Source organism: Streptomyces sp. NPDC001816 (genome assembly GCF_042892235.1).
Taxonomy (GTDB): domain Bacteria; phylum Actinomycetota; class Actinomycetes; order Streptomycetales; family Streptomycetaceae; genus Streptomyces.
In genome coordinates, this window is record NZ_JBIATY010000001.1 from 283,547 (window position 1) to 510,954 (window position 227,408).

197 protein-coding genes and 13 pseudogenes (2 of these 210 running past the window's edge) are annotated in these 227,408 nt (G+C 71.4%); 96 read left to right on the forward strand and 114 right to left on the reverse strand.

Annotation, left to right across the window (positions count from 1 at the left end; all coding sequences use genetic code 11):
• The 7 genes and pseudogenes from ACFYZZ_RS01270 to ACFYZZ_RS01300 all read right to left on the reverse strand — a co-directional run.
• Positions 1-46, reverse strand: a pseudogene (locus tag ACFYZZ_RS01270) (TfoX/Sxy family protein); its annotated part reaches 137 nt to the left of the window's first position; the annotation flags it as partial.
• A 21-nt stretch (positions 47-67) separates the two neighbouring features.
• A complete protein-coding gene (locus ACFYZZ_RS01275; protein WP_389169945.1) occupies positions 68-865 on the reverse strand; it encodes a VOC family protein in 798 nt (265 codons plus the stop codon).
• Positions 866-953: 88 nt separating this feature from the next.
• Positions 954-1,312 (reverse strand): annotated as a pseudogene (locus ACFYZZ_RS01280) (MerR family DNA-binding protein).
• A 134-nt stretch (positions 1,313-1,446) separates the two neighbouring features.
• The gene (locus ACFYZZ_RS01285; RefSeq protein WP_389169948.1) at positions 1,447-1,797 is read right to left on the reverse strand and encodes a hypothetical protein; all 351 of its coding nucleotides are present in this window, start codon (positions 1,795-1,797) and stop codon (positions 1,447-1,449) included.
• A complete protein-coding gene (locus tag ACFYZZ_RS01290; RefSeq protein ID WP_389169951.1) occupies positions 1,794-2,015 on the reverse strand; it encodes a hypothetical protein in 222 nt (73 codons plus the stop codon). The genes ACFYZZ_RS01285 and ACFYZZ_RS01290 overlap by 4 nt, the downstream gene beginning before the upstream one ends.
• Positions 2,016-2,254: 239 nt before the next feature.
• Positions 2,255-3,784, reverse strand: coding sequence for a UDP-N-acetylglucosamine 1-carboxyvinyltransferase (locus ACFYZZ_RS01295; protein ID WP_145884138.1), 1,530 nt, complete (start codon positions 3,782-3,784; stop codon positions 2,255-2,257).
• Between the two features lie 149 nt (positions 3,785-3,933).
• Positions 3,934-4,266, reverse strand: coding sequence for a hypothetical protein (locus tag ACFYZZ_RS01300; protein WP_389169954.1), 333 nt, complete (start codon positions 4,264-4,266; stop codon positions 3,934-3,936).
• 245 nt (positions 4,267-4,511) lie between these two features.
• On the opposite strand from ACFYZZ_RS01300, the gene acnA reads away from it, so the two are divergent.
• Positions 4,512-7,241: an aconitate hydratase AcnA gene (gene acnA / locus ACFYZZ_RS01305; RefSeq protein ID WP_389169957.1), complete on the forward strand. Its 2,730-nt coding sequence runs from the start codon at positions 4,512-4,514 to the stop codon at positions 7,239-7,241.
• A 181-nt stretch (positions 7,242-7,422) separates the two neighbouring features.
• On the forward strand, positions 7,423-8,895 hold the full coding sequence (locus ACFYZZ_RS01310) for an ATP-binding protein (protein WP_389169960.1): 1,473 nt from the start codon (positions 7,423-7,425) through the stop codon (positions 8,893-8,895).
• Here ACFYZZ_RS01310 and ACFYZZ_RS01315 read toward each other — a convergent pair.
• Positions 8,876-11,569 (reverse strand): SpoIIE family protein phosphatase, encoded by a 2,694-nt coding sequence (locus ACFYZZ_RS01315; protein ID WP_389169962.1) that lies wholly within the window; start codon positions 11,567-11,569, stop codon positions 8,876-8,878. The genes ACFYZZ_RS01310 and ACFYZZ_RS01315 overlap by 20 nt on opposite strands.
• Positions 11,570-11,835: 266 nt before the next feature.
• Here ACFYZZ_RS01315 and ACFYZZ_RS01320 point away from each other — a divergent pair.
• Positions 11,836-12,291 (forward strand): annotated as a pseudogene (locus ACFYZZ_RS01320) (cellulose binding domain-containing protein); the annotation flags it as partial.
• 343 nt (positions 12,292-12,634) lie between these two features.
• Complete coding sequence (locus ACFYZZ_RS01325) at positions 12,635-15,901, forward strand: GH92 family glycosyl hydrolase (RefSeq protein ID WP_389169964.1); 3,267 nt, start codon at positions 12,635-12,637, stop codon at positions 15,899-15,901.
• 57 nt (positions 15,902-15,958) lie between these two features.
• On the opposite strand, the gene ACFYZZ_RS01330 is transcribed toward ACFYZZ_RS01325, so the two are convergent.
• Positions 15,959-19,762, reverse strand: a complete 3,804-nt coding sequence (locus ACFYZZ_RS01330) for a GH92 family glycosyl hydrolase (RefSeq protein ID WP_389169966.1) — start codon at positions 19,760-19,762, stop codon at positions 15,959-15,961.
• 341 nt (positions 19,763-20,103) lie between these two features.
• On the opposite strand from ACFYZZ_RS01330, the gene ngcE reads away from it, so the two are divergent.
• The 11 genes from ngcE (at position 20,104) to ACFYZZ_RS01385 (ending at position 34,354) form a co-directional block, all read left to right on the forward strand.
• A complete protein-coding gene (gene ngcE, locus ACFYZZ_RS01335) occupies positions 20,104-21,543 on the forward strand; it encodes an N-acetylglucosamine/diacetylchitobiose ABC transporter substrate-binding protein (RefSeq protein ID WP_389169969.1) in 1,440 nt (479 codons plus the stop codon).
• Between the two features lie 66 nt (positions 21,544-21,609).
• Positions 21,610-22,545, forward strand: coding sequence for a carbohydrate ABC transporter permease (locus ACFYZZ_RS01340; RefSeq protein WP_389169972.1), 936 nt, complete (start codon positions 21,610-21,612; stop codon positions 22,543-22,545).
• A 15-nt stretch (positions 22,546-22,560) separates the two neighbouring features.
• Positions 22,561-23,496: a carbohydrate ABC transporter permease gene (locus ACFYZZ_RS01345; RefSeq protein WP_389169975.1), complete on the forward strand. Its 936-nt coding sequence runs from the start codon at positions 22,561-22,563 to the stop codon at positions 23,494-23,496.
• 462 nt (positions 23,497-23,958) lie between these two features.
• Positions 23,959-25,170 (forward strand): ROK family transcriptional regulator, encoded by a 1,212-nt coding sequence (locus ACFYZZ_RS01350; RefSeq protein ID WP_389169978.1) that lies wholly within the window; start codon positions 23,959-23,961, stop codon positions 25,168-25,170.
• 134 nt (positions 25,171-25,304) lie between these two features.
• The gene (locus tag ACFYZZ_RS01355) at positions 25,305-26,408 is read left to right on the forward strand and encodes a sugar ABC transporter substrate-binding protein (protein ID WP_389171945.1); all 1,104 of its coding nucleotides are present in this window, start codon (positions 25,305-25,307) and stop codon (positions 26,406-26,408) included.
• A 212-nt stretch (positions 26,409-26,620) separates the two neighbouring features.
• Positions 26,621-27,412, forward strand: a complete 792-nt coding sequence (locus tag ACFYZZ_RS01360) for an ATP-binding cassette domain-containing protein (RefSeq protein ID WP_386575680.1) — start codon at positions 26,621-26,623, stop codon at positions 27,410-27,412.
• Positions 27,409-28,716 (forward strand): sugar ABC transporter permease, encoded by a 1,308-nt coding sequence (locus ACFYZZ_RS01365; protein WP_389169981.1) that lies wholly within the window; start codon positions 27,409-27,411, stop codon positions 28,714-28,716. The genes ACFYZZ_RS01360 and ACFYZZ_RS01365 overlap by 4 nt, the downstream gene beginning before the upstream one ends.
• A 130-nt stretch (positions 28,717-28,846) precedes the next feature.
• Positions 28,847-30,775, forward strand: coding sequence for a 1-deoxy-D-xylulose-5-phosphate synthase (dxs, locus tag ACFYZZ_RS01370; protein ID WP_386575678.1), 1,929 nt, complete (start codon positions 28,847-28,849; stop codon positions 30,773-30,775).
• 151 nt (positions 30,776-30,926) lie between these two features.
• Complete coding sequence (locus ACFYZZ_RS01375) at positions 30,927-32,450, forward strand: amino acid permease (protein ID WP_389169984.1); 1,524 nt, start codon at positions 30,927-30,929, stop codon at positions 32,448-32,450.
• 73 nt (positions 32,451-32,523) lie between these two features.
• Positions 32,524-33,990, forward strand: a complete 1,467-nt coding sequence (locus tag ACFYZZ_RS01380) for an ArnT family glycosyltransferase (protein WP_389169987.1) — start codon at positions 32,524-32,526, stop codon at positions 33,988-33,990.
• A gap of 82 nt (positions 33,991-34,072) precedes the next feature.
• Positions 34,073-34,354: a hypothetical protein gene (locus ACFYZZ_RS01385; protein WP_389169990.1), complete on the forward strand. Its 282-nt coding sequence runs from the start codon at positions 34,073-34,075 to the stop codon at positions 34,352-34,354.
• Positions 34,355-34,384: 30 nt separating this feature from the next.
• On the opposite strand, the gene ACFYZZ_RS01390 is transcribed toward ACFYZZ_RS01385, so the two are convergent.
• On the reverse strand, positions 34,385-34,777 hold the full coding sequence (locus ACFYZZ_RS01390) for an NTP pyrophosphohydrolase (RefSeq protein WP_389169993.1): 393 nt from the start codon (positions 34,775-34,777) through the stop codon (positions 34,385-34,387).
• Positions 34,778-34,849: 72 nt separating this feature from the next.
• Between ACFYZZ_RS01390 and ACFYZZ_RS01395 the strand changes: the two genes are divergently transcribed.
• Positions 34,850-35,866 carry a hypothetical protein gene (locus ACFYZZ_RS01395; protein WP_389169996.1) on the forward strand — a complete coding sequence of 339 codons (1,017 nt, stop codon included), beginning with the start codon at positions 34,850-34,852 and terminating at the stop codon, positions 35,864-35,866.
• A gap of 51 nt (positions 35,867-35,917) precedes the next feature.
• Here the strand turns inward: ACFYZZ_RS01395 and ACFYZZ_RS01400 are convergent, their stop codons facing one another.
• The 5 genes from ACFYZZ_RS01400 to ACFYZZ_RS01420 all read right to left on the reverse strand — a co-directional run bounded on the left by ACFYZZ_RS01400 (position 35,918) and on the right by ACFYZZ_RS01420 (position 42,672).
• Positions 35,918-38,047, reverse strand: coding sequence for a 3-hydroxyacyl-CoA dehydrogenase NAD-binding domain-containing protein (locus ACFYZZ_RS01400; protein ID WP_389169998.1), 2,130 nt, complete (start codon positions 38,045-38,047; stop codon positions 35,918-35,920).
• Positions 38,044-39,261, reverse strand: a complete 1,218-nt coding sequence (locus tag ACFYZZ_RS01405; protein ID WP_263213749.1) for an acetyl-CoA C-acyltransferase — start codon at positions 39,259-39,261, stop codon at positions 38,044-38,046. The genes ACFYZZ_RS01400 and ACFYZZ_RS01405 overlap by 4 nt, the downstream gene beginning before the upstream one ends.
• A gap of 223 nt (positions 39,262-39,484) precedes the next feature.
• Positions 39,485-40,774: a ribonuclease D gene (locus ACFYZZ_RS01410; RefSeq protein WP_389170001.1), complete on the reverse strand. Its 1,290-nt coding sequence runs from the start codon at positions 40,772-40,774 to the stop codon at positions 39,485-39,487.
• 246 nt (positions 40,775-41,020) lie between these two features.
• Entirely contained in the window at positions 41,021-41,680 is a 660-nt protein-coding gene (locus tag ACFYZZ_RS01415) for a LuxR C-terminal-related transcriptional regulator (RefSeq protein ID WP_386575668.1), read from the reverse strand.
• 314 nt (positions 41,681-41,994) lie between these two features.
• Positions 41,995-42,672, reverse strand: coding sequence for a DUF3000 domain-containing protein (locus ACFYZZ_RS01420; RefSeq protein ID WP_389170004.1), 678 nt, complete (start codon positions 42,670-42,672; stop codon positions 41,995-41,997).
• 109 nt (positions 42,673-42,781) lie between these two features.
• Here ACFYZZ_RS01420 and hemE point away from each other — a divergent pair, with 109 nt between their 5' ends.
• On the forward strand, positions 42,782-43,849 hold the full coding sequence (gene hemE, locus ACFYZZ_RS01425; RefSeq protein WP_389170007.1) for a uroporphyrinogen decarboxylase: 1,068 nt from the start codon (positions 42,782-42,784) through the stop codon (positions 43,847-43,849).
• A gap of 38 nt (positions 43,850-43,887) precedes the next feature.
• Here the strand turns inward: hemE and ACFYZZ_RS01430 are convergent, their stop codons facing one another.
• Complete coding sequence (locus ACFYZZ_RS01430) at positions 43,888-44,712, reverse strand: rhomboid family intramembrane serine protease (protein ID WP_389170009.1); 825 nt, start codon at positions 44,710-44,712, stop codon at positions 43,888-43,890.
• 115 nt (positions 44,713-44,827) lie between these two features.
• Between ACFYZZ_RS01430 and ACFYZZ_RS01435 the strand changes: the two genes are divergently transcribed.
• Positions 44,828-45,091: a hypothetical protein gene (locus ACFYZZ_RS01435; RefSeq protein WP_389171947.1), complete on the forward strand. Its 264-nt coding sequence runs from the start codon at positions 44,828-44,830 to the stop codon at positions 45,089-45,091.
• 14 nt (positions 45,092-45,105) lie between these two features.
• On the opposite strand, the gene ACFYZZ_RS01440 is transcribed toward ACFYZZ_RS01435, so the two are convergent.
• Positions 45,106-46,500, reverse strand: a complete 1,395-nt coding sequence (locus ACFYZZ_RS01440; RefSeq protein ID WP_389170012.1) for an FAD-dependent oxidoreductase — start codon at positions 46,498-46,500, stop codon at positions 45,106-45,108.
• Positions 46,501-46,527: 27 nt separating this feature from the next.
• Positions 46,528-47,499: a DUF4349 domain-containing protein gene (locus ACFYZZ_RS01445; protein ID WP_389170015.1), complete on the reverse strand. Its 972-nt coding sequence runs from the start codon at positions 47,497-47,499 to the stop codon at positions 46,528-46,530.
• Positions 47,500-47,656: 157 nt separating this feature from the next.
• On the opposite strand from ACFYZZ_RS01445, the gene hemG reads away from it, so the two are divergent.
• The 3 genes from hemG (at position 47,657) to ACFYZZ_RS01460 (ending at position 50,267) form a co-directional block, all read left to right on the forward strand.
• Complete coding sequence (hemG, locus tag ACFYZZ_RS01450; RefSeq protein WP_389170017.1) at positions 47,657-49,294, forward strand: protoporphyrinogen oxidase; 1,638 nt, start codon at positions 47,657-47,659, stop codon at positions 49,292-49,294.
• 5 nt (positions 49,295-49,299) lie between these two features.
• Entirely contained in the window at positions 49,300-50,031 is a 732-nt protein-coding gene (gene hemQ / locus ACFYZZ_RS01455; RefSeq protein WP_351234387.1) for a hydrogen peroxide-dependent heme synthase, read from the forward strand.
• Positions 50,032-50,183: 152 nt separating this feature from the next.
• Entirely contained in the window at positions 50,184-50,267 is an 84-nt protein-coding gene (locus ACFYZZ_RS01460; RefSeq protein ID WP_389171950.1) for a hypothetical protein, read from the forward strand.
• 17 nt (positions 50,268-50,284) lie between these two features.
• On the opposite strand, the pseudogene ACFYZZ_RS01465 reads toward ACFYZZ_RS01460, so the two are convergent.
• The 7 genes and pseudogenes from ACFYZZ_RS01465 to ACFYZZ_RS01495 form a co-directional block, all read right to left on the reverse strand.
• Positions 50,285-51,769, reverse strand: a pseudogene (locus tag ACFYZZ_RS01465) (alpha/beta hydrolase); the annotation flags it as partial.
• Positions 51,770-51,918: 149 nt separating this feature from the next.
• Positions 51,919-52,701 carry a TIGR04222 domain-containing membrane protein gene (locus tag ACFYZZ_RS01470; RefSeq protein ID WP_389170019.1) on the reverse strand — a complete coding sequence of 261 codons (783 nt, stop codon included), beginning with the start codon at positions 52,699-52,701 and terminating at the stop codon, positions 51,919-51,921.
• A 96-nt stretch (positions 52,702-52,797) separates the two neighbouring features.
• A complete protein-coding gene (locus tag ACFYZZ_RS01475) occupies positions 52,798-53,565 on the reverse strand; it encodes a DUF4142 domain-containing protein (protein WP_389170021.1) in 768 nt (255 codons plus the stop codon).
• A 274-nt stretch (positions 53,566-53,839) separates the two neighbouring features.
• Positions 53,840-55,135 (reverse strand): DUF692 domain-containing protein, encoded by a 1,296-nt coding sequence (locus ACFYZZ_RS01480; protein WP_389170023.1) that lies wholly within the window; start codon positions 55,133-55,135, stop codon positions 53,840-53,842.
• 104 nt (positions 55,136-55,239) lie between these two features.
• Positions 55,240-55,848, reverse strand: coding sequence for a TIGR03086 family metal-binding protein (locus ACFYZZ_RS01485; protein ID WP_389170024.1), 609 nt, complete (start codon positions 55,846-55,848; stop codon positions 55,240-55,242).
• A gap of 99 nt (positions 55,849-55,947) precedes the next feature.
• The gene (locus tag ACFYZZ_RS01490) at positions 55,948-56,592 is read right to left on the reverse strand and encodes a TetR/AcrR family transcriptional regulator (protein WP_389170026.1); all 645 of its coding nucleotides are present in this window, start codon (positions 56,590-56,592) and stop codon (positions 55,948-55,950) included.
• Between the two features lie 2 nt (positions 56,593-56,594).
• Entirely contained in the window at positions 56,595-57,311 is a 717-nt protein-coding gene (locus tag ACFYZZ_RS01495; RefSeq protein ID WP_389170028.1) for an aminoacyl-tRNA hydrolase, read from the reverse strand.
• A 130-nt stretch (positions 57,312-57,441) separates the two neighbouring features.
• Between ACFYZZ_RS01495 and ACFYZZ_RS01500 the strand changes: the two genes are divergently transcribed.
• Both ACFYZZ_RS01500 and ACFYZZ_RS01505 read left to right on the forward strand, forming a co-directional pair.
• Entirely contained in the window at positions 57,442-58,320 is an 879-nt protein-coding gene (locus ACFYZZ_RS01500; RefSeq protein WP_389170029.1) for an ATP-binding cassette domain-containing protein, read from the forward strand.
• Positions 58,317-58,988 carry an ABC transporter gene (locus tag ACFYZZ_RS01505; protein ID WP_389170031.1) on the forward strand — a complete coding sequence of 224 codons (672 nt, stop codon included), beginning with the start codon at positions 58,317-58,319 and terminating at the stop codon, positions 58,986-58,988. The genes ACFYZZ_RS01500 and ACFYZZ_RS01505 overlap by 4 nt, the downstream gene beginning before the upstream one ends.
• Here the strand turns inward: ACFYZZ_RS01505 and ACFYZZ_RS01510 are convergent.
• The 8 genes from ACFYZZ_RS01510 to zapE all read right to left on the reverse strand — a co-directional run bounded on the left by ACFYZZ_RS01510 (position 58,980) and on the right by zapE (position 65,385).
• Positions 58,980-59,162: a hypothetical protein gene (locus tag ACFYZZ_RS01510; RefSeq protein ID WP_389170032.1), complete on the reverse strand. Its 183-nt coding sequence runs from the start codon at positions 59,160-59,162 to the stop codon at positions 58,980-58,982. The two genes, ACFYZZ_RS01505 and ACFYZZ_RS01510, sit on opposite strands and share 9 nt — an antisense overlap.
• Before the next feature lie 18 nt (positions 59,163-59,180).
• Positions 59,181-60,029, reverse strand: coding sequence for a polysaccharide deacetylase family protein (locus ACFYZZ_RS01515; RefSeq protein WP_389170034.1), 849 nt, complete (start codon positions 60,027-60,029; stop codon positions 59,181-59,183).
• An 89-nt stretch (positions 60,030-60,118) separates the two neighbouring features.
• A complete protein-coding gene (locus ACFYZZ_RS01520) occupies positions 60,119-60,667 on the reverse strand; it encodes a YbhB/YbcL family Raf kinase inhibitor-like protein (protein ID WP_389170037.1) in 549 nt (182 codons plus the stop codon).
• A 10-nt stretch (positions 60,668-60,677) separates the two neighbouring features.
• A complete protein-coding gene (locus ACFYZZ_RS01525; RefSeq protein WP_389170040.1) occupies positions 60,678-61,496 on the reverse strand; it encodes a slipin family protein in 819 nt (272 codons plus the stop codon).
• Positions 61,497-61,641: 145 nt separating this feature from the next.
• Positions 61,642-63,138, reverse strand: coding sequence for a SulP family inorganic anion transporter (locus tag ACFYZZ_RS01530; protein ID WP_389170042.1), 1,497 nt, complete (start codon positions 63,136-63,138; stop codon positions 61,642-61,644).
• A gap of 8 nt (positions 63,139-63,146) precedes the next feature.
• A complete protein-coding gene (locus ACFYZZ_RS01535) occupies positions 63,147-63,725 on the reverse strand; it encodes a carbonic anhydrase (protein WP_389170045.1) in 579 nt (192 codons plus the stop codon).
• A gap of 73 nt (positions 63,726-63,798) precedes the next feature.
• Positions 63,799-64,116, reverse strand: coding sequence for a hypothetical protein (locus ACFYZZ_RS01540; protein ID WP_389170047.1), 318 nt, complete (start codon positions 64,114-64,116; stop codon positions 63,799-63,801).
• 165 nt (positions 64,117-64,281) lie between these two features.
• Positions 64,282-65,385 carry a cell division protein ZapE gene (gene zapE, locus ACFYZZ_RS01545; protein WP_389170049.1) on the reverse strand — a complete coding sequence of 368 codons (1,104 nt, stop codon included), beginning with the start codon at positions 65,383-65,385 and terminating at the stop codon, positions 64,282-64,284.
• Between the two features lie 37 nt (positions 65,386-65,422).
• Here zapE and ACFYZZ_RS01550 point away from each other — a divergent pair, with 37 nt between their 5' ends.
• The 7 genes from ACFYZZ_RS01550 (at position 65,423) to ACFYZZ_RS01580 (ending at position 72,393) form a co-directional block, all read left to right on the forward strand.
• Positions 65,423-66,295, forward strand: coding sequence for a pyrimidine reductase family protein (locus ACFYZZ_RS01550; RefSeq protein WP_389170051.1), 873 nt, complete (start codon positions 65,423-65,425; stop codon positions 66,293-66,295).
• Positions 66,296-66,422: 127 nt separating this feature from the next.
• Positions 66,423-66,896, forward strand: a complete 474-nt coding sequence (locus ACFYZZ_RS01555; protein ID WP_389170054.1) for an indole-3-glycerol phosphate synthase — start codon at positions 66,423-66,425, stop codon at positions 66,894-66,896.
• An 82-nt stretch (positions 66,897-66,978) separates the two neighbouring features.
• The gene (gene murC / locus ACFYZZ_RS01560) at positions 66,979-68,370 is read left to right on the forward strand and encodes a UDP-N-acetylmuramate--L-alanine ligase (protein WP_389170057.1); all 1,392 of its coding nucleotides are present in this window, start codon (positions 66,979-66,981) and stop codon (positions 68,368-68,370) included.
• A 14-nt stretch (positions 68,371-68,384) separates the two neighbouring features.
• The gene (gene msrB / locus ACFYZZ_RS01565) at positions 68,385-68,792 is read left to right on the forward strand and encodes a peptide-methionine (R)-S-oxide reductase MsrB (RefSeq protein WP_389170060.1); all 408 of its coding nucleotides are present in this window, start codon (positions 68,385-68,387) and stop codon (positions 68,790-68,792) included.
• A gap of 79 nt (positions 68,793-68,871) precedes the next feature.
• The gene (locus ACFYZZ_RS01570) at positions 68,872-70,164 is read left to right on the forward strand and encodes a PP2C family protein-serine/threonine phosphatase (RefSeq protein ID WP_389171953.1); all 1,293 of its coding nucleotides are present in this window, start codon (positions 68,872-68,874) and stop codon (positions 70,162-70,164) included.
• 134 nt (positions 70,165-70,298) lie between these two features.
• Entirely contained in the window at positions 70,299-70,469 is a 171-nt protein-coding gene (locus tag ACFYZZ_RS01575; RefSeq protein WP_386575637.1) for a hypothetical protein, read from the forward strand.
• A 34-nt stretch (positions 70,470-70,503) separates the two neighbouring features.
• Positions 70,504-72,393 (forward strand): HEXXH motif domain-containing protein, encoded by a 1,890-nt coding sequence (locus tag ACFYZZ_RS01580; RefSeq protein ID WP_389170061.1) that lies wholly within the window; start codon positions 70,504-70,506, stop codon positions 72,391-72,393.
• Positions 72,394-72,511: 118 nt separating this feature from the next.
• On the opposite strand, the gene fxsT is transcribed toward ACFYZZ_RS01580, so the two are convergent.
• The 5 genes and pseudogenes from fxsT to ACFYZZ_RS01605 form a co-directional block, all read right to left on the reverse strand.
• Positions 72,512-76,897 carry an FxSxx-COOH system tetratricopeptide repeat protein gene (gene fxsT / locus ACFYZZ_RS01585; protein ID WP_389170064.1) on the reverse strand — a complete coding sequence of 1,462 codons (4,386 nt, stop codon included), beginning with the start codon at positions 76,895-76,897 and terminating at the stop codon, positions 72,512-72,514.
• Positions 76,894-78,000 (reverse strand): AAA family ATPase, encoded by a 1,107-nt coding sequence (locus ACFYZZ_RS01590; RefSeq protein WP_389170067.1) that lies wholly within the window; start codon positions 77,998-78,000, stop codon positions 76,894-76,896. Before ACFYZZ_RS01590 ends, fxsT begins: the two co-directional genes overlap by 4 nt.
• Before the next feature lie 38 nt (positions 78,001-78,038).
• A complete protein-coding gene (locus ACFYZZ_RS01595) occupies positions 78,039-79,538 on the reverse strand; it encodes a hypothetical protein (protein ID WP_389170070.1) in 1,500 nt (499 codons plus the stop codon).
• 104 nt (positions 79,539-79,642) lie between these two features.
• Positions 79,643-80,710, reverse strand: a complete 1,068-nt coding sequence (locus tag ACFYZZ_RS01600; RefSeq protein ID WP_389170073.1) for a hypothetical protein — start codon at positions 80,708-80,710, stop codon at positions 79,643-79,645.
• 68 nt (positions 80,711-80,778) lie between these two features.
• A pseudogene (locus ACFYZZ_RS01605) lies at positions 80,779-81,441 on the reverse strand (sensor histidine kinase); the annotation flags it as partial.
• Positions 81,442-81,506: 65 nt separating this feature from the next.
• Between ACFYZZ_RS01605 and ACFYZZ_RS01610 the strand changes: the two are divergent.
• Positions 81,507-81,848: pseudogene (locus tag ACFYZZ_RS01610) on the forward strand (FAD:protein FMN transferase); the annotation flags it as partial.
• A 25-nt stretch (positions 81,849-81,873) separates the two neighbouring features.
• Here ACFYZZ_RS01610 and ACFYZZ_RS01615 read toward each other — a convergent pair.
• Positions 81,874-85,518, reverse strand: coding sequence for a trypsin-like peptidase domain-containing protein (locus ACFYZZ_RS01615; RefSeq protein ID WP_389170075.1), 3,645 nt, complete (start codon positions 85,516-85,518; stop codon positions 81,874-81,876).
• Positions 85,519-85,677: 159 nt separating this feature from the next.
• Between ACFYZZ_RS01615 and ACFYZZ_RS01620 the strand changes: the two genes are divergently transcribed.
• From ACFYZZ_RS01620 to ACFYZZ_RS01630, 3 genes are read left to right on the forward strand one after another with little or no spacing between them, the layout of a single operon-like run.
• Positions 85,678-86,802: an ABC transporter ATP-binding protein gene (locus tag ACFYZZ_RS01620; RefSeq protein ID WP_389170077.1), complete on the forward strand. Its 1,125-nt coding sequence runs from the start codon at positions 85,678-85,680 to the stop codon at positions 86,800-86,802.
• Positions 86,799-87,452 (forward strand): ABC transporter permease, encoded by a 654-nt coding sequence (locus ACFYZZ_RS01625; RefSeq protein WP_389170080.1) that lies wholly within the window; start codon positions 86,799-86,801, stop codon positions 87,450-87,452. Before ACFYZZ_RS01620 ends, ACFYZZ_RS01625 begins: the two co-directional genes overlap by 4 nt.
• Positions 87,449-88,117: an ABC transporter permease gene (locus tag ACFYZZ_RS01630; RefSeq protein WP_389170083.1), complete on the forward strand. Its 669-nt coding sequence runs from the start codon at positions 87,449-87,451 to the stop codon at positions 88,115-88,117. Before ACFYZZ_RS01625 ends, ACFYZZ_RS01630 begins: the two co-directional genes overlap by 4 nt.
• Positions 88,118-88,121: 4 nt before the next feature.
• Here the strand turns inward: ACFYZZ_RS01630 and ACFYZZ_RS01635 are convergent, their stop codons facing one another.
• The 4 genes from ACFYZZ_RS01635 to ACFYZZ_RS01650 are packed head-to-tail and all read right to left on the reverse strand — an operon-like array spanning position 88,122 to position 92,134.
• Positions 88,122-88,721, reverse strand: coding sequence for an ATP/GTP-binding protein (locus ACFYZZ_RS01635; RefSeq protein WP_389170085.1), 600 nt, complete (start codon positions 88,719-88,721; stop codon positions 88,122-88,124).
• On the reverse strand, positions 88,708-89,130 hold the full coding sequence (locus ACFYZZ_RS01640; protein ID WP_389170088.1) for a DUF742 domain-containing protein: 423 nt from the start codon (positions 89,128-89,130) through the stop codon (positions 88,708-88,710). Before ACFYZZ_RS01640 ends, ACFYZZ_RS01635 begins: the two co-directional genes overlap by 14 nt.
• 32 nt (positions 89,131-89,162) lie before the next feature.
• Positions 89,163-89,633 carry a roadblock/LC7 domain-containing protein gene (locus ACFYZZ_RS01645; protein ID WP_145885352.1) on the reverse strand — a complete coding sequence of 157 codons (471 nt, stop codon included), beginning with the start codon at positions 89,631-89,633 and terminating at the stop codon, positions 89,163-89,165.
• Positions 89,630-92,134, reverse strand: coding sequence for an ATP-binding protein (locus ACFYZZ_RS01650; RefSeq protein WP_389170091.1), 2,505 nt, complete (start codon positions 92,132-92,134; stop codon positions 89,630-89,632). Before ACFYZZ_RS01650 ends, ACFYZZ_RS01645 begins: the two co-directional genes overlap by 4 nt.
• 231 nt (positions 92,135-92,365) lie before the next feature.
• On the opposite strand from ACFYZZ_RS01650, the gene ACFYZZ_RS01655 reads away from it, so the two are divergent.
• From ACFYZZ_RS01655 to ACFYZZ_RS01670, 4 genes and pseudogenes are all read left to right on the forward strand, one after another.
• On the forward strand, positions 92,366-93,325 hold the full coding sequence (locus ACFYZZ_RS01655; RefSeq protein WP_389170094.1) for an ABC transporter substrate-binding protein: 960 nt from the start codon (positions 92,366-92,368) through the stop codon (positions 93,323-93,325).
• Between the two features lie 71 nt (positions 93,326-93,396).
• Positions 93,397-93,567: pseudogene (locus ACFYZZ_RS01660) on the forward strand (histidine ammonia-lyase); the annotation flags it as partial.
• A gap of 112 nt (positions 93,568-93,679) precedes the next feature.
• Positions 93,680-93,832 (forward strand): aromatic amino acid lyase, encoded by a 153-nt coding sequence (locus ACFYZZ_RS01665; RefSeq protein WP_389170096.1) that lies wholly within the window; start codon positions 93,680-93,682, stop codon positions 93,830-93,832.
• 126 nt (positions 93,833-93,958) lie between these two features.
• The gene (locus ACFYZZ_RS01670; RefSeq protein WP_389170099.1) at positions 93,959-95,419 is read left to right on the forward strand and encodes an MFS transporter; all 1,461 of its coding nucleotides are present in this window, start codon (positions 93,959-93,961) and stop codon (positions 95,417-95,419) included.
• Between the two features lie 25 nt (positions 95,420-95,444).
• Here the strand turns inward: ACFYZZ_RS01670 and ACFYZZ_RS01675 are convergent, their stop codons facing one another.
• From ACFYZZ_RS01675 to ACFYZZ_RS01695, 5 genes are all read right to left on the reverse strand, one after another.
• Complete coding sequence (locus tag ACFYZZ_RS01675) at positions 95,445-96,431, reverse strand: Lrp/AsnC family transcriptional regulator (RefSeq protein ID WP_389170101.1); 987 nt, start codon at positions 96,429-96,431, stop codon at positions 95,445-95,447.
• 28 nt (positions 96,432-96,459) lie between these two features.
• On the reverse strand, positions 96,460-96,915 hold the full coding sequence (locus ACFYZZ_RS01680; protein ID WP_097251767.1) for a tellurite resistance TerB family protein: 456 nt from the start codon (positions 96,913-96,915) through the stop codon (positions 96,460-96,462).
• 118 nt (positions 96,916-97,033) lie between these two features.
• A complete protein-coding gene (locus ACFYZZ_RS01685; RefSeq protein ID WP_389170104.1) occupies positions 97,034-97,684 on the reverse strand; it encodes a M15 family metallopeptidase in 651 nt (216 codons plus the stop codon).
• Positions 97,685-97,737: 53 nt separating this feature from the next.
• Positions 97,738-98,187: a DUF6114 domain-containing protein gene (locus ACFYZZ_RS01690; protein WP_389170107.1), complete on the reverse strand. Its 450-nt coding sequence runs from the start codon at positions 98,185-98,187 to the stop codon at positions 97,738-97,740.
• 4 nt (positions 98,188-98,191) lie between these two features.
• Positions 98,192-98,890, reverse strand: coding sequence for a DUF6230 family protein (locus tag ACFYZZ_RS01695; RefSeq protein ID WP_389170110.1), 699 nt, complete (start codon positions 98,888-98,890; stop codon positions 98,192-98,194).
• Positions 98,891-99,657: 767 nt separating this feature from the next.
• Here ACFYZZ_RS01695 and ACFYZZ_RS01700 point away from each other — a divergent pair.
• The gene (locus tag ACFYZZ_RS01700) at positions 99,658-100,311 is read left to right on the forward strand and encodes a Tat pathway signal sequence domain protein (RefSeq protein ID WP_389170112.1); all 654 of its coding nucleotides are present in this window, start codon (positions 99,658-99,660) and stop codon (positions 100,309-100,311) included.
• 18 nt (positions 100,312-100,329) lie between these two features.
• On the opposite strand, the gene ACFYZZ_RS01705 is transcribed toward ACFYZZ_RS01700, so the two are convergent.
• A complete protein-coding gene (locus ACFYZZ_RS01705) occupies positions 100,330-101,286 on the reverse strand; it encodes a lytic polysaccharide monooxygenase (RefSeq protein ID WP_389170115.1) in 957 nt (318 codons plus the stop codon).
• A gap of 447 nt (positions 101,287-101,733) precedes the next feature.
• Here ACFYZZ_RS01705 and ACFYZZ_RS01710 point away from each other — a divergent pair, with 447 nt between their 5' ends.
• Positions 101,734-102,381 carry a ScbR family autoregulator-binding transcription factor gene (locus ACFYZZ_RS01710; protein ID WP_386575609.1) on the forward strand — a complete coding sequence of 216 codons (648 nt, stop codon included), beginning with the start codon at positions 101,734-101,736 and terminating at the stop codon, positions 102,379-102,381.
• A 22-nt stretch (positions 102,382-102,403) separates the two neighbouring features.
• Positions 102,404-103,612 (forward strand): damage-control phosphatase ARMT1 family protein, encoded by a 1,209-nt coding sequence (locus tag ACFYZZ_RS01715; protein WP_389170118.1) that lies wholly within the window; start codon positions 102,404-102,406, stop codon positions 103,610-103,612.
• Here ACFYZZ_RS01715 and ACFYZZ_RS01720 read toward each other — a convergent pair.
• Both ACFYZZ_RS01720 and ACFYZZ_RS01725 read right to left on the reverse strand, forming a co-directional pair.
• A complete protein-coding gene (locus ACFYZZ_RS01720) occupies positions 103,589-104,929 on the reverse strand; it encodes a cytochrome P450 (RefSeq protein ID WP_389170120.1) in 1,341 nt (446 codons plus the stop codon). The genes ACFYZZ_RS01715 and ACFYZZ_RS01720 overlap by 24 nt on opposite strands.
• Positions 104,926-105,708 carry an alpha/beta fold hydrolase gene (locus tag ACFYZZ_RS01725; protein ID WP_389170123.1) on the reverse strand — a complete coding sequence of 261 codons (783 nt, stop codon included), beginning with the start codon at positions 105,706-105,708 and terminating at the stop codon, positions 104,926-104,928. The genes ACFYZZ_RS01720 and ACFYZZ_RS01725 overlap by 4 nt, the downstream gene beginning before the upstream one ends.
• A 176-nt stretch (positions 105,709-105,884) precedes the next feature.
• Here ACFYZZ_RS01725 and cyc2 point away from each other — a divergent pair, with 176 nt between their 5' ends.
• Together cyc2 and phsA are read left to right on the forward strand one after the other, a co-directional pair.
• Positions 105,885-108,041 (forward strand): germacradienol/geosmin synthase Cyc2, encoded by a 2,157-nt coding sequence (gene cyc2 / locus ACFYZZ_RS01730; protein WP_389170126.1) that lies wholly within the window; start codon positions 105,885-105,887, stop codon positions 108,039-108,041.
• A 120-nt stretch (positions 108,042-108,161) separates the two neighbouring features.
• Positions 108,162-110,051: an O-aminophenol oxidase PhsA gene (phsA, locus tag ACFYZZ_RS01735; protein ID WP_389170128.1), complete on the forward strand. Its 1,890-nt coding sequence runs from the start codon at positions 108,162-108,164 to the stop codon at positions 110,049-110,051.
• An 11-nt stretch (positions 110,052-110,062) separates the two neighbouring features.
• Here phsA and ACFYZZ_RS01740 read toward each other — a convergent pair whose 3' ends face one another.
• The gene (locus tag ACFYZZ_RS01740; RefSeq protein ID WP_389170130.1) at positions 110,063-110,797 is read right to left on the reverse strand and encodes a gamma-glutamyl-gamma-aminobutyrate hydrolase family protein; all 735 of its coding nucleotides are present in this window, start codon (positions 110,795-110,797) and stop codon (positions 110,063-110,065) included.
• A 93-nt stretch (positions 110,798-110,890) separates the two neighbouring features.
• Here ACFYZZ_RS01740 and ACFYZZ_RS01745 point away from each other — a divergent pair, with 93 nt between their 5' ends.
• The 4 genes from ACFYZZ_RS01745 to ACFYZZ_RS01760 all read left to right on the forward strand — a co-directional run bounded on the left by ACFYZZ_RS01745 (position 110,891) and on the right by ACFYZZ_RS01760 (position 114,801).
• Positions 110,891-111,757, forward strand: coding sequence for a LysR family transcriptional regulator (locus ACFYZZ_RS01745; protein WP_389170133.1), 867 nt, complete (start codon positions 110,891-110,893; stop codon positions 111,755-111,757).
• A gap of 145 nt (positions 111,758-111,902) precedes the next feature.
• Complete coding sequence (locus ACFYZZ_RS01750; RefSeq protein WP_389170136.1) at positions 111,903-112,460, forward strand: PDZ domain-containing protein; 558 nt, start codon at positions 111,903-111,905, stop codon at positions 112,458-112,460.
• A gap of 214 nt (positions 112,461-112,674) precedes the next feature.
• Positions 112,675-113,802 (forward strand): M24 family metallopeptidase, encoded by a 1,128-nt coding sequence (locus ACFYZZ_RS01755; RefSeq protein ID WP_389170139.1) that lies wholly within the window; start codon positions 112,675-112,677, stop codon positions 113,800-113,802.
• Between the two features lie 54 nt (positions 113,803-113,856).
• Complete coding sequence (locus tag ACFYZZ_RS01760) at positions 113,857-114,801, forward strand: aminoglycoside phosphotransferase family protein (RefSeq protein WP_389170142.1); 945 nt, start codon at positions 113,857-113,859, stop codon at positions 114,799-114,801.
• A 16-nt stretch (positions 114,802-114,817) separates the two neighbouring features.
• Here the strand turns inward: ACFYZZ_RS01760 and ACFYZZ_RS01765 are convergent, their stop codons facing one another.
• Entirely contained in the window at positions 114,818-116,644 is a 1,827-nt protein-coding gene (locus ACFYZZ_RS01765; RefSeq protein WP_389170145.1) for a phospholipase C, read from the reverse strand.
• 499 nt (positions 116,645-117,143) lie between these two features.
• Entirely contained in the window at positions 117,144-118,889 is a 1,746-nt protein-coding gene (treZ, locus tag ACFYZZ_RS01770; protein WP_389170148.1) for a malto-oligosyltrehalose trehalohydrolase, read from the reverse strand.
• A 174-nt stretch (positions 118,890-119,063) separates the two neighbouring features.
• Between treZ and ACFYZZ_RS01775 the strand changes: the two genes are divergently transcribed.
• Positions 119,064-119,615 carry an FHA domain-containing protein gene (locus ACFYZZ_RS01775; RefSeq protein WP_389170151.1) on the forward strand — a complete coding sequence of 184 codons (552 nt, stop codon included), beginning with the start codon at positions 119,064-119,066 and terminating at the stop codon, positions 119,613-119,615.
• 116 nt (positions 119,616-119,731) lie between these two features.
• Positions 119,732-120,154, forward strand: coding sequence for an SSI family serine proteinase inhibitor (locus ACFYZZ_RS01780; RefSeq protein WP_389170153.1), 423 nt, complete (start codon positions 119,732-119,734; stop codon positions 120,152-120,154).
• Between the two features lie 75 nt (positions 120,155-120,229).
• On the opposite strand, the gene ACFYZZ_RS01785 is transcribed toward ACFYZZ_RS01780, so the two are convergent.
• Positions 120,230-121,480 carry a M14 family zinc carboxypeptidase gene (locus ACFYZZ_RS01785; protein ID WP_389170156.1) on the reverse strand — a complete coding sequence of 417 codons (1,251 nt, stop codon included), beginning with the start codon at positions 121,478-121,480 and terminating at the stop codon, positions 120,230-120,232.
• Positions 121,481-121,613: 133 nt separating this feature from the next.
• Complete coding sequence (gene lpdA, locus ACFYZZ_RS01790; RefSeq protein ID WP_389170158.1) at positions 121,614-123,107, reverse strand: dihydrolipoyl dehydrogenase; 1,494 nt, start codon at positions 123,105-123,107, stop codon at positions 121,614-121,616.
• Positions 123,108-123,219: 112 nt separating this feature from the next.
• Here lpdA and ACFYZZ_RS01795 point away from each other — a divergent pair, with 112 nt between their 5' ends.
• The gene (locus tag ACFYZZ_RS01795) at positions 123,220-124,161 is read left to right on the forward strand and encodes a LysR family transcriptional regulator (protein WP_389170161.1); all 942 of its coding nucleotides are present in this window, start codon (positions 123,220-123,222) and stop codon (positions 124,159-124,161) included.
• Positions 124,162-124,175: 14 nt separating this feature from the next.
• On the opposite strand, the gene treY is transcribed toward ACFYZZ_RS01795, so the two are convergent.
• The 4 genes from treY to glgX all read right to left on the reverse strand — a co-directional run bounded on the left by treY (position 124,176) and on the right by glgX (position 134,308).
• Positions 124,176-126,545: a malto-oligosyltrehalose synthase gene (gene treY, locus ACFYZZ_RS01800; RefSeq protein ID WP_389170164.1), complete on the reverse strand. Its 2,370-nt coding sequence runs from the start codon at positions 126,543-126,545 to the stop codon at positions 124,176-124,178.
• A 6-nt stretch (positions 126,546-126,551) separates the two neighbouring features.
• A complete protein-coding gene (locus tag ACFYZZ_RS01805) occupies positions 126,552-128,417 on the reverse strand; it encodes a caspase family protein (protein WP_389170166.1) in 1,866 nt (621 codons plus the stop codon).
• Entirely contained in the window at positions 128,414-131,929 is a 3,516-nt protein-coding gene (locus ACFYZZ_RS01810; RefSeq protein ID WP_389170169.1) for a CHAT domain-containing protein, read from the reverse strand. Before ACFYZZ_RS01810 ends, ACFYZZ_RS01805 begins: the two co-directional genes overlap by 4 nt.
• 246 nt (positions 131,930-132,175) lie before the next feature.
• The gene (glgX, locus tag ACFYZZ_RS01815) at positions 132,176-134,308 is read right to left on the reverse strand and encodes a glycogen debranching protein GlgX (RefSeq protein WP_389170170.1); all 2,133 of its coding nucleotides are present in this window, start codon (positions 134,306-134,308) and stop codon (positions 132,176-132,178) included.
• Between the two features lie 197 nt (positions 134,309-134,505).
• Between glgX and ACFYZZ_RS01820 the strand changes: the two genes are divergently transcribed.
• The 4 genes from ACFYZZ_RS01820 to ACFYZZ_RS01835 all read left to right on the forward strand — a co-directional run bounded on the left by ACFYZZ_RS01820 (position 134,506) and on the right by ACFYZZ_RS01835 (position 138,905).
• Positions 134,506-135,318 carry a Tat pathway signal sequence domain protein gene (locus ACFYZZ_RS01820; protein ID WP_389170173.1) on the forward strand — a complete coding sequence of 271 codons (813 nt, stop codon included), beginning with the start codon at positions 134,506-134,508 and terminating at the stop codon, positions 135,316-135,318.
• A gap of 61 nt (positions 135,319-135,379) precedes the next feature.
• Positions 135,380-136,726 carry a copper amine oxidase gene (locus tag ACFYZZ_RS01825; protein ID WP_389170176.1) on the forward strand — a complete coding sequence of 449 codons (1,347 nt, stop codon included), beginning with the start codon at positions 135,380-135,382 and terminating at the stop codon, positions 136,724-136,726.
• A 103-nt stretch (positions 136,727-136,829) separates the two neighbouring features.
• On the forward strand, positions 136,830-138,071 hold the full coding sequence (locus tag ACFYZZ_RS01830) for an SAV2148 family HEPN domain-containing protein (protein ID WP_389171956.1): 1,242 nt from the start codon (positions 136,830-136,832) through the stop codon (positions 138,069-138,071).
• A 102-nt stretch (positions 138,072-138,173) separates the two neighbouring features.
• Positions 138,174-138,905: a 3'-5' exonuclease gene (locus tag ACFYZZ_RS01835; RefSeq protein ID WP_389170179.1), complete on the forward strand. Its 732-nt coding sequence runs from the start codon at positions 138,174-138,176 to the stop codon at positions 138,903-138,905.
• A gap of 10 nt (positions 138,906-138,915) precedes the next feature.
• Here the strand turns inward: ACFYZZ_RS01835 and ACFYZZ_RS01840 are convergent, their stop codons facing one another.
• Entirely contained in the window at positions 138,916-139,413 is a 498-nt protein-coding gene (locus ACFYZZ_RS01840; RefSeq protein ID WP_389170183.1) for a YbaK/EbsC family protein, read from the reverse strand.
• Entirely contained in the window at positions 139,383-140,387 is a 1,005-nt protein-coding gene (locus tag ACFYZZ_RS01845) for a DMT family transporter (RefSeq protein WP_389170186.1), read from the reverse strand. The genes ACFYZZ_RS01840 and ACFYZZ_RS01845 overlap by 31 nt, the downstream gene beginning before the upstream one ends.
• Before the next feature lie 94 nt (positions 140,388-140,481).
• Between ACFYZZ_RS01845 and ACFYZZ_RS01850 the strand changes: the two genes are divergently transcribed.
• A complete protein-coding gene (locus tag ACFYZZ_RS01850; protein WP_386575578.1) occupies positions 140,482-141,390 on the forward strand; it encodes a LysR family transcriptional regulator in 909 nt (302 codons plus the stop codon).
• A 23-nt stretch (positions 141,391-141,413) separates the two neighbouring features.
• Here ACFYZZ_RS01850 and ACFYZZ_RS01855 read toward each other — a convergent pair whose 3' ends face one another.
• The gene (locus ACFYZZ_RS01855) at positions 141,414-142,277 is read right to left on the reverse strand and encodes a phosphotransferase enzyme family protein (protein WP_389170189.1); all 864 of its coding nucleotides are present in this window, start codon (positions 142,275-142,277) and stop codon (positions 141,414-141,416) included.
• Positions 142,278-142,500: 223 nt separating this feature from the next.
• Here ACFYZZ_RS01855 and ACFYZZ_RS01860 point away from each other — a divergent pair, with 223 nt between their 5' ends.
• Positions 142,501-143,634: a CDP-alcohol phosphatidyltransferase family protein gene (locus ACFYZZ_RS01860; protein WP_389170192.1), complete on the forward strand. Its 1,134-nt coding sequence runs from the start codon at positions 142,501-142,503 to the stop codon at positions 143,632-143,634.
• Positions 143,635-143,700: 66 nt separating this feature from the next.
• Here ACFYZZ_RS01860 and ACFYZZ_RS01865 read toward each other — a convergent pair whose 3' ends face one another.
• A complete protein-coding gene (locus tag ACFYZZ_RS01865; RefSeq protein WP_389170194.1) occupies positions 143,701-145,953 on the reverse strand; it encodes an MMPL family transporter in 2,253 nt (750 codons plus the stop codon).
• A 388-nt stretch (positions 145,954-146,341) separates the two neighbouring features.
• Between ACFYZZ_RS01865 and ACFYZZ_RS01870 the strand changes: the two genes are divergently transcribed.
• The 6 genes and pseudogenes from ACFYZZ_RS01870 (at position 146,342) to ACFYZZ_RS01895 (ending at position 151,859) form a co-directional block, all read left to right on the forward strand.
• Entirely contained in the window at positions 146,342-146,893 is a 552-nt protein-coding gene (locus ACFYZZ_RS01870; protein ID WP_389170197.1) for a DUF1697 domain-containing protein, read from the forward strand.
• A gap of 48 nt (positions 146,894-146,941) precedes the next feature.
• On the forward strand, positions 146,942-147,961 hold the full coding sequence (locus tag ACFYZZ_RS01875) for a ketopantoate reductase family protein (protein WP_389170199.1): 1,020 nt from the start codon (positions 146,942-146,944) through the stop codon (positions 147,959-147,961).
• Positions 147,962-148,116: 155 nt separating this feature from the next.
• Positions 148,117-149,030, forward strand: a pseudogene (locus ACFYZZ_RS01880) (sigma-70 family RNA polymerase sigma factor).
• Between the two features lie 55 nt (positions 149,031-149,085).
• Entirely contained in the window at positions 149,086-149,727 is a 642-nt protein-coding gene (locus tag ACFYZZ_RS01885) for a DsbA family protein (protein WP_389170202.1), read from the forward strand.
• A gap of 242 nt (positions 149,728-149,969) precedes the next feature.
• Positions 149,970-151,490: a hypothetical protein gene (locus tag ACFYZZ_RS01890; RefSeq protein ID WP_389170205.1), complete on the forward strand. Its 1,521-nt coding sequence runs from the start codon at positions 149,970-149,972 to the stop codon at positions 151,488-151,490.
• A 45-nt stretch (positions 151,491-151,535) separates the two neighbouring features.
• A complete protein-coding gene (locus ACFYZZ_RS01895; RefSeq protein ID WP_386575565.1) occupies positions 151,536-151,859 on the forward strand; it encodes a hypothetical protein in 324 nt (107 codons plus the stop codon).
• 42 nt (positions 151,860-151,901) lie between these two features.
• Here ACFYZZ_RS01895 and ACFYZZ_RS01900 read toward each other — a convergent pair whose 3' ends face one another.
• From ACFYZZ_RS01900 to ACFYZZ_RS02005, 22 genes are all read right to left on the reverse strand, one after another.
• Positions 151,902-153,239: a protein kinase gene (locus tag ACFYZZ_RS01900; protein ID WP_389170207.1), complete on the reverse strand. Its 1,338-nt coding sequence runs from the start codon at positions 153,237-153,239 to the stop codon at positions 151,902-151,904.
• Entirely contained in the window at positions 153,240-154,157 is a 918-nt protein-coding gene (locus tag ACFYZZ_RS01905) for a PP2C family serine/threonine-protein phosphatase (RefSeq protein WP_389170210.1), read from the reverse strand.
• The gene (locus ACFYZZ_RS01910; RefSeq protein ID WP_389171959.1) at positions 154,151-154,825 is read right to left on the reverse strand and encodes a tellurium resistance protein; all 675 of its coding nucleotides are present in this window, start codon (positions 154,823-154,825) and stop codon (positions 154,151-154,153) included. Before ACFYZZ_RS01910 ends, ACFYZZ_RS01905 begins: the two co-directional genes overlap by 7 nt.
• Before the next feature lie 178 nt (positions 154,826-155,003).
• Positions 155,004-156,671, reverse strand: coding sequence for a hypothetical protein (locus ACFYZZ_RS01915; RefSeq protein ID WP_389170213.1), 1,668 nt, complete (start codon positions 156,669-156,671; stop codon positions 155,004-155,006).
• Positions 156,668-159,355: a GTPase-associated protein 1-related protein gene (locus ACFYZZ_RS01920; RefSeq protein ID WP_389170216.1), complete on the reverse strand. Its 2,688-nt coding sequence runs from the start codon at positions 159,353-159,355 to the stop codon at positions 156,668-156,670. The genes ACFYZZ_RS01915 and ACFYZZ_RS01920 overlap by 4 nt, the downstream gene beginning before the upstream one ends.
• Positions 159,352-160,593: a hypothetical protein gene (locus ACFYZZ_RS01925; RefSeq protein WP_389170219.1), complete on the reverse strand. Its 1,242-nt coding sequence runs from the start codon at positions 160,591-160,593 to the stop codon at positions 159,352-159,354. The genes ACFYZZ_RS01920 and ACFYZZ_RS01925 overlap by 4 nt, the downstream gene beginning before the upstream one ends.
• 3 nt (positions 160,594-160,596) lie before the next feature.
• Positions 160,597-163,062 (reverse strand): hypothetical protein, encoded by a 2,466-nt coding sequence (locus tag ACFYZZ_RS01930; protein ID WP_389170221.1) that lies wholly within the window; start codon positions 163,060-163,062, stop codon positions 160,597-160,599.
• Positions 163,063-163,199: 137 nt separating this feature from the next.
• The gene (locus tag ACFYZZ_RS01935) at positions 163,200-163,946 is read right to left on the reverse strand and encodes a sirohydrochlorin chelatase (protein WP_389170224.1); all 747 of its coding nucleotides are present in this window, start codon (positions 163,944-163,946) and stop codon (positions 163,200-163,202) included.
• An 8-nt stretch (positions 163,947-163,954) separates the two neighbouring features.
• Positions 163,955-164,833, reverse strand: coding sequence for an ABC transporter permease (locus ACFYZZ_RS01940; RefSeq protein ID WP_389170227.1), 879 nt, complete (start codon positions 164,831-164,833; stop codon positions 163,955-163,957).
• A complete protein-coding gene (locus ACFYZZ_RS01945) occupies positions 164,820-165,605 on the reverse strand; it encodes an ABC transporter ATP-binding protein (protein WP_389170230.1) in 786 nt (261 codons plus the stop codon). The genes ACFYZZ_RS01940 and ACFYZZ_RS01945 overlap by 14 nt, the downstream gene beginning before the upstream one ends.
• A gap of 36 nt (positions 165,606-165,641) precedes the next feature.
• Positions 165,642-166,742: an aliphatic sulfonate ABC transporter substrate-binding protein gene (locus tag ACFYZZ_RS01950; protein WP_389170233.1), complete on the reverse strand. Its 1,101-nt coding sequence runs from the start codon at positions 166,740-166,742 to the stop codon at positions 165,642-165,644.
• A 222-nt stretch (positions 166,743-166,964) separates the two neighbouring features.
• Positions 166,965-168,299, reverse strand: coding sequence for a sulfate adenylyltransferase subunit 1 (locus ACFYZZ_RS01955; protein ID WP_389170236.1), 1,335 nt, complete (start codon positions 168,297-168,299; stop codon positions 166,965-166,967).
• 2 nt (positions 168,300-168,301) lie between these two features.
• A complete protein-coding gene (gene cysD / locus ACFYZZ_RS01960) occupies positions 168,302-169,237 on the reverse strand; it encodes a sulfate adenylyltransferase subunit CysD (protein ID WP_389170237.1) in 936 nt (311 codons plus the stop codon).
• The gene (gene cysC / locus ACFYZZ_RS01965) at positions 169,234-169,869 is read right to left on the reverse strand and encodes an adenylyl-sulfate kinase (protein WP_389170240.1); all 636 of its coding nucleotides are present in this window, start codon (positions 169,867-169,869) and stop codon (positions 169,234-169,236) included. The genes cysD and cysC overlap by 4 nt, the downstream gene beginning before the upstream one ends.
• On the reverse strand, positions 169,866-170,576 hold the full coding sequence (locus ACFYZZ_RS01970; protein WP_389170243.1) for a phosphoadenylyl-sulfate reductase: 711 nt from the start codon (positions 170,574-170,576) through the stop codon (positions 169,866-169,868). The genes cysC and ACFYZZ_RS01970 overlap by 4 nt, the downstream gene beginning before the upstream one ends.
• Entirely contained in the window at positions 170,573-170,755 is a 183-nt protein-coding gene (locus ACFYZZ_RS01975; protein WP_386575551.1) for a hypothetical protein, read from the reverse strand. Before ACFYZZ_RS01975 ends, ACFYZZ_RS01970 begins: the two co-directional genes overlap by 4 nt.
• The gene (locus tag ACFYZZ_RS01980; RefSeq protein ID WP_386575550.1) at positions 170,752-172,449 is read right to left on the reverse strand and encodes a nitrite/sulfite reductase; all 1,698 of its coding nucleotides are present in this window, start codon (positions 172,447-172,449) and stop codon (positions 170,752-170,754) included. Before ACFYZZ_RS01980 ends, ACFYZZ_RS01975 begins: the two co-directional genes overlap by 4 nt.
• A gap of 125 nt (positions 172,450-172,574) precedes the next feature.
• Entirely contained in the window at positions 172,575-172,658 is an 84-nt protein-coding gene (locus ACFYZZ_RS01985) for a putative leader peptide (protein ID WP_309486338.1), read from the reverse strand.
• Positions 172,659-172,836: 178 nt separating this feature from the next.
• On the reverse strand, positions 172,837-173,400 hold the full coding sequence (locus ACFYZZ_RS01990) for a GNAT family N-acetyltransferase (protein ID WP_389170246.1): 564 nt from the start codon (positions 173,398-173,400) through the stop codon (positions 172,837-172,839).
• A 56-nt stretch (positions 173,401-173,456) separates the two neighbouring features.
• Positions 173,457-174,797: a hypothetical protein gene (locus ACFYZZ_RS01995; protein WP_389170249.1), complete on the reverse strand. Its 1,341-nt coding sequence runs from the start codon at positions 174,795-174,797 to the stop codon at positions 173,457-173,459.
• A 188-nt stretch (positions 174,798-174,985) separates the two neighbouring features.
• Positions 174,986-176,251: a GAF domain-containing protein gene (locus tag ACFYZZ_RS02000; RefSeq protein ID WP_389171961.1), complete on the reverse strand. Its 1,266-nt coding sequence runs from the start codon at positions 176,249-176,251 to the stop codon at positions 174,986-174,988.
• 320 nt (positions 176,252-176,571) lie between these two features.
• A complete protein-coding gene (locus tag ACFYZZ_RS02005) occupies positions 176,572-178,209 on the reverse strand; it encodes an acyl-CoA dehydrogenase family protein (protein WP_389170252.1) in 1,638 nt (545 codons plus the stop codon).
• A 130-nt stretch (positions 178,210-178,339) separates the two neighbouring features.
• Here ACFYZZ_RS02005 and ACFYZZ_RS02010 point away from each other — a divergent pair, with 130 nt between their 5' ends.
• Positions 178,340-179,524 (forward strand): YihY/virulence factor BrkB family protein, encoded by a 1,185-nt coding sequence (locus tag ACFYZZ_RS02010; protein WP_389170253.1) that lies wholly within the window; start codon positions 178,340-178,342, stop codon positions 179,522-179,524.
• A 281-nt stretch (positions 179,525-179,805) separates the two neighbouring features.
• On the opposite strand, the gene ACFYZZ_RS02015 is transcribed toward ACFYZZ_RS02010, so the two are convergent.
• Entirely contained in the window at positions 179,806-180,651 is an 846-nt protein-coding gene (locus ACFYZZ_RS02015; RefSeq protein ID WP_389170255.1) for an NmrA family NAD(P)-binding protein, read from the reverse strand.
• A gap of 81 nt (positions 180,652-180,732) precedes the next feature.
• Between ACFYZZ_RS02015 and ACFYZZ_RS02020 the strand changes: the two genes are divergently transcribed.
• Both ACFYZZ_RS02020 and ACFYZZ_RS02025 read left to right on the forward strand, forming a co-directional pair.
• Entirely contained in the window at positions 180,733-181,668 is a 936-nt protein-coding gene (locus ACFYZZ_RS02020; protein WP_389170258.1) for an AraC family transcriptional regulator, read from the forward strand.
• Between the two features lie 10 nt (positions 181,669-181,678).
• Entirely contained in the window at positions 181,679-182,374 is a 696-nt protein-coding gene (locus tag ACFYZZ_RS02025) for a helix-turn-helix domain-containing protein (RefSeq protein WP_389170260.1), read from the forward strand.
• Here the strand turns inward: ACFYZZ_RS02025 and ACFYZZ_RS02030 are convergent.
• Positions 182,360-182,758, reverse strand: a complete 399-nt coding sequence (locus tag ACFYZZ_RS02030) for a VOC family protein (RefSeq protein WP_389170263.1) — start codon at positions 182,756-182,758, stop codon at positions 182,360-182,362. The two genes, ACFYZZ_RS02025 and ACFYZZ_RS02030, sit on opposite strands and share 15 nt — an antisense overlap.
• Positions 182,759-182,943: 185 nt before the next feature.
• Here ACFYZZ_RS02030 and ACFYZZ_RS02035 point away from each other — a divergent pair, with 185 nt between their 5' ends.
• Positions 182,944-183,759 carry a hypothetical protein gene (locus ACFYZZ_RS02035; protein ID WP_389170266.1) on the forward strand — a complete coding sequence of 272 codons (816 nt, stop codon included), beginning with the start codon at positions 182,944-182,946 and terminating at the stop codon, positions 183,757-183,759.
• On the forward strand, positions 183,756-183,941 hold the full coding sequence (locus ACFYZZ_RS02040) for a hypothetical protein (protein WP_389170269.1): 186 nt from the start codon (positions 183,756-183,758) through the stop codon (positions 183,939-183,941). Before ACFYZZ_RS02035 ends, ACFYZZ_RS02040 begins: the two co-directional genes overlap by 4 nt.
• Positions 183,942-183,947: 6 nt before the next feature.
• On the opposite strand, the gene ACFYZZ_RS02045 is transcribed toward ACFYZZ_RS02040, so the two are convergent.
• Complete coding sequence (locus tag ACFYZZ_RS02045; protein ID WP_389170271.1) at positions 183,948-184,517, reverse strand: hypothetical protein; 570 nt, start codon at positions 184,515-184,517, stop codon at positions 183,948-183,950.
• Between the two features lie 42 nt (positions 184,518-184,559).
• Entirely contained in the window at positions 184,560-185,192 is a 633-nt protein-coding gene (locus ACFYZZ_RS02050) for a VOC family protein (protein WP_389170274.1), read from the reverse strand.
• Between the two features lie 286 nt (positions 185,193-185,478).
• On the opposite strand from ACFYZZ_RS02050, the gene ACFYZZ_RS02055 reads away from it, so the two are divergent.
• Positions 185,479-186,342, forward strand: coding sequence for an oxaloacetate decarboxylase (locus tag ACFYZZ_RS02055; protein ID WP_389170277.1), 864 nt, complete (start codon positions 185,479-185,481; stop codon positions 186,340-186,342).
• Positions 186,339-186,602, forward strand: a complete 264-nt coding sequence (locus ACFYZZ_RS02060) for a hypothetical protein (RefSeq protein WP_389170280.1) — start codon at positions 186,339-186,341, stop codon at positions 186,600-186,602. The genes ACFYZZ_RS02055 and ACFYZZ_RS02060 overlap by 4 nt, the downstream gene beginning before the upstream one ends.
• Before the next feature lie 114 nt (positions 186,603-186,716).
• Here the strand turns inward: ACFYZZ_RS02060 and ACFYZZ_RS02065 are convergent, their stop codons facing one another.
• Complete coding sequence (locus ACFYZZ_RS02065; protein WP_389170281.1) at positions 186,717-187,565, reverse strand: SDR family oxidoreductase; 849 nt, start codon at positions 187,563-187,565, stop codon at positions 186,717-186,719.
• Positions 187,566-187,675: 110 nt separating this feature from the next.
• On the opposite strand from ACFYZZ_RS02065, the gene ACFYZZ_RS02070 reads away from it, so the two are divergent.
• Complete coding sequence (locus tag ACFYZZ_RS02070) at positions 187,676-188,137, forward strand: MarR family winged helix-turn-helix transcriptional regulator (protein WP_389170283.1); 462 nt, start codon at positions 187,676-187,678, stop codon at positions 188,135-188,137.
• Here ACFYZZ_RS02070 and ACFYZZ_RS02075 read toward each other — a convergent pair.
• The gene (locus tag ACFYZZ_RS02075; RefSeq protein ID WP_389170286.1) at positions 188,134-188,340 is read right to left on the reverse strand and encodes a hypothetical protein; all 207 of its coding nucleotides are present in this window, start codon (positions 188,338-188,340) and stop codon (positions 188,134-188,136) included. The two genes, ACFYZZ_RS02070 and ACFYZZ_RS02075, sit on opposite strands and share 4 nt — an antisense overlap.
• A 30-nt stretch (positions 188,341-188,370) precedes the next feature.
• Entirely contained in the window at positions 188,371-189,435 is a 1,065-nt protein-coding gene (locus ACFYZZ_RS02080) for a LacI family DNA-binding transcriptional regulator (RefSeq protein ID WP_389170289.1), read from the reverse strand.
• A 371-nt stretch (positions 189,436-189,806) separates the two neighbouring features.
• Here ACFYZZ_RS02080 and ACFYZZ_RS02085 point away from each other — a divergent pair, with 371 nt between their 5' ends.
• The 3 genes from ACFYZZ_RS02085 to ACFYZZ_RS02095 are packed head-to-tail and all read left to right on the forward strand — an operon-like array spanning position 189,807 to position 193,578.
• On the forward strand, positions 189,807-191,000 hold the full coding sequence (locus ACFYZZ_RS02085; RefSeq protein ID WP_389170292.1) for a cytochrome P450: 1,194 nt from the start codon (positions 189,807-189,809) through the stop codon (positions 190,998-191,000).
• A 2-nt stretch (positions 191,001-191,002) separates the two neighbouring features.
• Positions 191,003-192,898 carry a cytochrome P450 gene (locus tag ACFYZZ_RS02090; protein ID WP_389170293.1) on the forward strand — a complete coding sequence of 632 codons (1,896 nt, stop codon included), beginning with the start codon at positions 191,003-191,005 and terminating at the stop codon, positions 192,896-192,898.
• Positions 192,895-193,578 carry an SDR family oxidoreductase gene (locus ACFYZZ_RS02095; protein ID WP_389170296.1) on the forward strand — a complete coding sequence of 228 codons (684 nt, stop codon included), beginning with the start codon at positions 192,895-192,897 and terminating at the stop codon, positions 193,576-193,578. Before ACFYZZ_RS02090 ends, ACFYZZ_RS02095 begins: the two co-directional genes overlap by 4 nt.
• 90 nt (positions 193,579-193,668) lie before the next feature.
• Here the strand turns inward: ACFYZZ_RS02095 and ACFYZZ_RS02100 are convergent.
• From ACFYZZ_RS02100 to ACFYZZ_RS02115, 4 genes and pseudogenes are all read right to left on the reverse strand, one after another.
• Positions 193,669-193,761, reverse strand: a pseudogene (locus ACFYZZ_RS02100) (IS5/IS1182 family transposase); the annotation flags it as partial.
• Positions 193,762-193,955: 194 nt separating this feature from the next.
• Complete coding sequence (locus ACFYZZ_RS02105; protein ID WP_389170299.1) at positions 193,956-194,393, reverse strand: DUF2267 domain-containing protein; 438 nt, start codon at positions 194,391-194,393, stop codon at positions 193,956-193,958.
• 66 nt (positions 194,394-194,459) lie between these two features.
• Positions 194,460-194,855 (reverse strand): DUF2267 domain-containing protein, encoded by a 396-nt coding sequence (locus ACFYZZ_RS02110; protein ID WP_389170302.1) that lies wholly within the window; start codon positions 194,853-194,855, stop codon positions 194,460-194,462.
• Positions 194,856-194,959: 104 nt separating this feature from the next.
• Entirely contained in the window at positions 194,960-195,391 is a 432-nt protein-coding gene (locus ACFYZZ_RS02115; RefSeq protein WP_389170305.1) for an Hsp20/alpha crystallin family protein, read from the reverse strand.
• A gap of 128 nt (positions 195,392-195,519) precedes the next feature.
• On the opposite strand from ACFYZZ_RS02115, the gene ACFYZZ_RS02120 reads away from it, so the two are divergent.
• Positions 195,520-196,164 carry a type III effector protein gene (locus ACFYZZ_RS02120; RefSeq protein WP_389170307.1) on the forward strand — a complete coding sequence of 215 codons (645 nt, stop codon included), beginning with the start codon at positions 195,520-195,522 and terminating at the stop codon, positions 196,162-196,164.
• Positions 196,165-196,233: 69 nt separating this feature from the next.
• On the opposite strand, the pseudogene ACFYZZ_RS02125 reads toward ACFYZZ_RS02120, so the two are convergent.
• Positions 196,234-196,892, reverse strand: a pseudogene (locus ACFYZZ_RS02125) (transposase); the annotation flags it as partial.
• Here ACFYZZ_RS02125 and ACFYZZ_RS02130 point away from each other — a divergent pair.
• Positions 196,886-197,039: pseudogene (locus tag ACFYZZ_RS02130) on the forward strand (cell wall anchor protein); the annotation flags it as partial. The pseudogenes ACFYZZ_RS02125 and ACFYZZ_RS02130 sit on opposite strands and share 7 nt — an antisense overlap.
• Positions 197,040-197,149: 110 nt before the next feature.
• Entirely contained in the window at positions 197,150-198,724 is a 1,575-nt protein-coding gene (locus ACFYZZ_RS02135; protein WP_389170310.1) for a carboxylesterase/lipase family protein, read from the forward strand.
• A gap of 89 nt (positions 198,725-198,813) precedes the next feature.
• On the opposite strand, the gene ACFYZZ_RS02140 is transcribed toward ACFYZZ_RS02135, so the two are convergent.
• Together ACFYZZ_RS02140 and ACFYZZ_RS02145 are read right to left on the reverse strand one after the other, a co-directional pair.
• Entirely contained in the window at positions 198,814-199,671 is an 858-nt protein-coding gene (locus ACFYZZ_RS02140) for an NAD(P)H-binding protein (RefSeq protein WP_389170313.1), read from the reverse strand.
• Positions 199,668-200,096 carry a nuclear transport factor 2 family protein gene (locus ACFYZZ_RS02145; RefSeq protein WP_389170315.1) on the reverse strand — a complete coding sequence of 143 codons (429 nt, stop codon included), beginning with the start codon at positions 200,094-200,096 and terminating at the stop codon, positions 199,668-199,670. The genes ACFYZZ_RS02140 and ACFYZZ_RS02145 overlap by 4 nt, the downstream gene beginning before the upstream one ends.
• A gap of 172 nt (positions 200,097-200,268) precedes the next feature.
• On the opposite strand from ACFYZZ_RS02145, the gene ACFYZZ_RS02150 reads away from it, so the two are divergent.
• Positions 200,269-200,877 carry a TetR/AcrR family transcriptional regulator gene (locus tag ACFYZZ_RS02150; RefSeq protein ID WP_389170318.1) on the forward strand — a complete coding sequence of 203 codons (609 nt, stop codon included), beginning with the start codon at positions 200,269-200,271 and terminating at the stop codon, positions 200,875-200,877.
• A gap of 18 nt (positions 200,878-200,895) precedes the next feature.
• On the opposite strand, the gene mmuM is transcribed toward ACFYZZ_RS02150, so the two are convergent.
• Positions 200,896-201,819, reverse strand: a complete 924-nt coding sequence (gene mmuM / locus ACFYZZ_RS02155) for a homocysteine S-methyltransferase (protein ID WP_389170321.1) — start codon at positions 201,817-201,819, stop codon at positions 200,896-200,898.
• A gap of 85 nt (positions 201,820-201,904) precedes the next feature.
• Between mmuM and argG the strand changes: the two genes are divergently transcribed.
• Positions 201,905-203,356, forward strand: coding sequence for an argininosuccinate synthase (gene argG, locus ACFYZZ_RS02160; RefSeq protein WP_389170324.1), 1,452 nt, complete (start codon positions 201,905-201,907; stop codon positions 203,354-203,356).
• Between the two features lie 103 nt (positions 203,357-203,459).
• Here argG and ACFYZZ_RS02165 read toward each other — a convergent pair whose 3' ends face one another.
• Complete coding sequence (locus ACFYZZ_RS02165; RefSeq protein WP_389170327.1) at positions 203,460-205,565, reverse strand: autotransporter; 2,106 nt, start codon at positions 205,563-205,565, stop codon at positions 203,460-203,462.
• A 212-nt stretch (positions 205,566-205,777) separates the two neighbouring features.
• On the opposite strand from ACFYZZ_RS02165, the gene ACFYZZ_RS02170 reads away from it, so the two are divergent.
• The 8 genes and pseudogenes from ACFYZZ_RS02170 (at position 205,778) to ACFYZZ_RS02205 (ending at position 214,429) form a co-directional block, all read left to right on the forward strand.
• Positions 205,778-206,887 carry a family 43 glycosylhydrolase gene (locus tag ACFYZZ_RS02170; RefSeq protein ID WP_389170330.1) on the forward strand — a complete coding sequence of 370 codons (1,110 nt, stop codon included), beginning with the start codon at positions 205,778-205,780 and terminating at the stop codon, positions 206,885-206,887.
• A 1-nt stretch (position 206,888) separates the two neighbouring features.
• A complete protein-coding gene (locus ACFYZZ_RS02175) occupies positions 206,889-208,298 on the forward strand; it encodes an RICIN domain-containing protein (protein ID WP_389170333.1) in 1,410 nt (469 codons plus the stop codon).
• Positions 208,299-208,389: 91 nt separating this feature from the next.
• Positions 208,390-208,803, forward strand: a complete 414-nt coding sequence (locus ACFYZZ_RS02180) for a hypothetical protein (protein WP_389170336.1) — start codon at positions 208,390-208,392, stop codon at positions 208,801-208,803.
• Positions 208,804-208,907: 104 nt separating this feature from the next.
• Positions 208,908-209,030: pseudogene (locus ACFYZZ_RS02185) on the forward strand (carbohydrate esterase); the annotation flags it as partial.
• Positions 209,031-209,196: 166 nt separating this feature from the next.
• On the forward strand, positions 209,197-210,933 hold the full coding sequence (locus ACFYZZ_RS02190; protein ID WP_389171963.1) for a DUF2264 domain-containing protein: 1,737 nt from the start codon (positions 209,197-209,199) through the stop codon (positions 210,931-210,933).
• 497 nt (positions 210,934-211,430) lie between these two features.
• Positions 211,431-212,282, forward strand: coding sequence for a DAPG hydrolase family protein (locus ACFYZZ_RS02195; protein WP_389170339.1), 852 nt, complete (start codon positions 211,431-211,433; stop codon positions 212,280-212,282).
• A 26-nt stretch (positions 212,283-212,308) separates the two neighbouring features.
• Positions 212,309-213,679 (forward strand): FAD-binding oxidoreductase, encoded by a 1,371-nt coding sequence (locus ACFYZZ_RS02200; protein WP_389170342.1) that lies wholly within the window; start codon positions 212,309-212,311, stop codon positions 213,677-213,679.
• A gap of 6 nt (positions 213,680-213,685) precedes the next feature.
• On the forward strand, positions 213,686-214,429 hold the full coding sequence (locus tag ACFYZZ_RS02205) for a hypothetical protein (protein ID WP_389170345.1): 744 nt from the start codon (positions 213,686-213,688) through the stop codon (positions 214,427-214,429).
• Between the two features lie 351 nt (positions 214,430-214,780).
• Here the strand turns inward: ACFYZZ_RS02205 and chrA are convergent, their stop codons facing one another.
• Positions 214,781-216,193, reverse strand: a complete 1,413-nt coding sequence (gene chrA / locus ACFYZZ_RS02210; RefSeq protein WP_389170347.1) for a chromate efflux transporter — start codon at positions 216,191-216,193, stop codon at positions 214,781-214,783.
• Between the two features lie 218 nt (positions 216,194-216,411).
• Here chrA and ACFYZZ_RS02215 point away from each other — a divergent pair, with 218 nt between their 5' ends.
• The 4 genes from ACFYZZ_RS02215 to ACFYZZ_RS02230 all read left to right on the forward strand — a co-directional run bounded on the left by ACFYZZ_RS02215 (position 216,412) and on the right by ACFYZZ_RS02230 (position 218,180).
• Positions 216,412-216,903 carry a Chromate resistance protein ChrB gene (locus tag ACFYZZ_RS02215; RefSeq protein ID WP_389170350.1) on the forward strand — a complete coding sequence of 164 codons (492 nt, stop codon included), beginning with the start codon at positions 216,412-216,414 and terminating at the stop codon, positions 216,901-216,903.
• Complete coding sequence (locus tag ACFYZZ_RS02220) at positions 216,900-217,334, forward strand: chromate resistance protein ChrB domain-containing protein (protein ID WP_389170353.1); 435 nt, start codon at positions 216,900-216,902, stop codon at positions 217,332-217,334. The genes ACFYZZ_RS02215 and ACFYZZ_RS02220 overlap by 4 nt, the downstream gene beginning before the upstream one ends.
• Positions 217,335-217,349: 15 nt before the next feature.
• Positions 217,350-217,778, forward strand: a complete 429-nt coding sequence (locus ACFYZZ_RS02225; RefSeq protein ID WP_389171966.1) for a recombinase family protein — start codon at positions 217,350-217,352, stop codon at positions 217,776-217,778.
• Between the two features lie 105 nt (positions 217,779-217,883).
• Positions 217,884-218,180, forward strand: coding sequence for a hypothetical protein (locus tag ACFYZZ_RS02230; RefSeq protein WP_389170355.1), 297 nt, complete (start codon positions 217,884-217,886; stop codon positions 218,178-218,180).
• 20 nt (positions 218,181-218,200) lie between these two features.
• On the opposite strand, the gene ACFYZZ_RS02235 is transcribed toward ACFYZZ_RS02230, so the two are convergent.
• The gene (locus tag ACFYZZ_RS02235) at positions 218,201-218,494 is read right to left on the reverse strand and encodes a hypothetical protein (RefSeq protein WP_389170358.1); all 294 of its coding nucleotides are present in this window, start codon (positions 218,492-218,494) and stop codon (positions 218,201-218,203) included.
• 177 nt (positions 218,495-218,671) lie between these two features.
• Here ACFYZZ_RS02235 and ACFYZZ_RS02240 point away from each other — a divergent pair, with 177 nt between their 5' ends.
• Both ACFYZZ_RS02240 and ACFYZZ_RS02245 read left to right on the forward strand, forming a co-directional pair.
• Positions 218,672-219,040: a VOC family protein gene (locus ACFYZZ_RS02240; protein WP_389170360.1), complete on the forward strand. Its 369-nt coding sequence runs from the start codon at positions 218,672-218,674 to the stop codon at positions 219,038-219,040.
• A 64-nt stretch (positions 219,041-219,104) separates the two neighbouring features.
• Entirely contained in the window at positions 219,105-219,935 is an 831-nt protein-coding gene (locus tag ACFYZZ_RS02245) for an isocitrate lyase/phosphoenolpyruvate mutase family protein (RefSeq protein WP_389170363.1), read from the forward strand.
• Here ACFYZZ_RS02245 and ACFYZZ_RS02250 read toward each other — a convergent pair.
• Positions 219,869-220,102: a hypothetical protein gene (locus tag ACFYZZ_RS02250; protein ID WP_389170366.1), complete on the reverse strand. Its 234-nt coding sequence runs from the start codon at positions 220,100-220,102 to the stop codon at positions 219,869-219,871. The genes ACFYZZ_RS02245 and ACFYZZ_RS02250 overlap by 67 nt on opposite strands.
• On the opposite strand from ACFYZZ_RS02250, the pseudogene ACFYZZ_RS02255 reads away from it, so the two are divergent.
• Both ACFYZZ_RS02255 and ACFYZZ_RS02260 read left to right on the forward strand, forming a co-directional pair.
• Positions 220,081-220,173, forward strand: a pseudogene (locus tag ACFYZZ_RS02255) (IS5/IS1182 family transposase); the annotation flags it as partial. The gene ACFYZZ_RS02250 and the pseudogene ACFYZZ_RS02255 sit on opposite strands and share 22 nt — an antisense overlap.
• An 85-nt stretch (positions 220,174-220,258) precedes the next feature.
• Positions 220,259-220,411: a hypothetical protein gene (locus tag ACFYZZ_RS02260; RefSeq protein WP_389170369.1), complete on the forward strand. Its 153-nt coding sequence runs from the start codon at positions 220,259-220,261 to the stop codon at positions 220,409-220,411.
• A 21-nt stretch (positions 220,412-220,432) separates the two neighbouring features.
• On the opposite strand, the gene ACFYZZ_RS02265 is transcribed toward ACFYZZ_RS02260, so the two are convergent.
• The 6 genes from ACFYZZ_RS02265 to ACFYZZ_RS02290 form a co-directional block, all read right to left on the reverse strand.
• Positions 220,433-221,098 (reverse strand): DJ-1/PfpI family protein, encoded by a 666-nt coding sequence (locus ACFYZZ_RS02265; protein ID WP_389170372.1) that lies wholly within the window; start codon positions 221,096-221,098, stop codon positions 220,433-220,435.
• A gap of 32 nt (positions 221,099-221,130) precedes the next feature.
• The gene (locus ACFYZZ_RS02270; RefSeq protein WP_389170375.1) at positions 221,131-221,361 is read right to left on the reverse strand and encodes a DUF3817 domain-containing protein; all 231 of its coding nucleotides are present in this window, start codon (positions 221,359-221,361) and stop codon (positions 221,131-221,133) included.
• Between the two features lie 62 nt (positions 221,362-221,423).
• Entirely contained in the window at positions 221,424-221,753 is a 330-nt protein-coding gene (locus ACFYZZ_RS02275; RefSeq protein WP_389170378.1) for a hypothetical protein, read from the reverse strand.
• 53 nt (positions 221,754-221,806) lie between these two features.
• Positions 221,807-222,496, reverse strand: coding sequence for a DJ-1/PfpI family protein (locus ACFYZZ_RS02280; protein ID WP_389170382.1), 690 nt, complete (start codon positions 222,494-222,496; stop codon positions 221,807-221,809).
• Between the two features lie 250 nt (positions 222,497-222,746).
• On the reverse strand, positions 222,747-223,331 hold the full coding sequence (locus tag ACFYZZ_RS02285; RefSeq protein WP_389170385.1) for a TetR/AcrR family transcriptional regulator: 585 nt from the start codon (positions 223,329-223,331) through the stop codon (positions 222,747-222,749).
• 49 nt (positions 223,332-223,380) lie between these two features.
• A complete protein-coding gene (locus tag ACFYZZ_RS02290; protein WP_389170388.1) occupies positions 223,381-223,959 on the reverse strand; it encodes a TetR/AcrR family transcriptional regulator in 579 nt (192 codons plus the stop codon).
• Between the two features lie 55 nt (positions 223,960-224,014).
• Here ACFYZZ_RS02290 and ACFYZZ_RS02295 point away from each other — a divergent pair, with 55 nt between their 5' ends.
• Positions 224,015-224,470, forward strand: coding sequence for a DUF3995 domain-containing protein (locus ACFYZZ_RS02295; RefSeq protein ID WP_389170391.1), 456 nt, complete (start codon positions 224,015-224,017; stop codon positions 224,468-224,470).
• A 179-nt stretch (positions 224,471-224,649) separates the two neighbouring features.
• Here ACFYZZ_RS02295 and ACFYZZ_RS02300 read toward each other — a convergent pair whose 3' ends face one another.
• The 3 genes from ACFYZZ_RS02300 to ACFYZZ_RS02310 are packed head-to-tail and all read right to left on the reverse strand — an operon-like array spanning position 224,650 to position 227,221.
• Positions 224,650-226,164: a hypothetical protein gene (locus ACFYZZ_RS02300; RefSeq protein WP_389170394.1), complete on the reverse strand. Its 1,515-nt coding sequence runs from the start codon at positions 226,162-226,164 to the stop codon at positions 224,650-224,652.
• Positions 226,165-226,187: 23 nt separating this feature from the next.
• Positions 226,188-226,379: a DUF397 domain-containing protein gene (locus ACFYZZ_RS02305; protein WP_389170397.1), complete on the reverse strand. Its 192-nt coding sequence runs from the start codon at positions 226,377-226,379 to the stop codon at positions 226,188-226,190.
• Positions 226,376-227,221 (reverse strand): Scr1 family TA system antitoxin-like transcriptional regulator, encoded by an 846-nt coding sequence (locus tag ACFYZZ_RS02310; protein ID WP_389170400.1) that lies wholly within the window; start codon positions 227,219-227,221, stop codon positions 226,376-226,378. Before ACFYZZ_RS02310 ends, ACFYZZ_RS02305 begins: the two co-directional genes overlap by 4 nt.
• A gap of 116 nt (positions 227,222-227,337) precedes the next feature.
• Between ACFYZZ_RS02310 and ACFYZZ_RS02315 the strand changes: the two genes are divergently transcribed.
• Positions 227,338-227,408, forward strand: the beginning of a protein-coding gene (locus tag ACFYZZ_RS02315; RefSeq protein WP_389170403.1) for an ATP-binding protein. It continues 328 nt past the right edge of the window; the window shows 71 of its 399 coding nt (coding positions 1-71); the start codon lies at positions 227,338-227,340; the stop codon falls past the right edge of the window.

Consider the following 227,408-nt stretch of genomic DNA (forward strand, 5'->3'; position numbering starts at 1 on the left):
CGAGCCGCTCGCGGATCCGCTCGGCCAGCCCCTCGTCGTAGGCCATCAGACACCCCCTTGTCGCGGCTCAGCTCCGGGTCGGGGTGAGCACCACGAAGTCGGCGTTCGACGGGTCCAGACAGATGGCCATCCGGCCGACGCCCTCCATGTCCTCGGGCCCCATCTGCACGCTGCCGCCGTTCTCGGTGACCTTGGCGACCGCGGTGTCGCAGTCGGCGACATGGAAGACCGGGTGCCAGTACGGCCGTCCGTGCGTCAGGCCGAGGCGCTCCGCAGGGACCTGCATGAGGCCACCCTGCATACGGTCCTCGGGAAGACCCGCGGGGGTGATGAGAGAGTACGTGCCCACGCCGCCGGGCAGCTGCATGTCGCTGAACTGCCAGCCGAAGACACCGCCGTAGAACTCCTTCGCGGCCGCGGCGTCGCTCGTGAACAGCTCGGTCCACGACAGCGAGCCCGGCTGGTCCACCAGCTCGACGCCCTTGTCCGTCCCGGGCTGCCAGACGGCGAACTGGCCCCCCAACGGGTCGCTGTACTGCGCCATCCGGCCCCAGTCGTCGAGGTCCATCGGGGCCACCCGCACCGTGCCGCCCGCGCGCTCCACGACCTGGGTCGTGGCATCCGCGTCGGTGACGCTGTAGTAGATCATCCAGGCCGAGCGCGCGCCCTCCTCGGTGAGCTTGCCGAGCCCGGCGACGATCTTGCCGTCCTTCCGGAACATGCCGCCTTCCATGTCCTCCCCCTCGCCCATGGACTGGTACTCCCACCCGAGCACGGCGCCGTAGAAGGCCGCGGCGGCAGGGACGTCGGGAGCGCCGAGGTCAAGCCAACAGGGGGAACCCGGGGCGAAGTCCGTGCTGATCATCGCTATGGCCGCCTTCCGTGGATCCTGTGTGAACCCAGCGTGACACCAGGCACTGACAACCGCCCGTCGGCCGCGCACCGGCACCCCGTCACGGAACGGAGGTGCGGACGGCATCATGCTTGCCGATGCGATCTGCCACCAGCTGGCGGAAATGGGCGCATCGGGTGAAGTCCTCGTGGTCGCAGCCGAGAGCGCATTCGACCAGTTCGAGGGATGCCTGCGCGGCCGCGATACGGGAGCGAAGCGCCTCGGCCTCTGCACGCAGGATGTCCCGGCGCTCGGCGGGGTCGGCGGCGGCGGTCAGCGTGCGGATGGTGTCGAGGGAGAGCCTGCCTCCTTGGCGGGCAGGATGACAGCGACGCGCGTGAGGTCTGCGGTCCCGTAGCGGCGGCGGCCGGCGGCGTCGCGCTGCTCGACGCCGCCGACCGGAGGCGTCACGACGACCATCGTGTCATCGCAGGTCACGGTCCGCGCGGCGATGACGCCCCGGCACCATGCAGCAGCCAGACTCTGGCCCCGGCATACCGACCGGAGCTGCGGACAGGCGCGTAGGTGGCCGCTGATTCGTCAGAGACGGGTGATCAGAGACTGGGGGCCAACAGGGTCAGCCGCAGCAGTGCGGCGAGTGCTAGCACCACGGGGACGGCGTACCACCACCTGCGGAGCCACTCGGCCTTGACGAATACCCACGTCAGCAGCGCCATCACAGAGCAGAAGGCCAAGCTGACGCTGGCCGCGACATGAGAGTTGGTGACGGCCTGTCGGTCCCAGGGGCCGTCTGGCTCGACCATGAAGGCCGTGAGCACGACGTAGCCGGTGACCAAGGTTGCCAGGGCGAGGACGACCGCGCACACACCGGTGCCGATCCGGCTGGAGACCCTTGGCCGTCGGCTCTCGCGTACCGCGGTGGTCGAATCTGCGCTTGAGCTCACCGCAGCGCCTCTTTCGCGTCGTCCAATTTCCTGTCGAAGCCCCGACCGTATTCCTGGGTGTCCGGGTCCTCGTCGTACGGTCCGCCGTTGTAGCGGGCGGCCAGTTCCTGCATTTGGGCTCGGGCCGTCCGCTCCGGCGGTACGTCGGCGAAACCGCTCTCTGCCTTGAGCTGGGCCAGGTACTCCGAGGCGATGAAAATGTACTTCGACAGCGGCAAGCGCCAGCGCGGAGTTGCAAGGGGCTTTCACGGGCGAGCGCTCCGGCGACGTTCGCGCGGATACGGGTGTACTCGGCGTCCGTGTAGCCGTGACAGCATCTCCGTAAAGACCGGTCCGAGCGGGAGCGCTTCGGGCGAGGTCCAAGATCCCGGAAAAGTCCCACAGGCGCCGCCGCACCTCGCAAGGCCCGCGCCCACGCAGGTCAGCCAAGGTGCGGCGACATCCCGTCGAACGGCGCTCAGATGTCCCGGAAGATCTCGATCTGCGCCCCGATCGAGTTCAGGCGCTCCGCGAGGTCCTCGTAACCCCGGTTGATGACGTACACGTTGCGCAGCACCGACGTGCCCTCGGCCGCCATCATCGCCAGCAGGACGACCACGGCGGGGCGCAGGGCCGGCGGGCACATCATTTCCGCGGCGCGCCAGCGGGTCGGGCCCTCGACCAGGACCCGGTGCGGGTCCAGCAACTGCAGGCGGCCGCCGAGGCGGTTGAGGTCGGTCAGGTAGATCGCGCGGTTGTCGTAGACCCAGTCGTGGATCAGCGTCTGGCCCTGCGCGACCGCCGCGATGGCCGCGAAGAAGGGGACGTTGTCGATGTTCAGGCCCGGGAAGGGCATGGGGTGGATCTTGTCGATGGGCGCCTCCAGCTTGGAGGGGCGGACCGTGAGGTCCACCAGGCGCGTACGGCCGTTGTCCGCGAAGTACTCGGGGCTGCGGTCGTGGTCGAGGCCCATCTCCTCCAGGACCGCCAGCTCGATCTCCAGGAACTCGATGGGGACGCGGCGGACGGTCAGTTCCGACTCCGTGACGACCGCGGCGGCCAGCAGGCTCATCGCCTCGACCGGGTCCTCGGAGGGGGAGTAGTCGACGTCGACGTCGATGTTCGGGACGCCGTGCACGGTGAGCGTGGTGGTGCCGATGCCCTCGACCTTGACGCCCAGCGCCTCCAGGAAGAAGCAGAGGTCCTGGACCATGTAGTTGGAGGAGGCGTTGCGGATGACCGTCACGCCGTCGTGCCGGGCGGCGGCCAGCAGCGCGTTCTCGGTCACGGTGTCGCCGCGCTCGGTCAGCACGATCGGACGGTCGGGGCGGACCGTGCGGTCGACCTGCGCGTGGTACTGACCTTCGGTGGCCGCGATGTCCAGGCCGAACCGGCGCAGCGCGATCATGTGCGGCTCGATGGTCCGGGTGCCGAGGTCGCAACCACCGGCGTACGGCAGCTTGAAGGCGTCCATACGGTGCAGCAGCGGGCCCAGGAACATGATGATCGAGCGGGTGCGTACGGCAGCCTCCGCGTCGATCGCCGCCATCTCCAGCTCGGCCGGCGGCACCAGTTCCAGGTCGACCCCGTCGTTGATCCAGCGGGTGCGCACGCCGATGGAGTTGAGCACCTCCAGCAGGCGGTACACCTCCTCGATCCGGGCCACCCGACGCAGCACCGTGCGCCCCTTGTTCAGCAGCGAGGCGCACAGCAGGGCGACGCACGCGTTCTTGCTGGTCTTCACGTCGATGGCGCCGGAGAGCCGACGGCCGCCGACCACCCGCAGATGCATCGGACCCGCATAGCCCAGGGACACGATCTCGCTGTCGAGGGCCTCACCGATGCGGGCGATCATCTCAAGGCTGATGTTCTGGTTCCCGCGCTCGATGCGATTGACCGCGCTCTGACTGGTGCCGAGCGCCTCCGCGAGCTGCGTCTGTGTCCAGCCACGGTGTTGCCGGGCGTCACGGATGAGCTTGCCGATGCGTACGAGGTAGTCGTCTGCCATGAGGTTGAGGCTATCTCAGATATGAGATGGCGCCTGTTGGGGGGTCCATTCGGGTGACGGGATGTCAATGACCAGCGGAGATGCGGGTTATGTGGGACTATGTGGGGGATTCGACCGGTAGTCGTCCACTGTCCTGGTTTCGCTCATAATCACACGTTTGCCGCACAAATCCTCGCGTACTCCCGGGCGAAGAACAGTGCCGGCTCGAAGCGGACCGCCGGTACGAGGTTCGTGGCGTGCACCGGTACGGCGGGTGCAACGGTGTAACGGACCCGCTCGACGCTGCCGTACTCGTCGCGCACCTCCAGCACTCCCGGCTCCGGGCAGTGCCACACGAACTCCGTGGCGTCCTCCCCCAGGGCGTTGGCCAGCGTGCCGGTGCCCCGCCCGTCGTCGAGGAACGCCAGTTCTGACGCCTCCATCACTCCGTAGTCGAAGGGGGAGCTGTCCCAGTGGCCGATCAGTGCGGTATCGAGTGGCATGTGGCGATCTTCGTCCATCGCCCTGTGGTCGACCCCACCGAAAAACGGCAGGGCGGGGTCCGGTCGGACATGACCAGTCAGCGCCCATGTACTAGAGTTATCTCGACATCGAGATATCTGCCGAGGCGCACCGCAGCCGCCACCCTGGTAAGGGTTACCTAACTTAGCCTGACCTCAGCGGATCGGCCAAGATGACGTGGCGGCAGGATTGCGGTGGTACGCGCACATCAATGAAGGAGACTGTCGTGTCGGCGAACAGCTTCGACGCCCGCAGCACGCTGCAGGTGGGCGACGAGTCGTACGAGATCTTCCGGCTGGACAAGGTGGAGGGCTCCGCTCGCCTGCCGTACAGCCTCAAGGTCCTGCTGGAGAACCTGCTCCGCACGGAGGACGGCGCGAACATCACCGCCGACCACATCCGCGCCCTCGGCAACTGGGACTCGCAGGCCCAGCCCTCGCAGGAGATCCAGTTCACGCCGGCCCGCGTGATCATGCAGGACTTCACCGGCGTTCCCTGTGTCGTGGACCTCGCGACCATGCGTGAGGCCGTCGCGGCGCTCGGCGGCGACCCGGCGAAGATCAACCCGCTCTCCCCGGCCGAGATGGTCATCGACCACTCCGTCATCGCCGACAAGTTCGGCACGAACGACGCCTTCAAGCAGAACGTCGAGCTGGAGTACGGCCGCAACAAGGAGCGCTACCAGTTCCTGCGCTGGGGCCAGACCGCGTTCGACGACTTCAAGGTCGTCCCGCCGGGCACCGGCATCGTCCACCAGGTGAACATCGAGCACCTGGCCCGCACCGTCATGGTCCGCAACGGGCAGGCGTACCCCGACACTCTGGTCGGTACGGACTCCCACACCACCATGGTCAACGGCCTCGGCGTGCTCGGCTGGGGCGTCGGCGGCATCGAGGCCGAGGCCGCCATGCTCGGCCAGCCGGTCTCCATGCTGATCCCGCGCGTCGTCGGCTTCAAGCTGACCGGCGAGCTGCCCACCGGCACCACCGCCACCGACCTCGTGCTCACGATCACCGAGATGCTGCGCAAGCACGGTGTCGTCGGCAAGTTCGTCGAGTTCTACGGCGAGGGCGTGGCCGCCACCTCCCTGGCCAACCGCGCCACCATCGGCAACATGTCGCCGGAGTTCGGCTCCACCGCCGCGATCTTCCCGATCGACGACGAGACCCTGAACTACCTGCGCCTGACCGGCCGCTCCGCGCAGCAGGTCGCGCTCGTCGAGGCGTACGCCAAGGAGCAGGGCCTCTGGCTGGACCCGAAGGCCGAGCCGGACTTCTCCGAGAAGCTCGAGCTGGACCTGTCGACGGTCGTCCCGTCCATCGCCGGCCCGAAGCGCCCGCAGGACCGCATCGTCCTCGCCAACGCCGCCGAGCAGTTCAAGTCGGACGTCCTGAACTACGTCTCCACCGCCGACGAGGCCGAGCTGGAGTCCTTCCCGGCCTCCGACGCCCCGGCCATCCACCCCAACGGCACGCCGTCCAACCCGGTCCAGGTCACCGCCCCCGACGGCACGACCTACACCCTCGACCACGGTGCGGTGACGGTCGCGGCCATCACCTCCTGCACCAACACCTCGAACCCGTACGTCATGGTCGCCGCCGCGCTCGTCGCGAAGAAGGCCGTGGAGAAGGGCCTGACCCGCAAGCCGTGGGTCAAGACCACCCTCGCCCCGGGCTCGAAGGTCGTCACCGACTACTTCGACAAGGCGGGGCTGACCCCGTACCTCGACAAGGTCGGCTTCAACCTGGTCGGTTACGGCTGCACCACCTGCATCGGCAACTCCGGCCCGCTGCCGGAGGAGGTCTCCAAGGCCGTCAACGACCACGACCTCGCGGTCACCTCGGTCCTCTCCGGCAACCGGAACTTCGAGGGCCGGATCAACCCCGACGTCAAGATGAACTACCTGGCCTCCCCGCCGCTGGTCGTCGCGTACGCCATCGCGGGCTCCATGAGGGTGGACATCACCAAGGACGCCCTCGGCACCGACCAGGACGGCAACCCGGTCTACCTGACCGACATCTGGCCGACCGAGGCCGAGGTCAACGACGTCGTGGCGAACGCCATCGGCGAGGACATGTTCAGCAAGTCCTACCAGGACGTCTTCGCGGGCGACGCCCAGTGGCAGTCCCTCCCGGTCCCGACCGGCAACACCTTCGAGTGGGACGCCGAGTCCACCTACGTCCGCAAGCCCCCGTACTTCGAGGGCATGACCATGGACCCGGCCCCGGTCGCCGACATCACCGGCGCCCGCGTCCTGGCCAAGCTGGGCGACTCGGTCACCACCGACCACATCTCCCCGGCCGGCGCCATCAAGGCCGACACCCCGGCGGGCAAGTACCTGACCGAGCACGGTGTCGAGCGTCGTGACTTCAACTCCTACGGCTCCCGCCGAGGCAACCACGAGGTCATGATCCGCGGTACGTTCGCCAACATCCGCCTGCGCAACCAGATCGCGCCTGGCACCGAGGGCGGCTACACCCGCGACTTCACCCAGGCTGCGACTGCTGACGCGGCTCCGGTCTCGTTCATCTACGACGCCTCCCGCAACTACATCGAGCAGGGCATCCCGCTGGTCGTCCTGGCCGGCAAGGAGTACGGCTCCGGCTCGTCCCGCGACTGGGCCGCCAAGGGCACCGCGCTGCTCGGCGTCAAGGCCGTCATCGCCGAGTCGTACGAGCGCATCCACCGCTCGAACCTCATCGGCATGGGCGTCCTGCCGCTGCAGTTCCCGGAGGGCGCCTCCGCCGAGTCCCTCGGCCTGACCGGTGAGGAGACCTTCTCCTTCGCCGGCGTCACCGAGCTGAACAACGGCACCACGCCGCGCACCGTCAAGGTCACCACCGACACCGGTGTCGAGTTCGACGCGGTCGTCCGCATCGACACCCCCGGTGAGGCCGACTACTACCGCAACGGCGGCATCATGCAGTACGTCCTGCGCAACCTGATCCGCAAGTAAGCGGCAGCGCACGGCGGTACAGGGCCGCATCCCCGGTGACGGGGGTGCGGCCCTTCGCCGTGCCCTGACCAGGTACGGCGAAGGGCATCAGGAAGGGCGTCACGGAGGCCGTCACGAAGGTCATCAGCCACCCTCAGACGGAACACAGGCTTCCCCCAGCGAACCGGGACAGGATCGGTACATGAGCCGCCGCCCGTGGGCCCGCTCGCTGCGCACACGCCTGCTGGTCCTCATCACCGTCACCCTCGTGGGTGTGTGCGCCGCGCTCGCCCTCACCACCGTCCTCGCCCAGCGCGCCTATCTCATGGGCACCCTGGACGACCGGGTGAGCGACGCCGCCGAACGCAGCGTGGGCGGAGCCGCACTCCACCCCGAACGCCCCGCCGACCTCGCCTTCCTCGGCGAGGGCGGCCACAGCGAGGGGCTGCTCGCCGCCCGGCCGGATGCCGCCGGGCACCTCGTCTCCGCCGCGGTCGTCACCCGGGACGCGGCCCCGCGCACCCTCACCTCCGCCCAGCGCGCCGCCCTCACCGGCATCCGGGCCGACGGCTCGGTGCACACCCGGACGGTGCCCGGACTCGGCACCTACCGCGTCACCGCCCTCGACGCGAGCGGCATCCGCGTCCTCACCGGCCTGCCCATGGACGACGTCCGGGCCACGCTCGGCCGGCTGGTCGAGATCGAGGCGATCGTCGGGGCCGCCGGACTCGCGCTCGCCGGCGGCGTCTGCGCGGTCGTCATCCGCAGGCAGCTGCGCCCGCTCGACCGGGTCGCCGCAACCGCCGTCGAGGTCGCCCGGGTCCCGCTCGGCCACGGACAGATCACCGCGCTGCCCCGGGTGCCCGCACGCGACACCGACCCCGGCAGCGAGGCCGGCCAGGTCGGCGCCGCCCTCAACCGGATGATCGACCACGTGGAGGCCTCGCTCGCCGAACGCCGGCGCGGCGAGGAACGCATGCGCCGCTTCGTCGCCGACGCCAGCCACGAACTGCGCACCCCGCTCACCTCCATTGCCGGATACGCGGAGCTGATGAACCGCGTCGCCCCCGACCTCGCCTGGCGCAGCGTCCTCGCCGAGTCGGCCCGTATGACGGACCTGGTCGAGGACCTGCTGCTGCTCGCCCGCCTCGACGAGGGACGCCCGCTGCAGAGTGCCGAGGTGGACCTCGCCGCCGTGGTCGCCGAGGCCGTGTGGGACGCCCGGGCGGCCGGCGCCGATCACGTCTGGCGGCTCGAACTGCGACCGGACACCCCGGCCTCGGTCGCCGGGGACGCGGCCCGGCTGCACCAGGTGGTGGCCCACCTGCTGGCCAACGCGCGCACGCACACACCGCCCGGTACGACCGTCACCGCCACCGTCGAGTCCACCGCGGGCCGCCACCTGATCCGCGTCCGCGACGACGGCCCCGGAATCCCGCCCGACCTCCTGCCGACCGTCTTCGAACGCTTCACCCGGGCCGACACCTCACGGTCCCGGGCGCCCGGCTCCCAGGGCGGTTCGGGCCTCGGGCTCGCGATCGCCGCGGGGATCACCGCGGCACACGGCGGCGGCATCAGCGTGACCAGCGCCCCGGGCCGGACCGAGTTCACGGTCGAACTCCCCGCGACCGCTCGGCCGCTCTACGTCGAGCCCCTCACTCCTCAAACAACGTGAAGTCCGGCAGCGCCACCTCGGCCCAGATCACCTTGCCCTGGGGCGTGTACCGGGTGCCCCAGCGCTCGGTCATCTGCGAGACCAGGAACAGGCCCCGGCCGCCCTCGTCGGTGGTCGCGGCGTAGCGCAGATGCGGCGAGGTGCTGCTGCCGTCGGCCACCTCGCACACCAGCGTGCGGTCACGGATCAGCCGGACGTGGATCGGGTCGGAGCCGTAGCGGATGGCGTTGGTGATCAGCTCGCTCAGCACCAGTTCCATGCCGAAGCCCAGCTCGGCCAGGCCCCACTCCTCCAGCTTCTCGGACACGGCGCCACGCATCCCCGAGACGGCGGCCGGGTCGCGCGGCACGTCCCAGTCGGCCACGTTCTCGGGCGGCAGCGCCCGGGTGCGCGCGATGAGCAGGGCGACGTCGTCCTTGGGCCGCTCGGGCAGCAGCTCGTCCAGCACCGCCTGGCAGCTGTCCTCCGGCCTCCGGTCCGGGTGCCCCGCCAGCGCCTGGCGCAGCAGCTCCATGCCCACGTCCAGGTCGCGCCTGCGGTCCTCGATGAGCCCGTCGGTGTACAGGACGAGCTGGGTGCCCTCGGCCAGCTCCAGCTCGGCCGTCCGGAACGGCATGCCGCCCAGGCCCAGTGGCGGTCCGCCCGGCAGGTCGGGGAAGGTGACGCTGCCGTCGGGGTGGACCAGCGCGGGCGCCAGGTGCCCGGCCCGCGACATCACACAGCGCCGCGTCACCGGGTCGTAGATCGCGTACAGACAGGTGGCGCCGACGATGTCCCCGGCCGACTCCGCGCACGCCGACTCGTCCTGGTCGATGCGGCCCACCAGGTCGTCCAGATGGCTGAGCAGCTCGTCGGGCGGCAGGTCGAGCGTGGAGAAGTTGTGCACCGCGGTCCGCAGCCGGCCCATCGTCGCGGCCGCGTGCAGACCGTGCCCGACCACGTCTCCCACGGCCAGCGCCACCCGGCTCCCCGGCAGCGGGATCACGTCGAACCAGTCGCCGCTCACACCCGACTGGGCCGGGAGGTAGCGGTAGCCGACCTCCAGGGCGCTCTGCTCGGGCAGCGCCCGCGGCAGCAGGCTGCGCTGGAGGGTGACCGCCAGGGCGTGCTCGCGGGTGTACCGGCGGGCGTTGTCGATGCTGACCGCGGCCCGGGCCACCAGCTCCTCGGCGAGCGACAGCTCCTCCTCGTCGAAGGCGTCCCGCTTGGACCGCCAGAAGTTGACCATGCCCAGCACGGAACCGCGGGCCTTGATCGGGGCGGCGATGAGCGTGTGGATGCCGAACTCGACGATCTGCCGGGCCCGCTTCGGGTCCTGCGCCTGCCAGCCCGGTGCGGCCGACAGGTCGGTCACCAGCTCGGAGCGGCCGGCGTCGTAGCCGCGCGCCTGCGGGGTGGAGGGCAGGAAGTCGATCAGCCGGCCCTTCTCGTAGAGCGGGTGGTCGTCCCGGATGCCGTTCACGGCGACGCGCCGCATGTCCGTCGCCGTGCGGGCCGGCTCCTCTCCGTGCAGCACGGCGTCGGCCACGTCCACGGTGACGAAGTCGGCGAAGCGCGGGACGGCGAGCTGCGCCAGCTCCTCGGCCGTACGGACCACGTCGAGGGTGGTGCCGACGCCCAGTCCCGCGTCGTACAGCAGCTCCAGCCGCTCCCGGGCGGCCTCCGCCCTGCCGGACACCGCCTGCAGCTCGGTGGAGTCCCGGAGCGTCACCACGGTTCCCCTGGGGCCTCCCGCGCGGTCCGTCGGCCGCTGGTTCACCGCCAGCAGCCGTCCCCCGGCGAAGTGCACCTCGTCGGTGGCCTCGCGCCCGGAGACCAGCAGCTCCACCATCTCCGGGTCGAGGACCGACAGCTCCCGCACGTTGCGCCCCTCGGCCTCGGGGGGCAGCTCCAGCAGCCTCCTGGCCTCGTCGTTGGCCAGCAGCAGATGCCCGTCGTCGGCGACGATCAGCACGCCTTCCCGCACCGAGTGCAGGACCGTGTCGTGGTGTTCGTACATCCGGGTCATCTCGGCCGGAGCCAGGCTGTGGGTCTGCCGCCGCAGCCGCCTGCCCACCAGGGCCGTCCCGCCGGTCGACACCAGGAGTGCGCCGGCCCCGGCGGCCAGGATGATCGGCAGCTGCCGGTTCACCTCGCTGGTCACGTTCTTGACCTTCAGCCCGGCGGAGACGAGGGCGACCACCTTGCCGTGGTCGTCCCTGATCGGCACGGTCGCCTGCACCTCGTGGCCGAGCGGGCCGTGGACGCTCTCGGTGTAGACCTTCCCGGCCAGGGACGGCGCGATCTCGCCCACGAACCGATGGCCGATCTTGCTCGGCAGGGGGTGGGTATAGCGGATCCCCTTGGTGTCCATGACGACGATGAAGTCGACGCCCGCGCTCTTGCGCCCCGCCTCGGTGAGCGGCTGGAGCACCTTCGAGGGTTTGGCGGTCTGCAGGGCCTGGAGGACGCCAGGCGAGTGCGCGAAGGTCTGCGCGACGGCGATGGACCGCCGCTTGGCCTCCGTGCTGGTGTCACGCTCCGACTGCAGGACAAGGGCGATGACGGCGCAGACCACGAGCACCACCACCAGCGCCACCTGGAGGACGAAGACCTGCCCGGCGACGCTACGGGGGCTCTTGCCGACCACCGCACGCCTTGAGAGGTGCCTGAATCGGGCCAAAAGGTCCCACATGCGATATTTCTAGCACCGGCCTTTCCGGGTGACTACGGCTGGACCAAGCGATGGACATCACATTCCGGCCGGTATGCCGGTCCGTGTGTCGCTGTGCGCGCTAGCTCACGCGCAAGTAGTGGGATCGCTCCCATAAGTCCGAGGGCCTGACAGGCCGGATGGACCGGAACCCGCCCGGATCGCGCGGACGCTCCCGCCCTGTCTTCCTACGGTACGACTGAGACCATCAAGAGGGAGTTGTGTCATGTCTGCGACAGTCAAGTTGACCGGCGGACAAGACGGGGCGGCACATCGTCTACATGGTCTGGCGGCGCTCGGACAGCGCGGAGACCTTCTACTCCTGCTCCGACGTCGTCTTCGACGGCGGCAACGGAGAGGTCACGGACGTCCGTGAGCCCGGCACCCCCTCCGAACCCCCGCCCGGCACCTGCACCGCGACGCGGCGGACCACCGGCACCTGGCCCGGCGGTCACCAGTCCGAGGTGGCGGTCACCAACAGCGGTGACGCCCCGACGCTCGGCTGGATGGTCGACTGGACGCTGCCCGCCGGGCAGTCGGTGGCCGCCCTCCGGAACGGCAACGCCGCCTGCACCGGACAGGACGTGATGGTCCACAACGCCGACTGGAACGGCCCGCTGAGTCCGGGTCGGAGCACGACGTTCGGCTACGCCGTCCAGGGCTCTGGCGGTGATGCCTCCGCGACCCTTGCCTGTCAGGTCGGTCGAGTCGCTCTGGGCGGACCCGGTGGCCGTGCACACCGGGTCCGCGAGCCGGGCAGGCGAGGGGGGTGAGGCCCTGCCCGGGTGGTGCTGGCTTGTGGTGGTGAGGCCGTGGGCGGGCCTCGACCGTGTGGGGCGCGACAACGTTGTCGTATGGTCTGTACATGACTCTACCGCCTCAACCGACAACGATGTCAAGGTACTTGAGGTAGCCCGACCGGGTGATCCAGGCGCGCGCCGGCCGGAGCGTACGCGGTCTTCCGTGTTTCCGGTGGCGCACGTTACTGTCCCTGCGGCTTGTGCGACCTGTGGTGCGCGACCGTCCTTCAGGAGGAAGGGCCGCGCCATGCGATTCCGTCCCACGTCCCTGCTGCTGGCCGCGGTGCTCGCGACCGGCGGTGCCACCCCCGCCCTCGCGGCGACCGCAGCTCCCCCCGGCCTCGTCAACGACCCGACCCCGTACGTCGATCCGCTGATCGGCACCAGGAACGGCGGCAACGTCTTCCCGGGCGCTGTCATGCCGTTCGGCATGTTCTCCTTCAGTCCGGAGAACACCAGAGGCGACGCCACCCGCACCGCCGCGCCCGGCGGTTACCAGTACGACGCCACCCGCACCCGCGGCTTCAGCCTGACCCACATGTCCGGCACCGGCTGCGCTGGCGGCAGTGGCGACATCCCGCTCTTCCCGTACGCGGGCGAGGTCACCTCCTCCCCGGCGAGCGACACCAAGGACGCCGTCTACGCAGCGGACTTCCGCCACTCCGACGAGACCGCCGAGCCCGGCCACTACAAGGTGGGCCTCGCCTCCGGCGTCACCGCCGACCTCACCGCGACCACCCGCACCGGCTCCGCCCGCTTCACCTACCCGGCGGACAAGCCCGCCTCGCTGCTCGTGCGCACCGCCAACTCCGAGGTCGGCTCGGCGGACTCGACGATCACCGTCGACCCGGCGACCCGCACCGTCTCCGGCTCCGTCACCTCCGGGAACTTCTGCGGCTACCTCGACCCCGAGGGCCAACGCTCCTACTACACCCTGTACTTCACCGCCCGCTTCGACCGGGCCTTCACGGCCACCGGCACCTGGCAGGACGACAAGCTGAGCCCCGGCTCCCGGCAGGCATCCGGCGGCACGGGCGGCTTCTCGCACGGAGGCCGGCCGGTCGCGGGCAAGGGCGCAGGGGCGTATGTGCAGTTCGCGCCCGGCACCGGCTCGGTGAACGTCAAGGTCGGCATCTCCTACGTCAGCCAGGCGGGCGCCGAGGCGAACCTCGCCGCGGAGAACCCGCCGGGCCGCTCCTTCGACGCCGTCGCGGACGCGGCGCGGCGGGCCTGGCGCGACCGGCTGGACGCGGTCCGGGTCGGCGGCGGGACCGACGCCGAACGCACCACCTTCTACACGGCGCTGTACCACTCCCTGCTGCATCCGAACGTCATCAGCGACGCCGACCGCAGATACCGTGGTGCGGACGGCCGGCCGCACACCGTCGACCGCCGCCATCACGCGCAGTACGGCACCTTCTCCGGCTGGGACGTCTACCGCGACCAGGTGCAGCTGCTCACCCTCCTCGACCCGCGCACCGGCTCCGACATCGCCCAGTCGCTGTACGAACTCGCCGGGCAGAACGGCGGGATCTGGGACCGCTGGCTGCACGGCGCGAGCGGCACCCATGTCATGAACGGCGACCCGTCGCCCACCGCTCTGGCCGGCATCCACGCCTTCGGCGGCACCGGCTTCGACCTCAAGGGCGCCCTGGACTCCCTGGTCCGGGCGGCGACCGTACCCACACAGCAGGACCTGTCCGCGGCGGGCAAGCCGGTGCTGTCGGTGGGCCAGCGCCCGTCGCTCGACAAGTACCTCAAGCTGCACTACATGCCCAGCGTCTCCAACGCCTGGGGCGGCGCCGCCGAGACCCTGGAGATGTCCACCGCCGACTTCTCCCTCGCCCAACTCGCCACGGCGGCAGGGGAGAAGGACACCGCGGCCGCCTTCGCCCGCCGCGCCCAGTGGTGGCAGAACAACTTCAACATCGCGGCCGACCGGAGCGGCGGCTACGCCGCCAACCGCAAGGCCGACGGCAGCTGGGTCACCGGCTTCACCCCCGACACCGGCAACGGCTTCGTGGAGGGCACGGCCGCCCAGTACACCTGGATGGTCCAGCACGACCCGGCGGGCCTGTTCGCGGCGATGGGCGGCACCGACAAGGCGCTGGCCCGGCTCGACGACTTCTTCCACACCGGCGACGGCGGCTGGGCCTTCACCGGCCAGGGCGGCACCAAGTCCGAGCTGGACAACGAGCCGTCCGTCAACGTGCCCTACCTGTACGACTACGCGGGCGCCCCCTACAAGACGCAGGAGACCGTCCGCGCGGCGATGCGGCAGCTCTGGTCGACCGAGCCCGGCGGCATCCCCGGCAACGACGACCTGGGCGCGATGTCGTCCTGGTACGTCTTCTCCGCGCTCGGCATGTACCCGCAGGTGCCCTCGCGGGCCGAACTCGTCCTCGCCTCACCGCTGTTCGAGCGCATCGAGATCGACCGCCCGCAGGGCAACGACATCTCCGTGCACGCGAGCGGGGCGGCGGCCGACGCGCCGTACATCCAGTCCCTGAAGGTCAATGGGCGCTCCGGCGACCGGCCTTGGCTGCCCGCCTCCTTCGTGCGCGACGGCGGCCGCCTCGACTACACCCTCTCCACCACGGCGAACCGCACCTGGGGCGAGGCCTCCCCGCCGCCGTCCTTCCGGGAGGGCGAGCAGCCGTACCAGATCGGCGTCGGCCCCACCGCCGCCACGGTCGCACCCGGTGACCGCACGAAGATCGGCATCCGGGCCCTCGCGCTCGGCGGCGGCACCGGGCCGGAGGTGCGCTTCCGGGTCGAAACCCCCTCCGGTGTCACCGCCACGCCCGCCGAGGGCACGGTCACCGACGGCTCCCAGGAGATCACCCTCACCGCGGCCGCGGACGCCACCCAGGGCTTCTACGCCGTGAAGGTCACGGTGACCTCCGGCGACACCTCCTACGAGCAGCCGGTCTCCCTCACCGTGGCCGCACCGGGCACCCTGCTCGCCGCCTACAACAACACCGGCGTCTCCGACGACGAGGGCGAGCACGACGAGGCCGACTACGACGGCGGCGGCTGGAGCTACTCCCGCCAGGCCCTCGCCGCGGCCGGCCTCACCCCGGGCGGGCAGGGCACGGCCGCCGGCCTGACCTTCACCTGGCCGAACTCGCCCGCGGCCCGCCCCGACAACGCCTCGGCCACCGGTCAGACCATCGAACTCGCCAAGCCCGCAACCCGGTTGTCCTTCATCGGCAGCGCGGTCAACGGCAACCAGCAGACCAAGGCGACCGTCACCTACACCGACGGCACCACCGACACCGTCGACCTCTCCTTCACCGACTGGACCGTCGGCGGCGGAGGCGGCACCGTCCAGTACGGCAACGAGGTCGTCGCCAAGACCGCGTACCGCAACGTCGCGGGCGCCGACAAGGATCCGGTGGCGACGTACGTCTTCGCCACCAAGCCATTCGCGGCACCGGCCGGCAAGACCGTGAGGAGCGTCCGGCTCCCTGAGAACACGGACCTGCACGTGTTCACCCTCGCCACCGGCTGAGCGCACACACGACAGGGGGCGGACCCGAGCGGGCCCGCCCCCTCCTGTGTGCCGTGGTCAGGCCAGCAGCTCCACCTCCGCCAGCGTCGACTCGCCGTCGAGGACCAGGCGGTACTTCGCGTACGAGCCCGGCGCGGCGACGGTGAACGCCCGGGTCTGGCGGTCCCAGGTGAACGACTCGCCGGAGCGGTGGTCCAGGGTCTTCCAGGTCGTGCCGTCCGTGGAACCCTGCAGGGTCCAGCCGGTCGGCGCCTTGGTGTGGTCGGCCGACGAGGTCAGGGTGTACTGGACGGCCCGGGTGGCGGCGCCCGCCGGCAGGTCCACCGAGGTGACCGTGGCGCTCGTCGCCGACGTGTTGTCGAACAGGGCGCCGTCACCCGACAGCACGTCCGCGCGGGGCGTCGGCACCTTGTCGTCCTGGGTGATGGACACCGGTGCCGCGTTCTTGCCCGTGCCCCAGGTCGAGGGTTTGGACCCCATGAAGAACTCCAGTACCCCGCCCTTGGCCAGCAGCGAGTGGGGGAGCGAAGTCGACGTCCAGGGGCGGCCGTTGACCTTCAGACCCTGCACGTACACGTTCCGCGCGCTGTTGCGCGGCGCCTTGATCACCAGGTCCCGGCCGTTCTCCAGGTGCACGGTCGCCTTCGTGAACAGCGGGGAGCCGATGGCGTACTCGCCGCTGCCCATGACCAGCGGGTAGAAGCCCAGCGAGGAGAAGAGGTACCAGGCCGACTGCTCGCCGTTGTCCTCGTCGCCGTGGTAGCCCTGCCCGATCTCGCTGCCGGTGTACAGGCGGGACAGCGCCTCGCGGACGTTCGCTTGCGCCTTCCAGGGCTCGGCGGCCGCGTCGTACATGTAGATCACGTGGTGCGCGACCTGGTTGGAGTGGCCGTACATGCCCATCCGGACGTCCCGGGCCTCGGTCATCTCGTGGATGACACCGCCGTAGGAGCCGACGAAGTCCGGCGAGGCGGTCTCCGGGGTGCCGAAATAGGCGTCGAGCTTCTCCGCGAGGCCGGTGCGGCCGCCGTACAGGTTGGCCAGGCCCCGGCTGTCCTGCGGGGCGGTGAAGGCGTAGCCCCAGCCGTTGGTCTCCGTGTAGTCGTAGCCCCACACGCGCGGGTCGTACTTCGCGGAGTCCACGCGCCAGGCCCCCTTGGCGTCCCGGCCCTGGAAGAAGCCCGCCTTGGGGTCGAAGAGGTTCACGTAGTCACGGGCGCGGTTGAGGAAGTACTGCGACTCCTCCTGGTAGCGGTTCTCGCCCGTCTTCTTGTAGAGGGCCTCGCCCATCTTCGCGATGCCGTAGTCGTTGACGTAGCCCTCCATCGCCCACGACAGGCCCTCGTGCGTGTCGGTGCTGGTGTAGCCGAGGAACGGCGAGGTGCTCATGCCCTTGCGGCCCACGCCCGAGGACGGCGGAACGACCGTCGCGTTCTTGACCGCCGCGTCGTACGCCGCCTTCGCGTCGAAGTCCACGCCCTTGACGTACGCGTCGGCGAACGCCACGTCCGAGGAGGTGCCGGTCATCAGGTCGGCGTAACCGGGGGAGGACCAGCGGGAGGTCCAGCCGCCGTCCTTGTACTGCTGCACGAACCCGTCCACCATCTCGCCCGCCTGGGACGGCGTCAGGAAGGAGTACGCCGGCCAGGTGGTCCGGTAGGTGTCCCAGAAGCCGTTGTTGACGTACACCTTGCCGTCGACGATCTTCGCGCCGGTGTGCGTCGGGGTGTCCGGACCCGGCATGGGGGAGAAGGGCGAGGCGTACTGGTCCTTGCCGCCGACCTTCTCGAAGCCGGAGTTCGGGTACAGGTACAGCCGGTACATGCTGGAGTACAGCGTGGTCAGCTGGTCCGGGGTCGCGCCCTCCACCTCGACCTTGCCGAGCAGCCCGTCCCAGGCTCGCTGGGCCTGCTTCTTCACCGTGTCGAAGGACGTGCCGTCCGGGATCTCCTGGCGCAGGTTGTCCTTCGCCTGGTCGACGCTGATCAGGGAGGTGGCCAGGCGCAGGGTGACCGTGCGGTCGGCGCCCGCGTCGAAGCGCAGATAGCCCCTGACCCCGGTGGCGGAGCCGTCCGTCACCGGCTTGTCGAACACGCCGTACACGAACAGCCGGGTGGCGCCCGTGGAGAGGCCCGACTTCACGTCCGAGTAGCCGGTGACGATCCCGTGTTCCTTGTCCAGGGTCAGGCCCGCCTGCTCGGTGACGTTGTCGAACAGCACGCTCGCGTCGTCGCCCGGGTAGGTGAAGCGCAGCGCGGCCGCGTGGTCGGTCGGCGTTATCTCCGCCTTCAGGCCGTTCTCGAACCTGACGCCGTAGTAGTAGGGCCGCGCGGTCTCGTTCTCGTGCCGGAAGGCCAGCTCCCGTGTCTCACGGCCGGTGTCCGGGGTGCCGGGCACGGCGGACGGCATCAGCTGGAAGGTCTGCCGGTCGCCCATCCACGGGCTCGGTTCATGGCTCGCGCTGAAGGCCTGGATCGTCGGCAGGTTGTCGTCGTTGTTCGCACGTGCGTACTCGTACAGCCAGCTCAGCGAAGACGCGTTGGTCACCGGCGTCCAGAAGTTGAAGCCGTGCGGAAGGGCCGTGGCCGGGAAGTCGTTTCCGCGCGAGAAGCTGCCGCTGGAGTTGGTGCCACGCGTGGTCAGCGCGTAGTCCGACAGATGTGCCTTCGGCTTCTCGGGAGCCACCGGCCTGAGCGCCAGGTCGTCTATCCAGCCCCGGAACTTCGCCGGGCCGCCCGGGGAGTCGTAGGCCACCAGGACCCGGTCGACCGTCCTGCCGGCCGCCACTGAGCCGATCCGCGAGAGCACGTTGTTCCACTGGTTGACGTAGAGCGCCTTCGCCGTGCCCTGCCCGCGCGGCGACAGCTGGAAGCCGTGCTGGTCCCGCGCGCCCAGGTCGCTCAGATAGGTGCCGTCGGTGAAGGCCAGGTCCACGGAGACGTTCGTGGCGTCGTAGTCGCGGTCGCCGTCGGCCATCGACGGGAAGATGCGGTACGACAGCTGTGTGTCGGCGCCGACCTTCACGTTCACGTCGAAGACCTTGTTGTACGAGTACGCCCGGCCGGCCGCCGTGTGCCGCCCGGCGTAGCGCAGGGCCCGTTTGCCGGTGAAGCCGGCCCGGGCCTTGGCCGTGGGCGAGCCGCTCGGGCCCTTGTCGACCAGCGACAGCATGTCCTGCGGCACCGGGCCGCCCCCGCCGCCGGTCGAGAACTGCATGTCGGCGAGCTGCAGGATGTCCGAGGAGCCGTTGTTCTTCGTCACGTCCAGCCGGAAGAACTGGTACTCGCCCGGCTCGGCCAGGTCGTACGACTTCGTCTGGAAGCGCTCCGAGAAGGACTCGCCGGAGCGGGTGTCGATCGTCTTCCAGTCCCTGCCGTCCGTCGAGCCCCTGAGCGTCCAGTCCTTCGGGTCGCGCTCGTCGAAGTCGTTGGCGGAGGTGAGCGCGTACGTCACCAGCTTGATGGGCTTGTCCAGGTCGAACTCGACCCAGCCGGTGGGCTGGAAGGTCAGCCACTTGGTGCCGGGCTCGCCGTCGACGAGGTTCTCCTTCACCTCGCCCGCGCCCTCGTTCTCGCCGCCGGCCCGGACCTCGGTCACATGGTCGGTGACATTGCCCGGAATGCCCGTGCTGTAGCCGCCGTCCACGCCCGCGGAGCGCTTGCTTCCGTCCGGCGTCGTGTCGACGGTGTTCAGCCAGTCCGGCGCCGGGTCACCGGGCTCGAACGAGGATGCGAACTCCTGGTCGGCTGCCGCGGCCCTGGCCGGCTGGGCTACCGCGGCGCCCTGCGCGCCGACGGCCATGACAAAGGCGGCCGTGAGGACGACCGCCGGACCGTATCTGTGCCGAGTTCTCCGCTGCATCTACGGATTCCCCTCCTGCACCCGCTCTGGACAACGTTGTCAACTTCGATGCGCAGGAACCAGTAGGTGGTCAAGTGGCCCTTGATGTCAAGGGTGTTGGGTGTGGCATTCAGGGGCCCATGTCGCCGGTTTTTCGGCCACGGCACTCACAGGTCGCTCATATTTCCGAGAGGTCTCAACTCGGAAAAGACCCATCGCCAACCTTGCATTCGATCTTGCTCCGCTGGCGGGAAGTGGACTATACCTGTCGGCGTTTCCCGCATGACCCTGCACTACCCGACAGCGGTGCCGGGGAGGATCCGGTTCACCGCCTGAGTCCTGGAGAAGGCGAGGACTTGAGCATGGGATCCACTGCGCACCACGGTGGCGAGGGCGTCGGCCGCCGCGACCTGATCAAGCGTTCGGCCGCACTCGGTCTGGTGGCGGCCCCCGGAATGGGTCTGCTGTCCGCCTGTGCCAGCGGCGGGGGAGGCGACAACGACGGCAACACCAACCAGGGCAAGACGTCCAAGTCGAACCCCTTCGGCGTGGAGAAGGGCGGCAAGCTCGACGTCGTCATCTTCAAGGGCGGATACGGCGACGACTACGCCAAGGCGTGGGAAGGGAACTTCCAGCAGAAGCTGAGCATCACCTCCACCCACACCGGCACTCAGGAGATCACCGGGAAGCTCCAGCCCCGCTTCAACGCGGGCAACCCGCCGGACATCGTCGACGACTCCGGTGCCCAGCAGATCAAGGTCGACGTGCTGTACAAGAACGGCCAGCTGCTGGACCTCGCTCCGGTCCTCGACGCGCCGTCGGTCGACGACCCGAGCAAGAAGGTGCGGGACATGATCATCCCCGGCACCCTCGACGCGGGCATGCAGGAGGGCAAGATCGTCGCCCTCAACTACATCTACACGGTGTGGGGTCTGTGGTACTCCGGCAAGCTCTTCAAGGAGAAGGGCTGGGAGGAGCCGAAGACCTGGGCGGACTTCCTGGCCATCTGTCAGGACGCCAAGAAGCAGGGCATCGGCGGCCTGGCCCACCAGGGCAAGTACCCGTACTACATCAACGTCGCCATCATGGACATGATCGCCAAGAAGGGCGGTCTGGACGCGATGAAGGCCATCGACAACCTCGACCCCAAGGCGTTCGTCGGCTCGGACGCGGCACAGGCCGGTGTCGAGGCGATCTACGAGGTCGTCGAGAAGGGCCTGCTGATGCCCGGTACGAACGGCCTCACCCACACCGAGTCCCAGACCCGCTGGAACCAGTACAAGGCCGCGTTCATCACCTGCGGCTCCTGGCTGGAGAACGAGCAGCTCAAGCAGACGCCGGCGGACTTCGACATGAAGTTCATGCCGATGCCGCTGCTCCCCGACAGCAAACTGCCGTTCGAGGCGATCCGGGCCGGCTCCGGCGAGCCCTTCATCATCCCGGCGAAGGCGAAGAACCTGCCCGCGGCCAAGGAGTTCATGCGGCGCATGCTCTCCAAGGAGTGGTCGACGCTGTTCGCCAAGGAGGCCAACTCGCTCACCATCCTCAGGGACGGCGTCGACCCCGGCGTCAAGCTCCGGCCGGGCACCCAGTCCACGGTCGAGGCGTCCAAGGCCGCCGGTGACAACACCTTCCGTTACCTGTACACCGAGTGGTACAGCGAGATGGGCGCCGCCATCGAGGCCGCGTCCAACGAGCTGATGGCCAAGCGCATCCAGCCGAAGGAATGGCTGAAGCGGTGCCAGGCTGCAGTGGACAAGCAGGCCAAGGACCCGTCCTCGAAAAAGAACCACCGGGACTGACCGCTACGCCGTTTCCCGGGCCGGAGCGCTCCGGCCCGGGGGAGGACACCAGGGCAGGGAACGCCAATGCGCAAAGGGCAGTACAGGTTCGTCACGGGATTTCTGTTCGTTCCCGTGGCGCTTTATCTGATCTTCGTGATCTGGCCGTACATCCAGACGTTCGGCTATTCGCTGACCGACTGGAAGGGCCAGTCGCAGACCTTCAAGTTCGTCGGACTGGACAACTACAAGGCACTGTTCCAGGACGACGTCTTCATGCAGGCCATCTGGCACAACATCCTGTTCCTGATCTTCATTCCGGTGATCACGATCCTGCTCGCCCTGTTCTTCGCGTTCATGGTGAACGCGGGCGGGCGCAGCAGGGCGGGCGGAGTGCAAGGCGTCGCCGGATCCAAGTTCTACAAAATTGTCTACTTCTTCCCTCAGGTGCTGTCGCTGGCGATTGTCGCGGTGCTGTTCAACGCGGTGTACCGCAGTGACGGCGGCGGCCTGCTCAACGGTTTCCTGATCAAACTCGGCCTGGTCGACGCCAACAACCCGGTGGAATGGCTCAACGAGCCGAACATGGTGCTGTGGGCGCTGATGGCGGCCGTGGTCTGGCACGGCGTCGGCTTCTATCTGGTGCTGTTCTCGGCCGCCATGCAGTCCGTCCCGAGGGACATCTACGAGGCCGCCCTGATCGACGGCGCGGGCCGGGGCCAGTCCTTCTTCCGCATCACCCTGCCGCTGCTGTGGGACACCGTGCAGACCGCCTGGGTGTATCTGGGCATCGTCGCGATGGACATGTTCGTCCTGGTCTCCTCGATGACCGCGAGCATGGGCGCGTACGGCGGCGGCCCCGACCACCACAGCGACGTCATCTCGACGGTGATGATGCGCAACTTCCAATACTTCGGGAAGAGCGGGTACGCCTGCGCCATGGGCGTCGTCATGCTGCTGCTCACCCTGGTCCTGTCCGTGGTCATGCTGCGCGCCACCCGCCGCGACCGCGTCGAGTTCTGAGCGGGAGATACGACGATGAGCGCACCCCTCAAGGAGACCGCCCCCCAGGGCGGCGGCATGCCCGCCGAGCCGCGGGTGGCCAAGATCCCGGCCCGCCCCGGCGACCAGCGCAGCGAAGGCGTCGTGCTGAACGTCTTCTCGCACGGCTTCCTCGCCCTGTGGGCGCTGCTGATCGTGCTGCCGCTGCTGTGGCTGGTGTTCAGCTCCTTCAAGACCGACGCCCAGATCGGCGGCTCGGCCTTCGGCTGGCCGCACAACTGGTCCCTCGACGTCTTCCGCCGAGCCTGGAACAAGGGCATCGGCGACTACTTCCTCAACACCGTCATCGTGCTGGTCTTCTCCGTGCCGCTGACGATGCTGTTCGGCTCCATGGCCGCGTACGTGCTCGCCCGGTACCAGTTCTGGGGCAACCGCCTGCTGTACTACTTCTTCGTCGCCGGCGCGATGTTCCCGGTGTTCCTGGCCCTCGTCCCGCTGTTCTTCATGGTCAAGCGGCTGGACATGCTGAACACCTACCAGGGTCTGATCCTGGTCTACGTCGCCTACTCGATGCCGTTCACCGTGTTCTTCATGCACGCCTTCTTCCGGACCCTGCCCACGGCGGTCTTCGAGGCGGCGATCCTGGACGGCGCCTCGCACACCCGGACCTTCTTCCAGGTGATGCTGCCGATGGCGAAGCCGGGCCTGATCAGCGTGGGGATCTTCAACACGCTGGGGCAGTGGAACCAGTTCATCCTGCCGACGGTCCTGATGCAGCCGCAGAGCGGCGACGATCCGGAGCGGTACGTCCTCACCCAGGGCCTCATCCAGCTGCAACAGCAGCAGGGGTACGCCTCCGACCTGCCCGTCCTCTTCGCGGGCGTCACGATCGCGATGATCCCCATGCTGGTCGTGTACCTGTCCTTCCAGCGCCAGGTGCAGGCGGGCCTGACCTCGGCCACCCTGAAGTAGCGCTCAGGAACCTGTCCCAGTTCGGTGTCCTGTGTCACATCTCGGCAAAGTCCCTGCCGGGATGTGCCCGGGCCCACCTCTCGAAAGCAACGTTTCTTCGCAGTCGCGACTCGCCCGGGGTCCGACCGGCTTCGGTCACGGCACGGTCACGGACCGTCCCCGGATTCTACGGCCGAACGACCTGTCGATTCTCTTGAGGCGTCCGAGTGGTGTGCCTCGCACCCTGTTCCGTAGCCCCGTGCAGGTGGTCTTCCGCCCTGCTCAGGGTGGCATTCACGTGTCCGTGAGGTGTCCGGGGCGGACCACGGAAGTGACAGCGATTTCCGTCAAGTACTTGACTGCGGTAACCCATACAGCCGAGCTTGGAGTTCATAACTTGTAAGTGGCCCGGTTCCGCAGATGTGACCTGGGCCACGGGCGGCACCAGGAGCCGCCCGGCCGATGGCGGGAGTGGATGGGTCGATGGAGACTCCGGGGTCGCAGTCGTCGCTGCACCGAGCCAACCTGGAACGAGTCGTACGGGCAGTGCGGCTGGCCGGGTCGCTCACGCAGGCGGAGATCGCACGGACGACCGGCCTGTCCGCCGCGACGGTCTCCAACATCGTGCGGGAGCTGAAGGACGGCGGGACGGTCGAGGTCACGCCCACGTCGGCAGGCGGGCGACGGGCCCGCAGCGTGTCGCTGAGCGGGGACGCCGGCATCGTGATCGGCGTCGACTTCGGGCACACGCACCTGCGCGTCGCGATCGGGAACCTCGCGCACCAGGTGCTGGCCGAGGAGTCCGAGCCGCTGGACGTCGACGCCTCCGCCACCCAGGGCTTCGACCGGGCGGAAGAGCTGGTCAACCGCCTGATCGCGGCAACCGGCGTGGACCGGTCCAAGGTGGCCGGAGTGGGGCTCGGCGTGCCCGGCCCGATCGACGTCGAGTCGGGGACCCTGGGGTCCACCGCGATCCTGCCCGGCTGGGGCGGCACCAAGCCCGCCGAGGAGATGCGCGAGCGCCTCGGCGTGCCCGTGCACGTGGACAACGACGCCAACCTCGGCGCCCTGGGCGAGTTGGTCTGGGGCAGCGGCAAGGGCGTGCGTGATCTTGCCTACATCAAGGTCGCGAGCGGTGTCGGCGCCGGCCTGGTGATCAACGGGAAGATCTATCGCGGCCCGGGTGGCACCGCCGGTGAAATCGGACATATTACACTCGATGAATCCGGCCCGGTCTGCCGCTGCGGCAACCGCGGCTGCCTGGAGACCTTCGCGGCCGCGCGGTACGTGCTCCCGCTGCTCCAGTCCAGTCACGGCACCGATCTGACCATGGAAGGCGTCGTACGGCTGGCCAGGGACGGAGACCCGGGCTGTCGTCGGGTGATCGCCGACGTCGGCCGCCACATCGGCAGTGGAGTGGCCAATCTCTGCAACCTTCTGAACCCGAGCCGGGTGGTCCTCGGCGGTGATCTCGCCGAGGCCGGAGAACTCGTTCTCGGGCCCATCAGGGAGTCTGTCGGCCGCTATGCCATCCCCAGTGCGGCGCGCCAACTGTCCGTTCTCCCGGGGGCACTTGGGGGCCGTGCGGAGGTGCTCGGAGCGCTCGCTCTCGCGCTCAGCGAGATGGGCGATTCGACCCTTCTGGACGGTTCTGCGGTCGGCTCGCTGTCCGCGGCCACGCCTGCCTTCACTTAGAGAACGGATGGCACCGTTGCCATCTCGTTAAGGATTTACTTCTTGACGTCGCACGTGTGGCCGAGTTGACTTCCAGCCACCTCGGCCGCAACGACGCGGCCTCGTCAGGGAGGTTTCAAAGAGTGAACATGCGTATGCGTCGTGCGGCCTTCGCCGTTGCTGCTGGTGCCATGGCCGTCTCGCTGGCCGCCTGTGGCAGCGCCAAGGAGTCCAAGGGCAGCGACAGCTCTTCCTCGGCGTCCGCCAAGAAGGGCGACAACATCAAGGTCGGTCTCCTGCTTCCGGAGAACAAGACCGCCCGCTACGAGAAGTTCGACAAGCCGCTGATCGAGAAGAAGATCAAGGAGCTGACGAACGGCAAGGCGGAGTTCCAGTACAACAACGCCCGCCAGGACGCGAACCTGCAGGCGCAGCAGGTCGACACCATGGTCACCAACAAGGTGGACGTCCTGATCCTGGACGCGGTGGACGCCAAGGCGATCCAGAACTCCGTCCAGAAGGCCGTGGACGCCGGCATCAAGGTCGTCGCGTACGACCGCCTCGCCGAGGGCCCGATCAGCGCCTACACCTCGTTCGACAACGAGGAGGTCGGCAAGACCCAGGGCTCGGCCCTGCTGAAGGCGCTGGGCAGCAAGGCCACCAAGTCCTCCAAGATCGTCATGGTCAACGGCTCGGTGACCGACCCGAACGCCGCCATGTTCAAGAAGGGCGCGCACTCCGTCCTCGACGGCAAGGTCACCATCGCCAAGGAGTACGACACCAAGGAGTGGTCGCCGGACAACGCCAACTCCGAGATGGAGTCGGCGATCTCCGCGGTCGGCAAGGGCAAGATCGCGGGTGTCTACTCCGCGAACGACGGCATGGCCGGCGGTATCATCACCGCCCTGAAGGCCGCGGGCCTCTCCGTCCCGGTCACCGGCCAGGACGCCGAGCTGGCCGGTGTGCAGCGCATCGTCGCCGGTGAGCAGTACATGAGCGTCTACAAGCCGTACGCCCCCGAGGCCGACGCCGCCGCCGAGATGGCCGTCGCGCTCGCCCAGGGCAAGTCGCTCGACGCGGTCGCCAAGGACAAGGTCTCCTCCGGCTCCGCCAAGGACGTCCCGTCGGTCCTGGTCCCGGTCACCTCGCTGACCAAGGACAACATCAAGGACACCGTCATCAAGGACGGCGTCTACACGGCCGCCGACATCTGCACGGGCAAGTACAAGGCCGACTGCACCAAGCTCGGCATCAACTAAGCAGTCCCCAAGTCCCCTCCCGGTCACGGGCATTCGCACCCCGAACGCCCGTCCGGGACCGGACGGACTGCCCAAGGCTCCTCCGGTGCCCCGCGCATCAGACAGCCCCGCAAGCTCGGCGCGGGGCGCCGGACGGAACTCCCGCAGGGTTGCTCCCAACCCACCCACCCAGATTTCTGCACAACCTCCCGCCGGGTCAGGCGGCGAAGGAGATGGTTCACGTGTCCGCTACGCCCGTGCTGGCGTTGCGCGGGGTCTCCAAGCGGTTCGGTGCCGTTCAGGCGCTCACCGACGTAGAGCTTGAGATCCACGCCGGTGAGGTGGTCGCCCTCGTGGGCGACAACGGTGCCGGAAAGTCCACGCTGGTCAAGACGATCGCCGGCGTGCACCCCATCGATGAGGGCGTCATCGAATGGGACGGCAAGGCTGTTTCGATCAGCAGGCCGCACGACGCCCAGGCCCTGGGCATCGCGACGGTGTACCAGGACCTCGCGCTGTGCGACAACATCGACGTCGTCGGCAACCTGTTCCTCGGCCGCGAGCTGCGGAAGTGGGGCGTCCTCGACGAGGTCGAGATGGAGCGCCGCTCGCGCGAGCTGCTCACCACGCTGTCGATCCGCATCCCGAGCGTCCGCATCCCGATCGCCTCGCTCTCCGGCGGTCAGCGCCAGACCGTGGCCATCGCCCGTTCGATGCTCGGCGACCCCAAGCTGGTCATCCTGGACGAGCCCACCGCCGCCCTCGGTGTCGAGCAGACCGCCCAGGTCCTCGACCTCGTGGAGCGTCTGCGTGAGCGCGGTCACGCCGTCATCCTCATCAGCCACAACATGGCGGACGTGAAGGCGGTGGCCGACAAGGTCGCCGTGCTGCGCCTCGGCCGCAACAACGGCGTCTTCGAGGTCAAGTCGACCTCGCAGGAGGAGATCATCTCCGCCATCACCGGCGCCACCGACAACGCCGTGACCCGCCGTGCGGCGCGCACGTCCGGGGAGGTTTCCAAGTGAGCATCGACAAGACTTCCGCGAACGTCGACGAGGCTCCCGAGGCCCCCAAGGACGTCGTGAACCCCGAGGCCGCGGCCGCCGCGGTCACCGCGGTCGACCCGCGCCTGCTGGTGCGCGAGCAGGGTCTGCTCGGCTACTGGACCGAGTTCAAGCGCAAGATGAAGGCCGGTGAGCTGGGTTCCCTCCCGGTCGTCCTGGGCCTCGCGATCATCTGCATCATCTTCCAGGTGCTGAACTCCGAGTTCCTCTCGGCGCAGAACATCAGCAACATCACGGTCACGATGGTCGGCACGGGCATGATCTCCGTGGGCATCGTCTTCGTGCTGCTGCTCGGTGAGATCGACCTGTCGGTCGGCTCGGTCAGCGGCGCGGCCAGCGCCCTCGCGGCCGTCCTCACGGTCAACCAGGGCTGGCCCGAGTGGCTCGCCGTGCTCGTCGCCATCGCCGTCGGTGCCGCCATCGGCTCGCTGCACGGCTTCTTCTTCGCGGTGCTCGGCGCGCCCGCCTTCGCCGTGACCCTGGCCGGTCTGCTGTTCTGGCTCGGCTTCATGCTCAAGGTGCTGGGCGAGGACGGAACGATCAACCTCGACAGCGACGGTCTGATCGGCAAGCTGACCACGTACACCTTCACGGACGTGGCCGCCGCCTACGGGCTCGCGGTCGTCGTGGTGGGGCTGTTCTTCGTCAGCTCCTTCCTGGGCAACCGCCGCCGGGAGGCCGCGGGCGTCCCGTCCCGGCCGCTCAGCGACACGGTCCTGCGCACGGTCCTGCTGGCCGTGGTCTCCTTCGCCGGCGCCTACATGTACAACCAGTACAAGGGCCTGCCGCTGGCCACCGTGATCTTCCTCGCGTTCCTGGTCGCCACCGACTTCGTCCTGCGGCGCACCGCCTACGGTCGCAAGATCTTCGCGCTCGGTGGCAGCGTCGAGGCCTCACGGCGTGCGGGTATCAACGTCACCGCGGTGCGGATCTCCGTGTTCGCGATCTCCGGTGGGTTCGCGGCGATCGGTGGCCTCTTCCTGGCCTCGAAGATCGCCTCCGCCAACCAGAGCGCCGGTACGGGCGACCTGCTGATGAACGCGATCGCCGCGGCCGTCATCGGTGGTACGTCGCTCTTCGGCGGCCGGGGTCGTACCTGGAACGCCCTGCTCGGTGTGCTGGTGATCGTGTCGATCCAGTACGGTCTCCAGCTGGAGTCCATCGCGGAGCCGGTGAAGTACATGATCACCGCCGCGGTGCTGCTGACCACCGTGGTCATCGACTCCATCACCCGGAAGACGCAGAAGACCGCGGGTCGCGCGTAGCGCCCCTCAGGGTTGGACAGTTGCCCGGTGCCTCAAAGGTGCCGGGCACTGTCGTGTCCCGCAAAGCCGGAACATTAGACTCGTCAAGCCCGGCAACAGCTCGATCAGCTCTACTTGCAAGGAGGCACGGGTGCCGCTGCTGACCCGCATCAGGGGACCGCGCGATCTGGACCGGCTCAGCCTGGAGGAGCTGGACCAGCTGGCAGGGGAGATCCGGACCTTCCTCGTCGACGCCGTCTCCAAGACAGGCGGCCACCTCGGCCCCAACCTGGGCGTGGTCGAGCTCACCATCGCCCTGCACCGCGTCTTCGAGTCCCCGAAGGACAAGGTGCTGTGGGACACGGGCCACCAGTCCTACGTGCACAAGCTGCTCACCGGCCGGCAGGACTTCTCCCGGCTGAAGATGAAGGGCGGTCTGTCCGGTTACCCCGCGCAGGCCGAGTCCGAGCACGACGTCATCGAGAACAGCCACGCGTCCACCGTGCTCGGCTGGGCCGACGGCATCGCCAAGGCCAACCAGCTGAAGAAGCGGGACAGCCACGTCGTCGCCGTGATCGGTGACGGTGCGCTGACCGGCGGCATGGCCTGGGAGGCGCTGAACAACATCGCCGAGGCCAAGGACCGCCCGCTCGTCATCGTCGTCAACGACAACGAGCGCTCCTACGCCCCGACCATCGGCGGCCTCGCCAACCACCTGGCGACCCTGCGCACGACCGACGGCTACGAGCGCTTCCTGGCCCGGACGAAGGACATCCTCGACCGCACCCCGGTCGTCGGAAAGCCGCTGTACGAGACCCTGCACGGCGCCAAGAAGGGGCTGAAGGACTTCATCGCCCCGCAGGGCATGTTCGAGGACCTGGGTCTGAAGTACGTCGGTCCCATCGACGGCCACGACATCGAGGCGCTGGAGTCCGCGCTGGCGCGGGCCAAGCGGTTCGGCGGGCCGGTCATCGTGCACTGCCTGACCGAGAAGGGCCGCGGCTACCAGCCCGCCCTCCAGGACGAGGCCGACCGCTTCCACGCCGTCGGCAAGATCCACCCGGACACCGGCCTGCCGATCGCGTCCTCCGGCGCCGACTGGACCTCCGTGTTCGGCGAGGAGATGGTCAGGCTCGGTGAGGAGCGCGAGGACATCGTCGCCATCACCGCGGCCATGCTCCAGCCGGTCGGCCTGGACCGGTTCGCCAAGCGCTTCCCCGATCGCGTGTACGACGTCGGGATCGCCGAGCAGCACGGCGCCGTCTCCGCGGCCGGCCTGGCCCACGCCGGTGTGCACCCGGTGTTCGCCGTCTACGCCACCTTCCTCAACCGCGCCTTCGACCAGGTCCTGATGGACGTGGCCCTGCACAAGTGCGGGGTGACCTTCGTGCTGGACCGGGCCGGCGTCACCGGCACCGACGGCGCCTCCCACAACGGCATGTGGGACATGTCGATCCTCCAGGTCGTGCCGGGGCTCCGGCTGGCCGCCCCGCGCGACGCCGACCAGGTGCGGGCGCAGCTGCGCGAGGCCGTCGCCGTCGAGGACGCGCCGACCGTGGTGCGCTTCTCCAAGGGCGCCGTGGGCCCCGCCGTACCGGCCGTGGGCCGGGTCGGCGGCATGGACGTGCTGCGCGAGCCGGGCACCGAACGCCCGGACGTGCTCCTGGTCTCCGTGGGCGCCCTCGCCCCGATGTGCCTGGAGATCGCCGGCCTGCTCGACAAGCAGGGCATCTCCACCACCGTCGTCGACCCGCGCTGGGTCAAGCCCGTCGACGAGGCGATGGCCCCGCTCGCCGAGCGGCACCGGGTCGTCGTCACCGTCGAGGACAACAGCCGCGTCGGCGGTGTCGGCTCCGCGATCGCCCAGGCCCTCAGGGACGCAGGCGTGGACGTGCCGCTGCGTGACTTCGGCATCCCGCCGCGCTTCCTCGACCACGCCTCCCGCGCGGAGGTCATGGCCGAGATCGGGCTGACCGCGCCCGACATCGCCCGCCAGGTCACCGGGCTGGTCGCCAAGCTGGACGGCCGGTTCGACCGCACGGCCGACGAGGTCGACTCCGTGGAACCCGCGCGCGACTAGGCAATTTCGGGAAAGCCCCCGTATGGCCGGTTTCGCCCCCTTCTCAGGTGGCGGAGCCGGCCCTTTTGCGTGAATCTGCCTGTGCCGGGGCATACGCATCCCCAGCCCTCTCGATCATGTCGAGGACGACGAGCGTGTGGGAGGTAGCCCCGTGAGCAGCAGCCTCTTCCGAACGAAGAAGGTCGAGCAGTCCATTCTCGATACCGAGGAGCCGGAACACGCGCTCAAGAAGTCCCTGACCGCGCTGGATCTGACGGTCTTCGGCGTCGGTGTCATCATCGGCACGGGCATCTTCGTCCTCACCGGCAAGGTCGCGAAGGAGACCGCGGGTCCCGCGGTCTCCCTGGGCTTCGTGGTGGCCGGCATCGTCTGCGCCCTCGCCGCACTGTGCTACGCGGAGTTCGCCTCCACGGTCCCGGTGGCCGGGTCCGCGTACACCTTCTCGTACGCCTCCATCGGTGAACTGCCCGCCTGGATCATCGGCTGGGACCTGGTCCTGGAGTTCGCGCTCGGCACGGCGGTGGTCGCCGTCGGGTGGTCCGGCTACATGCGCTCGCTGATGGACAACGCGGGCCTGCACCTGCCCGACTACCTCGGCGGCCGGGACGGGGCCACGGGCTTCGGCTTCGACATCCTCGCGGCCGCGCTGGTCCTGGTGCTCACCGCCATCCTCGTCATCGGCATGAAGCTTTCCGCGCGGGTCACCGAGGTCGTCGTCGCCATCAAGGTGACGGTCGTCCTGATCGTGATCATCGCCGGTGCCTTCTTCATCAACGGCGACAACTACAAGCCGTTCATCCCCAAGGCCGAGACCGTGCCGGCCGGGAGCAGTCTCAAAGCGCCGCTCATCCAGCTGATCGCCGGCTGGGCGCCGTCCAACTTCGGCGTGATGGGCATCTTCACCGCCGCCTCCGTGGTCTTCTTCGCCTTCATCGGCTTCGACGTCGTGGCCACCGCCGCCGAGGAGACCAAGAACCCGCAGCGGGACATGCCGCGCGGCATCCTCGGCTCCCTGTTCATCTGCACGGCGCTGTACGTGCTGGTGTCCATCGTCGTCACCGGCATGCAGCACTACAGCAGGCTGTCCGTCGACGCCCCGCTCGCCGACGCCTTCAAGGCCAACGGCCACCCCTGGTACGCGGGCGCGATCAGCTTCGGCGCCGTCGTCGGCCTGACCACGGTCTGCATGATCCTGCTGCTCGGCCAGACCCGGGTCTTCTTCGCGATGAGCCGCGACGGCCTGCTGCCCCGCTTCTTCTCCATCGTCCACCCGCGCTTCCGCACCCCGCACCGGCCGACCATCCTGCTCGGCGTGCTCATCGCCGTCATCGCGGGCTTCACCAGCCTGAGCGAGCTGGCCGAACTGGTGAACATCGGCACGCTGTTCGCCTTCGTCGTCGTCGCGGTCGGCGTGGTCGTCCTGCGTCGCACCCGCCCGGACCTGCACCGGGCCTTCCGCACCCCGTGGGTGCCGTTCATCCCGATCCTGTCCGTCGCCGCCACCCTGTGGCTGATGCTGAACCTGCCCGCCGAGACCTGGCTCCGATTCGCCATCTGGATGGTCATCGGCTGTTTCGTCTACTTCCTCTACGGCCGCTCGCACAGCCGCCTCGGCCGGCACGAGGAGACCACCGTCGACCAGGTCATGCACCCGCCGAAGGGCGACAACAAGTAACCACCCCCGTCACTGATCCGGCCCGGTATGTCCTGCTTCGGCAGGAACTGCCGGGCCGGATAACGTGCTCCCCATGCTTGCCGCCCCGCCCGCTCCCGCACGGTCCGTGACGACCCGGAGGGCATACTGGACGCGGCTGCTGCCCGCCCTCGCGGTCCTGGCCTGCGTCACCCGGGTGCCCTCCTTCGTCCGGCCGGTGTGGAACCCCGACGAGGGCTATCTCGCCGTAGAGGCCCGCCTTCTCGCCCACGGCGGGCACCTGTACGAGACGGTCGTGGACCGCAAACCCCCACTGGTGCCCTGGCTGTACGAGGCCGCCTTCGCGGTCTGCGGCTCCGGCTCCCTCACTCCTGTCCGGGTGCTGGCGATCCTCGCGCAGACGCTCACCGCCGTCCTGCTCGCCTCCCTGGCGCGGCGCCGCTGGGGCGACACCGCGGGCCGTGCCGCGGGGCTGCTGTACCTGCTGGTGTCCGTCGGTCTCAACCCCGAGGACGCGCAGGCCGCCACCTTCGAGGTGTTCATACTGCCCGCCACGGCGGCCGCCCTGTGGTGCGCGGACCGCCGCCGCTGGGGCGCGGCCGGGGCCGCCGTCGCCTGCGCCTTCCTCACCAAGCAGACCGGCGGCGCGGTGCTGCTGCCGGTGGCCTGGCTGCTCAACCGGGCCGACACTCCGCGCGCGGGCGCGCTACGGCTCGGGGCCGGGTTCGCCGTACCGGTGCTGTGCGCGGCCCTGGTCACGGACCCTGCCGGATTCCTGTTCTGGACGGTCACCGGCTCCGCCGCCTACGCCTCCTTCACCGGCTCCGAACTCCACGTCCTCGGCCGTGGCCTGGCCAACACCGCCCTCCTGGCCGTGGCCTGCGCGGGCCTGATCCCACCGGTCGTACGGTCCCTGCGTACCGCCCGCACTACCCGCACCGGCGTGGCCGACGCGGCCGACCTGTGGCTGTGGCTGGCGTCCTCGGCCGTCGCCGTCACCGTCGGCTTCCACTTCTTCGGCCACTACTACCTGCAACTCACCCCGCCCGCGGCCCTGCTGGCCACGGCCGCGCTGTGGGCATCGCCCCGCGAACGGCCGGCGGCCGCCGTCTTCACCTCGGCCTGCTGCTGCGCCCTGTTCCTCGCCTGGGGTCTGCTCGCGCCACGCCCCGAACTCGCCCACGCCCAGCGCCTCGCCGCCGCCCTCGCCCAGCGCACCGCGCCCGCCGACCGTGTCCTGGTGTGGGGCATGCACCCGGAGACGTACTGGCTGGCCCGCCGCACCCCCGCCACCCGCTACCTCACCGCGGGCCTGCTCACCAACTACAGCGGCGGCCGCGACGGCCCCCAGGTCGGCGAGAAGTACGCGGTCGAGGGCGCCTGGCCCGTCTTCCGGGCGGAGCTGACCGCGCACGCCCCCGCCCTGGTCGTGGACGACTCCCGCGGCAAGCCGTACGCACTGGACCGCGTGCCGAGCCTGCGCCGGGTGCTGGACGCGCGGTACGAGGAGGTGGGGACGGTGGACGGGGCGGTGCTCTATGCCCGGATTCCGCGCGGCTGAGGGGGAGTTGGCCGTGGTGCCGGGCGGACCCGCTGCTATGCTCGCAGCAGCGATTTGAACACGTTCAACTCAGGGGGATCTCATGTCCGCACCGATCGTGCCCGGCCACAGGGACGCACCCGCCGTGGCCCTGGGCCCCACCTCACTCGTCTTCGGGGTCGTCGCGGCCATCGGCGCATGGCCCTACCTCATGCTGGCCGTAATGCCGTGGTCGTTCATGGCGGCACCCCTCGCCCTCACCTTCGGCCTCGCCGGCATCCACTACGCGCGCAAGGGCATCGGCCGCATGTGGACCGCCGTCGCCGGAACCACCCTCGGAGCCACCGGACTGGCCGCCGTCCTCACCCTGCTCGTGGCGCTTTGACCGAGTGGTAGGGCGGCGGCCCCCGCACCCTCAGCCGAGGACCGTGCGCGGCCCGGCCACCTCCGCGCCCAGTTCGGTCACCCGGCGCCGCAGTTCACGGTCGGCCGTCACCACGAGACGGGCCCGGTCGGGGTTCTCGGCGGCCAGCTCCACGATCCGGTCGTCCCCGCTGCCGGACGCCTCCGCGACCCGTACCCCCGGCACCGACTCCACACCACGGGCGGCTCCCTCGACGACGAGCACCAGCTCCACGGCGCCCGCATGACCCGGCAGCCCCTCGCGGGCCAGCCGGTCCCGCAGCCGCTCGGCGGCGCCCCTGCGGTCCCGCCACCAGCCGTCGGGCCGCGACCCGACGACGTTCGCGCCGTCGACGATCACGAGCAGCGGGCCGTCCGGGTCCGGGGAGCCGAGGGGGTCGTCCATGGGGCAAGGGTCCCACGCCACCGGAGAGGGGGCGGGCCCCGGCCTGCGACCAGGGCCGCTTAAAGTGAACTGGTGAACGGCGACTGGCTCCTACGCGGCCGCGACGGCCGGCTCAGTGTCTACCAGCTGTCGGGCGACGCCGTCCTGTGCCGGGCGGAGCGTGGCCCGGACGGCCCCTGGAGCGACCCGCACAAGGTGGGCGGCGACCAGAAGCTCCACCGCGTCCTCGCCGTCGGCCAGGGCGCCGACGGCTACGCCCACCTGGTCTCCTGGCGGCCCACCATCAAGGGCGAGTCGGGCCTGGTGCACTCCACCCACTTCCGCCCCCGCCTCGCGGCCCTGGACTGGAACCCGATCGGCCACCCGGACAAGAAGGGCGACCGCACCGGCACCCCCGCCGTCGCCGTGGACGCACAGGGCCGCGCCCATGTCTTCGTACGGAACAAGGCCGGCGGGGTGAGCCTGCTGGCGCAGAAGGAGAAGGGCGGCTGGGACCCCTGGCGGGACCTGAAGGGCCGTGAGGTCCAGGAGGGCCTCGCGGCGGTGACGGGGGAGTCCGGCAGGGTCGAGCTGTACGCGGCTGCCCGGGGTGCCGTCCTGCACTGGCGTCAGGAGGAGCCGGGCGCCCAGCCGGTGCTCCAGGAGACCCTGGAGACGGCGGTGCGCCCCGGCACCCTGCACGCCCTGGCCACGTCCCCCGAGAGCACGACCGTCTACTACACCGACGACTCGGGCGACCTGTGCGCCTGGCGCCCCGGCACCAAGCCGGTCACGCTCCTGCCCGCGGCGGGCTCCGGTCCGGTCGCGGCGGTCCGCTGCGAGCTGGACGGCCATGACTGCACGCTGCTGGCCCAGCGCTCGGCGAGCGGTCGCGTCGCCTTCGCCGCCTACCCGACCGAGCTGGAGTCGGCGGGCGCGTGGTGGACGGAGTCGGGTCCGCAGCTGCCGGTGGACGCGCTGGTGTCCCTGGCCGTGGACGAGGACGACCGGGTGGTGGCGGCAACGTTGTCCCCGTCGACCGGCCAACTCCTGCTGACCAGACGCAAGGACGAACCCGGGCTGGCACTACAGGCGTGGCGGCCGCTCTGACCACGCAGAAGGGCCCCGCCGAAGCGGGGCCCTTCTTCCTGTCACCGGGTGTTACGCGGGAACGCTCGCCACGCCGGGAGCGAGGAACTTCTTGCCGTTCACACGCTCCGAGACGCCCTCACGGTCCAGGTACGGCGTGATGCCGCCCAGGTGGAAGGGCCAGCCGGCGCCCGTGATGAGGCAGAGGTCGATGTCCTGGGCCTCGGCGACGACGCCCTCGTCGAGCATGAGCCCGATCTCCTGCGCCACCGCGTCGAGCACGCGCTCGCGCACCTGCTCCTCGGTCAGGACGGAGTCGCCCTGCTGCAGCAGCGCCGCGACCTCGGGGTCCAGCTCCGGCTTGCCGCTGTCGTAGACGTAGAAGCCGCGCTTGCCCGCCTTGACGACGGCCGCGAGGTTCGGGGAGACCGTGAAGCGGTCCGGGAAGGCCCGGTTGAGGGTCTCCGAGACGTGCAGACCGATCGCGGGGCCGACCAGCTCCAGCAGCACCAGCGGGGACATCGGCAGACCGAGCGGCTCGACGGCCTTCTCGGCGACGTCGACCGGGGTGCCCTCGTCGATGACGTTCTGGATCTCGCCCATGAAGCGGGTCAGGATGCGGTTCACGACGAACGCCGGGGCGTCCTTGACCAGAACCGCGGTCTTCTTCAGCTTCTTGGCGACGCCGAAGGCCGTGGCCAGGGAGGCGTCGTCCGTCTTCTCGCCGCGGACGATCTCCAGCAGCGGCAGGACCGCGACCGGGTTGAAGAAGTGGAAGCCGACGACCCGCTCGGGGTGCTGCAGCTTCGACGCCATCTCCGTGACCGACAGCGAGGAGGTGTTGGTGGCGAGGATCGCGTGCGCCGGGGCGACCGCCTCGACCTCCGCGAACACCTGCTGCTTGACGCCGATCTCCTCGAACACGGCCTCGATGATGAAGTCCGCGTCGGAGAAGCCCTCGGCCTTGTCCAGGACACCGGTGACCAGCGCCTTGAGGCGGTTGGCCTTGTCCTGGTTGATCCGGCCCTTGCCGAGCAGCTTGTCGATCTCGGCGTGGACGTAGCCCACACCCTTGTCGACGCGCTCCTGGTCGATGTCGGTCAGGACGACCGGCACCTCCAGGCGGCGCAGGAAGAGCAGCGCGAGCTGGCTGGCCATCAGACCGGCGCCGACGACGCCGACCTTGGTGACCGGGCGGGCCAGGTTCTTGTCCGGGGCGCCCGCGGGACGCTTGCCGCGCTTCTGCACCAGGTTGAACGCGTAGATGCCGGAGCGCAGCTCGCCACCCATGATCAGGTCGGCGAGCGCCTTGTCCTCGGCGTCGTAACCCTGCTGCAGGTCGCCGTTCTTGGCGGCCGCGATGATGTCCAGGGCGCGGTAGGCGGCCGGAGCGGCCCCGTGCACCTTGGAGTCCGCGACGAAGCGGCCCTTGGCGACGGCCTGGTCCCAGGCCTCGCCGCGGTCGATCACCGGACGCTCGACCTCGACGTCGCCCTTGAGGACGTTCGCGGTCCAGATCAGCGACTGCTCCAGGAAGTCGGCGCCCTCGAAGATCGCGTCCGCGATGCCGAGGTCGAAGACCTGCTGGCCCTTGAGCTGCTTGTTCTGGTTGAGGCTGTTCTCGATGATGACCGAGACGGCCTTGTCGGCGCCGATCAGGTTCGGCAGCAGCGCGCAGCCGCCCCAGCCCGGGACCAGGCCCAGGAAGACCTCGGGGAGGGAGAACGCCGGGATCGCCTTGGAGACGGTCCGGTAGGAGCAGTGCAGGCCGACCTCGACGCCGCCGCCCATGGCCGCGCCGTTGTAGTACGCGAAGGTCGGGACCGCGAGGGCCGCGAGGCGCTTGAAGACCTCGTGGCCGCCCTTGCCGATGGCGAGCGCGTCCTCGTGCTTCTTCAGCAGCTCGACGCCCTTGAGGTCGGCGCCGACCGCGAAGATGAACGGCTTGCCGGTGATGCCGACACCGACGATGTCGCCGGCCGCGGCCTCCGCCTCGACCTGGTCGATGGCGGTGTTGAGGTTCGCCAGCGAGGCCGGACCGAAGGTGGTCGGCTTGGTGTGGTCGAAGCCGTTGTCAAGGGTGATGAGCGCAAAACGCCCAGCACCGAACGGCAGGTCGAGGTGGCGTACGTGCGCGGACGTCACGACCTCGTCGGGGAACAGCTCGGCCGCGCCCTTCAGAAGCTCAGCGGTGGTGCTCACTTGTCCCCCTCGAAGTGCGGGTTCTCCCAGATGACCGTCGCGCCCATGCCGAAGCCGACGCACATGGTGTTCAGGCCGTAGCGGACGTGCGGCTGCTCCTCGAACTGGCGGGCCAGCTGCGTCATCAGACGGACGCCGGAGGAGGCCAGCGGGTGGCCGTAGGCGATGGCTCCGCCGTACTGGTTGACGCGCGCGTCGTCGTCGGCGATGCCGTAGTGCTCCAGGAAGGCGAGGACCTGGACGGCGAAGGCCTCGTTGATCTCGAAGAGACCGATGTCGGAGATGGACAGGCCCGCCTGGGCGAGAGCCTTCTCCGTGGCCGGGATCGGGCCGTAGCCCATGACCTCGGGCTCGACGCCGGCGAAGGCGTAGGAGACCAGGCGCATCTTGACCGGCAGGTTGTTCTCGCGGGCGAAGTCCTCGCTCGCGATGATCGAGGCGGTGGCGCCGTCGTTCAGACCGGCCGCGTTACCGGCGGTGACCCGGCCGTGGACGCGGAACGGCGTCTTGAGGCCCTGGAGGTTCTCCAGGGTGGTGCCCGGGCGCATCGGCTCGTCGGCCGTGACCAGGCCCCAACCGGTCTCGCCGGCCTCGGGGTTGGTGCGGCGCACCGAGATCGGCACCAGGTCCTGCTGGATCTTGCCGTCGGCGTACGCCTTGGCGGCCTTCTCCTGCGAGCGCACGGCGTACTCGTCGGCGCGCTGCTTGGTGATCGTCGGGTAGCGGTCGTGCAGGTTCTCCGCGGTCATGCCCATGAACAGGGCGGACTCGTCGACCAGCTTCTCGCTGACGAAGCGCGGGTTCGGGTCCACGCCCTCGCCCATCGGGTGGCGGCCCATGTGCTCGACACCACCGGCGATGACGGCGTCGTAGGCGCCGAACGCGATCGAACCGGCGGTGGTCGTCACGGCGGTCAGGGCGCCGGCGCACATGCGGTCGATCGAGTAGCCCGGGACGGACTGCGGCAGACCGGCGAGGATGCCGGCCGTACGACCGAGGGTCAGGCCCTGGTCACCGATCTGCGTGGTCGCAGCGATGGCGACCTCGTCGATCTTCTTCGGGTCCAGCCCGGGGTTGCGGCGCAGCAGCTCCCGGATCGCCTTCACGACGAGGTCGTCGGCGCGGGTCTCGTGGTAGATGCCCTTCGGGCCCGCCTTGCCGAACGGGGTGCGGACGCCGTCGACGAAGACGACGTCCCTGACGGTACGAGGCACGATGGCTCTCCTCCAGGGTGCGGGATGGCACTGCTGCGATGCGCTGAGCGCGCGCTCAGGCCCCATGCTACTTATGAGTAACGTAGCTGCCCAGTCCCGGCGGCGGGAGCGGCGAACGTCACATCCACCCCTCCCAGGATCTTGGCGTGATCTCGACGTCCCTGTTCCGCTTCAGCGGCCCGTACCGCAAGGGTTCGGTGTGAGGAGCGACCAGGTGAGCCGCTCAGGCCCCCTTCGCCGACAACGCTGCCACCAGCACCGGCGTGACCTGCTCCACCTGCCAGGCGCGCGCGCCGTACCCGGCCAGCGCGACCTCGACGGACCGGGCGTCCACCACCTTCGGCGGCTCCCAGCAGACCCTTCGCACGGTGTCCGGGGAGACCAGGTTCTCCTGGGGCATGTTGAGCTGCTCGGCCAGAGCGGACACTCCCGCGCGGGCCGCGGACAACCGAGCCGCGGCAGCAGGATCCTTGTCGGCCCAGGCCCGCGGCGGGGGCGGCCCGGCGACCGGCTGCCCGGGCTGCGGCAACCCGGACTCCGGCAGGGCCTTGGCCCGGTCGACCGCCGCCTGCCACTGCTCCAGCTGTCGCCGCCCGACCCGGTGCCCGAACCCGTTCAACGCGGTCAGGGCATGCACATTGCTCGGCAAAGAGAGCGCGGCCTCCACGATGGCCGCGTCCGAAAGCACCTTGCCCGGCGACACATCCCGTCGCTGGGCGATCCGGTCCCGCGTCTGCCACAGCTCCCGGACGACGGCCAGCTGCCGGCGCCGCCGCACCTTGTGCATGCCGGACGTACGGCGCCAGGGATCCTTGCGGGGCTCGGCGGGCGGAGCGGACGCGATCGCGTCGAACTCCTGGCGCGCCCAGTCCAGCTTGCCCTGCCGGTCCAGCTCCTTCTCCAGGGCGTCCCTGAGGTCCACGAGGAGTTCCACGTCCAGGGCGGCGTAGCGCAGCCACGGCTCGGGCAGCGGACGGGTGGACCAGTCGACGGCGGAGTGCCCCTTCTCCAGGACGAAGCCGAGGACACCCTCGACCATGGCGCCGAGGCCGACCCGGGGGAACCCGGCGAGCCGCCCGGCCAGCTCGGTGTCGAACAACGATGTCGGCACCATGCCTATCTCGCGCAGGCAGGGAAGATCCTGGGTGGCGGCGTGCAGCACCCACTCGACGCCGGACAGCGCCTCGCCGAGACCGGACAGGTCGGGACAGGCGACGGGGTCGATCAGCGCGGTGCCGGCGCCCTCGCGGCGCAGCTGCACCAGATACGCGCGCTGGCCGTAGCGGTAGCCGGAGGCGCGCTCGGCGTCGACGGCGACGGGGCCGGACCCGGCGGCGAAGGCGGCGATCACCTCGGCGAGGGCGTTCTCGTCGGTGATCACCGGCGGAATGCCCTCGCGGGGTTCGAGAAGTGGCGTCGGCGCCTCCGTCGCAGAAGATCCGGCGTCGTCCGGAGGGACGCCTCCGGTGGTGCGCAGGGCACTGTCTGCTGCGGTGTCTTGGGCGTCGGTCACCTGTCAAGGGTATCCGTGTGTGGACAGCGCCCGTCGACGGAACGTTCCGTCGACGGGCACCGGGGGGTCGTAAACCGGTCAGGCCGGTGAAACTCACGGTTCACATGAGTGAACCAGGGGCTCCGTCGAGCCCCTCGGCGGCGGTGTCGGTCAGGGGCGCAAGGGCTTAGCGGTTCAGGGGTTCAGGCGTATGGGGGGTGGGGGGATGGGAGGGGATGAGGGACGGCGGGGTCAGGGGGCAGGGACTCAGTGGATGATTCCGGTGCGCAGGGCCACGGCGACCATTCCGGCCCGGTCGCCCGTGCCGAGCTTGCGCGCGATGCGGGCGAGGTGGCTCTTCACCGTCAGGGCGGACAGGCCCATCGAGACGCCGATGGCCTTGTTCGACTGGCCTTCCGCGACCAGTCGCAGCACCTCGACCTCGCGTCCGGACAGCTCGCGGTAGCCGCCCGGGTGGCTCGGGGCACCCGGGGGGCGGCGGTGCATACGGGCGCCGGCGCCGAGGGGAGCGGCGCCGGGTCGGGTGGGGAGCCCGATGTTCGTCCGGGTGCCGGTGACGACGTAGCCCTTGACCCCGCCGGCCAGGGCGTTGCGGACGGCGCCGATGTCGTCGGCCGCGGAGAGCGCCAGCCCGTTGGGCCAGCCCGCGGCGCGGGTCTCGGACAGCAGGGTCAGGCCGGAGCCGTCGGGCAGGTGGACGTCGGCGACACAGATGTCGCGGGGGTTGCCGATGCGGGGACGAGCCTCCGCGACGGACGAGGCCTCGATGACGTCGCGGACACCGAGCGCCCACAGATGGCGGGTGACGGTGGAGCGGACGCGCGGGTCGGCCACGACCACCATGGCGGTCGGCTTGTTCGGGCGGTAGGCGACCAGGCTTGCGGGCTGCTCGAGGAGAACGGACACCAGGCCTCCTGGGGTGGGGGGACGGGGCCGGCTTGTGGGGATGAAGCCGGGACGAACCGTGCTTTCAGGTCACAGTCGTCTTCGGCAGTAAACGCGTCCGCCTTTAGAGAATGATCACGATCTAGTGAGTAACAATCCGTGCAATTCGGACGCGCGATCGATCATCCGAAGATCGAGTCGGTTCGGGCCGGTGCGATTCGAGTGCGGAAAGTGGCCGTATCGACAAAGAGATGGTCAACAAGGGGTCTGTGAGGATTACGGAGCCCTGTGCGGAGTACGTCGATGAGGAGTACGTCGATACGGCCCGGATCACGTCACCGGGACTGCGGACCCCTGCGCTGCGGCAGGGTCACCACCGAGGCGTCGCCCGGTCCGGCCGGGGGCAGCCCGCCGACCTGGGCCAGCAGATCGCACCACGAGGCCAGGTGACAGGCGGTGTCCGGCACTCCGCCCAGGCCCTCGCGGGGTGTCCACGAAGCCCGGATCTCGATCTGCGAGGCGGCGGGGCGCTCGGACAGACCGCCGAAGTAGTGCGAGCTGGCGCGCGTGACGGTGCCGCTCGGCTCGCCGTACGTCAGCCCGCGCGACTGCAGCGCACCGGTCAGCCACGACCAGCACACCTCCGGCAGCAGCGGATCGGCCGCCATCTCCGGCTCCAGCTCCGCGCGCACCAGCGTCACCAGCCGGAACGTGCCGTGCCAGGCGTCGTGCCCGGCCGGGTCGTGCAGCAGCACCAGCCGCCCGTCGGCCAGCTCCTGCTCGCCGTCGACCACCACGGCCTCCACCGCGTACGCGTACGGCGCCAGCCGCTGTGGAGCCGGCGTCGGCTCCACCTCGACCTGCGGCCTCAGGCGCGCGGCCCGCAGCGCCTCCACCGCGGCCCGGAACGCCGGCGGCCCCGCCGTACCCGCATGCCCCTCCGCCTCCGCGTTCCCCTTCGCGTCGTCCATTTCGCCAGCGCCGTCCGACAGTCGTCCCTGAGCCGCAGCCATGCGGGGAAGAGTAAGGGGAACCGGGGCTTTGTGCAGGGCAAGACACCCCGCACCGCTGTTGCCGCGGCCACGTGCGTTCCGCTCACCGGCATCGTGCGAGACTTGCCCCGTGACCGCCAACGACGCCTCCACGGGCCAGCAGCCGACAGCCACGTACGACAGCGCCTTCCTCAAGGCGTGCAGGCGCGAGCCCGTGCCGCACACCCCCGTGTGGTTCATGCGTCAGGCCGGCCGCTCGCTGCCCGAGTACCGCAAGGTGCGCGAGGGCATCCCCATGCTGGAGTCCTGCATGCGGCCCGAACTGGTCACCGAGATCACGCTGCAGCCGGTGCGCCGCCACAACGTGGACGCGGCGATCTACTTCAGTGACATCGTCGTCCCGCTCAAGGCGATCGGCCTCGACCTCGACATCAAGCCCGGCGTCGGCCCGGTCGTCGAGCAGCCGATCCGCACCCGCGCCGACCTCGCCCGGCTGCGCGACCTCACTCCCGAGGACGTCCCCTACGTCACCGAGGCGATCGGCCTGCTCACCCGTGAGCTGGGCTCGACCCCGCTGATCGGTTTCGCGGGCGCGCCTTTCACCCTCGCGAGCTACCTGGTCGAGGGCGGTCCGTCGCGTACGTACGAGAACGCCAAGGCGATGATGTACGGCGACCCCGAGCTGTGGGCCGACCTGCTGGACCGCCTGGCCGACATCACCGCCGCCTTCCTGAAGGTGCAGATCGAGGCGGGCGCCTCGGCCGTCCAGCTCTTCGACTCCTGGGTCGGCGCGCTGGCCCCGGCCGACTACGTGAAGTCCGTGATGCCCGCCTCGGCGAAGGTGTTCGAGGCCGTCGCCGGGTACGGCGTCCCGCGCATCCACTTCGGTGTCGGCACCGGTGAGCTGCTGAAGCTCATGGGCGAGGCCGGTGCGGACGTCGTCGGCGTCGACTGGCGCGTCCCGCTGGACGAGGCCGTCCGCCGCGTCGGCCCCGGCAAGGCACTGCAGGGCAACCTCGACCCGACCGTCCTGTTCACCGACAAGGACACCGTCGAGGCCAGGGCCCGCGAGGTGCTGGACGCGGCCGCCGGTCTCGAGGGGCACGTCTTCAACCTCGGCCACGGCGTGCTGCCCAACACCGACCCGGACGCGCTGACCCGGCTCGTGGACTACGTCCACGCGGCGAGCGCCCGCTGAGCGGACCGGCTCGGGGGTCCCGCGCGTAGGGGACCGGCTCACCACACCTGACGGGGCCGGGCCTGCCTGCCGAACAGCAGGCGGGGCGGCTCCGGTGGGGGCGGGGTGCCGGGCTTGAGCGGCCAGGCCAGCAGCATGCCCGCCACGAAGCCGACCACATGGGCGGCGTAGGCCACGGTTCCGGCACCGGAGACGCCGTGCCCGGAGGAGTACACCGCCTGCAGGGCGAACCAGAAGCCCAGCACCAGCCAGGCGGGCAGCCTGAGCGGCAGGAAGACCAGGAACGGGACGAGGACCCACACCCGCGCCCTCGGATACAGCACCAGATAGGCGCCGAGGACTCCGGCGATCGCCCCGGAAGCGCCGATCAGCGGGTCGCCGGAGGAGTCGTTGAGCAGCGCGAAGCCGTACCCGGCCGTGTAGCCGCAGACGACGTAGAAGAGGAAGTAGCGGATGTGGCCCATCCGGTCCTCGACGTTGTTGCCGAAGATCAGCAGGAAGAGCATGTTGCCCAGCAGGTGCAGCCAGCTTCCGTGCAGGAACATCGCGGTGAACACGGACAGGGGCGGGGACTTGCGGTACCGGACCGGTCCCACCACACAGCCCGGGCCGTGCGGGCCCACGCCCACGTCGCCCGTCGGGACCAGCTGCGGCAACTGATGGTGGATCAACTCCCGGGGGACCGCCGCGTAGTGGTCCATGAACGCCTGTAGATGGCACAGCTGCGCCAGATCGCTGCCGCCCGCCACGGAGCCCGCTATGCCGGGCATGGCGAGGAAGACGAGGACGTTCGCGGCGATGAGCGCGTACGTCACGTAGGGCGTGCGGCGTGCCGGGTTCACGTCATGGACGGGGATGACCACACAGAAGTAGTGCCCGCGATGCGGCGCGCGAATCGGTGAACGCGACCGGGCGGGCTTGCGTATCTGTTCTCAACCGACGTGAGGACAGGCGATGGAAGCTCCGCAGGTTTCGGCGATGCATGCTCTGCCCGATGGTGAGGCCGAGCTGTCTTTGGTGGTACGGCTCCCCTGGGAGGACGTTGCGCGGCTCGGTCAGGAGGCGGGGCGGCTGGCCTCGCAGATGCAGCGTCCTGTGACGTTGGACGAGGCGGTGAGCTATCGGCTGCGGTCGACCCGGCCGTCCGCCTCCCATGCGAAGCCTTCGGTCGAGCAGCCCGCGGCTGTGACGTCGGGTGCGGGTGTCACTTCATTGCCGCGGATCAGCAGCGGGACGGCTTAGGAGCGTTGGGCAAGTCACCGTGGCCGTACTTTTGACGCAGCCTTTCTCGCTGCCACCAGTACCGGGTCCCATACCGGCGAGAACGGCGGGGCGTAGCCCAGGTCCAGGGCTGTCATCTGCTCCACCGTCATGCCCGCGGTGAGGGCCACCGCCGCGATGTCGACCCGCTTGGCAGCGCCCTCTCTGCCGACGATCTGGACGCCGAGCAGGCGGCCGGTGCGGCGTTCGGCGAGCATCTTGACCGTCATGGGGGAGGCGCCCGGGTAGTAGCCGGCGCGGCTGGTCGACTCGATGGTGACGGTCTCGAACTGCAGGCCCACGCGGTGGGCGTCCTTCTCGCGCAGGCCGGTGCGGGCGATCTCCAGGTCGCAGACCTTGCTGACGGCCGTGCCGACCACACCCGGGAACGTGGCGTAACCGCCGCCGGCGTTGGTGCCGATGACCTGGCCGTGCTTGTTGGCGTGGGTGCCGAGCGGGACGTACTGCTCCTGCCCGGAGACCAGGTTCAGCACCTCGACACAGTCGCCGCCCGCCCAGATCTCCTCGTGACCGCGCACGCGCATCGCGAGGTCGGTGAGCAGGCCGCCGTGCGCGCCGAGGGGGAGGCCCGCCGCCCGGGCGAGCGTGGTCTCTGGGCGTACGCCGATGCCGAGGACGACGACGTCCGCGGGGTACTCGGCGTCCTCCGTGGCAACCGCCCGGACCCGGCCCTCCCCACCGGTGAGCAGCTTGGTGACCTCGGCGTCGTTCACCATGGTGATGCCGAGTCCCTCCATGGCCCGGTGCACGAGGCGGCCCATGTCCGGGTCGAGCGTGGACATCGGCTCGCTGCCGCGGTTGACGACGGTCACCTCGTAGCCGCGGTTGATCAGCGCCTCGGCCATCTCCACGCCGATGTAGCCGGCGCCGACGACGACCGCGCGCCGGCCGCGCGTGTGGTCCAGCGAGTCCAGCAGGGCCTGGCCGTCGTCGAGCGTCTGCACGCCGTGCACGCCCGGGGCGTCCGCGCCGGGCATGTCCGGGCGGATCGGGCGGGCGCCGGTCGCGATCACGAGTTTGTCGTACGACACCCAGGACTCGTCCCCGGAATCGACGCCGCGCGCGCGTACCCGACGGCCCGCCACGTCGATCTCCGTGACCTCCGTCCGCATCCGCAGGTCGATGTCCCGCGCGCGGTGCTCCTGCGGTGTGCGCGCGATCAGCCGGTCCCGCTCGGACACGTCACCGCCGACCCAGTACGGGATCCCGCACGCCGAGAAGGAGGAGAAGTGGCCGCGCTCGAAGGCCACGATCTCCAGTTCGTCCGGCCCCCGCATCCGGCGCGCCTGCGACGCCGCGGACATCCCCGCGGCGTCGCCGCCGATCACGACCAGCCGTTCCCTGCCGCCCCGCCCGCTACTCATGCTCATGCGAACACGCTACGGGGCGAGATGATTTCAGTCCTGGCCGGGCTTGCCGGAAGGGTCCGGTACCGGGCGGGACTGGGGCAGCGGGACGGTGGTCGGTGTCGCGGGGGCGGGCTGGGCGTGGCGCGGCAGGCGGGGGCGTACGACGCGCAGCCACAGCAGCGCCAGCAGTGCCGCGAGCGCGGCGAACGGCAGGACCGCGCCGAGGGCCAGGGCGATCCAGCGCAGCATCGTGACGAACACGTGCCAGCCGCCCGACACGGCGTCCACGAAGCCCGGCGTGTCGTCCTCGGCGGCCTTCTTCACGGGCGTCTCGGACAGGGCCAGGGTGATGGTCGCGAGGCTGGTGCGGTCCTTCAGGGACGCCTGCTGTGCGAGCAGCGCCTCCAGGTCAGCCTCCCGGCTGCTCAACTCTCCTTCCAGGGTGACGACGTCGCTCAGCTTGGTCGCCTTGTCCATCAGCTCGCGGATCCGGGCCACGCTCGCCCGCTGCGACTTGATCCGGCTGTCCACGTCCACGACCTGGTCGGTGACGTCCTCCGCCTTCGCCGTGCGCTCGACCAGCTTGCCGGAGCCCTGCAGGTCGGCGAGGACCTCGTCGTACTTCTCGGTGGGCACGCGCAGCACGACCCGGGTCTGCTCGTGGCCCTCGGTATCCCGGCTGGTGCTCTCCTTGCCGACGTAGCCGCCCGCGCTCTCGGCGGTCGTACGGGCCGCCTCCAGGGCCCTGGTCACGTCCTTGACCTCGACGGTCAGGGAGGCGGTGCGGATGATGGCGCTCGGGGTCAGCCTGGGCGCTTTCGGGGCCGACTTGGCGTCCTGCGCGTTGGCCTCGGCGGCGCCCGCGTGCGGTGCCGAGCGCCCCCCGGCGGACTTCGTGTCGCCCGAGTCGTTCGCGCCGCTGCACCCGGCGAGCGCGAGGGAGGCGGCGAGCAGGACCCCGGCCAGGACCTGGACGGAGCGTGCGGGACGTGCGGTGCGTGCGGAGCGTGGTGTGCGCATGGGCGTACCCCCCGATGACGGTGACCTGTGACGCTCCTTGGACGCCGGGGCAGGGCCGGACGTTTGGCGTAGGCGGTCGCGATGTGGTCACGGTCACGACTCAGCAGGGCCACATGGCCCTGGCACGGGTGTCAGTGGCGTCTGAGAGGGTGGACCCATGAGCGGACCACCCACGGGCACGGAGCGTGTCGTCGTCATCGGGGCCGGGATCGCGGGGCTGGCCGCCGCGCACCGGCTGCTGGAGCGTGGGGCGCGGGTGACCGTCCTCGAAGCCTCCGGCCGGGTCGGCGGCAAGCTGCTGCCGGGCGAGATCGCGGGCGTCCGGGTGGACCTGGGCGCCGAGTCGATGCTCGCCCGCCGCCCCGAGGCGGTGGCCCTGGCCCGCGAGGTGGGCCTCGCCGACCGGCTCCAGCCGCCGGCCACCGCGACCGCCTCGATCTGGACGCGCGGCGCCCTGCGCCCGATGCCCAAGGGCCACGTGATGGGCGTCCCCGGCACGGCGAACGCCCTGGCCGGTGTCCTGTCCGACGAGGGCCTGGCCCGTATCGAGCGCGACGCCGACCTGCCCCGCACGGAGGTCGGCGACGACGTGGCCGTGGGGGAGTACGTGGCGCAGCGGCTCGGCCGCGAGGTCGTCGACCGCCTGGTCGAGCCCCTGCTGGGCGGGGTGTACGCGGGCGACGCGTACCGCATCTCGATGCGCTCGGCCGTCCCGCAGCTCTTCCAGGCCGCCCGCACCCACGACTCGCTCACGGCGGCCGTCCGCGACATCCAGGCCAAGGCCGCCGCCAACCAGCAGACCGGGCCCGTGTTCATGGGCATCGAGGGCGGGGTGGGCCGGCTGCCGCTCGCGGTCGCCGAGGCGGTGCGGGCACGCGGCGGCGAGATCCTGACCGGCGCTCCGGTGACGGAGCTGAGAAGGGTGGCCGAGCCGGAGACGGACGGCGCGGGCGAGCCGCGGGCCCTCGATCTCGGTGGACCGGCGGGTGCCGCGGACGCCGCCGCAGGCGCAGGCGCCGCGCGGGCCGTCGGCACGGCCGGGCCGGGTGGTGCCGACACCTCGGGCGCCGTCGGCTCGCCACTCGGGCAGGCCCCCGCGGCGGCGCGGTCGCACACGGTCTGGCGCGTGGTCGCCGGCGACCGTGTCCTGCATGCCGACGCCGTGATCGTCGCCGTCCCCGCGTCCGTCGCGGCCGGCCTCCTGCGCGCCGAGTCCCCCGAGGCCGCCGCCGAACTCGCCACCGTCGAGTACGCCTCCATGGCCCTGATCACCCTTGCCTATCGCCGGGCCGACCTCGCCCTGCCCGAGGGCAGCGGCTTCCTGGTGCCGCCCGTCGACGGCCGCACCATCAAGGCGTCGACCTTCGCCTCCCAGAAGTGGGGCTGGATCGCGGACGAGGATCCGGACGTGGTGGTGCTGCGCACCTCCGTGGGGCGCCACGGCGAGACGGAGATCCTCCAGCGCGAGGACGCCGGCCTGGTCGACGTCTCCCGGCAGGACCTGCGCGAGGCGACCGGCCTGGACGCCGTGCCGCTGCAGACCCGGGTGACCCGCTGGACCGACGGCCTGCCCCAGTACCCGGTGGGCCACCACGCGCGCGTGGCCCGCATCCGCGAGCACGTCGCCAAGCTGCCGGGCCTCGCGGTGTGCGGCGCGCAGTACGACGGCGTCGGCATCCCCGCGTGCATCGCGAGCGCGTACGCGGCGGTGGACCAGCTGGGCGGGGACCTGAGCGGGGTCCGGGAACTGACCGCCAACCCGGTGCAGAGCCTCCACGGCGGAGCGGGAGAATAGGGACCATGAGTGACGATGCCCCCACCACCGAGTCCGGCAGGATCCCGAACAAGGGCAAGCTGGCCAAGGACCTCAACGAGGTCATCCGCTACACCCTGTGGTCGGTCTTCAAGCTGAAGGACGTGCTGCCCGAGGACCGCGCGGGTTACGCCGACGAGGTCCAGGAGCTGTTCGACCAGCTCGCCGCCAAGGACGTGACGATCCGCGGCACCTACGACGTCTCCGGCCTGCGCGCCGACGCGGACCTCATGATCTGGTGGCACGCCGAGACCAGCGACCAGCTGCAGGAGGCGTACAACCTCTTCCGCCGCACCAAGCTGGGCCGCGCCCTGGAGCCGGTCTGGTCGAACATGGCGCTGCACCGGCCCGCCGAGTTCAACCGCTCGCACATCCCGGCGTTCCTCGCCGACGAGACGCCCCGCAACTACGTGAGCGTCTACCCGTTCGTGCGCTCCTACGACTGGTACCTGCTGCCGGACGAGGACCGCCGCCGCATGCTCGCCGACCACGGCAAGATGGCCCGCGGCTACCCGGACGTGCGCGCCAACACGGTCGCCTCGTTCTCGCTCGGCGACTACGAGTGGATGCTCGCCTTCGAGGCCGACGAGCTGTACCGCATCGTCGACCTCATGCGCCACCTGCGTGGTTCGGAGGCCCGCATGCACGTCCGCGAAGAGGTTCCGTTCTTCACGGGACGCCGCAAGTCCGTGGCCGAGCTGGTCGCCGGGCTCGCTTAGCAGGTAGGGGCTCCTCTGCTCGGCCGGGGGTCCGGGGGTTGTCCCCCGGGAGATGCAGCACGGGACGCCGCAAGTCCGTGGCCGAGCTGGTCGCCGGGCTCGCCTAGGCGGCCTTGCCCTTCAGGGAGTCCCGCAGGGACTTCCTGGGGGCGTTGTCCGCGGGGGCCTCGGGCTTTGGTTCCGGGCGCGGCGCGCAGGCCGTGTGCCGCCCCGGGAGCCGGCCCTCCAGCAGGTAGGCGTCCAGGTGCGCGTTGACGCACCGGTTCGGGCCGCCCCCGATCCCGTGCGTGCCCGCGTCCCGCTCGGTCACCAGCACCGAGCCGGCCAGCCGCCGGTTCATCTCCAGCGCCCCCGCGTACGGCGTGGCCGCGTCCCGCTCGGCCGCGAGGATCAGCACCGGCGGCACCTCACCGGGTCCGGTGCGCACGTCCAGCGGCTGCTGCCGGGGTGCCGGCCAGTAGGCGCACGGCAGGTTCATCCACGCGTTGTCCCAGGTCTCGAACGGCGCCACGCGCGCGAGCCGCGTGTTGTCCCGGTCCCACACCTTCCAGTCCGTCGGCCAGGCCGCGTCGTTGCACTCGACGGCCGTGTACACCGCGCTGCTGTTCTCGGCCTCGGCGGCCGTCTCGGGGCTCGGCGCCGCCAGCCGGACCAGCGGCTTCGCATCGCCCTTCAGATAGGCCGACAGCGCGGCGGCCCGGCTCGGCCAGTAGTCGTCGTAGTACCCGGCGCTGAGGAACACGTTCTGCAACTGCCCCGGCCCGACCTTCCCGTCCGCGGCCTTCGCGGCCAGCCGCCCGCGCGCGGTGTCGTAACTGCGCCGCACCTTCGCCGCTGTGTCGCCGAGCCGGTAGACGTCGTCGTGCCGGGCGATCCACTCGCGGAAGTCGGTCCAGCGCTCCTCAAACGCGGCCGACTGGTCGAGGTTGTTGCGGTACCAGACCTTCGCCGGGTCCGGGTCCACCGCCGAGTCCAGCGCCATCCGCCGTACGTGCGAGGGGAACAGCGTTGCGTACACCGCGCCGAGGTAGGTGCCGTACGACGCTCCCATGAAGGTCAGCCGGTCCTCGCCCAGAGCCGCCCGCAGGACGTCCAGGTCACGGGCGTTGTTGAGCGAGTTGTAGAACCGCAGCCTGCCGCCCGACCGCCCGCCGCAGCCGCGCGCGTACGCCTTCGCCTGGTCGATGCGCTGTCGCTTGTACTGCTCCGAGGGATGCGTCGGCGACTGGGTGGGTCCCTTGAAGAAGTGCTTGGGGTCCACGCACGACAGCGGCGCCGAACGGTCCACCCCGCGCGGGGCGTAGCCGACCAGGTCGTAGGCGGCGGCGATCCGCTTCCACTCGGGGAACGTGCCGATCATCGGGAAGTACATGCTGGAGGCGCCGGGGCCGCCCGGGTTGTAGACGAGGGCGCCCTGCCGGGGCACCTTCCGCTTGCTGTTGTGCGGGTCCTTGTGGGTGGCCCGCACCCGGCTGACGGTCAGCTTGATCTGCTCGCCGTCGGGGTGGGCGTAGTCCAGCGGAACGCTCACCGTGCCGCACTGCAGGCCGGTCGGCGCGTGCAGCTCGGCGGCGCACGTGGCGAAGTCGACGCCGGCCGTCCGGGCGCGCGCGGCGGCCACCGCGGCCCCGTGCAGCTCCGCCGCGCCGGGAACGGCGGTGGCGCCGCCCGCCGGGGCCGCGGCCAGGGTGGTCAGGAGCAAGGAACCGGCGGCCGAGTACAGGGCGGCAGCTCTCATCGCGTATCCCTTCCGTGCACGGCGGCGATGGCACGGCTGCCATGACCCCGGCGACGACAAAAGGGATGTTTCGTTCGGTCGTCGGTGAAGGCAAGCACCGCCCGGCGGGTGTCGCGGTCAATGCCCCCGATGCGCCCCCGAGTCCGGCCTCACTCCCGCCAGGGCTGGTCGCGGTGGGTGAAGGCCGCGCGCAGTTCGGGCTCGCCGATCGCGCGGACACCGCGTACGGCGACGGAAGTGAGGAAGGAGCGCTCGCCGTCGCCGGCCGACCGCCGGGTCAGCGCCCCCAGCAGCCGCTGTCCGGCGGGGGAGGCCCAGCGTGAGTAGGGATGCACCTCGACCCGGGCGATGGCCAGACAGCTCAGGGTGAGGATGAGCGGCAGCGCGAACCACAGGGCGACGAGGAGGCGTGGCATGCCGGTCTGACCGGGCATCAGCAGCGCGGTCAGACCCAGCGCCGGCACGACCAGTGCGGCGGCACGCACTTGGTGCACTCCCGCCGCCACGGTCGTACGCGCGCCGTCGGGCACCGCGAGTCCCGCGCGCACCAGACCGTCGGCGAGCCGGCGTACGGCCTCCGCACCGGCAGCGGCGGCACGCACCGGCGCGACCCGGGACTGCCCCTCGGGTCCTATCGCCCCTATGACGGACCGCTCCATCTCGTCGTGGCCCCGCGGGTCCACCACCGTGGCCCAGCCGGTGTGCGCGAGCAGCAACCGCCGCTGCCGGGCCATGGACACCATGGTCACATCGGCGACCCGCGCGGGGCCGCCGGACAGGAACGCCGCCTCGTACAGCGTCAGGGCGCGCCCGTGGTCCGCGACGGTGCCGTCCGTGTCGACGGCCGCGGCGTGTACGGCGGCCAGGCACAGCCGGGTGCACGCGATGCCGGCCAACGCCCAGGCCAGGAGCAGCAGAAGGACCCAGAACATGACGTGTTTCTATGCCAGGGGCCTGGGAAACGCCATGCCTTGTTCACCATGCGGACCGAGTGTTGCAGGGATGTGACGTTCCGTTTCACCCGCAGGTCAGGGGGTGTTCCCCGGTGGTGGGTCGGCGGTGGCGGGCGGCAGGGAGTACGTCGTCGACGGCGAGGGTGCCACCGGCACCGCGGAGGCGGGCTCGACCACCGGGGGAGTGGGCACGGCGGAGGCGGACGCCGCGAGGTCCCGGGCCAGCGCCGAGAAGTCGACGTATCCGGTCGCTTCCAGGATCTTGATGTGGTCCAGCACGGTCGCGTTGGCGTCGTCCGCCAGGTCGCGCACCAGGGTGTTCTGGGTGCCGGCGCGGACCTGGGCGACCAGGGAGAAGACCCGGCCGTGCGCGAGGCGCAGGATGCTCGTGAACTTGCGGTCGAAGTCCTGGCCCTGCGCCGAGTTCAGGGTGGCGAGCCACTGCCTCTGCTGCGCGTTGGGCTCGTTGGGCAGGGGGACGCCGAGCTGGGTGGCGACGGTGCGGACATGTGCGTCGAGGGAGGTGTGGCCGTCGATCAGGTGCTGCCCGGCGTCGCGTACGGCCTGTGTGGTGCCCTTCCGCTCCGCCAGCTGTCCGGCGGGCAGCTCCCACAGGCCCGCGAGCCGGACCTTGGTGACGAGGTCCCGGTCCTGCCCGGACAGCGGGCCGTACGGGGTCGTCACGGTCTGTGCGCTGAGTGTGTTCGCATCGGTCGTGCCCGATCGGTCGGCGTAGGACCAGACCGGGAAGAGCAGCGCTGCGGTGGTCGCCGCCAGGCCCGTGATGATGAGTCCTGTGCCGCTGAATATGCCTCGGCCCTTGATGGGGGGTCGCGGTCGCATGGTGCCTCCTGCTCCGCGCCCCGGGGGTTCGTGCGGCGGGGGCGGGCTTGGCATATTACTGCGGGGTTCGGGGTGGCTCTGCACCGCGCCGTACTGCCAGGGTGCCGCTGCCCGCAGCTACGTGGGGATTGCCGCGGGTGCCATGCGGCCAACGGGGCTGCAACTCCCCAGGGGCGCGGGGAACTGCGCGACCGGCCCCCCCACACCCGCCCCCGACAGACGACCCGCAGCTCGCCGGTAAGCGGACCCACCCCCCGGCCCACGCCAGTGCCGTTCAGCGTCTGCGCAGCAGCACCTTCGCCCGCTCTGCCAGCCCCGGGGACCTCGGCGTCGGACCCGCCCGGTCCAGCCACCACGCGCGCAGCTGACGCCGTACCCTCGCATCCTCCGGGCGTCCGACTTTCAGCAGATGCTCGGCGAAGTCCAGCGCATCCCGCCGGTACCCCCCGCTCATCGGCCGCACCCGCGCGTACTCCAGGAACGCTCCCCGGTACCCCTCCCCGAGCAGCACAGGCAGCTCGGGTGCCACCTTGGCCACGACACCCGCCCGCTTCGCCGCGAGCGCCCGCGCCTGCACCCCCATCCGCACCCGGTCGAACCCCTCCGGCACCGGCGTCCCGGCCACCAGCGAGGACAGCACCGCGGCCTGGGCGACACCGAGCCGCTGCCGGGCCTCGGGCGGGGCCAGGACGGCGACGCCCCCACCCCCGGCCGGCCTGGCCGTACCGCCGACCGGCGCGGTCGCCCGGCCGGCCGCCACGGCCCCCCGGATCGCCCCCAACTCCCGCTCCAGCTCGGTCGGCTCGGGGAAGTTCTCGTCCCGTTCCAGCAGCACCCCGGGCGGCGCGACCCGCGACGCGAGGTCAGTCAGGATGTCGAGCACCGGACGCGGCACGGGGTGCGCGTGACTGTCGTGCCAGACGCCGTCGCGCTCGAAGCCGCCCGCGACATGGACGTAGGCGATGGCCTCCAGGGGCAGTGCGGCGAGCGCCTCGGCCGGGTCCTCGCCCCGGTTGACGTGGTTGGTGTGCAGGTTGGCCACGTCGATGAGCAGCCGTACCCCGGTCCGCTCGACCAGCTCGGCCAGGAACTGCCCCTCGGTCATCTCCTCGCCCGGCCAGGAGAACAGCGCGGCGATGTTCTCCAGGGCGAGCGGCACCGGCAGCGCGTCCTGTGCGATCCGCACGTTCTCGCAGAGCACGTCGAGCGCGTCCCGGGTGCGCGGCACGGGCAGCAGATGGCCCGCCTCCAGGTGCGGGGAGGCGGTGAGCGCGCCGCCCGCCCGTACGAACGCGATGTGCTCGGTGACCAGCGGCGCGCCGAGCGCCTCCGCCCGCTCGGCGAGCGCCGTCAGCCGGCCCTCGTCGGGCCGGTCCGCACCGCCGAGGCCGAGGGAGACACCGTGCGGGATCACGGTCACCCCGCGCTCGCGCAGTCTGAGCAGCGAGTCCGGGACGTGGCCGGGGCAGACGTTCTCCGCCACGACCTCCACCCAGTCGATGCCCGGCATGCGCTCCACGGCGTCCGCGATCTCCGGCCGCCAGCCGATTCCCGTCCCCAGTCGCCGCACCGCTCCACCCCCTGCTTCTCCGAGTGACGGGGGTATGGCCCCGCCGGGCGGCACCCAATCCCTGCGCCCGCGCCTTCAGAGCAACATTTGAGGTTCGCCGTTCCTCACCCCCGCACCGGCCACTCCTCCGGGACCCGGCCCAGCAGGCGCAGCGCCTCCTCCAACGGCCCGGACCCCGCCGGCACCTCCAGCGCAGGGGCGAAGGCGAACCCCGGCCCGCGCCGGGCAGGGTCGACGGGCACTCGCCGGGCCACGGCGAGCGCGGCGTCGAGCACGTGCTCCGGCAGTTCCACGGGCACTCCGAGGGCGGCGGCGACATCCCAGGCGTGCACCACGTAGTCGATGAAGTGGAAGCCGACGGCCCGGCTGCCCCGGAAGGTCCCGCCCAGCTCCGGCAGCGCGAACTCGCGCTCGGCCGCGCCCGGTTCGGCGAAGGCCGCGAGCACGGCGGTGGCGGCCACCCGGTGCACCCCGGCGGGCTCGCGCATGTCCTCCGGCTCCCGCCAGTTCGCCGCCTCGTGCCCCGCACCCCGCGCGGCCGCCGCGAAGCCGAGGTGCTGCGCGGTCATGTGCGCCACGAGCCGCCGCAGGGTCCACCCCGCGCACGGGGTGCCCCGCTCCCAGTCCGACTCCTTCGCCAGTCCCACCACCCGCACGGCCTCGCGCACGGCGATGCGGTCGAGTTCCACGATGTCGCTCTCGGTGACGGTCATGCGGACGAGCATAAAACTGTGCGAACGATCGTGCTAGTTTTTACCAGCAGCACCCCACCGGGTCCTCATGGCCCTCAAGGCCCTCATCGACACATCCCCTCAAGGGACTTCGGGAACCGGTATCTCTCCCACCGCCGCGTCCCGCAGCCGTCGCGCGATGCCCACCCGGGCTCTGCGATAGGCGGTCTCCTCGTCATGCAGTACGGAGAGGGCGTTCGCCGTCTCCATCAACGCCACGATTTCGAAGGCCAGTTGGGTGGCGTCCGTGTCGGCGCGCAGCTCACCCGCCGCACGGGCCTCCTCGATCGTGCGCTCCACAAGGGCCGACCAGTCGCGCTGCGCGCGGACCACCGCGTCGTGCACCGGGCCCGTCCGCGCGTCGAACTCGGCCATGACGCCGTAGAAGAAGCAGCCTCCGGGGAACACCCGACCCCGCGAGTACTCCAGCCACAACTCGCACAGCCGCCACACCCGTCCGACGCCGGCCGGCACCTCGCCCGAGGGCCGGATCACCTGCTCGGTGAAGATCCGGGCCGCCTCCCGCACGGTAGCCAGCTGCAGCTCCTGCTTGGAGCCGAAGAGCGCGAACACCCCGCTCTTGCTCAGCTCCAGCTCGGTGGCCAGCCGGCCGACGGTCAGTGCCTCCAGCCCCTCGACCGAGGCGATCTCCACGGTCCGGCGCAGCACCAACTGCCGAGTCCGGTTGCCCCGTTCGACGCGCCCGTCGAGCCGAGTCACCGGCACCCCTACCGCAGCGCGGGGTGGTCGGCGACCACCGTGCAGGAGCCCGGCGCGATCTCTGTGAAGCCCGCGTCCCGCACCAACGGCAGCCCGCTGCCGGTCAGCCGGCCCCACTCGGCGGGATCGGCGGTGCGGACGGCCAACGGGAACCCGGCCTCCCGCCACGCGGTCCGCTCCTCGTCGGACAGTGCCCACCAGGCCAGCTGGGCGCCGTGCCCCGCCTGGGCCATCGTCTTCCCTGCCGACATCTCCAGGTCCGGGTTCAGCCACAGCACCGGCCGGCCGCGATCGGCGCCGACGGGCGGCTCCGGATCGTCCAGCTCGGTTCCCGACACCTGCAGCTTCGCCAGATCCTTCGGCCAGCCGTCCAGCGGAACCGGCGGGAAGACCCGCACCTGCGCGGACTTGCCGTGCACCGTGATCCCGGGCAGCGCCTCGGCTCGCCGCCACTCGGATCCCCGGGCCCGCCGTACGACCTTCCGGATCCGCGCGTCCTCCCAGTCCCGCACGACCTGAGCCCACTCCCCGTCCCCGGCGGCCCGCTCGTCACTCAGCAGCAGAAGCACGGCCCGAGCGGCCGTCTCCAGCGCATCGGTACGGGCCGGAGGAGCACCCCGCTCGATGCGGACGACGAGGGGCAGCACGTACTGCCGTGCCTCGTCACGAGGATGGGGCTCGGTCTGGAAAGGACTGTCACCGGGGGACGACGAAACTTGGCTCACACCACCCAACCCTAAAGGGCGCCAGGCTGTGCAATATTTGCGGCTCCGCCGCGTGGCTGCGACCAGCTCAGACGTCTCGTAGATCGGACCAAAGACCAGCCCCTACGGCGAGACCGGACAAAATCCCCCTATGCAACAAGACCTACGACTGGCAGCCGTAGGCCGCCGCTACGGCATGCGCGGCCCCTGGGTGTTAAGAGGCATCCACCTCACGCTCACCCCCGGAACCCTGACCCGCATCGAAGGAGCGAACGGCACCGGAAAATCGACTCTCCTCCGCCTCATCGCCCGCCTGGACGCCCCGACCGAAGGCCGTGTCACCGGGCGCCCGCGCACGGCCTACGTCCCGGAGCGCTTCCCCTCGGCCCTGCCCTTCACCGCGTCCGGCTACCTGACCCACCTCGGCACCATCCACGGCCTGTCCCGGAAGACCGCCGCGCACACCGCACACAGCTGGTTGGAGCGGTTCGGTGCCGCGGCCTACGCGGGTACGCCCATGTCACGCCTCTCCAAGGGCAGCAGCCAGAAGGTCGCCGTCGCGCAGGCCCTCCTCGCCGACCCGGAGCTGATAGTTCTGGACGAGGCGTGGACCGGGCTGGACGCGGCCGCGCGGGCCGAGCTGGAGCGGGCGGTGGCCGAGCGGACCGCGGCAGGGGGCGCCGTCGTCTTCGTCGATCACGACCCGCGCCGCCTGGCCGGGGTGCCCGACGCGACGTACACCGTCGTGGACGGCGGCATCAAGCTCGGTGCGGACGGCGGGAGTTCGCCGCCTGCCGGGCCGCTCACCCACGTCACCGCGCGAGGACCGCACGGGGCGCAACTGCCGCCCGACGCGGTGCGGACAGTCACCTCGGCGGACGAGACGGCCCCAGGCGTCCACCGCCTCGCCGTCCCCGCCTCCCATTCGGACGTTCTCCTGCGCGCCCTGCTGACGGCCCGCCCGCCCTGGCACGTGGTGAGTGTCGAGCCGGACGGCACCACCCCACTCGACCCCGGAAGCCGCCCATGACCGCTCTCCTGCGCTATCAGGCCGACCTGCTGCTGCGCTCGCAGCGCTGGCTGCCGCCGGTGATCCTCTACGTCGCCTTCCTCGGGGTCGGCGTGCAGAGCGGTCAGCCGGTGCTCGACTCGCTCGGCTACGCGGCCGCCGGTCTGCTGCCGGTGGCTGCCTGGCTGGCGCGGATCTGCGTCACCGCCGAGCCGGACGCCGCCCGTGCCTGCGTCGCGGCGGCGCGCGGCCCCGCCCTCGCCCACCTGGCCTGCCTGCTGACGGCGCTGCTCGCCTCGGCGGCGCTCGGGGTGGTGGCGACCCTGGCCATGACGCTGATCAGCGATCCGGCGAGCAACGGCCACCGGACCCATGTCCCGCCGCTCGGGGCCGGCCTGGCCGGGCTCCTGGCCGCCCTGGTCTGCGCCCTGCTGGGCAGTGCCGTGGGAGCGCTCACCAACCGGCCGGTGCTGCACTCCACCGGCCGCGCGGTGCCCGCGATGCTGCTGGCCGCGCTGCTGTCGGTGGTGCTCGCGGGCTCCCCGGCCCAGGCCGCGGTCAGCGGTCTGGTGACCGGTTCGCAGTCCGGCCGGGTCCCGGTGCCGCTGCTGCCCCTGGCCGGGGCCGCCCTCGTCACCGCCGCGGCCTTCGCGGCGGCCTGCGCGCTCACCGCCCGCCGCTCACCCTGAACAGGCGGTGCGCTGCGCCTCCTGCCATGCGCAGACGGGGCACAGCGTGATGCCCTTGTACGACTCCGGGTACTCGGTCGGCTCTCGGCACAGCACACACTCCGCGTACGGCGGCCCGTCGGCCTTCGGAGGCCGGGTCGCGTCGGTGACCGTGCAGTAGTCGTCGTCGCTCATGCCCTCAGCGTAGGCCGGTCACCGGTGGCCGTTCGTCTCGCCGATCAGCTCGGAGACCTTGACGAACCGGTAGCCCTGCTTGCGCAGTTGCGGCACGACCGTGCGGACGACCTGCTCGGTCGTCGGGGCGGCGCTGCGGGTGCAGTGCATGACGACCACAGAGCCGGGCTTCACCCCGTCCAGCACCTGCCGGACGACCGCGTCGGCGTCCGTGGCGAACGCGTCACCGCTCACCACGTCCCACTGCACCGCGGTGACCCCGACCGCGCTCAGCTCGCGCAGCACCTGACGGTCGTAACAGCCGCCGGGGAAACGGAAGTACGGCAGGGGATGGGGCACGCCCGCCTTACGGATGGCGGTGTACGCCCGCTCGACTTCCTTGCGCACCTGGTCCTTGCCGACGGTCGGCAGGCCGTAGCAGTCGTCGGTGAACGCGTAGTGGCTGTAGGAGTGGTTGGCGACCTCGAACTGCGGGTCCTGGCCGAGGGAACGGGCCTGAGCCGGGTACTGATCGGCCCACCGGCCGGTCATGAAGATGGTCGCCGGCACCTTCAGCGCGCGCAGGGTGTCGATCAGGTCCGGGTTGTCGAAGTGCTCACCGGAGGCGGCGCGGGGCCCCTGGTCGGCGGTCATGTCGGCGTCGAAGGTCAGCGCGACGGTCTTGCCCAGGTTGCGCGGGCCGTGCTCGAACACGGGGGTCAGACCGCCCGGGCCCGGGACGAGCACGGGCGGACGCGTGGCGGACGGGGAGGCGGCGGGCCCGGCATGGGCCGGGCGCGCGCCGTCGGGGGTGCCCGCGGTACCGCAGGCGGCGATGGCTGCGCCCAGGGCGCAGACGGCGGTGACAGTGCGTGGTACTGAAATCACAATATGAAAGTATTACTAATTGACCGGGTGTGCGGTCCTATGCACCCATGCGTGGAAGTACCCTCACCCACGCAGGTGGCGGCGGGCTGCTAGCGCCCGTACCGGCCGGTCAGGGTGCCCGTCGCCAGGGTGTGGCCGGACAGGGCCTGGAGGAGGTCGGCGGGCGTTGCGTCGGGGGCGAGGTTCGGCCGGCGGTCGGTGGCGTACACCGTGAGGACGTAGTGGTGCGGGCTGTCGCCGCGGGGCGGGCAGGGGCCGCCGTAGCCGGTCTTCCCGAAGCCGTTGCGGCCCTCGACCGCTCCCCGCGGGCGCTCGCCGGCCGTGAGGTGCGTGGTGTGCGGGTCGACGTCCCACACCAGCCAGTGCGTGAAGGTGCCGCGCGGGGCGTCGGGGTCCTGGAGCAGAAAGGCCAGGGAGGCGGTCTGCGGGGGTACGCCGGTGACGGCGAACGGGGGTGAGACGTTCTCGCCGTCGCACGTGTAGCGGCTCGGGATCGTGTCGGCGTCCGCGTACGCGGGGCTCGTGACCGTGAGCCTCAGGGTGGTGGTGGGGGAAGGGGCCGAGGACGAGCCGCCCCCGTCCGCGCATCCCGGTACGACGGCCATCACGGCCATGGCGATCACCCAACCTTTGCGCATGCCCGGCACGCTAGCCGGAGGAAGGCCCCCCGTCCGCGTGCGGCGCGAGCTCCTGCTGGCCTCTCTCCTGTTGCTGGCCCCTCTCCAGGAAGTGCAGCAGCTCCACCGGGATCGGCAGGACCAGCGTGGAGTTCTTCTCGGCCGCCACCGCCATCACCGTCTGCAGCAGCCGCAGCTGGAGCGCAGTCGGTGTGTCGGCCATCTGCTGGGCGGCCTCGGCGAGCTTCTTGGAGGCCTGCAGTTCGGCGTCGGCGTTGATGATTCGGGCCCGGCGCTCCCGGTCGGCCTCGGCCTGGCGGGCCATGGACCGCTTCATCGCGTCCGGCAGGGACACGTCCTTGATCTCCACCCGGTCGACCTGGATGCCCCAGCCGACGGCCGGGCTGTCGATCATCAGCTCCAGGCCCTGGTTGAGCTTCTCCCGGTTGGACAGCAGGTCGTCCAGGTCGCTCTTGCCGATGATCGAGCGCAGCGAGGTCTGCGCCATCTGGGAGACAGCGAACTTGTAGTCCTCGACCTTGATCAGCGCGCTCACCGAGTCGACCACCCGGAAGTAGACGACCGCGTCCACGCGCACCGTGACGTTGTCGCGGGTGATGCCCTCCTGGGCCGGGATCGGCATGGTCACGATCTGCATGTTCACCTTGTGCAGCCGGTCCACGAACGGGATCACCAGGTTCAGGCCCGGTTCGCGTACTTCACTCGTGACCCGCCCGAGCCGGAAGAGCACCCCCCGCTCGTACTGCTTGACGATCCGTGCCGCCATCGCGAAGTACACGACCCCGACGGAACCCAGCGCCGCAAGCGCCCCCAGCAGCTCCTGGAGCATGGTGACCTCCTCAGGGAGAGGCCTTGCTTTGTGTCCGCTGCTGCAACGATAGTTCCGGGCCGGGACGGAAGCCATGGGCGGTACGGAAAGGCCGGGCCAGGGCGCCGAGGGGCGTCGGCGTCCCGACCCGGGGACGGCGGCCGGATCAGGCGACCGTGGCTCTGGCAGGCTCCTCGGGCGCGGTCACCTCCACCGGCCCGGTGCCCGTCGCGCTGTGTCGTTCCGCCCAGTTCTCCAGGGCGGTGCGGCAGGCGTGGTCCAGGTGGTGCAGGCCGGACAGGTCCAGCCGGACCGGGCGGTCCTGGGGCAGCGACTCGAGGCTGTCGAGCATCTTCGGCAGCCGCAGGAAGGTCGCGTTGCCCGTCAGGTACGCCTCGATGGGACCCGCGCCCTTGTCGACGACCTCCAGCCGGAGGTGCGAGGCCTCCCAGGCCGTCTTGACGATCGCCAGCGCCAGGCCGATGAGCACGCCCTCGAACATGCTGACCGCGACGATCGACACGGCGGTGACGGCCAGGATCAGCGCCTCGCCCCGGTGCTCGCGCCACAGCACGACCAGCGCCCGGACCGGCACCAGCTTGGCGCCGGAGTAGATCAGGATGCCCGCGAGGGCCGGAATCGGGATGTAGGCGAGCGCGCCCGGCAGCAGGGCCGCGAACAGCAGCAGCCAGACGCCGTGCAGCACGCGGGACGCCTTCGTCCGGGCACCCGCCTGCACGTTGGCCGCGCTGCGCACGATCACCGCGGTCATCGGCAGCGCGCCGAGCAGCCCGCACACCGCGTTGCCCGCGCCCTGGGCGATCAGCTCCTTGTCGTACTGCGTGCGCGGACCGTCGTGCAGCCGGTCCACGGCCGCCGCGCTGAACAGCGACTCGGCGGACGCGATCAGCGTGAACGCGACGACCGTGCCGAGCACCCCGACACCGGCGAACTCGGCGAAGGCGTCGAGCGGCGGCGGCTGGACGGCGCCCAGCAGCCCCTTCACCTCGACCGTGGCCACCGGCAGGCCGAGCACCAGCGCGGCCAGCGTGGCGAGGCCGACCGCGGCGAGCGGACCGGGCACCGTGCGCACCTTCGCCGGTACGTGCTTCCACAGCGCCAGCACCACGACGGTGCCGGCGCACAGGGCGAGCGAGGCGAGCGCCGGCCCGTCACCGAGGGCGTCCCGGAACGCCCTCGGCAGCCCGGCCATCTTGCCCAGGCCCGAGTCGGGGGCCTTGGCCGCCATGGCCGGGAACAGCTGACCGGCGATCAGGACCAGACCGATTCCGGCCAGCATGCCCTCGACGACCGAGACCGAGATGGCCCGGAAGTACCGGCCCAGCTTCAGCACGCCCATGAGCAGCTGGAGCACGCCGGAGGTGAGCACGACGGCGCCGAGCATCGGCAGCCCGAACTCCTGGACCGCCTCGAAGACGAGCACGGTCAGTCCGGCGGCCGGCCCGGACACCTGCAGGCTGCTGCCGCGCATCAGCCCGGTGACCAGGCCGCCCACGATGCCGGTGACCAGGCCGAGTTCGGCCGGCACCCCGGAGGCGACGGCCACGCCCACACACAGCGGAAGCGCGACCAGGAACACGACGAGGGAGGCGGCGAAGTCCTGCCGCAGATGAGGGAAACGGGATATGAGAGGACTGTTCATCGGCGCGCTCACAGGGCTTCGAAGGTGTCGGACTGCGGGCGGTGCGCGCGTACGGCGCCGGTGTGCACCTCGTAGTACCAGGCGTGCAGGTCCAGCTGACCCTGCGCCAGTTTCCGCTCGATGCACGGGTACGAGCGCAGCCGCAGCAGCTGGGCCAGGACATGGCTCCGGACGCCCTCGGCGACCTCCGGGTCCTCGGCCGCGCCGGCCGGGCGCGGGGTGGCGTGCGCGAGCCAGTCGCGCACGGCCGGTACGGCGGTCAGGTCGTCGCCGCGCACGAGCGCGCCGACGGCGCCGCAGTGCGAGTGGCCGCAGACGACGATGTCGCGGACGCCGAGCACCTCCACGGCGTACTCGATGGTGGCGGCCTCGCCGGTGGGGTGCTGCGAGGCGTACGGCGGGACGATGTTGCCCGCGGTGCGCAGCTCGAACAGCTGGCCGGGGCGGGCGCCCGTGATCAGGGCCGGGACGACCCGGGAATCGGAGCAGGTGATGAACAGGACCTGGGGGGACTGGCCTTCTGCGAGTTTGGCGAACTCCTCAGGGCGCTGTCCGAAGGTACGGGCGTTGTCGATGAGGGGCTGCATGCGTGTGGACTCCTCCTGGCGCGCCGCAGCGGCGCGTCGGGCTTGCACGACGTTCGTGGGGATGAGCCGTCGATCAGCAGCGGAAGACCTGAAGAGCTGCCGGGGACTGGGCTCTGGAGGATCTCGTGATGCGGTGGTGCGGGGCACCGGACGTGCCCGGCGATTGCGGGGTTGCCGTCTGCCGGGCTATGAGCGGGTGTTCCGCGCGGAGCGCGCCCGCACCGATGCGCACGGGCTTCGAGGGACGCACGGTTTCGGGTGCGGCCTTGGCCTTCGCATGACTGAGCGTATGCGCGGATGCGAAGGTTCCCGTGGGAGCGAAGAACTGCAGGGCGAGCAGGGTGGTGGCGAGCAGGGCAAGCAGGGTCCGGGCCGTCGTACCTCGGAACATGCACCCTCCTCCCAGGAGTTCACACCTCTTGCACGCACCAAGCATTGGTCAATGGTTGGTCAAGAAACACATTAACCCTGCAAAGTCCTTTGCAGGGTTAACTGGGCGTTATAAGTGCAAGAGAGCGTGAAAAATGCCGGTCGGGTGGCGAGATCCAGCTCTTGACTACGAGCTGACGAGGCCCTTCGCGTCGCGGGCCAGCGCGGTGAGCCGGGATATCGCGCGGAAGTACTTCTTGCGGTAACCGCCGTTCAGCATCTCCTCGCTGAACAGCTGGTCGAACGGCAGGCCCGAGGCGAGCACCGGGACCTCGCGGTCGTACAGCCGGTCGGCGAGCACCACCAGCCGCAGCGCCGTCGACTGGTCCGGCACCGGCCGCACGTCGGTCAGGCACACCGCCTTCACCCCGTCGGTCAGGGCGCCGTACCGGCTCGGGTGCACCTTGGCCAGGTGCTCCAGCAGATGCGGGAAGTCGTCCAGCGAGGCGCCCGCGGTGGCGTACGCCGCCTTGGTCACCTGCTCGTCCGAGTACGGCGCGGGAGCCTCGGGCAGGCCGCGGTGGCGGTAGTCCTCGCCGTCGATGCGCAGGGCGCGGAAGTGGGCGGACAGGCCCTGGATCTCGCGCAGGAAGTCGGCGGCGGCGAACCGGCCCTCGCCGAGCTTGCCGGGCAGCGTGTTGGAGGTGGCGGCGAGCGCTACGCCCGCCTCGACCAGCTTGCCGAGCAGCGTGGAGACGAGCACGGTGTCGCCGGGGTCGTCCAGCTCGAACTCGTCGATGCACAGCAGGCGGTGGCCGCTCAGCGTCTGCACCGTCTTCTGGAAGCCGAGCGCGCCGACCAGGTTGGTCAGCTCCACGAAGGTGCCGAACGCCTTGAGCGCGGGCTCGGCCGGCGTGGCGTGCCACAGGGAGGCGAGCAGGTGGGTCTTGCCGACGCCGTAGCCGCCGTCCAGGTAGACACCGCGGGGGCCCGCCGGGGTCTTGGGTGCCTTGGCCCTGCCGAACCCGAAGAGGCCGCGCCGGCCGGCGCCGGAGGCGTGGGCGCCGCCGAGCCCGGCCGCGAAGCCGTCCAGCACCCCCACGGCCTCGGTCTGGCTGGGCTGGTTCGGGTCCGGGATGTACGTGGTGAAGCGCACCGCGTCGAAGCGCGGCGGCGGCACCATCTCGGCGACCAGCCGGTCCGCGGGGACATGCGGCTCGCGGGTGCACAGGGAGAGGGGGCCCGCATCGGTCAGAGGGCTGGAACCGGGGGCGGCGGTGGAGGACGACACGGTTACCCATGCTAAGCGCCGTGTCACACTGCACGACATGCGACGCCTGTTCCCTGTGACCTACGAAACAGCAGCCCAGGCCTTTGGTGGGGTCCCGGAGGGGGAGGAGGTGCATGGGGCCGCCGGTGCCCATGCCGCTCATGCGCTCAGCGAGGCTGCTACGGCCCACCTGTTCATGAACCGTGAGTGGAGCCTCGCCGAGCTGGCCGCCGCCTACGCGTATCCGGAGACGGGTTCCGGGGCCCGGCAGCCGTGGCTGCGGGCCAACATGGTCTCGACCCTCGACGGCGCCGCCCAGCACGAGGGGCACTCCCAGCCCATCTCCAGCGCGGCCGACATGCGCATCTTCGGCACGCTCCGGGCGCTCGCGGACGTGATCGTGGTGGGTGCGGAAACGGTACGGCAGGAGGGGTACCGCCCGGCACGCGCGCGTGCGGAGTTCGCGGCGGCCCGGCAGGCCGCGGGACAGGGCCCCGCCCCGGCGATCGCGATCGTCACCGCCGGCCTGGACCTGGATTTCTCCCTCCCCCTGTTCACCTCGCCCCTGGTGCCCACCGTGATCCTCACCGGCGCCACCGCGGCCCCGGACCGGGTCGCGGCCGCCGAGAAGGCCGGCGCCCGGGTGGTCGTCGCCGGGGAGGGCATGGGCGTCGACCCGGCCCGCGCGGTACGCGCCCTCGCCGACCTCGGCCACACCCGGCAGCTCACCGAGGGCGGGCCCCGGCTGCTCGGCCAGCTGGTGGCCGCGGACGTGCTCGACGAGCTGTGCCTGACCGTGTCGCCGATGCTCAGCGCGGGGGACGCGCAGCGTATCGCCGGAGGGCCGTCCGTCACCGTTCCGCGCCGCTTCGAACTGGCGTCTTTGCTGGAAGAGGACGGGTTCCTGTTCAGTCGTTACCGTCGGTCCTGAAATCAGCGGAATCTACCGTTCCGTTTAGCTTCGGGCGGGCAGACTAGGTCCGGCACAACCCGTGCCAGCACGGGGCAGGATGGTTTCCGCAGGGCCTTGCCTGGCCCACGGAGGGAAGAGGCGTCGCGTGTTCACAAGCGTTCTGATGATCGAGAAGGCCCTGACGTCCGCCGACGTGGAGTTCGTCACCACCTTGCACGGAGACGAGCAGGTCTCCTTCCATGTGCTCCTGCAGCCGCGCGGCGACCAGGCGGACCGGCTGCTGCGGGCCATCGACGACATTGCCCTCGGCGAACTGGACGAGGCTCGGCGTGAAGGGGAGACGCCCGAGGGTGAGAAGGCGCGGAGCGTCGGACAGCAGGCGCTTGATGTGTCCCTGGCTGCGTTGCGCGCCGCGGGCAGTGAGGCCGAGGGGCGGCTGGTCGAGGATCATCCGCTGGACGCGCTGAAGTCCTTGGTCGCCGAGGCCGGTGCGGACGAGGTCATCGTGCTGACCGACCCCCACTATGTGGAGGAGTTCTTCCACCGGGACTGGGCTTCCCGGGCTCGGCACAAGGTGGGCGTGCCGGTGCTGAAGCTGTTCTCGCACAGCAAGGCCTAGGCGCCGTCTGTGTGGGGAGAGCGGACCTTCAGCGCATAGGCTAGGGGCGCTCAGCCTCGTACCGGATCTTATGGAGACTTGCATGGCACCCGGACTTCCTGCCGCCATGGACCGACCGCACTTCATCGGCATCGGCGGTGCTGGGATGTCGGGTATCGCCAAGATCCTCGCGCAGCGCGGGGCCCAGGTGGCCGGGAGCGACGCCAAGGAGTCGGCGACCGCCGAGGCGCTGCGGGCGCTCGGTGCGACCGTGCACATCGGGCACGCCGCCGAGCACCTCGCCGACGACGCGAGCTGTGTCGTCGTGTCGTCGGCGATCCGCAAGGACAACCCGGAGCTGGCCCGCGCCGCCGAGCTGGGTATCCCGGTGGTGCACCGGTCCGACGCGCTGGCCGCGCTGATGAACGGGCTGCGGCCGATCGCCGTGGCCGGTACCCACGGCAAGACCACGACCACGTCGATGCTGGCGGTCTCGCTGGGCGAGCTGGGCCGCGAGCCGTCGTACGCCATCGGCGGCGACCTGGACGCGCCGGGCTCGAACGCGCTGCACGGCGAGGGCGACATCTTCGTCGCCGAGGCCGACGAGTCGGACCGCAGCTTCCACAAGTACGCGCCCGAGGTCGCCATCGTCCTCAACGTCGAGCTGGACCACCACGCGAACTACGCCTCGATGGACGAGATCTACGAGTCCTTCGAGACCTTCGCCGGGAAGATCGTGCCCGGCGGGACGCTGGTGATCTCCGCCGACCACGAGGGCGCGCGGGAGCTGACGCGGCGGCTGGACGGGTCGGTGCGGACCGTGACGTACGGGGAGGCCGAGGACGCCGACGTGCGGGTCCTGGCTGTGGTGCCTCAGGGGCTGAAGAGCCAGGTCACCGCGGTGCTGGACGGGCAGGAGCTGACCTTCGAGGTCTCCGTGCCCGGCCGCCACTACGCGCTCAACGCGGTCGCCGCGCTGGCCGCCGGTGCCGCCCTCGACATTCCCGCCGCCGAGCTGGCGCCCGCGCTGGCCGCCTACACCGGGGTCAAGCGGCGCCTGCAGCTCAAGGGCGAGGCGGCCGGTGTGCAGGTGATCGACTCCTACGCCCACCACCCCACCGAGATGACCGCCGACCTGGAAGCCATGCGCGGCGCCGCCGGTGACTCCCGGATCCTGGTCGTCTTCCAGCCGCACCTCTTCTCCCGCACCCAGGAGCTGGGCAAGGAGATGGGCGAGTCGCTGGCCCTCGCCGACGCCTCGGTCGTGCTCGACATCTACCCGGCCCGTGAGGACCCGATCCCCGGGGTGACCAGCGAGCTGATCATCGAGGCCGCGCGCGCGGCGGGCGCCGACGTCACCGCCGTGCACGACAAGGCGGAGATTCCCGCGGTGATCGCGGGAATGGCGAAGCCCGGTGATCTCGTTCTCACCATGGGCGCGGGCGACGTGACCGACCTGGGCCCGCAGATCCTGGACCGCCTGTCGCAGCAGTAGAGGGGCTGAGGCTCATGTCGTACGACGTCGAGAAGCCGGACGAGCAGTGGCGCGCGGAGCTGGCGCCGGCCGAGTACGCAGTGCTGCGCCAGGCCGGCACCGAACCGGCCTTCACCGGTGAGTACACGGACACCAAGACCAAGGGCGTCTACTCCTGTCGCGCCTGCGGTGCCGAACTGTTCACCTCCACGACCAAGTTCGAGTCGCACTGCGGCTGGCCGTCCTTCTACGACCCGAAGGACACCGACGCGGTGGAGCTGATCGAGGACCGCTCCCACGGCATGGTCCGCACCGAGGTGCGCTGCGCCCGCTGCGGCTCCCACCTCGGGCATGTGTTTGAGGGCGAGGGGTATGCGACGCCCACCGATCAGCGGTACTGCATCAACAGCATCTCGCTCCGGCTGACGCCGGATGAGTCCTGAGGCTTCCGGGCCTTCGGGAGCGGCCGGGACACCTGTGACTGGTGCCCGGCTCGCTCCGGTTTGAGATTCTGAGAGGGTGATGGGTGTCGCGCGCTGGATCCAGGCCCGTCGCAGGTCCGCGCCCGCTGACGGCAACCGCGCGGACGGCGCCGGTGAGCCGGAGGGCGAGGAGGCCCGGCTGACGGCCCTGCGGGCGGCCCTGGGCGCGATCGGTACGACACTCGACGAGGAGACCACCTGCTCCGAGCTGACCCGGGCCGCCGTACGGCTGGTGGGCGGCGCGGCCGCGGTCATGCGGCGGACCGGGAAGACCGTCTCCGGGTACGAGGCGATCGCCGGAGATCCGGACGTGCTGCCCGATGTCCGGTGGGCCACGGCGGTGGCCCGGGAGGCGGGCACCCCGGCGGCCGACAGACAGCCGGAGCCCTGGACCGAGCAGCCGCCGAGCAGTCGCGGCCGCCCCGCGCTCTGTGTGCCTCTGACCAGCGGCGACGACCAGTACGGCGTCCTGGTCGCGGGGCGCCGCGGAGCGCGGTTCACCCGTTCGGAGGCCGAGCTGCTCGCCCTCCTCGGCGAACGCGCCGCCTCCCACATCCGGCACGCTCGCGCCTACGACCTGGTCAGCCGGACGGCCGGTGACCTGCAGCGCGCGCTGCTGGCGGAGCCCGGCCGGCCGCACCCGAACCTGGACGTCGCCATCCGCTACCTCCCGGCCGGCAGCAGCCGGGTGCTGGTCGGCGGCGACTGGTGCGAGACCGTACGGCTCCATTTCGGCCGCACCCTGCTGGTCGTCGGCGATGTGATGGGCCACGGCCTGGAGGCGGCCGTCGACATGAGCGCCTACCGCTCCTCGCTGCGCTACATCGCCTCCTCCGACCTGCCCCCGCACCGCGTGCTGCGGCAGATGGACGACATCGCCGCCGGAGAGGCCGAGCGGAGGCCGGCCACCTGTCTGCTGGCGCGGATCGACCCCGGCAGGGGGCAGGTCACGCTCGCCAGCGCCGGTCATCTGCCGCCCGTGCTCATCAGCGAGGACGGTCGGACCGCAGCGCTGTCCGTACCGGTCGGGCCGCCGCTCGGTACCGGTTTCGGCGGCTACGAGTCGGCCACCCACAAGCTGGCCCCCGACCAGACACTGGTGCTCTTCACCGACGGGCTCGTGGAACGCCGCGGTGAGGACATCGACAGCTCCATGGCCCGCCTGTCCGCCCTGCGCTTCACCGGCCATGGCGTGGACGAGGTCCTGGACACCATCCTGACCAACCTGGACGCCCGCCACGCGGAGGACGACGTGGCGGTCCTCGCGGCGCGGCCGTACCCGCGGCGGGAGAGCGCGGAAGAGGCGGACGACGCCGAGGTGATGGGCTCCTGAGCCCCGCCCTCCGTGTCAACTCCTCGCACATCCTGCGTGGTTGACCTGTTCCCGCCGGACAGCCATCTTTCGCAACCCCGGCGATTGAGCAACCATGAAGGCAGACGCGCGTGCTGTCGAGAGGGGGACGGGCCGTGGATCTGTCGGCACCCGATGTCGAGACCGAGTTGGTGGATCTCTCGGAAGTGCCGCTGGCGGCCGTCGGCTCCCTGGCGTCCGCCGGGTTGAGCGGGGCGGCCCGCCGCCTGCTGGCTCTGGTCGACTCCCCACCCACGCTGGGCGCGGCGTCGAACGCCGGTTGCTGACATGTTCCTGCCCGGCTGATGGCGAGGAGAAGCCGTGTCGGATGACGGACCCGTGGTCCACGGCGCGGAAGCCGGGTCTGATTCCGGACAGACGCCGACCGGTGTCCCACGGCACCGGCTGACCGTGCCCCACCTCCAGCAGCTCGCCCACGGCGGCGGTGGCCGCGATGCCGTCGCGGCTCTGCGCACGGCACAGCGGAGCCGGCGGCTGGTCCTCCTGCGGGCCCTGGTCGAAACCGTCGACCAGGACGTCCCGCCCGACGCGCCATGGCCGTCCGCGCAGACGGCCTGGGACCTCCTGGCCGAGGCCGAGGCGGCGGACCGGGCGGCGGTGGAGGCCGTACTGCTCCACCCCCCGGTGGGCAGCTGGCTGGCCCGCGTACTGCGAGGGCTGCGAGCCGATGCCGCGTCAGCTCCCGAGCCGGAGGTGTGGCAGGACGCCGCGCAGATACACGCGCTGGCCGCCGCGGCCGCCCTCGCGGCAGGTATCCCGTTCCGCGCCCGTGTCCCGGCCCTCGGCACGGGCGTCCTGTTCCCGTCTCTCGGCTGGGCGGTGCTGCCGTCCGCTGCACCGCCGCCCGCCGAGCCCGTCGTGGAGGCCTTCCGCGACGACCACGGTGCCGGAGTGCGCTGTCACACCGGCACGGTGCGCCTGCCCGACGACCTCGGCGGAGACGCCCCCGGCTGGTGGGCGATACGACGGCTGCGCGCGACGCACGCCGGGGTGTCGAGCGCCCCGGCGCTGGAGGACCTCGACCCCTGGCGGCACTACCTGCGCCGGATGCCGGTCGAGAGACTGGGCGAGGACGAGGTGTCCCGGTGGCGTGAGCTGTACCGGGCCGCCTGGCGGCATGTGGCGGCGCAGCACCGCGTCGACCCCGGCGGAGTCGCGGACTGCCTGCTCGCCCTCACCCCGCTGCCCGATCGCAGCCCCGCGGACCTCTTCAGCGGCAGCGCCCCCGAATCGTACGGGGGCTTCTTGATGAGCAGGCCGTCCAGCGCGCTCGACCTCGCCGCGGCCCTCGTCCACGAAGCCCAGCACATCAAGCTCAGCGCTCTCCTGGACCTGGTCACCCTGTTGCGCGGCGGCCTTGAAGAGACCCACTACGCGCCCTGGCGTGCCGATCCGAGACCGCTGCGGGGGATTCTGCAGGGCGTCTACGCGTTCTTGGGCGTGGCGTCCTTCTGGCAGGCCCTGCGCGAGGGCACCGGTCTCTCGGACGCCGAACGCGCCCAGGCCGACTTCGAGTTCGCGCTGCGCCGGGGGCAGGTCGAGGAAGGGCTGCGCACCCTGTGGTCCGAGGCGTCCCTCACCGACCTGGGCGAGCACTGCCTGCGCGCGATGGAGCACACCCTTACGGCCCTGCTCAAGGAACCGGTTCCGGCCGCCGCCGGCCAGGCCGCCGAGGAGGCCCGCGACGACCATCGGACGGTCTTCCGGCTCTCCCAGCTCACCTGCGACCCGGACCGGGTCCGGGCCTGGGCGGACGCCTTCGAGGGCGGCCGGCCGCCCCCGCACCGGTACCCGGAGGTCCGTCCGCTGACCGGGCCGCCGACACCGGAGGTCCGGACCCGCCTGATGCGTATCCGCTTCGGCGACCCGGAGCGCTTCGCCCGCCTGCGCGAGGATCCGCCGACCCTGGCCGGCGCCTCCGTGCCGGACTACGCCTGGGCGGCCGGGGACCGTGCCGCCGCGCTGGCCGGCTACCGCCGTCTGGTCGCCGAGGACCCGGCCGACCCGGTCGCCTGGGCGGGCCTGGGTCTCAGCCTGCCCGAGGGCCGTGCCCGGGACGCCCTGCTGCACCGCCCCGAACTGGTGGCCGCCCTCCACCGCGAACTCCTGCGCCGGGGCATGGACCAGGGTCCGGAGACGGTGGCCGCCTGGACGGCGATGCCGTCCGACGGCGTGACCGTGCGCGGATGAGGTGCCGGTGGCCGGCCCGCCCGGATGCGGTGGGTGGCCGGGCCGGGCCACCACGTTGTTCTCCCGCCCGCAGCACGGCCCGTCCTGCGGGCGGGCGACGGGAGTCCGACGTCAGGCCCTAGCGGTGCACCTCCACGTCGCAGTCCGCGCGCATGCCGCGGGCGCACCCCACGGTGGCCGGGTGGCTGTTGCCCAGCTTGGCGCGGTAGCGCTCCTGGGTGTCGGCGAGCAGGCGCTGGGCCTCCTCGTTCCGGCCGAGTGCCCGCAGGTCGAGTGACAGGTTCATCGAGCAGGCCAGGGTGGCCGGGTGGTCGTCACTCAGCTGGGCCCGGCACAGCGGCAGCGTGCGCTCGTCGATCGCGATCGCCTCGGCGTAGTCGGCGAGCGCGTAGTGGTCGCTGGCCAGGTTGATCGCGATGCCCAGGGAGGCCGGATGCTCCTCGCCGAGGGCGGCGCAGTGCAACTCGTACGTCTCCCTGTCCGCGGCCAGCGCCTCGTCCACCTCGCCGATCAGCCGCCTCGTCACCGCGAGGTCGGCCGCGGCCGCGAGGGTGTAGGGATGCCGCGGACCCAGCAGGTCGCGCAGCGTGTTCAGGCACTGGACGCCCACGGCACGGGCCTTTTCGAGGTCCGCGTTCTGCCGCAGGTCCATGGAGAGGTTGAGCACGGTCGCGGCCACGTTCAGGTTCCGCTCGCCGAACTTGCTCCGGTACAGCCGCACCGTCTCCTCGTTCAGTTCGAGGGCGCCGGCGTGGTCCCCGGCCTTGCGGCGGGCCACGGCCAGGGTGCGGGCGGCGATCAGACTCACCGGGGCGGCGCGGTCCTTGATGACGTGCCGGACGCGCTGCAGGGTCTCCTCCTGCATCTCCCGGCTGCGCAGGTAGTCGCCCGACTCCCGCACGTCGATGGAGAGGTTGCTGGTGATGAGCAGGGTCAGCAGGGCGTCGTAACCCAGCGACCTGTTGGCCGCGTCCCGGGCCTGGGTGTCGATGGTGAGGGCCTGGGTGTACTTGCCGACCAGTCGCAGCGCGAGGGCGTGGTCGTTGGCGGCCGCCAGCAGGGTGGGGTCACCGTCCTCGAACACGCGGACGGCGCGCCGCCAGCGGTCCTCCTCCAGCTGCACCGAGGCCCCGAAGTCGCCCCGGATCTGGGTGTTCTGCGACACCGCGCCGATGGCGGCGAGCGTGTCCGGGTGGTCCTCCCCGACACTCTCCCGCAGCAGGCGCAGGCTCTTGTCGTTCAGCTCCGCGGCCTCCCGGAAGTCGCCCAGGGCGCGCAGCGTGTGTCCGAGCGTGCCGGCGACGTTCAGCGTCTGCAGGTCGGTGTCGCCGCGCTGGGAGGTCCAGGCGTCGACCACCTCACGGCCGTACTCCCGGCAGGTCAGGTAGTCACCCGAGCCGTGCAGGTAGCGGACGATGTTGACCACCATGTCCCGCACCCAGCCGTCGTCGCACTCCAGGGCGCGCGAGAAGCGGGCGTGCACCAGCAGCTCCGCGTAGCGCGGCCAGTTCACGGCCGCCACGTCCACCGGGTCGTAGTTGGCGAGCAGGACGTGCGCGGCGTGGCGCATGTCGGCCTGCTCCTGCGGGGACATACGGCCCACGAGGACGGCGCGCACCAGGCGGTGCATCTGGATGGTGCCGTCCCGGTGGTTGATCTTGATGAGCGAGTACCGGTTGATCTCCCGGATGGCCTCGCCGAGTTTGACGGGGCTGCGCAGCACCTGGGTGAGTTCGGCGGGGAGTTCGACACCGCGCACACCGGCGAAGATGCGGCGGGGGATCGGCTCGGGCGCGAAGAAGGAGCAGACCTGGAGGAGTTGATGGGCTCCGGGGTGCCGCTCGGCCAGTCGTCCGAGGGACATGTTCCAGGCGGCGGCGACCGGTTCGGGGTAGTCGAGGGGGACGCCGGCGGCGAGCAGTTCGCTGCGCTGGGAGTCCAGGTCCGCGCGTTCGTCCTCGAAGATGTGCAGATACTCGTCCACCGGCATGCCGGTCTCGGACAGCCAGGCGGCGGCCTGCTCCAGGGCGAGGGGGAGGTTGCCGAGGGCCTGGGCGATGCGGGCCGCCTGTTCCCGTTGCAGCTCCGGTCCGCGGCGGGCGAGCAGTTCGATGCTCTCCTCGGTGGTGAACACGTCGATGTCCACCGTCCGTGCGATGCGGCCCCACTGTGCGTTGCGCGAGGTCACCAGGATCCTGCCCGTGGTCTGGGAAGGGAAGAACCGCCGGACCGTCTCGGGGTCCTCGGCGTTGTCGAAAACGAGCATCCAGCGGCGGTAGGGGCGGCCCTGGCTCAGCGCCGCGAGGACCGTCGCGATGGTGATCTCCTGTTCGCCGCCCGTCTCCAGGCCCAGCGCCGCGCCCAGCTGGGTCAGCGACTGCCGGATCTGCTCCGGGCGCTCGGCGGAGATCCACCAGATGACGTCGTACTCCGGAGCGTGCTGGTGGACGTACTCGATCGCGATCTGTGTCTTGCCGACGCCGCCCAGGCCGTGCAGTGCCTCGGGCAGAACGGCGGTGGCCCCGTCGGTGGTCAGCCTCTGGTGGAGCGCCGCCAGCTCTTTCGCCCGCCCGGTGAAGCTGGGGTTCCTGGGCTGGACGTTCCAGACGGCGGGATCTCCGGTCCGACGCTCTTCCGCTGGCGGAGAGCTTCGGACGAGGGGGACTGACACAGATGCTCCTTCTATCGAACTATCCGAAATCTCAGGTATGTGGGGTATGTTGCGTATGTCTCTGGATTGCGCGTCCGGGGTCTGGTCGCCCCTGGCTCCATGAGCCGTCTCGGGGCTTTTGTGTCCATTGGTCACGTTTATCACCTCGGGATGGCCGGTCCGGGCCGAGAGCGCGGACGTGGACTGCTCCAGGCGGCTGCGGAGCCTGCGTGACGACTCCAGATAGGGGCCGCTCAGTGCCCTGGTCACGGTCACCTGAACGTGGGCGTAGGGAATCAGCCGTTCGGGTAACGGGGAGTCCGGCGGGGAGGCCCGGGGGTCGTCCAGGAGTGCGCCGAGTTCCCGCAGTGGCCGGCAGGTACGGCTGAGCAGTTCCAGGGTGCTGCGCAGCAGATAGCGGGTCTCGTCCCGCGACTCGCCCGCGGAGAGCATCAACTCGCGGACGCCGTCGTGGAATTCGTAGGCGATGTCCACCGCGTCCGGGGGAGCGGTGCCGACCCGGCGCAGCAGGCCGCCCAGCATGACCTCGGCCAGTTCGCCGGGGCCCGTTCCGGCCGCGCCGGTGCGCAGCACGTGTTCCATCGTGGGGATGTTGAGCGGGATCGCGGCCAGGCGTGCGGCGAGGTCCCAGGCCGCCGGGCTCGCGTCGGCCCGGAACCGGGAGACGCGCTCCATCGGGTCCCGGGGTGCGCTCTCCTCGTCGGCCGGTTCCTGGTGCCGGCCGGCGCCGGGCGAGGTGACCCACAGGTCGTGGGCGCCCGCCGTCAGCCCCGCAGCCAGCCGGGCCCAGCGGCCGAGCCAGGACGGAGTCAGCTCCAGAACCGGGACGACCGGCGCGTCCGCCGCCGTGGCACCCTCCACCTTCCAGGTGCGGTTGGGTGCCCCCGGCCCCGGGACGCGCACCCGGGCCAGCCGGGCGGGCAGGCCGGTGCGGTGCCACACCGGCTGGGTCAGTACGTGCACCACCGCCACGGAGGCGTGCCGGGCCCAGTCCCCGAGCAGGCGGGCCGCCCGTCCGCTGCGCCAGCCGGATCCCACGCCGTCGGTCACCAGGAACACCGTCAGGCGCCCCCGGTCGGGCGGTCGCACGGTCAGGGGCGAGGGCCCGATGTGCCAGGGCGGGTCCGCCTCGGCCATCCGGTCGCCGTCGAGGGTGTGCACCCGGATGTCCCGGAAGGCGCCGGTGTGCCGCAGGACCTGCTCGAACTCGGTCACCGTGTGCCGCCACACGGCCATGGACGAGCTGACGTCGGCGACCAGCACGACGTCCATCCACCGTTCGCGCAGCGGCCGGAACCGCGGGATCCAGCGGAGGCTGAGCGCGGTGGACTCCGCGGTCGCCGCCTCGTCCAGCTCGGTCTGCGTCACCGAGGCGGTCGTCCGCTTGAAGGGGCGTAAGGCGCGGGCCAGCTCGCGCGCCCGGATCGGGGGCCAGGCCGAGCGGCGGGAGGGGGCGGGCACGCCGACGGCCGGCGCCGCACTCTCCGGCGCTTGTCCGGTCGGGGCGCCGTGCGACGCGTCGACGGCACGTACGGCTCCGGCGGGTTGCGGGGCATGCGTCACCGAGGCGCCCGGATCCGGGGTGTCGCCCCGCTCGTCCGGTGCCGGCGGCTCCGGGGCGCCCGGCTCCTCCTCCGGTCCGGCGTCGGCCGGTGGTGCGGCGGTCGGCTCCGGCTCGGACGCGGGCGGGCCCGGTGCGTCCGCCCGGCGGTCCGCGGGGCCGTCGCCCGCCCCGGCGGCCAGCAGGAGCAGGGCGTCGGCGATCTCGGACCACGAGACACCGAACGACTCCCGCTCCGAGGGGGCCGGTTCGGTGCCGCTGCCCTGCGTCACGTCTCTCTCACGCCGTCGAGTCGGTGCCAGACGGCGCGCAGCAGTGCCTCCCAGTCGGCGCCACGGGAGTACGCGCCGGACGTGGCGAGCCAGATGGAATTCAGGAGTTGGTCGGTCGCAAGGCCGTTCTCCTGGGCACTGCGCTCGGCGAACAGGCGGATCAGCTCGGCGACCCGCGGATCGTCGTCCTGCGATCCGAGGTGGGCGGCCACGATGTCGGCCAGGCGGTCCCGCTCCGGCTCCTTGAAGTGGAGATGGAGGCAGCGGCGCAGAAAGGCGGGCGGGAACTCGCGCTCGTCGTTGCTCGTGATGACGACTAGGGGGAACTCCCGGCAGCGGACGCGGCCGTCCCGGATCCGGACCGTGCGGTCGGGGTCGTCGGACCGCACCTCCACCACCGGCTGGTGACCGCGCAGCCGGGCCAGTTCAGGAATGGTGAACTCGCCCGCCTCGAAGGCGTCGAGCAGATCGTTGGGCAGATCCATGTCGGCCTTGTCGAACTCGTCGACGAGCAGCACCCGGGGCAGGGCGTGGGGTAACAACGCCGTGCCGAGCGGGCCGAGTTCGAGGAAGGCACCGATGTCCGAAGCGGCGGAGCCGGTGTCTGTCGGAGCCTGGTCCGGGGACGCGGTGGTCCGGGCGTCCGACGTGGCCGCCGCGTGGATCCTGCCCACCGCGTCATAGCGGTACAGACCGGATGTCAGTGTGGTGCGGGAGGTGATCGGCCAGCGCAGCACCCGGCCCAGGCGCAGCTCCCGGCTGATGCGGTAGGCCAGCGACGACTTGCCCGTGCCGGGGCGGCCGGTGACCAGCATCGGGCGCCGCAGGATCAGCGCCGCGTTCACCAGGTCGACCTCGGTGGGGTCGGGCACCATGCCCTCGCGGGCCGCCCCGAGCCGGCGCCGCAGCTCGGCCTCGTCCTGCGGCGGCGCGGGCGGCTCCACCGTCGCCTCTGTCTCCGAGGCCCCGTCCGCGGACGGGGAAGTCCCCGTGAACGTCCGCCAGGGCGGAGCCTTCGGCAGCACCTTGGTCAGTTCGATGTCGCGCAGGGGCAGTCCGGTACCCCGGTAGATCCACCAAGGCCGCGGAAGGCGCGTGGACATGGCCCCCGTGCCGTTCCCCTCGAATTGGGCAGCGCCGGTCATCGACCGTCCACCCCCTGGTCCGGTCCCGTCAACGGCTGAGGGCTCTCGACCGGCCGGGTCGGGTCGTCCCACAGGAGTACCAGGTGGTGCCCCGGATGATCGTCGCGGCCGTTCAAGGAACCCCCGTGGGCTTCGGTTCGCAATTCTGTCACGGCCTCACGGAGCCCTGAAAGGTTGCGGAACAAGCCGTATACGCTGTCGTCGGAGTGGACAACGGGCTGCGGTGTCTTCAGGTCACGCGCGGCACGGGTGTCCCACAGGAGGGCGGGTACCCCGCAGCGCAGCGCGACGAGTGCTTCCTGCGCCCCTTCGCCGGAGCCCTCCGGTGGCTCGGACAGCACGAGACAGCCGACCGATCTGTCGCCCCGCAGCCGGGCGTCGAGGCCGGAGACGTCCCCGGACCGCGGATCCTCGGTCCGCCGCCCGCCCACGACGAGCGGCCGGGCGAGTTCCGGGGTGTCCCGCAGGGCCGTCCAGCGCTGCTCCCAGGCGCGGTGCCACCGTGGCGTCCGGCTCCGCTGCAGGCTCCGTACGACCACGCAGTACCCGACGCTCAGACAGGACACCGGATCGCTGTCCAGCTCGGTGCGGAAGCGGTGCACCGGCAGGGTCAGATCGTCGGAGCCCAGCAGGAACTCCACATGGATGCGGTCGGCGTCCCGGGCCCAGTGCTCGTCGGCCTCGAAGACCAGCCGCTCGACCTCCCGCTCCGCCTCGGCCAGTGTCACCTCCACACTCCTCTCCTGCCGGGGACGCCAGGCGTCCGGGTCGTCCGGGTCGTAGTGACGCCATGAGGTGAGCAGATAGCGGCCCGGTTCCTCTCTGCGCAGCAGGCGGACCACCAGGTAGGCGTTGCCCGGCTCGGGCGTGCCGGCGTACGCGGCCTGCTGCCGCAGGTTGCGCAGCTCCGTGAGCAGCGACAGGGCCTGGGCCTGGCCGTCGTTCCAGGACCGCAGCGCGAAGCGGCGGTCGTGCGGGGCCTCCGCGGCCGCGTACTCGACGAAGGCGAGGGTGGGCGGCAGCCCGTCCGCACGGGCGTTGAGCCGGCTGAGCCCCTCGAAGGCGCTCCAGGCGTCGGGATAGGGGGGAACCGGCCGCAGGTTGCCGACGGCTCTGCGGCACAGCGCGGGCAGGTTGGGCGGTGCGAAGCCGTCCAGCAGGGGGCGCAGCGAGAGGACCTCGTCGACCGGGAGCGCGGGGTCGGCGAGCAGGTTCTCGGTCAGGGCCCTTATCTCCGTCACGTCCTCGTGGAACGCGGTGAGCGCTTCCAGCAGGGCCCGCATCGTCCGCGGGCTCTCCAGGCAGACCGAGGCGAGTTCCAGCAGGAAGTAGTGCGCCACGTCGTACTCCCGGACTGCCGGAGGGGTGCCGAGTTCCTTGGCCATGAGCCGGAGGCACAGGGCCCGTGAGCTCCGCTCCTGTAAGCTGGCGCACTTGCCCAAGGCTTCCGCGAACTCGCGCACGAGTCCGAGGCCGCCGCCCCCGTAGGCAGCCATTCCTCATCCCTTCATGGCCGTGCACTCTTCCACAGCCGTCGGCCTCCGCCAAGCGATTCGGGTGAACGCCCGGCAACACTTCGTAGTCACAAGTCCCGTGCTGCTCAGATGAGTTGACGTTGCATCAGGTAGTGCCGTACCTCCTCCACCGCGGGGGTGCCGGGCCACAGTGCGTCGAGTGACTCCATGAGGGCCGGCCATCCGTCTGCCGACTCGCAGGTGCGCAGCAGCGACAGCGCCTCCAGGCGGCTGCTGTGCTGACGGCTGGTCAGGTTGCCGATGTCCGGCAGGGTGTTCAGGAGTTGTTGCCAGGCGGTGGGCGTCGAGATGCCCGGAACGGCAAGTAACAGTGTGGTCAGTTCTCCCAGTTGGCGCGTGGACAGCGGCTCCCGGGGCGCCGTGCCGCCCAGTGTGGCCAGCAGTTCGAAGGCGAAGGCGGCCGCGTGCCGGGCGGCGACGGGCTGCCAATGGGCGTCGTGCGCGGACTCCTTGTCGCCCAGCAGGTCCGAGACGCCCCGGATCACGAGGGCCTGCACCCGGGGGTTGATCCTGGCCGCCGTGAGCAGGCCGAGGCCCTCCATCTCCACGGCCAGCGTGTCGCCCGCCACCTCGTCGAGCAGCCTGCCGGACGCCGACTCGGCGTGCGCGACCACCTTCGCGCCGGCGGCCAGCGCCCCGACATGTGCGGCCGGGGCCACCACGGGAGGCGGCTCGATACGGCCCTGCCACCGCCGGTCGGCCGCGACCAGGCGGGCCCGCTGCACCAGGGCGAAGGCCGACGGCCAGGACTTGATCCGGGGACGGAAGGCGTCCCGCTCGTCCCGGCCGCTCTCATAGCCGTAGACCGTGTCCGCCACGACCACGTCGCCGAGCCGCGCGTCCTTGCGGCCGCCTGCGACGCCCACGAGGAGCAGCACCGAGGGGCGCAGCCGGGCCACCCCCCGCTCGGCCAGCGCCGCCGCCAACTCGTTCCCGGGTCCGGCCAGTTGCACGCCGATCGTCAGCTCGCCGCGCTCTGCGGGGAAGCGGCCGATCTCGTACACGGCGCCGTCGGCAGTGCGTCGTTCGCGGCCGGGGCCGAGATGGCCGACGACGGCCAGGTACTCGGGCTCGATCGCCGTCAGCACGAACGCGTCGACCTTCTCCGCCTGCACAGACCGCCCCCTCGCCATGCCCCGGACCCTCCATGGTGAGGGATGCCCGGGGCCAGGGGAACCGCCCTGAAGGAGGCGGAGGCCGTTCAGTGCGCGGCCCGCAGGGGCAGGCCGACCGTGAACACCGTCAGCCCGTCCTGCCGGTCCAGCCCGAGGCTTCCGCCGTGCGCCTCCACCAGCCCCCGCGCCACCGACAGGCCAAGCCCGCTGCCGCCCCGGTCCCGGCTGCGGGCCTTGTCCACCCGGTAGAAGCGGTCGAAGACGCGGTCCCGGTCGGCGGCCGGGATGCCCGGTCCCGCGTCGGCGACCCGGACCACGGCGGCGTCCGACGTGACGGACACCGCCATCGACACGCTCGTACCGGCCGGGGTGTGCACCGCGGCGTTGGTGAGCAGGTTGTCCAGCACCTGCCGGATGCGGTGCGGGTCCAGGCGCAGCCGCACTGAGGCCGGCCCGGACGCGACGGTCAGCGGGCGCTCCGGGTGGCCGGCCCGGAAGGCGGCGGCCGCCTCCTCGGCCAGCTCCACCAGATCCGCGTCCCGCAGCCGCAGCGGCGCGTCCACCTCCGCCGCGTCCAGGCGCGCGAGCAGCAGCAGGTCGTCCAGCAGGACGCCCATCCGGGCGGCCTCGGCGCGCAGCCGGGACAGGTGCCTCTCCCGCTCCCCGGGGGCGTTGGCGGCGGCGTACTGGAAGAGGTCCGCGTAGCCCCGTACCGACATCAACGTGCGTCGACGCGGAGCGTCGGCAACCGACGACAACGCGGCAGATGTGCGTGCCAGACCCCGCGTCGCCGGCCTGGTCCAGCAGACACCCCCTGGACCCCTGCGCGGTGGTCAAGGGCTGGTCGGTCGTCTCCGGCGAGCCGTGGCGCGTGGGGATACGGCACCCCGAGGACGCCGGCCGGGTGTGCGCGGTGCTGGAGGTGACCGACGGGGGCCTCGATGGGCGTACCGGACGCCCGGCGACCGGGCTGCTCAGCCTGACCGTGCTGGCCCCGACCCTGACCGAGGCGGACGCCACCGCCACCGCCGCCTTCGCCCTGGGCGAGCAGGGCGTGGCCTGGGCCGCGGCCCGCGCCGGCTGCGAGGTGTTCGCGGTCGACGCCGGGCGGCGGGTGGTGCGGACGGGCGGGGTGCCGATGGCGGGGGCCGGCTGACGTCACCACCGTCACGTCAGAGACGTCAGGCTTCGAGAGCGAGGCGGTCTGGGGGTTCCTCGCCCAGTTCCTCGTACACCCAGTTCTCGTTGCGCGGCGCCAGGTTCCGCGCGCGGACGGTCAGCAGCGAACGGACCTTCTCCCGGGCCTGGGAGAGGGCGAGCCGACCGTCGCGGTGGCGGGTGAGGGCGTCCAGGGCGCCGCGCACGTCCTCGTGCTCCGGCGCGCCCTCGCCCGGCGACGGCGGAACGTCGTACGGCCCGTCTCCGAAGAGCCGGGCGGCCGCGTGGCGGATCGACACCTCGGTGCGCAGGGGTTCGGGCGCGTCCGCGGCGGCGCCCGCGGACAGCGCCTCGGCACGGGCGAGCGTCTCGACGGCCGTGGAGTACGCGTCCTGACTGGCGTAGAGGGCGCTGAGGTCGACGAGGGCCTCCAGGGCCCGGGCGTGCGAGCCGGCCCGCTGCCACAGGTCGACGGCCTTCAGCAACAGCGGGGCGGCGTCGGCCGGGTCGTTGAGGTCACGGGCCATGCAGGCGGCGTTGTTGGAGTCGTTCGCTGCGTTCGAGAGGTCGCCGACGCCCTCCCACAACCCGGCCGCGCGACGGTACAGATCGCGCGCGGACGCGTGGCGTCCCGCGTCGTCCTCGGCGAGGCCGTAGGCGTTCGCCGCCATGGCCCGCAGGTTCGCGGTGCCCCACCGGTCGGCCAGCTCCATGGCTTGTCTGCCCCACCGTACGGCGGCGTCGGAGTCGGACATCCGGCGGGCGAAACGGCAGTTGTTGATCGCGAGCGGGACGGCGGCTGCCCCGCGGCCGGTCGAGGTGAGGGTGGTGACCGCGGCCTCGCCCGCAGCCAGGGCCTGGGTCCACTCCTCCTGGGCCCACAGGACGAGGCTGAGCCGGAACTCGGCCTCGGCGGTCAGTTCCGGCAGCCGGTACTCACGGGCGATGGACGCAGCCCGCCGCGCGGCCTCGGCGGCGAGGTCGAGGACCCCGGCGTCGCGCAGCGCGTCGATGTTCAACAGGCAGGCCCGGACGGCGTCCTCGGGCCGGTTCTGCCGAAGGTGCAGCGCCACCCGGTCGTTGTTGACGGCGACGACCGCGTCGAGTTCGCGGCGCGCGGTGTAGAGGACGTGCAGCCCGACCGTGAGGTCCGTGGCGAGGTCGAGCCAGTCGTTGTCGCGCGCGAGCCGCTGGGCCGCGTGGAAACGGGTGGGCTCCAGCTCGCCCGAGAGCTGCGCCCCGTGCTCCTGGTTGGTGATCTCGGTCAGCCGGTCGCAGAGGTAGGACACGGATGCATGCTGGAACTCGCGTACGAAGTCCGGCTGTTCGTCCTCCGCCAGGCGCTCCCGGGCGAAGAGGTGCACGAGGTCGAACAGCCGGAAGGTGGCCAGCGGACCCCCGGCGGGCATGCGCAGCAGGTCCTGCAGGGCGAGGCTGCGGTCCACGAGCCGGAGCAGCAGGAGTTCCTGTCGCAGTGCGGGAGCCTGGAGGCAGTGGCCGAGTTCGGGCCCGGTGACGGCCGCCCCGGGCGCGGCGGTGATCAGCCTGAGCACGCGGCGGGCCGGCGGGTCCAGTGCCTCGTGGCTGAGCCGGATCGCCAGCCGCACCGCCCGGTCGCCGTACGACAGGCCCTCCAGCCGTGCCGACTCCTCCTCCAGGAGCCGCACGAGATAGTCGGGCGGCGGCCCCGACGGCTGGGCGAGGCGGGCACCGACGATGCGCAGGGCCAGGGGGACGTCCGCGCACAGGTGCGCCAGTCGGTGCAGCTCCTGTCTCTGCCCGGTCACCTCGGGCGGGCGGCCCTCGGCGCACCGGGTCAGCACGGTCACCGACGCCTCCCGGTCCAGCGGTCCGACCTCGAAGACGAGCCCCGGGTCCGCGTAGTCCTGGGCCCGGTCGCGGGACGTGACCAGGACGGCGCAGCCGGCGGGTGCCTTGACGAACGGCCTCGCGTGCGCGGCGTCCAGGGCGTTGTCGAGGATCAGCAGGACCCGCCGTTCGTGCAGCCCCGCGGTGAAGGCGGCGATCAGCCGGGCGTCGTCCTTCGCCTCCGAGCCGAGATCGAGGCCGAGCGCCTCCGCGAGGATCCGGACCACGGTCCGGGCGCTCAGCCGGGCGTCGGGCAGGAGTCCGTGCAGGTCGACGTGGAACACCCCGCCGGGGAACGCGGGGGCGAGCGCGCGGGCCGCCTCGACGGCCACCACGGAGGTGCCGACGCCGGGCTGCCCGCACAGGAACGCGGTCGCCCTTCCGTGCCGCGTCATGCGCCGGTCGATGGCGCCGGCCACGTCGGCGACCAGCTTCTCGCGTCCCGCGACACAGGGGTCCACGGCCGGCAGCCCACACATCTGGGCGGCCACGGCGGTGAGTTCGGGGCGCCCCGGAGCGGGTCCGGGCGGGGCGTCGGCGTCGGGGCGCTCCGTGCGGACGCCGGCGCCCGGGCCGGCCGTGGCCGTCGTCGTGGAGGAGCGCAGGACCGCCTCGGTCGACGTCGTCGGCGGAAGGTGGCTCAGCAGAGCGTGCAGGAAGCCCGACAGCGGGATCGAGGTGCCGTCCGTGAGTGCCTCGTGGAGGAAGCGGCGGGAGGCGCCGGACAGGCCCGAGAGCAGGCCGTCCGTCACCTCCTCGGCGAGTGTCCCGCGCAGCCGGCCGAGGAACGCCCGGGCGGCGTGCCCTGACAGCTCCTGGTGCGGCGGTGCGCCGGGCACGGCCCGTGCCCATCGCTCGACGGCCTCCGGGTGATCGGGGAGCCGGGGCAGCAGCACCCTCGGCTCCAGGCCGCGCAGCCGGAGTCGCTGCCGCAGACCCGAGACGGCCGTCGCGTCCCAACCGGTGCCGCACGCCCGGGAGAAGATCCGCTCCTGGACGTCGTCGAGCCCGCCCCGGCCCCGGAAGGCGCCGTCGAGCGCGACGAGTGCCAGGGCGGCCTCCCGGGCCGCCTCCACGGGGCCGACGCCGTCCGTCGGTGCCTCCAGGGCGGGCACGGCCCCGGTGCCGCCCACGGACAGTACGGTGCCCACCGTGTCGCCGAACGTGATCCGGCGCCGTACCGGAGTGCGCGCGTCCTGCTCCAGCAGGCGGGTGAGGTCCTCGGTCCTGGCGACCCAGACCGAGTTGGGCAGCCAGCCGTCGGCGCTGTTGTAGCGCGCGGACACCACGCCGAGGACCATCCCGTCGGTCTGCCGGACCACGGGGGCGCCGCTCATGCCGCGCATCACGTCCGGGGAGGACAGCCGGCCCAGCAGCACGCCGTCCCGGTCCGTTCCGCCCTCCCAGGTGCCCCTCGCCCGCAGGAACGCGTAGCGGCGGCCGTGGTCGTCGATCTCGGCGACACCGATGACGACCACCCCGGTGGGCGAGCCCACGGTGTCGGACGGCGCCCAGCCCGGCACGGACTCGGCGAGCGGCCGCGCCCGGCGCAGTACGGCCAGGTCGCGTGCGGGGTCGACGGCGAGCACCTCGGCGGGCTCCGTGCCCGGCGAACCGTCCAGTGCGTCGGTCGGCACCTCGCTGCCCACAGGGCCGCAGCCGAGACCGTCCAGGACGTGCCAGGCCGTGACGAGGATGCCCGGTGCCACCTGGAAGCACGTACCCACCGGGACGTCGTGGCGCAGCAGCACCCGCCCCAGACTTCCGGGAACCCCGGGGCGGCGAACCAGACCGCTCATCCCGCATCCTCCACCCGTACGGCCAGTAACCGGTTCGTCATGGGTCACAACCTGGCACAGGAGGAAGATCAGCCGCTGGCCAAAGTACTGAAACACTCGCCGTCTAGACTCTCCCCGCAACGGCCCAGGCCTCGCCAAAACCGAAGGGTACGCGGCGTTTTGATACGGATAGATGCAGTCACCAAGCGGTACCCGGACGGCACGGTGGCCGTCGACGGGCTGTCGTTGGAGATACCCGACCGTGCGATCACCGTCCTGGTCGGCCCCTCCGGCTGCGGCAAGACGACGACCCTGCGGATGATCAACCGGATGGTGGAGCCCAGCGAGGGCAGCATCTTCCTCGACGGCCAGGACGTCCGGCAGCAGCCGGTCAACACCCTGCGCCGGTCGATGGGTTACGTCATCCAGAACGCCGGTCTCTTCCAGCACCGCACCATCCTCGACAACATCGCCACCGTGCCCCGGCTGCTCGGCTGGGGCAGGCAGAAGGCGCGGGCGCGGGCGGCGGAGCTGATGGAGCGGGTCGGACTCGACAGCGCGCTCGCCAAGCGGTACCCGTACCAGCTCTCCGGCGGCCAGCAGCAGCGCGTCGGCGTGGCCCGGGCGCTCGCCGCCGACCCGCCGGTGCTGCTGATGGACGAGCCCTTCTCCGCCGTCGACCCGATCGTACGCAAGGGCCTCCAGGACGAACTCCTCCGTATTCAGGAAGAGTTGGGCAAGACCATCGTCTTCGTCACGCACGACATCGACGAGGCCATCAAGCTGGGCACGATGGTCGCGGTGCTGCGCACCGGCGGCAGGCTGGCCCAGTTCGCCCCGCCGGCCGAGCTGCTCAGCGCGCCCGCCGACCCCTTCGTGGAGGACTTCCTCGGCGCCGACCGGGGCATCCGGCGGCTCTCCTTCTTCCCGTCCGCCGAACTGGAGTTGCAGACCGCTCCCGTCGTCGCGATCGACGCGGGCGCGGAGAAGCTCGCCTCGTGTGGCACGGCTCCCTGTCTCCTGGTGACGGACACCGACGGCAGGCCGCTCGGCTGGGGCGCGCCGGACGACCTCACCGCCGGGGAGATCGACCGGGAGCGACTGCTGCCGTACGGGCGGCCGTTCGTGCCGGGCACGGACTCGCTGCGCACCGCGCTCGACGGGGCCGTGCTCTCGCCGACCGGCTGGGCCGTGGCCGTGGACGACGAGGGGCGCGCCGTCGGCGTCGTCTCCCAGCAGGTGATCGGCGAGGCCATCCGCGCCGCCCACACCGCGGGTCGACAGGACGCGAAGGCCGCGCGATGAGCGGCTTCTTCGACATCCCGAGCGACCTCCAGAACAGCTACTTCGGCCTGATCGGCCTGCACCTGCGGGAAGCCCTGCTGCCGGTGCTGGCCGGGCTGCTCGTCTCGCTGCCCCTGGCCCAGCTGTGCGTACGGTTCCGCTGGCTCTACCCGCCCGTGTTCGGTGTGACCACCGTGCTGTACGCCATCCCGTCCCTGGCCTTCTTCGTCGTCCTCATCGACTACACCGGCCAGACCGAGACCACGGTGATGATCCCGCTCGCCGTCTACAGCCTGGTGGTGCTCGTCCCCGCGATCGTGGACGGCGTCCGCTCGGTGCCGCCGGAGACCCTCGCCGCCGCCACGGCCATGGGCCTGGGACCCGTACGGCGTTATCTCCAGGTCCAGTTGCCCATCGCCGTACCGGCGATCATCGCGGGCCTGCGGGTGGCGACCGTGTCGAGCATCTCCCTGGTCAGCGTCGGCATGCTGATCGGCAACCAGGGCGCCCTCGGCAATCTGCTGCACGACGCCCAGATCTACAACCGGCCCCTCCTCGCGGTGAACTCCGTGGTGACCACGGCCGTACTGGCCGTCGTGTTCGACGCGTTGCTGGTCGCCGTGCGTGTCCTGCTGACCCCCTGGATGCCGAAGGAGCGCGCGGCCCGGTGAACGTCCTGAACTTCGTCAACGCCTTCTTCAGCGACAGCACGCACTGGCACGGCTACGACGGCATCCCGTACCGCGTCGTCGAGCACCTGCGGTACTCCCTGGAGGCGCTCGCCCTCGCCACCGTGATCGGGCTGCCGGTCGGCCTGGTCACCGGGCACTACGGGCGCGGCGGCAACGTGCTCGCGCTGATCGCCACCGCGGCCCGGGCGCTGCCCACCTTCGGCCTGCTGGTGCTGCTGGTCACCTGGCTGAGCTTCAGCACGGGGCTCGTGATGATCCCGCTGGTCGTGCTCGCCGTCCCGCCGATCCTGGTCACGACCTACGAGGCGGTCCGGTCCGTCGACCCCTCCCCGGTGGACGCCGCGCGGGGCATGGGCATGCCGGAGTCACGGGTCCTGTTCCAGGTGGAACTCCCGGTCGCGCTCCCGCTGATCCTCAGCGGAGTGCGGTCGGCCGCCATCCAGATCGTCTCGACGGCCACCATCGCCGCGTACATCGGCCTCGGCGGCCTCGGCCGCTACATCATCGACGGCCTCTACCAGAAGAACTACGAGAAGGTCGTCGGCGGCGCCACCCTGGTCGCCGGGATGGCGCTCGCGACCCTCGTGGTGTTCTGGGCGGTGTCCCGGGTCGCGGTCTCGCCCGGGGTGCGCCGGAGCAACTGAGGCGTCACTGCTCGGTGCGGGCCAGCGCCAGTTCGAGTACGACGAGCAGCGCGTCCCGCACCGAGCCGCGCTCCCGGGCGTCGAACACCACGACCGGGACGCCGTCGGAGACGTCGAGCGCCCAGCGGACCTCGTCCAGGGAGTGCTCCACCTTCCCGTCGAAGGCGTTGACCGCCACCGCGAACGGGATGTCCATGTGCTCGAAGTAGTCGACGGCCGCGTAGCAGTCGTCCAGTCGGCGGGTGTCGACGATGACGAGACCGCCGACCGCGCCCTCCACGATGTCGTCCCACATGAACCCGAACCGCTCCTGCCCGGGCGTGCCGAACAGATACAGCTTCAGCGTCGGGTCGATGGTGATGCAGCCGAAGTCCAGCGCCACCGTCGTCGTGGTCTTGCGCGGGGTGTGCGTGAGGTCGTCCACGCCCGCCGCGACCTCGGTGATCGACGCCTCGGTGGTCAGCGGCTCGATCTCCGAGATCGAGCCGACGGTGGTGGTCTTGCCCACGCCGAAGCCACCCGCGATCACCATCTTCACCGGCAGCGGCGGCCGCACGGCGGCGGGCCCGGCCGTGCCCCGGGTGAGCGGTTCAGTCGGTGTCACTCGGTACCCCTCGGGAGTCGGAGACGGCCCGGAGGCCGTCGATAACCCTGCGCAGGACGGAGGCGTCGTGGGTGGCCGCGGCGTCGGGTACGTGGACCGTCAGCTGTCCCGCCTCGCGCAGGTCTTCGGCCAGGACACGGACCACGTTGAGGTGCAGCCGCAGCCGGGCCGCGAGTTCCGCGATCGACTGCGGCAGCCGGCAGGCGGCGACGATGTCGTACCGCTCGAAGGAGAGCCGGCCGAGCGCGTCGAGACCCGCCGCGGTGGCCACCACCTGGGTCTCCACGGGCATGGACCGGCCGGGAGCGGCATCCGCCACCCGGCCGGCGGTGACCAGGAACGGCCGTACGGCGGGGGCGGGGCCGACCGGGTCCGGGTCCGGGCCCGGGGGCCGGGTGCCGTCCGCCATGGCTGTCCACTCCTCCTGTCCGGGCGCGCGCCTCAGCGCGTGGCGCCCACGGTGTTCTTCAGCTCCAGCACCAGCTGCGGGCTGAGCGCCGCACCGGCGCGGTTGGCGAACACCGTCATCTCGTAGGCGATGTTGCCGAGCTTGGCGTCCTTGTCGGTGACCACGCCGAGGACGGCGCCGCTGCCGATCGCGGAGACGATGACATGGCCGCCCTCCAGGTCGATGATGACCTTGTTCAGGCCGCCCAGGCCGTAGTTGCCGGAGGCGCCGGCGGCCAGGCTGGTGATGCCCGAGACGATCGCGGCGAGCCGCTCGGAGTGGGCGCGCTCGCGCAGCTCCGACACGGCGATCAGCAGGCCGTCGGAGGAGACCGCGATCGCGTCGACGACGCCCGCGGTCTCGGTCGCGAAACGGTTCAGCAGCCAGGTGAAGTCGGCTGCGGCTGCCTGCAGGTCGGTCGGCGCGGTGCCGCCCGTCGGGGTGTCACCTGTCGACGTGCTCACTGCTCGGCTCCTTCCGGAAGGTGGTTCGGGTCGTGCGGCGGGGTCGGCGTGGGGGGAGCGGAGGAGGTCTCCTCGGGGTGCGGTCGCGCGTGACTTCCGGTGTCGCAGTCCCGATGGGCGCGTTCCACCGCCGCCTCGAACTCCTCCAGCGCGCTGCGCTCCGCCTCGGCGTCGCGGGTGCGCGCCGTCTGCGGTGCGGCCTCGGAGGCGCCTGTGGTCGTCCGGAGCGTGGCCCCGCGCACCCGGCGGCGCAGGGGGCGGGCGGTGCCGGAGGGGACGAGCTGCGGCTGCTCCGTGGGGGCGGCGGTCTCACGGCTCGGGACACGGCGGGGCAGGGGGACTGCGGGGCCGGTGCTCTCCCCGGCGGAGTCGGGCCTGCTTCCGGCGGGTTCGGTCTTCTCCGCGGCGGAGTCGGTCTTGTGCCCGGCGGTTTCGGTCTTCTGCTCGGCGGAGTCAGTCTTCTGCTCGGCGGAGCTGGACGGCACCGGTCCGGACGGGACGTCCGCTGCCGTCGGCGCCACGGCTACTGGCTCCGCCACCGGGCTCATCGTCAGCAGCAGCGAGGACGGGAGCGTCACCTCCGCCGTCACACCGCCGCCGGGCGTACGCGTCAGCTCCACCCCGATCTCCCAGCGCCGGGCCAGCGCGCCCACCACGAACAGGCCGAGCACCTTCGTCGGCACCAGGTCCAGGCGTTCGCGGCGGATCAGGCGGGCGTTCTCCTCGGCGAGCCGCTCGGCGCTCATGCCGAGGCCGTGGTCGGTGACGACGACGTGGGCGCCCTCGGCACCGGACCGGACGGTCACCTCCACCGGGCTGCCCTCGGGGGAGAACGACACCGCGTTCTCCACGAGTTCGGCCATCATCAGGGTCAGGTCGCCGATGATGTCGGGTTCGACCATGGTGTCCGAGGCGGCGTACAGCCGGACCCGCTGATAGCCCTCGATCTGCCCGAGCGCGGCCCGCACCACGTTGGAGAGCGCCAGGGGCCCGCCGTCCAGCGCCGTCTCGCGGATGCCCGCCAGCAGCATCAGGCTGTCGGCGTTGCGGCGCAGGCGCACCGCGATGTGGTCGATGGAGTAGAGGCGCTCCAACAGCGCGGGGTCGGTCTCGCCGCGCTCCACGGCGTCGATCAGCGCGAGTTGGCGGGTGGTCAGGTTGCTGACCCGGCGGCCGACGTTGCCGAACATCTCGGCGGTGTTGCGGCGGCTGAGCACCTGGCGTTCCAGCAGGGCCGCGGCGGTGGTCTGCACCCGGTTGAAGGCCTCGGCCAGGTCGCCGATCTCGTCGCGCGCGGTGACCGGCATGTCCCGCAGCCGGGGCGGCCCGTCGTCCTCGGCGTCGTCGTCGGCCACTCGGTCCAGCTCGCGCCCGGCCACCTCGGCGACCTCCTGCGCGGCCCCGGTGAGCGCCTGCACGGGCCGCACCACCGAGCGGCGCACCAGCACCGCGAAGGCGATCCACAGCGCGAACGCCACCAGCGTGCCGTACAGCAGCAGCCGCGCGTGCCACTTGGCGGAGGAGGCCTCGCGGTCGGCGCGGTCGGCGATCTGGCCGATCAGCGAGGTGGTGATCTTCAGCCGGGCGGCAGCCTGTTCGGGGTAGTTGGGGGAGTCGGCCAGCGCGTCCTGGACCGCCCGGCGCATCTCGGCCCGCGACCCGGCCTCCAGTTGGGTGGGGTCGATCTGCAAGTCGGCGTACGCCTGCGCGATGCGCTGCTGCGCGGGAGTGTGGTCGATGCCGGCCAGCTGCCGTGCCTGGCGCTCGGTGGCGAACCGGCCGAAGCGGTCGGCCTGGTGCGTGTAGAGGTCGTACGAGCCGACCGCGTTGGTGAACTCGATCAGCGCGTTGGTGTCCCCGGTCGTCGCGGAGAACACGCTCGTCTCGAAGGCGCCGTGTGCGGCGTCGGCGCGCAGCAGGGAGTCCAGCAGGTTGCCGGTGAAGGCCGACGAGAGAGTGGTGTTGTGGTCGAGTCCGAGGCTGTCGAGCAGGTGGCGTGTCGCGTCGACGTAGGGAGGGTCGATGTTGTCGGCCGGCAGATAGCCCCGCTCGACGCTCTGGCGCAGGCTGGAGAGGTCGTCGACGTCCCTGAGGGCCTGTTCCTCGGCGTACGGCAGCCGGTCGCCGTAGGTGGCGCGCACCTTCTCGGTCTGGGCCTTCACCCCTTCCTGCGCGGCGCGGTAGGCGGCGAGCGAGGGCTTGGACCAGCCGGTCTCGTAGCGCGCGGACAGCAGGATCGCCTGCTGATGCTCGGCCTCGACGCGGTCCACGAGCCGGGCCACCTGCGCACTGTCCCGCACCGTCCGGGCCGCCGACTCGGCGGTGTCCGACTGCTCGACCAGGTCGTTGACGAGGTACGACAGCAGGGCGGCGATCACCGCGAGCGGGATGGCGACGAGCAGGTTGAGCTTGCGCCGGAAGGGCCAGCGGTCGGCGAAGCCTCGTACACCGCCGTGTACCGGGGCATGCCGGGCGGGCGCGTCCACCTGGTTCGTGGACACCGGGCCTCCTTCATGAGGGTGCCTTACGGCGGAAGCGGGCCCCGTGCACCGCTGTGACCGAATTCGACTCCCGTGAGACTACAGGCCCCTTGAAGGGGCAATCACCTCGCCTTTTATCAAGAATGAGTTACAAGGTGAGCGCTCTCTGCATGCAACTGACCGCGCATCGAAGCCAATCGGTGACCCAGAGACACTTGACTGACCGAGAACTGGCTGGATTGGATCAGTTGTGTGACTTCCACCAAGCGCATCAGCAGGCCCATCCGGAGGAACCGAGGCGCGGCGGCGGTCGCCCTCGCGGCGGCGACGGCCCTGCTGGCGGGCTGTAACTCCTCCGACGACAAGGGCGACAACCCCCTTTCGGACAGCAAGGCCGGCGGCGACGGCGTGGTCGTCGGATCCAACAACTTCGCCGAGAGCATCCTGCTCGCGGACATCTACGGCGAGGCCCTCAAGGCCAAGGGAATCAAGGTCTCCTACCGGCCGAACATCGGCAGCCGCGAGACCACCTACGGTCTGCTCAAGAACGGGGCCGTATCGGTCCTGCCCGAGTACAACGGTGCGCTGCTGGCCTATCTCGACCCGAAGGCCAAGCCCAAGACCGTCGAGGCGACCACGTCGGCCGTCGAGGCCAAACTGGACTCCAAGCTGACCGTGCTGGAGCCCTCGCCCGCGCAGTCCAAGGACTCGGTCACGCTCAACGCGGCCACCGCGAAGAAGTACAACCTGACCGGCAAGTCGTCCATTGCCGACCTGAAGGACATCGCGAAGGACCTGGTCATCGGCGCCTCGCCGGAGTTCCAGACCCGGCAGCAGGGCCTGGTCGGCCTGAAGGACGTCTACGGCCTGGAGTTCAAGTCCTTCAAGGCGCTGGACGCGGGCGGCCCGCTCACCAAGGCGGCGCTGAAGAAGGACGCCGTGCAGGCCGCGGACGTCTTCACCACGGACGCGGACATCTCCAAGGAGAAGTTCGTCGTCCTGCAGGACCCGAAGAACCTCTTCGGCTTCGAGAACGTCCAGCCGCTCGTCTACAAGAGCGCCCTGCCTCAGAAGGGCGTCGACGCGCTCAACGCCGTCTCCGCCAAGCTGGACACGGCGACCCTGCTGGACCTGGACACCCAGGTGGCGTCGCAGAGCAAGGACCCGCTGGACGTCGCCAAGGCCTGGCTGAAGTCCGCCGGTCTCGACTGACGCACCGCGGCGCGGACGCGACCGTGGACCCGACGACGCGGGTGCCCCCGGAGGCCGGGGACACCCGCGTCGTGCTGGACGGAACGGCCCTGTCCCTGCCGGACCTGATCCGCCTCGCCGACGCCACGGCCGAACCCGCCCTGGATCCATCGGCCCAGGACCGGCTCCACCGCGCCCGCGAGCAGGCCGACCGCCTCGCCGCGGGCGGCCGTTGGTACGACCGCGGCACCGGCGTCGGCGCCCACAGCTCGGTCCCCGTCGACCCCGCCGACGAGACCGCCCACGGCCTACGCATCCTGCGCAGCCACGCAGGCGGCGGCGGGCCCCCTCCTGCCGCCCCGCCCGATCCGCGCGATGCTCGCCGTACGGGCCAACCAGCTCCTGTCCGGCGGCTCCGGCATCCACCCCTCCTTCGTCACAGCCCTCACCGAGGCCCTCCGCCTACACGTCCACCCGGCCGTCAACGCGTACGGCGGCATCGGCACGGGCGACTTGGCCAACGCGTGAGTTTTCCGCACGGACCACGGGTGTGACGGAAGAAATCCGCACCTCTCTGCGCCTGGTTGGAGCCCACCTTCCTCGCACTCCCACGCTGACCCGTGACCGCTACGTGCCGAGCGTGAGAGGACCCCCATGACCACGGAACGCGTGTTGCCCGCCGAGGCCTACCGCCATCGCTGGGCCGCCCTGTTCGCCCTGCTCCTGGGCGAGGCGATGAACCTGCTGGACGCGACCGTCGTCCAGGTCGCCGCGCCCGCCGTCCACGCCGACCTGGGCGGCCCGGTCTCCGACGTCCAGTGGTTCGGCACCGCCTACACCCTGCCGTTCGCGGTGCTGCTGATCACCGGCGGACGGCTCGGCGACCTGGCGGGCCGACGCCGGCTGTTCGTCCTCGGTGTCGTGGCCTTCACGGTGGCCTCGACGGCCTGCGCCCTGGCGCCCACGGCGGGCCTGCTGATCGGCTTCCGGGTGGTGCAGGGCGCGGCGGCGGCCCTGGTCGTCCCGCAGACCATCGGGCTGATCAAGGCGATGTTCTCGGGGGAGGAGACGGCCCGGGCGCTGGGCAGCATCGGTCCGGTCATGGGCCTCGCCGCCGTCTGCGGACCCGTCCTCGGCGGTGTGCTGACCCACGCCGACCTGTTCGGCTCCTCCTGGCGGTCCGCGTTCCTGGTGAACCTGCCCGTCTCCGCGGTGGTCCTCGCCCTCGCCCCGCTGCTCCCGGAGGACCGGGCGCCGAGCCGGCCCGCCCTCGACTGGCCGGGTACGGCCCTGGCGGCGCTCGGCACTGGACTCGTCGTGTATCCCGTCATCGGCGCCGACGTCACCCGACTGCCCGCACACCGCTGGGCGCTGCTGCTCGCCGGGGTGCTCGTCCTCGCCCTGTTCGCACGGCACCAGCGTCGCTCGGCCCGGCCCCTTCTGGAGCCGAGCCTGTTCACCCACCGTGGCTTCCCCGCCGCCCTGGTCACCTCGACCGCCTTCTTCGCGGTGACCACCGGAACGACGACGGTGGTCGTCCTCCAACTCCAACTCGGCGCACACACCGGCGTACTGGCGGCGGGCCTCAGCCTGATCCCGTGGTCGGCCGGCCTCGCGGTCGCGTCCTGGCTGGCGGGCGCCCGTCTCGTACGGCGGTACGGGCGCCGCGTGATGCCGTACGGGCTCGGCGTGCTCCTGACCGGTCTGCTCGCCGCCGTAGCCGCCTACCGCACGGCCACCCCCGGCCACTACCCCGGCGCGCTCCTGCCCGCCCTCGCCCTCATCGGCCTCGGCGCAGGCCTGTTCACCCCGGCCTTCTTCACCCTGGCCCTGCACCCGCTGCGCCCCCAGGAGATCGGCTCGGCGGCCGGGCTCCTCAACGCGGTCCAGCAACTCGGCGCCACCTTGGGTGTGGCAGTCCTCGGCAGCGTGTACCTGGCCGGTGCCGGATCCGGGAATCCGGCCGCGGCCCTGCGGGCAGCCCAGGCCGCGTGCTGGGTGGCGGTGGGGCTCGTGGGAGTGTGCGCGGCGGCGAGCGCCCGGGTGGGTGCGCAGGCGAGTGTCAGGACGGGCGGGGAGACGAGCGTCAGGACGGGCGCGAAGGAGGCGCGCTAGCCCTCGCGCGGGACCTGGACCGACCTCACCACGATGCGCGCCGCACCCGTGCCAGGTCCGTCAGCGACGGGCTCGCCGCCTTCAGGGTGCGTAGGACGGGGCTCGTCTCCAGGGTGCGGATCGCCGGGAGTGCGCCGAGTCGTCGGGTGAGGTACCGGTGCAGGTCGGCCGGGTCGCGGCAGAGGGCCTGGGCGACCAGGTTCGTGGGGCCGGTGGTCGCCGCCACGAAGGCCAGCTCGTCGTGGCCTGCCAGGGCGAGACCGACCTCCTCCAAGTTCGCCGGGCGCACCGACAGCCACAGCAGCGCCCGGGTGCGTACCCCGAACATCCCGGCGTCGATCTCCACGTCGAAGAACAGCGCGCCCACCGAGCGGAGTTCGGCCAGCCGCCGGGCCGCCGTGTCGGGCGACCAGCCGGTGGCCCGCGCCAGCTCCCCCTGGCCGAGCCGCCCGTCCTTCTCCAGCGCGGCCAGCAACTCGGCGTCGCCCGAGCGGGGTTGGCGGACGGCCTGAATGCTGCCCCGGTACTCCAGCGCCGCCCGCTGCTCCTCGTCGAGGCCCTGGGCGCTGCGGCGCCAGTTCGAGGATCCGCCCAGGTAGGTGTGCAGCAGGAGGTGCGCGGACACGGCGGTGATGCCGCCGGTGCGTGGAATGTCCCGCAGGAGAAGGGAGTCAGGGGAAGCCTCCTCGGCCGGGGCGTGGATCACTGCGGTGATCTCCGTCCCGCCCGAGGTCAGCTTCACCCAGGACGTGTCGGGCCGCCGTACCAGCGCCGCGGCGATGTCCTGCGCGGACCGCGCCGAAGCCGTGAGCCGTACCAGCCACTGCGTACGCCCGGCCCGGTGCGGGTCGGGCAGGCCCACCACCCGCAGCCCGGCTTCGGTGCGCAGGCGGCGGTAGCGGCGGGCGACCGTCTGCGCCGAGACACCGAGCACCCCGGCGATCCTGCTGAACGGCGCCCGGCCGTCAAGGTGCAGGGCGTGGATGAGGGCACGGTCGAGGTCGTCGAGCATGCCCTCCATCCTCGCGGGTGGCGACGGATCAGAGGTCGAACTCGTGCGGCGGCAGGTCGAGCGTGTAGCACGCCTCACGTACGACCGCCTGCTCGGTCTTGTCGAAGTCCCCGTCCGCACCGCCGATGACGATGCCGATCTGCACCACGGCCCGCGCCTCGGCGGGCTTCTTCTTCGCCTTGGCGATCTCCTGGAGCACGCTCACCTTGCCGAAGTCGAAGTCGGTGGTCAGCTTGTTCAGGTTCTCCTCGAAGCGGCGCCTCAGGTCGTCGGCCGGGAAGTTCTGCAACACCTCGTTCGTCGCGATGAGCTGCGCCACCCGCTGTCGCTCCGACGGGTCGATCGTGCCGTCGGCAGCGGCCACGAGCGCGCACATCGCCATGCTCGCGTCGCGGAAGGCGCCGCTCTTCAGGTCGTTCTTCTTCGCCACCAACTGGGTCTGCATCTGCGACGCCGACTCCTTGACGCGGTCCCACAGGGCCATACGAACTCCTCGTATCCACGGTCGAATGCCTCGACGAAACGTCCACGCCAACTTCTACAGCACCGTAGAAACGTCTGGGGCGGCCGATAAGTTCCGGCAACCTGGACCGAATTCCCGGTCAGCCGAGTTCGCGCGGGCCGTAGATCGCGCTGTCGGCTCCGGTGGCCAGGGCCCAGTAGCGGTCGCCGAAGGACCAGTGCCACCACTCGGTGGGGTAGTTCACCAGGCCCGCGGCGGTCAGGGCGTCCCCGAGGATCCGCCGGTTGGCACGTGCCTCTGGGCCGACGTTCTCGGCGTCCGTGTAGCAGGCACCCGCACTCTCCTCCGGGCTGGCGTTCAGCCGGGTCCCCATGTCGAGTTCCTGCCCGTCGGCGGTGACCAGGGTGAGGTCGACCGCGGCGCCGGCGCTGTGCGGCGCGATCTCCGGCGGCGACACGTACCGGCTCGCGGCATCCCGGACCTGCGTCGGCGACCAGTCCGGGTGGTCGCCGCGCAGTGTGCCGGCATAGCTCTCGAAGTAGTGGCGCTGCAGCGCGGGCGGCCGGTACCCCTCGACGAACAGCACCCGTATGCCGTCCGGCAGCAGCTCCTGAGCCTTGAGGAGCCGGGTCAGCACCCCTTCTCGCAGATGCGCGAACGCCCCCGAGTCATCGGTTGTGCGGGCATCGACGGCGAGGTCCCGCAGCCGGACGTCCACGAGCGGTTCACCGCAGTCGAGCACCGGGACGGCCGCGATCTTCGGATCTGACATCAGCACGATCTCGTTCATGCATGGAGCATTGCCGACGGTCCGATTCGGCGGTGGGTGGTCGAGCGTCGAAATCAAGCCGGTTCGCCGGCTTCTTCCCCGAGCCCCTGCCCCGCGGCCCGGGCCGCCCTGCGGCGTCGGCGGCGGCTCACCCGGGGCTCCTGGTCGGGGAGCCAGCCGAAGGCGAGGCAGCTGCCGGTGACGCCGAGGAGGAGGCCGATGAAGAAGCCGCCCAGGTTGGAGGTGAGCCAGGTGCCCAGGGCGAGCAGGACGCCGGTGAGGGAGTAGAAGAGCCGCTGGGAGGGGTTGAAGAGGATCAGCAGACCCAGGATCAGCATCAGCGTCGGCAGCAGATAGCCGGCCAGGCCCTGCATGCCGATGTGCATCACGACCTTCAGCGAGGCCTTCTCAGTGAGCAGGATCTCGCCGCCGCCGAGGGCCAGCAGCAGCCCGCCCCAGAACGGCCGGCGGGCCCGCCATCTGCGGAAGGCGGGCCTCAGTCCCTGACGTGGACGCTCCGGCATCGGATCAGCAGGCCTTGTCGCTGAAGCTCAGCTTGAGTCCGGGCAGCCTGAACACACCGGCGGTGGTCGCGTAGTTGGTCTGCCGCAGGTTGCCGATGTGCACGGTGTCGGCCTGCTGGCTGAAGACGCCGATCGGGCCCTTCGCGTTCGCCTTGTTCAGCGTGCTCGCGTCGTTGCCGATCTCGATGTTGTCGAAGGCCGCGTCGCCCGACAGCTCGGTCGAGTCGGTGGTGAGGTCGCTCGCGGTCACCTTGTGTTCGCCGCCGCCCGCGGTGATCTTCAGGTTGGTGCCGCCCAGGTCGACGCTCTGGCACAGCTTGGTGAGCGTGGCGTTCTTGATCGCGGAGGTGACGACGAGCACCTGCCCGCCGGTGTCCCCGGCGTTCGGGCTGCCGTCCGCCATGTTGTCGAGCCCGCCGAACTGCTCGAAGCCGGTGCCGTTGAGTTCCGTCGCCGTGACGGTGAACGGCATACCGGAGATCGCGAACTGCACACCCAGCGCGCCCTCCGCGGTGAGGATCGCGAGGCCCGCGGCGACCATGGTGGCGGGCACCGCCATGACAGCGGCCCTGCGCAGTCGTACCCGACCTCGTCTTTCGCCGCCGGCGGCGGTCCCGGACGTGGCTGAGGCTTCGGACGGGGAACCGCTTCCCGGGTTCTCGGGGGTGTTGTCGGCGGACGAGAGGTCCGGGGACGAGGCCATGTCTGCTCCCAGGGGCATAGATCAATGCAGGTTGGGCTTCAGTGGCGCGTTGTCCTGGCGCGGACAGCGGCTGCCGCACACGCCTCCTCGCACTCCCGGCGGATGCAAGGGCTTTCTCGTTACGCGGCAGTAGCCTTCGAGGAAGTTACCGCCGGTTACTTTCGAGGGTCAAGGGAGTTGTGAAAAAAGGGTGTTGGATGTGCGCGGGTGCCGACCAGCCGCGTTCCGAAGCGGTATCCGACAGCCCCCGGTGAACAGCAACTCCCTTGTTGCGCCTTGACGTTGATGGTTGAGCAGGTCTACAACTCTCCCTGGTTTCCCCGGATCCGTGGCGCCGGATCCGCCGAGCGGCATCGGCCGCGTTCCCGGCCTTCATTTGGGTAACCGCTCTGCCTTCCTTCCTTCGACAACCGCTCCGCACCAGCGCGGTATCGGCACGGTCGCTTCCCTCCTCGGTCCGTGCCCGGCCGCCCCTTGTCCGGCCCGGCCGGAGGCCTTCCCCCGAGGTCTTCGGCCGGTGCCCGGCCGGCCGCCGTCGCCGGTCCGTCACGTACGGAGAAGGCGTCACGGCCCGGCGTCGGCGGCACCCTCACCCCGCACCAGCCCCCAGCTCCACGGCGCGCCACGCGCCCCCACCCAGCGTCATCGCCCCCACCCGCGTCACCGCCCCCACAGCGCCACCCCCCACGCCAGCCACACCCCCACGTCACCCACACCCCCCACCTGACCTCACGTGTTGCCCCCCACCCCAGAAAAGAGGCACCCGCATGCGTACGCGATCCCTCCTTGCCCTCGCCGGCACCGTCACCGCGCTCACCGTTGCCATGGCCGTCCCCGCCTCCGCGGACGGAAGTGCCGTCCTCACCACGGGCAGCGCCGGCGGCACCGCCGCCGCGGTCGGCGACACCCTGACCGCACCGCTGGCCAGTGGCACGACCGCGACGCTCTACTCCAGCGCGACCGGCACCAGCGGGGTCACCTGCACGTCGTCGCAGTTCACCGCCACGGTCACGGGCAACCCGACCGCACCCGGCACGGCCACCGAGTCGGTCACCGGGCACTCCTTCGACAGCACCAGCTGCACCAGCAACGTCACCGGTGTGCTCGGCGTCAGCAGCATCACGGTCGACAACCTGCCCTACACCGCGACGGTCGCCTCCGACGGCACCCTCACCGTCTCGCCGGGCAGTGGCTCCACCATCCAGACCACGGTGAAGCTGCGCACCCTGCTGGGCACCATCACCTGCGTCTACCAGGCGCCGAGCCTGACGGGCAAGGCCGACAACAGCGACAGCAGCATCGCCTTCACCAACCAGCAGTTCACGAAGAGCTCCGGTTCGTCGCTGTGCTTCGCGAACGGCTACTTCACCGCCAAGTACGCCCCGGTCGCGGACGCGGGCGCCCGGGTCTACGTCAACTGACTCTCGCAGGAGAGACGTTCAGCGTCGTCGTAGACGCAGAACCAGGGCGGCGCCCCCGGTGAGCACCAGCACCGCGGCGGCGCCGCCCGCCAGCAACGGCGCCGAGGGGCCCGCGTCCGCGCGGGTGGTGTCGGCCACCGGCGTGCTGTCGCCGGTGGCGCCGGCCGAAATTCCCTTCCTCTCGGCAGGAGTTGGCGTCCCGGACGACGGCTGCGCAGTCTCCGTCCGTGCGGGGTGAGTGCTCGCCGGCGCATGCGAGGCGGCGGCAGTCTCCGCGGCCTCCGCCGAGCCCGTGCCCGTGCCCGAGCCCGACTTCGACCCCGCCCCCTTGCTCGCCCCTGGAAACACCACGTCGGAACACGAGTAGTACGTGTCCGGCGTGCTGCTGTTCTGCCAGATCGTGTAGAGAACCTGACGACCCGTCCGGTCCGACGGCAGAGTCGCCCGGAAGTGGTACGCCCCGTTCGTCAGCGGCGGGTCCGTGACCTCGGCGAAGGGACGTGTGGGCAGGTCCGCCCATTTCAGCGGCTTCGACGGGTCGTAGCCGGGCTTCGTGAGGTACAGCCTGAACGTGCCCGTGTGCGCGATCGTCGAGGCGTACGTCATCGTCAGTTTGCCGCCGGGCGTCAGCCGGGTCGCCGGCCAGTCCCGCCGGGCCAGATCGAGGCCCCGGTAGGCGGGCAGGTTTCCGCTGCACAGTTTTCCGTCCGGAATCACCTGCCGGTCCCGGCCGTTCACCTCCGCCACGCGCAGGTTGTCCCACGCGGTGAACGGGGCGCCGTTCTCGCTGATCGCCGCGCGACAGGCCGCCGACCGGTTCGCGCTGCCGCCCTCGGGCGAGCAGGCGTACACCCGGCTGACCGGGTCCGTGGGGGCACCGTGCGCCTGGGCAGGCCCCGCCGCCCACGGCAGGAGCAGGAGTGGGGTCGCCGCAGCGGCCGCCGTGACGCTCAGGCGGGCGGTCATCCGAGTCATCCGGGGCACTTCTCCTCGGCAGGCGCGGGAACGGGGTCTGCTGAGTCCAGTACGGGGCCCATGTCCGTAGCGTTCAGCCACTCCGGCGTTCCTGGTGCCCCTCGGCGCACCGCACCCGACCGGTCAGACGGTTTTTGCGGGTCACCGCGAGGCTCGACCGGAACATGGGCCCCGAGCCTCCTGCCGAGGCGGTCAAGGGCACGGTGAGCACAGTGCCTTGGCTTCCTTGGCTTCCGGAAACATGCAGAAGTGATGGAAGGAGTGCGTTATGAGGCCGTCCGTTTGCGGAGTGTCATGCCCTGGCCTGGTGTCGTGCGGGTGGACGGAACGTGTGACACATGGAAGTGCGACCGGCTGACTCCCTTTGGCGCTGGGTGAGTTATCGTATGCGTGAGTCAAAACAAACCGCGTGTCCCGTTCGGTAGAGCTGCAAGGAGGGGTCAGTTGATGGCGAGGCAATTACGCGCTGAGCAGACCCGGGCGACGATCATCACTGCTGCCGCCGATCTGTTCGACCGACAGGGCTACGAATCCACCAGTTTGAGCGACATCGTGGGCCACGCGCAGGTCACCAAGGGGGCGTTGTACTTCCACTTCGCCGCGAAGGAGGATCTGGCCCACGCCATCCTGGAACTGCAGGCCAGGGCCGCGCAGCAGGTGGTGGCCGATGTCGAGGGCCGGGGCTACACCTCGCTGGAGGCCCTGATGCGTGCCACGTTCGCCATCGCACGGCTGGCCGTGGAGGATCCGGTGCCGCGCGCCGGACTTCGCCTCGCCACCGCGGACGTCACCGTACGGCCGCCGCTGAGGCACCCCTTCACGGAGTGGCTGGAGTTCGCCACCCGTAAGTTCAGCGGTGCCGTGAAGGAGGCGGATGTGCACGCCGAGACCGATGTCGGTGTCGTCGCTCATTCCCTCGTGTGCTTCTTCATCGGCACCCGGGTCGCCGGCCGCTCACTGGAACCGGTCGGACGGCTGCCCCGCAGGGTGGCGGAGATGTGGCACCTGATGGTCCGGGGCCTGGTGCCGGTGCACCGCCGCCCCCGCTATCTGACCCTCGCCACGCAGCTGGAACGGGAGACAAGAACCGGCTGACCCGCGCGATACGGTGACGCCCATGCCCGACACCCCCACGGCACCCGTCATCGTCGGCGACGAACCCGGCTCGTTCCCGCACAGTGTGCTGGCCCAGCGGCACCCCGCGATCATCCGGCAGGTGCGGGACGCGTTCCCGTACGCCCCCGGGCAGCACCGCGCGCTGGACGAGCTGCTGAAGAGCTGCACCGAAGGTGTGATCGAACCGCTGCCCGAGGGTGCCGGTGACCGGGACAGGTGGCGGGCCTGGGGGCTGGACGACTACGTCGGCCGGTCCTGGTTCGACGTGCCGTGGCTGTGGTCCGAGAGCCACTTCTACCGTCGGCTGCTCGACGCCGTCGGCTGGTTCGGCCCGGGTGCCTGGCAGGGCATCGACCCTTTCCGTCCCTTCAAGCGTGCCGAACTCGACGCGCCGGAGACCGACGAGGAACTCGCCGCGCTCGACGCGCTCCAGGACCGTACGGAGCCGGAGCGGGCGCGCGCCCTGCTGCACGGCTCGCTGTGGGGCAACCGCGCCGACCTCGGCTTCCGGCTGTCCGCCGCGGGCGCCGAGGCCGCGCAGCCGGTCCCCGCTCTGGTCGCCGACGACAGCGAGACCCTGTGGTCGCTGCTGCCGCCCTCCGGCACGGGCACGCTGGTGCTGGTCGCGGACAACGCGGGCCGCGAACTCGTCCCCGACCTGCTCCTGATCGCCCATCTCCTCGCCGAGGGCCGGATCGGCCGGGCGGTCCTGCACGTCAAGCCGTACCCCTACTACGTCTCCGACGCCACGACCGCCGACGTGGTCGACGCCCTGCAGCGCCTCGCCGTGGCGCCGGGCGCGGCCGCCGGGTACGGGCGCACGCTCTGGTCGGCCATGGCCGACGGCCGCCTCACGGTGCGCGCCCACCCCTTCTCCTGCGCCCCGCTGCCGTACGCCGACCAACCGGACGACCTGCGCGCCGAGTTCGCCTCGGCCACGCTGACCCTCTTCAAGGGCGACCTCAACTACCGGCGTCTGGTGGGCGACCGGCTGTGGCCGCCCACCACGTCCTTCCAGGAGGTGACCGCCTACTTCCCCGGCCCGGTCGCCACCCTGCGCACCCTGAAGTCCGACGTGATCACCGGCCTGACCCCGGACACCGAGGCCGCGTTGGCCGCGACGGAGGGGCAGGCCTGGCGCACCGGCGGCACCCACGCGCTGATCCAGGTGAACGCCTCGAACGTCTCAAGCGACCTGCACGGGAAGTGACTTGAGGCCGTTGATGAAGTTGGACACCAGACGTCCTGCCGGTCCCGCGGGGCGCAGGCCGGGCAGGGTCCGCAGCACCTCCTCGTAGAGCAGCCGCAGCTGCAGGCGGGCGAAGTGGGCACCCAGGCACACATGCGGGCCGTCCCCGAAGGACACGTGCGGGTTGGGTGTGCGGGCGAGGTCCAGCCGGTCCGGCTCGGTGAAGACCCGCTCGTCGCGGTTGGCCGAGGCATGGAACACCACGACCTTGTCGCCTGCCCGGATCCGCCGGCCGGCCAGCTCGGTGTCCTGCGCGGCGGTCCGGCGGAAGGTCAGGACCGGCGGGTGCCAGCGCAGCAACTCGTCCACTGCGGTTGACATTTCGGCCTTGCCGGCGCGCAGCAGCTCGTACGCCTCCGGATGCTCCGCCAGGGCCAGCAGCCCGCCGGGTGCCGCGCTGCGCACGGTGTCGTTGCCCGCGACGGTGAGCAGGAAGAAGAACATCTCCAGTTCGGCGTCGGCGAGTTCGGCGATGGGGGCACCGCCCGGTTCGAGCGAAGCCGAGAACCGGGGGAGAGCGAGTGTGGTCATGATGTCGTCGGCGGGATACCGCCGCTTGTATGCGGCCAACTGTCCGGCGTACGCGAACATGTCCCGCAACATCGCCGGCGAACGCGGGTTGACCGGCTTGCCCCTCTCGTCCAGCACCGCAGGGCCGGCCTCGTCCGGATCCTGGTAACCGATGACCCGCTGCGTCCAGTGCAGCAGCAGCCGCCGGTCGCTCTCCGGAACCCCCAGCAGATCCGCCAGGTTGAGCAGGGCGTACTCGTCGGTGACGGCGGCGACCAGGTCGACCGTGCCGTTACCCGACCGGGCTTCGTCCACCGCCCGGTCGAGCAGGGTCCGGGCCCGCTCGCGCGCGACCGCCGTGAACCGGTCGACGCGCCCCGGAGTGAACGCCCGGCTCACCAGCCGCCGCAGCCTGCCGTGCTGCGGCGGATCCTGGTTGAGCATCATGCGCCGTATGAACGGCAGGTCGTCCGGGTCGGGGTCACGGATCTGGGTCGCGCCGAGGTACGAGGAGTACGTCGCCGAGTCCTTGAGCACACGGACCACGTCGGCGTGCCGGGTCACTGCCCAGAACCCGGGCCCGGCCGGCCAGCCCAGCAGCTCGGTCTCGTCCTGCCAGGCGACCGGGTGATGGTCGCGCAGGAGACGGTAGTCGGCGTACGGCACCCCGGCGGCGTACCGGCGCGGGTCGAAGGCGTCGGGGACGTCGGGGACGTCGGGGACGTCGGGGACGTCGGGCACCGGCGGGACCCCCTCCCGTACGCTCACGCCGGCTCGCCCTCGTCCGCTCGCAGAAAGTCCTCCACCGTGCGGATCAGCTCCAGCGGAGTCTCGTCCATGGCGTAGTGCCCGGCACCGGGCAGCCCCACGAGTTCGGCGCGCGGATACCAGGACATCCACGTCTCCCGCATCAGCGCGGGCGACAGCGCCGGATCGAGTTCGCCGGCCACCGCCAGCGCGGGCACCTCGCTGCCCTCGACGTCGGCGCGGAAGTCCTCGCCCGCCCAGGAGTCGAGCCAGGCCCGGAACGCCTTCGCGTCGCTGCGCTCCAGCGAACGGTCCACCATCCGGTCGAGCCAGGCATCGGGACGGCGGCTCCCGGTGGTGAAGTCGATGATCGTGCGCCGGTTCTCAGGCCGGTGCGCCGCGTCCGTGAACAGCATGCCCTGCTCGCCGGGCAGCGGCAGCCCCGAGGCGGGCACGGGGGAGACCCCGACGATCCGGCGCAGCCGGTGCGGGGCGACCGACAGCAGCCGCTGTGCCACCGCGCCGCCCATGGAGTGCCCGATCACCGAGAACCGCTCCCAGCCCAGCCGGTCGGCCAGCTCCACCAGGTCCACGGCCGCCTCGGTCGTCGTATAGGAGCCCACGGCGTCCCGGGCGGCTCCGTAGCCGCGCAGATCGACCAGCGCGTAGGTGAAGGCGGTCCGGTCGAGATCCGGCAGGACGGTCTCGTAGGCGGAGCGGTCGGCGAACCAGCCGTGCACGGCGAACACCTTGTGGATGCCGTCGCCGTGCACCTCATGGGGCAGCACGAAGGAGGTCATGCGCCTACCGTGACCCGCGCGCGGGGGCTCGGCAAGAGCGCGGACGGGACTCGCGTGAGCCAAGGCCAACGCAACCGAAAACCACGGAAGTTCCCTGCTTCACAGGCGGTTCACGCGATGGTGTGATCATCGCCGGGGGGCGGATGGCGCTTCCGGGCCACGGGTAGGGCCCGGGCATGACGCAGCCGTTCGAACTCCCGCACTTCTACATGCCGTATCCCGCGCGGCTCAACCCGCATGTCGACGAGGCACGTGCCCACTCGACGGCGTGGGCGCGCGAGATGGGCATGCTGGAGGGCTCCGGGATCTGGGACCAGGCCGACCTGGAGGCGCACGACTACGGGCTCCTGTGCGCCTACACCCACCCCGACTGCGACGGCCCGGCCCTCTCGCTGATCACCGACTGGTACGTCTGGGTGTTCTTCTTCGACGACCACTTCCTCGACATGTACAAGCGCACCCCGGACCGCGCAGCCGGAAAGGCCCACCTGGACCGCCTGCCCCTGTTCATGCCGCTGGACCCGGCGACACCCTTGCCGGAGCCGGGGAACCCGGTCGAGGCGGGCCTCGCCGACCTGTGGAGGCGGACGGTGCCGTCGATGTCCGTCGACTGGCGCCGGCGTTTCTCCCTGGCCACCGAGCACCTGCTGAACGAGTCCATGTGGGAGCTGTCCAACATCAACGAGGGGCGGATCGCCAACCCGGTCGAGTACATCGAGATGCGCCGCAAGGTGGGCGGCGCCCCCTGGTCGGCCGGGCTCGTGGAGTACGCGACCGCGGAGGTGCCCGCCGCCGTCGCCGGGACCCGTCCGCTCAGAGTGCTCATGGAGACGTTCTCCGACGCGGTCCACCTGCGCAACGACCTCTTCTCCTACCAGCGGGAGGTCGAGGACGAGGGCGAGAACAGCAACGGCGTGCTCGTGCTGGAGACCTTCTTCGGCTGCACCACCCAGGAGGCCGCCGAGACCGTCAACGACATCCTCACCTCGCGCCTGCACCAGTTCGAGCACACCGCGCTCACCGAAGTGCCCGCCGCTGCCCTGGAGAAGGGGCTCAGGCCCGACGAGGTCGCCGCGGTCGCCGCCTACACCAAGGGACTTCAGGACTGGCAGTCCGGCGGCCACGAGTGGCACCTGCGCTCCAGCCGCTACATGAACCAGGGCGCCACTACCGTCGCGCCCTGGCAGAGGCTGACCGGTCCGGGCACTTCGGCCGCCGACGTCGGCGCGCTGCTCGCCACGGCCGCCGCCGAACGCCTGCGGGCGTACGCGCATGTGCCCTTCCAGAAGGTCGGCCCGTCGCTGCTGCCCGACTTCCACATGCCCCACCAGGTCGGGTTGAGCCCGCACCTGGAGGCGTGCCGCCCCCGCCTGACCGCGTGGATGCACCGCATGGGCATGCTGAAGGAGGGCGTCTGGGACGAGGACAAGCTCGCCGCCTGCGACTTCGCGCTGTGCGCGGCCGGAATCGACCCGGACGCCACGCCGGAGGTCCTGGACCTCAGCGCGTACTGGCTCGCCTGGGGCACCTACGCCGACGACTACTACCCGCTGGTCTTCGGGAGCCGCCGTGACCTGGCCGCCGCCCGGCTCGCCACCGCCCGCCTGTCGGCGTGCATGCCCTGCGACAGCGCGGAGACGACCGTCGTCCCGGTCAACGGCATCGAGCGCGGCCTGATCGACCTGTGGGCCCGCACCACCGCGGGCATGAATCCCGACCAGCGGCGCGGCCTGCGCGACTGCGTCGACGAGATGACCGAGAGCTGGGTGTGGGAGCTGTCCAACCAGCTGCAGAACCGTATCCCCGACCCGGTCGACTACCTGGAGATGCGCCGCGCCACCTTCGGCTCCGACCTCACCCTCAGCCTGTGCCGCGCGGGCCAGGGACCCGCGATCCCGCCTGAGGTCTACCGCAGCGGCCCCGTCCAGGCGCTGGAGAACGCCGCCGTGGACTACGGGTGCCTGATCAACGACGTCTTCTCGTACCAGAAGGAGATCGAGTACGAGGGCGAGCTGCACAACGCGATCCTCGTCGTCCAGAACTTCTTCGGCTGCGACTACCCGGCCGCCGTCGGCATCGTCCACGACCTGACGACCCAGCGCATGCAGCAGTTCGAGCACATCGTCAGCCACGAACTGCCGGTCCTGTACGACGACTTCGCTCTGTCGGCCGAGGCGCGTGAGGCCATGGGCCACTACGTGGCGGACCTGCAGAACTGGATGGCGGGCGTCCTGCACTGGCACCGGGAGGTCGACCGGTACAAGGCCGGCTATCTCGCCCGCCGGACCCACGGCTTCGTACCGGACCTGGGGTCGGCGCTGCCCATCGGCTGACATCGCGCCGGCCGTTTCGGAAAATTCTCGTACGGAACGGGATATTCCGGGAACCTCGGCGGGGCGTCGGGAGTCTTCTGAGACAAGGGAACAGACAACGGAACACGGGGGTGTTCGACCTTGACCGACATCATCGAGAGGATCACCGAGGACGCAGCGGGCAAGCAGGCACCGGAACCGGGCGAACTGACGCCGTACGCCACCCGGTTACCCGTCCCGCCCGTCCTGCGCCCGGCGGCCGCGTCCGCCGACGTGACGCACGAGACGGAGATCGCTCTGCGCCCCACCTGGGTCCGCCTGCACCCACAGCTGCCGCCGACCCTGATGTGGGGGTACGACGGCCAGGTGCCCGGCCCGACCATCGAGGTGCGGCGCGGACAGCGCATCCGTATCGCCTGGACCAACCGCATCCCGAAGGAGAGCGAGTACCCGGTCACCTCGGTGGAGGTGCCGCTGCGCACCGACGGCCGCCCGCCCGCCACCACCGAGCCCGGCCGCGAGGGCGTCGAACCGAACAAGGACGTCGCCGCCCTGCCCGCCTGGACGGTGACCCACCTGCACGGCGCCCAGACCGGCGGCGGCAACGACGGCTGGGCCGACAACGCGGTCGGACACGGCGACGCCCAGCTGTCCGAGTACCCGAACGACCACCAGGCGGTGCAGTGGTGGTACCACGACCACGCGATGAACATCACGCGGTGGAACGTGATGACGGGCCTGTACGGCACCTACCTCGTCCGTGACGACGAGGAGGACGCGCTCCACCTCCCCTCCGGGGAGCGGGAGATACCGCTGCTGCTCGCCGACCGTAACCTCGACACGGACGAGGACGGCCGCCTCAACGGCCGGCTGCTGCACAAGACGGTGATCGTCCAGCAGAAGAACCCGGAGACGGGCAAGCCGGTCTCCATCCCGTTCAGCGGCCCGTACACCACGGTCAACGGCCGCATCTGGCCGTACGCCGACGTCGACGACGCCTGGTACCGCTTCCGGCTGGTCAACGCGTCCAACGCGCGCATCTTCAACCTCGTCCTGGTGGACGAGGACGACAACCCGGTGCCGGGCGTCGTCCACCAGATCGGCAGCGACGGCGGGCTGCTGCCCCGGCCCGTCCCGGTCGACTTCGACGAGGCGCTGCCCACGCTGACCGCGGCCCCGGCCGAGCGGTTCGACCTGCTCGTCGACTTCCGGGGGCTGGCGGGCAGGAGGCTCCGGCTGGTCAACAAGGGCCGCAACCAGCCCGCGGGCGTGCCCGATCCGGCGGGCGACGTACGCTATCCGGCGGTGCTGGAGTTCCGCGTCGGCGAGACCGGGGCGTGCGACACCTTCGAACTGCCCGAGGTGCTCTCCGGCTCCTTCCGCCGCCTCACGCACGACATCGAGCACGGCCACCGCTTGATCGTGCTCACGCCGCCCGCCACCAAGGGCGCCGGCGGCCACCCGGAGATCTGGGAGATGACCGAGGTGGCGGACCCGAGCGGCCTCAAGCTCCCCGCCGACGGCGTCATCCAGCTCACGGGGGCGGACGGCACCACGAAGACGTACCGGCGCACGGCACGGACGTTCAACGACGGTCTCGGCTTCACCATCCCCGAGGGCGGCTACGAACAGTGGAGCTTCCTCAACCTCGCGCCGATCGTCCACCCGATGCACATCCACCTGGCCGACTTCCAGCTGCTCGGCCGGGACGCGTACGACGTCTCGGGCTTCGACCCGGCGGTGGGCGGCACCCGTACCCCCATCGCCTACGACGCGGGCACCCGGATACCGCTGGCGCCCAACGAGCTGGGCCACAAGGACGTCTTCCGCGTCCCGGGCGGGCAGATCCTGCGCGTCATGGGCAAGTTCGACGGGGCGTACGGCCGGTTCATGTACCACTGCCACCTGCTGGAGCACGAGGACATGGGCATGATGCGGCCCTTCGTCGTCATGCCGGCCGAGGCCATGAAGTTCGACCACGGGGCGCACGGCGGTCATGACGGGGGCCACGGCGGGGGTCACACCGGCTGACCCCGGTCAGGTCACGCGGGCAGGCGCGCCGCCCGGCTCGCGTGCTCGACCGCGGCTCGTGCCAGCGCCCGCACCACCGGGTGCGGGCGCGAGCCGTCGCCGGACAGCTCCGGCTGGAACAGCGTGGCCAGGAAGAAGGGGTGGCCCGGCAGTTCGGCGACGCGGACCTGCCCGTCCTCGTCGTGCCCGGACAACCGCAGACCGTGGGCGCGGAGGGTGTCGAGGTGGCGCGAGGGGCCGTAGGCGCAGTGGTACCGCTCGACCGTCCGCTCCGCACCGATCACGGAACGGGCGAGCGAGCCCGGCTCCAGGGTCACGGCGGCCTCATGGCCGACGAGCGAACAGGCCAGCGGCTCGATGAGCAGGTCCTCGGCGTCGGGGTCGTTCTCGGCGTGCGCGGTCCCGGTCAGCCCGCACACGTTCCGGGCGAACTCCAGCAGCGCGTGCTGGAATCCGCCGCAGGTGCCCAGGAACGGGATGCTCTCCTCGCGCGCGGTGCGGATGGCCGCGAGGACACCCGCCTCGCTGCGGTACGGGCTGCCCGGCAGCACCCACACCGCGTCGAAGCCGCGCACCGCCCCCTCGGCCGCCGCGTCCTCGGACGGGATCCAGTAGGCGTCCAGGACCAACCGGTCGCGTTCGGCGAGGGCGTCCAGCAGGAGCGGGACACGGGTGTGCGAGACGACGTTGGGGGAGCGGTCCCCGACGAGGGCGAGGGTGGCGGTGCGAGCCGCGGTGTTCGTCATGCCGTTCATCCTGGGCGGCGCCCGTCGTTCACGTCCAACGATGATTCCTGCACGGTCGATAAGCGCTGCTGATGGAGTGCGATCCTGTTCCGCATGGACCCGCACCTGCTGCGCACGTACGTCACCGTGGCGCGCCTTGCCTCCTTCTCCGAGGCCGCCCGCGAGCTGGGCTACACCCAGTCCGCGGTGTCCCAGCACATCGCCGCCCTCGAACAGGACCTTGGCGCGCCCCTGCTCACCCGGCGGCCCGTCGCCCCCACCGCGGCGGGCGATCGTCTGCTGGAGCACGCGGGCCCGCTGCTGCTGCGCCTGGACGCGGCCCGCGCCGACGTGGCCCGGATGGCCGCCGCGCCCGCGCACGGCCTGACCCTCGCCGCCACACCGACCGCCCTCGGCCCCGGCGTCCTGGGGGCGCTCCCGGCCGCGGGCGTGACCCTGCGCGTCCTCACCCGGGACGAGATCCCGGTCGCCGTCGCCACCGGCACCGCCGACCTCGGCCTGGTCGACGGCGTCGCGGCCCCCAGCGATCCGCTGCGGCTGCCCGACGTGGCACCGCTGACCACGCACGGTGTCGCCGAGGAACCCGTCAGCGTCCTGCTGCCCACCGGCCACCCCCTCGCCGGCCGCACCGGCCTGCGCCTGGGCGACCTCGCCGACGCCCGCTGGCTGGACGCACCCGACGCGGCCCTGCCCCTCGCCCACCTGCGCGCTGCGGGCGGCGGCGGCGCCTTCCGACCCGCTTTCCGCTACGAGGGCACCGACCTGCGCACCCTCACCGCCCTCGCCGCCGCCGGCCACGGCCTCACCCTGCTGCCCCGCTCGACGGCGACCGGCGTCCCGGGCACCGTCGCCGTCCCGCTCACCGCACCCCGGGTCGTCCACCGCACCGAACTCGTGCACGGCGGGGCCCCGACGGGAACGGCGGCGGAGGTGGTCCGGCAGCTGCTGGACCGTGCGTGAGTAGTGGACCGTGCGTGAGTGTGGGCCCGGTGCATCGCATCGAAGGCTATGACTACCCTCCGCCACGCTCCGGCCAGTCTCACTCGTTCGTGTCTCGTCGTGGAGCGGAGCCCCGGGTAGAGCACCAGCCGGAGGCGAGCGAACCATGGATCAGACTGCGTTGCGTCCCAAGCCGATGCCCGGTCAGAAGCGGCGGGGGACCGGCACTCCCGACCCCGTCCGGCGCCCGCACGCCGCGCGCCCACGCGGCCGGCGGCTCAGGACCCTGCTGTTCGGCCTGTGCACCGGCACCGTCCTGGTGCTCTCCGGGGTCGGCATCGGCACCGTCGGCGCCACCGTCATCAGCATGAGCAGACTGGCCGAGCTGCAACGCCAGGCCCCGCCGCACCACCCCTCGGCCAAACCGGCCCCTTCGCCGAGCCCCTCGGAGGCCCGGACCGGCGCGACCCTGGGCGTGGAGGCCGTCGACGCCGACAAGGCCGGCGCCCTGGTGGTCGGCGTCCACGTGCCGGGCCCCGGCTACACAGCGGGCCTCGTCCGCGGCGACGTCCTGCTGCAGTTCGGCAGGGCCCGCGTCGACACGGCCGCCGACCTCGCCCGGGCCGTCGCCCACGTCCGCCCCGGCACGGAGGTGACCCTGACCGTGCGCCACTCCAGCGGCGGTTTCCAGCAGCTGACCGTCGTTCCGGGTGTGGTGACCTGACCGCGGCCGACGTATGCTCCCGCGGGTCCGGACACGTCGGGAAACTCGCTGGTCGCACCCCGCCCCACGCGCCATGATGGCCCCATGCCGAGCCCCGTCCCCGCGGACCGCCGCCACAGGACCGCGCGATCGGCTCGCGCCGCCCTGTCCGGCCGGGCAGGATGCTGCCCGAGACCGCTTCGCCCCGTCACCACGACAGCGCTCGGAGGCCCGGATGACCGGTAGCACGCCCGCGCCCTTCACCGCCGACGACTACAGGGCCCGCATGGAGCGCGCCGCGCACGCAGCCGCGGACGCCGGCCTCGCGGGACTGCTCGTGGCGCCGGGACCGGACATGGTGTGGCTCACCGGCTACACGCCCACCGCGGTCACCGAACGGCTCACCGTGCTGGTCCTCACTCCGGGACACGACCCCGTGCTCGTCGTGCCCACCCTGGAGGCCCCGGACGCCGAGCACGCGGCCGGCGCGTCCGCGTTCACCCTGCGCGACTGGACCGACGGCAAGGATCCCTACGCCGTCACCGCCGCCCTCCTGGACCACAGCGGCCGCTTCGGCATCAGCGACAACACCTGGGCGATGCACCTGCTGGGCCTCCAGCGCACACTGCCCGGCACGTCCTACGCCGCCCTGACCGACGCCCTGCCCATGCTGCGCGCCGTCAAGGACGCGGCCGAACTGGAACTCCTGGCAGCCGCGGGAGCCGCCGCGGACCAGGCCTTCGAGGAGATCCGGAAGGTTCCCTTCGCCGGGCGCCGCGAGTCCGACGTCGGCCACGACCTCGCCGACCTGCTGCGCCGCTTCGGGCACTCCCAGGTCGACTTCACCATCGTCGGCTCGGGCCCCAACGGCGCCAACCCGCACCACGAGGTCGGCGACCGCGTCATCCAGCACGGCGACATGGTCGTCCTCGACTTCGGCGGACTCAAGGACGGCTACGGCTCCGACACCACCCGCACCGTCCACGTCGGCGAGCCGACCGACGAGGAACGCACGGTCCACGACATCGTGCGCGCCGCCCAGGAGGCCGGCTTCCGGGCCGTACGGCCGGGCGTCGCCTGCCAGGAGGTCGACCGCGCCGCGCGTGCGGTGATCACCGACGCCGGATACGGCGAGTACTTCATCCACCGCACCGGCCACGGCATCGGCGTCACCACGCACGAGCCGCCGTACATGATCGAGGGCGAGGAACAGCCCCTGGTACCCGGCATGTGCTTCTCCGTGGAGCCCGGCATCTACCTCCCCGGCCGCTTCGGCGTACGCATCGAGGACATCGTCACGGTGACCGAGGACGGCGGCCGCCGCCTCAACAACACCACGCGTGAGATGGTCATAGTGGACTGAGCGGCCCAGGAGACACACCCTCGACGACACCCCGGAACGGCTACGGCGCGACCCATGACCCAGGCACCGACACCCACCGCGGACTCCGTCCGCAGACTGGTCCGTTCCCTGCTCAAGGAGAGCAAGGAGACCGCGAACGGCACCGAGGGGCCCGAAGTCCGGCCCGTCACCGAGGGCCGCGAGCACACCTGGTGGGTCGGCACCCGCCATGTGCTGCGCCTCGCCCCCGACCGGGAGGCCTCCGCCCGCCGCCGCCGCGAACTGCGCCTGCGCGACCTCGTCCGCCCGCACCTGCCCGTCGCCGTCCCGGTCAGCGTCGCCCACGGCGACTGGGCACCCGGCCTCGCCTACACCCTCGACACCAAACTGCCTGGCGGCACCGCCGACGAGCACGACGTCTCCGCCGTCGGCGAGGCCGACCTGGCCGGGCTGCTCAGCGGACTGCGCGCCGTGCCGGCCCGGCAGGCGGAGGCGCTCGGCGTGCCGCGCACCGCCGCGCGCTCCCTGGAAGCGCTGCGCCGCATGGCCGTGCACGCGGCCGAACGGCTCGCCGCCGCCGACGAGTTCGACGCCGCCCGCCTGCTCCAGCTCACCCCGCCCGGCGCCGCCCAGCTCGCCGCACAGACCGGCACCGCCGTCCTCACCCACCACGGCCTCACCGGCGAGCACGTGGTGGTCAGCGCCGACGGACGGGTCCGCGGCATCCTGGACTGGACCGAGGCCGCCTTCGGCGACCCCGCCGAGGACATCGCCGGGCTCGCCGTCGCCGTCGGCTCCCCGGCCGCCGTCCGCGCCGCCACCCTCGCCGGCTACGGCGCCCGCCCCTGCCTGCGCGGCCTGTGGCTCGCCCGCTGCGACACCGTCATCCGCCTCACCGACCACCTCGAAGGCCGCGCCACCGGCTCCCCGACGCTGCTGCGGATCCAGCTGCGGCGCGCCTGGGAGCCGATCCTGCTGGAGCGCGTGACCGAGTTCAAGGACGACGAGACGGAGCCCTAGCTCAAGCAGTCCACGGTCACCGGGGAGGGTGTCCTTGGCGGTGGTGGTCATCGTGCCGGTATGCGGTGAACAGGTCGGTGACGCGTGCGTCCCGGGCTCTGCTGCCGTCCGGGAGCCTCAGCGAGGGCAGTCCGTACCGGTGCTCGATGGTGGCCAGGATGGAGGTCGTGTCGTGCTGGGTGTGGTCGACGCCTCTGCTCAGGCCGGGAGCGATCATGAGAGCCGGGACCCGGCTTCCGGGGCCGAAGACGTCGTGCGGTCCGCGGTTGCCCGGCGTACCCGGTGGCGGAACGTGGTCCCAGAAGCCGCCGTTCTCGTCGTACGTCACGATGATCATCGTGTGTTCGGCGTCGGGCCCGCTCTCCACCGCCTTGATGAGCTTGACCAGGTGGGCGCTGCCCTCGTACTCGCTGCCGCCGGGGTGCTCGTCGAACTCCTCCGGCTTGACGAAGCTGACCGCCGGAAGCCCGCCGGGGCGGGCGACGTCCTGGAGGAACTTCCGCTCGTCCGCGAGGTGCTCGGCCCGCGCGCCCGTCCCGTCGGCGTAGTTGGCGAAATAGCCGAGCGGCACATGGTGGACCGAGAAGTCGGACGACACGCAGTAAGGAAACACGGCACCCTTGCGCGCCGCGTTCGTGCAGGTGCCCGTGCTGGTGTGGGTGGGGCCTGCGGTCCAGCCGGGACCCAGCGGGTGTTGGGGATCCCGGCCGTTGTTGCCGACCGCGTTGTCCCAGCCCGCCGTGTACCAGGCCCAGGACACGTGGTGCCCGGACAGCAGGTCTCCGATGTTGTCGGAGTGCAGCAGCGGCAGCCGCTTGCCCTTCTCCCTGCCCGGCTTGTAGGGCTGCGTGTACGGATCGATGCTGTTGACCGCGTAGTCACCGCACACCGTGCCTCGGGGCGCGGGCACCGCCCCGTCGAAGCTCGGGGCGCAGCGCCCTTCGGAGTCAGCGGCCACGGTGAGGCGCCCGTCCTCCAGCCGGCCGCCCGGTGACGCGTAATAGGGCAGATCCTTCAGGTCGTCGCCCTGCGGCATTCCATTGACGTCCACGGTCGAGTGCAGGTCGCAGTCCTTCGTACCCTTCCTGCAGGCCTCCGTGCTCGTGCTGCCACTGTGGTCGGCATCGGCGAAGATCGGCGTCTGCGCGGCCACCAGCCATTGGTGGTTGAGAAAGGAGCCGCCGAACGCGGCCTGGAAGAAGTTGTCGAAGACCACGTACGGCGGGGCGTCGCTGCCGTGCAGGTAGGTGTAGATCGGCAGTTGCGTCGTGTCGTAGGAGCCCATGGTCAGGCCCGCGGATTCGTTGGCGACGACGAAGCGGTCCTGCCGGCCTCCGTGGATCTGGTACTGGTGCTGGTAGAAGCGATGTGTCAGGTCCTGCGTGCAGCCACCAGGTTCTCCCGTGCCGTTGGGCTTACCGCCGGGGCAGGTCGTGGCGTCGTGCGGGACGTAGTCGTCGATTCTCCAAGGACGGTTCGGGAACCCGCTCTTGACCCACCGCCACTCGTGCTTACTGCCCTGCTTCGCCGGATGTCCGGTGTCCGTACAGGTGGCCGGAACCGGTGACGGCGAGGTGAGGTTGGGATCCGTCTGGAACAGGCAGCGCAGCGGCCTGCCATCCTGGCCCACCTGGAGCGTGTGAGCCGCCGGGGCGTCGGACAGGCCCCACACGCGTTCGCCGCCGACCTCCCCCCAGTTGCCGTAGACGTGATCGAAGCTGCGGTTCTCCTGGTAGAAGACCACGATGTGGTCGATCCTGCTCGCCGGGTCGCGGTCGGCGGGCAGAGCGGCCGTGACGGGCGCCGCCAAACCCGCCAGACCCACCGCCGTCGCGAGCAGCACAGAGGCACGGTGCACCAACGGCCCTTTCTCCCGTCGAAAAGATCCCCGTGCACGATGACACCCCCGGCGCCACGAGACGGTCAGGCCGGGCCGCACGCAATCCTCGCCACCCGTACGGCCGACCTGACACAAAGCTTCTGACCTGGATCGATACGCCGACCGCCACACCTTCCGGGGCGGCGCCGACGGGGATAGGGGTGCCCACGACCGTGTTGGTGGTGGTGTCCATCACCGACACCGTGTCGCCACCGGGCCCGCCGCCGTTCTCGTTCACGACATAGGCATGCGGATGGGGGGTGGCCCAAGCCGTGGACGCGGCGGAGCCACCAGCACACGTAGCACGGGCCCTGGCACCGTCCTTCCACCGTCGGACGGCGCCAGGGCCGACTGCTGTGCGGGCCTCGTACGCTCCGGGCACCGGGCACAGACAGTCCGGCACCCTCGGGCTCAACGCCTTTCGCTCACTGCCCGCCCGTAATCCGGGATCGCAATCAGGCACTCAGGGCTGGACCAGCACCACGCACGACTCCCCGGGCACCTGCAGCAGACCGTCCGGGCCCGGTGCCGCCACCGGGTCCCAGGCGGCCAGGACCTGTACCCGCCCGGTGCCCAGCGGGATCCCCGCCTGCTCCTTGCCCAGGTTCACCGCCACCCGGACGTCCCCGCGCCGGAAGGCCAGCCAGCGGGCCTCCTCGTCGTACGCCACCTTCGTGTCGGCCAGGTCGGGATCGGTGAGGTCCGGCTGCTCCCGGCGCAGCTCGATCAGCCGCCGGTACCAGGCCAGCACGCGCGCGTGGGGCTCGCGTTCCGGCTCCGACCAGTCGAGGCAGGACCGCTCCCGGGTCGCCGGGTCCTGCGGGTCCGGTACGTCCTCCTCGGCCCAGCCGTGCTGCGCGAACTCCCGCCGCCTGCCCCGCCGTACGGCGTCGGCCAGCTCCGGGTCCGTGTGGTCGGTGAAGAACTGCCAGGGCGTGCCCGCCGCCCACTCCTCGCCCATGAACAGCATCGGTGTGAACGGCGCGGTCAGCGTGAGCGTGGCCGCGCAGGCCAGCAGACCGGGGGAGAGCAGGGCCGAAAGGCGGTCCCCCTGAGCGCGGTTGCCGACCTGGTCGTGGGTCTGGCTGTAGCCCAGCAGCCGGTGCGCGGCCACCTGCGCCCGGTCCAGCGGCCGCCCGTGGCCGCGGCCCCGGAAGCTCGAGTACGTGCCGTCGTGGAAGTAGCCGCCCATGAGCGTCTTGGCGAGCGCGGCGAGGGGAGCGCGCGCGAAGTCGGCGTAGTAGCCCTGGGACTCGCCGGTCAGCGCGGAGTGCAGAGCGTGATGGAAGTCGTCGTTCCACTGCGCCTGCAGCCCGAGGCCGTGGTCCGCGCGCGGGGTGATGATCCGCGGGTCGTTCAGGTCGGACTCGGCGATCAGGAACAGCGCGCGGCCCAGTTCGTCGGCGAGGCCGTCGACGGCCGCCGACAGCTCCTCCAGGAAGTGGCACGCGCGCGTGTCGCGCAACGCGTGCACGGCGTCCAGGCGCAGCCCGTCGATCCGGTAGTCCCGCAGCCAGGCCAGCGCGCTGCCCACGAAGTACGCGCGCACCTCGTCCGAACCCGGCGCGTCCAGGTTCACGGCGGCGCCCCAGGGGGTGTGATGGGTGTCCGTGAAGTACGGCCCGAACCGCGGCAGATGGTTGCCGGACGGCCCCAAGTGGTTGTGCACGACGTCCAGCACGACCCCCAGGCCCAGTTCGTGCGCCCGGTCCACGAACCGTTTCAGCGCCTCGGGGCCGCCGTACGGCTCGTGCACCGCCCACGGCGACACCCCCTCGTACCCCCAGCCGTGCCGCCCCGGGAACGGACACAGCGGCATCAACTCCACATGGGTGACGCCCAGTTCCACCAGGTGCCCGAGGCGCCCGGCGGCCGCGTCCAGGGTGCCCTCGCGGGTGTACGTGCCCACGTGCAGCTCGTAGAGCACCGCGCCGGTCAGCTCGCGCCCCGCCCACGCGGAACGCCACGCGTACCTCCCGTGGTCGACGACGGCGCTCAGGCCGTCCGGGCCGTCCGGCTGACGGCGCGAACGCGGGTCCGGCAGCACCGGACCGTCGTCCAGCGCGAACCCGTATCGCGCACCGTCCTCGGCCTGCGCCTCCCCCGTCCACCAGCCGGCGCGTACGGAGTCGCGCTCCAACGTGCGCGTGGCGCTGTCGCAATGGAGCGTCACACGGTCTGCCTGCGGTGCCCACACCTCGAACTGCACGGACGGTTCCCCTTCGTCTGCTCACCGTGATGTAGCTCGTCCATCGTGCCGCGAAAGCGATCTATCCGCTTTCGAATCCGCCCTTTACCAGCAGGTGTCGTGGAACTATGCGCGTGCGGTAACCGTTCTCCGCGTTTCTGGACACCGGGGATTCACTGCCCGACAATCACCAGCGTGACGTCGTCCTTCGAGATCCCCGTGTACCCCGCGCGCCTGTCCGACGCGGAGCGCGACAAGGCGCTGCAGGTGCTGCGAGACGGCGTTGCCATGGGCCGCCTGTCGCACGACACGTTCGTACGCCGCATGGAACTCGCGCTCGCCGCACGCCGCGCCGACGAACTCGCCGCCCTCACCGCCGACCTGCCCCGCGACAACCGCCTCTCCCGCGCGGTCTTCGGCACCGTCGAGGCCGTCTCCGGCTTCACCGTACGGCTGCGCCGGGCCTGGCAGGCCGAGCGACTGCCCAAGCTGCGGCTGCCGAACCCGGCGAACGGCCATCCGCTGCGCATAGGCCGCGACCCCGCGAACGGGCTGCGCCTGAACCACGAGACCGTGTCCCGCGTGCACGCCGACCTCCGCCGCCAGGGCGACATGTGGGTCCTCAGGGACCTCGGCTCCACCAACGGCACCACGGTCAACGGCCGCCGCGTGGTGGGTGCCGTCGTGGTCCGCGAGGGCGACCAGGTCGGCTTCGGACGGATCACCTTCCGGCTCTCGGCGGACTGAGACGCCGTCCCGCATTCGAGTCCCGCATTCGAACTGACGCACCGCTGTGCGCCCGTACGGTCCCGTTCGGGTGAGTCGGGGTGCGGAACGCGGGCCGCCGCGCCGATGCTTCGGGAATGACGTACATCACCCGAGCGACAGCGGCTGCAGGCGCCCTGCTGGCCTCCGTCGGCCTGCTCGCCGCGGGCCCGGCCCAGGCGGCACCCCGTCACACGCTCACCGGCAACTGGCTCGACCTCACCGTCACCCGCGGCGACACCCGGGCCGGCTACACGCGCGACACGCGCCACACGCTGCTGCTGTGCGACCCGCCCCTCGGGCACCGGCACGCTGCCGAGGCCTGTGCCGAACTCGCGGCCGCCGACGGCGACATCGATCGCATTCCGCCCAAGAAGATCTTCTGCACGATGATCTTCGCTCCCGTCACCGTCCACGCGCGGGGGCGGTGGCGCGGACGGCCGGTCGACTTCCAGGAGACGTACTCCAGCAAGTGCGTCATGAACGGGCGGACGGGAGCGGTCTTCGCGCTGGACGACTGAGTCCGGACGACTGAGTCCGGCGCGCGGGAGGCGGCAGGTACGGGAGGCGGCGGGCGCGGGAGGCTGTGGGGGGCCTCACGCGGCCCGTTCCCGGGCCTGCTGGGCCGCCACCAGCACCGTCCGGGACTGGTGCTCCACCTGGTTCTCCAACGGCACCCAGCGGGCCCGGAAACGGTCCGCGAAGGCCTCGCACCAGGAGGCGACCAGCTGTTCGAGCCGGGGCGCCGCCCGGTCGTCCGTCTCCCGCAGCACCCGCAGCAGCATCGCCGCCGCCCGCAGCGGCAGCCGCCGCCCGAAGGCGTCCACACTGCCGACGTACGCCATCGTCGTGCCGGCCGGCGGTGTGTGGATCCAGTCCTGCGCCAGACCCGGTATCAGCTCCAGCGCCCACCGCGAGGCCCGCAGCAACGGGCCGTCCGCGTCCTCCAGCCGGGGCAGCGCCTCGGCGAGCACCCGCTCCACCTCCAGCGAGTCCCGCAGCAGCCGCTGGGCCAGGCGTCCGATCGCCGCCGCCGGTGCCGGGTGCGGTGCCGGGTCGTCCACCAGGTCGCTGGCCCACATCGGCACCTCCACCACGGCCGTCAGACCGCCGTAGCGGTGCGCGTGGTACCAGGTGCTGTGCCGTGCGTCGTCCGGCAGGCTCGGGTAGGCGACCCCCGTCTCCGGGCCGGGCATCACATGCACCCCGGGCCCCGACGCGGGCCAGCCCGCGGCGTCCGAGGCACCCGTCTCGACCGGGATGTGCAGCTCGGCGGCGGACTTGGCGAACGGCTCCGCCAGGCCCGGCACGTCCTTCGTCAACTGCACCCAGCTGCCGCCCAGATCGGTGCCGTGCAGGGTCACCTGGAGGTAGGGGCGCAGTTCGTCGATCACCCCGGTCAGGGCCCGTGTCTCGGGCGGCAGGCGGTCCGGCGGGAGCACCGCCGGGGACCACTCCGGCTGCTCCGCGCCGGTCGGCCGGTAGAAGCCGAGGTGGTAGTCGAGCAGGCTGCGCGGCGCCGGGGTGACATGCAGGCTCGCGCCGTCCGGGTCCGCGCACAGCAGGAAGTGCCAGGAGGTGCCGGCCCGCAACTCCCGCTCGGCCAGCACCCGTTCGGCCAGTACCCGGAGGGTGGAGCCGCCCGTCGGCTCGTTGGCGTGGGCGCCCGCGACGACCAGCACGGCGCGGCGGGCGTGTCCCACCGACAGCAGATGCAGCGGCCGGCCGGCTCGCGAGCGGCCCACCTGCCTGAGCGAACACAGCCCGGGCTCCTGAGCGGCCAACGCTCGTGCGGAGGCGATCAGTTCGGGAACGCTGGGGTAGCGCAGCTCCGGCAGGAGACTCACCCCCGATTTGTCCGCCCGGCCTCGCCCTCCCAGTGCCGCACGGGATGGGTGAACTGTCAAGCACACGGCCGGGAGGCTCCAGGGGGCGCCCGGAGCATTCACGGAGGGTGCCGGACCGCCGCGATCCGGGGGCTCACTGCTGGTGCAGGCCGCGTCCGGCAAGCGTCAGGAACACCTCGCCCACCGCCTCCGACAGCGTGGGGTGCGGGTGCACGTGCCGGGCCACGTCCGAGGGCTGGGCGTCCCAGCCGACGATCAGCTGGCTCTCGGCGATCATCTCCGACACGTTCGGGCCCACCAGATGCACACCGAGCACCTGCCCGCCGCCGGCTTCGGCGACGACCTTCACCATGCCGCCCTGCCCGTGCACCATCCCCTTGGCGACGGCGGTCAGCGGCATCGTGTTGACGTCGACGTCGTGCCCACGCGCGCGTGCCTCCGCCTCGCCGAGCCCCACGGAGGCGGTCTGCGGCGACGAGTACGTCACCCGGGGCACGGCCGCGTAGTCGACCGGAGCCGACGGCAGCCCCGCCAGCGTCTCTGCCACCAGCAGGCCCTCCGCGAAGGAGGCGTGGGCCAGACCGAGCGAGGGCGGCGGCAGCAGGTCGCCCACGACATGGATCCCCGGTACGGCCGTCTCCAGCCGGCTCCAGTCCGCCGGTACGACGAACCCCCGCTCGTCCGTCGTCAGCCCGGCGGCTGCCAGGTCCAGGCCCTCGGTGACCGGGGCCCGGCCGACGGCCACCAGCAGCCGCTCTGCCTCCACGGTCCGGGTCTCCCCGCGAGCGGTGCGCACCCGCGCGCGCACGCCGTTCTCCAGCACCTCCGCGTCCAGCAGCCGCGCGCCTGCCTGCACGTCGACGCCCCGCTTCTTCAGACCGCGGGTCAGATGCCGGCTCACGTCGGCGTCCTCCAGCGGCACGATCCGGTCGGCGGCCTCCACCAGGGTGACCTCCGCGCCCATCGACCGGTGGAAGGAGGCGTACTCCGCCCCGATCGCACCTCCGCCCAGCACCAGGACCGACCCCGGCAGCCCCGGCGCGAACAACGCGTCGTCACTGGTCACCACGCGCCGGCCGTCGGGCACGAGCCCCGGGAGCGTGCGCGGTCGCGAGCCGGTCGCGAGGACGATCCCGCGGCGCGCGGTGAAGTCGCGCACGCCGAGCGCGGAATCGGCCTGTACGGCATCGGCGTGCAAGGCGTCGGCATGCGCGAGCGCGGAACCGGCGTGCACGCCCTCCACCCGCACCGTGCGCGCCCCCGTCAACCGCGCGCTCCCTCGCACCACCCGCACACCCGCGTGTGCCAGATGCGCCTCGACCCCCTTGTGGTTGCGCGCCACGATGTCGTCCCGTGTGGCCACCAGCGCCGGCCAGTCGACGGAGTCCAGCGTGGCCTTCACCCCCCAGCGTTCGCGGGCCTCGGCGATGCCGTCGACGAGTTCGGCGGCGTGCAGCATCGCCTTGCTGGGGATGCAGCCGCGGTGCAGGCACGTCCCGCCGACCTTGTCGCGTTCGACGAGGACGACGTCGAGACCGAGGGCGGCGGCGCGCAGGGCGGTGCTGTACCCGCCCGTGCCACCGCCGATGACGACGACGTCCGGCGTGTGCGTTGCCTCTGTGCTCATGGCCTGTGAGTTCATGACCTCCACCCTCCGCCCGCCCCTTGCCATGAGTCCAAGGCAATGTATTTGTGGAACCGATGCAGGACCCTTATGGGAAGACGGGGTAGGCGGCGCGATGAGCCTGAGACAGATGGAGTACTTCCTGACGGTCGTCGAGGAGGCGTCCTTCACGCGCGCGGCGGAGCTGCTGCATGTCACCCAGCCCGCGCTCTCGCACCAGATCAAGGCCCTGGAGAAGACGGTCGGCGGCGCCCTGCTGGAGCGCATGCCGCGCGGCGTGCGCCTCACCCCGATGGGCCGCGCCTTCCTGCCGCACGCGGAGCTGGCCGTCCGCAGCGCCGTCCAGGCCCGCCGCGCGGCCCGCGCCGCCGCCGGGGCCGAGGGCGGCGAGCTGCACATCGCGGCCCTGCACTCCATCGCCGTCGGCGCCCTCCCCGACGTCTTCGCTCGCTGGCGTACGGCCCACCCCAGGGTCCTGCTGCGCCTGCACGAGTACGCCACCTCCGAGGCCCTGGAGGAGGCGGTCCAGCGAGGCACCGCGGACCTCGCGATCGGCCCCGAGCCCGTCGGCGCGCCCGGCACCGTCGTACCGGTCGGCGAGGAGGAAGTCGTCTTCGTCGTGCCCTTCGACGACCGGCTCGCGGGCCGTACGAGGGTGACGCTGCCGGAACTCGCCGACCGTGCCTGGATCCGCTGCGCCATGGAACCCGTCGTCCACGGCGAGCGCTTCCTCGACTGGGCGTGCGGACAGGCCGGATACCGCCCACGGACCGCCGTGTGGACCGAGCACACCTCCACGGCCGTGCGCATGGCCGCCGCCGGGGTCGGGGTGTGCGTGGCGCCCTCCCACGTCGTGCGGGGTGCCGTCGGCGAGGACTGCGTAGTCCTCACCCCGGACCCGGCCTGGAAGCGCGCCCTGACGGTCTACGCGCGCGTGCCGCCCACCGGAGCAGCCGAGGCCTTCGTGGACCTCCTGCGCACCACCTGGCCCTCACCTGGAGCAGCCGCCCCGCAGGAACACGATGACCAAGCCCTGCCCGCCGCCCAGGCCGGCTGAGCAAGCGCCGACCCTCAGTCCTCACCGGTCCGCTCCAGCAGTGCCACCGGCAGCCCCTCGAAAAGGTCCGCCACGCGCGCGTGCCCAGTGAACTCCCTGCCCGGGGTCAGCACGTCCGCCCACCGTCCCGGCGGCAGCTCCAGCTGTGTCTCCTGCCAGCCGCCCGACTCCGTGAGCCGTAGTGACAGGCGGGTCACCGCCGTGATCACCGTGCCGGAGCGCGTGAACGCCACGCAGTGCTCCGCAGCCGGGCCGTGCGCGGTGAGCGGGGTGTACGTAGCCGACGTACCGAAGGCGTCCGGCCGCTGCGCGCGCAGCCGCAGGGCCGCAGCTGTCAGCGCGTCCTTCTCGCCGGGCGCTGCGGGGGGAAACGACACCGGCCGTCGGTTGTCCGGGTCCACCAGGGCCCGGTACTCGCCCTCCGTGCCCTGGTACAGGTCCGGCACCCCCGGCATCGTCAGATGGACCAGCGCGGTGCCCAGGACGTTCGACCGGACGTGCGGCTCCAGTGCCTTGCGGAACGCCACCACCCGCTCTCCCGGCGGCCCGCACGGCCCGGCCGTGACGAAGGCCGCCACCGCGTCCTCGTAGGGCGGCTCCTGCTCCGTCCAGCTCGTGTACATGCCGGCCTCGCGTACGTGCTTCAGCAGCGCCCCCTGGACCCGCGCCTCCTCCGCGGAGCCCAGCCCGAACACCGTCTGCCAGGCCGCCCAGGCCAGCTGTCCGTCGGGCACGCCCTCCTCGGCCAGGGTCACCTCGGCGAGCAACTCCGCCCAGCGGTCCGGGCATTCGGTGAGCACGGCCATGGCAGCACGCACATCGGCGCTGCGCTTGGTGTCATGGGTGGACACGACCGTGCCGGTGTCCGGCCAGTCGCGCTGCACGCGCGCGCAGTACGCGTGGAAGTCCTCCGGGGACACGCCGGGCGCGCCGGGGTCGCCGCCCACCTCGGCCACCGACAGCAGCGGCACATACCGGTAGAACGCAGTGTCCTCCACGGCCTTGGCGCGCAGCGCCGACGCGGTCTGCGCGAACCGGGCGCGGAACTCCGCCCGGTCGGCGTGGTCCGGCGCCGACGGGTCACCGGGCGTCTCGACCAGCAGCCGGCGCACGATGCCGACGGCCTCGGCCTCCTCGGGCACCACGAAGGCCAGCCGGGCCTCCTCGGCGGCCTCCTCGGTGACGACGGCGGCCGCGTCACCGGAGGCGTACGGGCGGTACACCCGCAGCCGGACCAGCAGCTCCTCCAGGGCCGTGCGCAGCGCCCAGGGCGCCCGGTCGCGCAGCGAGAGGTCCGGGGAGGCGGCGCACAGCCGGGCGGCCACCCGGGTGAGCCGGTCGGTCTCGGCGGCCAGCTCGTGCGTGATCACCTTGTAGGCGGCCCGCCGCACCGTGGCCTCCCAGTTGCCGCCCCGGTCCGTCTGCGGCGCCGCGAACGCCCGGTACCGCCCCAGCAGTTGATACGCCCCGGTGCGGTCCGTGAACAGGCCGTCGACGTGGCGCAGGGCGTCGTAGCCCGTCGTGCCCGCGACGGGCCAGGAGGCGGGCAGCCGCTCGCCGTCGGCGAGGATCTTCTCCACGACCGTCCAGCGCCCGCCGGTCGCCTCGTGCAGCCGCTCCAGGTAGCCGTCGGGGTCCGCGAGCCCGTCGGGATGGTCGATCCGCAGCCCGTCGACCACGCCCTCCGCCAGCAGCTGCAGGATCTTGGCGTGGGTGGCGTCGAACACCTCCGGGTCCTCGACCCGCAGTCCGATCAGTTCCGAGATGCTGAAGAAGCGCCGGTAGTTCAGCTCGGTGCGGGCCAGCCGCCACCACACCGGGCGGTACCACTGCGCGTCCAGGAGCTGCGGCAGGGGCAGTTCCTCGGTGCCCTCGCGGAGCGGGAACGCGTGGTCGTGGTAGCGCAGGACACCGCCGTCGACCACCAGGTGGTCCAGTTCCGTCCCGAGCGGACCGCCGAGCACGGGCAGCAGCAGGCGTCCGCCCTGCGCCTTCCAGTCGATGTCGAACCAGCGCGCGTACGGCGAGCCGGGTCCCTCGCGCAGCACCTCCCACAGGGCGTGGTTGTGCCGGGGTGCCATGGCCATGTGGTTCGGCACGATGTCCACCACCAGACCGAGGCCGTGCTCCCGCGCGGTGTGCGCCAGAGCGCGCAGCCCCTCCTCACCGCCCAGTTCCTCGCGCACGCGCGCGTGGTCCACGACGTCGTAGCCGTGCGGGGAGCCCGGGACGGCCTCCAGCACGGGGGACAGGTGCACGTGCGAGACGCCGAGCGAGGCCAGGTACGGTACGGCCGCCGCGGCGGCGCCGAACGGGAACGCGGGCTGGAGCTGCAGCCGGTAGGTGGCCGTGGGCACCCCCGGTCCGGGTCGCGCAGAAGTCATGGAAACCTACGTACCCAGCCCGCCGTCTTTCGTGTCATCGCCAGGAGGCCGAGGCTCTACTTCGGTGTCGCAACGGAGCACCTTGTAGCGGAAGCCATCGGCCAGTGCCGGACCGGCGTCCCGAGTACCGGTGAGGATCTCGCCGGCCACGCGCTCCAGGCATGCGGGTACGGATCCCCGTTGCGCCAACCAGCCGGGGGTGGCCAGAGAAGACAGGTCTGCTGCGCGGTCGGCTGCCAGGACGGTCAGGGTTTCGGGGCGCGGACCGTCGTAGGGCACGTCCTGCGGCCAGTAGATGTCGACCCAGCCGGAGTTCCACACGTCGCCCGCCCGGCCTGCTGCCTGCAGCAGGCAGCCACTGGGCTCGTCATGGGTCACCAGCGCGGTACGTCCGCTCAGCCCGACATCCAGCAACCACAGGAAGAGCGGATACGGAGAGTGGTTGACGACCTGGACGCGGTACTGATCACCCTCTGTCAGCCGGCCGCCGGAGCGCAGCCGCTGCGGCGGCCGGCCGTCTGACAGTCGCTCGAACACGGCTTCGACTTCGGCGTCCAGTCGCGCCTCGCCGACACCGTCCGGTAAGGCGCGAAGCCGTTCGCCTCTGGCGAGTTCTTCCAGCAAGCTCAGCAGATGCTCGACGTGGGAGGGATCGTCAGGGACGGGCGCGCGGAAGGCGAACCCGGCGCGGTCGGTGACGACCACGGAGGAGTCCCGGGTGCGGACCGTGGCGAAGGGCCGGTCGACGGGCCCGGCTTCCGCCAGTCCGGCCGAACGGGGGAGGGCCGGCCGCAGAGCATCGACCAGCGGCCCGTCGCCGTCCAGAGCGATGTGCTTGCGGACGTGGGTGCGCACGAGCACCGCGTGAAAGCCCGACTCCGGAGACTCGGGAGGTGGCTCCAGCTCGGCGTCGGCGCCGAGGACCGCTGTGACCTTGGCCCGTGGCGCTTCGTCAGGGGCTTCACCCGGCTCGGTGAGGGCTACGACGTCGTCCTTCGCCAGTCCCAGCACTGCTCCGCCGGGCACCACCAGTCGGTGCCCGCGCCACAGGAGCGGCAGTTGGCGGGCATGAGCTGTCGTTGTCGTGGAGAACGGCAGCCGGGCGGAGTGCGGACCGCCGAGGTCCGGGCGCTGCGGCATGCGCTGTGCCACCCGGTCCTGGACCTGGGCCATCAGTACGGCCCAGGGAACCGGGTGCTCCCGGGTGGCATCCAGCAGATGGGCGAGTTCCTCGGTGAACAGTCCGTGCCGCTTGCCGGGCCGGCGCAGGCTCGGTGCCTCATAGGCCCGCTCGTGCCGTTGACAGGCGGTCAGCCGTACGACCGAGGGGTCCGGCGCCGAGAGCTGGGCGGCGAACAGCCGGTCGGCCCGGGTCAGAGCCGCATCCGGGGGGACGTCGTGGCTGACGGACCGGACGGCTGTCCGAGGGTCGCGCACGGCGCCGCCGGCATGGCAGCAGTCCAGTACGACGGTGACGTTGGGTGTGATCGCGGTCAGCCCGCGGACGGCGGCGGTCAGCTCTTCCACCAGCAGGCCGCGGAAATCGCCTGTGGTGGTGTCGCTCAGGTCCGTGGGCACCAGGTAGTGCAGATAGGGAGAGCGGCGCGCGCGGGCTTGCTCGGCGGCGTCGGGCCGGTCCTGGAGCGAGCCGTGGCCGGAGTAGTACAGCACGACCCCGTCCTGTGGCCCGGTGTCCCGTGCCAGCGCGTCGAGGGACTCGATGATGGCGTGGTAGCAGGCGTCGTCCTCGACCCGGGCCCGGATGTCCTCGAAGCCTCGGCCGTGCAGCGCCTGTTCCATGAGCTGGACATCGTTGTGCACCCCGGACAGGCCGAAGGTCTGGGCGCCGATCAGCAGGGCGCGCAGCGTCATGCCATGGCCTCCTGGGTGCCGATGTGGATGAACGGGGACCAGTGGAAGGGGTGCTCGGGTGGGAGCCGGCGAGCCGGGCCGCTGTCGCGCACGGTGCCGCGTCCGTCCCCGGCGGGCTGCGGGCGGTCCGCCTCGGCTGCCAACGCCGCGTATTCGGCGTTCCGCTCCGCTGCGGTCATCGCGCGGACCTCACGTTGGGCCTCGGCCAGGGCCTGAGCCACGCCGGGGCCGGGGCCGTCGGGAAGGCGGGGGCGGGCGGCCGCCAGATGCCGATACATGCGGATCATGGTCAGGCAGCCGCTGATGTCGTCCACGGGCCACAACGAGACCACCGCATGACGGGCGCCGGCCACCAGAGCCGAGCGCGCCAGCCCGAGGACATCGCCTCCGGAAGCGGTGCCACGGCCGGTGTGGCAGCCGGAGAACACCAGCAGCTCCGGACCGGCATCGGTGCTCAGGCCGTACAGGTCGCCGACGCTCAGCCTGTCGCGGCCGGCAAGGACGAGGTGATTGCGGTTGGGCGACAGCTCGTCGACCGTGCCATGGGTGGCCAGGTGCAGGATCCCGCGTCCGGCGGCCGCCCGGGTGACCGCGTCGAGGGTGGCGCGGGGGCCGGTCAGCTCATCGGCCCCGGGAAGGAGAGCGGCCGCATGGTGCACCTCGACGGCGGTGCCCGGGACCGGTGCCATCTGGGCCGCCGGGTCGGTGGCCGGATCCGCGACCAGCAGAGCGTTCCACGCGACTGAGGTTGCCAGCCCCGGAGGGCGGCGGGTGAGTACGGAAGCGGCGGGCAGGTAGGACAGCGTGCGACGGTCACCGAGTACGCCCCCGTCCCACGGCAGGGCCTGGAAGGGCACCAGGAACAGGGCTGGGGGCGGCGCCAGCAGCACCCGCTGATAGTCGCGCAGCTCCCCGGCGAAAGGAGCCAGCAGCAGCTCGGCCAGATCCGCGCCGGCGCTCCGGGCGCCGCCCAGGCCCGAGCACCAGGAATGGAAACGCCGGGCGAGCCCCTGTCCGGCCACGGCCCACTGACGTGTCCGTACGACACGCAGCCGGTCGCGGGTGACCGCCCACGCGACGAGGTCCTCACCGAACAAGTGGTACTGCAGCAGCAGAACACCCGGTGGGAGGGCCGCCGCCACCGCTTCGGCGGTGACGCGGTCCGCACCGCGCCAGGCGGTGAGCGCCGCAGGGGCGACCTGCCGGACGGCGCGTTCGGCCTCGGCCAGCTCCCGCTCGGCGCGCTCGCGGAGGTTCGCGGCACCCGGCGACGGCGCGACCACGGCAGCGGCGTCGGCCGGGCCTGCGGAGCCCCGTTGGCGCAGGCGCGCCACCTGGTCCTCGTACACGGCGGACCAGCGGGAGTCGGCGCGCAGCCAGGACCGTACCGCGCGTTGTTCCGCCGGTCCCCGGGCCACATCCAGAGCGAGGACGCTGTCGAGGAATCCCGAGCGGACGCGCTCGGCCAGAGCGAAGGCGGCCCGGGCGCCGGGGCCGCCCGCACGGGCACCGGTCCCCTCGCGGGTGACACCGTCGAGCGCCAGGTGGGACAGCAGCGCGGTGTGATAGAGGCTCATCACCGCTGCGTCACTCGCCACGGAACTGCGCAGCACATCCCGTGCCAGCCGGGCGCGATGACTCTCGTAGTGGGCGAGGGCTTCCTCGCCCAGCCCCAGCGCCGTGGAGTGGTCGCCGTTCGATGCCGCGACTTCGGCCTTGAGCCTCGGCAGCTCCCAGGGCCGGTCCTCGACGGCCTGCGCAAACGCATCCAGGCCGGGCGCGGCACGCGCGGCCTCCGGCGCCTGTCCCAACAACAGTCGCAGCGAGGTGAGCAGCCATGGGTCCAGCGCCTTGGATGCCTCCAGCCAGTCGACCAGCTCACGGGCCTCGTCCATACGGCGTAAAAGAACAAGGGTGGACACGATCGTCATGGAGTCCCCGCAGCCGAGCGCCCGGTCCAGGGCCTCTTGCGCGAACATCTGGGCCCGCTCGTCCAGTCCGGCCATGGTCGCAGCCCGAGCCCGACAGTAGGCGGCGTAGGCCCGGGCACCGTCGGGCGAGGCAACGGCTCCCTCGTCAAAGGCAGGCTGCTCGGCCTCGTCCTCTGCGGACGGCCCGGCGGGCGGACGGGGCTGCGCTCGCTGCGGGGCCGCCTCCAGCAGCCGCTCGCTGCGGTCGGCGGCCAGGGCAAGCAGATCGGGGTCGGCCAGGGCGACGGCGGCGTTGGTGAACCCGAGACCGGCCATCCTGGCGTCCGAGTACGCGATGCGGTGTCGATCCCCGTCACGGTCTTGTTCCCGGGCCTGCGCCAAGGCGGCTTCGCACCGCGCCAGCTCCTCCTCGGCAAGCACTGCCGCCGACAGCTGGTGCCTGGCACCCTCGGCGCTGTGCCGGGCAGCCCCTGCGGCCGGCTTCCCGACGAGCGCGTCAGCCACATGCTGAGCCTGGGCGGCGCGGGGGGCATCCCCCGCCGAACTCCACCGCGTGGCCTGTGCGGAAACCAGCGCGGACAGACCTTGCAGCCAACCTGCGTTGCCGACCGTCGCACCCCATTCCCGTACCGCCTCGCACACCGTGTCGGGAACGTCGGTGCCGTCCTCGATCCGGTCGAGCCAGGAGTGAACCTGAACGAGAGCATGCAGCGCACCGTCCCCCGCCTCGGCGGCCAGTGTTTCCGCCTCGTGCAGGAACCCGCTGCGGTCGGCGGCCGCGCCGCGCAGCCGGGCGGCGTGGGCGCGGCGCAGCAGGGCAGCGGCCACGCCCCGACGGCAGCGCGCTCTGCGGTAGAGGCGCGCCGACCTGGTCCACAACCGATCAGCTGAGCCGAGGTCCGCAGTGACCGGCAGGTCCTCGGCGGGGCGACGTTGTTCCACGCCCCCTTGCAGGCCCAGAGCCCAGTCCCCGGAGACCATCGCCGCCCAGCCGTGGAAGGCGAGGTCACCTGCCGGGGCCGCGCCGAGGGCGGCTTGGTAGCGCTCCACAGCCTGATCCGGAGCGCCGGCCCACCGCCACAGATCCGCTGTCAGGAGGCGAAGGGCGGCACTCACCGACGCGAAGAGAGGGTGGTCGGCCTCACGTCGGGTGAAACGGTCATCGAGCAGTCTTTCTTCCACCACTCGGACCAAGTCGAGGGAAAGGTCGTCCGGTTGGGTGCCCAGAGGATGGACGTCCGCGTCTGCCGCCGCACCCAGGCTGCATTGCACGGACAACACTGCGGGAAGGACGATGCCGGCCACGAAGGTGAGCAGCCAGGGGAGCCCGGTGGGGGCCTTGTCCAGCGCTTGACCACCCCGCGTGGTTATCAGCGCGGATTCCATGAGCAGACGCGTGTCCCTACGGGAGTTACTCCACCCGCCGGGGCGGTGGTCGAGTTCCAGGGCCCGGGCCGCGTCGCGCAAGGTTTCGGTGACCGCAGCGGACTCGGGCGGCAGGGATTGCAGCGAGGCATCCAGTGCGTCAAGGACGGCACGAGCCTGTCGCGGCTCACCGGCGGCCAGGGCTGCCGCGGCCACGGCCCAGCTCCGGCCGGGCTCACACGTGCTCTCCAGCCGCAGCGAGGCCGGATCTGGGCCATAGGGCACTGGGAGCGGCAGACACAGCGACGATGGCAGGCCGTACGGTTGCGTCCCAGTCACGGGCGGCACTCCTTGTCACGCTTCAGGACGGTAATCGTCCGATCAGACCGTGCACATGATGCCGAACACCTGGACACTACCGGCGAGTACCAGTAAATCGCGTAAATGCACGACCTCTTGAACCTAGGCCGGCCGCTGCAGCACCGTCAGGCTCCGGTCCGGCAGGGTGATGCGGTCGCCGGCCGCGACCTTCGCGCCCGTTCCCGGTGGCACCCCCTCCGTGCGGGCCGTGTCGACGACGACCTGCCACTGCCGGCCGTGGTCGACCGGCACCAGGAAGTCCAGCGGCCCGGGTGAGGCGTTGAACATCAGCAGGAAGGAGTCGTCGGCGATCCGCTCCCCGCGCGGACCGGGCTCGGAGATCGCGTTGCCGTTGAGGAACACCGTCAGCGCGGACGCCTGCGCCGAGTCCCAGTCCCGCTGGGTCATTTCGGTGCCCTCGGGGGTGAACCAGGCGATGTCGGACAGCTCGTCGTGCGTGCCCTCCACCGGCCGCCCGTGGAAGAAGCGCCGTCTGCGGAACACCGGGTGGTCCCGGCGCAGCCAGACCATCGCGCGGACGAACTCCAGCAGGTCGCCGCCGTCCCCGTCCCGGCCTTCGTCTCCGTCCTCGGGCCAGTCCACCCAGGACAGCTCGTTGTCCTGGCAGTAGGCGTTGTTGTTGCCGCGCTGGGTGCGGGCGAACTCGTCGCCGTGGCTGATCATCGGCACGCCCTGGGAGAGCATCAGCGTGGCGGCGAAGTTGCGCATCTGGCGGGCGCGCAGCCCGAGCACGTCCGGGTCGTCGGTCTCGCCCTCGACGCCGCAGTTCCAGGACCGGTTGTGGCTCTCGCCGTCCCGGTCGTCCTCGCCGTTGGCCTTGTTGTGCTTGCTGTTGTACGAGACGAGGTCGTGCAGCGTGAAACCGTCGTGGCAGGTCACGAAGTTGATGGAGGCGAGCGGGCGGCGGCCGTCGTCCTGGTAGAGGTCTGAGGAGCCGGTCAGCCGGGAGGCGAACTCGGCGAGCGCCCGGGGCTCGCCCCGCCACAGGTCCCGGACGGTGTCGCGGTACTTGCCGTTCCACTCGGTCCACAGCGGCGGGAAGTTGCCCACCTGGTAGCCGCCCTCGCCCACGTCCCACGGTTCGGCGATCAGCTTCACCTGGGAGACCACCGGGTCCTGCTGCACCAGGTCGAAGAAGGACGAGAGCCGGTCCACCTCGTGGAACTGCCGGGCCAGGGTCGCCGCGAGGTCGAAGCGGAAACCGTCGACGTGCATCTCGGTGACCCAGTAGCGCAGCGAGTCCATGATCAGCTGGAGGACGTGCGGGGACCGCATGAGCAGCGAGTTCCCGGTGCCCGTGGTGTCCGTGTAGTAGCGGGGATCGTTCGCGAGGCGGTAGTAGGACGGGTTGTCGAGGCCCTTGAAGGACAGCGTCGGGCCCAGGTGGTTGCCCTCGGCCGTGTGGTTGTAGACGACGTCCAGGATGACCTCGATGCCCGCCTCGTGCAGGGCGCGGACCGCCGACTTGAACTCCAGGACCTGCTGGCCGCGGTCGCCCCAGGAGGCGTAGGCGTTGTGCGGGGCGAAGAAGCCGATGGTGTTGTAGCCCCAGTAGTTGCTCAGGCCCAGGTCGACCAGCCGGTGGTCGTTCACGAACTGGTGTACGGGCATCAGTTCCAGTGCCGTCACACCGAGCTTGGTCAGGTGTTCGATGATCGCCGGGTGCGCGAGCGCCGCGTACGTGCCGCGCAGCTCCTCCGGCAGGCCCGGATGGCGCATGGTCAGGCCCTTCACATGGGCCTCGTAGATCACCGTGTGGTGGTAGTCGGTGCGCGGGAGCCGGTCGTCGCCCCAGTCGAAGTACGGGTTGATCACCACCGAGGTCATGGTGTGCGGCGCCGAGTCCAGGTCGTTGCGCCGCTCCGGGGCGCCGAAGTGGTAGCCGTACACCTCCTCGCCCCACTGGACGGCCCCGCTGATCGCCTTCGCGTACGGGTCGAGCAGCAGCTTCGCCGAGTTGCAGCGCAGTCCGCGCTCGGGGGCGTACGGGCCGTGCACCCGGAACCCGTACCGCTGTCCCGGCATGACGCCCGGCAGGTACGCGTGCCGCACGAACGCGTCGCTCTCGCGCAGTTCCACCGCCGTCTCCGAGCCGTCGTCGTGCAGCAGACACAGCTCCACTCGGTCGGCGGCCTCCGTGAAGACCGCGAAGTTGGTTCCGGCGCCGTCATAGGTGGCGCCGAGCGGATACGCCTCGCCAGGCCAGACCTGCATGGACACGACTCTTCCAGGTGTGCCGCCCCGCCGGGGCCGCGTTGACTCCGAGTCTGCCCGAAAGTGAGGGAACCTCCTGTGACTTACGCCCCTCTTACCGGCCGACCAGTGCATACGGAGAAGGGACTACCTGCCGTGTGCCGAACCAGTGGGGCAGACACGTACTCCCGGGGATGTTGGGGGAGTAGGGGGAAGATGTGCGCGAGATAGTGCACCGCCATCTGGGCAAGGTGGTGGCGGGCGCGGCCCTGGCGGTGGCCGGGACCGCGGTGATGGTGGGGATCACCCTGCCGGGCACGGCAGGGGCCGACGAATCGGGAGGACCGGGCAGCGGCACACAGGCCGCGCAGCAGGCGGGTCAGGGCTCGGACGCGGTTCAGCCGGGTGTCGTGGAGCAGGCGCCCGCCGAGGGGAAGAAGGGCACGGGTCGTGACCCGCTGACCGACGACGAGATCAACCGCGTCGCGAAGCTGGCCATGAACCAGCAGCTGCTGAACACGGGCGAGAACGTCGACGGCGGCCGCGGCCCGCAGCGCCTGAGCGTCGACCTGGCCGACCCGGAAGCGAACGAACTGGACGACCCGAACGCGCCGCGCCGGGCCGACGTGACCTTCTACGACTACAAGACGGACACGCTCGTCACCAAGACGGTCGACCTGGACACCGGCAAGGTCGAGCACACCGGCACCCAGCACGGCGTCCAGCCGCCGCTGAGCCGTGCCGAGAACGCCGAGGCGGCGAAACTGCTGATCGCCGACCCGCTGGGCGCGGACCTCAAGGCGGACTACAAGGACGCCACCGGCCACGAGCTGACCTCTCCGGACCAGCTGCTGCTCAACGGCGCCGTCTACCGGGCCACTTCGGGCGGCCAGCCCGCCGTGCTCGACAAGTGCGGCGAACACCGCTGTGTGCGGCTGTTCCCGAAGATCAAGAACGGCCCCTGGATCGACGCGCGGTGGCTGGTCGTCGACCTGAGCGCCGGCAAGGTCGCCAAGCTCGACCGCCGCTGAGCGACAGCGGCCCACCGTTCACTTTTCCAACTTGCTCGTCCTGCAAGGGAGCCTCTTCGTCATGCCCGTACAGCGTTCGATCGGCGGCCTCCGGCCGCGGAGAATCAGCCGTGCCCGCGCGCGGGCGGCCGTCGGCGTCACTGTGGCGGCACTGGCCGCCGGTGCGACGGCCGGTGCCGGACCGGCCGTCGCCCAGCCCAAGGCCGCGCCCGCGGCGGCCGCCGACTGCAGCGCGGCCTACAAGATCGAGCAGAAACTCTCCAGCGGCACCACCTGGCGGATGTGCTGGCGCTACGACAGCAAGGCCGGCCTCGTCCTGGAGAACGTCTCGTACCAGCCCAAGGGCGAGACCAAGCCGATCAAGGTCCTCAACAGCGCCCGCCTCGCCCAGATCGACGTCCCCTACGACGACGGCAGCGTCGAGTACGACGACCTGACCGGCTTCGGCTTCGCCCAGGGACTGGTGAACCTGGCGCCGGGCGAGTGTCCGGGCGGCACCATCAAGAAGGTTCGCGTCCCGGATGCCTGGGACCCGCAGCACCCGGACGTCAACGGCCTGTGCACGACCACGCGTTCGCGCGGCCACGCCTACCGCATGCAGGGCGACAGCGCCAACAAGGTCTTCCAGGCGCAGGGCAAGGACCTGCTCGTCTACACGGTCAACCAGGTCGGCTGGTACGAGTACATGACCGAGTGGCGCTTCCAGGACGACGGCACCGTCAACATGAACGTCGGCGCCACCGGCAGCCTGTCCTACGACGACTACGACGCCGGCGACGGACGCGGCTGGCCCATCGGCAAGGGTGCCAAGGCCTACGCCACCAGCCACAGCCACAACGTCTTCTGGCGGCTGGACTTCGGCCTCGACGGCTCCTCCAAGACGAAGGTCGAGCAGTACGACTCGGCCGTCACCGCGCCCGCCCACGGCCAGCAGGCGCCCACCAACAAGACCACCCGCACCAAGGTCACCAAGGAACTCGCGGGCGACGCCAAGACCTACCGCTGGTGGCGGATGGTCAGCGCGACCGGCAAGAACAAGGACGGGCACGCCCGTTCGTACGAGATCGTCCCCGGCCCCACCACGAAGTACCCGGGCCGCAGCTTCACCAAGCACGACGTGTACTTCACCGAGTACAACAAGTGCGAGCAGTTCGCCAGCAACAACCCGGGCGCCTGCCCGGCCGGGGCGGGCAAGTCCGTCGACAAGTGGGTCAACGGCCAGACGCTCACTCACCCGGTGGTCTGGATGAACGTCGGCTTCCACCACATAGCCCGGGACGAGGACCAGCAGCCCATGCCGATCCACTGGCAGGGCTTCGCCATCTCCCCGAGGGACGTCACGGCTATGAATCCGCTCACTCCGGACGCGCTGGCGTGGCAGAACGGCCACTGGCGGCCGCGTAGTTGAGAAACCGACCTGTCCATCCGGCTGCACCGCCGACCGCTCCCGGAGTACCCTTCCTTGATCGTTGAGACGGGGAAGGCCCGGGGTGGCGGAAGGCGGTGCGCGGGTGGGCTCGGGAGGGCTGGAGCTGCCCCCTGGTGACGAGGGTCACGAGGGAAACTCCACAGACGTCCCGCCCGGCGCGGTGTCCCTGGCCCGCCCGATGGACGCGACAGGGTCCATCGGGCCGGAACTGGACTGGGACGCCGACGCCTGGCTCGAGGTGCGCACCCGCGCCCAGCGGGCCGGCCGGGCCTACATCTGGCTGAACCTCGTCGAGCAGCGGCTGCGCGCGGTCGTGGCCGCCGTGCTGCGCCCCATCTACGAACCCGTCCACGGCGACGAGTGGGTGGTGGCCGCGGCCGGGCCCGCCGGACAGGAGTGGGTGCAGCGGGCGGTCGCCGTCCGCGAGGTCAGCCGCCGCAAGGGCTATCTGCTCGACCCGGCCGACGACAACGTGCTCAGCTTCCTCACGCTGCCGCAGCTGCGCGAGCTGATGGTGCAGCACTGGCCGTGCTTCGAGCCGTACTTCGACGAGCGCCGCGACCTCGAACTCGCCCTGGACGAGCTGGAGGTGACCCGTAACGTCGTCTCCCGCAACCGGGCCCTGTCCGGGGCGGTCCTGGACCAGGCCGAGCGGGCCTCGGCCCGGCTGCTGGAGACGCTGGGCGCGGGCGGCGACGTGCCCTCCGCGCGCCGGCTGCCGGTCGACGCGGTCGAGGACCTGGTCGGCGACCGGTACGCGGACGTCGTCGCCGTCCACCCCGACCGGGTGCGTCTGATGCGCCAGTTCCCGGCCGAGGACATCTTCGGGGGCGCCCGCCGCCTCGACGCCATCGGCATCGGCCTCAACCTGCTGGTGCAGAACTTCTCCGGACGCCGCCTGGTCCGGCTCGCCGAGTCCGGCTGCCGGGTGCGGCTGCTCTTCCTCAACCCGGCCTCCAGCGCGGTGAAGCGCCGTGAGCGCGAACTCGGGATGAAACGGGGCGAACTGAGCCGGTCCGTCGAGATGAACATCCTGCACATGCGTCGGGTGCGGTCCCGGCTGCGCGACCCCGGCGCCTTCGAGATCCAGGTCTACGACGAGACGCCCCGCTTCACCGCCTACCTGGTGGACGGCGACGGCGCCGACGGCATCGCCGTGGTGCAGTCCTATCTGCGCGGGGCGCGCGGGATGGAGTCGCCGGTGCTGGTGCTGCGCAACGGCAGCCGGCTGGTCAAGTCGGACGATGTCGTCGAACCCGGACTCTTCCCGATATACCGCGAGGAATTCGAGCTGGCCTGGGTGGATTCGCGCCCGGTGTCCTGAGCCGTCCACCCCGGCAAGCGGAGCGCGGCCCTCGGATTGTCAGTGCCGCGTGCGATGGTGGAGGCCACTGGGGGAAAGCACCACCAAGAAGGGGGGCCGCCCATGGGCTGGCACCGGGAGCTGCTGATCGGCTTCGACCTGGAGACGACCGGGACCGATCCGCACGAGGCGCGCATCGTCACCGGCGCGGTGATCGAGGTCAGGGCCGGTGAGCCGCTGGGGCGCCGGGAATGGCTGGCGGATCCGGGCGTGGAGATCCCGGCCGACGCGGTCGCGGTCCACGGCATCAGCAACGAACGCGCGGCCGCCGAGGGCAGCCCCGCCGACCAGGTGGCCGACGCCATCGCGGACGTCCTGGTCTCCTACTGGAAGACGGGTGTCCCGGTCGTAGCCTACAACGCGGCCTTCGACCTCACCCTGCTCTCCGCGGAGCTGCGCAGGTACGGCCTGCCGTCGCTGTCCGACCGGCTCGGCGGCCGCGCCCCGGCCCCGGTCGTCGATCCCTACACCATCGACCGCTGGGTCGACCGCTACCGCCGCGGCAAGCGGAACCTGGAAGCGGTCTGCGCCGAGTACGGCATAGTCCTCGACGCGGCCCACAACGCCTCGGCCGACGCCCTCGCCGCGGCCCGGCTCGCCTCCGCGATAGCCGACCGCCACCCGAAGATCGCGTCCCTGGGCCCGGCGGAACTGCACCGCAGACAGATCGACTGGTACGCCGAGTGGGCGGCGGACTTCCAGGCGTTCCTGCGCCGCAAGGGGGATGCGGACGCGGTGGTCGACGGAGTGTGGCCGCTGCGGGAGCCGGCGGACCTGGCGGACGAGAAGGTCTGAGCCGGGCAGGTCAGGCAGGCGCGGGGCTCGCGATGCGGGCCACCCGCGGGCCGGCGAGCCGCGCGTAGTCGTTGCCGGTGAGGCAGAGCGAGCGGTCGAGCCGGGCGGCGTTGAAGTACAGCCGCGGCCGGGCGACGACGTCCGGGTCGGCGACGAGTTCGAGTTCGGGATCGAAGCTGAACGGCAGCACGGTGCCGGGCACCGAGCGGGCGAGCCGCTCGGCGGTCGCGGCGTCGCTGAAGCCGACGTACCGGGCCTCGAACAGCGCCTGCACGGCGTCCAGATCCACCCGTCGGTCCCCGGGGACGACCGCGAGGACGTGGCGCGTGGTGCGGCGGTCGACCTTGACCCGCAGCACGATGCACTTCGCGGCCTCGCTCACCGGATGGCCGCGCAGTGCGCTGACGGTCTCGGTGGCGCCCTCGGGCGCGTGGTCGATGAGGCGGTAGGCGACGCGGGAGGCGTCGAGCAGGTCGATCAGCTGCTGGTAAGTGTCGTGGTCCGGCATGGGGCCTCTTCTCCGGTCCTCTCAGGGGATGTGGCGGGCGCGGATGCGCGGGCTGGTTCGGTGGTACCGGGACCGAGGGCGGTCGCGGCGTTCTCGGCCATCCGGTGGGCGCGTTCCACGGCCTGGCCCCAGTAGGTGCCGGTGACCATCAGGGCCGCACCCAGGGCGGTGAGCGGGGTGAGATGTTCGCCGCCGAGGGCGATGCCCACCGCCGTGGCCCAGACGGGCTCGGTGCCGAGCAGCAGACTGGCCCGGCTGGCGGAGGTGCGCTGCACCGCCCAGGTCTGGACGAGGAAGGCGAACACGCTGCAGAAGAGGGCGAGATAGACCAGCTGGCTCCAGGTCGCCGCGTCGGCTCGGGCCAGCGCCGGAAGGTCGCGGGCGGCGGGTACGAGGAACAGCGCGGTGCCGACCAGGGTCTGCACCGTCGTCAGCTGCAGCGGGCGGATCGCCCGGCCCGCGGTGAGCCGGCCCACGAGGGCCACGTGCACCGCCCGCACGCAGGCCGCGGCGAGCATCAGCAGGTCCCCGAGGCGAGGCGCGTGGAAGCCGTTTCCGGACATGAGCAGACCGACGGCCAGGACACACACGCCGGCCGCGGCGAAGAAGGCGGGAGGCGGACCGCCGCGGCGCCCGGCGCGGTCGAGGAGCGGGGTGAGCACGATGGTGAGGCTGATGATCAGACCCGCGTTGGCGGCCGTGGTGTGGGCGACGCCGTACGTCTCCACGACCAGGACGGCGGCCTGGGTGATCCCGAGCGGCAGCCCCACACGCACCTCGTCACGGGTCCATCCGCGCAGACCGCCCCGGGCGGCGACGAGGCCGAGGCAGGGCAGCGCGGCGAGGGCGTAGCGCGCGAACAGGACGAGGAGGACGGGCAGGGCGCTCGCGGCCGTCTGGGCGGACAGATAGCTGGAACCCCAGACGAGCGCGACGAGCACGAGTACCGCGTCGGTACGGCGGGCGTCGGTCACCCGCCCACGATGCACCGCCGGGATATCTGAAGCCCAGAACCACTTTCTTAAACGATCTTTTAGCCGGCCTACATCGTCGTCCTACACTGACGGCGTGGACGAACGGCAGCTGAGAATCCTGCGGGAGCTGGGCGAGCTGGGCAGTGTCACCGCGGTCGCCGAGGCGCTGCTGGTGACGCCGTCGGCGATCTCGCAGCAGCTACGGCTGCTGCAGCGCTCGATCCCCGTGCCGCTCACCGAACGGCAGGGGCGGCGCCTGGTGCTCACCGACGCCGGGCAGGCGCTGGCGGACGCGGCCGTCGAGGTGGAGTCGGCGCTGGCCAGGGCCCGGCACGCGGTCGAGGAGTTCGCCGGCAGGCCGGACGGCGAGGTGTCGGTGGCGGCGTTCCACAGCGCGGGCGCGGCGTTCTTCCCGCTGCTGCTGCGCGGCCTCGCCGGGCCCGGCGCGCCGACGGTGGCGCTCGCCGACGAGGACGTACCGCAGGAGGACTTCCCCCGGCTGACCCGCGCCTACGACCTCGTCCTCGCCCACCGCCTGGTCCACGCCCCGCCCTGGCCGCGCACGGTGACCGTCACCACCCTGCTGCACGAACCGCTCGACGTGGCGATGCCGGCCGGGCATCCGCTCGCCGCCAAGCGGCGGGTGACCCCGCGCGATGTCGCCGACCTGCCGTGGATCACCGTGCACGACGGGTTCCCGGTCATGGCCACCATCGAGGCCATCGCCGCGGCGGCCGGCCGAAGACTCCGTCTGGCCCATCGCATCAACGAGTTCGCCGTGGTCGCCGAGGCCGTCGCCGCCGGGGGCGGGATCGCGCTGATGCCGCGCTGGACCATGCGCCCGCATCCGGCACTGGTCCTGCGGCCGCTCAGCGGCGTCCAGGCCACACGGGACATCGACGTCCTGTGCCGCCCCGAGCGCACGGCCAGAAAGGCGGTCCGCACGGTCCTGACGGAACTGAGGCGGGCAGCACGCACGATCCAGGGCGAGGAGACTCCCTGAGGGGCACGGGGTTCGACCGGCGCTCAGAACGGATACCACCGCACCGTTTCGTCCCCCTCCCGCAGGGACGCCACCCGGCGCTCGAACTCGGCCAGCGCCTTGGGGTTGCTCGGCGCGTGCTGGGCCACCCACGCACAACTGGCCGTCTCCCGAGCCCCGCGGAGCACCCCGCAGCCCTCCCACTCCCGTACGTCCCAGCCGTAGGCCTCGGTGAAGGAGCCGTACGCCTCGGCGGGCAGGCCGTAGCGGTCGCGGGAGAGAGCCATGACCACCAGGTCGTGCTCGCGCAGGTCGGCGGAGAAGGTCTCCAGGTCGACCAGGACCGGGCCGTCGGGGCCGACGTGCACGTTGCGGGGCAGCGCGTCGCCGTGGATCGGCCCCGGCGCCAGACGGGGCGTCAGCGCGGCCGCGGCCGCGGCGAAGCCGTCCCGGCGGGCCCGCAGGTAGGCCGCGTCCTCGGGGTCGATCGCGGTGCCCGCGAGCCGCAGCCAGCGCTCCACACCGCCCAGCAGATCGCGGGGCGGCAGCGCGAAGGGGGGCAGGGGGAGAGCGTGCACGGTCCGCAGCAACTGCGCGAGATCCCGGGGCTCGGCCGGTCGTACGGGGTCGGCCAGCCGGTGCCACACGGTCACCGGGTGCCCCTCGACCAGCAGCGGCTTCGGCTCGGCCGCCCGCACCGCGGGTACGTCCGCCTCGGCCAGCCAGCCGGCGATGTCCAGCTCGCGCCGGGCCCGCTCCAGCAGTTCGGCGTCACGACCCACCTTGACGACGAGGCCGCCCGCCGCGAACACCGCGTTCTCACCGAGGGCGAGGAGCCGCGCGTCCCGCACCGGGCCCGGCAGCACCTTCGCCGCGGCCAGTACGTCCCGCGCGAGTGCCTCGTCCATCGTCCGTCTCCGCATCCTCTCCGGTCCGTCACGCGTCGGCCAGTCTCGCATTCGCGGTGGCCGGAGCGGGCGCCCGGGGACGGTCGCCTGGCACTGCCGTAGACCCGACTCAGCTGTCGGACCGTTACCCCCCGCAGAAGGTTGTACGGACTGGATCTTGTTCCTTCGGTAAGAGCATTCCTAACGTCGGGTAAACACCGATTGAAAGTCAGGTAGTAGACCCATGCCATCGAAACACCGGGACGTTCCGGGCCTTGCCGAGGTGCGCCGCCTCACCCAGAAGAAGCGGGACGCGTGGTGGACCGTGCTCCTCGTCGACCCGGTCGCCACACCGCTGGTGCGCCAGGTCGCGAAGCGCACCCGGATCACGCCGAACCAGATCACCTGGGGCGCGCTGCTGCTCGGGCTCGTCGCGGCCGGCTGCTTCGCGCAGGGCGAGTGGCAGTGGCTGATCGCCGGCGCCGTCGTCTACCACCTGAGCTTCATCCTGGACTGCATGGACGGCAAGGTCGCCCGCCTCACCGGCCAGGGCTCGGTGTTCGGGGCCTGGCTGGACTACATCTTCGACCGGATCCGCGTCATGGCCTGCGCCGTCGCGCTGATGGGCGGTCAGTACCACCGCACCGGGAACACCCTCTACATATGGCTGGCCGCCGCGGTCGTCTTCCTCGACGGGCTGCGCTACCTCAACTCCCTGGAGATATTCAAGACCCGGCACACCATGCGCAAGCAGATCAAGGCCCGGCTGCGGGCGGCCCGGCGCGCGGAGAACGCCTCCCGCGTCGCCTTCATGGAGGACCTGCTGCGCGACAACCCCGAGGCGGACATCGAGCAGGACCTGCGCCGCGCCGCCGAGGAGGGCACGCGGCCCTTCGCCGCCGAGGACGCCGGGCTGCCGGCCGAGGCGGAGGGCGCCGCGCTCCTGGCCGAGGTCGAGGGCGTCGAGCCGCCGGCGGCCGCCGGAATCACCGGCGCGCTCGCCGGCGCCGCTGCCACGGCGCCGGCCACCGGCACGGTCACCACCGACGCGCCGGCCCCGGCCGCGACCGCGCCGACGAGCGCCCGGGTCATCGACCTGCACCAGGAGTTCCGCCACCGCTTCCCCGCCTACCTGCGGATGCGCTCCTTCCTGCTGCGCCACCGCATCCGCACCCACCTGGTGAGCGGCATCGAGTTCCAGATGGGCGTCTTCATCGTCGGCCCGCTGCTGGACGCGATCATCCCCACCACCGTCGTCGCCGGCTCCCTGCTCCTGGTGTTCGAACTCGCCATCGTCTACAAGCTGCTGCTGTCGACCCGCGACTTCGCCCGCACCATCGACTCCTTCGACCGTGACGCGGTGACGCGCGCCGCCTGAGCCGTACGGCGTCACGGAGCGAGGGCCGGGGGACATCCCCCGGCCCTCGCCCGTTCCCACCCGGCCTCAGATCCGTACGGTCTCCCCCTCGACCGCCGGTGGCCGGACCGGCGCCACCGGCTCCGGCGACTCGTCGTGGGTGAGGTCGGGCAGCCGGTGCAGCCACTTCGGCAGGTACCAGTTGCGCTCGCCGAGCAGCGCCATCACGGCCGGCAGCAGCACACCGCGGATGATCGTCGCGTCGATGAGGACGGCGGCGGCCAGGCCCACGCCCATCTGCTTCATGGACTGCATGGACAGCGTGCCGAAGATCGCGAACACGGCGACCATGATGACCGCGGCGCTGGTGACGACACCGGCCGTGGTGACCACCCCGTGCTGGATGGCCTCCTTCGTCGTACGTCCGCGCATCCGCGCCTCGCGGATCCGGGAGACCACGAACACGTGGTAGTCCATGGACAGGCCGAACAGGATCACGAAGAGGAACAGCGGCAGCCAGGTGACGACCGCACCCACGCCCTCCGCGCCCACCAGCGAGGCGCCCCAGCCGTGCTGGAAGACGGCGACGAGGATGCCGTAGGCGGCGCCCACCGACAGCAGGTTGAGCAGGATCGACGTGATCGCGACGGTCAGCGACCGGAACGACAGCAGCATCAGCAGGAAGGCGAAGACGACCACGAAGGCGAAGACCGGGACGACCGAGCCGAGCAGCTGGTCGTTGAAGTCCTTGTTGCCCGCGACCTGACCGGTGACCGGCGCCTCGAGGCCCTCGACCTTGCCGAGCGTGGCGGGCCGGACCTCGTCACGCAGCTTGTCGAGGCTCTTGACCGCCTGGTCCATGTCGGAGCCGCCGACCAGCGGCACGGAGACCAGGGCGACGTTCTGCGCCTCGTGCACCTTGATGTCGACCGGGCCGCGCGAGGCGCCCGAGGAGATCGCCTGCTGCTTGAAGTCGGCCAACGCCCGCTGCACCTCGGGTGCGTTGATGTCCTTGGCCTTGACGATCACCTGGGCGGGCTCGGAACCGCCCGGGAACGCGTCGTTGATGCGGTTGTAGGTCTGCACGATCGGCAGCGTGTCGCCGAACTCCTGGTCCAGCGTGAGCTGCTGGGTCTTCATGCCCAGCGCGGGCGCGGCCACCGCGAGCAGCGCGCCGGCCGCGACGACGACGGAGATCACGGGCCTCGCGAGCACGCCCCGCAGGACGGCCGTCCAGAACCGGCTCTCCGCGGGCGCGCCCTGCCGGCGCCGACGCCGGCCCAGGAACGGGATCCGGCCCTTCTCGACCCGCTCGCCCAGCAGCGACAGCAGCGCGGGCAGCACCGTCACCGAGCCGACCATGGCCACGGCCACCACCATCAGGGAGGCCAGGCCCATCGCCTCGAACGTGGCGAGACCCGTGAACAGCATGCCCGCCATGGCCACGCACACCGTGACACCGGAGACGATGACCGCGCGGCCGCTGGTGGCGGCGGCGATCCGGAGCGCGGTGCCCGGGTCCCGCCCGGCGTCCCGTTCCTCGCGCTCGCGGCGCAGGTAGAACAGGCAGTAGTCGACGCCGACGGCCATACCGACCAGCAGCATCACGGAGTTGGCGGTGTCGCTCATCGGCTGCACATGGCTGACCAGGCCCATCAGACCCATCGTCGCCATGATCGCGGTGACCGCCAGACCTACCGGCAGCAGCGCGGCCACCAGCGCGCCGAAGGCGATCAGCAGGATGCCGAGGGCCACCGGCACCGCCGAGTACTCGGCCTGCTGGAAGTCGTTCCCGAAGGCGTCGTCGTACTGCTTCTTCATGCTGGCGCCGCCGATCTCCTCGATCCGCAGCGAGCCGTGGTCCTTCTGGACCCCGGCCACGGCCTTCAGCACCGGTTCGACCCGGTCGGCGGCGGTGTCCGCCTCGCCCCGCATGTCGAACTGCACCAGCGCGCTTCGGCCGTCCCGGGAGATGGTGCGGGTGTCGTACGGCGACGTCACGTTGACGACCTTGCCGGTGGCGCCGACGGCCTTGACGACGTCGGTGACGGCGGCCCGGAACTCGCCGCTCGTGGCCTTCGCGCCGTCCTTGGACTGGATCAGCACGGTCTCCCCGGCCGGCTGATCGATGCCCGCGTCCTCGATGATGCGTGCGGCGGTGTGCGTCTCGCCCTTGAGCTGGTCGCTCTCGTCCACGTCGACCCGGCCGGCCGCCGAGCCGAGTCCCATGGCCAGGACGACGAACAACACCCATATGCCGACGGCGGCCCAGCGGTGCCGGGCGCTCCAGCCGCCGGCGCGGGCGGCCAGGCCCCGCACGCGCACGTCCGTGTTCCCCATGACGGGATGTCCCCCTCGTGTGCGGTGACGGACCCCTGCCGCCACGTCTTCGCTTGCTTCACTTCGACGGTATGGGCCGGACAAGGACGTCTCGTCGTGCTGCCCGGTGAAGTGTCGAGTGCCCGGGTCACCGCTGGGGAGGACCACGGCCCCTTACATCTATCGGGGTTGTCGCGGCCGGTTCTCGGGGACGGGACTCAGGGATGTCCGATCCGCCGACAGAGATCCACTTTGTGATTACGAAAGGTTGTTGAACAAGTCACAGCTGCGTTCAGGTGTTGATCCGCACCCTCCGGATCGGACAGAGTTTCGCGCAGCCCGGCGTACGCACGGGTACGGCCGCCGTGCCCACCCCCACGGGGCACGGCGGCCGCTCTAGGCTGGTCGGATGACGACCTATGCGGCGCTGCTGCGCGGAATCAACGTCGGCGGCAGCAAGAAGCTCCCGATGGCCGATCTGCGCACGCTCATGACCGGCCTCCGCCTCGACGGCGTACGGACCCATCTGCAGAGCGGGCAGGCCGTCTTCACCACCGAGCGGGGCGACGAGGAGTCCCTGGCGGCCGAGTTGGCCCGGGCGATCGAGGAGCGGTTCGGCTTCCCCGTCGACGTGATCGTGCGCGCCCACACCTATCTGCGGGCGGTGGCCGAGGCCTGCCCGTTCCCGGCCGCCGAACTGGAGGCCAGGCAGCTGCACGTCACCTACTTCTCCGCACCGGTCACCGCGGAGCGCTTCGCCGAGATCGACCCCGCCGCCCATCTCCCCGAGGAGTTCCGCCTCGGCGACCGCTGTCTGTACCTGTACGCCCCGGACGGCCTCGGCCGCTCCAAGCTCGCCGAGGCCCTGTCCCGGCCGCGGATCACCAAGGGCGTGATCGCCACCAGCCGGAACTGGAACACCGTGCTCAAACTGGTCGAGTTGACCGCTGCGGAAGGGTGACGGGAGCCCCGGGCCGAGGGCGACGGCCGGTGTGCGAGGCTCTGTTTCATGCGCTACGTCATCATCGGGGCAGGGGCGGTCGGCGGCACCGTCGGCGGGCGGCTGGCCCAGGCCGGGCGTGAGGTCGTGCTCGTCGCCCGCGGCCGGCACCTGGCGGCACTCGCCGAGCGGGGGCTGAGGCTGCGGGTACCGGAGGGCGAGTCGACGTACCGGCTGCCCGCCGTCGACGGACCGGACCCGCTCGGCGAACTGCGCGCCGACGACGTCCTCGTCCTGACCGTGAAGACGCAGGACACCGTGGCCGCCCTGGAGACCTGGGGCGAGGCCCCGGTCGCGGGCGGCGGGACGGCGGCGGAGCGGCTACCACTTGTGTGCCTGCAGAACGGCGTGGAGAGCCCGCGCCTGGCACTGCGCCGCTTCCGGCACGTGTACGGCGTCTGCGTCTGGCTGCCCTCGACCTTCGTGGAACCCGGAGTCGTCTCCGCCGCCGGCACCCCGCTCACCGGCATCCTGCACCTGGGCCGGTATCCGCACGGCACCGACGACACCGCCCGGCGCATCGCCGCCGACCTGGCGGCCGCCCGCTTCGAGGCGCCGGTCGTGCCGGACGTGGCCCGCTGGCAGTACGCCAAGCTGCTCGGCAACCTCGGCAACGCCCTGGAGGCCGTCAGCGGACCTGTCGACAACGAGCAGGCCATGGCCCTGTACGCGAGCGTGCGGGCCGAGGGGGAGGCCGTGCTCGACGCCGCCGGGATCGCGTACGCGAGCGCCGAGGAGCAGAAGGAGGCACGCGGGGACAAGGTCACCCTGGTCCCGCTCGACGGGGCCCCGCGCGGCGGCGGCTCCTCCTGGCAGTCCCTCGTCCGCGGCACCGGCACCATCGAAGCCGACCACCTCAACGGCGAGATCGTCCTTCTCGGCCGTCTGCACGGCGTACCGACCCCGCTGAACGAACTGCTGCAGCGCCTGGCCAACCGGTTCGCCCGGGAACACCGGCCGGCGGGCTCCCTGCCGGTGGCGGAGCTGGTACGACTGGCCGACGAGGCGGAGCGGGCGGTCGACCGGTGAGCGGTCGGCCCGTGAGCAGCCGACCGGTGTGCGGCTGACCGGTGTGCGGCGACTGGTGTGCGGCTGACCGCAAAGGCGGTTGATCTTCCGGCCGGGTTGGCGTTACGTGTCCCGCGCTCGCGACGCGCGGGCGTGCAGGAAGGGGCGGGGGCACGGTGGACGACGGCGTCACAGAGGACGGCGCACGGCTTGCGGCACGGTTCGAGGCGGACCGGCCGCATTCGCGGCCGTGGCGTACCGGCTGCTCGGCCCGGCGGCCGAGGCGGACGACGCCTTGCAGGACGCCTGGCTGCGTGTCCAGCAGGCCGACCTCGGCGAGGTCGAGAACCTCACCGGCTGGCTGACCACGGTGGTGACCCGGGTGTGCCTGAACCAGCTGCGCCCGCGCCGCAACCGCCGGGAGGACCCCCTCGACCACCGGGACCCGGACGCGGCCCTCGGCGGCGCGCCGGGCGACCCGGCCCGTGAGGCGCTGCTGGCCGACGAGGTCGGCGTCGCCCTGCTTGTCGTCCTGGACACCCTGGCCCCCGCCGAGCGGGTCGCCTTCGTCCTGCACAACCTGTTCGCCGTGCCCTTCGACGACATCGCCCCGCTGCTGGAGAAGACCCCGGCCGCCACCCGGCAGTTGGCCAGCCGGGCCCGCCGCCGGGTCCGGGGCCGGACCCCCGCGCCCACCGCGGACGCGGGCCGCGGCCGGGAGGCCGTCGAGGCCTTCCTGGCCGCGACCCGGTGCGGCGACTTCGCGGCACTGGTCGCCCTGCTCGCCCCGGACGTGGTGCTGCACGCCGACGCCCGGGTCGTCCCCACCCCCGAACCGATCACGGTCCACGGCGCCGAGCCCGTCGCCCGGGGCGCCATGGCCGCCCTGGCCCGCGCCCAGTTCACCGGCCTCGCCCTGCTGGACGGCCGGTTCGGCCTGGTCATGGCGTCGTACGGCCGGCCGCGGGTGGTCCTGGCCTTCACCTTCGACGACGACGGCCGGATCACCCGGATCGAGGTCGTCGCCGAGCCGGACCGCCTGCGGGAGATCGAGATCACCGCCCCGGGAGAGCCGGAGGTGGACCACTGAAGGAGCATCGGATTGGGTCGGGATTCTGCACCATTGGCGGACTAGCGTCGGTGCCATGACGCGCAGCGAGAACAGCCGTACGACGAGCCCCGACCCGACCCGTGTCGACTTCTACTTCGACCCCGCCTGCCCCTTCGCCTGGATCACCTCCCGCTGGCTGCTGGAGGTCGAGCGCACCCGGCCGCTCGACCTCCGCTTCCACGCCATGAGCCTGTACCTGCACAACATCGGCAACGAACTCCCGGACTGGTACCGGGACTTGGTCGACCGCTCGATCGGCCCGGTCCGGGTCGCCGTGGCCACCGCCGAGCGGCACGGCGAGAAGGTGCTTTGCGACCTGTACACCGCGTTCGGCACCCGGATCCATGAGCGGGGGATCAAGGACTTCGACACCGTGATCGCCGAGTCCCTGGCCGAACTCGGGCTCACCGCAGACCTGTTGGCCGCCGCGCACGACCCGTCGTACGACGACGCGGTGCGCCGTAGCCACGAGGCGGGCGCCGAACCGGACTCGGGCGCCTACGTGGGCACGCCCACGATCCATGTCGACGGCACGGTGTGGTTCGGCCCCGTCCTGCGCGCGATTCCGCGGGGTGCCGAGGCGGCCGAACTCTTCGACAGCTTCCGGGTGTTGGCCCGCCACCCCGACTTCTTCGAACTCAAGCGCACCCGCGCGGGCGCCCTCCGCTTCGACTGATCGGACCTGTACGGCAATTGACCGGTGATGAAGAAGAGTTGGCTGATAAACACCCCCTTCGGTGTGGCGAAGTCCCTTTGCCAGTGACACATCCGGCCGAGATGACGCAGAACCAAGAGCCGACCGCGGTCCGACGTCACAGGGGAGCGCCGGACCGCGGCGGCCCGGCTCTCCGGAACCCCGCGACAAACCCCATGGGTTGTCCCTAGGGTGAGGCGCGCGGAACGGTCGAGGGGGAGCGGATGAGTGTGCCGGGCAGACCATTACCCACGCTGCCGCAGTACCGGAAGGACTCGGTGACCCGGCGCCTGTGCGCCTCGGTACACCTCGACGACGACTTCGCCCTGTACGTGGACCGGGCGCTCACCGGGGACCGGCTGGACGCCCTGGGGCTGAGCCTCGGCATCAACTTCGTCGCCCTCGCCCGGCACGCGCGCGTGGCCGCCCGCCGCCGAGCCGCCCTCGACCGCCGGCTGGCGTGCCTCTCGGTGGTCGTGCCGGTCGCCGTCCTGGCGGGAGGGTGGGCTCTGGTCAACGGGCACGGATCACTCGGATGGGTGGCGATTTTCGGCCCTCTCGGCGCGTACGTGATCGCCTGGACCCTGGTCCACCACAAGGAGTCCGTGGGACGTGACACGGCACGCGAGGTGTTCGACTCCGCGGAGAAACCCGAGCTGACGGCGCCGCCCGTGGAGGCCGAGGCGGAGGACTGGCTGAACGAGCTGAAACGCGCCAACGTCCTGCCGTACGCGGACGCGTCCGCCCAGACCAAGCCGTTCGTCGGCAGCGGCGAGAAGATCAAGGAGCTGGTCTGGCAGCCCATCGACGTCAGCAGACCCGCCGACGACCCCGCCGGCGGCAAGCTCCCGCTGCTGCCCTTCGACGCCGTCGACCTGCACACCTACGTGGCCCGCCACCTGGAGACCATCTCCGGACTGCCGAACCTGCGGGCGCAGAACCGGCTCTACGTCATCGGGAGCAACGCCTGCTACCTGCCCGAACTGGTCCCCGACAGCACCCGCAGACCCCGCGCCCGGATACCCAGGCAGCTGGTGCAGGCGGGGCTGCAGAGCCCCGGCGCGGGCATGCGCACCCACCTGTGCCTGGAACGTATCGGCGAGGGCGGCCGGATGATCGTCTCCATGTACCTGCGGGCGAACCTGCAGCCACCCAGCCTGACCTGGGAGGTCGCCGCCTACGCGATACCCCCGCTGGACGGCCGCTTCCACCGCGTGGACCGCCTTCCGGTGGCCCCCCGCGAACGCTGGTGGGACCTCGTCAAGTACGCCACCTCCCACACCGGCCCCCAACTGCGCGGCGCCCTCAGCCGGTTGACCGCGCGCAGCCGCTGGCGACGCGACCACGACCGGTGGCTGGCCAGGCAGCGCAAGGCGATCACCAAGCAGCACGTCCGGTACGACTACGGCGCCAAGGGCAGCCTGCGCGAGGATCTCGGCGCCTGGGACGAGGCGGGCTACACCGAGCGGATGGACGCACAGGACTTCCTGTTCCGCCTCCAGCAGGGCGTGCTCGTCGCCACGGAGCGGTTCCTCCAGGACCACCATGTCGACACCAGTTCGTACGACAAGGCTTTACAGGTCATCAGCACACAGACCTACAACATCGGTAACGTCAGCGGTCCCAGCATCTTCGGCAACAACGGCACGATCGCCATGGGCGGTCAGCAGGGTCCCGGGCCGCACGGCGGACCGGGACCCCAGGGCGGACCGGGACCCGCCGGCTCCGGCCCGCCCACGTCATAACCCCAGCCCCGCCGGCCCTCACGAAGCAGGAGTCAGGACAGGACGATGAGCACCTACAACTTCGGGAACATCAACGGCCCCGCCAACATCGGCGATCACGGCCGTATCGAGATCAACCCCTACGACCCGGCCTCGGAGGCCCTTGTCCGGCTCGCGGACGGGCTGCTGGAGGCACTGCACGCCGAGTACCCGGGCCTCGTGCGGCACGGAGAGACCATCCGCGGCGCGATGATGGAGTCCGTCGGGGACGGCGGTCCGCCGAACCGCGGCCGCATCCGCTCCGCCCTGGAGGCCATCAGCATCGGCGCCGCCGCCGGCACCGGCAGCCTCACGTTCACCCAGCAGCTCATGCATGTCATGGGCCTGTGAGCGGACGGGACCCCGACGCCGTCACGGGGCCCCGTCCACACCTCACTTGGCCCGCACCACCGCCCGTACCCCGTCACCGAGGTCGAGTTCCAGGCCCGCCCTGAGCGGCACGGTCTGACCGGGATCGATCTTCTGCGCGGTGCCGTCGGAGCGGGTGCCCGTCCAGGTCTGCCGCGACCGGTTCGCGATGCCGAACCGGCCCGGCTTCTTGGGGTGTTCGACCAGCTCCGCGACGAGCGCGGCATCCGAGCAGTCGTGCCGCGCCGGCTCCGGCAGCAGATGATGGGCCTGCACCCGGGCACCCCGGCGCAGCCGGATGTGGTGCTCGGTGCGTGGTGGGGGAGTGGTCACCGTCAGCCGCGGCGGGAGCACCAGCAGCGCCCCACAGCCCCAACAGGGCCGGGGCGGCGGGTTCTCGCCCGGCTCGGTCATGTTCTGCCGCCCGCAGGAGGCGCACTCGACCACCGAGTCCAGCACCGCCCGCAGTGCGTTGCGCCACTCGGACTCCCGCACCCGGGCCGCCGGATCGCGCAGCCCGACCGTGAAGGACCGCCGGAACAGCTCCTGCAGCGTCCCCGCCGCCGCGTCCCAGGTGGCCAGCACGGTCGCGTGCTCCATCGGGTCCGGCGCGTTGGAGTTGTCCGCCGGGTCGAACACGAACAGCGGACTTCTGCCGTACAGCTTGCGCTCGGCCGCCTCGTCCAGACAGTGGATGCCCAACTCCCGCCTGCCCTTGAGTGGGTGATGGTTCATCAGGAACATGAACAGCAGCACGGCGAGCGAGTGCAGGTCGGACTGGGTGCCGGGGCGCGCCCCCGGGTCGCCGCGCACCAGCTCCGGCGCCATGAACTCCATGGTCCCCGAGATGCCGCTGGCGTCCCCCTCCACCACCGCGTTGTCGTTGTCGCAGACCAGCACGTCACCGGTGGCCGGGTCGAAGAAGATGTTGCCCCAGGAGATGTCCCGGTAGGCGATGCCCCGCGAGTGCAGCGCCTGGTAGGCCTCCACCGTGTACAGGCAGGCCGTCAGCAGCGCGCGCGGGCTGGTGCGCAACTGCCGCCGGAACAGCGCCGGAAGACCCTTGTAGCGGTCCGGGCGCAGCCCCATCAGATAGCCGAACGAGCCGCGGTGCGCGGGCACGTACGCCTCCGGCCACAGGAACCGGTCGTCGGCGAAGTCCCGGGCGACCAACTCCCGTACGATCGCCTGCTGTTCGTCGGTCGCGCAGGTCGGGTAGTACCACTTCAGCGCCCGCTCCCCGTCCGGTGTGCGGACCCGGTACACCTCGCCCTGGCCGCCCGCGCCGAGGAAGTCGACGATCTCGACCTCGTCACCGGTCTGAGCCGTGAGGCGCGTCCCGCCATCGAGCATGCCGCTCATCTACGTCTCCGTCTTCCGTTCTTCCGTGTCCACCGGACCACCCGTGTCCGCAGCCTGCTCCACGTCGTCCACGACGGCGTCCTGTGCCGAGCGCAGCGCCGCCGCAAGCGTCGTGTCGTCCCCCGAGTAGCGCGCGGCCTGCGCCAGCCACTCGGGCAGCACCTTGCGCACCCCCGTACCGCCCTCCTCGGCCAGCCGGCCGGCCAGGCCCGCGACGAACTCGCGGTACCCGTCGGCCGACGCGAAGCTCTTCGACAGCCCGTCCGTGGAGAGCACCACCAGCCGTGGGGCGCGCGCCTCCTCGAACACCGGCGCCCAGTGCATCCGCATGGACCGCCAGGCCTCGCGCCCGCACAGCGACTCCGTCTCGTCGCCCAGGTCCTCCTCGGCGGGCGCGAGCGGCCGGCTCAGCGTGCCGTCGTGCTCCACCACCGCGAGGTCCCCGTCGCCGAGCTGCCAGGCCACGAACAGCCACGGCGTGAGCACGGCACCGATCAGCGTCGTGCCGTACAGCACCAGCTTCTCCTCGGGGCCCGGCTCCCGGGACGCCTCCTCGACGACCGGACGGTTGCGGTCCCAGTGCCCGAGGGCCGCCTGCCGCCACTCGTGCACCAGCGCGCGCGGGAAGTCGTCCCGGGCGTACGTCATCAGCCGGGCCAGCCGCCCCGGCTCGTGACAGTCGTGCGCCGCCCGGCCGAAGTGGGCGGCGAGACCCACGAACCGGTCCACGGCGAACCGCGCGCCCAGCTCGCTGCGCGCGTGCACCGCCGAGCCGTGCCCGTCCGCCACGGCGAGAACCAGCGGATCCTCATCGGATCCGGTACCCCGGCACTCGTACCAGTCCTGGTTGCGCCGCTTGTTGACCCCCTGGACGCTGTCCGCGAGCGTCTCCCACCGTCGCACCCCGAGCGTCACCACACGTCGTCGTCATCGTCGTCGTCCAGCACCGGCGGTGCGTACGGCTGTTTGGCCATGGTCAGGGTCTTGCCCGAGCTGTCGCCCAGGACCGGCTGGGAGGCCGCCTTCACGGCCGCCGTGGACGCCCACCGGATCGCGGCGGCCAGCTGCTTGGGGCTGTTGGCGTCCAGCGGCTGCAGTTCGGGATTGCCGAGGAACTCCTGGAGCACCCCGCGGTCCGCGTCCGCGCCGATCGCGATGGCGACCCGCACCGCCTTGCGGCCCCAGGGACTCGCGTCGACGGCCTTCAGACCCGCCCGCCAGTCGTCGGTGGGCACCCCGTCCGAGACCAGCGCCAGCACCGGCTTCAGCGCCCGCTGCGGCATCGGCGGGGTCTGCAGCTCCCGCGCCACCAGGTGCAGCGCCTCACCGAGGTTGGTCATGCCGTCGACCTGCACGTCCTGCCAGGTGAAGTCGTCGACCGGGACCGGGGTCTGGTGGTGCCACTGGGCCATGGTGGAGAAGGTGACGGTCCGCAGCAGCAGTTGGGCCGCCGGGTTGTCGTGGGCCACCGACCGCATCTCCGGGATGGCCTCTCTGATCGCGTAGTTGAGCTTCGCGATCTTCTCGCCCTGCATCGAGTACGAGCAGTCGAGCAGCCAGATGAAGTGGACCGGCCGGTTGGCCATGGCCCCGCCGGGAATGTCGCTCACGCCGTGATTCCTCTCAGGTGATGGGGAGTTCGGGTCGGTCAGGGCAGCAGCAGCCGTACGCCGTAGGCGAGCGCGGCCACCGCCAGGACCAGGGCGGTGACGAAGAGGCCCGCCAGCGCCCGCCGGGCCCGCGAGACGGAGGGGGTGACCTGGTTCATGCCGGGCTGTACCTCCCCTTCTCGGCGTCGTCCGGCCGCCGCCGCTGCCTGGGCGGCCGGCCGCCGCCGGCGCCGGATCCGGTGAGCGGGCCGGTGCGCAGCCCCGAGGCCGCGAGCAGCCACAGCACCGGCTCGGCGGCCCGGCGCTGCTCGCTCTCCAGCGGCCCGGTGCCGGTGGCCGCGTGGGCGCTGACCGCCCAGTAGCGGGCCGCCCCGAAGTCATGGCCGAGGGCGCGGACCAGCGCGCCCAGACCGACGTCGGCGAGCCAGTCGTCGATGCGTGGACCGGGCACCGGCAGCGAGGTCAGCCGGTCCAGCACGTCCCGCTTGGTGACCACGGTGGCCACGGACATCCGGGACCGCCGGCCGGTGAGCGCCGCCAGCTCCCCGGTGAGCCGCTGGTACGTCTCCCAGGGACCCTGCGCCGAGGGCCGCGCCCGGTCCGTCCGCTCGGTCTCCGCGGGGTCCAGCCGGCCGCGTACCTTGGGATCGGCCAGCACGTCGGCGACCAGGACAACCCCGTCCGCGTGCGCCAGGTACCGCTGGGCGCGCACCCGTTCGGCGTCGCTCACCTGCTCGCCCATCGGGTCGTACAGGTACAGCAGGCGCCGCCTGCGGCCCCGGGCAACCGTCAGCATCATGGCGCGCGGCTGGCCGCCGGTGGTGGCGTGGGCCCAACCGGTGCTGTTCAGCTCCTGGTTGAGGCCGGTCTGGGTGCGCTGGTCGTCGACGGTGGCGTACTCGACGCGCAGTTCGCCCTGCCGGGACCAGGAGTGCAGCCCCTCGACCATGGCCGCCATCAGCATCGTCTTGCCCGACGAGGTACCGCCGACCAGCGGGGTGTGCACCACACGCATGGTGCCCGCGGCCCGGGGCAGGAACTGCTCGCAGCGCGGACACAGTGCCGTGAGCCTCCCGCGCCCCAGCAGCCGCGAGGCCGGCATCCGGTGCCCGCACCGGCACACGTGCCACAGCACCCCGTACCGCCCGGGCCGCAACTCGGCATGCATCGCCTGACAGCTGGGGCAGCGGTGCAGCGCCAGCGGGACCGGTGCGTAGCAGCCGGGGTGCGGGCACTTGACGCGGATGCCGCGCAGCAGCAGCCAACTGCGCTCCACCCCGCGCAGCACGGGCACACCGGCGGCCCAGCCCAGCCACACCACGGCCAGCAGCAGCGCGAACAGCACCAGCACCGCGCCGAGCAGCAGGGTGGCCAGCGCGGCGCCGACCAGCGCGCCCGCGGCCGTACCGGGCGCGATCAGCACGGCCAGCAGGAGCCGGTACAGCGGCGCCGTGACGCGCACACCCGAGGCGCGGCGCCCCTGGAACAGGTTGCGCAGGGTCCGGCTCAGCCACGGATCGGCGAGGCCGGACCAGACGGCCCGCATCCCGGCGAGCCCCGCGGACACCGCGTCCGCCCACGACTGCCGCCACCAGTAGGCGAGATGCGCGGGCTCACTGTTCCCGACCGCCGCGAGCCGCGGGTCGGTGCGGCCCGCCTGCCAGGGCCCGAGCCCGTGCCACACGGCTTGCACCCCGCGCCCGAGGAACTCCCACAGCGTGCGGGACACGCACACCGCGACGGCCACGACCCCGGCCCAGCCGAACAGGGCCAGGAGCACCAGGACCAGCACACCTGCGTTGTCGTCCCCGCCCACGTTCATCGGCGGCCTCCCCCGTCCGGCGGTTCCACATCGCCGTACCAGGTCGTCTGCCGCTCCTCGCGCCGCCCCCGCCCGGTCAGCCGGCCCGCGAGCCGGCCCAGCGCACCGGGGCGGTTCCAGGCGCGGTAGGCGTCCAGCCGGCCCCGGCCGGTGCGGCGCAGCGCCTCCTCGACCGCGTTCCGGTCCTCGTCGGGCAGCACCCGCACGACCGGCCGCAGCACCTTGGCCAGCAGGGTCGTGCGCGTCGCCTCCCAGGCCGGGTGCGTCTGCGGGTACGCGCTCCAGTCGCCGAAACAGGCGGCCACGTACGACGGCACGGTCCGCAGCCGCTCGCCCACCCGGTCCCCGCGCGCCACCCGCTCGTACGCGGCCAGCAGCCCCGGATCGCCCGAGCGGGCCAGCGCGTACAGCTCGCTCTCGGACACCGCCGGGCACGGCGCGGCGTCGGCCTCGCTCCCCGGCGCCGGGACGGCCAGCAGCCGGCGGGCGACGGCGTCGTACACCCGCTGCGTCACCGGCTCGGGTGCGGGCTCTGCCGCACCGTCCCGCAGCCGCCGCACGTGCTCCACCCAGCCCTCGACGTCCTGGCCGGCGTCGAGCAGCCCTGCGTACTCCAGCAGCAGCAGCGGCGCCCGGTGCGCGGGCCCCAGCTCCGTGGTGAAGCAGCGCAGCAGGTCGGCGGCGAGGACCGGTACGGCGGGGTCGTCGGCCGGGGCGGCGAGGGCGGCCTCGACCAGCAGGTCCCAGGTGCCGGCCAGCCGGTGCGCGTCCGAGCCCAGCTCGCTCAGCAGCAGGCTCGCCTCCTCCCCGGTGGGCAGGCCGTCCGGCCACACCAGGAGGAACGCGGTGCGCAGGACTGCCGGTTCGGCGTGTGGCGAGACCCCGGCGGTGCGCAGCACGTCGTGGAACCGGCGCCGTCGGTCGCCGCCGGACCGACGCGCCCCGTCGGCCTGGACGCACATCCGCAGGTGCGGGAAACCGGAGTCGAGCGAGACCGGCAGCCCGGACCCCGCCAACCGGTCTGCGGCGCCCGGGGGATTGGCGGCGGCGAGCGCGTCCAGAGCGCCGAACAGGGCGGTGCGCAGCGCGGGGTGACCGTGCACGGCGTCGAGGAGGGCGGCGGGAACGTTCGGGCCGTCGGGGGACGACTCCTCGGCCGCCGGTTTCTCGACCGCCGGTTCCTCGGTCTCCGGTTCCGCAGCCGTCGGCTCCCCGGTCCGCTCGCTCACCAGGTCCCGGGCGATGCGCCCCGCGAACTCCGGTAGCGCCTCTGTGCAGTCCACGTCGAGCAGGTCGGCGACGCGCAGCAGGGCGAGGGGCCGGCCGGCGGCCGGTTCGGTCGCATCGGCGATGCCCTGCCGCAGGGCCGGAGCCAGGTCCCGGGCCAGCTCGGCGCGGAGCGCGGGGGTCAGCGAGCCCGCGACCAGCGGGGGCACCGGGCCCCGGCCGAGCACGGCCGTGGCCAGCACACGGGCGGCGAGCGGCGCCGACACGGTGGTGGGCACCTGGCCGTCCAGCCGGGCCGACAGGGCCGCCAGCGCGGCCGGTTCGTCGTCCAGGGGCGTACCGGTGGGGCTGTACCGCGTGTCCTGGCCGCCCCGGTCCTGTCCGGTGGAGCTGTACCGCGTGTCCTGTCCGCTCCGGTCCTGGCCCGTGAAGCTGTGACGCGTGTCGTGTCCGCCGGGTCCCTTGCCGCTCCTGCCGGCCAGGGCCGCGATCAACACGGGGAGCGTCTCCGGGAGCAGGGTGAACGCGTGGTCCGCCGCCCAACGGGCCGCCGCCGCACGCCCGTCGGCGCGCAGCCCGATGCCCTGGACGAGCGCGGCCACCGCTAGCGGGCCCAGCTCGCCGGAGCTGTCGCGGAACAACTCGGGCCGGCCGGCCACCCAGACCCGCGCGCACACGTCGGCCCAGGCGTCCTGGACGGGCTCCTCGTCGGTCCGGGCGGTGCAGTCGTGCACCCGGAACCGGTGGTCGTGGCCGACCGGCTCCGAGGACGGCAGCGCCCCGACGATCTGCTGACGGGCCTGCTGCGGACGCCGCGTGTACGTGGTGAAGGTCAGCCGGTGCGCCCGCTCGCGCGGCAGGACGGTGCAGGCCAGAGCGATCCACTGGGCCACGTCGGCGCTGTCGTGCTCCACGAGGACGATCTGCCGGGTGTCCGTCTCCTCGGTCAGGGCGCGCAGGTCCGCGAAGAACGCGGCGAGCCGGTCCGCGCGGGACCGGGCGAAGGCCACCAGCCCGTCCCGGCGCAGCAGACCCGACGGCTCGAACCGGTCCACCGGCTGGGGCTGCCCGTCCGGGGGAGTGGCGTCGGCCCAACGCGGCGACTCCCAGGCCGTGATGGGCAGCGCCCCGTCCGGCAGTCGTACCCCGGGCGGCAGATGCAGGGCGTGGGCGTGGAAGTTGCCCCACCGCCCGCTGTAGTCCGCTCCGGTGTACACCGACCGGCTCAACAGCCTTCCGCCGTCGGACAGTTCACTGCAGCTGAAGGCCTTCGGGAAGCCCTTCAGCTGCTCGGCGTCCGGGCGGGCGGGCAGGTCGCGCGGCGGCTCGTACCCGATGAGCTGCTCCGCCTCCCGCAGCAGCGTCTGCGGTACGCCGGGGCTGACCGCGGTGAACCGGAAGCCCGACCCGTCCGGACCGGGCGGCGCCGAGGTGTAGTGAAGCTGGGCGAGGCTCACTTGGCACGCCCCTTCCCCGCCGCGCGCACGGGCAGCAGTCCGCGCCGGGACAGCAGCCACAGCAGCGGATCCTCCACCCGCACCGGCTGCGGACCCGACTTCGGTACGTCCGCCGGGGCGTCCGCGGGCGGCGGCGCCCCCAGTGCGGACAGCCCGAACAGGGACAACTCGGCGAAGTCCAGTTCCAGTTGGCGCAGCAGCGCGCCGGAGTCCCAGTCGGTCAGCAGGGAGCGGAGTTCCTCGTGCACGGCCAGCCGGTCCTCGCCGTCGTAGGTGCCGGCGCTGTGCGGGGCGTTGTGCAGCAGCGGGGAGTGGGGGTCCAGCAGGGGTCTGAGCATGTCTGTCTTGGTGACCGCCACCGCGATCGGCGTGGACACCCGCCCCCGTGTCCTCCCCCTGCCGTGGGCCCGCAGCTGGGCGGCCAGGTCGGCGGCGATCTGCTGCGGCGAGGTCTCCACCACCGGCAGCGGCGGCCCCTCGTGCACCGCCAACCGGTCGCGCACCGAGCCGAGTTGGAGCGGGTCGACGAGCAGGATGATCCCGTCGGCGGCGCCGAGGTAACGGGTGTAGCGGTCCATCGCCTCGGCGCCCGCGAGGTCTTCACCAGCCGCGTCGAAGAAGACCAGCGTGGTGTGCCGGGTCCCGGCGCCGCCCAGCAGGCCCTTGCGGGGCAGGCTCAGCCGGTACAGCAGCGGGTCGTTGAAGCCGAGCGCGGCCGGCCGGGTGGCGTCCGGCAGCCGCAGCCGCTCGTACAGGTCCTCGGCCATCTCCTTGTCCCGCGTCTGCGTGCTCTGCCCCATCGCCGCGAGCGAGGCGTGATAGGCCTGCCCCACCCGCTGGTTCAACTCGTTGACCAGCACGGACACATAGGTGCTCTTGCCGGACGCCTTCGCGCCGACCAGCGCGATGATCCGGCTGTCCTGGTCGCAGTAGTCGCTCGGCAGATCGCTGTGGCAGGACCCGCACACCCGCACCGGCGTGGGCACCCCGCACTGCGGGCAGGGCACACTGCTGCCCCCGCCGCCGAGCCCCGCGACCTTGCGCGCGGGGGTGAACACGGGCCCGCGCATCCGGGCTGCCGGAGGCACGCCGGGACCCATGAACCCGGCCCAGGCGTCGTCACGTTCGGGCCCGCAGGGCGCGCCGCCGCGCACCCCGCTCGGGGTCATCAGGCAGCGGTACGGCAGCTTGGCCGCCGACGCGCGGGCGAAGCAGTAGGGGCAGATCACGGTCGTCATGGCTCAGCGCACCACCAGGCTGGCGAGAGGGGGTTCTTCGAGTCGCACCGAGGTCGCATGCTCCCCGAGCAGGAAGCCGCGCAGGGTGTAGGGGGCCGGGCAGGGGGAGGTCGGCAGCTCCTGTTCGACGGTCCCGTGCCGCGCCAGGTCGGGCCCGGGTATCCGCAGAACGGTCGTGCCGTCGGCGGGGCTGCGCGGGCGCAGGGTACCGCTGCGCGCGACGCACACGAACTCCGGTACGTCTCCGGGCGCGCCGGGCGAGGCCATGGTGACCCGGAGCAGGGTGCGGCCGCCGCCTCGGCCGAGGAACCGCCGTTTCGTACGCACCAGTTGGTACCGGATCGCGGCGTCGGACGGCAGCAGCGCCTCGGCCGCGTCCGGCACCACCACGACGGCGCCCGGCACCCGGGGCACGGTCGCCGCCCGGATCCGCACGGCCCCCGGGCCGACGGGCAGCCGCAGCCCGCCGCGCCGGTAGGCGTGCGCGGTCAGGATCCGCTCCCCGCCGCCCTCCGCGCCGTCCAGGCCCGCCCAGCCGACCACGACGTGCCCGACGCCCTCGGGCCAGTCCAGCATGATCCGCGCCTGCCCGTCCGGCAGCCGCTCGACCGTGAGCCCGGGCGCGGCGTGTACGGCCTCCACGCCGACGGCCGGCCCGGCCAGCGCCCGCGCACCGAGTACGGCGACGGCGGCGACCTCGGTGTACGTGCCCGGCGGAGGGCACAGGGCGCCGGCCTTCTCGGGCCAGTCCAGCGCGGCCGGCAGCTCCCGCGCACGCAACTCCGTGCCCGGCGCCGGCGCCTGCCCGGGCCACACCACCAGCCTCACCTCGGCACCCTGCCCACCGCTCCACTCGAACCGCACGGCTCCGCCGTCGGCCCGCGCGTCGAGACTGCGCACAGGCTCCGGCCAGGCGTGGACGGTACCGGTCACTCGCAGGCCCGGGGAGGCGACCCGGCTGCCGTCCAGCGCCCGGTAGTGACAGACGATCCGGAACGAGTGCGGGCCCGCCGGCAGCCCGGTGACCGTGAACCCGTCGGGCCGCCGAACGAGCCGGATGGTGGCTTCGTCCGGGTCTTTGGGTGCGTCGGCTGATTGCTGGGCTGGGCGGTGGGGTGCCTTGTCTGGGCCCGTGCGCTCGGCGGTGTTGCCGGTGGCGTCCGCTGGCCTCCGCGCGTGGCGGATGGTGGCTTCGTCCGGGCTCTTGGGTGCGTCCGCTGGTCGCTGGGCGGGGCGGAGCGGGGGCTTGGCCGGGACCGCGGGCGCGGCGGTGTTGCCGGTGGCGCCCGTCAGCCTCCCGGCGTGGCGGATGGGGGCTCTGTCCGGGCCCATGTGCTCGACCGTGACGTCGATCGCGCCCGTCGGTCGCTGCCAGGAGCAGTGGATGCGGGCCGGGCCGTCCGTCAGTACCGGGCGTCCCACCTCCGGAGTGACCAGCAGCCGGCGCGACACCAGTGGCGGGCCCGCCACCCGGCCGTCCCGCAGCGGTAGGGCCGCGTACCGCACCCCGGAGCCCAGCGGGGCGTCCTTGTCCCGTACGGTCCCGGCCGCAGTCGGGTCCGCGCCGGGCACACTCCGTACGGCGGGTCTGCCCCGCTCCGTGCGGTACAGCCGCAGCAGCCGCCACTCGCCGGGGACGTCGTGCCGGTCCTGCCAGCTCACCTCCACGTGATCCGGGCGCAGTTCGGCGCGCAGCAGGGGGTGGTGGCCGGACTCGGGCCGGTGCAGGCGGACCAGGCCGCGCAGGGCGCGCCGGTCGTCGGCCGCCCCGCACAGTGCTTGCAGGTACGCGCCGCTCGCGCCGTCCTGGTCGCCCTGCTCCTCGGCCCGCCGGGCGGACCGTAACAGGTCTTCGACCAGGCCCATCTGCTCGGCCACGTCCGATCGCAGCGCGGCCAGCGCGGGGTCGCCGCCGCCCGTGGGCAGCCGGTCGAGCAGGCTCCGCAGCCGGTGCAGCTTCCGCCGCTCCAGGGCGTCGCCGAGCGATTCGGCGGCATCGCGCCGGCGCCGGTCGAGGGCGGGGCGCAGCCGGGCGGCCGCCACCAGCCCGTCGATCTCGTCGGCGTGCACCCCCGACTCGGCCGCGATGCGGGGGCGTTGGGACGGCGGGTGGTCCTGGAGCAGACCTATCAGCTGGTAGAGGACGACCCGGCGCAGGGCCTGCGGATCGCGCCGGTGCAGTTCGGCCAGCCGACGGGCGAGCGGGGCGCCCGGTCCCGGCCCGTGCGCGAGACCGTCCAGGTACAGCCCGTCCACCCGGCGCCGACCCCGCGGCCCCGACGGCACGAACAGCCCGTCCAGGACCCGTAACCCCGCGGGGGAGGCGCCCAGGACCTCGCCGAGATGACGTAACCCCGCCGCGTGCTGGGCGGCGGCCAGGCTGCCGTAACCGGGTACGAGGGGGCTCAGCGGCAGACCCGACAGGGCCCTGGGCAGCCCCAGGTGATGCCCGAACTCCTGACCGGCCACGCGAACCGTTCTCCCCCGAGATAGTGCCTCGAGGGACCATCCCAGCAGATCCGGACGTGACCAGGAAGGGGATTCGGGGAAACCGGGCAGGCCGGGACGGGAACAACCGGATGAGCGGTCGTCAGGCCGCCGGGCCGTCAGGCGCCGAGCACCGCCGGCAGCGGCAGCCGTGCCTCGTCGTACCGCTCCAGCAGCACCCGTGCCACCTCGGGCGCCGGGCCCAGTACGTCCGCCAGGACGTCCGCCCCGGCCGCGCCGCGTGCGATGCGGTCGGGCAGGAAACCGGGGGCCAGCACGTACGGCGCCACGGCCACCCGCTTGCAGCCGAGGGCACGCAGCTGCCGTACGGCGTCCTCGGTGCGGGGAAGGGATGCGGAGGCGAACGCAGGTCGCACGGCGCACCAACCGGTGTGCCACCACTCCCGCGCGATGTCGGCGATCACTGCGATCGCCTCCGGGTCGGAGGACCCCGCCGAGGCCAGTACGACCCCGGTCGAGGACTTGTCGGCGGGCGTCAGTCCCGCCTCGTGGAGGCGTCGTTCCAGCGCCGACAGCAGCAGCGGGGACGGGCCCAGCACCTCCGCCTGGCGGATGCACAGCTGCGGCGGCGCGTCCCGCAGGACGGCGGGGATGTCGGCCTTCGCGTGGAAGGCGCGGGTCAGCAGCAGCGGCAGCGCCACGACGTCCCGCACTCCCTCCGCCGCGAGCGACTCCAGCACCCCCTGCACGGAAGGGATGTTGAAGTCCAGGAACCCGGTCTCCACGCGCAGGCCCGGCCGCAGCGACCGTACGCGCTGCACGAGCGCGTGCACGGTCGCTGCGTGCCGCGGATCGCGGCTGCCGTGGGCGATCACCACGAGCACGGGGCGGACCGGGTTGCGCATGCTGTGCCTCAGCCCCTCACCAGCAGGCCGCGGCTGCGCAGCACCCACCGCTCCAGCGGGCTGAAGAGCAGCAGGTCGATGGCGATGCCGACGAACAGGATGAGCAGGATGGCCTCGAAGACCATGGCCATGTCGCTGACGGTGCGCGCGTTCTCCAGCAGCTGGCCGAGGCCCACACCGAGGTCGGGGAAGGACGCGATGATCTCCGCGGCCATCAGGGAGCGCCACGAGAACGCCCAGCCCTGCTTCAGGCCCGCCACATAGCCGGGCAGCGCGGCCGGCAGTGTGACGTGCCAGATGCCCTTGACGCCCGTCGCGCCCATCGTGCGGCCCGCCCGCAGGAACAGCGGCGGCACCTGGTCGACGCCGGACACCAGACCGTTGGCGATGGACGGGACCGCGCCGAGCAGGATCACCGCGTACATCATCGAGTTGTTCAGGCCCAGCCAGATCACGGCCGGCGGCACCCACGCCACCGACGGCAGCGACTGGAGGCCGGACAGGATCGGGCCGATGGCCGCGCGCACGAACTTCACCCGGGCCACCAGCAGGCCCAGCGGGGTGCCGATGAGCAGCGCGAAGGCGAAGCCCAGCAGACCGCGCGAGACACTGGTCCAGATGTAGCCGAGCAGTTCGCCCTTCAGCCAGGAGTCCCGGAACGCGCTCCCCACGGCGCCCGGCGAGGGCAGCTTCGTCGGGTTGTCGACGATCGGGTACAGGAGATACCAGGCGACGAGGACCACGGCGACCGCGATGATCGGCGGCAGGATCTTGTCGACGAAGGTCTTGCGGAACGGCGGGCGGCCGGTGGCCGTGGTCTCCAGCGCGTCGAGGCCCGCCTCGACGCTCCCGGCGTCCTGAGCCGCTGTCGTCTCAGTGCTGGCCATGGCGGCGGATCTCCCCACGCAGTACATCGGTGATCTCAAGGGACAGTTCGGCCACGGGCGCGTCCTCGATGCGCCGCGGCTGCGGGATGTCCACGCTCCACTCGCGCGCGATCCGGCCCGGTCGGGAGGACAGCAGGATCACCCGCTGCGCGAGCCGCACCGCCTCGCGCACGTTGTGCGTGACGAACAGGACGGAGAGGCCGGTCTCCGCCCAGATCCGGGTCAGCTCGTCGTGCAGCACGTCCCGGGTGATGGCGTCGAGGGCCGCGAACGGCTCGTCCATCAGCAGCAGGTTGCTCTCCTGCGCCAGCGCGCGCGCCATCGCCACGCGCTGCCGCATACCGCCCGACAGCTCGTGCACGCGCTTGCCGTACGCGCCCCTGAGCCGGACCAGTTCGAGCAGCTCCTCGGCCTTGCCGCGCCGCTCGGGCCTGGGAACCCCCCTGAGCTTCAGGGCGAGTTCTATGTTCTTGCCCGCGGTCAGCCACGGGAACAGGGCGTGCTCCTGGAACATCAGGGCCGGACGCCCGTCCGTCGTGATGGAGCCCGCGGTGGGCCGGTCGAGCCCCGCCACCAGGTTCAGCAGCGTGGACTTGCCGCAGCCCGAGGCCCCCAGGAGGGTGACGAACTCGCCCGGAGCCACATCGATGCTGATGTCGTCCAGGACGAGCTGCTGCCCGCCCGGTGTCGCGAAGGACTTCGAGACATGCTCAAGGCGTGCCGCGTACTCGACCGACTCGGCGGCCTTGGCGAGAGTCGTGGTCGTGGCCATGGTCGTCACCTCCTGGGAACTCGTCGGGTACCTGCGTCAGCTGCCGAGACCGGCGTCGCCGACCGTGCTCTCGCCCTCGCCCTTGAGGACCTTGTTGAGGATCGTGAGGTCGTAGATGCCCTTCAGATCGGGCTTCTCCAGCAGACCGGCCTTGACCGCGTGCTCCGCCTCGGTGTCGAGCGTGGCGGCCAGCGGGTCGTCGGTGATCTGGATCGACTTCCACGCCGGGTCCAGGACGTCGGCGGGCAGCTCCTTGCCGGAGTCGGTCCCGAGCTGCTTGTTCGCCGCGGCCTTCGCCTCGTCCGGGTTGGCGTTGATCCACTTGTTGGCCTCGACCGAGGCCTTCAGGACCGCCTCGACGGCCTTCGGGTGCTCCTTCAAGAAGGCCTGCCGCACGATGATGTTCGTGATCACGAACTTCTTGTCGGGCCACAGCGACGCCTCGTCGAGCAGCACCTTGCCGCCCTCGGCGACCAGCTTGGACGCGGTCGGCTCCGGCACCCAGGCGCCGTCGATCGAACCGGCCTTGTAGGCGTCCGGGGTGATCTTGTTGTCCGTGCGGACGACCGTGACGTCACCCTTGCCGCTCTGTGCGTCGACCTTCCAGCCCTGCTCCGCGGCCCAGTTGAGGAACGCCACGTCCTGCGTGTTGCCCAGCTGCGGGGTGGCGATCTTCTTGCCCTTGACGTCCTTGAGGGACTTGATCTTCTTCGGGTTGACGACCAGCTTCACCCCGCCCGACGCCGAACCGCCGATGATCTTCAGGTTGCTGCCGCCGGACTTGGTGTAACCGTTGATCGCGGGCGAGGGACCGATCCAACCGATGTCGATGGAGCCCGAGTTGAGCGCCTCGATCTCGGACGGACCGGCGTTGAAGATCGCCGGCGTGACCTTGGTGGCTCCCAGTTCCTTCTGGAAGTAGCCCTTCTGGAAGCCGACAAGCGCGGTGGCGTGCGTCAGGTTCCCGAAGTAACCGATCCTGACGGAGTCCAGCCCGTCGGTCTTCTTGGCCCCGGCGGCGACCTTGGCCGTGTCGTCCTTGTCGGCCTGGGAACCGTAGCTGCAGGCGGCGAGCGTGAGGAGGGGGAGCGCGGCTATGACCGCGAAGGTACGGCGAAGAGCGGATGTAGCAGGCACGGGAGGTGTTCCTCTCGGAGGCCCGGCGGTCACGGTCTCTCAGGTCGTGGCCGGGAGGTCGGCAGGTCTTCGTCTACGGCGGTGGGGGGTGAGGGCGCGCGAGCGGTGCGCGTACGTCAGCGCACACATCGCGCCACTCCGCCCTGCCCGCTGCCGAGAGCACCGCTGCCGACGCGGCCGCCCTCCTTCGCGAACGTGGAGTAGTAGTCGGTGGAGTTCATGTCAGAAGTCCCACCCGTCGGCCTCGGCCTCGTCCTTGACCGGCTCCGGGGAGGCGAATGACTCGCCGACCATGCCCGCGGTGAGCGTGGTGCCGTCGTTCGGGTCGATCAGGATGAACGAGCCCGTGCGACGCGAATCGGCGTACGAGTCCACCGGCAGCGGCTCCGCGGTGCGGATCTTCACGCGGCCGATGTCGTTGGCGACGAGCCGTCCCGGGTGCGGGTGCAGGGACAGGTCGTCGAGCGTGAGGCGGGACGGGATGTCCTTGACGATGGCCTTGACCGTGCGGGTGCCGTGCTTGAGCAGCACCCGGTGCCCGACGGTCAGCGGCTGGTCGGCGACGTGGCAGACGGTCGCCTCCACGTCCTGCGTGGTGGCCGGCGCGTCCTTGGTCGGCACGATCAGGTCGCCGCGCGAGACGTCGACGTCGTCGGTCAGCAGCACGGTCACCGACTGCGTCGTCCACGCCGCGTCGACCAGCTCGCCGAGCAGGTCGATGCCGGAGATCGTCGTCGTACGGCCGGAGGGCAGGATCGTGACCGGGTCGCCGACGCGGAAGGTGCCGGCCGCGATCTGGCCCGCGTAGCCCCGGTAGTCCGGGTGCTCGGCGGTCTGCGGACGGATCACGTACTGCACGGGCAGCCGGGCGTGGCAGTGCGCCAGGTCATGGCTGACCGGGACGGTCTCCAGGTGTTCCAGGACGGTCGGGCCGCCGTACCAGTCCATGGTGGCGGACGGCTCCACCACGTTGTCGCCGGCGAGCGCCGAGATCGGGATCGCGGTGATCTCCGGGACGCCCAGCTCGGTCGCGTACGCCGTGAACTCCTCGGCGATCGCGGCGAACACGGACTCCTGGTAGCCGACCAGGTCCATCTTGTTGACGGCGAGGACCACGTGCGGCACGCGCAGCAGCGCGGCGATCGCCGCGTGCCGGCGGGTCTGCTCGACCACGCCGTTGCGGGCGTCGACCAGGACCACCGTCAGCTCGGCCGTGGAGGCGCCGGTGACCATGTTGCGGGTGTACTGCACATGGCCGGGCGTGTCGGCGAGGATGAACCGGCGCCGGGGCGTGGCGAAGTAGCGGTAGGCCACGTCGATGGTGATGCCCTGCTCGCGCTCGGCGCGCAGGCCGTCGGTGAGCAGCGCGAGGTCCGGGCCGTCCTGGCCGCGGCTCGCGGACGCGCGCTCCACGGCCTCCAGCTGGTCGGTGAGGACCGACTTGGAGTCGTGCAGCAGCCGTCCGACCAGCGTGGACTTGCCGTCGTCGACGGAGCCGGCGGTGGCGAACCGCAGCAGGGTGGTGGCCGGGAGCGCCTCGGTCGTGGTCGTGCTCATGCTTAGAAGTACCCCTCGCGCTTGCGGTCTTCCATCGCGGCCTCGGAGAGCTTGTCGTCGGCGCGGGTGGCGCCGCGCTCGGTGAGCCGGGAGGCGGCGATCTCGGCGATGACGGCGTCCAGCGTGGTCGCGTCGGAGTCGACGGCGCCCGTGCAGGACATGTCACCGACGGTCCGGTAGCGGACCAGACGCTTCACGACGGTCTCGGACTCCTTCGGACCGCCCCACTCGCCGGCCGTCAGCCACATGCCGGCCCGCTGGAACACCTCGCGCTCGTGCGCGAAGTAGATCTCGGGCAGCTCGATGCCCTCGCGGGCGATGTACTGCCAGACGTCCAGCTCGGTCCAGTTGCTGAGCGGGAACACGCGGACGTGCTCGCCGGGCGCGTGGCGGCCGTTGTACAGGTTCCACAGCTCGGGCCGCTGGCGCCGCGGGTCCCACTGGGAGAACTCGTCCCGCAGCGAGAAGACGCGCTCCTTGGCCCGGGCCTTCTCCTCGTCGCGGCGGCCGCCGCCGAAGACCGCGTCGAACTTCTCGCTCTGGATCCGCTCCGTCAGCGGGAGCGTCTGCAGCGGGTTGCGGGTGCCGTCGGGACGTTCCTTCAGCACACCGCGGTCGATGTAGTCCTGTACGGAGGCGACATGGAGGCGCAGCCCATGTGCGGCGACCACACGGTCCCGGTACTCCAGCACCTCGGGGAAGTTGTGTCCGGTGTCCACATGGAGCAGCGAGAAGGGGATCGCCGCCGGGGCGAACGCCTTCAGCGCGAGGTGCAGCATGACGATGGAGTCCTTGCCACCGGAGAACAGGATCACCGGGTTCTCGAACTCGCCCGCCACCTCGCGGAAGATGTGCACCGCCTCGGACTCGAGGGCGTCCAGGTGGGTGAGGGCGTACGGGCTGGCCGTACCTTCCTCGACCGTGGCGACGGTCGTCATGCCAGTCCCCTTTCGGTGAGCAGCGCGTGGACCGCGGCCGCGGACTCCTGCACGGTCTGGTGCTGCGACTCGATCCGCAGATCGGGCGTCTCGGGCTCCTCGTAGGGGTCGTCGACCCCCGTGAGCCCCGACAGCTCGCCCGCGGCCTGCTTGGCGTACAGCCCCTTCACGTCCCGTACCGAGCACACCTCGACCGGGGTCGCCACATGGATCTCCAGGTACGACGTCCCGTTCTCCGCGTGGCGCTCGCGCACCGCCTGGCGGCTGTCCGCGTAGGGGGCGATCACCGGGACGAGCGCCTTGACGCCGTTGCGGGCCAGCAGCTCGGCGACGAAGCCGATGCGCTGCACGTTGGTGTGCCGGTCCTCGCGGCTGAAGCCGAGGCCCGCCGAGATGAACTCGCGGATCTCGTCCCCGTCGAGCACCTCGACGCGGTGGCCGTCGGCACGCAGCCGGCCGGCCAGCTCGTACGCGATGGTGGTCTTGCCGGCGCTCGGCAGACCCGTGAGCCAGACGGTGGCTCCGGTGGTCACGTGGTTCTCCTGGGTCGCAGTGGTCGCTTCGGGAACAGCAGGAACAGCAGGAACAGTCGGAACTGTGGGAGAGGTGTGGGTTGCTGTGGGCGCCGTCATCCGTGCAGCCCGCACTCGGTCTTGGCCCGGCCCGCCCAGCGGCCGGCCCGCGCGTCCTCGCCCTCCAGGACCCTGCGGGTGCACGGGGCGCAGCCGACGGAGGTGTAGCCGTCCATCAGCAGCGGGTTGGTCAGCACGCCGTGCTCGGTGACGTAGGCGTCCACGTCGTCCTGGGTCCAGCGGGCGATCGGGGAGATCTTGACCTTCTGCCGCTTCTCGTCCCAGCCGACCACCGGGGTGTTCGCCCGGGTCGGGGACTCGTCGCGGCGCAGGCCCGTCGCCCATGCCGCGTAGCCCTTGAGGCCCTCCTCCAGCGGCCGGACCTTGCGCAACGCACAGCACAGGTCGGGATCGCGGTCGTGCAGCTTCGGGCCGTACTCCGCGTCCTGCTCGGCGACCGTCTGCCGCGGTGTGAGGGTGATGACGTTGACGTCCATCACGGCGTCGACCGCGTCCCGGGTGCCGATGGTCTCCGGGAAGTGGTAGCCGGTGTCGAGGAAGACGACGTCGACGCCCTTCAGCACGCGGGAGGCCAGATGGGCGACCACCGCGTCCTCCATGGAGGAGGTGACGCAGAACCGCTTGCCGAAGGTGTCCACCGCCCACTGGAGGATCTCCAGCGCGGAGGCGTCCTCCAGGTCGCGGCCCGCCTGCTCGGCGAGCTGCTTCAACTCCTCGGTCGTACGCTGTTCCTGAGCCGTCGTCATGTCCGGTCGTCCCCTCCGTTGTCGGCTCGCTGAAGACCCCGGGTGAGCAGCCCGAGGAACTTCAGCTGGAATGCGCGGTTGCACGCCCCGCACTCCCAGGCGCCATGGCCCTGCTCACCGGGACGCAGGTCCTCGTCACCGCAGTAGGGGCAGTAGAAAGGTGCGGCCCGCTCGCTCACGACAGTGCCTCCTCGGACGCCCGCGCCGCCCAGGTGGCGAACCGCTCGCCGTCCTCGCGCTCCGCCTGGTAGCGCTTCAGGACGCGCTCGACGTAGTCGGGCAGCTCCTGCGAAGTGACCTTCAGACCGCGGACCTTGCGGCCGAAGCCCGCCTCCAGGCCCAGCGCGCCGCCGAGGTGCACCTGGAAGCCCTCGACCTGCTCACCGTTGTCGTCGAGGACCAGCTGGCCCTTGAGACCGATGTCCGCCACCTGGATACGGGCGCAGGCGTTCGGGCAGCCGTTGATGTTGATCGTGATCGGCTCGTCGAACTCCGGAAGGCGGCGCTCCAGTTCGTCGATCAGCGAGATGCCGCGCGCCTTGGTCTCCACGATGGCGAGCTTGCAGAACTCGATGCCGGTGCAGGCCATGGTGCCGCGCCGGAACGGGGACGGGCTGACGCTGAGATCCAGCGCCTCGAGACCGGCCACCAGGGACTCGACCTGCGCCTCCTCGACGTCCAGCACGATCATCTTCTGCTCGACGGTGGTACGCACCCGGCCCGAGCCGTGCGCCTCGGCGACATCGGCGATCTTCGCCAGCGTCGTACCGTCGACGCGTCCGACGCGCGGGGCGAAACCGACGTAGAACCGCCCGTCCTGCTGCCGGTGCACACCGACGTGGTCGCGCCAGCGCTCCACGGGCTGCGCGGGCGCCGGACCGTCGACCAGCTTGCGCTGCAGGTACTCGTCCTCCAGCACCTGCCGGAACTTCTCCGCACCCCAGTCGGCGACGAGGAACTTCAGCCGCGCGCGCGTGCGCAGCCTGCGGTATCCGTAGTCACGGAAGATCGAGATGACACCCTCGTAGACGTCCGGGACCTCGTCCAGGGGCACCCAGGCGCCGAGCCGCACGCCGATCTTCGGGTTGGTGGACAGGCCGCCGCCGACCCACAGGTCGAAGCCGGGGCCGTGCTCGGGGTGGACGACTCCGACGAACGCGACGTCGTTGATCTCGTGCGCCACGTCCAGCAGCGGCGAGCCGGAGACCGCGGACTTGAACTTGCGGGGCAGGTTCGAGAACGCCTTGTTGCCGACGATCCGGCGGTTGATCTCCTCGACCGCCGGGGAGCCGTCGATGATCTCGTCCGCGGCGATGCCGGCGACCGGCGAGCCGAGGATCACGCGGGGCGTGTCACCGCAGGCCTCGGTGGTGGACAGCCCGACGGCCTCCAGGCGCTCCCAGATCTCCGGGACGTCCTCGATCCGGATCCAGTGGAACTGCACGTTCTGCCGGTCGGTGAGGTCCGCGGTGCCCCGCGCGAACTCCTGCGAGATCTCTCCGATCACCCGCAGCTGCTGCGTCGACAGCCGCCCGCCGTCGATCCGCACCCGCAGCATGAAGTACTCGTCGTCCAGCTCCTCCGGCTCCAGGATCGCGGTCTTGCCGCCGTCGATCCCGGGCCGACGCTGGGTGTAAAGACCCCACCAGCGCATCCGCCCGCGCAGGTCGTTGGGGTCGATGGAGTCGAAGCCGCGCTTGGAGTAGATCGTCTCAATGCGTGTCCGCACATTGAGACCGTCGTCGTCCTTCTTGAACTGCTCGTTGCCGTTGAGCGGGGTGAAGTGACCCGCGGCCCACTGACCCTCGCCGCGGTGACGGCTCACCTTGCGGCCGGGCGCGGACGCGGCGGGGTTCTGCGGGTTGGCGGCCATGGTTCTACGTCCTTCGGACAGGCGGGAAGCGGTTCTGACCTGCACATATGGGCACGCGGGCAGGCGTGCGCGGCGTTGCGCAGGCAGGAATCAGGTGTACGAGGAGATCGGCGGTGCTGGGGCGGTCAGCTCGCCGGACAGATGGCGCTGGACATGCGGCCGAGGTCGACGTGCCGCCGACTCACCAAGGCAATTCCAGTTCCAGACATGACGGAAGCCTGTCACGGGGATCTCTGGGCAGTCCACTGTTATCCGTATTCTGGACATGACTGTCTCGAATGCCGGGACGCTGTGATGTGGGTCTCGTACGTACTGTCAGAACCGTCTCGTGAGCTGTGTCCGAACCGGCGACACCCGGATCCGGATCGTCACGGCGGTGGTGATCCTTTACGCCCCCGGCCAGAACCCAGGCGCAGCAACCTCCGGCTCCAGCTCCACCTTCGTGTCGAACAGCCTGAACCCTCGCCGCTGATAGTTGTCCATGGCGAACTCGCCGTCCTTGCTGCACGTGTGCAGCCACACCCGCTTGGTCGGCGTCCGCTCAGGCCACCGCTCCGCCAGATCCCACGCGCGGGCCGCCCCGTACGACAGCAGATGGCCCCCGATGCGGCGGCCGCGGAAGGCGGGGATCAGGCCGAAGAGGATGATCTCGACGACGCCGTCGTCCTGCGGGTTCAGCTCGACGTACCCGGCGGGCGTGCCGCGGTCGTAGGCCACCCAGGTCTCCGCACCGGGACGGTCCAGCTGCTCCTGCCACCGGGCGTAGTTCCAGCCGAGGCGGTCGGTCCAGCGGATGTCGCCGCCGACCGCGGTGTACAGGAAGCGGCTGAACTCGGGGGAGGGGACCTCGGCGCGGACGATGCGGACGTCGCCCTCGGGGGCGGCGGCCGGCAGCAGGTCGGCGGGCGAGGTCTGTTCCAGGGACCAGGTGGTGACAGGGACGGTGCTCATGCGGGCCAGGGAATCATCCCGCCCGGCGGTCTGTCGATCGACCGGGTCACCCCGGGTCAGTCCACCGAACGGTCGAGCACCGCCAGGGGCACCGCGAACAGCATCCGGTCCGAGACGGACCACACCTCGCCGGTCTCCTGCCAGTAGGACAGGGAGCCCGCGGACTCGGCCCAGCAGTGGTGGGAGGAGTCCGAACCGCAGTGTGCCGCCTTCGCCCCCTTCGTGTCCTGCCGCCACAGTCCGCCGTGCCCGTGCCCGTCCCCGGAGCTGGACAGCTGTCCCACATACCAGGACGGACGGGTCGACCCGGGCTGCCGGTACGACAGCACGCCCCGGATCCCGGCCGCCCGGGTCCGGTAGGCCTCGACCGCGTCCACCCGCCCGGCGGCGTCGGTGGCGAGCAGCCCGCTGCGCGCCGGGTCCGTGCTGAAGGCGTAGCGCCACAGCCGGGCGTGCCGGTCGCTGCCGGGGGCGGTCCACTCGCCGGCGACCAGGCTGTCGGGTGCGGTGCCGCGGTCCAGGGAGAGGGTCGCCGGGCAGGGCGGTCCGGCGGCGGTGCAGCGGCCGGCGAGATAGCGGTAGGAGCCGACGGCGGGCATCACGTACTCGTAGCCGTCGGCGGACCAGCCGCCGGGTACCCGGCCGATGGCGGGCGCGTCGACCGTGGTGCGCTGGATGCGGTCGAGGTCGTAGACGTAGAGCGCGTCGGCGCTGCCGGTCGTGGTGGTGACCAGGAGCTTGTCCTGGTACCAGACCATGCCGGAGACGTGGGAGGCGAGGCCTCGGTAGTCGCGGCCGCCGTCGACGGGGACCACCAGCAGCACCCAGCGGTAGACGGGGTGGTCGGGGTCGTCGGCGTCGACGAAGGCGACCCTGGCGAGGCCCCGCTCGGCGGCGGTCCCGGTGGTGGTGCTGTGGGTCCAGCCGGTGAGGACGGCCCGGTGGGTGCCCCAGACGCCGTCGTCGTCGGCGTCGCCGGAGGTGGTCACCGAGGCCGGCCGCCAGGCGGTGGTGGCGGTGTCGGCCGGGTCCCAGCAGTAGGCGCGGGTGGCGGCCGGGGTGACGGGCAGGGTCGCGTGGTCCTCGGAGGGGCAGTCGGTGCTTGTGCTCAGGGTGCGGTCGGCGCTCTGCAGGACGGTGTCCACGCCGACCGGGCGGCCCATGGACGCGGCGAGCCGGTTCAGTGTGCGGGCCGGCACCAGGTGCTCCTGCAGGCGCAGCGGGGCGGTGTCGGCCCGGGAGGCCAGGGGCTTGAGCGGGCCGGGGTTCTTGGCGACCGTGGCCTGTGAGGCGCTGATCAGCGTGGCGGCCGCGGTGAGCGCGAGCGCGGTTCCGGCGAGGAACGCGCGCACGGCTGCGCCCCGTCTGCGTCGCCGGTGTCTGCCGCGATGTCTCATCTTTCCTCCCGAGGCGGGCCAACTGCGCCTGGTGGTCCGTACGTTGACCGAGGAGCAGGTGGGGAGGCCCGTTAGGGATGCTACGGCAGCGGCGGGTGGCAGAGGGCCAAGACCCGCAAATATGCGGAAGATGCCCGCATCGAACCCAGCTGTCCCCCCACCCGGTACCCCCTCTGTCCCCCCGTCGGTCAGCCGGTGGTCCGGCGCCGCGCCACCGCCGGTGCCGTGGACTGGGGCAGCAGGTCACGGGGGTTGTCGGGCAGGAGTACCTCGATCTCCGTGCTTTCGCAGAAACGATACGGCCGGTGTCGCAGAAGATCCCCGAGATATCGGCGAATTCTGGACATTTCAGATCTGACGGTAACTGTTCGGGATGAATCACCGAACAGGTCTTCGGCCAGTCCCGCCGCGCCGCGTCCCGAGCGGTGTTCGGCGAGCAGGTAGAGCAACTCGGCGTGCCGGGGACTCAGTTCGCGGGACCACGAGCCCATCGCCCGGGCCACGGTCACCGAGCTGCGGCCCGGCCGGCTCAGGTCCAGCAGGATCCGGGTGGTGCTGGAGGGTAGCGGCTCCTCCGCGACCCGCAGCAGCCAGCCCCCGGTCAGCGGCTCCACCGCGCAGGTGCCGAGCGCGGCCAGCCACCGGTGGCCCGGCGCCAGGGACTTGGGCAGCGCCACGCGTCGCAGATACGGCATCCCGGTCACGGCCGCCGTCCAGCCGTTCCGGTCCACCACCAGGGCCCGCCCGTCCAGCCGGGCCAGCACCGGCGCCGCCACCGCGCGCAGCCGCTCCAGTGAGGTGAGGTGCAGCTCCCGCAGCCGGGCCTCGGCGAGTTTGGCCACCGAGTCCACCCAGGCGAGGGTCGCCGGATGCATGGTCTCCAGCGGGCCGCTCACGTCCACCACCCCGATGAGCCGGCCGTCCCTCGGGTCGGTGATCGGGGCACCCGTACACGTCCAGGAGGCGTGCGAGCGGACGAAGTGCTCGGCGGCGAAGACCTGTACGGGGCGCCGTACGACCGCGGGGGTGCCCAGGCCGTTGGTGCCGACGACGTCTTCCCGCCAGTCCGCGCCCAGTTCGAAGCCGAGCCCGTCGGCCTTGCGCAGCACCTGCGGGGATCCCTCCCGCCACAGGACACGTCCCTCGGCGTCGGCGACCACCATGATGTGCTGGGCGACGTCGGCGACCGAAAGCAGCCCCTCGCGCAATACCGGAAGAATATGCCGGAGCGGTGACTCCTCGCGTCTGCGCCGCACTTCGTCGGCGGGCAGCAGCCGGGATCTGAAGTCGTGGTCGGGGTCGACGCCGCTGCGCAGCATCCGCCCCCAGGACTGCTCGATCACCGGCCGGGGTGTGATCCGCACACGTTGCCCGGCGAGCGTGGCCTCGCGCAGTTCGCTCAGCACCCGCGCCGCCTGCGCCGCGTCCACGGCGGCCAGACGCGCCACGTTCATCGGCGGGTTCGCCACTGGGATCCTCCCGGAAAAGGCGTCGAACACACTTGTCAAGCCGTCCGGGCGGCGGTTTCCGGTCCGACTCCTCTCCCATACTGCCGTCCGGCCCATGCCGGAGGCACAGAGTCCGCGCACAGTCACCAACAAGTTGCAACCCCTTGCAACCCTGGTGAATGGCACGAGGCTGGCTGAGACTTGACCAGGAGCCGCCTTCGGGCGGCGTTTTGTGGCCTTCAACGGGCCCAGTAGGCGGGGGTGGTGCCGTGTCGGCGCAGCACCACCCCCGTGCCGCATTCCCGCAAAGGCGCAGGTCAGCGCGGTCAGAGCAGCGGCCGGGCCCGCTCCACCACCGAGGCCAGGTCCAGGCCCGTCGGCAGGGTGCCGAAGGCCGCGCCCCGATCGCCGCCGAGCCGGGAGGCGCAGAACGCGTCGGCGACCTCCGGCGGCGCGTGCCGCACCAGGAGTGACCCCTGGAGCACCAGTGCGAGGCGCTCGACCAGCCGCCGGGCGCGGCCCTCGATGCCGTCCAGATCGGCGAGTTCGGTGAACAGGTCCTTCACCGCCCGGTCCAGCCGGTGGTCGGCGCCGTGCGCCCTGCCGATCTCGGTGAGGCAGGCGTCCAGCGCGCCCGGCTCGCGCTGCAGCGCCCGCAGCACATCCAGCGCCTGAACGTTTCCGGCGCCCTCCCAGATGGAGTTCAGCGGCGACTCGCGCACCAGCCGGGGCAGCCCCGACTCCTCGACGTACCCGTTGCCGCCCAGGCACTCGGCGGCCTCCACCGCCACCGGCGCGCAGCGCTTGGTGATCCAGTACTTGGCGGCCGGCACCGCGAGCCGCAGGAAGGCCCGCTCCTGCTCGCCGCCGTCGTCGTAGGCGGCCGCGAGCCGGAGCGTCAGCGCGGTCGCGGCCTCGGACTCCAGCGCGAGGTCGGCCAGCACGTTGCGCATCAGCGGCTTGTCGATCAGCTTCCCGCCGAACGCCTCCCGGTAGGCGCAGTGGTGGACGGCCTGCGCCACCGCCTGCCGCATCAGGCCGGCCGAGCCGAGCGCGCAGTCCAGCCGAGTTGCGGCGACCATCTCGATGATGGTGCGCACCCCGCGCCCTTCCTCGCCGACCCGGCGCGCCCAGGTGCCGTCGAACTCGACCTCGGCGGAGGCGTTGGACCGGTTGCCCAGCTTGTCCTTGAGCCGCTGGATGAGGAAAACGTTGCGGGTGCCGTCGGCGAGGACGCGCGGGACGAGGAAGCAGGTGATCCCGTCGGGAGCCTGGGCCAGCACCAGAAAGCCGTCGGACATGGGCGCCGAGCAGAACCACTTGTGCCCGGTCAGGACGTACGTCCCTGCCTCGGCGAGCGGCCGGGCCTCGGTGGTGTTCGCCCGTACGTCGCTGCCGCCCTGCTTCTCGGTCATGCCCATGCCCAAGAGGGCGCCGGACTTCCGCTCGGCGGGCCGCAGCTCACGGTCGTAGATCGTGGACGTCAGCCGCGGCTCCCACTCGGCGGCCAGCGCGGGGTCGGTCCGCAGCGCGGGCACGGCCGCGTGGGTCATGGACAGCGGGCAGCAGTTGCCGGCCTCGACCTGGGTCCAGACGAGGAACCCGGCCGCCCTGCGCACATGTCCGGCAGGCCGCGTCCAGGCGCCGGTCAGCCCCGCCCCGACCCCCTTGCCGAGCAGCCGGTGCCAGGCCGGGTGGAACTCGACCTCGTCGACCCGGTGGCCGTACCGGTCGTGCGTGCGCAGCCGCGGCGGATGCTCGTTCGCCTGTACGCCCCACTCCTGCACCTGCGCCGAACCCGAGGCCCGGCCCAGCACGGACAGCTCGTCGCGCACCTCGTCCAGCACCTCGGGATCCGTGTGCCGCTCGACCGCCTCGACGAGGGCCCGGTCGGTGCTGAAGACGTCGTATCCCACCAGCGGAGGGGGCTGGTTCGTCACGGTATGGGTGGAGTTGCCTGCCATGATTGCGAACCTACCCGGGAGCGCGGCGATACTGGTCTCCAGAGTCGCACAGCACCGCCCGCGGCCGCGTCCGGCCGGTCACCTGCCCTGGAGGGTGAGGGCAGTCCCGTACGACGGATACCGTTAGGTCGTGCAGCCAGGAAGTGAAACCCCCGAGCGGCCCGCCGGCCGGCTCCACCGGGCCCGAGCCCTCTACCGGAACGTATCCAAGCGCAGGACCGCCTGGCTGCTGCTCAAGGACACCGTCAACTCCTGCATGGAGTACCGCATCCTGGGCCTGGCAGCCGAGGCGGCGTTCTTCACGCTGCTGTCCGTGCCGCCCCTGCTGCTGAGCCTCATCGGCCTCCTCGGCTACGTCGACGCCTGGACCGGCGCGGACACCATCAAGAGCCTGGAGAACAACCTCCTGGAGGCCTCCCGCACGGTCCTGTCCGACAAGGGCGTGAAGGAGATCTCCGAGCCGATCCTGCACGACGTGATGAAGGGCGGCCGGCCGGACGTCATCTCCATCGGCTTCCTGTTCGCCCTGTGGTCGGGCTCCCGCGCGGTGAACGTCTTCATCGACACGATCACCGTCATGTACGGCCTCGACGGCGTCCGCGGCATCGTCAAGACACGCATGATGTCCTTCCTGCTGTTCATCGTGGCGCTGCTGATCGGCTCGGTCGCGCTGCCGCTGATGGTGGCCGGGCCGGACGCGGTGGTGGGGGTCGTGCCCTGGTCGGAGACGGTCGTCCAGATCCTGTACTGGCCGGTCGTCATCGTCCTGTCCATCGTCTTCCTGACGACCCTGTACCACGTGTCCGTGCCCGTCCGCTCCCCCTGGATCGAGGACGTACCCGGCGCCCTGGTCGCCCTGGCCATGTGGGTCCTGGGCAGCTTCCTCCTGCGCATCTACCTCACCAACACCATCGAGGGCGCCACGATCTACGGCTCCCTCGCCGCCTCCGTCGCCGTCCTCCTCTGGATCGGCGTGTCGGCCTTCGCCGTGCTCGTCGGCGCCGCGGTGAACGCCGCCATCGACCGGGTCTGGCCGGCCGCCGCCACGGCCGCGGCCCGCGCCGCCAACGAGCGGCTGCGCGAGGCGGAGGTCGTCGAGTACGTCACCCGCGTCGCCGCCGCCCGCGAGGCCGACCCCGACGACCCCGACATGCCGTCCGAGTTCCCCGAACGCTGGTCCCGCTTCCTCCCCCCGGAGGACGTCACGGCCCGCCTGCGCACCCACGCGAAGAACCCCCACCACCACACCCACAAGAGCCACGAGGTGAAGGGCGCGAACGGAACGAACGACAGCGCACCGCCACACGCGGAGTGACGGGCGGACGGACGGCTCGGGGAGCACAACACACGAGTGGTCGCCGCCGCTCCGCCCCCCGCATCGGCTCTTCGGTAGGTGAGTGACCCGCCGCTCCCTCACCCCGCCGTAACGGCGCGAGCCCGACGGCCGACGTGCGTGTCCCGGCTTCCGTATCCCCGTATCCCCACATCCCCGCATCGGCCTCTCGGCCCGTGGGTGACCCGCCGCTCCCTCTCGCCGCCGCAAGGGCGCGAACTCCGACGGTGGAGGGCGGCGGTGACCGCCGGCCGGTGCCCGGGTCACGGCTTCCAGGTGCCCGCCGCCGCGGTCTCCCGTACGAAGTCGGCGAAGTCCCGCGGCTCGCGGCCCAGGACCAGGCGTACGCCGTCCGACAGATGGGCGTTGCGGCCGTCGAGGAGGCTCTCGAAGAGGCCGACCAGGAAGTCCACCTCCTCGGGCGGCACTCCGAAGCCCGCCAGCCGCTCGCCGTACTCCCGGGCCGGCACCGCCCGGTACGACAGCTGCCGCCCGGTCACCGCCGCGATCTCGGCGACCGCCTCGCCGAAGGTCAGCAGCCGTGGCCCGGACACCTCCACCACCTGCCCGACGTACCGCTCGTCCTCGGTCAGCGCCGCCACGACCACGTCCGCGATGTCCCGCGCGTCGACGAACGGCTCCCGCACCGCCCCGGCCGGGAACACCAGCTCCCCGTACTCCCGCAGCTCCGCGACCAGCGGGCCCTCGCTGAAGTTCTGCGCGAACCAGGCGGCCCGTACGACCGTCCAGTCCGCCCCCGACGCCCGCAGCGCCTCTTCCGTGGGCCGCGCCTGCTGCTCGCCCCGCGCCGACAGCAGCACCAGCCGCCGTACCCCCAGGCCGACGGCCTCGCGGGCCAGGCGCCCGACCGTCTCCGCCGCGTCCGGCGCCCCCACGTCCGACGGGTACACCAGGTAGGCCGCGTCCGCGCCGCCCAGCACCTGCTGCCACGTCGACCGGTCGTGCCAGTCGAAGCCCCGCGCCCGCGAGGCCGCCCGGACCGTCAGCCCGGCCGCCCGCGCGGCCTCGGCGACCCGGCTGCCCGTACGACCGGATGCGCCGGTCACCACCACCGTCGAACCCTGTGTCTCACCCGTGTTCTGCGTCATGTCCGCCAGTCAACTGCGGCCCCTGCCAAGGGACCATCGCCGATCGGCTCACCCGCATACGCGCGCGTCTACGCTGAGCCCATGGACGCACTCGCAGGCCTCCTGGACGGCCCCCGCGCGCACGGCGCCTTCATGATCCGCGCGTGCTTCGAGCCGCCCTGGGCGGTCCGCGTGGAGGACCGCGCCCCGCTGACGGTGATGGTCATGGCGCGCGGCGAGGCCTGGGTCGTCCCCGACGGCGGCGAGCAGGTCCGGCTGCGCCCCGGCGACCTGGCCATCGCGCGCGGCCCCGACCCGTACACCTGCGCCGACACCCCCGGCACCGCTCCGCAGGCGCTGATCCTGCCCGGCGGCGAGTGCCGCTACCCCGACGGCAGCTCCCTGAACGGCTCCATGGACCTCGGCGTGCGCACCTGGGGCGATCGCCCGGACGCCCCGACCGTGATGCTGATCGGCACCTACCTGATGCAGGGCGAGATCAGCGGCCGCCTGCTGGACGCCCTGCCCCCGCTGCTCACCCTCCCCGCCGAGGTGTGGCAGTGCCCGCTCACCCCGCTGCTCACGGAGGAGATCGTCCGCGACGAACCCGGCCAGGAGGTGGTCCTGGACCGCCTGCTCGACCTGCTGGTCATCAGCGCGCTGCGGGCCTGGTTCTCCCGCCCCGAGGCGGCCGCACCCGCCTGGTACCAGGCCCTCGGCGACCCGGTCGTCGGCCGCGCCCTGCGCCTGCTCCAGGACGACCCGGCCCACCCCTGGACGGTGTCCTCGCTCGCCGCCAAGGCCGGGGTCTCCCGCGCGGCCCTGGCCCGCCGCTTCACCGAACTGGTCGGCGAACCCCCGATGGCCTACCTCACCGCCTGGCGCCTCGCCCTGGCCGCCGACCGGCTCCGCGACACCGAGGACACCCTCGCCGCCATAGCCCGCCGGGTCGGCTACGGCAGCGCCTTCGCCCTGTCCAGCGCCTTCAAGCGGGTGTACGGGGTCAGCCCCCAGGAGCACCGCACCCGCGCGGCGTAGCCTGGCGTACGTGTACGAGGAGCGGCCGTCCCGACTGACCGGCGCGGTGGTGTGGCAGCGCACCCCGGAGCACCCGGAGAACCTGACGGGTGTCCGCCCGGTACTGCCCGACGGCTGCATGGACCTGCTGTTCGGCGAGGGCCGGCTGCTGGTCGCCGGACCCGACACCCGCCCGTACGTCCCCGAGGGCCCGCCCCGCGCCTGGGCGGGCATCCGCTTCTTCCCCGGCACCGCGCCCGCCCTGCTCGGCGTACCGGCCCACGAACTACGGGACACCCGCGTCGAGTTGACGGACCTGTGGCCTGCGGCCCGGGTACGACGACTGCGTGACCGTATCGAGGCGGCCCCCGACCCGGCGACGGGCCTGGAGGACATCGCCCTGGACCGGGCCGCCGAGGCGCCACCCCCCGACCCGCTCCTGCACCGCCTGGTGGAGTGCCTGGACGCGAGCCGCCCGGTGGCGGCGACGGCCGCCGAACTGGGCATCGGCGCCCGCCAGTTGCACCGCCGCTGCCTGACCGCCTTCGGCTACGGCCCCAAGACCCTCGCCCGCGTCCTGCGCCTGCAACGCGCCCTGGCCCTCGCCCGCTCCGGCGTCCCGTACGCCGAGACGGCGGCCCGCGCCGGATACGCTGACCAGCCCCATCTAGCCCGGGACGTACGCCAGTTGGCGGGCATGCCGCTCGGAGAGCTACTCGCCGGCTAGCGGAGCGAACAGGTCGACGCCGTTGCCGTCCGGGTCGTGCACGGTGGCGTACCGCTGCCCCCAGAAGGCGTCCCACGGCTTCAGCTCCCCGTGGTACCCGGCGCCCACCAGATCCTCGTACACGGCGTCGACCTCGGCCGGCGAGCCGCACCGGAAGGCGAGCCCGACCCGGCCCCCGCCGGCGGGCGGCCGCCACCCGGAGTGGAACGAGCGGACGGTCTCCTCGGTGTCCAGCGCGAGCACCAGCCCACCGGGCAGCTCGGCCTCGACATGCGGCTGATCCTCGGCCCCTTCGGGGAAGACCAGCCCGAGGCGACGGTAGAACGCGAGCGAGGCGGCCAGGTCGGAGGCCACCACGCCGATCACGGCGAATCGTGGAGTCATGGGTTCACCGTAGGCAGGGGCCGGGCACCCGGTCTTGAAGGAATCGGACACGGCGGAATCTGGCACGGCGGCGGATAAGCGGTTGCACCCGCCTCCCACGGCCGGAATGATCCATCCGTTCGATCGTGGGGGAGTGGCTGTTGGCGGACGTGTTCGTGTGTGATCGGTGCGGTACGGAACTGACCGTGCCCGTGTCGAGGGTGGCGCTTCCCGTGCGGGCCCGGCACCACTTCGGGCACGAGATGCTCCCCGCGCTGATGGAGTCGGGAACATACGCCGTCGACCCGGAGCCCCGGGGAGGGCCCTGGATTCCCTGGGACGAGGTGGGCGAGGAGGGAGCGGCGGCCCTGGGCGTGTTCGCTCCGGTGTACTCGCTCTTCTCCGGTCCGCCGGGCGCTGTCGTGGTCGCGCCGGGCGACGTCCGGGGCACCGGGCTGATCCCGGGCGACGGCTACTGCCTGGGCCTGGACGGCAGAGACGGCCCCAACCTGGCCTGCGAGGAGTGCGGCCGGCCCGTGGCGACCCGGCTGGACGACTGCTCGCTCTGGCAGGCGGTGTGGCTGAACCCCACCGCCGTACGCCGCGTTCCGGGCCCCGCTCCCCGGATCACCGACTGGGAGACCGTGGTGGAGGAGGGCCACAGCACGCCGCCCATCGAGCAGCCCGGGCACTGGAGCCCGCAGTGGGAGGCGGCGGCCGGTGTGGCCCTGGCCCACTTGCTGGTGGCTTCGGCCGGCGCCCGCGTGTCCCTGCCCGGCGGACTGGCCACGGACATGTTCGGGCGGGCACTCGACACCCTGCTCCCGCCCGGGCGCCCGGCTCGCACGCTGGCCCGGGTCTGCCCGCGTCGGGTGTGTCGGGTGCGGACATCGCCCTCGTGCCGGTGCACCCGCAGACCGGCGAGACATGGCAGCCGCCCGGCAGCCCGGCGACCGTACCGCTGCCCGCCGACGTGTGGCTGGGCCTGGCCTTCCCCGAGGACCTGCCCCGACTGCCGGTGACCGGCGGACTGCCCCGCGGCGTCGAGCGCGACGACCCGCTGCCGCTGCGCCCGGGCTGGACGTTCTGGCCCGACCGCGACCTGCTCCTGTACACGCTGGCCAGACTGCCCGCCGTACGCGAGCCGTGGCTGCGCAGGCTCTACCTCCACCTGCAGAACCCCACGAACTTCCGGGTGTTCTAGCCCGTCTCACTCACCGGACGACTCCGACTGCCGCAGCACGCGACGGGCCGACCGCTCCGCCCGTTCCGCACAGGACATGACGCGCGCCTGCTTCCTGGGCCACCACGTCAGTTCCACGAGGAAGAACAGGACGAACAGCCACGACACCCCCGCCTGCCGCGTCGATCCGGAGAAGGTGTCGATCAGCGCGAGAGCCACGGCCAGTGCGGCGAAGGCCAGGACCACCCAGAGGAGGCGATCGTGTTCCCGTGCTGTCCGCAGTCCGTTGCAGTAGTCGACGACGGCAGGCGCCAGCCGGGCATCGCCGATTTCCTCACCCCGTCGGGCGGCGCGCACCACTGCCACCCGATCCGCGGGATCCAGGTCCCCGGCCCCGGGCCAGACCCGGCCCATTCGTCGGGCCACCCTGACCCCGTAGAAAGGGCCGAGCACGAGAACCGCCGCGACCGCACCCACCCATGACCCCGACTCGGCCAGCACGAACGCGCCGGAGAAGACACCGGCCGAGAGCCCGGTGACCATCGCCCTGCGCACCGGACCGCCTCGCCACACCCAGCCCGGGAGGATCACCACCACAGCGTCATGCTGGCACAGGCAGGGCGTGCGGGCGCTCGGGGCTCAGCAGAAGGTGACCGGCCCGGCCGGCGTTCGAACGGTGAAAGAGATCATGAACGGCCCCTCCTCGAGCGCGAGCTGGGTGCCGAGCGCCGACAGCAGGGGCCGTACCTTGTCCGGCTCTGGAGCCGTGCCCGTCACCTCCAACAGCGGGGTGACGGGCAGTCCCGAGGCAGCAGGGTGCACCGAGCCGCCCCAGTCGATGAGGAACGGGACCAACCCGGAGGGATGCCCGCTGCCGCTGTCGGTCAGCCGCCACTCCAGCAGGGTGCCGTCCGGGGTGCGGCGGCTCATCGGGTGGATCGGCCCCGGGTCGTAACCCCGCGCTCGGGCGTCCGCGACCGCCGTCTCCAGATCGGGCGGGCTGATCGCCCAGCTCACCGTGGCCGGCCCGGCCAGCCGGTCGACCCCGAACGGCCGCAGCTCCACCGGCTCCGGCTGCTCCGGATCAGGCCCGATGATCTCCAGATAGCTCCGTTCGCCCAACCCGACCAGGTAGTTCCGCGTACCCAGCTCGACATGCACCCCGCCGGGCGCGGGCGTCACCCCGGTCCGCGACGCGAACTCGGCTACGGTCGCGGCCAGATCGGGCGTGGCGAGAACGAGATGGTCCAGCAGCGGAGGAATGGGCTTCATTCCGGGGGAGGGTACGGGAACGACACCCCTCAGTGGAACACAGCCGCCGAGGCCGATCGGGATCAGGTCTTCCTGACCCACCTGAGCGGCGGTATCGCCTGGGCGGTACGGCTCTGTGAGTGACGTTTCTGCGGTGAACCCGTTCCGCCATTGGGATGAGTAAAGCTGGCGTATGGAGAGAGTCACGTGCGTACCTAGAGATGCTCTTGTCTTGGCAAAGGGCGTCGAGATGCGGTGACCCGACCCCACTGGTCCCGCGTCACCCACCCACCGGAGGAGCCGGACCTTGACTTATGGGACAAAGCTGCGCGAGCGGATCGCCGGGCCCGGGACCACACCGCTGATCGGCGTGTACGACATGTACTCGGCCTCGATCGCGGCCAACCACTACGACGGCATGTTCGTCTCGGGCTTCGGCTTCGCGGCGTCGTACTACGGACTGCCGGACATCGGATTCATCGCGTGGCCGGACATGGTCGCGTTCGTCCAGCGGCTGCGGGGCGCGTTCCCGCACCACCACCTGCTGGTGGACATCGACGACGGGTACGTCGACCCCGAGGTCGCCTGCCATGTCGTCGAGGGACTGGAACGGATCGGTGCCTCCGGGGTGATCCTGGAGGACCAGAAGCGGCCCCGCCGGTGCGGGCACGCCGACGGCAAGCAGGTGCTGCCCCTGGAGGAGTACCTGGAGAAGCTGGACAAGGTTCTGGCCACCCGTCAGGACCTCGTGGTCGTCGCCCGCACGGACGCCACCGACGAGCAGGACATCCTGCACCGGGCCGAGCGGCTCGCCGCGACCGACGCCGACGTGGTGCTGGTCGACGGGGTGCGCAGCGTCGAGTGGATCAAGCGCATCCGCGAGGTCGTCGGGGACAAGCCGCTGCTGTTCAACCAGATCGCCGGTGGCAAGTCGCCCCGGTTGTCGCTGACCGAGCTGTCCGACCTCGGTGTCGACGTCGCGATCTACAGCACCCCCTGCCTGTTCGCGGCGCACGAGGCGATGGACTCGGCGCTCGGCGAGCTGAAGGCGGCGGACGGGCGGCTGCCGCGGGTGGACCCGGCGAGCGGGGTCGGTGTGAAGGCGTCGACCACGCTGCTGGAACGGAACATCGCCCGCGAGCGGCTGCAGCCCGAGGGCGTGGGCGTGTGACGGGTGGCGCCGGGCCCCGGCTCGGGGCGGCCACAGTGCTCGCGGCGGCGCTCCTCGCAACCGGCGCCGCGCCCGCGGTGGCGGGCGGGAGCAGTCTGATCACCGTCATCGACAACTCCCGGGCCGACTCGATCCTGGAGGTCGACCGGACGGCCAACGTGCAGACAGGAGAGGGCACCGCGGGCAGCGACCACGACGGCAGCGCGGTGGACGCCATCCAGGCCCTCCTCGGCGACTTGGAGAGGGACGACGAGGACTGAGACCGGCAAGCGCAAAGGGCCGGGCACCCCGTGCGGGGATGCTCGGCCCTTTCTGCGTCTTCTGCGCCTTTGCGTCGCAAGGCAGGCGCGACTCTGCGCACACCCCGGTATGGGTCAGGCGACCCAGCCGTTGGTGATGCCGAGGACCGCGGAGCCGTCCAGGTCGGTGAGCTTGGTGCCGACGAAGCCGCGGGCCCAGTCGGAGGTCTGGAGGCGGAAGGCGGGCTCGTCCGCGGTCAGAGCCTCGATCACCGACTCGGCGGCGCCCTCGGCGGTCTGCGCGCCGTCGAGGAACTGCGCGACCGTGCGGTTCACGTAGGCGTTCAGCTGAGGTGCGTACACCCCGGCCGTGGCTACGGCCTCTTCCAGGTCGACGCCGACGTTGGCGACGAATTCGGTGGCGACGGCGCCGGGCTCGATCACGGAGACGGACACGCCGTGCGCCGCGGCTACGGGGGCCAGGCTCTCCATGTATCCCTCGACGGCGAACTTGGCCGCGCAGTAGGCCTCGTTGAAGGGCTGTCCGATGACGCCGCCGACGCTGGTCACGGTGATCAGACGGCCACCGGAGGCGCGCAGGTGGGGCATGGCGGCCTTCGAGACGTTGAGCACGCCGAAGAAGTTGACCTCCATGACCTTGCGGACCTCGGCCACGGACTCGTTCTCCAGGGTGCCGAGGTGCCCGGCGCCCGCGTTGTTGACGACGGCGTCCAGGTGACCGTAGTCGGCGAGCACGCCGTCGATCGCGGACGTGATCGAGGCCTCGTCGGTGACGTCGAGCCGGCGGATGTCGACCTCCACGCCCGCCTCGGCGGCGGCCTTGCGCAGTGCGTCGGAGCGGCTGACGTCGCGCAGGGTGGCGACCGTCGTCCAGCCGGCCCGTGCGGCGGAGACGGCGGCGGCGAGGCCGATGCCGGAGGAGGTGCCGGTGATGAGGACGACCTTGGGGGAGTGGGAAGACATGGGGGGCCTTTCGGGGCACGGGAATCGCGGCGGAGTCGGCACATTTGAGTGCGTGTACACACAACATAATGCACTTACGTGCGTGTACACGCAACCGGTAGGCTGACGACATGCCGAAGAAGAAGCTCGCGCAGGCGGAGATGCCGGTGGCGGACCACGCCTTCTACGGGCTGGTCTGGGCCGGGACCGTCCTGACGGACCGCGTGGACCGCGCCCTGAGCAAGGCGCACGATCTTCCGGTCTCGTGGTTCGAGGTCCTGCTCTGGCTGGCCTCCAGCCCCGACCCCGTTCCGGCCTCCGTCCTGGGCAACAGCACCATGCTCAGCCGCAGCCAGGTCTCGCGCGTCGTCGACGCCCTCCAGGGCCGCGGTCTCGTCACCCGTACCCCCTCGGCCCGCGACGCCCGCTCCGTCGAGGTCTCGCTCACCCCCGAGGGCCATCGGCTCTTCGAGGCGGCCGACGCCACCCGCCGCGAGTGCCTCGCCCCCGTCTTCACGGACCTCCTGGAGGAGGGAGACCTACAGGCGCTCAGCAGGGTGTGGAAGACGCTCAAGGCCAACAAGGACGCCTAGACGTCCGGGACGTCCGGACGGCCGTTCTCGTCGAGTGCGACGTCTTCCTCGGGGCCGTGTTCGCCGCCGCCGGGCGCGGTGACGGTGGTGCGGTGCTGTGCGGGGGCGAGGGTGCGGCCGGCGGCCTGGGCGGTGCCGTAGACGGTGACCAGGATGACGGCGGCCGCGGCGAGGGCTGCTGCGGTGCGCGTGGTGGGATCCATGCCCGGTAAACAACCCTGGGTTCGGGGCGGTCACCGCGATCCGCCCGAACGGGCGGCGGGCGGTGCGGCCGTACTCGCCCGCCGCACCAGCCGGGTCGACAGTTCCGTCCGTGTCCCCTCCGGGCGCTCGCCCTGCATCATCCGCACCAGCAGCCGCAGCGCGGTCGCCGCCATCTCCGCGAGGGGCTGGCGGACGGTGGTGAGCGCCGGGGTGACCCAGCGGGCCTCGGGCAGGTCGTCGAAGCCGACCACGCTGACGTCGTCCGGCACCTTCAGCCCCCGCTCGGCAAGGGCGGTGTACACGCCGAGCGCCATCCGGTCCGAGCACACGAAGACCGCCGTCGGCGGCTGCGGCAGGTCCAGCAGTTCGTGCATGCGCAGGCGGGCGGTCGGCTCCTCGAAGCCGGCGTGCCGCACGTACTCGGCGCGGTGCCGTATCCCGGCCGAGGCGAGCGCCGAGCGGTAGCCCGCCACGCGGGCGCTGCTGCACATCTTGCGCCGCGGGCCGGCGATCACCGCGATCCGCTCGTGCCCGAGGGCCAGCAGATGCTCGGTCGCGCTCACCCCGCCCTGCCAGTTGGCGGCCCCCACCGACATCACTCCGGCCGGCGGCTCGTGGACGGGGTCGATCATCACGAACGGGATGCGGTGGTGGTCCAGCCAGGCGTACTGGGTCGGGGACAGCTCCGCCAGGTTGAACAGCACGCCCGAGGAACCGCGCGCGGTCAGCTTGTCCAGCCAGTCGCGCTCGGGGCGGTCCCCCCGGGAGCGGTTCAGGCCCGCCGAGACCACCACCTCGAGGCCTGCCTCGTACGCCGCCTCCTCCACTCCGTGCAGTACGGCACCCGACCAGGAGCTGTCGAGCGAGTGCGCCACCAGGTCCACCAGGGCCGGCGTCTTCGTCGCGTCGAAGCGGGGTCTGCGCACGTAGCCGAGCCGGTCGAGCGCCTCGGTGACCCGACGCCGGGTCTCCGGAGCTACATCTTCCCGTCCGTTGACGACCTTCGAAGCGGTCGGCACCGACACCCCCGCCTCGCGGGCGACCACCGCCAGCGTCGGCCCGGCCACCACGCTCGCACTCCCCGCACGGACCATAGGGAACCCGCCTCTCCGACCCGCCCTTGGGCCACCGAAAGTTGCGACCAACGCTGCTTCCGCGGCCTGCTCACCGACCGCGCAGAAAGCGCTTCCTACGATAGATGCGCGTCAACACGGCGTGAAGACATGGGAATTCGCGGGATGGTGGGCGGGGGGACTTTCGAAACTTCGAACAGGGTGGGGTGGTTGTGGCGCCGAGTTTGCGCTGCCGAAATCACGGAATCCCTGCTCAACGCGGTGATGGACGGCGGCGCATCACCCATTTGGAGTAATCCGATCGTATGCCGAGTCGCACGTCACCCGTTCGGAGTGGTCAATGGGGAGGGCTGACACGAGACCTTCGCTCATCGCCCCGAGGGGTTGATGCCATGGGAATCATCGGCTCCATCGATGCCCTTGCGGATGTGCACACCGGCGACCCGTACCCCGTCTACGAACGACTGCGTGAGACCGAACCGGTGTACCGGTGCCGGAGCGGCACCTACCTCCTGACGCGTTACCCGGACTGCCGGCGCGTACTGACCGAACGCGGGCTGTTCCTCGCGCCGGGTGCTCACCGCCCGTCCAGGGGGACGGCCGGACCTGCCGCGCCGGTGCTGTCCCGCGTCATGAGCTCGCAGAATCCTCCCCGGCACACGAGAATGCGTGCGGCAGTGGCCCGGCGGTTCGCCGAGCACGTGCGACGACGGCAGCCGTGGCTCAGCAGCCTCTGCGACCACCTGCTCGAACCGGTGGTCGCACAGCTGGGCCACGGTGTCGCCGACATGACCCCGGTCGCCGAGGCCTTCCCTCGCGACACGATCATGCACATGCTGGGACTGCCCCGGACCGACCGAGAGCTGGTCTCGACGCTCGTCGCCGACATCTTTCCGACTTCGGGGCCGTTGCCCGCAGGAGAAGGCGACGGCGCGGCGGCGATGCGACGGCTCACCGACTACCTCCAAGAGGAAGTGGCCCGCAGGCGCCGTGCGCCCGGCGACGATCTGACGTCCGAACTCGTCCGTGTGCACACCGCCCGTCCCGAGGCCCTGCCGCACGACGAACTGGTCAGCATTCTCACGGGCCTCACGGTCGCCGGATTCCCGCAGATCGCCGCGGGGATCGAGACCGGAATCGTCCTGATGATCCGTCACCCCGAGCGTGCGGTCTTCCTGGACGACCCGGTCCGTGCCCGGATGTTCGTCGACGAGTTGCTCCGCTACGACGCACCGGTGCAGTTCACCCCCGCCCCGCGCGTTCCCGCCAGGACGGTGGTCATCGGCGGCGTGACGATACCGGCGGGCGCGCGGGTCTGGCCGGTGCTGGGCGCCGCCAACCGGGATCCCGCCGTGTACTCCCGGCCGGACGAGTTCCTGCCGGGACGCGGCGGGCCACGTCATCTGAGCTTCGGCGGAGGCGCCCACTACTGCCTCGGCGCCGAACTGGTGCACCTCGAGATCGCGATGCTGTTGCAGCGGCTTCGGCAGCGGCTCCCCGATCTCGCGCAGGCACAGCCTCCTGCCCAGAGGTACGGCCGGCTGCGCGGGTTCACGTCCCTGCCCGTCATGCGAACGGAGCGCTGATCGTGAGGAACCGCAGGAGTCCCGGCACCTGCCCAGGCCCAGAGAGCATGCAGGTCTTCCTGGAGCGCACCGCCTGCTCCACGTTCCTCGACGCCGCACTCGTCGTCTACGAAGCGATCAGGCCGGGCTGCCCCTACCCGTGCTTCGGCGTGCTGGTCGGCCGTATGCACGAGGGCAACGCCCGCATCGAGCGCGTCGAGTTCGGCCGCAACGTACGGGCTACCGACAGCGCGGCCCTGGGAGAGTTCGCGGAACGCATCGTCCCGTGCTTCGGGACGGCCTACGAGAACCCACATCGCGGGTACTGGTGCGATTCCACCGACCTGCTGCGCATCCTGCGGGGCGCCGAGGCCGACGACCTGGACATCCTCGGGTCGATCCACCTCCACCCCGACTGGCACAACATCGACTCACCGGGCGGAGGGGCGCCGCTGAGCGAGCACCCGACGCGTATGGACACCTACGTGTTCGTGAACACGGGGTGGCCGGTCAACCTGATCTGCTACCTGGAGCGACGCAACTGCAGCATGTACCACTCATGGGGTGCGTGGACCCCGAACGCCGCCGACCCCTCGAACCCCCGTTGCGACGCGCTGCCGGTACGCCTGGCCCTGCCCGCCCATGCTCGGGGCAACGGACGACCAGCGACCGCGCGGCATGAAGGTCGTGTGAACTCGGAGCAGGTCACCGATCTCATGGATCAGCAGAGCTATGTCGATGCCCCCCATGAGCTGCTCGCCGGCTGGCGGGACGAACGCCCCGTACAGCGCGTGATGTTCGCCGGCGCTCCGGTGTGGCTCGTCACGCGCCACGAGGACATCCGGACGGCGAGCAAGGATCCACGGCTGAGCAACGATCCGGGGCACGGCAACAAGACCGTCCGGTCCGCCCCGTGGGCCTTCGCCGACGAGACCTACACCGTCACACGCAACATGCTCCGCTCCGACCCCCCGGACCACACCAGACTGCGGGCCCTGGTGGCAGGTGAGTTCACCCCGGGCCGCATCGATGCCCTGCGCCCCCGCATCCAGGAGATCACCGACGACCTCCTCGCCCCGGTCCTTCCGCTGGGGCGCCTGGACGTCATCACCGACTTCGCCAAGCGCCTGCCGCTCACCGTCATCTCCGAAGTGCTCGGCGTGCCGGCCGAAGGGCGCGACACCTTCGCGCGTCTGGCCGGCGTCTACGTCGAGATGAGCGAGGGCGACCACGACCGCATGCCCCGCGCCGCCTGCGAGATGCGGGACTACCTCATCGGACTGCTCAAGGAGAAGAGGGAGGCCACCGCCGGCGCCGACGACCTGCTGGGCCGCCTTCTCGCGGGCGATCAACGGGAGGACGAGCTGATCGCCATGTCCTTCCTCCTCCTGGTGGCCGGCTTCGAGACGACCGCGAACCTCATCGGCAACGGCGTACTGGCCCTGCTGGAGCACCCCGGGCAACTGGCGACGCTCCGCGCACAGCCGCACCTCATGGGGCAGGCGATCGAGGAGATCCTCCGCTGGAACGGCCCCATCAAGATGGCGCCCGTCCTGCGGTTCACGACGGGCGAGGTGCAGATCGGAGACGTCACCGTTCCCGGTGGCGGAGAGGCCGTACTGCTGTCCTACGGCGCCGGCAACCGCGATCCCGCCCGTTTCGCCGAACCCGACCGGTTCGACATCCACCGCGACAGCCGGGGTCACCTCGCCTTCGGACACGGGATCCACCACTGCCTGGGCGCACCGCTCGGCAAGGCGGAAGCCGCCATCGGGCTGCGCACCCTACTGGAACGCTGCGACGAACTGGCGCTCGCGACCGACCCCGGTGAACTGACCTGGGGGTACAGCCGGTTCATGCGTGGACTGACCAGCCTGCCGGTCACCTTCCGGCCCGTCAAAGGAGGTGTCACACCATGACCACGCCACGACCGCGCGCCCTCGTGACCGGCGCCTCCCGGGGGATCGGCGCCGCCATCGCCCGTGCCCTCGCCCCCACACACGACGTGCTCCTCGGCGGCCGGGACGCCCGATTGCTGGAGGCACTGGCCCACGAGCTGCCCGGAGACGCCGGCACCTGGGTGGCCGACCTCGCGGATCCCGGGGGACTCGCCCGGGCCACGACGGACATCGACCGACTGGACGTGCTCGTGCACAACGCAGCCGTCGCGGAACCCGGCACCATCGCCGACACCTCGCTCGACGCCTGGCAGCGCGTCTTCGCCGTCAACCTCTTCTCGGCCGCCGAACTCACCCGGCTGCTCCTGCCGCCCCTGCGCCGGGGCCGAGGACACGTAGTCCTGATCAACGCCGGGTCCGGCCTCCGGATCAAGTCGCATCGCGGCGCCTACGCCGCCAGCAAGTACGCCCTGCGAGCGTTCGCAGAGGCCCTCCAAGCCGAGGAGACCCCCAACGGAGTCCGGGTGACGTCGATCCACCCGGGCCCGACAGACACCGACCTGCAACGCAGGGCGGCCGAACGGGCGGGCCGCGAGTACCGCCCGGAGCAGTTCCTGCGCCCCGAGTCGGTGGCCGACGTCGTACTCAACGCGGTACGGACACCTGCGGACGCGACGGTGTCCCGTACTGTCATCGACTGAGGACTGTTCAGGGTGGCTCCGGTCGTCACTTGAGCGCCCCCAACGTCACCCCCGTCCGCCAATACCGCCGCATCCCCACCATCATCACCGCACGTACAGGATCGCGTTCATGATCTCGCGCAGGTCGTGCTCGGGCGGCCGCCCGAAATCCAGGGCCCTGCCGCGGCGCTCGAAGGGCCAGGCAGCCTGTTTGGGATCTTCGGAGTGCGTATGAGAGGTGCTTCCAGCGTCGGCTCACTCAGCGCCGGTGACGGACCACGCTGCGCCCTGGTCGCGTCAGCATGATGCCGGTGACCGTGACGCGCTGTGCGGTCTTTGCAGCCCGTGCACGCGTCATGGTCACCGGCATGCTGTGGCGCCCGAAAGGCGCGGCGTGCCTATGCGGCTTGGGTGAGTTCGGCGCGGCCGAACAGCAGCGCGTAGCCGGAGGGGAGCTGGCGCAGGATGCGGGTGATGAGGTCGGGGCCGGCGTAGGTCGCGACGGCGGAGAAGACGGATCCGGTGTCCCAGCGGGTGGTGGCCAGGGAGGCACCGGTGCGGGCGGCGAGGTCCTTGATGAAGGCCCAACCGGTCAGCGGCTGGGTGTCGGGGATCTGGGCGGTGAGGATGCGTGCGGCTTCGAGGGGGAGGCGGGCGGCCAGTTCGACGCGTTCGTCGCCGGTCAGCTGGCGTCCCAGTCCGGCGAGGACGAGACGGACGGCTTCCTCGGCCTTCTCGCGGGTGGGGTAGGCGCCGTCGTAGCGGACTTCTTCCAGCATCTGCTCGTACGCCATCCCGTAGGAGTGCTGGAGCGGCGCGCGCCGGTCGGACGTCACGGTGGTGGTTGCCTTTCTGTCGCCGGGGTCGTGGTGGCCGGTGTGCGGTCACCGGGGGGTGGGTGGTCAGGTGGGCTGGGGGCGGCCGAAGAGGAGGTCGTAGCCCGCGGGAAGCTGGAGCAGGATCTCTTTGAGGAGGTCATCGCCGGCGGCGTCGGCGACCGTGGACAGGACGGCGCTGACGTCCCAGGCGGCGGTGTGTTCGGTGGCCCCTTCGATCCAGGCCGCAGTCGCGCGCACGAACCGCTCCGGGGGCAGCGGCTCGGCGCTCTGCAGCGGGTTGAGGAGGATCAGGGCGAAGTCTTCCGGCAGTCGCGCCGCAAGCTGGGCGCGTACCTCGCCGACCAGGTGTGCGCCCAGCAGGGCGAGCACCACGCGGGCCGCGCGTTCGGCTTCCTGCAGGGTGCCGTACTCGCCGCGTTCCTTCACCTGGCCGAGGAACGCTTCGCGTCGCACAGTCATGTCGGCCGCGCCCCTTTCCTCAGGTCCACGGGGCGCGGAGGACGGGCGAGGGGGGGAGATCAGGTACCCGTCCTCCGCCGCTGTTCAGCCCTCGTCTGTCCGGCTCAGCCGGAGATCTCCTTGCGTCCGGATCCGACGCCGATGGCGATCTTGCGGGGCTTGGCGCGCTCAGTGATCGGGATGCGCAGGGTGAGCACGCCCGCGTCGTAGTCGGCCTGGATGTGCTCGGTGTCCAGCGTGTCGGCGAGCACGATCTGGCGGGAGAAGACGCCCAGCGGCCGTTCCGACAGCTCCATCTGCACGTCGTCGGCCTTCGTCACGGGCCGGCGTTCGGCCTTGACGGTCAGCATGTTCCGTTCGACGTCGATGTCGATCGCGTCCGCGCTGACGCCGGGGATGTCGAAGGCCACCACGTACTGGTCGCCCTCGCGGTAGGCGTCCATCGGCATCGGGGACGGCCGCGACCAGGTGCCCGGGCCGATCAGCTGCTGTGCCAGCCGGTCCAGCTCACGGAAGGGGTCAGTGCGCATCAACATCGGAAAACACCTCCAGGAAGGTTCAGGCAGTTGCTGCCAATGCGCCTCACTGAAACCGTTGTAACATGTCATCCAATGGATGACAAACATGGTGTCGTCCAAAGGACGACTACCTGAGGGAGGTGCCCATGACCCCGGCCGACCAGCCGGCATCGTCCAGCCCCGACACACAAGGACCGGCGTCGTTCCTCGCCGCCGCGGCAGCCCTTCACGCCATAGACGATGCCCTGCATGCCGCCCGGCACGAGGTCCCCGGCACGGCCCAGACCCATGACGTCGGCCCGGAACAGGCCCTGGCCTCTCTTCTGCTGCTGCGGCAGGTACGCGAGCAGCTCGCCGGATGGGAAACCGGCCTGATCGAAACCGCCCGCCAGGCGGGTGCCAGCTGGGCCGACCTCGCCCACCCCCTCGGCGTCGCCAGCCGCCAGGCCGCCGAACGCCGCTACCTGCGCGGCCGGCCCGGCCCCGCAGGAACCACCGGCGAACAACGCGTCCAGGCCACCCGCGAACGCCGCGCCGCCGAACGCACCACCGCCACCTGGGCCCGCCGCAACGCCGCCGAACTGCGCCGCATCGCCGGCCAGATCACCGCCCTCACCGACCTGCCCGCCGCGGCCCGCAACCCGATCAGCCACCTCCACGCGGCCCTCGCCCACGACGACCCCGCCGTCCTCATCCGCCCCCTCAACGCCACCCGCCCCCACCTGGCCCCCGGCCACCCCGACCTCGCCGCCCAGCTCGATGCCCTTACGAACCCGACGGCCCCCGACTGACTGGATCTCGCAAAGCGGCAGGGACTCGTAGGGCTGCGCCAGGGCGGGTGTGGACGCGTCCGGGCAGACTCAGCCAGCCGGAGCCGGAGCCGGAACGGGAGGCAGGGCCGACGTCGTCGCAGGCCGACGCCGGGGTGGCGCGGCTCCGGGAGCGACTGTGGCGCTGGGGGCGTGGAGAGCCGAACAGGCTGGCTGGGTCAGACGGCGGGTCATCAGACTGATCGCCGCCCACGTGATCAAAGCCTAGCTGTGCCGGGGCAGCCGCTCGTAGTCCCGGACCAAGCGGCGGGCGTGCATGATCCCCCCCGGTTACCGTTCCACCACCCAACGGCGGGGCAGGACGACGAACCCGGTCACGTCCTTCGGCCGGGACACGGTGCGGACGGTGAGGTGCAGGAAGTCCCGCGCCCAGTCGACGAGTTGGCCGGCAGAGGCGGAGTCCGCCCAGACCAGTTGCCGACGGTCTCCGCGGCGTTGACCGACTGGGAGTCGATGATGATCGCCACCGCGTGCGGGGCGCGGCCCATGCCCTGCCGGATCTTCCGGCGCAGCTGATCGCGGATGACCCCCAGCACGCCGGCGGCGGCCCACTTCGCCAGGAAACCGTAGACCGTGCGCCACGGCGGGAAGTCACGGGGCAGGGTCCGGTACTTGCAGCCGGAATCGACCAGGCAGCGGATGGCGTCCACGATGTCGCGGCGTGGCCACTTCTCCGGCCGCGAACTGCGCCCAGCAGGCCCAGACCGCCGACTCCGCCGCCTCCCGCGGCCAGGTCCGGCCGGTGTGGGCGATGCTCCACTACCACTACAACCGGCGCCTCCACCTCCGGTGGATACAACCAGCTCGGGTTCGGCACCCTCATGTACGCCAAATAGGCCGACGTAGCCCGAACGGCCCAGCGTGGGGTCTGTGCACCGGAATACATCCGGGCGATGTGGTGCTCTGAAGTGAACGGTGCACGAGCGCGGCGAAGGGCTGGCGGGCGATGACGGCAGACCAGGCGGGCCCCGTGGTCACCACGCCCCACGGGGCCCTACGCGGCCGGTACGAGCACGGTGTCGCGGTGTTCCGGGGCATCCCGTACGCCGCCCCGCCCTTCGGCCCCCGTCGGTTCCGACCGCCCGAGCCGCCCGAGCCCTGGGACGGGACACGCGACGCCGGAGCCTTCGGGCCGACGGCGCCGAAACCCCCGTACTCCGAGGCCTTCGCCCAGTACCTGTCGGACCCGGTCATCCCCGGCGACGACTGCCTCAACCTCAACGTGTGGACCCCGGAGCCGGGCCCCGGCGCCCGGCTCCCGGTCCTGGTCTGGCTGCACGGCGGGGCACTGACCAGGGGATCCTCGGCGGTGCCCGTGTACGACGGCCGCACCTTCGCCCGCGACGGAGTCGTCTGCGTCTCGGTCAACTACCGGCTGGGCGTCGAGGGCTACGGCCTGTTCCCTGACGCGCCGCCCAACCCCGGCCTGCGCGACCAGCTCGCCGCCCTGCGCTGGGTGCACGAGACCATCGCGGCCTTCGGCGGCGACCCCGGCAACGTGACCCTCTGCGGACAGTCGGCCGGCGCCATCAGCGCCGGAGCCCTGATCGCCGCACCCCAGACCCAGGGCCTGATACGCCGGGCGGTCCTGCAGAGCGGCCCGCCGGAAGCCTCCGAACGCGACAAGGTACGGCGCATGGTGCGCCGCATGGCCACCCGGCTGAAGGTCCCCGCCACCGCCGAGGCCTTCGCCACCGTCGACCGCGACCTGCTGCTGCGCACCCAGGCCGAGGTGGGGCGGCTGAGCAGTCCCGTCCTGGGCGGCCCCGCCTTCGGCATCGTCGTCGACGGCGACCTCGTACCCGGCGATCCGCTCCAGGCCCTCATCGACGGCGAGGCCGCCCGGGGTGTCGACCTCCTCATGGGCTGGACCCGGGACGAGTACCGGCTGTGGCTGGTGCCCGGCGGACTCCTGGAGCGCGTCGACCGGCTCGGCCCCGTCGCCCTGGCCGGTGCCATGGCCCGCTGCCACGTCGGCCACGAGGTCCCGCGCGGCTACCGCACCCTGCACCCCGACGCCGGCACCTCCGAGATCGTCGGCCAGATGGTCACCGACCACCTGCTGCGGGTCCCGCTGCGCCGGCTGGCCGATGCCCGCCCCGGCACCTCGTACCTCTACGAGTTCGCCTGGCCGTCCCGCATCCCCGGCCTGGCCGCCTGCCACGCCCTGGAACTCGGGTTCGTCTTCGACACCGGCGACGTCCCGGAGTCCGCCAGGCTGGCCGGCGAGGGGGCCCCGCCGGAGCTGTGCACCGCGATGCACGCGGCCTGGGTGCGGTTCGCCGCGACCGGGGATCCGGGCTGGCAGCCCTGGGACGCCTCCCATCCGGTACGGATCTTCGACGACGGCGACCCGCACACCGTGTACGGTCTCCGGGATCCGGAACTCGCCCTCTGGACGACCGCCCCCACGGTCCCGGAACCGGCCTCCGTCTCCGCCTCCGACGCCCGGGCCACCGGAGCCGAACTCGCCTCAGCGGTACGGCGGTTGCGCCGCTCGGTGGGGGCGCGGCGCCGCTGAGAGGTACGCGGTGGACCACGCCTACTGGGATGGATGGACGTCCTCGCCTACCGGGTCGGACTGCCGTCCGGGGCCGGCCGAAGCCGGGTTCAGTCCTGTGCCAACTCGCGTTCGGCGACCTCCCGGAAGCTGTGCGGCGGGCGGCCGGTGAGGCGCCGGACGGTCTCGGTGGTCCGGTCCTCGGCTCCCTGCGCGATGGCGCGTTCCATGCCGGCCAGCATGGCGGCGAACTCCAGCGGCATGGACGCGGCCAGGCGGTCACGCATCTGGTGGTACGTCAGGTGCCGGTGGGTCACCGAGCGGCCGGTGACCTCCGTGAGGACGCGGGCGACGTCGTCGTGGCTGAGCGCCTCCGGGCCGGTCAGGACCAGGTCGGCATCGGGCGCGCGGCTGTCGGTCAGGGCACGGACCGCGACGGCGGCGATGTCGTCGGCGTCGACGAAGCCGACCCGGCCGGTGCCGGCCGCGGTCAGGATGACCCCGTCCGCACGGATGCTGTGGGCGTGGGCGTGCGTGCCGGTGAAGTTCTGCATGAACCAGGAGGGCCGCAGCACCGCCCACTGGTCGAACAGGCCGGGCAGGGCCCGGTGCACCATTCCCGCTCCCGGGCCGCCCTCGGGGATGGCCGACGAGCTGAGGAGCACGGCGCGGTGTACGCCTGCGGTGCGGGCCCTGCGGAGGAAGGGCAGCATGACCGCGGCCGGGTCCGGGTCGCCGACCGGCGGGACGAGGTAGACGCGTTCGGTGCCGGTGAGGGCATCGTGGAAGGTCGTGGGGTCGTACCAGTCGAAGCGGACCGGTTGCGCGCCCGGGATCCGGGTGGCCCGGCGGCTCGCGGCCCTGACGCGGTGGCCGGCGGCGATCAGCCCGGCGGCGGTTCGGCTGCCGGTGGTGCCGGTCGCTCCGATGACGAGGGTGGTGCCGGTGTCGGTGCCTGTGACGGTCATCGGGCACCGCTGCCGGCGAAGTCCAGGCCGGGCTGCTGGACGGCGAGGGGGTTCCAGTAGTCCCGGTAGGAGGTGAACCGCCCGTCCTGGACGGACACGACGGCGATGTAGCTCATGTCGAAGGGGCTCCCCGTCCCGACCAGGCGGCCCACGCCGCGCATCTCGACCACGATCGTCTCCGGCCGGGTGGTCCGGTGGATCCGCAGGTCGGGGAAGCCGTGCAGGTCGATGTGGTCGGGGTAGTCGCGCATGTAGGCGGCGATGGCCTCCCGGCCCTCCAGCCGTTCGGGCCAGCCCGGGGGCGCGAAGGGGAACTCCATGACGCCGTCCTCGGCCCACAGGCCGACCCAGGCGGGAATGTCCTTGGCGAGGAGCAGGCGCAGGCTGTGGCGGTAGAGCACGTCCGGTGAGGTGTGGGTGGGCATGGAATCCTCCGTCCCGTACGATACGGACCCGTGGTCCGCTTCCGTTTGATTGGACGATACGGACCGCGGGTCCGGATCGCAAGGTGGGTCCCTGATCGAGGGAGGGGCCCACGTGACCGAGGGAGGAGCCGCGTGACCAAGGGAGTCGCTACGTGACCAGGGGAGGAGCCGCATGACCGAGCGCAGACCGCGCAAGGACGCGACGCGCAACCGGGCGGCCGCCTTCGCCGCCGCCGACACGCTCTTCGCTCACTGCCAGAGCCCCGAGAGCGTCACCATGGCCGACATCGCGGCCGCGGCCGGCGTCGGCAAGGCGACCCTCTTCCGCGCCTTCGGGGATCGCACCGGGCTGATCCGTGCGCTGTACGAGGCACGGCTCGAACCGGTCAGGAGCGCGGTCGAAGAGGGCCCGCCGCCGCTGGGTCCCGCCGCCCCGCCGCTGCTGCGCGTACCGGCCCTGCTCGACGCCGTCCTGTGCTTCAAGCTCGACAACCGCCACCTCGCACTGGCCCTGGAGCAGACCGGCGCGGCCAGCCCCTACCAGGCCGAGCACTACGAGCGCTGGCACGCCCTGCTCCGGGACCTGCTGGAGCAGATCCCGTCGGTCGGCACCGGCTCCGCCGACTTCACCGCCCACGCGCTGCTCGCCGCCACCCGAGCCGATCTGGTCGCCCACCTGGCCGGCGAGAGGGCTGTGCCTCGGGAGGAACTGCGCGAGCAACTGGCGAACTTCACCGCCACGGTCCTCGGCATCCGTCATGCGGGCGGCACGCCCGGCTGAGGGGGGTTGCTTGGACTGCTACGCCGTGAGCGCTCCGGCGATCCCCGCGATCGCCTCCGGACCCACCCGGCAGCACCCCCCGATCAGCCGGGCCCCCGCATCCCGCCAGCCCTTCACCTGCTCGGCGGCGAACGTGGTCCGCCCCTTCCAGGCGCGCGCCTCCGCGTCCCACGCCTCCCCGCTGTTGGGATAGACCACGACCGGCTTGCCGGTGACCCGGGCCGCGGTCTCGGCGGCGTACTCCACGTCCTCCGGGGCGCAGCAGTTCACGCCGACCGCGATCACCTCGTCGACGTCGGCGGCCAGGGCGAAGGCCTCGTCCAGGGGTTGCCCGGCCCGGGTGCGCCGACCGTCGACGGTGTACGAGAGCCAGGCCGGCACCCCAAGTCCGCGCAGCGCACGCAGCAGCGCCGTCGCCTCGTCGGTGTCCGGGATCGTCTCCAGCGCCAGCACGTCCGGAGCGGCGGCGGCCAGTACTTCCAGGCGCGGCCGGTGGAAGGTCTCCAGCTCGTCCACGCTCAGCCCGTACCGCCCCCGGTACTCGGAGCCGTCCGCGAGCATCGCCCCGTACGGGCCGACCGACGCGGCCACCCACAGCGGCCGTGCGACCCCGGCGTCCCGTGCCTGCCGTATCGCCTCCCGGGCCAGCTCCACGCTCAGCCCGAGCAGCCGGGCCGCCTCCGCGTGGTCGATCCCGCGCTTGGCGAAGCCCTCGAAGGTGGCCTGGTAGCTGGCGGTGATCGCCACGTTCGCGCCCGCCGTGAAATAGGCGAGGTGCGCCTCGGTGACCGCCTCGGGCCGCTCGGCCAGCAGACGGGCCGACCACAGCTCGTCGCTCAGATCGTGCCCCGCGGATTCAAGCTGGTTGGACATGCCGCCGTCGAGCACGACCGTCCCGGCGGCGAGGGCTTCGGCGAGGCTGGGGGAGGTGTTGCTGCTCATGTCATGACGCTAGTCGATGGGGTGGCAGGACCCGGATTGCGTCCAACGTGTTGCATGAAAATGCGAGATCCTGCATACTCTTGCTATGTCCAAGGTCCTCACCTCCCTCCCCACCGGCGAGCGCGTTGGTATCGCCTTCTCCGGCGGGCTCGACACCTCGGTCGCCGTCGCCTGGATGCGCGACAAGGGCGCCGTCCCGTGCACCTACACCGCCAACATCGGCCAGTACGACGAACTCGACATCGAGTCGGTGCCCGGCCGCGCCTTCGCGTACGGCGCCGAGATCGCCCGGCTCGTGGACTGCCGTGCCGCGCTGGTCGAGGAAGGGCTCGCGGCGCTGGCATGCGGCGCGTTCCACATCCGGTCGGGCGGGCGCCCGTACTTCAACACCACGCCGCTGGGGCGTGCCGTGACGGGCACCCTGCTGGTGCGGGCCATGCTTGAGGACGGGGTGCAGATCTGGGGCGACGGCTCCACCTTCAAGGGCAACGACATCGAGCGGTTCTACCGCTACGGGCTGCTCGCCAACCCGCACCTGCGGATCTACAAGCCCTGGCTGGACGCGGACTTCGTCACGGAGCTGGGCGGCCGCAAGGAGATGTCGGAGTGGCTGCTCGCGCACGGGCTGCCGTACCGGGACTCGACGGAGAAGGCGTACTCCACGGACGCCAACATCTGGGGCGCCACGCACGAGGCCAAGACCCTGGAGCACCTCGACACCGGCATCGAGTCCGTCGACCCGATCATGGGCGTACGGTTCTGGGACCCGTCGGTGGAGATCGCCACGGAGGACGTGACGGTCGGCTTCGACCAGGGCCGCCCGGTCACCATCAACGGCAAGGAGTTCGCCACCCCGGTCGACCTCGTCATGGAGGCCAACGCGATCGGCGGCCGGCACGGACTCGGCATGTCCGACCAGATCGAGAACCGGATCATCGAGGCGAAGAGCCGCGGCATCTACGAGGCGCCCGGCATGGCGCTGCTGCACATCGCCTACGAGCGCCTCGTCAACGCGATCCACAACGAGGACACCGTCGCCGCGTACCACAACGAGGGCCGGCGGCTGGGCCGGCTGCTCTACGAGGGCCGCTGGCTGGACCCGCAGGCGCTGATGGTGCGTGAGTCGCTGCAGCGCTGGGTCGGCGCGGCGATCACCGGCGAGGTGACCGTGCGGCTGCGGCGCGGCGAGGACTACTCGGTCCTCGACACCCGGGGCCCGGCGCTCAGCTACCACCCGGACAAACTCTCCATGGAGCGGACCGAGGACTCGGCGTTCGGCCCGGTGGACCGGATCGGCCAGCTCACCATGCGGAACCTGGACATCGCCGACTCCCGTGCGCGGCTGGAGCAGTACGCGACCCTGGGCCTGGTCGGCACCGACCACCCGGCCCCGATCGGCGCGGCCCAGGCTGCCTCGACCGGTCTGATCGGCGCCATGGACCAGGGCGGCGCCGAGGCGATCGCCTCGCGCGGCGAGGCCGCGGACGAGGAGGAGACGATGCTGGACCGCGCCGCGATGGAGTCCGGCACGGACTGAGCCCGCGGGAACATACGCGCTCAGGCAGCGGGCCCCGGCGGATTCTGTTCCGCCGGGGCCCGCTGTCGTGTGTCTCTACTCCCGTGTCCCTGCTCCTGTGTCCCTACTCCTGCACCGCGTGCCGGCCGCCCCTGCGACGGCCCTTGCGCCGGGTGCGCAGGGTCGCCGGGAACACCAGGCCGCCGAGCAGGCCGAGGGCGAGGACGTACGGCCACCAGCCGAAGCCGTCGGCCGCGGTGTTCGCGGTCCGGGGGCTCACGGCGCCCGGGCCGGCGGTGGCCTCGGCATCGGCGCCGGGGGTGGGGCTCTGGTTGGTCGCGGTCAGGACTACGTCGTTGCCGTCGCCGCCGTTGTAGCCGATCCGGTAGTCCGTGCCGGCGAGCCTGAGCCGGGCGCCCTCTGGCAGGCCGCCGAAGGTGCCCGTGGTCCGGGAGCGGCCGCCGTGCTCGATGACGGTGATCTCGGGCGCCGGATGGGCGCCGGCGGCGGACAGGTCGAGGGAGCCGGCGAGCCGCAGTCTGCCGGCCACCTTCAACGGCCGCTCACGCAGCTCCAGTTCGCCCTTCGCGTGCTGCGTGTAGTCCCCGGCCACCGTCAGACCGCCCGCCACCATGCCGTCGTTCGTCACAGCGCCCCGCACCGTGCCCGTGCCGGTGAGCGAGGTGGCCACCCGCAGCCCCGAAGTGCCCGCGTCGAGCAGTGCGCCCGCCGACACGAGCCTGATCGCCCTGCTGTGTATGAGCGTCGCCCCGGAGCGCAGGGCCAGCGTGCCCTTCGAGACGGTCGTCGTCCCGGTGTACGTCACCGCGTCGCCCGTGAGCATGGTCGTCGCGGCGCCCGACTGGACCAGTGCGCCGCTTCCGCTGACGTGGGTCAGCCGCACGGGAGTCGAGGCGTTCCGCAGGTACAGCGTCCCGTCGTTCACGATCCGCCGGCGTGCCGTCCCCGTCAGCAGGGAGCCGTCGCCGCCCCGCGCGCCCGAGCCCAGCCGCAGCACCGCGCCCTTCCCGACGGTGGTCGAGCCGTCGTAGTACTGCTGGGCGGCGAAGGTCACGTCGTTGCCGCGCGTCCCCGCGATCACCACGTCGCCGGCGCCGGGCGCGGCCAGCGTGTCGTGGTACCGGCCGCCGCCGATGGGGGCGCCCAGCGAAACCGGGCCGTTGTAGTCGAGGGTCAGCCGGGACCGTCGGCCACTGGCGGTGTGCAGATTGATGTACACGGTGTCCCGCGTACCCGGCATGAAGATCCGGTGCGTGGTCCCGTCGCCCCACTGCACGTCGGCACCCTCGATGTTCGTGCCCCGCTTGTTCAACTGGTGTGGAATGGCTCGCCAGTTCAGGGACGGGCTGCTCAGTGAGGGGTTGAGGTCCCCGCCCCGGTCGCTGTAGCTGTACTGCCCGGTGAGCACCACCTTGCTGCCCGGCCGGGTGTGGACGTTGACGTCGCTGCCGTACTCCCGCTGGTAGAAGTCCTGCCGCAGGGTGATGGTCCGGTACAGCGGGGTGTCGATGATCCACGAGCCCTGGTTGAGGATCGCGCGGGCACGGGGCAGCGCCACCGGGTACTCGGGGCGGCCTACGGCCATCCCGGTGCCGTTGTCGATGACCCCGGAGAAGGGGTGGGTGCCGGCGAGGTCGAGGGTGCCCCACATGTTGCGGGGCTGGGTGACCAGGCCCGAGCCGCTGATGGTGCCGATGTTGAAGGTGCGGGTCAGGGACAGCCGGAGGGTGCCGTCGACCCGGACGTTGAGCTGGTTCAACCGGTAGCCGGGGGTGTCGTACGGGAAGTGGCCGATGAGGCCGGTGCCGCCACCGGTCCCGTACTGCAGGGTGGCGCCGCGTTCGACCGTGATCGCGGGCGGGTCGGGGTGGGTCACGGTGGTGTACGGGTGGTTGCCGCCCTGGGTGCGCACGACCTGCCGTTGCCGGGACTCGGGCAGCGTGAAGTCGCTGTCCCTGGTGAGGATCAGCGTGCCGGTGCCGCGCACGGTGAGCGTGCCCCGGCCGCGGAAGACGCCGTCGTACGTGGTCGTCCCGGCCGGGACGGTGACCACCGCGTCCGAGGCGAGCGTCACGTCCCGCCCGGCGAGGACGTCGGCGGTGACGTCCCGGGTGCCGGCCGCGAGGGACGGTGAGGGGGCGCCGATCGTGAAGGCGACGGCCGCGAGGGCGCCTGCGGCCGCTGCTGTTCTGTGGGTGTGGGTGCGCACGACTGGGAGACGCGAGAACCCGTGGACCGATAACAGAAAATCGCTCACTCGCCGAAATCGCTTACCCCCCTGTCTCGTCGGACCCGTTGACCTCCTGATCGCTCACCCTTACCTTTTCGGCGTTCGGAATAGCAGATGACGTTCGCGATATCGAACCCTGATGTCGAACCCCTCGAACTCCTCCTCGCTCTCCCCACCGAGAGGCAGTCCGCATGAGCCGCGACCCCCACCTTGCCCAAACCCCGACCCGTCGCCTGCTGTTGAAGGGCGCCGCAGCCGCCGGCGCCCTGGCAGCCACCACGGCCACGTCCACGACCCCGGCACTGGCGTCCCCGTCCTCGTCCACGTCCCTGTCCACGTCCCACGAGGCGACCCCCTTCGTGAACCCCCTCGTCCTCCAGCGCGCCGACCCCCACATCACCCGCCACACCGACGGCCGGTACTACTTCACCGCGACCGTCCCCGAGTACGACCGCATCGTCCTGCGCCGCTCCCGCACCCTGAACGGGCTGGCCACCGCCGCCGAGTCGGTCATCTGGCGGGCGCACGCCACCGGTCCGATGGGCGCGCACATCTGGGCGCCGGAGCTGCACCGGATCGGCGGCAAGTGGTACATCTACTTCGCCTCCGCGCCCGCCGAGGACGTGTGGGCGATCCGCATCTGGGTGCTGGAGAACGCCAACCCCGATCCACTCCAGGGGACTTGGATGGAGCGGGGCCAGGTCAGGACGGCCTGGGAGACCTTCTCCCTGGACGCCACCATCTTCAAGCACCGCGGCACCCGCTACCTCGTCTGGGCCCAGCACGAGCCCGGCATGGACAACAACACCGCGCTGTGGATGTCGAGGATGGCAAACCCCTGGACGCTGACGGGTCCCCAAGTCAGGCTGTCCACCCCGGAGTTCGACTGGGAGTGCGTCGGCTACAAGGTCAACGAGGGCCCGTACGTCCTCCAGCGCCACGGCCGTGTCTTCCTCACCTACTCGGCCGGCGCCACCGACCACCACTACTGCATGGGCCTGCTCACCGCCGACGCGGACAGCGACCTGATGAACGCGGCGAGCTGGTCCAAGTCCCCGGCGCCGGTCTTCACCAGCAACGACACGACGAAGCAGTACGGGCCCGGCCACAACTGCTTCACCGTCGCCGAGGACGGGCACAGCGACGTCCTCGTCTACCACGCCCGCCAGTACAAGGAGATCACCGGCGACCCGCTGCACGACCCCAACCGCCACACCCGGGTCCAGAAGCTCGGCTGGAAGCCGGACGGTACCCCGGACTTCGGTGTCCCCGTCGCCGACACCGTGAAGGAGAGTGCGTGAGATGAGACGCGCGTACGCGATCCTGCTCGCCCTGTGCTGTGCGCTCGCCGCGGCCCTGGCGACCGCGGGGCCCGCCCAGGCAGCACCGCAGACCATCACCAACGGCACCCGGTTCACGGACACTTCGGGCAACGCCCTGCACGCCCACGGCGGCGGGGTCATCAAGGTCGGCTCGTACTACTACTGGTTCGGCGAGGACCGCAACTCCGACAACACCTTCCGCTACGTGGACGCCTACCGCTCCACCGACCTGAAGAGCTGGGAGTTCCGCGGTCACGTCCTGTCCCAGTCCTCCGCAACCGAGCTGGCCACCGCCTACATCGAGCGCCCCAAGGTCATCTACAACGCGTCCACCGGCAAGTTCGTGATGTGGATGCACAAGGAGAACGGCGTCGACTACAGCGAGGCCCGCGCCGCCGTCGCCGTCTCCGACACGGTCGACGGCACCTACACCTACCAGGGCAGCTTCCGCCCGCTCGGCCAGCACATGTCCCGCGACCTGACCACCTACGTCGACAGCGACGGCACCGCCTACATGGTCTCGGCCGCCAACAACAACTACGACCTGAACATCTACCGGCTGACCGCCGACTACACCGGCATCGAGAGCCTGCTCGCCAACCCCTGGCCCGGCGGCCACCGCGAGGCACCGGCGCTGTTCAAGCGGAACGGCGTGTACTTCCTGCTGACGTCGGGTGCCACCGGCTGGAACCCCAACCAGCAGCAGTACGCCACCGCCACCTCCCTCGCCGGCCCCTGGACCGCGTGGACGAACATCGGCGACTCCACCGCCTACGGCTCCCAGACCGCGTACGTCCTTCCCGTGCAGGGCAGTTCGGGCACCTCGTACCTCTACATGGGCGACCGCTGGGGCAACTCCTTCGGCGGCACCGTCAACGACTCCCGGTACGTGTGGCTGCCGCTCACCTTCCCGACCTCCACCTCGATGTCCCTGTCCTGGTCACCGGAGGTCACGGTCGACACCGCCGCCGGCACCGTCACCGGCACGAGCGCCACGTACAACACCCTTGTCGCACGGCACAGTTCCAAGTGTGCCGACGTGCCGAGCCAGTCCCTCTGGCAGGGGATCGCCATCACCCAGTACACCTGCAACGGCGGCGCCAACCAGAAGTGGTGGTTCAAGACCCTGGGCAACGGCTACTACGAGCTGCTGGGCCGCGGCAGCTCCTTGTGTCTACAGGAGAACGCCTCCACCGTCACCCAGGAGAACTGCACCGGCGCCACCACCCAGCAGTGGTCGGTCGCGACCTCCGGCTCCTACGTGAACATCAAGGCCCGCGCGAGCGGCGAGTGCCTGGACGTGTCCGGCGCGTCGACCGCCAACTCCGCGGCGATCATCACGTATACCTGCAACGGCGGTACGAACCAGCAGTGGGCGCAGGGCACCTGAGTTGCTGTATTGGTGCAAGAGGAAGTCTGTGGGGCGGACAACAGTGCACAGGCTCTTGGCCGTTGGACGCGAGACGTGAGATCGTCCGCAGGTGACCGACGCTCCTGGGGAAACGATTTCGTCACGACCCGATGACCGCACCGCGTCCGTTCTGCGCTTCGCCGTGGAACTCGTCGCCTGGGTGGCGACTCCATGGGCACTGACAGGCCACTCGTGGCTGCTTGCCGCCCTGTCCGTGGTGCTCCTGATCGGCCTTCCCACGTGCTTCTCCACCCCAGGCGACAAGGCGAACGTGATCATCGCAGTACCGGGCTGGGTCACGATCCTTCTGGTTCTTCTCCAGCTCGCCGCAGCCGTGACTTCCTCGTGGATGGCCTGGCCTGCGTGGGCGGCGGGCCCCGTGACCCTGATGGCCGCCATCACCCTCGTCACCGAGCGCCGACGCTGGCGATGGCTGGTCTCCGGCGAACCAACCCGTCAACTGAGGCGCTCGTCCGCCACCTGAAGCGCTCAGCCACAGCACAATCACCCGCGATGAATGCCCAGTTCAATTGGGCTTCGGCGTGCTGGGGCAGTCGTTCGTAGCCCCGGCAGTTGTGGCGGGCGTTCTACAACGAGAAGCGGGACAACACGCACACCTCCGTGCACGGCGCCACCGTCTACGCGGGGCTGGTCCGCGACGAACTCCTCGCCCGGCATCTGGTGCCTGAGGGCAGGGTGCGGGTGGGATGAACTCCTGGGGCGCCCCGACCGGAACCGGGGCGTCCCAGGACCGCCAGATCCCGGGTGCTCCAGGCTCGCCGGATCCCGGGCGCGCCAGGCCCGCCAGGTTCCCGGGTCTCCAAGCCCACCAGGATCCGGGTCTCCAGGCCCGCCAGGAAGGAATGCCACTGTCGTGATCGAACTGCCCGCCGACGACCGCTCCGCGAGCCCGTACACCGGCTACACCCGCGTCCACTGGGAGGCAGCCGCCGACTCCCTCCTCGCCGCCGTCGAGCCCTACGCCACCGCCGACCGCGCCCTCTACCACCTCCCCGGCGACCATGTGAGCCACTCGGGCCACCTCTCCGACGGCCTGGAGGGATACGCCCGGACCCTCCTGCTGGCCGCCTTCCGCCGGGACGAGACCGTGCTCGGCCGCTACGCCGAGGGCCTCGCGGCCGGCCCCGGCGGCGTCTGGCCGCAGATCGCCGACCGCAGTCAGCCGCTGGTCGAGGCCGCCTCGATCGCCCTCGCCCTGCGGCTGACCCGCCCCTTGTTGTGGGACCGCCTGGACCAGTCCGTGCGCGAGCGGACGGCGACCTGGCTCACGGACGCGCTCACCGCCGAACCCTGGCCCTGCAACTGGGAGTTGTTCCCGGTCGCCGTCGGCGGCTTCCTCGCGGAGATCGGCCACGCACCCGAGGCCGCCCGCAAGGCGATCGGACGCGGCCTGGAGCGCATCGAGGCCTGGTACGTCGGCGACGGCTGGTACACCGACGGCGACGGCCGCAAGTACGACTACTACAACGGCTGGGCCATGCACCTGTATCCGGTCCTGCACGCCTGGCTGGCCGACGACCCCGACCTGCTGGAACTGTACGGCGGCCGCCTCGAACGCCATCTCGCCGACTACGCCCGCCTGTTCGGCGGCGACGGCGCACCCATGCACCAGGGCCGCTCGCTCACGTACCGCTTCGCGACCGCGGCCCCGCTGTGGCTGGGCGCGCTCACGGGCCGTACACCCCTTGCGGCGGGCGAGACACGACGGCTGGCCTCCGGAGCGCTCAGGTACTTCCTGGACCGGGGCTCCGTCGACGCCGACGGCCTGCTGACACTCGGCTGGCACGGCCCCGACGAGGCCATCCTGCAGACCTACTCGGGCCCTGCGTCCCCCTACTGGGCCAGCAAGGGATTCCTCGGCCTCCTGCTGCCTCCCGACCACGAAGTCTGGACGGCGGCCGAGGAGCCGGGGCCGGCGGAGCAGCCGGACGCGGTGACACCGATCGCGGGTCCCAACTGGCTTCTGCAGTCCACCCGTTCGGACGGCGTGGTCCGCCTCCACAACCACGGCAGCGAGGACATCCGCTACGACCCGTACTACACGCGGTTCGCGTACTCCACGGTCACGCGGCCCCTCGGGTCACCGCCCGACAACATCGTCATGGTCGGCGGCGACCCGCTCCGCACGGGAATCGTGCCCCTGGGTGTGGGGGAGGACTGGGCGGCCTCCCGGTACACGGTGGGCTCCGGGGCGGAGGCGAGCGGGGCGGAGGTGACCAGCCTCGTCGTCGCCGACGGTGCGGTGGAGGTGCGGGCCCATCTGGTGGCGGGAGCGGACCCCGGCACCGAGGTGCATGTCACCGGTTGGGTGCCCTGGGAGGACGAGCAGGCCGAACTCGTCCCCATCCACGGCCTGTCGGATGGCTTCCCCCTCTCCGGCACGACCGGCGACACCCCCACCCTGTTCGTCGCCCTCGCCCGTCTCACCGCGGACCCCGACCCCCTGCCCCTCCGGGACCTGGCGGCTGTGGAGGTGCGGGGGAACTACGAACTGAGCGTGCGCTGGGTGGTCTCGGGCGCGGTGAGGAACTTCCGGTTCAGGGCTTCGGGCGGGGGATCCGCGGGGGCGTCGTGGGTGGTGAGGCCCTGCTGATCTTCGTGGCGCAGGACTACGCCGAGGAAGCCGAGCTGCTGCTCGTCCTTTCCCTCGATCGGAAGTGAACGCCCGTTCGAGGTCGCGCCGTCATCTGCGCGACCGGAAGCGACGGGTTGGTGGCTCCCGGCCACGCCCACGTGGGGCAGTGCGCACGCGGCCGCCGCGTCCGAATGGCCCACCGCACCGGCTTTCAGCAGGCGCAAGCCGGCGGTGATGCCTAGCGTCGCCAGAGGGCAACAGCTCATGTGATTCGGGCAGAGGCGCAAGGGTCGTGAGGAGACAGGAGATGGCGGAGCGCCAACGGGGTGCTGGCAGCGCGAGAGGAGGAGCGAGCCGTACAGCAGGGGCCTGCGCGATCGCCGCGGGGTTCGCCTTCGCGAGCTGCCCGCCTCCTGCCGCGGCGAGTCCGCGGCCGAACCCGCCGCAGCTGGATGAAGAGGGACGCGTCCTCAAGTCCTCCGACGTCGTGACCTCGACCCGCTGAAGGCCGATCGATGACGGAAACACGACCCGATCCCGACCGCGGGACCCATCTGGGGATGCGGCCCGGTGAACTCGACAGCAAGTGGTATGCGAAGTACTGGAACCCGGTGATGGCTCCGCTGCCGGAGCACATCAAGGAGGCGATCGATCTCGGCCCGCAGGCGCCCCCGTTGTGTCTGGACCTGGACAACGCGGGAACACTGAGCGAGGCCGGATACCAGGAGCTCGAGAACGGATACAGCCTCTTCGACGACGGCTCCATGCACATCGCGACACTGACTCATCTGCCGAGGGCGTCCCCGGACATGGTGGACTGGTGGTTCTGGTGGCACACCACAGAGACCGAGCGGTACAAGCTGTGGTATCCGCGTGCCCACCTGTACGCGGAATGGTCCGGCGGCACGGCGGACCAGAGCGCTCCCTACCGTGAAAGGTATGTCGGCGGCACCTCGTTCGTGGATGAGTACGTCGGCAATGTGCTCGGCCGGCTAGCTATTCGTTTTGTTCTTCCCAGCAGTCTGGGATTCAGCGACGACATGCTCGATCCGGACAAGGCGACCGTAATCTGCGGCAGAGTGGGATTCTCCGACGTACCGCTTGATTGGGGCCATCTGGTCCATTATGTGCGTCGGGTGAACAGTGGCGCCGAGATGCGTTCGCGCTTCTGGATGGGCGGGAAACACGTCGCCCCCCGCGGAGGAGCCTCCCTGACCGGTGAACTCGAAAAGGTCGCGGAAGGTGTGAGACATCTCGGAGACGGCCAGGCCCGCGCCATGGTCGTGCACTGCTCGCAGGAGATGAACCATCTCGCCGGCTTTCTCCCGGACATCTTCGACGAGTTCAGACGCCGTGAACAGGTGTGAACAGGCCGGAGGCGAAGGGAACGGACATGGCAAACCACATCGAGGGCAGGGTGCTGCGGCGCGGTGACTACCGCTACGAGAGCCTGCGCCGTGAGGCCTGCTGGCACTCGGGGGTTCCGGACCGCTACCCCGAGGTGATCGTGCTGGCGAACAACGAGGACGACGTCGTCGGAGCGGTAAAGCTGGCCAGGGAGGAAAGCCTGCAGATCGCGGTGCGTTCCGGAGGCCACAGCTGGTCCGGGTCGCACCTGCGCGACGGCACGGTACTGATCGACCTGTCCAATCTGCGCCGTGTGACCGTCGACATGGAGGCGATGACCGGCACCGCCCAGCCCGGAATCAAAGGGTCGGAGCTCACCGCCATGCTGGCGGAGAAGGACCTGTTCTTCCCCACGGGGCACTGCACGGGCGTTTCCATCGGCGGCTACCTGCTGCAGGGCGGATTCGCCTGGGCCGGACGGGACTACGGACCGGCCTGCATGTCAGTCACCGGCATCGACGCAGTCACCGCCGACGGCGAGCGGATCCACGCCGACGAGACCCGGAACGCCGACCTGCTCTGGGCCGCCCGAGGCGCCGGCCCCGGCTTCTTCGCCGTCGTCACCCGGTTCCATGTCAAGCTCTACCCGCGCAAGCGGACCACCATGAACAGTGGCTACTTCTGGCCCGCCTCGGCCGCGAGGGACGTCTACGGCTTCGTGCACGAGATCGGCCGTCAGACGCCCGCGGAGATCAATCTCATGTGCAACCGCGACCCGATGACCAACGACGAGCCGCTCATCTCCCTCAACGCCACCGCCTTCACCGACACCGAGGAGGAGGCCAGGGAACAGCTGTCGGTCTTCGAGTCCTGCCCGGCACGTGCGCAGGTACTCACCACACGGCTCTACGAGGTGACGGACACCAGTACCCTGAGCCGGCTCGGCACCGATCCGCACTACGACGAGACCAAGCACTATCTCGCCGACAACATGTGGACCCACGCCTCCTTCGACGACCTCTGGCCCAACCTCGAGGCCATGCTGAAGACCTGGCCTCCCGCCCCCTCACACATGGTGCTCTACAACTGGGCAGGATACGAGGGACAACCCGAACGCCCGCCGATGGCCTTCTCGGTGGAGGACGAGCTCTACTACGGGCTGTACGCGGCCTGGTCCGACCCGGCCGACAACCGGAAGTACACGGACTGGGTGACCAAGCACATGCGCGCCTGGGAGCCGTACTCCAGCGGCATCCAACTGGCCGACGAGAACCTGATCAACCGCCCCTACCGCTTCGTGACCGACGACAACCTCCAACGCCTCGACGACCTCCGCACCACATGGGATCCCGACGGGCTCTTCATCTCCTGGCTCGGCCGCCCCGAGCCAGGGCGGACCAAGCCAGGGCATGGCTGATCAGCCATGACAGACAGACGTGATTCCGTACAGGGTGATGAGCCCAAACACGGACGCCATTCGTCGGACAGCTCCCTGAGCGCATGGGTGGCCCTGCGCCATTGGTCTGCTGTCGGTGCAATTGCGGGCCTGTGTTTCTTTGGCCTCCTTGCGGCAATGTATGACGAATTCTACACGGAATTCGGCATCACCTCGGGGGATGTTGAACTGTCATATTCGGACACTTTGACGCGTTCATGGGGTTTCATTATTACCGTTGCCGTCGCACTGGCTGTCGGTATTTCCGTGGTCCTTTGGATCTGGAAAAATATCCTTAAGGGGAAACACGGGAGGGACTGCAAGATCGATGAACTGCCGCTCCCTGCATACTTCACCGCGCTGGCTGCCATCTTCGCAATCTTGATCTCTGCCGGGCTTATCGGCGAGCACTTCATGGAGGCGGCCGGCAAGCGTGGCGCAGCAGGGCAACCCGTCACAGGCCTGCGACTGGGACTCTTGTTCTTCGATGTTCGAGCGCAGCCAGTCGCAGAAATCGTGTCTGTTGCGTCCAGTCCCGTCACTATCCCAACACAAGGGCTGACATTCCTAGGAAAGAGCGGCCGCTCCTTCGTTCTCTATTGCACACTCGACGGCCAGATCTTGAGAATCTCAGCGGAGCGATTCACGCTCCGTACATCCACCCGCCAGGCATTGAGGGAACCGGGGTCCAAGGGCTGCGGGAACGCTGCTACACGGGATCTCCCCAAGTGAGAGTGCCGAAAAGGTGCACATCCTGAGACGCCGCTCATGGGCGGTTTTTGAGCGGAAGACTCGTGGGGACTATTCAGCGGTCAGCGGATGCTCAACGATCGTCCGCCGCTCCGCCGCTCCGCCGCTCCGCCGCTCCGCCGCTCCGCCGCTCCGCCGCTCCGCCGCTCCGCCGCTCCGCCGGACACCGCCAGCGTCCCGGCCGCCGGTGCCCTGCGCCCGCTGCGCAACCCGGATACGGCTGACCTCGATGAAGACGACAGCGGAGAGGATTGAGGATCTCCGGTTCAGTCACCGGGGTCCGCTCCCGTCCGGACGGCAGCGGACCCCCTGCCCGCTTCCACGGTCGTCGGCTCAGATGCCGGGGAGCCCGGCCAGGGCGGCACCCAGTCCCAAAACCGCGCAGATGCCGAGGGTGCGCAGAACGCTCCACCGGATTTTGAAGATCAGCAGGGCTGCGATCACGGTGATCGCGAGGGCGGCGGGCCGCAGCGTGCCCAGGTCCGGCAGCGCGAGGGCCACTGGCCCGAAGACCTTCTCGGCCACGTCTGTGAAGAGGGCGTGTTCGGCGAAGTAGAGGGCGAGGTTGGCGATGACGCCGACGACGGCGGCGGTGATGCCGGTCAGGGCGGCTGAGATGTGGCGGTTCCCGCGCAGGCGTTCGATGTAGGGGGCGCCGAGGAAGATGAACAGGAAGCAGGGCACGAAGGTGACCCAGGTGGTCAGCAGCGCACCGAGCAGTGCCGCCGCCCAGGGGTTGAGGCTGCCGGGGTTGTGGTAGGCGCCGAGGAAGGCGACGAACTGGACCACCATGATCAGGGGGCCGGGGGTGGTCTCGGCCAGGGCGAGGCCGCTGACCATGTCCTTCGCGCTGAGCCAGCCGTAGGTCTGGACGGCCTGCTGGGCGACGTGGGCAAGGACTGCGTAGGCGCCGCCGAAGGTGACGAGCGCGGTGCCGGAGAAGAACACGCCCTGGGTGGTGAACACGCTGCCCGTGCCGGTCAGCACGGCGACTGCGGCCACGGGTGCGGCCCACAGGAGCAGGCCGATCGCGAGGATGCGCCAGGTGCGGCGGCGGCTGGGCTGCTCGTGGTGAAGTGCGTCGTCGGGAATCAGGGGAGCGGGTCCGGCGTCGGTCCCGTGTCCGCCTGAGGGCTTGAGCGCGTCGGGCTTGTAGCGGGCGATGAGCCAGCCGGCGAGGGCGGCCGCGGCGATGACCGCGGGGAACGGTACGGAGAACAGGGCCAGGGCCGCGAACGACGTGGCCGCGAGGGCGATCAGCAGCGGGTGGGTCAGGGAGCGCTGGGCGACCCGGGAGACGGCCTGGACGACGATCGCCACGACCGCGGGGGCCAGGCCGGCGAACACGCCGGTGACGGCCGCGGTCGATCCGAAGGCCACGTACAGGGCGGACAGGGCGAGCAGCGTCAGCACGCCGGGCAGGACGAAGAGGGTGCCGGCGATCAGCCCGCCGCGGGTGCCGTTGAGGAGCCATCCGGTGTAGATCGCCAGCTGCTGGGCTTCCGGGCCGGGCAGGAGCATGCAGTAGCTCAGGGCGTGGTTGAACCGCTGCTGGCCGATCCAGCGTTTGTCCTCCACGAGCGCCCGCTGCATCACGGCGATCTGCCCGGCTGGACCGCCGAAGGTCTGCCAGGAGATCGCGAACCAGGTGCGGGTCGCCTGTCGCAGCGGGATCACGTCCCTGCCGGCGGTGGCGCCGCTGTCGGCTCTGGCCCGGAGGCTGGGTGGCTGTTCGGTGGCGGTCACCGGTGCTCCCTTTCGTCACGGTCAAGGCCGTACGAGGCGGCCAGGGTCCATGCGGCCGGGGTGTGCGTGATCATGTTCCCCCTCCCGCCCGCCCATCGCTGTGCAACCATGGTTACATCGCATGCTGGGGCGCCGGTAGAGAAGTCTTGGAGGATGGACATGATCAACTCGTTGCACCCTTCGGGTCCCCCCACAGCAAGCCGGCCAAGGTAACCGGCGTGAGCGGCCCGGACACCGAGCGGCAGTGGGTGCTGCTCTCCTACCGCCTGCCGCGGGAGCCCTCCACCCCGCGGATCACCGTGTGGCGCAAGCTCAAGCGCCTGGGCGTCGCGCAGATCAGCGACGGCCTGATCGCGCTGCCCGCCGACGACCGAACCCGTGAGCAGCTGGAGTGGATCGCCGAAGAGGTCACCGACTTCGGCGGGACGGCCACGGTGTGGATCGCCCATCCGGCCGCCGCGGGCGACGAGCAGCGGCTCATCGACGCCATGACGCAGGCCCGCGCCGCCGAGTACCGGCAGGTGCTCTCCGAGGCCGAAACCGCCCGCGAAGGGGACGAGGCAGGAAGGCGGCGCACGCTGACCAGGCTGCGCGCCGAACTGCGCCGCATCCAGCGCCGCGACTACTTCCCCACACCCGACCGGCAGACGGCAGAACAAGCCGTCAACTCCCTGCACCCCGCCAACACCACGGAAGAGAGCACCCCATGAAGTGGGCCACCCGCGCCGGCATCCACATCGACCGCGCCGCCTGCGCCTGGCTGATCGGCCGCTTCATCGACCCCGACGCCGAGTTCGTCTTCGTCACCGACCCCGCCCACGTCCCCGAAGACGCCACCCCCTTCGACATGCGCGGCGCCGCACTCGGGCACCACCACGGCGACTGCAGCTTCGAGACCATCCTGCGCGTCCACCGGCTGACCGACGACCCCGCCCTGCGTCGCATCGCAGAAATCGTCCACGAAGCCGACATCGACGACGAACGCTTCAACGCTCCCGAAGCCCCCGGCCTCGACGTCGTCCTGCGCGGCCTGTCCATGACCGGCGACGACCCCCACACCATGACCATCGCCGCCCCGATCTTCAACGGCCTGTACGAGTACTACCAGCGCGCCGCTTCCCTTGGCCGCGAGCCCGCCTGAGATCGACGGGCCGGCATCGAGTACCCGGTCGTCTTCGAGGAGGACGGCGGCACCTCCAGCCGCCTCCACCCCCTCCATCGCCCGAAGTTCCGAGAACTGCTCACCTACGCGCGGCCCGGCGACACCGTGCACATCTCCGAGATCTTCCGCCTCGTACGCGGCACCGGGCACATCCTCGACGTGCTCGACGTCCTCCACCGCGACCGCCTCGCACTGCGTATCCACGACGGCGCGTTCTCCGCGATGGACCTCACCGCCCGCCACCCGCGCACCGGAGAGCTGCTGTCCACCGTGAAGTTCATGGTGCAAACCCTCGCCGCCGCCGGCGAACTCCAGCGCGACCTCACCTACGACGGACTGCGCGCGGCCGAGGCCAAGGGCAACAAGGGCGGACGCCGCCCCGCCGTCCCGGCCGACAAGACCGACGACGTCCGCACCGCGTAGCTGGAAGGCCGCTCCATCGCCGCCCTCGCACGCGCCCACGGCGTCAGCCGCGGCGCTATCCGCACGGCCATCACCGACCTTCTGCCCGACCACACCGCCATCGACGTGGGCGCCCCCGCACCGGAGCTGCCCGTCACCCTCGACATGCCGGGCAAGGTCGCCGACTTCCTCCTCACCATCGAGCTGGAGCCGGCCGAGCGGGCCGCGCTCGACCAGGGGGTGACCGTACGGCGCGGCCAGGGCTACACCCTGCGCATCACCGCCGTGCCCGTGGTCCACCGCCGCCTTCTCGACCTCGCCCAGTCCCTAGACGGCACCCCTGGGACCGCTGTCATCCCGGCCCAGCGCAAGGCCCGCCGCGAGTACGCGAACCGCGTCACCGCTCTCGGATCCCCGGCCTGACCATGATCACGGGCTTAGCGTTAACCGCTGTACCGGGCGACCAGGCCGCCGACCTCCTTGGCGCCCTTGACCACTGTGTCCGCGCCCGAGCGCTGGCCGGCCGCCGTGAGGGGGGTGACCTGGATGCCGTCCGCGGCCGGCCAGGCGACCCGCAGGGTGCCGTTCGGGGCGACCGCGGTGGACGTGCGGTTCCACTCCCGGGTGTTGTTGTAACCGGCGGACAGGTATGGGTACTTGGCGCTCAGGTTCACCGTTGTGCTGGTGACGGTGAGGTCGGGCGAGGTGGTCGTCGCCGCCCCGGTGGCGTACCCCACGCGCCGGCGAGCAGTCCGGCGACCGCGAGGGCGCCGATGGCGGGCTTGCGCGCCACTCGGACGCGGCGGTGACGTGTCGTGCGTCGTGCAGATGTCATGCCCTTCGGTGGCCGCCGGGCCGGGAAAGGTTGCCGAACTCCTTTTGTATTTCCGGGGGCGCCCGGCAGAATCCGAGGCATGACTTCCAAGATCCGCCACGTGACGATCGACTGCGCCGACGCCTACGCCCTCGGCAGCTTCTGGTCCCAGGCTCTGGGCCAGCCCCTGCACGAGGACGACAATCCGGGGGATCCGGAGGCTCTGATCGAGGCCGCCGGCCTGCTCTTCGTGACCGTGCCGGAACCCAAGACCGTCAAGAACCGCGTCCACCTGGACCTCCAGCCGCAGGACCGCACCCGTGACGAGGAGGTCGAGCGGCTGCTCGCCCTCGGTGCCACCCTGGTCGACGACCACCGCAAGCCCGACGGCACCGGCTGGGCGCTCCTCGCCGACCCCGAGGGCAACGAGTTCTGTGTGGAGCGCAGCGCGGCCGAGCGAGGGGAGTAGCGGGGGACCGGTCGGTCCGGACAGTTCGGCGGGTGCCGAAACGAGCGGTGCCTAGCGTGGGCGTATGACCGTAGAGACCGCGGAGCATGCCATGACGCCCTTCGCCGCACTCCACCACCGCCCCGGCGAGCCCCTGCTCCTGCCCAACGCCTGGGACCACGCCTCGGCCGCCGCCCTCGCGGCTCGCGGCTTTCCCGCGATCGGCACGACCAGTCTCGCCGTGGCGGCGGCCGTCGGACTCCCCGACGGCCAGGCCGCGACCCGGGAACACACGCTGCGTCTCGCCCTCACCCTCGGCTCGGAACCGTACCTGCTCTCCGTCGACGCCGAGGACGGATTCTCCGACGATCCCGGCGAAGTCGCCGAGCTGGCCCAACAGTTGTGGGCCGTCGGGGTCGTCGGCATCAACCTGGAGGACGGGCTCGGGCCGGCCGCCCGGCACGCCGCGAAGATCGCCGCGGTGAAGGCCGCCGTGCCGGGCCTGTTCGTCAACGCCCGTACGGACACTTACTGGCTGGGCGACGGCGACGGCGACGGCAACGAGACGGAAACCCTGCGCCGACTCGACGCCTATCGACAGGCTGGCGCCGACGGGGTGTTCGTGCCCGGGCTCACCGATCCCGGCCGGATCGCGGACGTCGTCCGGTGCGTCGACGCCCCGCTCAACGTTCTGTACTCGCCCGCCGGGCCCACCGTGCCCCAGCTTGCCGACCTCGGCGTCCGCCGCATCAGCCTCGGCTCGCTGCTCTACCGGCGCGCGCTCGGTGCCGCCCTGGACGCGGTGGCCGACATCGCGGCCGGGCGGGCGCCGGGCGGTACGACACCCTCCTACGACGAGGTGTGCGCGTTGGAGAGGAGCGTGTCGGCGAGGGCGTCGGCGAACTCCACGGGGTGATCCAGGGCGCCGAGATGCCCGCCGGGGAACTCCATCAAGGGGCTGGCGAGTCGGTCGGCGAGCAACTCGGTCACATCACCCAAGAGTTGGCCGCGTGAGTCGGTGCCGAACCCGAGGGTGAGGCGGTGTTCCGGGGTGGTAGTGGGGGAGGGGCCGGGGACGGCCACGCAAGCGACCGGATCGAGTTCGCGCCGACAAGGCGTACGACTCCCGCAAGAACCGCTCATACCTGCGCAGGACGCAGGATCAAAGCGACGATTCCGGTTCCGGTAGACCGCGTCCACAACCGGCAGAGACTCGGCTCCGGTGGCAGGCGGCCGCCGATGTTCGACAAGACCGACTGCAAGCAGCGGCACGCGGTCGAGTGCGGGATCAACCGGCTCAAGCGGCACTGCGCAGTCGCCACCAGGTACGACAAACTCGCCGTTCGGTGCGAGGCGACTGCGCTGGTCGCAGTCCTCAATAAGTGTCTGTGACCAGCACAGTCGCAACAGGCTCTAGCTGCCCGCGCGTCGCTCAAGCACTCGCGACACGGCCCGGCGGAGATTAGCGTCGGGTTCTGCCGTGAATTCCTCGAACAGGGCCACGGCTTCCGTCCCCGCGCCCTGAGGAGTACCGGCGTCGAACGGCGGCTTCGGGTCGTATTCCATGGCCAACTGGGCGAATTTTGCGGCCTCCTCTCCGAGGGTGTGCGCGATGACCGTGAGCCCGAAGTCGATGCCAGCCGTCACACCACCCCCGGAGAACCTGTTCCGGTCGATGCACACGCGCTCCGTCGACACCTCGACGCCCAGCCGCGCCAGATGGTCGCGGGTGGACCAGTGCGTCGCCGAGCGGTAGCCGTCCAGGAGCCCGGCCGCGGCGAGGACCATCGAGCCGTTGCAGACAGAGGTGATGTAAGGGGCCGAGGCACCCCGATCGGCCAGGAACGAGAGAGCCGCGCCATCGAGCATCACTTCCTCCACGAATCCTCCGGGCACGAACAGAATGTCCAACCGGGCGGGGCAGTCGTCGAAAGTGACGGTCGGCGTAATGGCTACGCCGGTATCGGAGACAACCGGCTCAAGTGTGTCGGAAACCAGATGGACTTTCATGCCCGTGGCCGCGAAAGCGGTGTGGGGACCGATGAAATCAAGTGTGGTGTGACCGTTGAACAGAAGCATGCCGACTTCCAGCGGTCGCGTAGGCGGGAAAGTCATGACGAGGTGGACTCCTTGGTGTACGGACGGGTCGTGCCGGAACGGTCGAGATGGCGCAGGGCGAGCAGGCCGCCCACGCCCGGGACGAGCGCCACGGCCTTCGCGGTGGCCGGTGCCTGTCTGAGCCGCCAGGCCGCGACGATGACGAACAGGTAGGCCCAGCCATGAGTGGGGCCCACCACGGAGGAGACGGGTTGAAGATGGGCCGTAGCGAGGTTGGCCAACATGACCACCAAGCTGATGAGTTCGACGTGTGCCGCGATGCGCAGTGGCCGCAAGTGCCCCACGCTCACGCCCAGGTGGCGGGCTCGGGGCGGACGCCGCGCCGCTCGCCGGTGATCCTGGAGGAGGGGAGGCGTCCGGCCCTGGACGTGCCGGTGAGGGTGTCGCCGTCGAGTGTCACGTCGAAGGCCAGGTTCAACCGCATGGGCCTGGTGATGGTCTGCTTCCAAGTCAGCCGATCGCCGTCGAGGACGACCTCGGTCAGGGGAACCTCCTCGCCGGTCCCATGGGCGGTCCCGGTCAGGACGCCGTCCCGGCGGCGGAGTTCGATCACGGCCTTCATCCGGCCGATCGGGGTGGACATGGTCAGATCCCAGGCGCCTTCAGCGGACTGCATGGTGCGCTACTTCCTCACGGTGTGGTGCACGACGAAACGGGTACGGGGCGGAGTCAGAACGAGGCGGGCGCCGGTCCCTGCGCGCGCCAGACGACACCTCGCCGCTCGTGGGCGAACAGTTCCTCGACGGCGTGTGCGACGCGGGGACCCACCTCGCGCTCCAGGAGGTACAGGCCGAGGTCGAGCCCGGAGGTGACGCTGCTGCCGGTGACGAGGTCGCCGTCGTCCACGACGCGGGCGTTCACCACGTGGACGCCGGTGGCGTCCAGCAGATCCAGGCCTAGGTGGTGGGAGGTGGCATGGCGACCCTCCAGCAGTCCGGCCATGGCGAGGACCAGCGAGCCGCCGCACACCGTGGCGACCGTGACGTCCGGATGGGCCATCGCCGTCTTCAGCAGCGCGGGCAGTTCGGTGGTCAGGGTGCGGCCGAGCAGCACGGGGATGAGCTCGTCCTGCTCCGCCTCGCCGGACCCCTCGTCCTCCGCGGGAACCTCGCCCGGTTCACCGATGCGGCCCGAGGCGCCGGGCACCAGGACGTACCCTGGGCGTTCGGCGTCCAGGGCAGCCGTGGCGCGCAGCGCCAGCCCTCCCGTACCACTGACCACCTCACGGGCGCCCTCTGCCGAGACGAGTTCCACGCTCACCGCGCCGTCGGAGGCGACGCCGCCCGCGTACAGCACCTCGTAGGGGGCGATGACGTCGAGAGGGTCGAAGCCGTCGAACAAAACGATCTGAACGTGCATGGCACTTCCTCGGGGATGACGTCGAAGCCGACCCGGAATCGGGCTGCGGACGTACTCGACGCTATGCGGCCTCCGGCGCACCTCCCAGTGGCAAAAGTGTCACTGTGTAACGGAAAATCGCCAGAGGCCCATCGAGGGCCGAAGCTCCGGCAAACAACTGTTCAGAGCGGGATCCCGCGCGGAGCGAAGGCTGATCCGAAAGAAGGGCACCAGGCCGCGACGAACCACCGCACACGGTTAAACGACAAGCTCAGTCATTGTTCGTCTTCTCCCGGGGCCAGTGCGTGAGGGCGAGGTGCAGGGCTTCGACCGCCTTGTCCCAGGAGGTCTGGACGTCCCGGGCCGCGCCGAAGCCGCCCGCCGACTCCAGGGCGCAGTAGCCGTGGAAGGTGCTGCGCAGGAGACGTACGGCGTCCGTGAGGTCCGGCTCGTCGAGGCCGTAGGCGCGCAGCATGCCGTAGGTGATCTCGGCCGTACGGCGCATGGCGGGGGAGTCGGCGATCAGGGCCTGGTCGATGCGGATCTGGGTGGCCGCGTACCGGCCGGGGTGGTCGAGCGCGTATGCCCGGTACGCGCCCGCGAAGGCGGCCAGCGCGTCCTTCCCGGCCCGGCCCGCCACGGCCGCCGCGATCCGGTCGATCAGTTCGCCGCCCGTGTGCAGGGCGAGCCGGGTGCGCAGGTCGTTCAGGTTGCGGACGTGCGAGTACAGACTCGCGTCCTTCACCCCGAAGTGCCGGGCCAGCGCGGACAGGCTGACGTTCTCGAAGCCCGCCTCGTCGGCGAGGTCGGCGGCGGCCGCGACCAGTCGGTCGACGGTGAGTCCCGCACGGGCCATCTGACACCTCCTCCTTGGTCACCTAGGGGGAATCCTAGGGGATCTAGGTTCAGGGGCGGGGGTCGGAGAGCTGGGTGATGAGGTGGGCCAGGCCGTTCTCGGCCTCGCAGCCCGAGGTGCCCACCTCGGGGACCATGTCAAGGGCGCTGCGGCGCAGTTCCAGCCAGCCCAGGTAGGCGGCATAGGCGGTGATCGACTGCAGGCGTGCCGCCTCGGGATCGAGGCCGAGATCGGTGTAGAGCTCGGTGAGGAAGTCCAGGCGCTCACGCGTCACCCGGCGCAGCACCGGCGCGACAGCAGAATGGTCGGAGTGCGCGACGATCGCCGGCTCCAGGCCGGCGAAGGGGTCCTCGGTCAGGGCGGTGGTGAACAGGAAACGCAGCCGCTCCGCCGGATCCGCGACCTTGCGCACGGCCTCGATCACCGCTGTGGTCCCCTCCCGTGCCCACAGCTCCAGCGCTGCCGTCAGCAGTGCGTCACGGTCGGTGAAATGCCAGTAGAAGCTGCCGCGCGTGGCGCGGAGTTCATCGGCGAGTGCGTTGATCGAGACCGCGGCCACTCCCCCGCGCGCCAGCGCCCGCAGGGCCGCTTCGGTCCAGTCCCTGGGCGTGAGCCGCTTCCTTGCCATGGCCGTACAGTACTGTATGGTCCTTCCGTACAGGGGTGTATGGAGAGGGGTTCCGATGAAAATGTCAGGCGTGGTGGCCGCGTTGGGGCTGGCCGCGGCGGGGCTGATGCACGTCGTGTGGGTCTTCTCCCCCTGGCCACTGGCCAGTCGCGCGGACTACGCCCGCACTGTGGTCGGGGTGGCGGAGGCGGACCTGCCTTCCGGTCCACTGACCGCGACGGTGGCGGCGTTGCTGTTCCTGGCGGCCTACCTGGTAGCCGCGCGGTCGACTGCGGCACAGCCGGGCTGGATGATCCGCACCGGACCGTGGGTGGTGGCCGCCGCGCTGCTCGGACGCGGGCTGGTGGGCGTCCTCGTCTCAGGGCTCGACCTGACGGACGTCCCCTCCGACTACGTGCTCTGGGATCTGCGTCTCTACTCCCCGCTGTGTCTGCTGCTCGGCGGCCTCACCCTCTTCGTCGCGAAGGCCGCCGTGTCGCGCGCCATGTCACAGGAGGAGGAATCGCGATGAGCGCAATCCTGATCCCGGCCGCGCCCTCGTGTTGGGCAGGGTCGCGCGATTCTGGCAGCCCGATCCGCAGGCAGTCTCGGAGGTTCACGACGCCGAGCAGTTCCTGTCCTTCCGGGAACCGGGCTTCGCCAGTGCCGTGATCTCCCACGAGGTCGTTCCGGACGGCGCCGGGAACAAGCTCAGGCGCCGCAGCGCCTGCGGCCGGCGGCGGTCAACCGTACGTCCTCCGCCCTCACGCGCAGCGCATGGCGGGACGTGTCCTCGCCCCGGGCCGGGTCCGGGTCCCAGAGCCAGACGGTGTCACCGCTCGCCTGGAAGAGGAGGACCGGGTGGGTCGTCGGTACCGGACCGTTGATGACGGGAATCTTCGGGTTGAGCGGTTCGACGCAGACGAGTTCGCCCCGGATGCCGAAGTACGCGGCCGGGTAGCGCTTCCCGGCGGTGGCGTCCGCGATCGTTCTGTCGGCGGCTCGGTCCACACCGGTCAGCGCCTCGATCGCCACGGACAGGACCGCGACCAGCACCATCAACGGCAGGACCCATCGGACGAGCCCGCTCGCCCCCGTCTGGAGGTTGAAGTGACGGGCCCAGCCGCCCATCGCGATCAGCACCAGCGAACACGCCACGGCCAGACCGAGCGGCCGCAGCGCCACGGCGTACTCCCAGTAGAAGGCCACATGCACCGAGTCGGCCGGGATCCCGAAGCGCTCCTCCAGGTACATGGAGTGCAGATACGACCCGGCCCACGGCAGCACGAACGGCAACGGCGCCGCGAGTACGGGCAGGAACCACTGCATGTTGCGGCTGAACCAGGACTCGCTCAGGGCGTACCACAGGCCGAAGACCGTGAAGCCGAGGAGCAGGGTGAGGAGAATCCCGGCGAACTGTCTGGACAGTCCCGCCGGCTGGGAGTCCGCCCACATGAATCCGAAGGCGGTCAGGCCCCAGACCAGGGCCACGCCGATCCCGAGCCGGACGAGCCACGGCCGGGGCTCGTTGGCGGACACCCATGTGCCCACCGGCCAGCACATACCGAGTGGCCAGGCCAGTGCCAGGAACCGCCAGGGCGTGGTCGACGCACCGAGGACGATGCCGCACGCGAGACTGACGAGTACCACCACACCGATGACCGCGAACTGCAGCGCCTTACGGTGTCGGTCCGTCGATCCGTCGCGGGGCCGGGGACCGATCGCCCGGCGGATGTCGTGCGCATCGGGGTCGAACGGGGCGCCGCCGAGGTTCCGCCCGCTCAACTCGGCGAGCGCGCGGTCGCGTTGCTCTTCGGTGTACTCGCCGCGCAGATGCAGCGTATGGCGTACGTCCCACCCGCCGACGGCTATCCAGTGCTCGGCGAGCCACCGCAGAGCTGGACTCGCGCCGTCCGGCACCTTGTGATGGACGTGGTACGTCGTGTTCGGCTCGGCGGGCTTGGGGCGTACGAGCTTGGCCTCGCGTACCCAGACGTCCAGCTTCCGCCGGGCGGCGAGTGTCGTCACCTGCTCGCAGGCCATCGACCTGGCGGTCAAGCGGGAGCCGCGGAGCGGGACTTCGACGATCAGCGCGGAGTATCCGTCGTCCGCGCCGACCGCGTCGCCGTCCCGCGCCGGGCGTACCCGCCATCCCTGAGCGGCGAACACACTCTCCGCCAGCTCCAGTTCGTCACGGTCGTCGCGTACTTCGACGACCAGACGCACCCGGCGGTTGAAAGGCTCCGACCTCACCCGCGGTCGCGGGCGGCGAACGCCACGAACTCCGTCCAGGAGGCCGGGGCGAGGGCGAGCTGGGGGCCGGTGGTGTTCTTGGAGTCGCGGACGTGGATGATGGTGGGGGCGGTGGCCACTTCGATGCAGTCTCCGGAGCTGTCGCCGCTGTAGCTGCTCTTGAACCAGGCCAGTTCGGTGGTGCTCATAGCGCTCCTCGCATCCGCTCCAGCAGGCTCCGGGTGTCCTCCGGGGTCAGAGCCTGTGAGCGAAGTTTCGCATACCGCATGTGGAGCACACTGATCGTGTTCGGCTTGACGATGAACTGGCCGTTTTCCTGCCCCTCGGAGTAGGCGAACCACTCGTTCTCGGGGGTCTCCAGTAGCTGGACGGGGCCGTTAAGCCCGGCGTGGAACCCGCGGGACATTGGCATCACCTGGAACTCCACGTTGCGGGGTTCCGTCGCCTCCAGGATGTACTCGATCTGCTCCCGCATGACGTCCGCGCCGCCGGTGAGCCGCCTGAGTACGTGCTCCTCGACGATGAAACTGAACAACGTGTTGGGCCGGTCCTTGAGCAGCGACTGGCGCTCCAGTCGGGCCGACACCTGGGCCTCGATCTCCGAGTCGCCGAACATCGGGATTCGCTCACTGAACAGCGTCCGCGCGTACGCCTCCGTCTGCAGCAGCCCCGGAACGAACCGGTTCTCCCACGTGTACAGACTGATCGCCTGCTCCTCCAGCTCCGCCCACTGCCGGAACCACGAGGCCAGCCCCTTCTCCCTGGTCGCGTGCTTGTACACCTCCCTCAACACGCCGAATGCGTCCAGGACTTTCTCCGCCCGCTCCACGAACGCCCGGGGCGGAAACCGCCGCCCCTGCTCGATGGAAGCGATGGTCGCCGGCTGGTACCCGACCAGCGGCGCGTACTGCTCCTGCGTGTAACCCGCCCGCTTGCGAAAGGCCTTGTGCGCCGCGCCGAACGCCTTCAGGCTGTCGGACGGTTCGGGCTCGTTGGTGGTCTGCGCGATGCTCATGGTGCTGTCGGTCATGTCGACCAAGGGTCACGGAACGTCACGGCGACTGTCCAGAGCGTGAACTCGTACAGTGCGCAGCGTACGAGTTCTGTCGCTGGTCGACTCCCCTGCCCGGCGGGACGGTTTGGGGCATGCAACGTACGTTCACCCAGCTCTTCAGCGCGACACCGCACGGCGCCCGGCAGGCGCGGCAACTGGTGGC

What these genes read in the sequence shown, in the direction of transcription:
- ACFYZZ_RS02275 (WP_389170378.1), bottom strand. Translation starts at nt 221,753, where the DNA reads ATGCAGTCCGCTGAAGGCGCCTGGGATCTGACCATGTCCACCCCGATC.
- ACFYZZ_RS02290 (WP_389170388.1), bottom strand. Translation starts at nt 223,959, where the DNA reads ATGGCAAGGAAGCGGCTCACGCCCAGGGACTGGACCGAAGCGGCCCTG.
- ACFYZZ_RS01345 (WP_389169975.1), top strand. Translation starts at nt 22,561, where the DNA reads ATGAGCGCACCCCTCAAGGAGACCGCCCCCCAGGGCGGCGGCATGCCC.
- ACFYZZ_RS02120 (WP_389170307.1), top strand. Translation starts at nt 195,520, where the DNA reads ATGACCCCGGCCGACCAGCCGGCATCGTCCAGCCCCGACACACAAGGA.
- ACFYZZ_RS01705 (WP_389170115.1), bottom strand. Translation starts at nt 101,286, where the DNA reads ATGACTCGGATGACCGCCCGCCTGAGCGTCACGGCGGCCGCTGCGGCG.
- ACFYZZ_RS01325 (WP_389169964.1), top strand. Translation starts at nt 12,635, where the DNA reads ATGCGATTCCGTCCCACGTCCCTGCTGCTGGCCGCGGTGCTCGCGACC.
- ACFYZZ_RS01295 (WP_145884138.1), bottom strand. Translation starts at nt 3,784, where the DNA reads ATGGCAGACGACTACCTCGTACGCATCGGCAAGCTCATCCGTGACGCC.
- ACFYZZ_RS01875 (WP_389170199.1), top strand. Translation starts at nt 146,942, where the DNA reads ATGCGCTACGTCATCATCGGGGCAGGGGCGGTCGGCGGCACCGTCGGC.
- ACFYZZ_RS01895 (WP_386575565.1), top strand. Translation starts at nt 151,536, where the DNA reads ATGAGCACCTACAACTTCGGGAACATCAACGGCCCCGCCAACATCGGC.
- ACFYZZ_RS01380 (WP_389169987.1), top strand. Translation starts at nt 32,524, where the DNA reads ATGCTTGCCGCCCCGCCCGCTCCCGCACGGTCCGTGACGACCCGGAGG.
- ACFYZZ_RS01680 (WP_097251767.1), bottom strand. Translation starts at nt 96,915, where the DNA reads ATGGCCCTGTGGGACCGCGTCAAGGAGTCGGCGTCGCAGATGCAGACC.
- ACFYZZ_RS02175 (WP_389170333.1), top strand. Translation starts at nt 206,889, where the DNA reads ATGAGACGCGCGTACGCGATCCTGCTCGCCCTGTGCTGTGCGCTCGCC.
- ACFYZZ_RS01440 (WP_389170012.1), bottom strand. Translation starts at nt 46,500, where the DNA reads ATGAGCATGAGTAGCGGGCGGGGCGGCAGGGAACGGCTGGTCGTGATC.
- ACFYZZ_RS01590 (WP_389170067.1), bottom strand. Translation starts at nt 78,000, where the DNA reads ATGTCCACGCGCCTTCCGCGGCCTTGGTGGATCTACCGGGGTACCGGA.
- ACFYZZ_RS02195 (WP_389170339.1), top strand. Translation starts at nt 211,431, where the DNA reads ATGACGGAAACACGACCCGATCCCGACCGCGGGACCCATCTGGGGATG.
- ACFYZZ_RS01600 (WP_389170073.1), bottom strand. Translation starts at nt 80,710, where the DNA reads ATGGCGAGGGGGCGGTCTGTGCAGGCGGAGAAGGTCGACGCGTTCGTG.
- treY (WP_389170164.1), bottom strand. Translation starts at nt 126,545, where the DNA reads ATGACTTCTGCGCGACCCGGACCGGGGGTGCCCACGGCCACCTACCGG.
- ACFYZZ_RS01535 (WP_389170045.1), bottom strand. Translation starts at nt 63,725, where the DNA reads ATGCAGCCCCTCATCGACAACGCCCGTACCTTCGGACAGCGCCCTGAG.
- ACFYZZ_RS01925 (WP_389170219.1), bottom strand. Translation starts at nt 160,593, where the DNA reads ATGACGACCGTGATCTGCCCCTACTGCTTCGCCCGCGCGTCGGCGGCC.
- ACFYZZ_RS01855 (WP_389170189.1), bottom strand. Translation starts at nt 142,277, where the DNA reads ATGGACGAGGCACTCGCGCGGGACGTACTGGCCGCGGCGAAGGTGCTG.
- ACFYZZ_RS01640 (WP_389170088.1), bottom strand. Translation starts at nt 89,130, where the DNA reads ATGGCGGACGGCACCCGGCCCCCGGGCCCGGACCCGGACCCGGTCGGC.
- ACFYZZ_RS02070 (WP_389170283.1), top strand. Translation starts at nt 187,676, where the DNA reads ATGCCGAAGAAGAAGCTCGCGCAGGCGGAGATGCCGGTGGCGGACCAC.
- ACFYZZ_RS01665 (WP_389170096.1), top strand. Translation starts at nt 93,680, where the DNA reads ATGCTCGCCGTACGGGCCAACCAGCTCCTGTCCGGCGGCTCCGGCATC.
- ACFYZZ_RS01360 (WP_386575680.1), top strand. Translation starts at nt 26,621, where the DNA reads ATGGTTCACGTGTCCGCTACGCCCGTGCTGGCGTTGCGCGGGGTCTCC.
- ngcE (WP_389169969.1), top strand. Translation starts at nt 20,104, where the DNA reads ATGGGATCCACTGCGCACCACGGTGGCGAGGGCGTCGGCCGCCGCGAC.
- ACFYZZ_RS02305 (WP_389170397.1), bottom strand. Translation starts at nt 226,379, where the DNA reads ATGAGCACCACCGAACTGGCCTGGTTCAAGAGCAGCTACAGCGGCGAC.
- ACFYZZ_RS01835 (WP_389170179.1), top strand. Translation starts at nt 138,174, where the DNA reads ATGGGCTGGCACCGGGAGCTGCTGATCGGCTTCGACCTGGAGACGACC.
- ACFYZZ_RS02285 (WP_389170385.1), bottom strand. Translation starts at nt 223,331, where the DNA reads ATGGCCCGTGCGGGACTCACCGTCGACCGACTGGTCGCGGCCGCCGCC.
- ACFYZZ_RS01625 (WP_389170080.1), top strand. Translation starts at nt 86,799, where the DNA reads ATGAGCGGCTTCTTCGACATCCCGAGCGACCTCCAGAACAGCTACTTC.
- cysC (WP_389170240.1), bottom strand. Translation starts at nt 169,869, where the DNA reads ATGACGGCGCCCACAGCAACCCACACCTCTCCCACAGTTCCGACTGTT.
- mmuM (WP_389170321.1), bottom strand. Translation starts at nt 201,819, where the DNA reads ATGAGCAGCAACACCTCCCCCAGCCTCGCCGAAGCCCTCGCCGCCGGG.
- ACFYZZ_RS02110 (WP_389170302.1), bottom strand. Translation starts at nt 194,855, where the DNA reads ATGACTGTGCGACGCGAAGCGTTCCTCGGCCAGGTGAAGGAACGCGGC.
- ACFYZZ_RS01550 (WP_389170051.1), top strand. Translation starts at nt 65,423, where the DNA reads ATGCGACGCCTGTTCCCTGTGACCTACGAAACAGCAGCCCAGGCCTTT.
- hemG (WP_389170017.1), top strand. Translation starts at nt 47,657, where the DNA reads ATGAGCGGACCACCCACGGGCACGGAGCGTGTCGTCGTCATCGGGGCC.
- msrB (WP_389170060.1), top strand. Translation starts at nt 68,385, where the DNA reads ATGTCGTACGACGTCGAGAAGCCGGACGAGCAGTGGCGCGCGGAGCTG.
- ACFYZZ_RS01885 (WP_389170202.1), top strand. Translation starts at nt 149,086, where the DNA reads ATGACGCGCAGCGAGAACAGCCGTACGACGAGCCCCGACCCGACCCGT.
- hemQ (WP_351234387.1), top strand. Translation starts at nt 49,300, where the DNA reads ATGAGTGACGATGCCCCCACCACCGAGTCCGGCAGGATCCCGAACAAG.
- ACFYZZ_RS01910 (WP_389171959.1), bottom strand. Translation starts at nt 154,825, where the DNA reads ATGGCCAACCGGCCGGTCCACTTCATCTGGCTGCTCGACTGCTCGTAC.
- ACFYZZ_RS02115 (WP_389170305.1), bottom strand. Translation starts at nt 195,391, where the DNA reads ATGTTGATGCGCACTGACCCCTTCCGTGAGCTGGACCGGCTGGCACAG.
- ACFYZZ_RS01710 (WP_386575609.1), top strand. Translation starts at nt 101,734, where the DNA reads ATGGCGAGGCAATTACGCGCTGAGCAGACCCGGGCGACGATCATCACT.
- ACFYZZ_RS02265 (WP_389170372.1), bottom strand. Translation starts at nt 221,098, where the DNA reads ATGCTTCTGTTCAACGGTCACACCACACTTGATTTCATCGGTCCCCAC.
- ACFYZZ_RS01340 (WP_389169972.1), top strand. Translation starts at nt 21,610, where the DNA reads ATGCGCAAAGGGCAGTACAGGTTCGTCACGGGATTTCTGTTCGTTCCC.
- ACFYZZ_RS01500 (WP_389170029.1), top strand. Translation starts at nt 57,442, where the DNA reads ATGCAACAAGACCTACGACTGGCAGCCGTAGGCCGCCGCTACGGCATG.
- ACFYZZ_RS02135 (WP_389170310.1), top strand. Translation starts at nt 197,150, where the DNA reads ATGACGGCAGACCAGGCGGGCCCCGTGGTCACCACGCCCCACGGGGCC.
- ACFYZZ_RS01955 (WP_389170236.1), bottom strand. Translation starts at nt 168,299, where the DNA reads ATGAGCACGACCACGACCGAGGCGCTCCCGGCCACCACCCTGCTGCGG.
- ACFYZZ_RS01980 (WP_386575550.1), bottom strand. Translation starts at nt 172,449, where the DNA reads ATGGCCGCCAACCCGCAGAACCCCGCCGCGTCCGCGCCCGGCCGCAAG.
- ACFYZZ_RS01985 (WP_309486338.1), bottom strand. Translation starts at nt 172,658, where the DNA reads ATGTCTGGAACTGGAATTGCCTTGGTGAGTCGGCGGCACGTCGACCTC.
- ACFYZZ_RS01780 (WP_389170153.1), top strand. Translation starts at nt 119,732, where the DNA reads ATGACGTACATCACCCGAGCGACAGCGGCTGCAGGCGCCCTGCTGGCC.
- ACFYZZ_RS01755 (WP_389170139.1), top strand. Translation starts at nt 112,675, where the DNA reads ATGACCGGTAGCACGCCCGCGCCCTTCACCGCCGACGACTACAGGGCC.
- ACFYZZ_RS01890 (WP_389170205.1), top strand. Translation starts at nt 149,970, where the DNA reads ATGAGTGTGCCGGGCAGACCATTACCCACGCTGCCGCAGTACCGGAAG.
- ACFYZZ_RS02005 (WP_389170252.1), bottom strand. Translation starts at nt 178,209, where the DNA reads ATGGCAGGCAACTCCACCCATACCGTGACGAACCAGCCCCCTCCGCTG.
- ACFYZZ_RS02295 (WP_389170391.1), top strand. Translation starts at nt 224,015, where the DNA reads ATGAAAATGTCAGGCGTGGTGGCCGCGTTGGGGCTGGCCGCGGCGGGG.
- ACFYZZ_RS02080 (WP_389170289.1), bottom strand. Translation starts at nt 189,435, where the DNA reads ATGGTCCGTGCGGGGAGTGCGAGCGTGGTGGCCGGGCCGACGCTGGCG.
- ACFYZZ_RS01695 (WP_389170110.1), bottom strand. Translation starts at nt 98,890, where the DNA reads ATGGCCTCGTCCCCGGACCTCTCGTCCGCCGACAACACCCCCGAGAAC.
- ACFYZZ_RS01945 (WP_389170230.1), bottom strand. Translation starts at nt 165,605, where the DNA reads ATGGCCACGACCACGACTCTCGCCAAGGCCGCCGAGTCGGTCGAGTAC.
- ACFYZZ_RS02140 (WP_389170313.1), bottom strand. Translation starts at nt 199,671, where the DNA reads ATGACCGTCACAGGCACCGACACCGGCACCACCCTCGTCATCGGAGCG.
- ACFYZZ_RS01870 (WP_389170197.1), top strand. Translation starts at nt 146,342, where the DNA reads ATGACGACCTATGCGGCGCTGCTGCGCGGAATCAACGTCGGCGGCAGC.
- ACFYZZ_RS01825 (WP_389170176.1), top strand. Translation starts at nt 135,380, where the DNA reads ATGCCCGTACAGCGTTCGATCGGCGGCCTCCGGCCGCGGAGAATCAGC.
- glgX (WP_389170170.1), bottom strand. Translation starts at nt 134,308, where the DNA reads ATGCAGGTCTGGCCTGGCGAGGCGTATCCGCTCGGCGCCACCTATGAC.
- ACFYZZ_RS02085 (WP_389170292.1), top strand. Translation starts at nt 189,807, where the DNA reads ATGGGAATCATCGGCTCCATCGATGCCCTTGCGGATGTGCACACCGGC.
- ACFYZZ_RS01530 (WP_389170042.1), bottom strand. Translation starts at nt 63,138, where the DNA reads ATGAACAGTCCTCTCATATCCCGTTTCCCTCATCTGCGGCAGGACTTC.
- ACFYZZ_RS01745 (WP_389170133.1), top strand. Translation starts at nt 110,891, where the DNA reads ATGGACCCGCACCTGCTGCGCACGTACGTCACCGTGGCGCGCCTTGCC.
- ACFYZZ_RS01275 (WP_389169945.1), bottom strand. Translation starts at nt 865, where the DNA reads ATGATCAGCACGGACTTCGCCCCGGGTTCCCCCTGTTGGCTTGACCTC.
- ACFYZZ_RS01615 (WP_389170075.1), bottom strand. Translation starts at nt 85,518, where the DNA reads ATGAGCGGTCTGGTTCGCCGCCCCGGGGTTCCCGGAAGTCTGGGGCGG.
- ACFYZZ_RS01595 (WP_389170070.1), bottom strand. Translation starts at nt 79,538, where the DNA reads ATGGCTGCCTACGGGGGCGGCGGCCTCGGACTCGTGCGCGAGTTCGCG.
- ACFYZZ_RS01390 (WP_389169993.1), bottom strand. Translation starts at nt 34,777, where the DNA reads ATGGACGACCCCCTCGGCTCCCCGGACCCGGACGGCCCGCTGCTCGTG.
- ACFYZZ_RS02170 (WP_389170330.1), top strand. Translation starts at nt 205,778, where the DNA reads ATGAGCCGCGACCCCCACCTTGCCCAAACCCCGACCCGTCGCCTGCTG.
- ACFYZZ_RS02050 (WP_389170274.1), bottom strand. Translation starts at nt 185,192, where the DNA reads ATGAAGCCCATTCCTCCGCTGCTGGACCATCTCGTTCTCGCCACGCCC.
- ACFYZZ_RS02240 (WP_389170360.1), top strand. Translation starts at nt 218,672, where the DNA reads ATGACTTCCAAGATCCGCCACGTGACGATCGACTGCGCCGACGCCTAC.
- ACFYZZ_RS01715 (WP_389170118.1), top strand. Translation starts at nt 102,404, where the DNA reads ATGCCCGACACCCCCACGGCACCCGTCATCGTCGGCGACGAACCCGGC.
- ACFYZZ_RS02015 (WP_389170255.1), bottom strand. Translation starts at nt 180,651, where the DNA reads ATGACGCAGAACACGGGTGAGACACAGGGTTCGACGGTGGTGGTGACC.
- ACFYZZ_RS01570 (WP_389171953.1), top strand. Translation starts at nt 68,872, where the DNA reads ATGGGTGTCGCGCGCTGGATCCAGGCCCGTCGCAGGTCCGCGCCCGCT.
- ACFYZZ_RS01310 (WP_389169960.1), top strand. Translation starts at nt 7,423, where the DNA reads ATGAGCCGCCGCCCGTGGGCCCGCTCGCTGCGCACACGCCTGCTGGTC.
- ACFYZZ_RS01540 (WP_389170047.1), bottom strand. Translation starts at nt 64,116, where the DNA reads ATGTTCCGAGGTACGACGGCCCGGACCCTGCTTGCCCTGCTCGCCACC.
- ACFYZZ_RS02150 (WP_389170318.1), top strand. Translation starts at nt 200,269, where the DNA reads ATGACCGAGCGCAGACCGCGCAAGGACGCGACGCGCAACCGGGCGGCC.
- ACFYZZ_RS01435 (WP_389171947.1), top strand. Translation starts at nt 44,828, where the DNA reads ATGCATGCTCTGCCCGATGGTGAGGCCGAGCTGTCTTTGGTGGTACGG.
- ACFYZZ_RS01675 (WP_389170101.1), bottom strand. Translation starts at nt 96,431, where the DNA reads ATGCTCGACGACCTCGACCGTGCCCTCATCCACGCCCTGCACCTTGAC.
- ACFYZZ_RS02270 (WP_389170375.1), bottom strand. Translation starts at nt 221,361, where the DNA reads ATGTTGGCCAACCTCGCTACGGCCCATCTTCAACCCGTCTCCTCCGTG.
- ACFYZZ_RS01520 (WP_389170037.1), bottom strand. Translation starts at nt 60,667, where the DNA reads ATGCGCAAAGGTTGGGTGATCGCCATGGCCGTGATGGCCGTCGTACCG.
- ACFYZZ_RS01840 (WP_389170183.1), bottom strand. Translation starts at nt 139,413, where the DNA reads ATGCCGGACCACGACACTTACCAGCAGCTGATCGACCTGCTCGACGCC.
- ACFYZZ_RS01935 (WP_389170224.1), bottom strand. Translation starts at nt 163,946, where the DNA reads ATGCGCAACCCGGTCCGCCCCGTGCTCGTGGTGATCGCCCACGGCAGC.
- ACFYZZ_RS02020 (WP_389170258.1), top strand. Translation starts at nt 180,733, where the DNA reads ATGGACGCACTCGCAGGCCTCCTGGACGGCCCCCGCGCGCACGGCGCC.
- ACFYZZ_RS01510 (WP_389170032.1), bottom strand. Translation starts at nt 59,162, where the DNA reads ATGAGCGACGACGACTACTGCACGGTCACCGACGCGACCCGGCCTCCG.
- cyc2 (WP_389170126.1), top strand. Translation starts at nt 105,885, where the DNA reads ATGACGCAGCCGTTCGAACTCCCGCACTTCTACATGCCGTATCCCGCG.
- ACFYZZ_RS01685 (WP_389170104.1), bottom strand. Translation starts at nt 97,684, where the DNA reads ATGAACGAGATCGTGCTGATGTCAGATCCGAAGATCGCGGCCGTCCCG.
- lpdA (WP_389170158.1), bottom strand. Translation starts at nt 123,107, where the DNA reads ATGAGCACAGAGGCAACGCACACGCCGGACGTCGTCGTCATCGGCGGT.
- ACFYZZ_RS01725 (WP_389170123.1), bottom strand. Translation starts at nt 105,708, where the DNA reads ATGACCTCCTTCGTGCTGCCCCATGAGGTGCACGGCGACGGCATCCAC.
- ACFYZZ_RS02000 (WP_389171961.1), bottom strand. Translation starts at nt 176,251, where the DNA reads ATGAACGTGGCGCGTCTGGCCGCCGTGGACGCGGCGCAGGCGGCGCGG.
- ACFYZZ_RS01760 (WP_389170142.1), top strand. Translation starts at nt 113,857, where the DNA reads ATGACCCAGGCACCGACACCCACCGCGGACTCCGTCCGCAGACTGGTC.
- ACFYZZ_RS02065 (WP_389170281.1), bottom strand. Translation starts at nt 187,565, where the DNA reads ATGTCTTCCCACTCCCCCAAGGTCGTCCTCATCACCGGCACCTCCTCC.
- ACFYZZ_RS01900 (WP_389170207.1), bottom strand. Translation starts at nt 153,239, where the DNA reads ATGAGCGGCATGCTCGATGGCGGGACGCGCCTCACGGCTCAGACCGGT.
- ACFYZZ_RS01355 (WP_389171945.1), top strand. Translation starts at nt 25,305, where the DNA reads ATGCGTCGTGCGGCCTTCGCCGTTGCTGCTGGTGCCATGGCCGTCTCG.
- ACFYZZ_RS02205 (WP_389170345.1), top strand. Translation starts at nt 213,686, where the DNA reads ATGACAGACAGACGTGATTCCGTACAGGGTGATGAGCCCAAACACGGA.
- ACFYZZ_RS02220 (WP_389170353.1), top strand. Translation starts at nt 216,900, where the DNA reads ATGAAGTGGGCCACCCGCGCCGGCATCCACATCGACCGCGCCGCCTGC.
- ACFYZZ_RS01300 (WP_389169954.1), bottom strand. Translation starts at nt 4,266, where the DNA reads ATGCCACTCGATACCGCACTGATCGGCCACTGGGACAGCTCCCCCTTC.
- ACFYZZ_RS02095 (WP_389170296.1), top strand. Translation starts at nt 192,895, where the DNA reads ATGACCACGCCACGACCGCGCGCCCTCGTGACCGGCGCCTCCCGGGGG.
- ACFYZZ_RS02075 (WP_389170286.1), bottom strand. Translation starts at nt 188,340, where the DNA reads ATGGATCCCACCACGCGCACCGCAGCAGCCCTCGCCGCGGCCGCCGTC.
- ACFYZZ_RS02310 (WP_389170400.1), bottom strand. Translation starts at nt 227,221, where the DNA reads ATGACCGACAGCACCATGAGCATCGCGCAGACCACCAACGAGCCCGAA.
- ACFYZZ_RS01690 (WP_389170107.1), bottom strand. Translation starts at nt 98,187, where the DNA reads ATGCCGGAGCGTCCACGTCAGGGACTGAGGCCCGCCTTCCGCAGATGG.
- ACFYZZ_RS02280 (WP_389170382.1), bottom strand. Translation starts at nt 222,496, where the DNA reads ATGCACGTTCAGATCGTTTTGTTCGACGGCTTCGACCCTCTCGACGTC.
- ACFYZZ_RS01420 (WP_389170004.1), bottom strand. Translation starts at nt 42,672, where the DNA reads ATGGCTGCGGCTCAGGGACGACTGTCGGACGGCGCTGGCGAAATGGAC.
- ACFYZZ_RS01860 (WP_389170192.1), top strand. Translation starts at nt 142,501, where the DNA reads ATGCCATCGAAACACCGGGACGTTCCGGGCCTTGCCGAGGTGCGCCGC.
- ACFYZZ_RS01915 (WP_389170213.1), bottom strand. Translation starts at nt 156,671, where the DNA reads ATGAACGTGGGCGGGGACGACAACGCAGGTGTGCTGGTCCTGGTGCTC.
- ACFYZZ_RS01330 (WP_389169966.1), bottom strand. Translation starts at nt 19,762, where the DNA reads ATGCAGCGGAGAACTCGGCACAGATACGGTCCGGCGGTCGTCCTCACG.
- ACFYZZ_RS01485 (WP_389170024.1), bottom strand. Translation starts at nt 55,848, where the DNA reads ATGACCGTCACCGAGAGCGACATCGTGGAACTCGACCGCATCGCCGTG.
- ACFYZZ_RS01700 (WP_389170112.1), top strand. Translation starts at nt 99,658, where the DNA reads ATGCGTACGCGATCCCTCCTTGCCCTCGCCGGCACCGTCACCGCGCTC.
- ACFYZZ_RS01315 (WP_389169962.1), bottom strand. Translation starts at nt 11,569, where the DNA reads ATGTGGGACCTTTTGGCCCGATTCAGGCACCTCTCAAGGCGTGCGGTG.
- ACFYZZ_RS01970 (WP_389170243.1), bottom strand. Translation starts at nt 170,576, where the DNA reads ATGACGACGGCTCAGGAACAGCGTACGACCGAGGAGTTGAAGCAGCTC.
- ACFYZZ_RS01940 (WP_389170227.1), bottom strand. Translation starts at nt 164,833, where the DNA reads ATGGCCAGCACTGAGACGACAGCGGCTCAGGACGCCGGGAGCGTCGAG.
- ACFYZZ_RS02200 (WP_389170342.1), top strand. Translation starts at nt 212,309, where the DNA reads ATGGCAAACCACATCGAGGGCAGGGTGCTGCGGCGCGGTGACTACCGC.
- ACFYZZ_RS01505 (WP_389170031.1), top strand. Translation starts at nt 58,317, where the DNA reads ATGACCGCTCTCCTGCGCTATCAGGCCGACCTGCTGCTGCGCTCGCAG.
- ACFYZZ_RS01795 (WP_389170161.1), top strand. Translation starts at nt 123,220, where the DNA reads ATGAGCCTGAGACAGATGGAGTACTTCCTGACGGTCGTCGAGGAGGCG.
- ACFYZZ_RS02260 (WP_389170369.1), top strand. Translation starts at nt 220,259, where the DNA reads ATGTTCGACAAGACCGACTGCAAGCAGCGGCACGCGGTCGAGTGCGGG.
- argG (WP_389170324.1), top strand. Translation starts at nt 201,905, where the DNA reads ATGTCCAAGGTCCTCACCTCCCTCCCCACCGGCGAGCGCGTTGGTATC.
- ACFYZZ_RS01805 (WP_389170166.1), bottom strand. Translation starts at nt 128,417, where the DNA reads ATGACGCTGCGCGCCCTGCTGATCGGCGCCCAGACCTTCGGCCTGTCC.
- ACFYZZ_RS01350 (WP_389169978.1), top strand. Translation starts at nt 23,959, where the DNA reads ATGGAGACTCCGGGGTCGCAGTCGTCGCTGCACCGAGCCAACCTGGAA.
- ACFYZZ_RS02145 (WP_389170315.1), bottom strand. Translation starts at nt 200,096, where the DNA reads ATGCCCACCCACACCTCACCGGACGTGCTCTACCGCCACAGCCTGCGC.
- ACFYZZ_RS01445 (WP_389170015.1), bottom strand. Translation starts at nt 47,499, where the DNA reads ATGCGCACACCACGCTCCGCACGCACCGCACGTCCCGCACGCTCCGTC.
- ACFYZZ_RS01670 (WP_389170099.1), top strand. Translation starts at nt 93,959, where the DNA reads ATGACCACGGAACGCGTGTTGCCCGCCGAGGCCTACCGCCATCGCTGG.
- ACFYZZ_RS01865 (WP_389170194.1), bottom strand. Translation starts at nt 145,953, where the DNA reads ATGGGGAACACGGACGTGCGCGTGCGGGGCCTGGCCGCCCGCGCCGGC.
- ACFYZZ_RS01995 (WP_389170249.1), bottom strand. Translation starts at nt 174,797, where the DNA reads ATGAGACATCGCGGCAGACACCGGCGACGCAGACGGGGCGCAGCCGTG.
- ACFYZZ_RS01470 (WP_389170019.1), bottom strand. Translation starts at nt 52,701, where the DNA reads ATGTTCTGGGTCCTTCTGCTGCTCCTGGCCTGGGCGTTGGCCGGCATC.
- ACFYZZ_RS01990 (WP_389170246.1), bottom strand. Translation starts at nt 173,400, where the DNA reads ATGAGCACCGTCCCTGTCACCACCTGGTCCCTGGAACAGACCTCGCCC.
- murC (WP_389170057.1), top strand. Translation starts at nt 66,979, where the DNA reads ATGGCACCCGGACTTCCTGCCGCCATGGACCGACCGCACTTCATCGGC.
- ACFYZZ_RS02030 (WP_389170263.1), bottom strand. Translation starts at nt 182,758, where the DNA reads ATGACTCCACGATTCGCCGTGATCGGCGTGGTGGCCTCCGACCTGGCC.
- cysD (WP_389170237.1), bottom strand. Translation starts at nt 169,237, where the DNA reads ATGACGACCGTCGCCACGGTCGAGGAAGGTACGGCCAGCCCGTACGCC.
- ACFYZZ_RS02245 (WP_389170363.1), top strand. Translation starts at nt 219,105, where the DNA reads ATGACCGTAGAGACCGCGGAGCATGCCATGACGCCCTTCGCCGCACTC.
- ACFYZZ_RS01385 (WP_389169990.1), top strand. Translation starts at nt 34,073, where the DNA reads ATGTCCGCACCGATCGTGCCCGGCCACAGGGACGCACCCGCCGTGGCC.
- ACFYZZ_RS01740 (WP_389170130.1), bottom strand. Translation starts at nt 110,797, where the DNA reads ATGACGAACACCGCGGCTCGCACCGCCACCCTCGCCCTCGTCGGGGAC.
- ACFYZZ_RS01475 (WP_389170021.1), bottom strand. Translation starts at nt 53,565, where the DNA reads ATGCGACCGCGACCCCCCATCAAGGGCCGAGGCATATTCAGCGGCACA.
- ACFYZZ_RS01525 (WP_389170040.1), bottom strand. Translation starts at nt 61,496, where the DNA reads ATGCTCCAGGAGCTGCTGGGGGCGCTTGCGGCGCTGGGTTCCGTCGGG.
- ACFYZZ_RS01750 (WP_389170136.1), top strand. Translation starts at nt 111,903, where the DNA reads ATGGATCAGACTGCGTTGCGTCCCAAGCCGATGCCCGGTCAGAAGCGG.